Consider the following 230686-nt stretch of genomic DNA (forward strand, 5'->3'; position numbering starts at 1 on the left):
ATCCAATTTCTTCAAATGGCATATGTGTTCCACCATTCATCTCTGCCGTTACTCCTGCATCTGAGCCAATCACAGTGGCATCCAATTGTGCGTACCCAAGAGAAATAAATAATTGATCAAATACTCTTCGTGAAGCAAAAGGGCCAAATGTATGAAGATAAGGTCTAAACCCCTGAATAGATAAACCTGCTGCAAGCCCGACCATTTCTGCTTCCATGATCCCAACATTCACATAACGGTCTCCAAAGTCCTTTTCAAGATTATTAGTAGCCATCGAACTTGACAAGTCTGCTTCTAAAACTACTATATCAGAATAACTTTGGTTAGCTTCTAGAAGGAAATCTCTATACACATGTCGTAATTCTTTCGTACTTCTCATCATTCTGTTTCCTCCAATTCCTGACTTAATCTTTCTACAACTGAAGTTAACATTTGTCTCTCCTCTACAGTAGGGCGAAGATGATGATTGGATTTCATTTCTTCCAGCTCTCGAACTCCTTGACCTTTAATAGTGTCTAATACAATACACTTAGGGGATGAATTATTTGACTGTTTTAATTGGATAATCCCTTCATAAATTTCTCTAATATCTGAACCATTGACCCTAATGGATTCAAACCCAAATGCTGAGAATTTTTCTACAAAATCACCTGGATTACAAATATCCTTTGTAAAACCATCTAATTGTTTTTTGTTATCGTCTACAAATACAATTAAATTAGATAACTGTTGATGAGAAGCAAACTGTATAGCCTCCCAACATTGTCCCTCATTTAACTCACCATCTCCAACAATAGCATAGGTGTAAAAGGGACTTTTTCTTATTCTCTGACCATATGCAAGTCCGGTTGCAACACTAATTCCCTGTCCTAAAGAGCCAGTTGTCATATCTATGCCCGGCGTTAGATTTCTATCAGGATGAGACGGTAATTTGGTTCCATTTGTATTTAAAGAATATAAGAATTCTTTGTCAAAGAAACCATTCAAATAGAGTGTGCTGTACAAAGCTGGTCCAGCATGTCCCTTGGATAAAACAAAATAATCTCTATCTCGTGACGCAAATATTTCTGGAGTCATCGGCATTATTTCACCATAAAGCACTGCTAAAACTTCTACTATAGACAGACTCCCTCCATAATGGCCGAATCCAAGATGATTCAATGTTCTAAGAGTATTTAATCGGATTTTTGTTGCAAATTTTCTTAACTCATCTTCTCTATTTTCACTTAAAATCATCCCTTATTCCTCCTTTGCAGATGGCTTTTTAATAAAGGATACTCCAAACATAACTGCTAGAATAAGAACAAGACCAATAACAATGCCTGCTTGTGAGCCAAATTGATTCAACATTCCTAAAATAATTCCTGATAGACCAAAATCTGCATCTGAGAAAGTTGACCCTTGGAAACCAAGTCCTCCCAAAACTGGCATTAAAAAGACTGGAAGAAAACTAATTAAAATACCTTGTAAAAATGCTCCAATAGTGGCTCCACGAACACCACCAGATGCATTCCCAATGACACCTGCAGTCGCTCCACAGAAGAAATGAGGCACAACGCCTGGTAAGATGACAACCGTTCCTGAAGCAATCATAATTGCCATACTTACTAAACCACCGACAAAACTAGAGATAAATCCAATTAGGACTGCATTAGGTGCATAAGTATAAACAATCGGACAATCCAAAGCAGGTTTTGAATTAGGTACAAGACGCTCTGAAATACCTTTAAAGGCTGGAACAATTTCACCCAAAATAAGGCGAACACCTGCTAAAATAACAAATACACCTGCTGCAAATTGACCTGCTAATTGTAAAGCATAAACTAGACCACTTGTACCATTACTGATTTCTTTTTCTATATATTCTGACCCTGCAAAGATAGCTACAATAATGTAAATAACTGCCATAGATAAAGTAATACTAACAGTACTATCACGTAAAAAAGCTAAACTCTTTGGGAATTTAATGTCCTCTGTTGATTTTGATTTGTCACCGATAAGGCTACCAGTGAAACCACTTAACCAATATCCCAAAGAACTGAAATGACCTAAAGCCACCTTGTCATTTCCAGTTAATTGAACCATATATTTTTGCACAAATGCTGGGGAAATACTCATAATAATACCGAGTGCTAATCCTCCTAGTAAGATAAGAGGCAAGCTAGTAAAGCCAGCAACTGATAAAATGACCGCAATCATACACGCCATATATAGAGTGTGGTGCCCTGTTAAAAAGATATATTTGAATCGAGTAAAACGAGCAATTAAGATATTGAATACCATACCTGCAAACATAATCATTGCAGTAGCTGAGCCATATGTTGTTAAAGCTACAGCTACAATTGCTTCATTATTCGGCACAACGCCAGATAAATGAAAAGCATGCTCAAACATGGTACCAAATGGATTCAAAGAATTTTGTACAATTCCTGCACCACCAGATACAACTAAGAAACCAACAAAGGTCTTAATTCCACCTTTAATAATATCAGGTAATTTCTTCTTCTGAAGAACTAATCCTAAGATTGCAATTAAAGCTACTAAAATAGCTGGTGTACTAACAATATCCAATATGAACTTCATCATGACGCTAGCCTCCTATATAAGTCCTTTTTCTTCACAAAGTTTCGTAATTAATTCTCGTAGTTCATCCATATCAATAATACTATTTAAGATACGAACATCTCCAAGATGACTAGCTGAATCAGCTAGATCACGACCAACAATCCAAATATCAGCAGCATTTGGATCTGCTCCACCTAAATCATAGTGTTCAACTTCTACATCTGAAACATTCAAATCACTCAATACAGATTCAATATTCATCTGTACCATAAAACTTGAACCTAATCCTGAACCACAAGCTGTACCAATTTTTAACATTATCTAATCCTCCTGTTTAATTATCATTTCAATGTCATCATAGTTTTTTGATGATATTAAAGTTTGAACATGATTTTTATCTCTTAAAATTGTTGTTAAATGTGACAAAGCCTTTAAATGACTCTCATTATCAATGGCTGCAATACAAATCAACAATCTTACCTCCTGTTCTGGATTATCCAATAAATAAATCGGTTCTTCCAAAACTAACATTGACATTCCTATTTCATTCACACCTTCATCTGGCCGAGCGTGAGGAATTGCTACTCCCTTCCCTAAATTAATAAAAGGCCCAAACTCTTCTACTTTTTGAATCATTGCCTCAGGGTAGTTCTCAGTTATCTTATGTTGATCCAAAAGCGGTTTAGCTGCTAAACGAATTGCCTCCTTCCATCCTAATTTTTCCGAACTAACCTGATAAGTTTCTTTTGTAATTAATTCTTCTAACAATGGTAACACTTCCTTTCTGTTCATTTCTTGATAGAGATACCTCTTTAATGCTAATTTTAACTCTAATTCTTGTGTGATTACACTATATCGTCTTACTATGCTAATTATCTGATTAAGCTCAATATCTCGATAACCTGTATCTGGGAAATCTTTTGATACCAATTCAACTAACTGTGTTGTTTGTTCTTCCGTCATCATAACAGAAACTAGATAATTTGGCTTCTCTGTATCCACCTTTATAGTAGAAAAAACCATATCATAGTCACTACTAGTTTTCGCATATAAATCATCAATCTTTGAGGTTCCTATAAACTCAATTTGAGGGAATAATGCTAATAGATTCTCTTTTATCATCAATGAAGAACTAATTCCATTAGGACAGATAATTGCTGCTTTATAACATTTTTGAGGCAAATTGTCTGCTTTCTTTAAATATCCTCCAAAATGGATAACAAAATATGCTGTTTCACTATCAGGTATGGGCTTGTCAATAGCGTCCATCAAGGGAGTCAAAGAATCTTTTACTAGTTCAAATAAATCAGGATAATGTTCTTTAACATGCAACACATATTCATTTGAGCTAGGTAAGCCGAACTTTAATCTATAGTAAGCCGGTATAAGGTGGCGGCGAAGATTTTCTCTCAATACTTCTCTTTGTTTAAAATGTAACAAAGAAATATCTTCCATTCTACTTATAATAGCCTCTGTTAATTGATTAAAGTAAACCGGAGCAACATCTACTTCACCTTCAAAGCAACTTGATAATAAAACTGTGACATAGCGATAATCATCCTCTGAAAATACCGTATCTATAATTCCCAAATCAACTACTGTATCTAATAAAATAGTCGTTATATCTTGAATAATAGGAGATACTAATGTCTCTGAAAGACATACTCTTTCAACATCCCTTTGATACCTACATATAATGAATACTAAACCGAAAAGGCAAACTTTTAATTGATTAACAATAGGTACTATCTGTAGCTTTTCATAATAATCTTTAACTACCTGATCAATCAAATCATAAGTTAATGAATACCCCCAACTGGATAAAACATAATCCAACCCCCAAATCCCTATGGAGGATTCCAGCAACTCACTAACCATTTGAAAAGATAAACGGTGCTTATTCCACTCTGAACCGTGTAAAGTATAACCTTTTGCTCTACTGTACCCTAGCTCCAAATCATTATCCAACATAATCTTTCTTAATGATTGAATATCAGATAAGGTTGTATTCTTACTTACTTTCAAAAAGTCTTGGTAATGATTATTCGATATAAAATCTAATCGGCAAAAAGTGTAAAGATAGATTAATGCTAAGCGAGTCGACTTTGGTAAAACCAATTCATCCGACTTAATAATATCTGTCAAAGACTGCTTCGTACGATTTGATAAACTATAGCGACCTTGTTTTTTATCCAGCACTATCCCTTTATTAGCTAGATAAGGCACTAAATAATCTATTCCTTCTTTGACTTCCTTTATAGGTAAGCTCACCTTAACAGATAATTCATATAATGATAGCTCACAATGATCCATCAAAGTCATCAAAATAACTAGTGCTCTATAATCAAACATTTCTCTTCCTTTCTAACTACAATTATAGTGTAAAAGTTATAAGAATAAAAGAGTATTTCAGCACAATATAATCTCACTTCCTATAAGTAATTATTGGGCTGAAACTTTTTAGTGATTATTTGTCAACTTTCTATTAATTTTTAAAAACAAAATGATATCATTTAGATATCAAATAACAGAGGTCATTCTTATGACTGAAAAACTAATCAATTCATAACCAAATGGTGTATTAGCATTGATTCTCATTGAGTTGACAATCGTACTTGGTATCTTTATATTTATAATGGGTGTTGGTTCGGAAAACATTTTTGGAATTATTATCGGACCTTTACTAATCGTAATTGCAGCGCTAACTCATGCTGGTTTAAAAGTTGTCAAACCTCAGGAGGCTATGGTTCTGACACTCTTTGGTAACTATACAGGTACCATCAAAGAACCTGGCTTTTACTTTGTCAATCCCTTCAGCGTAGCAGTCAACCCTGCAAACCACACTCGACTTGGACAAAGTGGTGATGTTAGCACAAAATCTCCTTTTTTAGGAGCTAAATCATCAAATGACAATGACTGCTTAGGAAATCCTTGAAGCACGTATCACTTACCTAGCTTATGCTCCAGAAATTACTTCCATTATTGATGCCCGTAAGATGATTGTAGATGGTGCTGTAGGAATGGTTGAAATGGCACCAGAACGGATCAATGAAGGGGAATTGGTAGAGCTTGACGAAGAACGAAAAGCTGCTATGGTTTCCAATCTCCTAGTCGTCCTCTGTGACAATCATGATGCACAACCAATTGTCAACACAGGAAGTCTTTACTAAAGATGGTTGAAGCTAAAAAAAGCAGATCCCCCTTCGACTCTCAACAAAGTTATACGTTGCACTCGCCTCATGGGCAGAAGATGACTTTCGTTCAGTCAATGGGCAAATCGAATATCTCCTTACAGAATGTGTCAAACAACGGAAGAAAGACGGAAAATACGTATCAGAAACCATTGACGAACCATTTGAGATTGATATTTAACACCTTCTCCTGTCTGCTAGGTCTGACAGGAGAATTTTTTCATCTTTTTTTGTCAAGTAACTTTACTTTACAAAAAAAATGTGTTATTCTAATATGGTTGATGAAAATCAGTAGATTGAATCGAATATAAATACCTAAAGGAGAAATCAAAATGGCAGTACCTGCACGTCGCACTTCAAAAGCGAAGAAAAACAAACGTCGTACACACTACAAAGTAACAGCTCCATCTGTAAACTTTGACGAAACTACTGGAGATTACTCACGTTCTCACCGTGTATCACTTAAAGGATACTACAAAGGACGTAAAATCGCTAAAGCTGCATCAGCTGAATAATAGAAGGGAGATACCATGCGCGTAAATATTACACTTGAACACAAAGAATCTGGTGAACGCTTGTACCTTACTTCTAAAAACAAACGTAACACTCCAGACCGTCTTCAATTGAAGAAATACTCACCAAAACTTCGCAAACACGTTGTGTTTACAGAGGTTAAATAAGGTTTCATTACATTTCAGTACATACTGAAAAACATTGATTTCATGCGATTTTTAAAATATTGAATTTCATTACAAATCATTTGGAATCAGTTCTATGGCAACCTTTTTGGCAACCTTTTTTGAAATAAAAAAGAAAGTCAACAATCGAAGAATGTAAAGTCCTAAGAATTTTCTAGGACTTTTTTCATTCCTAAAAATTGTTGGAATAGCGCAGTCTTTTCAATAAATTTTAGGAATCCAAAAAAAATCTTCCTACAATAAGTAAGAAGATTTTTTATTTTTACTTTCTTAAGTTCTTTTTGGTATACCCTAATCCTAAACCTGCTAGTAACCCCAAGCCTAATAATCCTAGCATAGATCCCTTAGTTCCTGTATTTGGAAGTTGTTTCTTAGGTTCTGCTTTTACATTTGTAGCTTTTGCAGGAGCTTGATATGTTTTATCGTCTTTAGTTCCCACTGTGGCAACACTAACAGGTCTGTTTTGCGCCTTAGCATCTACGATGTCAACTACTTTACCGTCAGCGTTAGTGACTTCTTTTGGTTGACCACCTGCTTTACGGATTGCATCTGCTTTACGAGAAAGCTCTTCCAAGCGACGTTTTTCTGCTTGTTCAGTTTCATAACGGTCTTTGAGGTCTTTCAAGTTAGCATGGACACGAGCCTTAGCTTCAGCGATACCCTCTAGACGAGCCAACTCGTCCTTAGCAGTCTCCAACTCAGCACGAAGTACACCAAGCTTAGATTTAGCATCAGTAAGCCCTGCTTCCAAAGTCTTGAGGACTTCATTACGTTTAGTAAGGGCAAGTTCTAGTACTGTATAAGTATCAGTAGCCTCTTTAGATGCTTCACGTTTACGGAATAGGTCTTGACCAGCTGACTTACGAGCCAAGACTGCTACATCATGAGCCTTAGTAAGGACTTCCAATTCACCCTTGGCAGTTGTAAGAGCCTTGTCTGCGTTTGATTGTTCAGCCTTAGCAGTCTCAAGAGCTGACTTAGCTTCAGCAAGAGCCTTAGCTTTGTCAGTAGCATTTGATTTAGCTAGAGCAAGTGACTCCTTAGCAGTTTGCAAAGCTTTAGTGTCTTGTGCTAGTTTAGATTCGGCATCAGCAAGAGCCTTTTCAAGAGCTGGAACATCAATCTTGTTACCGACTACGTTAGATAAGTTAGTACGAGCATTAGCAAGAGCTGTTTCTGCGTTGGTGTAATCAGTTTGGGCAGTTGCTACAGTTGATTTAGCTTCTTGAGAGGCTTTAACTGCGTTGTTGTAGGCTTTTTCAGAATTTGCTACCTTATTGCGCAAATTAGCTACGATTTCAGCCTTATCTGAAACAATTTCAGTCTTATCAAACTTAGAGTCAGAATCAATTACATTGTCACTAGTACCATCAAAATGGATCTTAGTGATTCCGTCAGCCTTACCTACTGAAACCCCAATGTATTGCAAGTGAGATAAAAATTTGTTAGTTGAAACATCAGATACCCCTTTAGCATGCCCCCACTTAGCGTGACCATCCCAGTAAAGCATACCGTAGATACCCCCAAGAACCTGCTGTTTTAAATCATAGACAGTATTTACTGGTATAGTAACTGAGACATTATGGATTAACTCAGACACAGCAGTCTTATTGTCTTCGCCAACAGAACGCATAACATCACGGTTATGCCCTTGAGTACCGTTAGATGCCTTGGCGATTTCGTCAGCCATCTTAATTGAGTCTGCTGTTACCTTAGCAGGCGCAGTACCAAACTGTTTGCGTACCTGATTGAACAAGTCTGCTGCATAAAGTGAAAGTTCTTTACGAGTTTCAAAATCTAGATTGTAAATATCTACAACACGTTTCTTATCACGTTCAGAGCCATTGAAAGGAATAGTGAAAGATACTAAATCACCATTGTAGTACTCTACCTCACCTAACTTCTCTAACTCCTTATACCCCAATTTAGTCAGTTTCTTACCTAGTTCAGCAGGTCTGCCTTTTTCAAAGTACTCTTTTAATAGAGAAATATACTCTGGACTTACAGTGATAGTGTTCTTAACGTCTTCACCAGTACCTGCTAGCTCTTCTTTAGCACGGTCTAGGTCAGCTTTAGCTGTAGCAATAGCTTGGTCTTTGTTGACTTGGTCAGCTTTAGCATTAGCAAGGGCTGTAGTAGCTTGAGAAAGTTTAGTTTCAGCGCTAGATACCCCAGTTTGGGCGTCTTTGATAGCTTGGTCTTTGTTAGATTGAGCTTTTTTACCATTATCAAGGTTAGTCTGAGCAGTCGCTACTGCCTGAGTGTCAGCACTGACTTGGTTAGTAAGCGTAACTACCTCTTTTTCAAGTGGCGCAACATCAGTAGTAGATGAAAGAGAATCTACTTTCTTCTGAGCATCAGCTACCTTGTTAGCCGTAGCTGTGGCAGTTTTCTCAGCATTAGATACTACCTTAGTTCGGTCTTCAACCTTTTCAGCAGTTGCAGATACAGACTTATCAGCATCAGCTACAGTCTTTTCAGCCGTAGCAAGCTCATTAGCTTTCTTTTCAGCGTCAGCCTTAGCCTCAGCTACCTTTTCAGGTGTAACAGACTTAGCTTCTTCTACTTTCTTAGTAGTTTCAGCGATAGTCTTTTCAGCATTAGCAATGTTTGCTTCAGTAGATGCAACAACTTCTTTTTGCTTAGCTACATCCTGACTAGCCTTGTCCGATTCAGCCTTAGCCTTATCTACGTCCGATTGACTAGGAACTTTAGGGACAACCTCGTCCTGAGCAACTACCCTAGTTGCAGGTTCGTTAACGGCTACTTCCGTTTCGCTAGCTGATACCCCAGTAGATACCCCAAAAGCTGTAAGTGCTAAAGTAGAAACGACAGCACCTGTGCGCAATTTCTTGATGGTTCCGTGACCTTGAGTGTTTGATTCCATCGTATAAACTCCTTTATGTCTTAAAAGACTGTTTTATGAATAATATTATACCATATTTTACAGTCTTTTAAATATTATTTTTGTTATAATTTCAGTCTTTTGACAGCGATTTATTCAATGGGATAAACTTGTATGATAGTTATGAGGTACTATCATGACTGAAAAAATAAATTTAAGAGAATTTGTTGCAAAACAAATCAGACTTCTAAGACTGAAAAGCGGGATGACACAAGAATATCTAGCAGAAAAGGCTGATCTGGGATTCAACTATATCTATAGATTAGAGAATAAACAGTTAAACGTTAAGCTTGAGACTATTGAAAAAATCATACAAGCGCTTGAAGTTGATATGAATACTTTTTTTAATATTGAAAATCAAAATCAAAGCGGAGAATTTTCACAACTCATTGAAGATATTAGAAACCTACCAACAGAAAAAAGAGAACCTACTATAAAAGCTCTCCGAGATATATTAAAACAAATAAATTAAGCCAAGTATTTTTGAACTTGGCTTTTTATTTTGTTAAATTCCCTTGACATTCAAAAAAGAACTCATATAAACTACTACGAATAAAACGACTATCTAATAGCGGAGCGAACAATAATTCTAGTTCCTTTTGTAGTTTTTCAGTTTCAAATTTTAATTCATTAAGAGTCATTTTTGTTGAAAATTCTAAAAAATTATTTCTACCCTTATCTTTAGTGATTTCCCTCGGTTGTAAAGGTCCCGAATCTGTAACTGCTATACGTAGTTTAGCAAGGAAAAGCATAATTTGCCAAATATTGGTTTGTTCTTCACTACTATTTTTAGAATCAATTAAACTAACAGTTAATTCTTCTAATATATTTAAAAAATTAGCCTTATTCAGATATTGTTCAAGAGTTGAATAATCAATATCAAAATCGATTTCATCCTGTGAATACATAAGAAATTTTAGCAAAAAAGACTTCATATCGTCTAGTTGCTCACTAGAGAGCTCAAATATACTATATCTAGTATTTTTACCTTTTATTGCTTTGTATTCATTAGCAAAAGCTAGACAACTACGAATTAAACCTTGATCTTGCTGAGTCAAATATAGTTCACTTAATTCCGATTGTTTGTCTTCAAAAAAATCATCTACTGTCCCCTCTAACATATCAGTTATAGTTTCTGACTCAACTTTAATTTTTTGAAAAAGTAAAGAAATTACAAATTTTGTAGTTCCCTTAACTGAAAAAACTTTCCAATCCGGTTTTTTACCCTCTCCACAGTAATCTTCTACAAAACCTCTTTTATTAGAGCTTGAAAAGTTCCTAGGTATAAATGCTTCTCTTATATCTCTTAACAACTTATAACTTTTCCAATAGTAAATATATTGTTTTAAAATCTCAATATCATGTACTATAATTCTTAGTTCATTTTGTAATGCTTTGTTTTCTTCATACAATTCTATTAAAACTTCAAAACATGAAATATTATTTTGCATATCAATTCCCCTCCCCAATACACTACTATAAATTAATTATACCAAAAAAAGCTATTGGGATGAGGGGGAAATACAAAATATTGTGATTTTTTTAACATGTATAATAGCAACATAATCAAAAAAAGATCGTTGTTTGTAATAAAATTAATTCTAGAATGTTATTATCAATGCTTCTGAAATAAGTTCCATACAGCGATCTAAAACTTGCAATAAAGAGGTTAAAAGAATGGATTTACAAAGATTTAAAGAAATAGGTTGTAACCCTAAAGTTATTCCCGCGAAAATAAAAAATGAAGATTTTGATTATCTTGCAAAAATAACTTGTATCTGGTTCACTTTTCAATACTATAGTAAATTTTATACCAGGAAGCCTCCAAAAAACTATGCATTCTATGATGTATTAATGCAGTATGATAATTCTGAGGAATTTAGAAAATATCGTACTGATCTTGGAATACCTGAAAATGAATATGGTTATCCAACTATCAGTAGCCGAACCCTACAAAGAATTTTTTCTCTACATACAATTAATAAAGAATTTGTTCTTCAAATTTTTACAAATAACCATTTTCAAAGAAGATATATAGAAGCTTATAATTATTTCTTTTGGGATAATAGTTGTGAATTAGTAAAACCTTATAATAAATTTCTCAAAAATCTTATGAAATTGGCGAGTTTTCAATCTAAAAAAAATATAAAATGATTATAAAGGTGGTGATTCCAATGTAAAATAACCTAATACTCTGTAGTGATTATTATTGCTGAACAAGTCCCACACAGTAGTAATATGTAAAGATTGTGGCGAAAGGAATAAAAAAATGCTTTTATGTGAAGAAGTTCTTATAACTGTAAATTTGCTAGGTTTGAGTCAAGAAATAGACTTTGAAACAAAACAGGCAACTGGAAACGTAAAACTGGATGTTGGTTTTCGAAATGATTCTGGAAAATATATTACTAGAATCATAAAAGTTAACAACTCGACAGTTTCAGAATACACTCCGTATCTAGATGAAAAAATCAATTTAAGATTACAACGTGTAACATTTTCAGCTTATCTATCTAATAATAGAGCAGCGTTATCTATTAAAGCTGAGAAAGCAACGATAGAGGAATAAGTATGATTCTAAAAAGAGCTAGAGCACCAACTGCTTAATTTTCTTCGTGCTGACAAAAAAAATTACAAGGAGAGTTTAAAAATGAAGACAATTTTTGAAAAAGCAATCAGACAAAATCCTTCGATTACTTTTGATCGATGTGTCAAAGAGTGTGAAAAGTTGCTAGGAATACTGGGGAGCGATCAACTAGTTAACTTAAGTCTAGAAGATCGTTTGAATCTAGTGAGTAAGTTTGAATATATATCTTATGAGAGCAGAGGATATCTAGACTTACAAGCACTTGTTCCTAGTTATGCTGTAAAAAAAGACTCTCTGCTATTAAAACACAGAGAAAACCCTTTTATCACAACAGCTCAACAACAGCATGCTCAAAAACTATATGATATGGTTTCATATACAACAAATAGCTACCCGTATGGGATGATAATTTACTACGATTTTGAATCGTGGACAGATGATAAGTTACGTTTGAATATTACGTTAGAGTATAACGAAGCATTTAACAGGAGATAAACTTTAATGATTTACATTTTACAGTCAGTACTCTACTTAATATCCATATTTTCAATACTATACTCAGGGTTTGTATTTGTTAATATGATTATTCTTATCTATACATTGCCTAGTAAAGAGCTACTTCCGAAAGCTATCAAAAACACAAACTTGCAAATTCAACATTTGTTAAAGTTATTTATTGACTCTCAGGAAGAACAAAACTATTATTCAGATTTTCATGCTGAGCTTATACATCAAGCTTCAAAGCTCAGCATATATCTGAACACAATTCATTTTCCAAATGGGATACAACGAGAGAGACAAGATTTCTATCTCTGGTTATCAAAAATGCCAGTTCAACAAGACTTTGATGATTGGAAAATGGAGCTACGTCAAACGGTACGTAGTTACAATGATAACCTTGATGTTATGTTTAACATGGTAGAGGAAGAACCTTATTTAAAACTCAAGATTAATCTAATCTCTAAAGAAGATTTAAATCGTCTTAAGCACAGTCAGGCTAAACCCCTCTACGATGACGAAGGAGAAATTTGATGACACTTAAATTGGATATACTGAGAAAAGAAAGTAGCAACGAACCTATTGAATGGAACTGCACTCGCTTTCCACATCTCCTCATTTCCGCACCAACAAATAGCGGGAAATCTTACTTCATTAAATATATACTAAGTATATTAAAAATTCATTCAGATGATGCTTCTATTATGATACTTGATTACAAACAAGGAATAGACTATTGGCAGTGGAGACAATTAGATAATGTGTATCTTGGTGATTCCGTTTACGATGGTTTTCGGCAAGCTTATAGCATTTTTGAAAATCGTAGACTTAATCCTAACCAAAAATATCCTCCTTTCTTTTTGATATTTGAAGAATATCAAAGTACAGTTGAAAGCATTCCCAAAAAAGCTGACAAAGAGGAGTTTTTACAGAAAATGGGGAATTTGTTACGATTATCAAGACAGATCAATTATCACATTATATGTGTCTGTCAAAGAGGGGATTCCTCCTTGTTTCCTCCTGGTGGAAGGGAAAATTTTTCCTCTAAAATTTCAATTGGAAGATTAAGTCCCCAAGCTAAACAGATGCTGTTCCCTGATGACGAGGTTAATCGCAATAAATCCCAAGGCGAAGTTAATATTCAGTTTGATGGTTCATTCGTTATTGAAGCTAGAACCTATACTATTAAAGATATAGATAAAGCAACATATTTAATAACTGGCTTACTAGATCGAGGAATACCAAAAAGCGAGGAGACTGTTGCCCGTAGCCCCTCAGGCGAAGGATAAGCTTACAGCCTCGCCAGCTTTAGCTGGCTAAGTTCGGGCTAGTATTACCCCGAACTTCATGACAACATGACAAACTAACTAAAACATTACTATAACTAGTATAATTGGATATAAAATTGTCACAATAAGAAAGTGACAAAGGAGAAGATTCATGACAAATTATAAAGTTTCATCAGATTTTCGCGCTCGTAGTTTCTGTTGTGTTCTGAACAACGTTGATAAGTTGTTCGATAAGAAATCAGATTTTTTTGATAGCGATACATACAATGAAAAAACTAAAAAAAGAATTCAAGAGTTTCGCAAGTCCCTTCCAGATACCGATGAACCTCTCAACCCCGAGGAAATTGTCTATTTCTTAATGGAACGGTGGATTGCACGAAATGAAAACGTTGTCTGCGCCGTTAACTATGAAATCGGTGACAATGGAACTCATCATTGTCACATGGTACTTGAAGATAAACAAGCTTTCCGATTCTCGGCTCTTCAAAAACTCTATCCCACTATACATATAGAAGTTACCCGTGGAACCAGAGAGCAAGTCATTGCTTACCTTGAAAAAAGCGGAGAGCATGAAGAAAAGGCACATACTATTGTAGTACCTATGAAGATTCACGGTGAGCTTAGAGCTGGAAATCAAGGTCACCGAAGTGAATTTGATTACATTCAGAAACAAATAGAGAACGGAGCTACTCCTGAAGAAATTATGGGGAGTAACTTTGAGTTCCGTAAATACTCTAAAATGATTCGTGAACACTTCTTTCAGTATCGACTTTCTCATACTCCAGACGAAAAAGAAATGGCAGTATACTGGCATGTGGGAGAGTCTGGAGATGGAAAATCGCACACGCAAGTTGATTTAAAGAAAAAGCATGGTCGGGATAATGTATATATCTGGACTGACTTTGATAATGGTGGGCTTGACTTATATTGCGCTGAATCTATACTTTTTATGGATGAATTCAAGGGCATGCCATACAAAGAATTTCTTAAGGTGACAGATGTTTACCCTATTCAGCTACACGCCCGTTACACAAATACAATCGCTCTTTGGAATGAAATCCACATCACATCAATTTTCACTCCAAAACAAGCTTATGACTTAATGGTAGCAGAGGGTCAACGAGAAGTTGATAGCTATAAACAGTTACAACGGAGACTTACTGAGGTTATCTTTCATTTTAAAACCAAAGAAAATGATGGTAGCTTCAAGTATAAAACCATTACATTTACACCTGAAGAGTTCGATAGATACAGCAAGGAACAAATTGAAAAATTTGCATACCTATTCGATAAGTTTAATCCAAGTGTATTAAACTATGACTTCGAAAAGGATGCATTTCACAGTTCTATGAACCCAAGCAATAATCGAAGAAAAAATGCTACTACTTCCAAACCATCCAAATCAGAAAGTAATAGCAAATAAGTATTCCGAGATAAGCCAAGGCTAATCTCTACTACCATTATGCCATATTTCGATTATTGTTGCAAAGAAAGAGAGAATAGTATGTCACAAGATTACCATGAAATGAAGCAAATAGAACTCCTGCTTCACACTATCATTGAAATGCTAAAGAATTTGAACAGCGAAAAAAGAAGTTCATGCATCTACACACAAAAAGAGATTTTAGATTTGCTCAGTATTTCCCCTAACACATTAAAGTCATGGGAAAATAGAGGTCTAAAACGTTTAGAACCACCTATTGAGGGTACTAGAACCGTTTACTATCATATTGATACTGTTTTAGAGTTTTTAAGCCACAACTAAAAGTGAAATGTGCTAGAATAGAAGTATCAAAAAAGAAAGTGAGATACTATCTATTTTAGCTTTTTTCAATTCTTCGATTGATTGAGGAGAGCAACTATGAATATAGAAAAAATCACCCATAAAGGCAAAACCGTCCTCAAGAAAGTAAAGGATAATGGCGAGATTAGTTATTCAGTAAAGAGCGTCTATCTAGGCTTAGATATAAAGACTGGAAAACCTGTAAAAACAACTGTAACAGCTAAAACCCTACGATCCTTAGATCGTAAAATTATTCAAGCTAAAATTGATTGGGAAGAAAATGGTTCAACAAGGAAAGAAATTTTTAGCATTGCTACCTTGTCAGATCTAGCTGAAATGTGGTTCTCCAACTACGAAACTTGGGTCAGCTCAGATAACACTCTAAACCGAGTGAGGAACTATCTAGACACCTATATCCTCCCCAAATTCGGACACTATCAACCAGATAAAATCACTTCTTCCGATATACAAAAATGGATTAACGAGCTTGCCCAAAAATCTAAAGAATCTGTCGATGCCGGTAATAAACGAGCTAAAAAAGGAAGCGCAAAAGATTTTGGAGCAATCGCCCATAAATTAAGGGAAATTTTTAATTTTGGCATAACACATTTTGAACTCAAATATAATCCTGTTCAATCTATCAAGATTCCACCAAAACCAAAAAGCAATCAAAAACGCATTATGGTTCTTCATGATGAAGATTTAACTATCTGGCTAAATTTCGTCGATACTTTACCTAATACTAGGGCTAATCGGCGATTTAAAGTTATCTGCGACAGTCTACTTGCTTCAGGAATGAGAATCAATGAGCTATTAGCTTTGACTATATATGACCTTGATTTTGAAAGTTCTGAAATATTAGTCACTAAAACTCTTGTATGGAAAAATGCAAACCCTAAGTTAGGATTAAAAGGAAAGGTTGTTTGTAAAAATACTCCTAAAACTGATTCGGGCAATAGAAAAATAGCTGTTCCGTACCAAATTATTGAGCAACTTCAAAACTTCCATGATGAAATGAATCTTTATTTCAAGAAGAACGGTCTTTCAAAAAGCAAGTTGATTTTCCCAACAATTTACGGAAACTATATGTGCGATAGGAATGAACGTGCTACACTCAAAAGACGATTACAGGAAGTTGATCTACCTGACTATGGTTTTCACTTATTCCGTCATACACACGCTTCTATGATGTTAAATGCTGGTATGAATTGGAAAGAGTTACAGGTTCGCATGGGACATAAGTCTATCAAAACTACTATGGACATATATGCCGAGCTTGCCCCTAAAAATCAAACACAAGCGGTAGATATTTATCTAAATAAAATTGCGGAGCTAACCTCATAAAATTCATGGCAACCTTTTTGGCAACCTCTGACAGTTTTATCCAAATCAATAGCTTATAAACATTGATTTAATAGGGTTTATCACAACTAAAATAGATTTTAAGTATTCCTTACAGAAGTTAAGTAAGCATTCAATACGAATCAATACAGAAGAAAAACGCTGTCCCAAGCGTTTTTTTCTTTTGGTTAATTTCAGTACATTGCAATAAAAATCATTCGAATGACTACATTTTTTGTGAAATAAATTAGAGGCTCCAATATATAGAAGAATACAAAATCCCCTGCAAATCTACATTACAGGGGACTTGTGTGCTATTCTTGAACTTCTTTCTGAGCGGCCTTTCCTTGGTCTAGAAGAGCTTGGACGATTTTCTCATCGCGTAGTTTGACAGAATCGTTGATCATTTCTGCGGACTTGACGATGGTTGTTTCTAGTTGGGCACGTTTCTGACGTCCCAACTCAATAGCAGCGACGATACCTTGGTTTTGAGCGACCAGACTTTCAGCCAGTTTGGTAACCGATTCGACAGCAACTGTCGGGCTTTGGGCAATTCTCTCCATCTGAGGAATCACTTCCTTGCTGGTTTCAGCTAGCATCTGAAGGGCAGCATTGTTGGCATTGACAATAGCATCTGCCACGACACCCGATTTCATTGATTGTTGCAAAATACCAAGTTGGGCAATCGAAAGCTTCATTGTTGGAATAGTATTGCGACGAAGCATGCCCAATTTTTGGCGCATATCAGATGACACCTTCACAAGATTACGCATCTGAGGTGTTGTTGCCCAGGCAACATAGAGACGGCTGACATACTCAGTATGTTGTTGTTCGAGGGTATTAACCACTTCTGCCATGCGGGCCAATTCTTGTGATTTGGTTTGGTATTCTACCGTACTTGTATCGAGTTGGTCAACTTGGGCTTTCAGTTCGGCAGCGCGATTACCAGCTTCTGTCTGGCTGGCTTCGATAAAGGAAATCACTCCCACTAGATTTTCAATAGACTTGGTATTGTCCTCAATCAACATCTCAGCAGAGACGATATTTCGAGCTAAGACATCTTCTTGCTTGACCACTGCGGCAGCCATACCATCGAGCTTTTGCTCCACTGTTTTTGAGTCAAAGTAAAATTCTTGTAGGGTATTCTTGCTCTTGTTAAACAAGCGTTGCAAAAAGTTTGGCTTTTCTTCTAACTCAGCAATTTCAGCGTTCTTGTATTTGACGACAAAGCCTTGCAACTCACGGTTGGTATTCTTGAGAAGATCATCTACTTGGGGAATTTGTAGTTTCTTTTGTTCTGACAAGATACGATTTACTGTATTGTTCACACCTTCTACAGCAGATTGTCCAAAATCCAAAAGGGCATTTTGATTGGTGACAAACTGGTCTACTAACTGAGGCACGCGCGCCTTGATTCCTTCTTGCTGCTCAGGGCTCAACTTTTCAAGGAAGGTCAAGGTCTTGTCTGAGCCAGTATTGGTCTCGATGATTTGGGTTGTTATATCCACCTTAGCTACCGTATTATTGGCAATCTGGTCAATATCAAAATTAAATTCTGTCATGGTTACTCCTTTATTTCTAACCTATTCTTTGCGATCTTTTTCTAGGATACGCAGACTGATATCAAAATCACGCATATCTGTTTCATTGAGTTCTCTCAACACCTGGTCCAGTTCAAGGTCAAATTGTTCGATAGCTGCTTTAGCTTGCTCTAAGCGTTCTTCTGCCCGATTATAGTTTTTAGGATTGGCCTTAATCTTTAGATAGCCTTCTAAAATCGTTTGGAACTTCTCCATCTTCAAACTATGAATGGCAGTCAATTCTTCCTTATCACCCTCAGCCGAGGTAGCAATCTTGTCTAAAATAGCCTGATGATCAATAGCAATATTAGCCAAGGTCTGGGACAATTCTGGAGCTAATTCCTCTGGCTCCGCATTTTCAAGATCCACCTGACTTTCCCTATCCAAACGTTCTAGCTGAACATCAATAGTTGCCCTTACTGTACGAACCTTTTTATCAATACGATTATAGACATCATCATCGATATAGGACTTGAGACGATCCGCCTCCTGATGGATTTCCCGCAGTTCGATTAATACTTGATTGGCCAGACTCTTATAGGACTCTGAACCTTTTTCTACCAAGATTCTCTCTAACTGCTGAATATCTTTGTCCGCCTGACGAATTCGAGCTTTTAAAAGCTCAATCCGATCGTCGAGCGAAGCATCCTGTAAAAGAGGATAGCGCCAACGTTTATAGAGACGATAACCACCATAGCCTAGCAGGACACAAGCCGCAAGTGGGAGAGCATATTGAACCAAAAGGCCCAATAAGAACAAGAAGCCCCAAAAATAGAGACAGCCTTTCCAAAAACCATTACCTGATTTCATAAACATTCCTTATTTTCAATTTATAAGTCTATTTTAGCACAAAAGACAAAAATGAGGGCGGAAATCCCCTAGAAAAGAGTTGATTTCTTTGCTGTAGAATGGAACTTGGTAGCGCGTGTGCTAATTTCAGTGAAGCGGACTCAAACCACAAACACACTCTGATGAATATCAAAACAAAAGCTTGAAATATCGGAGGGGTTGTGTTAGAATGAAAGCATAAAGGGAAAATAATGCTTCTAGCATATATAACTAAAAAACCCCACCGTGCCACCGATGGGGTTTTTTGCTACCCTCTAAAAGGGTGCTACGTCTCTTTATCCATAGCTTGAAAAGCTCAGATAGTACGTTAACAAGTAACGGAGCTAGAAAAAGGGAAAGTAACTCTAGCATACATAACACCTCCCTTCATTAAACTGAGGAGGCTAAAATATTATATCATCAATATCGCGTCATTCTTGGAATAGATAGACCTAGATACACCAATAACCTTACTAGCAAATCTCTAAACAAACCCAGAGATCAACATTTTAAGACAAAGCAAAAAGCCCACTGTTGTAGGCTTTCTGTAAGATATATCTTAAAATTAAAGCATTTTGTTGTAGAATTCAACGACAAGTGCTTCGTTGATTTCTGGGTTGATTTCGTCGCGTTCTGGCAAGCGAGTCAATGAACCTTCCAATTTTTCAGCGTCGAATGATACGAATGCTGGACGTCCAAGAGTAGCTTCTACCGCTTCAAGGATAGCTGGGACTTTCAATGATTTTTCACGAACTGAGATCACTTGACCTGGAGTTACGCGGTATGATGGGATATCAACGCGTTTTCCGTCAACAAGGATGTGACCGTGGTTTACGAATTGACGAGCTTGACGACGAGTAGTCGCAAGACCAAGACGGTAAACAACGTTATCCAAACGACGTTCCAAAAGAAGCATGAAGTTGAAACCTAGGATTCCGCCTTTGATTTTTGTAGCTTGTACGAACAAGTTACGGAATTGTTTTTCACCTACACCGTAAGTGAAACGAAGTTTTTGTTTTTCAGCCAATTGCAAACCGTATTCTGACAATTTAGAACGGTTGTTTGGTCCGTGTTGTCCTGGTACGTAGTTACGACGTGCCAATTCTTTACCTGTACCTGTAAGTGAAAGGCCAAGGCGACGAGCTTGTTTCCAAGATGGTCCTGTATAACGTGACATGTGAATGTCCTCCTGATATAAATAATATTTCGGTGGAAATAGTCACTTAGAAAGCCCTGATTCGTGCAGATGCCCTTCGCCTAAACAGCCAAGGTTACTTATCATAAGACACCTGTTGACGAGCTTCATGCTTTCCTGCTGATATTTCACACAAAATCCATTTTACCATGAATGGCTAGATTTGTAAAGGGTTTTTAAGCTTTATTTTCATTACCAGAGAGGTTAAGAAGGAGGGTAAAGGTGCTTCCGAGGCCGTATTGGCTGGTAACTGTGATTTCTCCACCCAATTGATGGGCCAATTCACGCGCAATCGCAAGACCAAGACCATGACCACCTGTTTTCATGTTACGCGAAGTTTCTACACGATAAAGGCGTTTGAAAATATTCTCCAAATCCTCTGGGGCAATCCCCTGTCCCTCATCGGTCACACTGATTGAAAGCTGGTTATTTTCCAGCTTAGCCACCACTTCCAGCTTGGTTCCTGGAGCAGAGTATTTAAAAGCGTTATTGACCAGATTCACCAAGATACGAGAAAGTTTGGCATAATCTCCTTCAATCCGGGCAGACTCTGGGATTACCTGCAAATGGACATCTCGCTCCTCCTGCTCAATCAAGAACTGAAATTCACTCATGCACTCAATCAAGAGCTGATCCAGAAAAATACTGTCCTTGCTGGTCGTTTCCATCTGATTTCTAGCTGTATTTAGAGTCAAAAAATTCAACTCTTCAACCAGTTTATTGAGTCTTTCCGTCTGACGCCCAATCGTTGCTAGATAATGGTCCTGTTCTCCTTCCTTGATAACCCCATCCAAAATCCCTTCTACCGTCGCTTGGATCGAAGTGATGGGGGTCTTGATATCATGCGAAAGTTGAGCAATCATCAAGCCCTTTTCTCGTTCGCTTTCTTCCAAGGAATCAAAGGTGGCCTGCAAATCATGGGACATTTCATTGAAAGCTTGCCCTAATTGCTGAAATTCTACAGGTCCTTGAACCTCCAGATTTGCAGGGAAATCCTTGTCCGCTACCCGCTTGGCATGTTCCTTGAGTTTGCCCAATGAAGTAAAGACTGGCGATAGGAGAAAGAGACTAATCCCAGCACCGATAAAACTAGCCACGAGAGTCATACCCACTAGGAAATAAATTTCTCTTTCTTCAATTAGCATTCGCTGGATGGCCCAAAAAACCACGATAATCGTTAGGAGTGTTGAAATGATATACCCCACTAAAATATAACTTTTTAATTTCATTGACTACCTCGTGCTTTCTCAATTTTGTAGCCCAAGCCCCAGACGGTTTTGATGGTCGGTGTTTCTGCACTAGCATGTTTAGCCAACTCCTGTCGAAGAGCATGAATATGAACATTCAAGGTATTGGTGTCATCCACATAGTCTTCTTGCCAGACCTTTTCATAGAGGTCTGTCTTAGAAAAAACTCGCTCTGGATTGCTGGCTAAAAGCCATAGAAGTTCGAAGGATTTGACTGTCAAATCAAGCGCCACATCTCCGACTTGGACCTCATGGCTGCCGTGATTCATCCGTAAATCCCCGAGACTAACAACTTCTGTCTCACCTCCACGATGAAGCCGACGCAAGATATTGTGGACACGCAAAACCAGCTCACGAGGGCTAAAAGGCTTGGCAATAAAGTCATCTGCCCCTAAGCTCAGACCGTAAATCTTGTCCTGCTCGCTAGTCTTAGCCGTGATAAAGAGAAAAGGCTGATCTGGAGATTGATACTGAACTTCACTAATCAAATCATAACCATCCATCCGAGGCATCATGATATCTGTAATAATCAAATCAATCGGTTTTCGCTTGAAGATTTCCAAGGCCTCTACTCCATCATGAGCTACCAAAACCTGATAACCTGCCTGAACCAGATAGCGTTGATGAATATCTGTGATTTCTACCTCGTCGTCAACGAGTAAAATTGTCTTTCCCATCTGTCTCTCCTTTGAAAAAAACAGTGCTATACCACAATAGTATAACACTATTTTAATCACTTTACGAACATTCTAAACGATATCTGGATTTTTCAAATCCTAGATAGAAAGTCTGTAGTTAGACTAGTCATTTTCATCTTTTTTAGCTTTCAAACCGAGGCCACCTAATAGTCCTGCCAAGGCGAGTCCAAAGAATCCAATAGTAGCCATTGATGTTTGAGCTTCACCAGTATATGGAAGCATGTCTTTTTGCTCTTTCATTTGATCAGCCATCATTGGACTTGACACCTTGTTATTAGATGTCATCTTGCCTTCATCAGACGCTTTGCTTGAGACTGCTGGAGTTTGGTCTTGTTTCATGCTTGGTGTTGCCATTGGCTGGCTAGCATTCATGGTTTTGTCCTGCTCTTTGTTAGGCATCATCTTATCCTGGCTAGCAGCTGGCATTTGAGATTTCATCTCATCTTGATTGTCACTTGGCATTTGAGCGTTCATCTTAGACGCATCTTGATGACTATTCATCATTGGAGCCGGCATAGCTGAAACATTAGAAGATGGGACGAAGCCTGATTGCATCGGAGTAAGAGACTGATGTCCATTCAAGTTTACTGTCAAATCCTTAGTCGCTACAAGGTTGCTCAAGTCTGCCTTGCCGTCTTTAGCACCGTACACTTTGATGGTAGCTTTATAGCTTTGAGTGCCATTTTGTTTTAACAAGTCTAGAAGCTCTTTATCTGACTTACCTTGAGTACCTGCCAAATCTACTTCATAGAAGTAAAGGCCTTTGCCCAATTTCTCTACTGGTGGAAGGGCTGGATTTTTAGCTGAACCGTTGTCTGACCATGGAGCCTTGTCGGATGCTTTCAAGATAAGGCGGGTTAACATACCATCACCAGCGAAAAGTTCGTATGGAATAACTTGATTGACACCAGCTGTGAATGGACCAGGGAAGTTGGCTTTGTCCAAGTATGTAGCTGGAACATCTACTGTGTCTTTAGTATTGTCAGCCACACCTTTTTGGACTTCAGCTGGGGTGGTCAAGCCATTCAAATTGACATTCAATTCTTTAGTCGCTACAAGATTGTTCAAATCTGCCTTGCCGTCTTTAGCACCGTACACTTTGATGGTAGCTTTATAGCTTTGAGTGCCGTTTTGTTTCAAGAGGTCTAGAAGCTCTTTATCTGACTTACCTTGAGTACCTGCCAAATCTACTTCATAGAAGTAAAGGCCTTTGCCCAATTTCTCTACTGGTGGAAGGGCTGGATTTTTAGCTGAACCGTTGTCTGACCATGGAGCCTTGTCGGATGCTTTCAAGATAAGACGAGTCAACATACCATCACCAGCGAAAAGTTCGTATGGAATAACTTGATTGACACCAGCTGTGAATGGACCAGGGAAGTTGGCTTTGTCCAAGTATGTAGCTGGAACATCTACTGTGTCTTTAGTATTGTCAGCCACACCTTTTTGGACTTCAGCTGGGGTGGTCAAGCCATTCAAATTGACATTCAATTCTTTAGTCGCTACAAGATTGTTCAAATCTGCCTTGCCGTCTTTAGCACCGTACACTTTGATAGTAGCTTTATAGCTTTGAGTACCGTTTTGTTTCAAGAGGTCTAGAAGCTCTTTATCAGATTTTCCTTGAGTACCTGCCAAATCTACTTCATAGAAGTAAAGGCCTTTGCCCAATTTCTCTACTGGTGGAAGGGCTGGATTTTTAGCTGAACCGTTGTCTGACCATGGAGCCTTGTCGGATGCTTTCAAGATAAGACGAGTCAACATACCATCACCAGCGAAAAGTTCGTATGGAATAACTTGATTGACACCAGCTGTGAATGGACCAGGGAAGTTGGCTTTGTCCAAGTATGTAGCTGGAACATCTACTGTGTCTTTGGTATTGTCGGCTACGCCTTTTTGCACTTCAGCTGGAGTGGTGGCTGGTTGAGCTTCATTTGCTTCACGGTCTTGTCCAGAAACTGTAGGCGCAGGATTTGTTGCAGGTTTAACCGCATCCTCTGTTTCTTTCTTAGATTCTGATTTTGCTTGCACTTCTTCTTTTGGCGCTACCACTTGGTCTTTATCGGCTACATTCACTTTTTCTGGAGAACTTGTAGCATCCAAGCTTGCTTTAGGTGTTGAATCTACCTGTTCTGAAGGAAGAGCTGTATCGACTGCTTCTTTGAGAACTCCTACTGGTAAATCACTCTTTTCACTCACCGAAGTAGCATCTGGCCCAACTTGAGCAGGGGTTGGATTGATCGCATCGGCACGTACAGAACTTGGTTGACCAACTAGGACAAAAAAGCCACTGGCTACAACAACTGAGGCAACACCGACACTGAGACGACGAATAGACCAACGAGTATATCTTTGATTTGGATTGAATTTCATAGGATTCTCCTTAGAGTTTTTCTTTATTTGATGACTCTAGTATAATCTCCTAAAATTAAAAAGGATTAAGAAAAAGTTAAAATTTTTCTTAAATCCCTCTTATAAAATACTTATATTAATTAAATCCATAAACAGACTTGGTGATTTGATAGACGACATTAGAAAGTTTGCGAGCTGGTAAGACTGAATGTTTGGTCAAACGGCTGAGCATGGTCTTGCGGATAGCCTGAAAAACCTCTGGATTTTCCTGCTGAATATAGGTCCACAGCTCCCGTTTTTTGGCAAGATGCTCTGCTGTGCCTGATCGGTTGAGCAGGGCGCTGGAAATCACCGTAGTGATTTCAATATGATTCAGCAAATATTCTCGCATTTTTGGATGACTCACTTGGGACAAATCAAGCTGGTCTACCAAGAGTCGATTGACCTTGAGTTGCTGGTCAATGCGCCTAATCATCACTTGCTCATTGACAGACTGGTCCTCACGCCCAATCAAATAACGATAGAAATCGACAGGCAGATAGTACATGGTCTTGACCTGCTGAAGGGGGGTAAAGACAAAGAGATTATCGACATAAAAGGTATGCTCAGGCAGTTGGAACTGACTCGCTCGCAACAAATCTGTCCGATAAATCAGCGAGTGCATCATGATATACTGGCCTTTTGAGAAATTTCCGACCTGATCCCAGCCAAAAATCTGCTGGACAGGCAAGACTGACTCGTAACTCATACTCTTCTTACGAGACTGGCCTTCCTTTTCATAGACAAAATTGGTCACAAAGGCATCCACCTCTTGACCTTCACTCTCTAGTTCCTGCAAGGTTTCAAGAATCTTTAGGTAGGCACGAGGATCCACCCAGTCATCACTGTCAACTACTTTAAAATAACGTCCAGAAGCCTCCGCCAAGCCACGATTGACCGCACCGCCATGGCCTTTATTTTCCTGATAAATAGCTCTAACGATGCTAGGATACTTACTGGCTAAACGCTCAGCTATTTCCTGAGTCTGGTCCTGGGACCCGTCATTGATAATCAAAATCTCAACTTGCTCACCACCAATCACTAGCGACTCCACACAGTAATGAAGATAGGCTGCGGCATTATAGCTAGGGATGGCGATAGACAATAACTTCATGATCTACTCCTTTAGGGGACTGATTTTTTCTTATACTCAATGAAAATCAAAGAGCAAACTAGGAAACTAGCCGCAGGTTGCTCAAAGCACTGCTTTGAGGTTGTGGATAAGACTGACGAAGTCAGTTACCTATACCTATGATATCTACGGCAAGACGACACTAGTATGGTTTAAAGAGATTTTCGAAGAGTATTACTCTCTCTTGTCACTTCTCTCTATTTTACCATAAAGTCCCGTTTTTGAAGGACTTTTACTAGAATACAAGGGGTTCTGGTCTCAATTAGCTAATTTCTCAAAGTAACTTCCACTTGCCCAACCAAAGTGGAAATTAGTCTAAAACGGATTTTTATGGTGGAATTAAGTGTGAGACGTTTGAGTTAGAAATGAGGTCTACTATGACAAAACATAAACACCTTACCCTTTCAGACCGTAATGATATCCAATTAGGCTTAGAGCGCGGTGAAACCTTCAAAGCTATCGGACAATCCATTCTAAAAGACCCAACTACTGTTTCCAAAGAAGTCAAACGAAACAGACAAGTCCGAGAGTCTACATGCGATAACCTTCCTTGCCCTTTACTCGATAAGGCTCCCTTTGTCTGTAATGGATGCCCTAAAAGAAGACAAAATTGTGGATTTAAAAAAATCTTCTACCTTGCTAAACAAGCTCAAAAACAGTACGAACAAACTCTTGTCGAAGCTCGTGAAGGAACTCCCCTTAATTCCAAGGCCTTCTGGGACATGGACAAAGTCATTTCTGATGGTGTTAAAAAGGGACAACACATCTATCATATCCTCAAAACTCATAACCTTGATGTCAGTTCCTCAACCGTCTATCGACACATCCGAAAAGGATACCTATCTATCGCTCATATTGACCTAGCCAGAGCCGTTAAATTCAAAGAAAGACGGAAAAGGAAACTACCTTCCATCCCTAAAGAAGCTAAAAAAGGCCGTTCCTATGAGGATTTCCAAAACTATTTAGTCCTTAATCAACTAGACTCTTGGCTGGAAATGGACACAGTTCTGGGGAGGATGGGAGGTAAAGTCCTACTTACCTTCAACCTGTCTTTCTGTAACTTTATCTTCGCTAGGCTTCTGGATAATAAAACTGCCCTTGAGGTTACCAAACACCTCTATACCATCAAGAACACTCTTCATGAAGCTGATAAAGATTTCTTCCAACTCTTTCCTGTCATTCTTACCGATAATGGTGGAGAGTTTGCCAGGGTTGATGATATCGAAATGGATGTGCGAGGAGAGAGTAAACTCTTCTTTTGTGACCCTAATCGCTCTGACCAGAAAGGGAGAATTGAGAAAAACCACACACTGATTCGAGACATTCTACCTAAGGGAACTGCTTTTGACAACTTAACTCAAGAGGACATCAATCTCGTCTGCTCTCATGTCAACAGTGTCAAACGTGCTGCTTTGAATGGAAAGTCAGCCTATGAGCTCTTTGCCTTTACCTATGGAGAAGAGATTCCTAAGCTTCTAGGTATTTCTAAAATACCTGCAGAAGACGTCTGTCAGTCTTCGAAATTACTCCAACATAAGTTCTAAAAACTAACCTTTAACCGCATTCAAACGTCTCACACTAACTTCCACCATAGCGGAACTTAATCTGAAACGCTTTCAGATGAGGGGATTTTGTGCGCTCTTTTTTTCGATTCCTTTTGGTTACAAAAGCGATGAAATCAAGCATTAGTAAAACCAGTGGAACTTACCCTGACACGGATTTCCACTGGTTTTTAGGATTTTTATCAGACTAACTTCCACTTCTACTAGCGGTGGAACTTAGTTTGCGAATTTACCCTGGTCTCAATTAGGATACAAGTTCCTCTCTATTTGCCATCTTGGACATCAAAAAAGAGGGAAATCCCCTCCTTACGAATTTAATTCTGCCAAGTCATCTAGATACTGGTTGTTAATGACTGCTAAAATATAGGCATCTGCCTTCAAGAGGTCATTAGGTCCAAACTGGACATCTAGCGGTGAATTTTCTTGTTCACGAAATCCTAGGACATTGAGATTGTATTTGCCACGTAGATTTAGCTGGCTCAGACTTTGACCTTCCCAAACACTCGGAATCTTCATCTCCACGATAGACACATTTTTATCCAGCTGAAAGACATCAACATTGTTATGAAAGAGAATGGTCTGCGCTAGAGACTGCCCCATTTCATACTCAGGCGAAATCACCGAGTCAGCACCGATTTTTTCCAGCACCTTCTTGGCTGTCTGGCTTTTGACCTTGGCAATAACCCTTGGTACCCCCAAACTCTTACAGTGCATGACTGCAAGCACACTCGACTCTAGATTTTCCCCTGTCGCGACTACAACTGTATCACAGGTATCAATACCAGCGGTTCTGAGGAGTTCCTCATCTGTAATATCGCCCACAACTCCACGCGCCAAAACAGGCTCAAATTGATTGATACGCTCGGCGTGGTCATCGATGGCAATGATATTCATATCTTGCTTGGCTAGGGCCGTCAGGACACTACTCCCGAAAATCCCCAAACCTAAAATTCCAATCGTACGATCTGACATAGTTCTTCCTTTCTTATCCAATACTAATATCTGCTTTCATATACTGAATCAAATCTTTCTTATCAGGCTGGTAATCCGCTAGACTAACCAACAAGGTCAAAGGACCGATACGGCCAATGAACATGAGCACCATGACAATACTGAGGGCTAACTTGCCCAATTCTGGTGTCAGATTTGCCGTTACCCCAACTGTCGCAAGGGCTGAAATGGTCTCAAACATAAGGTAGATAAATCGCGGTGTTCCTTCTGCTGTAATTCCCAGCAACACCAAGCCCAACAGGAAGGTCATCAAAAAGATAATGAAGACACTAAAGGATTTTTGGACTGTGCGAGCCTCAATGGTTCTCTGCGCCACATTGGCATGAGGTAAGCCCAGCAATTCACTACGCGCAAAGACCAACAAGACAAAGAAAGTCGTAATCTTGAGCCCCCCAGCCGTCCCTCCAGGAGCTCCACCGAGAAACATCTGTAGGATATAGATAAACAAGGTCACAGGCCGAGCTTGGGTATAGTCAATAGAAGCAAAACCAGCCGTTCTCATGCTGACGGTTTGGAAAAAGCTGACCAGCACTTTCTCTGGAACACTGAGATTGCCAATGGTCCCTGGATTGTGCCACTCCGTAAAGAGTGTGGATACTGTCCCAAACAGTAAAATCCCTGCAGTCAAGAAGAGGACCAACTTGGTGTGGAAACGCAGACGGCGTTTTTTCTTCTTGTCAAACTGGGTTGCCAAGTCAAACCAGACCATAAAGCCAAGACCACCTGTGATAATCAAGCCAGCAATGACTAGATTGATCAAGGGATCCGTCTGAAAAGCCACTAAACTGCTGCTGCCAAAATTATCAAAACCAGCATTACAAAAGGCTGAAATGGCTAAAAAGATGGAGGTAAAAATGCCTCTTCCCCAGCCGAACTCAGGAATAAAACGGAAACTTAGCAGGAAGGCACCCAAGCCCTCCACCAGAAAAGTCGTCAAAAAGATGGAGCGCATAAAGGCCTTCAGTGACCGAGTCTCCCCGTAACTAAAGCTCTCCTGAATAGTTTCACGACTGCGAAGACTGAGCTTTTGCTTCCCCTGAATATAAAAGACTCCGATAAAGGTCATGAGTCCCAGACCACCAATCTGGATCAAGAGCATACAAATCAACTGCCCCCAGACATTATAGGTAGTAGCCACTGGTTGCGTAGAAAGGCCAGTCACACAGACCATGGACACCGTCGTAAAAAGATGGTCAAAATAAGTGGCCTGCGAATCACTCGCCTGAACAAAGGGCAAACTCAAAAGGAGAGATCCTATAAAAATAACTCCAGCGAAACTCAGAAAAATTCGACGAGCAGGCGAAAGTCCGCCCAAGGCTCTTTCAATTTTTTTCACAAATAATTTGAATAACATACATCCATTGTACCATAAAAAGAAGAATAGTAGCTAAAACTGAGAGGCTATCTCAAGACAGAGTTCCAAAGCCTTCTCGAAAGCTTCTGAACCCCAGTCACGACTGTCGTACTGGTCCAAGTCTGCTAAGGAATCAGCTGTGAACAGCAACTCTCCCCAGAGAACTCCACGCAGTTGGGCTACTGCCGCAAGCGCAGAACACTCCATAAACTGGGCTGCTGGAGCGGAACCAACAGGAGCCTGAGCCAGACAGATCTCCTCGCCCTTGTAGTTGAAGACATAGACTGGATAGGTCTTGGTGGCAGAAACGAACTCACCAACACAGTCCGCCTCGACTTCCCTCGCATAGCGATCAATCTCTTCACCTAAAAAAGCATAGACACACTTCTTGGGCAAGTGCAAATCCAACCCCTCGTGATTGGGCATGATGACCGCCTGAGGATTGTCATCAAACTCTAAAATAGGAATCGCATGTTTCTGAATCATAACTCATCTCCTCTAATTTTGTACTATTGTATCAAAAGCTGACAAAGTGTCAAGGAGGGGAATAGAAAAAAACATCCCAGTTACGAAATGCTTTAAAATTAATCAATGAAACAAACTTGCTAAGATATAGAGTAGGTAAATGTGAGTTGGGTAAAAGATGATGGAATCCATAAAAAAGAAACAACCTCCGCTGTTCCTTCTTACTTCTATTTCACAGGTATCTCCTTAATCACGCGCGCGGGATTACCAGCTAGGACAACGTTGTCGCCAAAAGACTTGGTAATAACGGCCCCTGCTCCTGCCACTACGTTATTGCCTAGTGTCACTCCAGAAAGGACAATGACTCCACCACCTGCCCAGAAATTGTCACCGATGGTGATGGGCTTGCCGTATTCGACACCTGAATTACGTTCATGCGGATCCAGCGGATGGAGTGGGGTTAAAAACTGACAGTTGGGGCCAATCATGGCATTGTCTCCGATGCGAATCGGGCAAACATCCAGCATGGTCAAGTTCCAATTAGAATAAAAATTTTCCCCTAGATGGATATTGACTCCATAATCGACCACCAGGCGTGGATTGACATAGAGATTTTGCCCAGTCGAACCAAACCAAGTCTTAATAATCTCCGCCCCCTTCAAGGGATCTTCTTCCTTGTTAAAGGCAGCCTGTTTTTGGCGAGAAGCCTGAGCCAAGGCCCGCAACTCAGGATCAAACGGATGATAGGGTTCTCCTGCAATCATTTTCTGGTATTCACTGGTCATTGTATTCTTCTCCTTATTCCCTACTATCATATCAAAATGTTTACATATCTGACTAGGATAAGGGGTACTTTCTACAATTTATGCTCTGATTTTTAACACATCTTGCCTATCTTGCTAAACGAATACGGGTCACAATTCCGTCTGGATCTGTAACTTCCAGCTGGCTAGATGTCAGCCACTTGATTGGTGCATCAACTTCCTGTGCTCGCTCGGCAATCGTTAACAATTCTTCCTTACTCGCGACTTCAATGACATAGTAGGCTAAGCCTAGCAAACCTTGCTTACGCGGAGCTAGGCCTTTTCCTCCCCATTCGTTGACTGCTAAATGATGATGATAGTCCCCAGCCGCAATCCAACTAGCGCTAGGCAAACTGAATTTATCCTCTAGTCCTAACACCTTTTGATAAAACTGGCTGGACTTTCGACTATCCTTGACGGAAAGATGGATATGCCCCATTCTCGTACCTTCTGCTAGGATAAAGGGCTCTACTCTTTCCCCCAACTCATAGATATCCTGCTCCGCAAGGGCCTCTGTCACCCCAATAATGCGTCCATCTTCTCGAATATCCCATGTGGAAACTGGCTTATCTCGATAGAGCTCGATGCCATTCCCCTCCAAATCTTCCAAGTAAAGGGCCTCACTGTAACCGTGATCTGCACCGCCAACAAGAGGAATCTGTAAATCTGTCAGGTGTTTCAATACATCAGCCAATGCCTTGCGTGTCGGCAAGAGAATAGCCAGATGGTAAAGGCCATAATATTCCCTTACTTCTCCACTCTCTTGTGCTTGAATCAGCTGAACCAAGGCTTTTCCACCAAGTCCTAGAATAGCCTCTGTCTCAGTCTGTGATAAGATTTCCAAACCAAGCACTTGCTGATAAAAGGCTGTTTGACTTGCCAAATCCTTTACATTTAAAACTGCCTCTGCCAAATAAATGTGACTCTTGTATTCATAGGTCATAAATAGACCTCTTTTCTAGTTGTAATTATTTTTATTACAACTATTATATAATTTCTATCAAGAAAGTCAAGCCAGACAACTTATAGAAACTCCCCTAGCAAAAACAATCCCAGAAAAATCTTCTAGGATTGTTTTGTGTTTATTTAACCGGCTCTATAATATTTGTAATGGGTAAATCCCCTATAGATATCATAAATCGGGATATACATAAGGAAATCATCGCTAAACTGGAGTACAATGCTCCATTTTGTCCTGATTTCGGAATCCAAATGAAGAAACATGACTTTCAAAAAAGCTATCAAATTTATTGCTATAAATATATATGGTGCTCCCATAGCAATAGTTAAAACAACTTTTCTTAATGCTAAAATTATCCTCTATCATCTCTATGAAAATCTATCGTTACTATCAAATTGGAAATTTCATGCTCAATTTTTTCTTTTTCTAACACTCAATCCCAAACCCAAGAGAAGTCCGATTGACCCAAGCACAAATAAGTTTTTATCATCAGTATTCGACGTCCTTGGTAACTCCTTAGCAGAATTCGCTAATTTTCTATCAGAACTAAGAATCACATTCTCATTCGAAGGAATTAGAAGTGTTTTCTTGTCTTCTTCTCCTTCTACAGCTTTGATTCCTCTTAAGATAACTTGATTAATCGGTTCTTTGGTAATATCGTTAGATAGCACACGACGTGTTTCTACACCATTGTCACTACTAATTTCTGTAATGATGGTACGCTGACCTTTCTCTCCTACAATCAAGACCTTAGTTTGACCTTTTGGTAAGCTAGCACTATTCCTATATTCAGTAGTAAAGTCAGTCTCCTCTATACGGGTTTCCACACTTGGTTTTTCAACCATTGGCAATAGAGGACCATCTTCTGGAATAGTGCGACCGATAACCTTCACACCCTGATAGATGATTGTTGGAGTTGCTTCTTGCACAATTTCACTGGTTTGAGAAAGGATAATTCCAGTACGTATACCGTGGTCTGTTTCATAGATAGTGGTAATCTTACGCTGACCTGCACGACCTTGAACAGTCTGACTTTGACCTTTCAGGAGTGAAGGGTCTTCTCGGTACACAAGTACTGGTGCGATTTCTTCTATGCTAACAACATTTTCTTGACTCTTAATAGGCTTAGTACCAACTAGGGTAATTTCAGGTTGAGAGGCCACTACATTTTCCTCACGGACAGAGAGAACCTTGTCTGTTTTCACGCCATCTAATGTTTGGTATAGCTTCACAACAGTCTTAGAACCTGCACGACCTGACTGTTTCAGCTGAGTTTGATCTGTATAGAGATCAGAGCTAACCTCAGTCAAGCGTTCGTAAGGAATTGATACCGTTTCACGAACTTCTTCTTTCCCTTCTACAGCTTTGATCCCTATTAAGACAACTTGATTAATCGGTTCTTTGGTAATATTGTTAGATAGCACACGACGTGTTTCTACACCATTGTCACTACTAATTTCTGTAATGATGGTACGCTGACCTTTCTCTCCTGCAATCAAGACCTTGGTTTGACCTTTTGGTAAGCTAGCACTATCCCTATATTCAGTAGTAAAGTCAGTCTCCTCTATACGGGTTTCCACACTTGGTTTTTCAACCATTGGCAATAGAGGACCATCTTCTGGAATAGTGCGACCGATAACCTTCACACCCTGATAGATGATTGTTGGAGTTGCTTCTTGCACAATTTCACTGGTTTGAGAAAGGATCATTCCAGTACGTATACCGTGGTCTGTTTCATAGATAGTGGTAATCTTACGCTGACCTGCACGACCTTGAACAGTCTGACTTTGACCTTTCAGGAGTGAAGGGTCTTCTCTGTACACAAGTACTGGTGTGATTTCTTCTGTGCTAACAACGTTTTCTTGACTCTTAATAGGCTTAGTACCAACTAGGGTAATTTCAGGTTGAGAGGCCACTATATTTTCCTCACGGACAGAGAGGACCTTGTCTGTTTTCACACCATCCAGTGTTTGGTATAGCTTCACAACAGTCTTAGAACCTGCACGACCTGACTGTTTCAGCTGAGTTTGATCTGTATAGAGATCAGAGCTAACCTCAGTCAAGCGTTCGTAAGGAATTGATACCGTTTCACGAACTTCCTCTTTCCCTTCTACAGCTGGAATACGAGTGTAATCAATTGTCATATCACGTGTAACATCTTCTGGAAGGGAAAGAATATAACTTCTTCCATCCTGTGATAAAACTAGGTTTTTACCTTGATATTTGGCTTGATAACCTGTCACAACTGGAGCCGTTGACAAATCTGTTCCAACACGTCCTGCATTGCTACGGTCGTTAGGATAAGCTATTCTTATTGTCTCTGACGGTAATTTCAGTACCCATTGTCCAAGTTTACGATAATAAATAGCATCCACTCTTGCTGGGATATTTGGAGTGCTTGATAATTCTGGTTTCTTCAATTCATTTGCTAGGTAACCAATCACAACTGGAGCTGAAACTGCTGGAAATTTATTTTGTTCAGCAATCCAACCCGTATAAAGAACAGCTTTGGTTACAAGATTAACAGTTGCTGTTCTTCTATAATTAAGAACAGCTTCGTGAGCAGGCGCAATTTCCTCACCTTGTGTATTCAAGAAACGAGTCGTACGACTAACCGACTTCTGTAAGTCTTTTTCTGTCAAACCAGCTGGCCAAGTAAGCTTCAACTGACTATCTACCAATGAATCTTTTTCTTTAGACTGACTAGCATCAATCTTCTCCACCCTTGGTGTAAGCACAATAGTAAACTGAGTAACCACACGACTGTTGTCACCATAAACAGGAGTTGTTGTCTGATGAAATTCATCTGTAACAATCCGATAACCTTTGTTCAAGAAAGATAAAATTTCCCTGTCTACAGACTCACTATCAATCACTTCACCTGTTTTTCCAGTTAAAGAAACAGTTGATAAGACCGCTTTATTAGATTGATTCACAAAACGAATCTGAACACTTTGATTATCTTTATCATAACGAATGATGCTATCTTGGGTGGCATCATCAGGACGTGGTGCTAGATATCCTTCTGCTGGACGATCCGTATTTTTCAGGGTCAAATAATTCCCATCTTTACCAATCGCACGGTAACCCGCTACATAAGGAATAGTAACCGTACTATGATTACCGATAACACTCGCATCTAAATAGCTATTGGGATAAGAGATCCTATTCATTTCAGAATTTGGAGTTTGAACAATCCAAGAACCTAATTTCTTATAACGGACACTAGTTGTCACCGAAATTGGTACCAAAGTATGAACATTTTTTTCGATATTTTGGTTAGTAATCAAAGATCTATCAGCCAAATATCCAGCCTGTATAGGAACAACAAGACTGTCAAACTCTGACTTAGCCAAGACCCAAGAACCATAAGTAACCGTACCTTTAACCAGATCAACAATAGCATTACGACTATAAGCGACTGTCTGTACTGTATCTGGGAAAACTTTTCCGTCATCAGCAACATAATGTATAGTTCGGGTTACAGTTCTATTCAAATCATCGTAGCTCAAACCAGCTGGCCACCTTAAGTCATTGTTGATATCAGGATAAAGGAGAGAACCGGCTACTTTTGGATCCGTTGGTTCAACAGTGCGAGTACGGATTGGCAGACGAACATTGGTAGTATCCAGTGGAATATCTGTCACGCTATCCAAAGTCCCTGTTTGAATACCTGTTACAGTCGCCCCCTCATCCTCTGGTTTCCATTGGAAATGAAGGGTACGATTATCATACTGAGTAACAAAAGGCAGTTTTCTACCATTAGATAATGTTAAAACCAGACCTTTTCGAGCAAGTACCTCACCATCATAACGTATAGAAACTAAGTTATCATCTGTCGTCACTTGAGCAGAAACTGCCCGAACCTTTGGATTTAAGAAATCCCAGTTAAATTTTCTAAAGGAAAGAGTATAGTCATTTTCACCATCTTCACTATGCTCATAGAGAAGACCAAACTCACCATTACCTAGATTTTGAACAGAATTATAAGCAAACTTACCAGCTTGGACCAAATTATGTCTGATCCATTTCAAACTACCATCTGATTGAACTTCTGCAAGTCGAGCATAGCCATTTTCACGACCACCTCCATTAGCATTTACTAATACAATGTACTCCCGACCATTTTGCACAGTGTGAACTGCTGAAAGTTGTACATAAACATCTGGAATATCACTAATTGTTTCAACAGCACTCCAAGTAGCACCACCATCTTTACTAGTAGAAAATTGAACATGACCACTTCGATTACGCATAAACATCTTGAGTGTGCCATCATTTAACTCGACAACAGTAGCCTCAGTCAATTCTGCTGCTGTGTTTCTCATAGTATTAGAATTCAAAGTTTCCCCTCTGAAGATACGACCATCATTAGGAGAAGCTCCCATATGCCAAGTCAAACCATGATCATCAGAATAAATTACACGAGAAGACTGAGAACCATTGAGATGAGATACATAATTAGTTGAATACATAGGTACTACTAAACGTCCTGCATATCGACCATTCTTCAATGCGATACCTGAACCTGGACCCGTACCCAAAAATTTCATCCAATCTTTCTTTATCTGGGGTGTAATGTCCCTTGGCGCTGACCAAGTTTTTCCGTCATCATTACTCTCTGAAATCCATATAAAGTTATCCTTGGCTACACGAAAAGGAGAGTCAGTTGTTGGGTTAAAATATATATTTCCCACTAACTTACTGCCATTATACAAATCACCTGTATCACTATACTTATTATCAGACTTAGTCGATTTAGTGATTACATGATAAGATGTCTTTTGATTATTGCTATCATAAATATAATCATCTTCCCGAATAGTATATTTTTCATTTCCCTTATATACTATCTGGTATGTTCGACCATTGACAACTGTATAAGACTCTTCACGAGTAACACTCATACCCAAAATCCCTTGTCCTTCTGGAAAGACATCATAGATAGAATAAATTTTCTTTGTCTGAGGATCTTGAACTAGAACCATATCAATAGAAATAGGAGAACCAATATTAGCATTTCTAGCTATTGGATTATCACGAATATTTAAAATATTAATTCGTTCACCCCAAGTTTTGCCACCATCCTCACTTCGACGAACAACCATTCCGATATCACCCCAGTCAGAATAATGCAAACGACGTTCATCCGCTCCTGCAATAATCGTACTATCAGCCGTTTTCAGCAATGATGGTATACGATAAGAATAAATACCATCACTATTTTTCTGACCATTCAATCCAGCTTGAAAAACAACCTTATTATCTGTTAATTCAGCTGAACTAAGAGACTTGTTTCCCTGAGGATCTCGAAGAAAAACAGCACTTCGTTGTCCTACCTCTGTGTCACTGAAGGCATAATCATAAATCGTTAGATTACGAATATCTAGATTAGTCCCCCAAACTTTACCATTTCCACGTTGCATAGCTCCTAACTGCATATTGGTCAAGTTTTGCATAGCTGTCAAAAAAAGACCCGATTTAGTAGAAGCTTTGGATAACCTACCATTAACATAAAGTTTTGCCTCACCAGCATCTACATTAACATTAGGTCGAGAAATAGTAAAGGTCAACGAGTTCCACTCATTAGGACGAATACTTTCCTTTCCATCTTCAAAACGATCGTACTGATAGCTCCCCTCTTTTCCTGTTCTAGCCTCTACAACAGGCTTGTTTCCACTTACTCCTAAAAGGAAATACTCATTTCGACTTGAAGTACTAGAGGTAGAAAATACACTATATAAATTCGGTACCGTTTCTGTTGCTTTAAACTCAACATGAACAGTAGCATTGGTCAAATTCTTGACCTTTTTCAAATCTGAACTAAGGTCAGTACTCTTATCTGCATTATTATTTGTCTCCACGTCATCTACCGATACCACTTCTGAATTCTTGAATATCTCACGAGCATAGTAATCGTCTTCTTTTTTCATCTCCTCAGCACTAGCTGTTACCTTGACTACTGGAGCATCTTCTACTGTATTTGTATGATTAGATATTTTGTTGGAAGTATCATCACTAGAACTGGACACCGTACTGCTTCCTATAACATCAGTTCCTTCTATAACAGTAGGTTCTTTCTCAAGTTCAGCTGCACTAACAGGACTAGACACTGAAGCTCCAAAAACCAACGCTGTACCTAATAAAACAGAGCAAAGCCCAACTTTATACTTACGAAAAGAGAATAGTTGTCGCTGATTTGATGATTTTATTATTTTTTCTTTCATATTAAACCAATTTCTAACAATCAAAGGATACTATTTTTGAAGACTGAAATTTTGTCTATCAAAATCCTATAAATTTAATTATACCCCAATTATCAAGTCAAGTGCAAGAAAGTTGTTCTTCTGATTAAGTGAACATCTTGCAATCTATTTGACTTGGCTAAACAGCTTCGCTTTCTAATTTCTAGGCTCAGGCTAAAACAGTTCACTGGACTGTTTTACTCCAACATCTTAGCCATGCTATGAGTCGTGTACGTGTCCAAATCATGAATCAATTTGAGCGAAAATCCCATGAATACAAGGCCATCAAACGCTATTGGAAACTCATTCAACAAGATAGTCGTAAACTGAGTGATAAACGATTTTATCGCCCTACTTTTCGTATGCACTTAACGAATAAAGAGATTCTAGACAAGCTTTTGACCTATTCAGAAGAGTTGAAACACCACTACAACCTCTATCAACTCTTGCTTTTTCACTTTCAGAACAAGGAACCTGACAAATTCTTCGGACTTATTGAGGACAATATAAAGAAGGTTCATCCTCTTTTTCAGACTGTCTTTAAAACCTTTCTAAAGGATAAAGAGAAGATTGTCAACGCCCTTCAACTACCCTATTCCAACGCCAAATTGGAAGCGACCAATAATCTCGTTAAACTTATCAAACGAAATGCCTTTGGATTTCGGAACTTTGAAAACTTCAAAAAAAAGGATTTTCATCGCTCTGAATATCAAAAAAGAAAAAGTCTGGGACAAAAGTCCCTTAGCTTGCAAAAAAAGCAACGGATTTGCCGTTGATTTTTTTGCATGGTTGCGATAGTCTTGGTAAAATAGAATTGCCCAATAAACCATTTAGAAAGGCTATCCCATGCATATTCACTATAACACAAATCAAACAACTTTACCACTAGAAATTAGTTCCTTCTTGCCACAAGACCATCTCGTTTTTACTATTGAAAAGGTGGTGAATAGCTTAGAGGATCATCACTTTCATGACTTCTATCATGAATTTGGTCGCCCATCTTATCATCCTAAGATGCTTTTAGCTACTCTGCTATTTGCCTATTCACAAGGGATTTTCTCTGGACGAAAAATTTAAAAAATGCTGGTTGAAAATCTGGCTATGCAGTACCTAACAGGACAGTTGGTTGTCAGCTACGGCACCATCAATCGGTTTCGTGTCGCTGAAGGGATGGAAGAACTCATTCGTAATCTTTTCATTGACATCAATCTTCGTTTAAAAATGGAAGAGTTAGTGACCTTAGATTGTCTGTTTATTGACGGGACTAAGATTGAAGCCAATGCCAACAAGTATAGTTTCGTGTGGAAGAAAGCGACAGACAAGTTTTCCGCCAAACTTCAAGAACAGATACAGGTCTATTTTCAAGAAGAAATCACACCCCTTATCCATCAGGCTATTAAGCTGGATGAAGAAGAGCCTATCTCCTCAGATCAGTTGCTTGTATTCGCTCAAGTCCTTGAAGAAGAATTGGAAAAACTGAACCAGGACATTGAGGAGACACCCGTTAAAGGGAAAGATGAACGTAAAGCCCAGCGTCGTAAACTCAAGAAAGTCTTGCGTAAAGTCAAGGATGATTTTTCAGTAGGTGCTGAAAAATATGAGGGCTATCAGGAGACATTTGAAGGGCGTAACAGTTTTTCCAAAACAGATCCAGATGCTACTTTTATGCGAATGAAGGAAGACCATATGAAAAATAGCCAACTCAAGGCCGCTTATAATCTTCAAATCGCTACTGAAAACCAATTTGTTCTTCACTATGATGTCTTCTCAAATCCGACAGATACCAAGACTCTTCTACCCTTACTTGAAACTTATCCGCATGACGTAAAGACAGTTGTCGCAGATGCTGGATATGGAAGTGAAGAAAACCTCCTTCGTCTAAATTAAAAGGAGGTGAACCATCTGATTAAATATGCCATGTTTGATAAGGAACAGAAGAGAGGGTATAAACAGTCAGCTAGAAACTTAGTGAATTGGCATTATAATGACAAGGAGGATAGCTATACACATCCTGAAGAGTGGTACTATCGTTTTCACCATATCAAACATCAGAAAACACAGACGGACTTTCAACAGGAAATCGAGGTTTACTACGCTGATGAACCTGAATCAGCCCCTCAAAAGGAACTGTATATGAACGAACGCTATCAGCACTTAAAAACGAAAGAATGCCAGGCGCTTTTATCTCCCCAAGGTAGACAGATTTTCGCTCAACGCAAGATTGATGTGGAACCTGTCTTTGGGCAGATAAAGGCTTGTTTGGGTTACAAGAGATGTAATCTGAGAGGGAAGCGTCAAGTGAGAATTGACATGGGATTGGTACTTATGGCCAATAACCTCCTAAAATACAATAAGAGAACGACTCAAAATTAAAAAGCTAGAGTTCCGCAATTGGAAATCTCTAGCTTTTTTGTGGCTGAGAACTATTTTGTCTCAGACTCAGATCTTAACTTTTCTCAACCCACTACAGTTGACAAAGAGCCATAAAAATGAAGAGAAGCAGTATTTCTCCTCTCCATATTTAAAATTATAGTAACAAATATAGGTTATCTAAAGTTGTGAAAGCAACTCCTTTAGTTTCTAGTTTACCCATTCACCATTTCCATTTACTTTATAACCGTCTGGTGTTGTTGTGCTGACTGCCAAAGCTCCAGAGCCATATGCATAATACCAGTATTGGCCAACTTTAAACCAACCTGTCTTCATGATACCTGACGCATCAAGGTAGTACCAGATTCCATTTTCTTTGAGCCAGCCTGTCTTCATAGCACCTGAGCCATCAAAGTAGAACCATCTATTTCCGTCTGTACCCCAGCCTGTAAACATAGCACCTGAGCTACTCAAGTAATACCAGCTACCATCTACTTTTACAAATCCTGTCTGCATGACACCTAGGTCATCCAAGTAGTACCATTTACCACCCGTTTTCACCCAGCCTGTCTTCAGATCACCAGACTCATAGAAATACCATTTTCCATCTGTTTTCACCCAACCAGATTGGTCTGAACTAGAAGTTCTAAATTCTTTCAGCGCTTTTTCAACTACGACTGCTTTATTTTTAACTGTTGACAAGTTAGATGAAGTCACTTCTGCATATTGAATAGCAGGACCGTAACTGCCTACCAACTCTTCTGAAGTAGCAGCATCACCAAAAGCCTGAGCAATCGTTACGGCATTATATGGGTTATTTGGGTTCTTAAAGGCAGCAATCCCCATATGTGTAAATTTAGGGCTAATCAAAGTTTCATAATGACCAGAGCCACCTTTTGCTGAACCACCTGATTTTTTCTTCACGTAGTCTGCTTTTTCAGCACTCCATTGTTCAAGAGCTTTTAGAAAACCATCATGGTTCCAACCCAAGTTTTCTCCTAGTACACTGTTTCCTGATGGGAAGGCACTCCAGATTTCTTTACCAGAAAGACGAGTATGGTCCATGGTTACAGAAGCTTCTGCAGCTCTGGCAAAAGCTGCCTTTTCTAGGTCAGTCGACCATTTGATAGGGACATACTTATCTACCAAACCTTCGTCAGCTGCCTCTTTACGGATAGCATTGATGGCATCTAAGATAGCTTGTTGGTCTGGAGTCAAAAATTCTCCCTTTAATCCAACCAAAACATTGCCACTAGCAGGGTTAAGCACTTCTGAACTCAAGACATTTTCATTTCTACCATCTGCAGATTGTGTTGCCACAAGTCTGTCATTGGCAAAAACATCATTTGTCAAAACTGCTCCAGCTAAAGTCAAAGCCAAGGCGCTAGCAAATACAATTTTCTTCATTTTTTTCTCCTTTTATCCTTTAGATAGGACAGGTATTTTCAATATTAAATTATATCATATTTTCCTATTCTTTGCCCATTTCTACTAATGTTATAAGATAAATACTATTCCCCAAAAAGTAGAAATTCCTATCCTTTTATTTCACAACAAGCTCATAACGTGTCTTACTGGTGAAGGTTTGACCGGCTTTAAGAATGACTTGGTCTTTGAGGTCGCTATGAATGGCATCTGGTAAAGCCTGCGCTTCAAGTGCAATCCCATTGTGCTGTACCATTGGCTGACCTCCTATGATGACACTCTCATCCACAAAGTTTGCTGTGTAGACTACAAAACAAGGAGCTTCTGTCTTGAAAAGCAGGAAGCGACCTGAATTTTGGTCATAAAGGAAACCAGCATTGTCATGACCTGCAGGAAGGGCAAATGGATGATCCAAACCAGATACCAGCTGGATTTGCTCATCTTCCTCTGCAAAGATATCCTTCAACAAGGCACCATTGTAGATGTGCTTGACCACATCACGAGTAGCATCTGGAGTTTTGGCAGGAACACCGTCGGGAGCGATTGGGTAAATGCCCTCTGTGTTTAGTTGGAAGACATGACGGTCAATCGTCTGCGTGAAATCACCAGACAAGTTGAAATAGCTGTGGTTTGTTGGATTGACCAGCGTATCCTGATCGGTCGTTACCTTGTAGCTGATTTCATAGGCACCAGTTTCTTCTAAGTGGTAACTGATCCAAATCTTGAGATTTCCAGGAAATCCTCCTGTCCCATCTGTACGCTCTGTGTAGAGGGTCAAGCCATGGTCGCTCACCTCAATTAGTTCAAACAAGCTCGAATCCCAACCAGTTGAACCACTGTGGTTACAGTTGCTAGCATTGTTGACTTCAAGTTCATAGGTCTTGCCATTTAATTCAAATGTCGCACCTGCAATACGTCCCGCCACAGGACCTACGCTAGCTCCATGCTTGGGACTATTGCCCATATAGCTGTCAAAATCATCAAAGCCCAAAATAACGTTGGCAAAATTTCCAGCCTTGTCAGGTGTGACATAGCGCAAGATGGTCGCACCATAAGTCGTAACCTCAAGCTGGTAGCCACCGTCCGTCTCAAATCGATAGGCCAAGACATCCTTTCCCTCAACATTTCCAAATACACGCTCTGTGTATGCTTTCATTCTGTTCTCCTTTTACTATTTCTCTCAAGCAAACAAACCATAGAAAGCCTACTGACAATCTATGGTTTACTTGTATGATTTACAAACTCCTTTATCAAGAATCTATAAACAAAGTATTACTTTTGATATTCGTGGATGATCACACCTTGTACCACACGGTTTACTGTACCTGTAGGAGACGGTGTGTCAGGTTTATTTTCTACCTTAAGTGAAGTCAATAGGGCAAAGAGTTGGGCATAAACAATGTAAGGGAAGACACGGTAAATATCATTCAAGACACCACCACAACCAAGAGCCACTTCTTTGACATTTTCAAGGTCAAAGGCTTGATCACTCAAAAGCACAACACGACGAGCAATCTGGTCACCAGCAACTTCACGAACCAAGTCCAAGTCATACTTGCAAGTGTAGTCTGTCGTTGTACCAAATACCAAAACAACTGTATCTTCGTTGATAAGAGATTTTGGACCGTGACGGAAGCCGACTGGGCTTTCATACATAGTCGCAACTTGACCAGCAGTCAGTTCCAAAATCTTAAGCTGAGCTTCATGAGCAAGTCCAAAGAAAGGACCAGCTCCTAGATAGATGACACGGTTAAAGTCTAGGTCAACAAGTTCTTTGACATCTTCTGCATTGTCTAGAATTTTACGGGCAAGACTAGATACAACTTCAAAACGTTCAGCTTTAACAGCAAATTCTGTAGGATCAAAGACTAAGAGAGCTGTCAACATCATAGACGTAAAGCTAGAGGTCATGGCAAATCCAGCATCATTGGAAGCAGCTGGTTGCAAAAGCAAGAGATTGCGCTCATCTCCATGAGCTTGAAGAGCCAACTTACCGTCCGCTGCACAAGTAATCGTCACTTGATAAAGCTCATCCACCAAGGCTTTAGCCAAATCAACAGTCGCCACACTTTCAGGCGAATTTCCACTACGAGCAAAAGACACAAGGACAGTTGCCACATCTTTTTTCAAATAAGTTTCTGGATTGGCAACGATATCTGTGGTCGCAATAGCATTGAAATTCCATTTGCGTTCGTCATAGACTTCCTTAAAGTAAGGTACCAAGGTATCTCCCACATAAGCAGAAGTTCCAGCACCTGTCAAGATAACCTTGATATAGTCATGTTTATCAGCAATCTCTTGCAGGAAGGCTGCAATTTCTTCACGTTTTGCTTGATAAGATTCAAAAGCTTCTTTCCATACATCAGGCTGTTGGTAGATTTCACGTGTAGTGATTTCTGCACCCAATTCGATCAAGTCTTCTTTTGTATAATGTAGCATTGAGTTCCTCTTTTTCTATTAAATATGGGAATGGGAGTAAGCCCCATTCCCATGTATATTCTATATAAAATGCTCTAACGATTTTCACGTTATCACATCGTATACTCAATGAAAATCAAAGAGCAAACTAGGAAACTAGCCGCAGGCTGCTCAAAACACTGTTTTGAGGTTGCAGATAGAACTGACGAAGTCAGTAACATATACCTACGGCAAGGCGACACTAGTATGGTTTAAAGAGATTTTCGAAGAGTATTATTCATCTTCGTCATCATCGAAGCCAGCTAACAGGTCATTAACTTTCACAATGCTTTCTGCAGCACGGTTCTTATAGTCCGCATCTGCACCTGTAAGGCTCGCATTGATAAATTCAATCACCATTGGAAGATTCATCCCTGCGTAAAGTTCGATGTCACGACCTTCCATAATCAAACGGCTTACCACGTTACATGGTGTTCCACCGAGAAGATCCGCAAAGACTAGGAAATCATCCAATCCTTCAATAGCAGCTTCAAATTTTGCAGTAAATTCTTCTGGGCCATCTTCTGGAAGAAGAGCCACTGCATGAATGTTATCTTGTGGGCCCATAATCATTTCTGTGCTGCCTTTAAGCTCCTCACAGAAGCGACCATGGCTGACCAAAATTAATGATTTTACCATAAAACTTATTTAGGTCCCATTCCAAATGCAAAGTGACCAAGGGCAGAAAGACCTACTGCAAGAGCGATAATGATACCGATAGCTTTAGTAGAGGTCATACCTTTCTTACCAAGCAACCAGAAGATAAAGGCAGTAAAGATTGCTGGAAGCAAACGTGGGAAGATTTGGTTCAAGATGTCTTGGAAGTCAATCATTTTTTCACCGATTGGCAATTTATAAGAAACTTCAAAGTTAATCATTGTTGCTACAAGAGCACCCATCATGAAGACACCAAGTACAGATGCAGCGTCAATCAAAGCTGTCAAAGTACTTTGCATGTTATTGATGAGGTTAACCCCTTCTTTATATGCAAATTCCAACTGTTTCCAACGGAAGATGTCATAAGCAACCGCAACTGCAATCCAAAGGAAGATTCCCCAAGGTTGTCCAGCGATAGCCATAGTTGCTGCGATAGATCCCATGATAGCAGGTACAAGCGAACCAAAGATTGTATCTCCAAGAGGAGCAAAGGGTCCCATCAAACCTGTCTTGATACCGTTAACGGCATCTTTTGAACCTACACCATCTTTTTCTTCCATGGCAAGGTCAAAACCAGCGATAATGGTATGGAAGAATGGAGAAGTATTGAAGAATTGAGTATGAACTTTCATCATTTCCTTCAATTCAGGAGTTCCATCCCCATACATTTTACGCAATTGAGGCAAAATCATGTAAAGGTAACCAGAAGCTTGCATACGTTCGTAGTTCCAACCCAATTGGAAAGTAAACAAGCTACGTTTGTTGATTTGATTAAAATCTTCTTTTGTAAGTTTGTAATTAGAATTCGTCATCTTCGATTTCCCCACTTTCTGATGGTGTAGAAGGTTCTGCTACAGCTACTTTTTGGCTATTTTTGAAGTGAAGTACTGCAAGGAAGATACCTACGATAGAGATACCAATCATAGACAAACCTTTGAAGTTGTTCACGAAACCAATTTTTTCAGCAACATCTTTCGGTAGAGTACCTACGATACCAGCAACAGCGCCACCAAGACCTGTTACATATGAGTAAAGAACAGTCAACATAGCTGTCAAACCAAATCCCATTGCAAGGTAGTGAAGGTTACGTTTAACTGGAAGGTAACGAAGCAAGATTGCAAATCCAAGACCTGGAAGCATACGTCCTGCGAGAGTCAAACCATCTGCAACCCATTGGTATTTTGTAACGAAGTCTACTACGTGTTGTACAAATTCACCACCAAAAGCAAGCGCAAAGAAGACTGGAAGGGCACGAGATAGAGCCCAAGGAATCGCACCAAGCAAGTAGTTACGTTCAATACCTTTATAGTCAAAGCGTTCGATTGCAGCATCCACACGGTGAGCGAAGAAAGTAGTTGTCATACGTCCAAGAACGTCGAAGTATGTCAAGAGAGCTGCTACTGGCACAGCGATTGTTGTAATCGCAAGTGCTGTATCAATTCCTTGTGAAACAGAGAAGGCTGTCGCAAGAACCGCACCAGAAGTTGCGTCGATACGAGAAGCACCACCGAAGGTACCAACCCCAAGAACGAATAGCTGCAAGTTACCACCGATAAGCAGACCCGTAGTCACATCTCCCATAATTAAACCAGTAATGAAACCAGCAAATACAGGGGAACCTGCAGATGAAACGATCGTCAACTCATCACAGATTTGATAAGCTGAGTACAAAGTGAGAAGTAAAATTTGCCACCATTGTATCATAACAATGACCTCCTAAAAATTTTTTCCTATTTTAATAAGCTCAAAAAGTCTGAAATTGGATCATTTGGAACCATTTGAGCAGTAAGTTTAACACCTTTTTCTGCCAATTTGTGGAAGTCTTCCACATCCTTGTCCACTACGTTGATAGAACGTGTAATGGCACGAGTTTCTGGTGTTTGAGACATATTCCCAACATTGAGAGTTTCAAGTGGTACACCTGCTTCGACCAAACCAAGGAAGCGGTCTGGTTTACGAGCCACGATAAAGAGACGTTGGCTATCATATTTACCAGCAAGAATATTGGCTGCCGCTTTTTCAATTGGCAAAATACTCAATTTTACACCTGGTGGTGTCGCAAGTTTCAAACCACTCTTTTCAACGTCGTTGTTGACAACTTCGTCATCTACAACCATAATACGTGAAACATTTAGTTTTCCAGCCCAAAGATTGGCTACTTGTCCGTGGATCAAACGTCCATCGATACGGCATCCTACAATTGTCATAAGTTTTCCCCCTTTATATGTTTTAGTGTAGGTTTTCGAGTTAAATGAATCTCTTCTTTATATTCACCCTCTGTCTCAAAGATAATAATGCGGTTTGCACCTTCCTTGAGGTAGCTATGAGGGATATAAAGCGAGAGGGTCGGGCCGACGTTCCAAAAACGTCCTAGATTCTGCCCATTGACAAAGGCAACTCCCTTACCAAACTCAGATAAGTCTAGGTAAGTATCTTTTGGCTCTTGGACTGTAAAGTCATAAGCGTAAAAGGCTGGTTGCCCTTCTGTCCATCCTTTTGAAAAATCAATTTTCTCAGGATTATCTAGTGGGAGTGGATAGTGTTTCCAGTTTAGTAAGAAGTGCAAATCCTTACAAACCCCTGTCCGAATTCCCTTACGTTGCGTATCCGCTAAGAACTTGTGTCCATAGTTGACACGCCCCATATTTTCTACCAAGATATCTAACCTAGATAGCGCTTTCTTTTTACCTTGATAAAAAATATCTTCCCCAATCTCTGTCTGATATTGGGTTTCAACCCACTGACCATCGACATAAAGCTGAGCCCTATCTCGACCGTCAATGATACGAAGTCTTTCTTCTTCTGCATCCCAGTTTGTTTCTGTTCGATAAAGTAGATAGCCATAGCTTTGTCCCAACTCCTCCATCTTTTTAGGATAGAGGCTTTCTACTGGACTTGACAAGCTATCCAAGGTTTCAAACAAGGAAACTTTTTCAACTAGTGGAATAGCATCCAACTCCATACTCTCTTTGTAGAGTGGCTCCAACTGCGGATACTCTGGAAAATGTGTTGCCATCATCTTCTTGACTGCCAGATATTTGGTAGTTGGATTTCCTTCCTCATCTAGAAGGGCATCGTAATCATAAGATGTAACTTGTGGCAGGTCCAAGGTTCCTCGAGCTGAGCAACCATTCATGAAGCCAAAGTTTGTACCACCGTGGAACATGTAAAGATTGATGGAGCCTTGTTCCAAAACCTCTCGAACTGCATCTGCCAACTCTTTTGGATCCCGTGTGATAATCGGTTCTTTCCAACGATTGAACCAGCCATCCCAGAACTCCATACACATGAGTGGCCATTTCTTGCCGTGCTCATCAAAGAATTCCTGCATCTGTGAAAAGTTATAAGGCGCCTTAGAACCAAAGTTCCCTGTTACAAAGAGGTCATCTTCGATTAAAGTTCCAGCTTTCAAAGTAGCTCGCCATGGACCATCTGATGTAAAGAGAGGACAGGTTACGCCACGCTCTTCCATCAACTGTCGAATGGCTCTCAGATAAGCCTTATCTTCTCCATAAGAACCATACTCATTTTCAACCTGCATCATGAGGATGTTGCCACCATTGTCCAACAAATGTGGAACCAATCGTGACAAGAGCTGGTCATAGTAGCGACCGACAGCTTCAATATAGGCTGAATCTGAGGAACGAAGCCTCATATTCTTTGTTAAGAGCCAGGCTGGTAAACCACCGAATTCCCACTCTGCACAGATGAAGGGTGACGGACGAACGATCGCATAGAGACCCAAATCTTGTGCTGTCTGAAGAAATCGCTCCAAATCCAGAGCTCCTTCAAAGTGAAACTCACCCTCACGAGGCTCGTGTAAATTCCAGGCTACATAAGTCTCTACTGTATTAAAACCAAGAGCCTTCAAATTATAGAGCGAATGATACCAATCTTCTGGAGGAACCCTAAAATAATGAATGGCGCCAGATAAAATCTTAAATGATTTTCCATCGAGATAAAAATCATCCCGTATCTCAAATCGTGTCATATTCTTACCTTCTGACAACTAAAGTTTACGCTTTCATTTGTTGATATAGTAAATATATCTCAATATCCTGCATTTGTCAATAGGTTTTCACAATTTTTTTCATTTTTCACTAACTTTTACACAAAAAACTTATAAAAATCTTGTAATATATAGTCATAACACCATTTTAGTACCATGTATAAAAATGTATGTTTTTCTATTTATTCCTAGGTAAATTAACCTTATAGCCTATTATTCTAATTTTTTTATTCAAAAGGCTACTATTCTTTCCAGTTTTATGGTAAAATTTTTAGTGGAGAAGGAAAATCGAGGTGAAAATATGGCAATTCCAAAGTATCAATATATTAAAGATGAGTTAAAGAACAAAATCATTTCTGGTCAATTTGCCAGTGGAGATAAATTCTACACTGAAGCTGAATTGATTTCAATGTATGATGTTAGTTCTATCACAGTTGTTCGCGCTTTAAACGACCTTGCCAAGGATGGCTATATTGTCCGCCAACAAGGAAAGGGTACATTCGTTTCACGCGCACGCAAACATAAACTCGTAGAGTTTTCGGATGTAGAAGTTTTTGAAACGAAAGATGATAAAGTGACCGTCCTTTCTATTGAGCGTGGAAACAAACTAAGCTACTTAGAAAAACTTGGACTACGTGGTGATCAGTTCTACTACAAGATTGAACGCGTACGCGAAACAGGTGGTGTTGTGTACATCTACCATACATCTTACATTCCAGAACAATATATCAACGCAAATTATCCAAATCTTGAATATTATAGCTCAATCTATAACCGTTTCAAATTGGATTACGACATTCACATGAATGATGAACATTTTGAAGAAATCAATGAAATAGCATTTCCAACTCCAGAACATGCGGCTTCGGTCCTCGGAGTCGATGAACAATTCCCAACCGTTTTACAAACCAAGACTACTAAGCTTGAGTCTACTGGTCAAGTTCTCGCATACAGCGAAACATATAAACGAGCGGATTACTACAAGATTAAATTCATTTCATGTGACCGTGATCACTAAGAAGAAAGCCTGAGCCTTGCTTGGGCTTTTTCTATGTTTATTATATGACATTAAAAATGTATTTTCTATATGTCAATTAAGATAGACTAAATTTGTTTAAATTTTACTAAAATATAGGTAATTTTTATCAAAAGTACTTGAAGAAAAAATAAAAATCGAAGTTCTTCTACTCCTATAAATAGAGTAATAGAAATTCGATTTTTATTCTAATTATCCTAAACCAAGACGTTCAAAGATATCATTCACTCGTTTAGTGTAATAAAGAGGGTTGAAAATTTCGTCGATTTCTTCTTGAGTGAGGCGAGAAGTTACCTCTGGATCTGCTTCGAGAAGCGGTTTAAAGTCGACTTGATTGTCCCAAGAGTAGGCTGTTTTTGGTTGTACCAAGTCGTAAGCTTGCTCACGGGTCATACCTTTTTCAATCAAGGTCAACATGGCACGTTGGCTGAAAATCAAACCAAATGTCGAGTTCATGTTGCGAATCATATTTTCTGGGAAGACTGTCAAGTTCTTGACGATATTTCCAAAACGGTTAAGCATGTAATCAATCAAAATGGTTGTATCTGGTGTGATGATACGCTCAGCTGATGAGTGAGAGATGTCACGCTCGTGCCATAGAGCCACGTTCTCATAGGCTGTAATCATGTGACCACGGATAACACGCGCAAGCCCAGTCATATTTTCAGAACCGATTGGGTTGCGTTTGTGAGGCATTGCAGATGAACCTTTTTGCCCTTTGGCAAAGAATTCTTCCACTTCGCGTTGTTCTGATTTTTGCAAACCACGAATCTCAGTCGCCATACGCTCGATTGAAGTTGCGATGCTAGCAAGAACCGCAAAGTACTCAGCGTGAAGGTCACGAGGGAGGACCTGTGTAGAAATTTCTTGAGCACGGATACCCAACTTGTCGCAGACATATTGCTCTACGAATGGTGGGATGTTGGCAAAGTTACCAACCGCACCAGAAATCTTGCCAGCTTCCACTCCAGCAGCCGCATGCTCGAAACGCTCGATATTGCGCTTCATTTCGCTGTACCAAGTCGCCAATTTCAGACCAAAAGTTGTAGGTTCAGCGTGCACACCGTGGGTACGCCCCATCATGATGGTGAACTTGTGCTCCTTAGCCTTATCAGCGATGATGTTGGTGAAATTTTCAAGGTCACGACGGATGATGTCGTTGGCCTGCTTGTAGAGGTAACCGTAGGCCGTATCTACCACATCTGTAGAAGTCAAACCATAGTGAACCCACTTACGCTCTTCGCCAAGCGTTTCAGAAACCGCACGCGTGAAAGCCACCACGTCATGACGAGTCTCCTGCTCAATCTCCAAAATACGGTCGATGTCAAAGCCCGCTTTCTCACGAATCAAAGCCACATCTTCCTTAGGGATTTCCCCTAACTCAGCCCACGCCTCATCAGCCAAGATTTCCACCTCAAGCCAAGCACGGTATTTATTTTCTACACTCCAAATATTCGCCATCTCAGGGCGAGAGTAACGGTCGATCATATTGTTAATTTTTCCTTTCTTCGTAAGCTGTTGGGAATAAGCTATCTAGGTAAACCAAGATTTCTACTCAAACTCCTCTTTTCCAATAAACACAGATGGATAGTGTAGTAATTCATTGAGATCGGTATCCAATGGTAAATCATAAATTGCTAAATAGTTTTCAGGATATAGAGCAACTAGCTCTTCATATTTAGCCTTTACCTTTTCGTGATCACTACTAGCATACAAGACTTCAACGACTGCTCCAGTCTTATCTTTTTCAACAAAAGCATTAACGATGATTTGAATCATAGACTTGTCCTAAAAATCTATCCCTTTCCCAAACTCCTCCACCTCATCCGGCGCATCACTAAACAAAGTCACATGCCCCATCTTGCGGTTGTGCTTCGCTTCTATTTTACCATACATGTGGAGGTGGGCGCTTGGATTTTCTGCGACATATTTTTCAGCGGCCTCGACATGCTGGCCGAGAACATTGAGCATGACGGCAGGTGCATGTAATTTAATTTCTGGCAATGATGCTCCCAGAACACCTAAAATGTGGGTATCAAACTGGGAGAAGTCGCAGGCTTCGATAGAGTAGTGCCCAGAGTTGTGTGGTCGTGGGGCAATCTCGTTGACAATGATGTCGTCAGCCGTCGCAAACATTTCCACGCAAAGAGTTCCAGACAAATTAAGCTGTTCAGCAATTCGCACTGCCATGGTTTTTGCTTTGGCTGCTAGACTTTCTGAAATGCGGGCTGGCACAATGGTTTTTGAAAGAATGTTGTTTCGGTGGATATTTTCCTGAACCGGGAAAACTGTCACGTCCTTGCCATTTCCTGACACAATGACAGAAATTTCAAGGTCGAAATTGACGAATTCTTCTAAAATGCAATCTGCTGAATCCGCTAGTGCATAAGCTTCTTCTAAATCTGCTTCTGAGCTAATGACCTTTTGTCCATGGCCATCGTAGCCACCTGTCGCAGTCTTGAGGACATAGTTTTTGGACAAGTCAATCTCCGCCAAATCTTGGCTAGAATTCACAACCTTGTAGGGTGCCACAGTGACTTGAGCCTTGTTTGAGAGAAAGTCCTTTTCAAAAATCCGATTTTGCGAAATGCGGAGCAGATCTGTTCCTTGAGGGAGTTGTCCATCCTTGATAACGGCATCCAAACCGTCAGCATCGACATTTTCAAACTCATAGGTGAGGACATCGCAACGCTCAGCCAACTGACGCAGAGCATCCACGTCATTATAAGGAGCCACGATGATCTCCGCCACGCGAGAGGCCGGGCAATCCGCCGCAGGATCCAGCGCGATAACCTTGTGCCCCATGTAGATAGCAGAAATGGCCATCATCTGACCCAGCTGGCCGCCACCGATAATTCCGATTGTTTTAGATGAGCTCATTCGTCGACTCCTCTGCGATTTTTCCTTGTTCTTCTGCGAAATCTGCCAAAGCTGTCGCGATAGCCTGATCCTCTACTGAAAGAAGACGGAGGGCGAAGAGAGCCGCATTGGTTGCACCAGCTTCACCGATAGCCATGGTCGCAACAGGTACGCCACCCGGCATCTGCACGATAGAGTAAAGTGAATCCACACCGCTAAGAGCACGAGACTTAACAGGCACGCCAATGACAGGAAGGGTTGTTTTGGCAGCAACCATACCTGGCAAATGAGCTGCACCTCCAGCACCTGCAATGATGACCTTAATACCACGGCTACGTGCTTCTTCTGCATGCTTGAACATGAGGTCTGGTGTACGGTGGGCAGAGACAACTTTCTTTTCGTAGGCTACACTGAAGCGATCTAGGACTTCTGCGGTTTTTTGCATGGTTGCCCAGTCGGATTTTGAGCCCATGATGATGGAAATAATTGGTTTAGTCATAATTTTTCCTTTTTTCTTCTTTTTTGATAATGGTCTTAGGTGGTGGGGACGGAAGCAAACCTTCGGTTTCATTCCTAAACTTTGAGCCTAAGGTCTCAAAGTTTCCCCGACCAGAACAGATACTGTTCTGGTCTTTTCACCACGGCAACCATTATCGGGTTTGGCGACTCAATCGCTTTTGAAATTTTATTTGTTCGCCTTGCTTCCGATATCTGTTCGATAAAAGAGGCCTTCTGTTTGTTGCTGAGCGAGTTCTTGGTAGATGGTTTCTTGGACTTCTTTAACGGTATCTGCTGTTGTGACGAGCATATAGACACGTCCACCGTTTGATAGCAGTGCTCTGCTATTTTCCTCAAACTTAGCCCCTGCATAGTAGGTAATGATGTCGCCTTCAGTTTTGGCTGGAAGCTTGACGCCCTTCTCATAAGCCAGTGGGTAACCGTTTGATGCGACAACCACACCCAGAGTCACACCCTTGTCCGTCCAAGTGATGGCTGGTTCTTTACCTTCCAAAATATCAGTAATATTTTGCGCAAAGTCAGATGTCAAACGAGGCAAGATAATCTGGGTTTCAGGATCTCCGAAACGAGCGTTAAACTCGATAACCTTAGGTCCATCAGCTGTCAAGATAAGCCCTGCGTAAAGAACTCCCAGATATGGACGCCCTTCTTGGATCATGCCCTCTAGGACTGGCTTGACAATAGTCTCCACTGCTGTGTCAACCACGCTCTGTGGCAAGTGAGGAACTGGCGCATATGCACCCATCCCACCCGTGTTAGGCCCTTTGTCGCCATCATAGGCACGTTTGTGGTCTTGCGCTGTCGGCATGATATAGAACTTGTCGCCATTGACAAAGACAAAGAGTGAAAATTCCTCTCCTTCAAGGAATTCCTCAATAACTACACGTGCACCGGAGTCACCAAATTTATTGTCCAAAAGCATCTCATGAGCGGCTTCGACCGCTTGCTCAACCGTCTCAGCAACGACGACACCTTTTCCAAGCGCTAAGCCATCCGCCTTGACTACGATAGGCGCACCCTGCTTTTCGATATAGGCCTTGGCTTCCTCAAAGTCGGAAAATGTGCCATAGGATGCTGTCGGAACGCCGTATTTGACCATGATTTCCTTGGCAAAATCCTTGGACCACTCCAGCTCGGCTGCCAATCTTGTCGGACCAAAGGCTTTGAGACCAGCCGCATGGAAATCATCCACGATACCAGCCGCAAGGGCGTCATCTGGCCCTATAAAGGTCCAAGCAATATCGTTGGCTTTTGCAAACTCAATCAATTTAGAATGTTCGGAAATAGAGATATTTGCCAATTCCAAACCATCCAGAGTCATCCCATCATTCCCAGGAGCTACAAATACTTTTTCAACGTCTTTTGACTCAAGCAACTTCTTAGCAATCGCATGTTCACGACCACCCGAACCGACAACAAGTAGTTTCATCTCACAACCTCTTTTGCGAATTATTTACTAATATTATATCACAAACGTTCGTTTTAATCTTGTTTCACTCCGCATTTTTACGCAAAAAAGGAAAGAAACTGTTTTCTTTCCTTTACGTTCTTAATGTCTAAAATGTCTCACGCCTGTGAAGACCATAGTCAAGCCGTATTTGTCAGCAGCTTCGATAGATTCTTGGTCACGGACCGATCCACCTGGCTGGATGATAGCCTTGATACCTGCTTTGGCGATTTCTTCCACATTATCCGCAAATGGGAAGAAGGCATCCGAAGCAAGCACAGCGCCGTCCAGACGGTCTTTAGCTTGGTCAATGGCAATACGGACTGAAGCCACACGGTTGGTTTGACCTGGGCCAACACCAAGTGTCATGTGGTCGTTGGTTACAATGATTCCGTTTGATTTGACGTATTTAATAGCCTTCCAAGCAAACTCAAGAGCTGTCGCTTCTGTCTCAGTTGGTTGGCGTTTGGTCACCACTTGCCAATCGGCTGGGCTTTCTTTGACCACGTCTTGGTTTTGCACCAGAAGTCCACCGACAACACCTGTATATTCTGCTTCCACTTCGCTAGCCTCTTGAGCATCAAATGGCAAGGCAAGGATACGCAAGTTTTTCTTTTTGTTGGTCAAAATAGCTAGCGCTTCATCCGTATAGCTTGGTGCAATGATGATTTCAAGGAATACACCATGCATCTTCTCGGCTGTCGCAGCATCTACCTCACGGTTGAGAACGACAATCCCACCAAAGATAGACACTGGGTCAGACTCATAAGCGTAGTCCCAAGCAGTCTCAATGTTATCAGCCTGACCGATTCCACATGGGTTCATGTGTTTGAGAGCCACAACGGTTGGACGGTCTTTAAAATCACGGATGATACGAATGGCCGCATCAGCGTCACGGATATTATTGAATGACAATTCTTTCCCGTTGAGCTGTTTCGCTGAAGCAATGGAGTAATCCGTCGGCAAGGCTTTTTGGTAGAAATCGGCATCCTGTTGAGGATTTTCCCCATAGCGCATAGCTTGTTTGAGGTCATAAGTCAAGGTCAGTTTTTCAGGTTTGCGTTCTCCGACTTGAGCTGTGAAATACTCTGCAATCAAGGCATCATAAGCCGCTGTGTGACGGAAAACTTTTGCTGCTAAACGTTGACGCGTTTCGTAAGTCGTTTCACCATCGGCTGACAACTCGTCCAAAACCACTGTATAGTCAGCAGGGTCTACCACAACCGTCACGCTAGCATGGTTCTTCGCTGCTGAACGAAGCATAGAAGGCCCACCAATGTCAATATTCTCCACAGCATCAGCGTAAGTCACGTCTGGCTTGAGAATCGTTTCCTTGAATGGGTAAAGGTTAACCACCACAAGGTCGATGAGCTCAATCTGATTGTCCTTAGCCGCTTCTAGATGACTATCAAGGTCACGACGAGCAAGAAGACCCCCGTGGATATTTGGATGAAGGGTCTTAACACGACCGTCCATCATCTCTGGGAACCCAGTCACATCATCGATTGCAATGGTGTCCACCCCAGCATTATCAAGGGCAATCTTGGTCCCACCTGTTGAGATAATCTCCCAACCAAGTTTTTTGAGTTCTTGGGCAAATTCAACAATGCCCGCTTTGTCTGAGACGCTGATTAAGGCGCGTTTAGTCATGTTTGTTCCTTTCATCAATTATATTTTCGTTCCAGCTGGATCTACATACCAAAAATGCTCACTATTTCTTTTACATTCTAAAGCTGGCACTCTCTTAGTAATTTCTCTTTTTTTAAAATTTCCATTCTCGTCATAATGATCAACCCATTCATATGGCTTATTATAGTATTTCAATTTTCCACCACACTTTGGACAAGAGTCTATATGTAACCTTTCGATATTCAATCTCTTATTTACACCACTAATAGCATAATTAAATCTTAAAGGATAACGGGTTTGATTTTTAGTAATTCTTCGCAAAGAAAAAATGAAAACTGAAAAAATAAATAAACCTAAAAAAATAAATAAATAAATTTGCTTCCCTTGAACATCAGGAATATCCCCATTAAAAGAATTTTTAGCCCATTTTACAATCGGTTCAAAAAAGTTGTAAAGTGGTAATAAACTTCCTATTGAAGTGAAGAAACCAATCCAACTCAATACTGCCATTGTAATTGGACTTCTCCAAATAGGTTCAATATCGTATTCAGCAACTGATTGCTTGTCTTGAGGATTAATAATATTAATTGTTTGATTGCCACCTGCTAAATTTCCTGAGCCAATATTATGCCCCCCATTAAAACTGCTACTATTATTTGTCATATTTTTCTCTATTTCCTCCATTCAATAAATCCAAGTTTTTACTGCCTTCTCCTAACTCCCAAGCTATCCAGAACCTCTGGATACAACTTGTACTCTGCCTCATGAATCCGAGTTTCAAAACTGGCAATCGTATCATCAGCTAACCGTGGCACACGGACTTGTTTGATGACCTTTCCTGTATCCACACCTGAATCCACCCAGTGAATGGTAACACCACTCTCAGCAACGCCAGCATTCCAAGCATCTTCAATCCCATGAGCTCCTGGAAATTCTGGCAGGTAGGCTGGATGAATGTTGATAATTCGGCCCTCATAAGCTGCTAATAAAGTTGGCCCAACGATTTTCATGTAGCCTGCTAGACAAACCAAGTCAATCTGGTGCTCTTCCAAGAGTTCGACAAGGGCTGCTTCGTAGTCTGCCTTGTTGTCAAACTCCTTGAGTTCAAAAGCATAGGACAGAACGCCGAGCTTGTCTGCACGTTCGAGCACATAGGCGTCACGATGGTCTGAAAAGACAAACTCTACTGGAAATTGTTCCGCTATCACCTGAAAATTTGAGCCATTACCAGAGGCAAAAACCGCTATTTTTTTCATTTGATGATGACACTTTCGTTTTCTTTCTTGACGATACGACCAATTTCATAGACTGGTTCATCCAACAATTCCCTGACACGACTTACATTTTCAGGGCTAACTGCCAGCATAAGCCCCACACCCATATTGAAGATTTCAAACATTTCCTCATGTTTGATCTGACCGTATTTTTCAAGGACTTTGAAAATTGGAAGCACGGGAACCTTGTCTTCTTCAATCTCAGCAGCCAAGTCAGCTGCAAACATACGAGGGATATTTTCGATAAAGCCACCACCAGTGATGTGGGCAATACCGTTGATCAACTCTTCCTTGATGAGTGGCAAGACAGCCTTGACATAGATACGAGTCGGCTCAAGAAGAACTTCCTTGAGTTGCTTGCCTTCCAATTCTGGTAGGACTTCCTCACCTGTATAATCCGCAAAGACACAACGGACGAGAGAGTAACCATTGGAATGAATCCCACTTGAAGCAAGTCCAAGAAGAACATCTCCCTCTACCACTTTTGAGCCGTCAATGATTTGAGATTTTTCAGCCACACCGACCGCAAAACCAGCCAAGTCATAGTCATCTGCACCATACATACCAGGCATTTCAGCTGTTTCCCCACCGATGAGGGCTGCGCCTGCCTGCACACAACCTTCTGCTACACCAGCAACGACTTGTTCTAACTTGGCCGGTTCATTCTTCCCTGTAGCCACATAGTCGAGGAAATAGAGAGGCTCAGCGCCTGCAGCGATGATATCATTGACACACATGGCTACACAGTCCTGACCTATGGTATCGTGCTTGTCGTACTTGATAGCCAGCATGAGCTTGGTTCCGACACCATCAGTCCCTGAAATCAAGACAGGTTCTTTAACCCCAGTCTTTGAAAGGTCAAACATACCACCAAAACCACCAAGAGCTCCCATGACACCTGCACGCTCCGTACGAGCCACGTGCTTTTTGATTCGTTCAACAACTTCATAACCCGCTTCAACATCTACACCCGACTGGGCATAAGCATTTTTTGTCATTTATTTATTCCTTTTCTTTGAGAAGATTGCGACGTATTTTTAGATAAACAATTATTTTATCTAAAAATACTAGTCAGGGCTCTAGCTTTGATCCTATAGGACAAAGCGTCTACTGACAAATACTTTAGCTTTTAGTCAGTAGTGAGACGTGAAGCATAAGCATTTTTATTTGTCATTTTTATATTCCTTTTCTTTAATGGAGGACCTATTGTCTATTTATAAAAACTGGTCTTTTCTTCCAAACTTCTACGATAGTCTTCTTCATAGTCGTAGAGAGGCGTTGGGTAATCACCATCAAAATAAGCGACACAGAGACCACCATTTGGTGCATCTGTTTCAATCCCAATCGACTCAATCAAACCATCAATTGAAAGATAGGTCAGACTGTCCGCACCAATGATTTGGCGAGTTTCTTCAACAGTATGATTGGCCGCAATTAGCTCCTGACGGGTCTGGATATCAATTCCATAGAAGCATGGATAAGCTAGCGCTGGACTGCCAATAGCAACGTGAACCTCAGTCGCACCCGCTTCTTTCAAGAGTTGAACAATCCGACGAGAGGTTGTTCCACGTACAATAGAGTCATCAATCATAACCACACGCTTGCCTTTTACAACGCCTGAAACAGCAGAGAGTTTCATCCGTACCCCTTGCTCCCGCAATTCTTGAGTCGGTTGGATAAAGGTACGTTGAGTATATTGATTCTTAATAAGTCCCATTTCGTTTGGCAGACCAGATTCTTCTGCAAATCCCATAGCCGCACTGAGGGAAGAATTGGGCACACCGACCACGATATCCGCCTCATGCTTGAATTCACGCGCCAATTGGGCACCCATACGTTTACGAGCCGTATGGACATTGACACCATGAATGTTAGAATCAGGGCGGGCAAAATAGATATACTCCATAGAACAGATTGCTAACTGGGTATCATCTGTATAGCTATCATACTGGATTCCCTTGTCATCAATGATCACAATCTCACCTGGCTTCAAATCACGAATCCATTCAGCACCAATAACCTCAAAAGCACAGGTTTCAGATGAAACAACCACTGCTCCGTTGGCCATTTTCCCGATAGAAAGCGGACGGAAACCATTGGGGTCAAGAGCAGCAATTAACTTATCTTCAAACAGCAAGATATAGGCAAAGCCACCTTTAACTAGACTGAGCGCCTCCTTGATTTTGCCCATCAGGCTAGGATTATGACTGCGACGAATGAGGTGGGCCAAGATTTCCGAGTCCGAAGTCGCGCTGAAAATCGCTCCTCTTTGTTCTAGTTCTTTCTTGAGAGAGGCTGCATTGGTCAGATTTCCATTATGAGCCAAACCAAACTGCATATCGTGAAAACGAAAAAGGAAAGGCTGGATATTATCTACAGAAGCTTCGCCAGCAGTCGCGTAACGCACATGCCCAATCGCACCAGTCCCCGTCAATTTATCTAAGTTAGCAGGGTTTCTGAAGACTTCTGATAGAAGACCCATATCGCGATGCCGCTTTAATTTCCCTTGGTCATTGGAAAGGATTCCTGCCCCCTCTTGACCACGGTGCTGAAGACTATGGAGACCAAAATAGGTCAATTTAGCAGCATCTGGATGTCCCCAGATACCGAAAACACCGCATTCTTCATTAAGAGATTTTACTTCGTATGTCATTTTATATACCTAATTTTTATTTGTGTAGCACCAAGAGCTAAATCTACATGACTTTTACATTACTGATACTATCTATTAAAACATCTGCAAGTCTTATTTTCCAGTAAAGTATTTAACCGCCGACGCAAACAGGTGCTGGTCTTTATTTCCTGGGATATTTTGGAAAAGACCGTCTTCATAACGTTCTGAGTGTCCCATTTTACCAATGATTTGGCCGTTCTTGCTGGTAATTCCTTCGATGGCATGGATAGAACCATTCGGATTGTACTTAGAATCCATACTTGGTTTGCCTTCAAAATCAACGTATTGGCTAAAGATTTGACCATTGGCACGAAGCTCTGCAAATTCTTCAGCCGTCACAACAAACTTCCCTTCACCATGCGATACTGGGATAGCATGAATATTACCCACTTGCACCCCAGTCAACCACGGCGAGTTGGTATTGGCAATCCGAGTTTCCACCATCTTGGCCACGTGTTGGTTGGCATCATTGTAGAAGAGGGTTGGGCTCGTACTGCTGGCATCTTCAAAGTTTCCGTATGGAAGAAGACCTGATTTGACCAAGGCCTGGAATCCATTACAGATACCGATAATTAAACCACCACGGGCGATAAAGCTATCAATAGCTACACGCACTTTTTCATTAAGCAGGATGTTGACGATAAACTTAGCTGAACCATCTGGTTCGTCCGCAGCTGAGAATCCACCTGCAAAGAAAAGGATATTAGCCTTGCTGATGTTGTCAACCATAGTTTCAACTGACTTGACAATAGCCTCTTCATTCAAGGTCACAAATGGCACCAAGTTGACCTCTGCGCCTTCTTTTTCAAATGCCTTAGCTGAATCATATTCCGAGTTGGTGCCCGGGAAGACTGGGATGTAAACCACCGGTTTTTCAATAGTTTCCTTGGCTTGGACGACTGCGTCAGAAGCGATAGCTGGAACTTCGTCCAGTTCTTTAGCTTGAGCAAATTCAGTTGGGTAAACTTCTTCCAATTTGCCTTGGAAGGCACTGTCAAGTTTGTGTCCATCTAGCTTCACACCGTTGACAAGAAGTGTAAAGTCTGCACTTGTTTGACCGATTTTCTCTACTCCAGCAATTTCTTCAGGAGATGTGAAGACAAATCCGCCTAATTGAGCTGTCAAAGCCGTTTCAAGTTCAGGCAAGGTCACCTCTGCACCGATATGATTCCCAAAAGTAGCAAGAGCCAAACTTTCAAGCACACCACCGTATTTGACAGCCGAGGCAGATGTTACTTTGTGAGCCTTTTGAATAGCTTCAAACTGAGCAAAGTTAGACTTAATCAAGTCAAAATCAATCTCTGCTGAGAGTGCTTGACCTGGGATGTAGTAGATGTTTTCCCCGGCAGTTTTGAACTCAGGAGAAAGCACCTTACGGCTATCTGCTGTCGTTACCCCAAAGGCTACCAAGGTTGGCGGTACTGTCAATTCTTCAAAGGTACCAGACATGGAGTCCTTACCACCGATAGATGGCAAACCAAGCTGAATTTGTGCCTCGATAGAACCTAGGAGAGCTGCTACTGGCTGACCAAAACGCTCTGCTTGTTTATCCATACGCTCGAAATACTCTTGGTAAGAGAAACGAGCCTTAGACCAGTTGGCACCAGCAGCAACCAAACGAGCAGTCGCTTCAATAACCGCATAGGCAGCACCGTGGTATGGAGACCATTCTGCTACATATGGGTTGAAACCTTGAGCCATGACTGACGCAGTATGAGTCACACCGTGTTGAACTGGCAATTTTTGCACAGATGCCTCAGTTGGTGTGAGTTGGTAACGACCACCAAGTGGGTGATTAACCGTTGAACGACCAACAGAGCAATCAAAGATAGTCTGCAAGCCTTTTTGACTCGCATGGTTGAGATCAGACAGAACCGCAAGGGTATCAACTTCAAGTGTGTTAGCAGATGTTTGACGCTCTTCTGGGAGTTTGACATCCTTGTCCACAACCTTAGCATCTACGACCACGCGCACACCATTGGTATCAAGGAAACGACGTTCCAAGTCGACAATGGTTTCACCATTCCAGTGCATGACTAGATTTGGTTTTTCCGTCACTGTCGCAACTACAACAGCATCAATATTTTCTTTGTTACATTCCGCAACGAAGGCATCTACATCCTCAGGACGAACCACAACTGCCATCCGTTCTTGAGATTCAGAGATGGCAATTTCGGTACCATTCAAGCCTTGGTATTTAAGAGGCACTTTGTCTAGGTCAATTTCAAGACCGTCTGCCAATTCACCGATAGCTACACAGACACCACCAGCACCAAAGTCATTGGATTTCTTAATAAGACGAGTGACATCGCCATTACGGAAAAGACGTTGAATCTTGCGCTCTTCGATGGCATTCCCTTTTTGAACCTCAGCACCAGCAGTTTCCACGGACTCAACTGTTTGAACCTTAGAAGAACCTGTCGCACCACCGACACCATCACGTCCAGTCTTACCTCCAAGGAGAATAATCACATCTCCCGCTTCCGGTTTTTCACGGACAACATTGCTCTTAGGAGCCGCTCCGACAACAGCACCTAGCTCCATGCGTTTAGCTACAAAGCCTGGGTGGAAGTATTCACGAACGTAGGTTGTTGCAAGTCCAATCTGGTTACCGTATGAAGAATAACCATGGGCCGCTGTTTTAGAAATGACTTGTTGTGGTAATTTCCCAGCACGCGTTTCCGAAATCGGTGCGGTAATATCACCCGCACCTGAGATACGCATAGCTTGGTAAACATATGAGCGACCTGACAATGGGTCACGAATAGCACCACCGATACAAGTAGCCGCCCCACCAAATGGCTCAATTTCCGTTGGGTGGTTGTGAGTTTCATTCTTGAACATTAGGAGCCATGGCTCTTTCACACCATCAACATCCACTTCGATTTCTACTGAGCAAGCATTGATTTCGTCTGACACTTCCATATCATCCAAACGTCCATTAGCACGCTCATAACGACCGAAAATAGTCGCCATATCCATCAAGGTTTGCGGTTTTTCAGAACGCCCCAACTCATCGCGCATAGCAATATATTTATCATAGGTTGACTGCAATTGTTTTTGGAATTTAGAAGCTGAGAAATCAATCTGTTTCAACTCTGTCTCAAAAGTCGTATGACGGCAGTGGTCAGACCAGTAAGTGTCCAAAACCTTGAGCTCTGTCTCAGTTGGCACGCGCCCGATTGACTTGAAGTAGTCTTGGATAAAAAGCAAATCATCCACTTCCATAGCCATCCCTTGCTCGGCCTTGTAGCGAGCAAAGTCTTCCGCTGTATAGTTTTCAAAGAAAGTCAATTTTGGAATGGTCTTGTCTGACTCTGAAAATTCCTGCTTGGCAATCCCTGTCGTGATATCCTTGAAACGAGAATCAACTGGGTTGAGCAAGTAGTTCTTGACTGCTTCTAATTCAGTCGCATCAATATCCTTATTAACTAAGTACAATTGTGCTGTATTAACTGTCACATCACTCGAACTTCCCAACAAAAGCAAGGCTTCTTGTGAAGAAGCTGCACGCTGGTCAAACTGCCCTGGTAGGCTTTCAATCGCAAAGAAAGCATAGTTGGCAAGATCCGCCTGTACAACAGCTTCATCCAAGACATGGTCTGTCACCTGCTCAGAGAAGATGTGTTTCTCTGCAGGTGCAAACAAGTCCTCAGCCAAGTTAAAGACATCATACACTTGCACAATACGAATACTTTTCAAGCTTGAAAGTCCCAAGTTATGCTGGAGTTCTCTAACCAAACTCTCTGATTTGACCTGAAAATCAGCCTTTTTTTCAACAAAAATACGTTTATCCATCAATTCTTATTCCTTTATTTCAGCTCTTGCAATGTTCCTAAACAGCCTTGAGACTGTTATTTCAACCCCTGCAACTTTTCCCAGACAATTTCGTAAACATCTGTTAATTCACCTAGACCCCTACGGAAAACATCCTTGTCCATGTGGTTGCCATCTGCATCCCACAAACGGCAGTTATCTGGTGAAAATTCGTCTGCCAAGATGATTTTGCCATCCTTGTCAAAACCGAACTCTAGCTTAAAATCAATCAACTTAAGCCCAATCTCAGCAAACCAGGCTTTCAAAATTTCATTGATACGACGAGTTTCTTCCTTCAAGTAGGCAATCTGCTGGTCATCCGCAATCTTTAGAAATTTCACATGCTCGTCATTGATAAATGGATCATCCAAATCATCATTTTTGTAGTAAAATTCAACAATCGGAGTCTCAAATGCGATTCCTTCGTCTACACCAAAACGTTTTGAAAAGGAACCAGCAGTATAGTTGCGGAGCACGACTTCCAAAGGAATAATCTTAACCTTTTTATTGAGTTGTTCTGTGTCCGAAAGTTTCTCCACAAAGTGAGTCTCCACACCAGCCACATTTAATTTCTCAAAAATAAAAGATGAAATCTGATTATTCAACACTCCCTTACCTGCAATCTGCTCCTTCTTAACACCATTGAAAGCAGTCGCCTGGTCCTTGTAAGTTGAAATAATAAGATTTTCATCCTCAGTTGTATAGATATCTTTAGCTTTTCCCGAATAGATCAATTGTTTTGACATTTTAAAGTTCGCCTTTCGTATTACTTGAGCACATTCTACCATAAAAAACCTAAAATTACAAGAATTTAACCGAATAAACAACACAGCAACCTCAAAAATCATAAAGAAAAAAACCGCAAGAATAATCTTTCTCACAGTTTTAAAATCATTTAACTCTAAAAATACGAACATTACTCTTTGTTCAAAAATTGATCCAAATAATAACGCAGGTAACTTTTCCTGCCCGTAATCATCTGCAAGCGACCTTCCACCCCGTACCGAAGTTTTTCAGCCTGCTCCGAAGTTAGATTAGTCTCCGCCTCAATTTTAAAGAAATTCCCTTTTTCAGTCTTAGTAGCTGTCGCATCAATACTTGTAATAGTAGAATCTAGGAAAAGTTGATTCTTAGCATCATGAGTCGTAGTGTAGCGAATAGAATCACCGACCTTGATCCTTGCTACATCTTTTGAACTGAGATAGGCTGTAATTTTGGCTTTCCCTTCTTTTTCCAAGGACGGATAGAGTTGGGCTAGTAGGCCACCTTCTGCAACCATGGTAGAATCACTGGTCTCAGGATTAAGATGAAGCACCCCATCCTCACTCGCCGTAATTTTCCCCTTGTCTAAAAGATTTCCCTGTACCTTCTTACCTGACTCCACCTCCAAGATTTTCTGGTCTAGAAGGGTCAATTCCTGACCAACCTTTGCTAAGTGTTGTGATTTAAGAGATTCCAATTGACTGCGTAAGCCTGACGCATAGGCTTGCTGGGTACCTGAACCTGCATACTGAACACGGTAAGTAGCAAGACTAGATTCTAACTGAGAAAGCTGCGCTTCAACCTGCGCAACTGCCTGAGCTTTAGCTTGCGGATTTTCCTCACCCTGAGACTTGTAGGACTGGTAGAGAGAATAGGCTAGATTCTGACTGGCCAAGGAAGCACCTGTTTCAATAGCTGACTTAGCTGTCTGGTAATCGCGAATTTTAGCCTCTGTTTGGCTGATGAGGTTACCGATTTCAGCTTGGGTTTGGCTAGCTGCTGCATTCTGGGACGCGATGGTCTCATTTTGTTGCGATGTACTAGCCCTAAGACTAGACGCTTGGCTGAGGTAGTCACGAAAGGTGGCTTGGTAGCCAAATTTATCCTCCTCTGGAAAGTGGTTCTCCCCTTCTTGCAGGCTCTTTTGCAAATACTCCAATTGCTTTTTTTGATCCTTAAGCATGTCCAACTGACTAGCATAGGTCTCCGCTTGAACACCCTCTGCCCCTTCCTGATATTGAAGCAGAAGTTCCCCCTTCTTAACCAGCTTATTTTCTTCCAAATGATTGACAAGAATGCGATTGTTGCTAGTTGACTGGATATTTGCAATGATACGACTAGGCTCAACAGTAGCCCGAGTTGACAAACTCATCTCCTTCTCTGCCAAAGTTGCAAAGCCAAGCAAAAACACGAGCAGAAGGGACATGGGCACAATCACCCGACTGGAAAAATTATGATAACGACGATTATAAAACTCCGCACTTTCTAAAAATTCTGGTTTCATCCTCTCCTCTTTCTAGCTATTCACCAAATGGGCATAAAATCCACCCTGTGCAAGCAAATCAGCATGCTTTCCTTCTTCAATAATCTTGCCCTGATCCAAGACAACAATCTTCTCTGTACGCTCAGCAATGGTCAAACGGTGAGCAATGAAAATCAAGGTTTTATCTAAAGACATCAGATTATCGACAATTCGCTTCTCTGTCAAAATATCCAAACTGCTGGTCGCCTCATCCAAAATCAAGACAGGCGCATCTGTCAAGAGAGCACGCGCCAGAGCGATTCTCTGACGTTGGCCACCTGAAATCCCTGCGCCATCTGAAGTCAATTCTGTCTGGTAATTCAGGGGCATGCGCTCAATATCCTCCCGAATCTCTGCCAACTCCACCGCCCGTAAGATATCCTCCTGAGTCGTCCCCTCCTTGGCTCCCAAAAGAAGATTGTCCAAAATCGTTCCGTTAAAGACATAGGGCTGTTGAGGCAGATAGTTAATGTACTGGCGCAAGGCCTTTTTATCAATCTGATTAAGATTGACACCACCCAGACTAATCTCTCCCTGACTTGGGTCGTAAAAATTAACCATCATCTTGGCCAAGGTCGTCTTACCTGACCCTGAAATCCCCACAAAAGCTACCTTAGAACCTTGGGGAATGGTCAAATTGATGTCTGACAAGACATCTCGACCATAGCCATACTTGTAGTGAACATTCTTGAAGGACATCTCTCCCTTCATCAAGCTCAAATCCTCAACCGTTTTCTTCTCCTCAAACTCCGAAGCTACCAAATAGACCTCGTTAAGACGGTTATTAGCAACCTGCGCTGTCTGAAGCTTGGTTTGCAGATTGATGATATTTTCCAAAGGATTTGTAAAATAAACAAGCAAAGTATTATAGGTGATCAACTGCCCCAAACTCATCTTACCATCCATGACCAGAACAGCCCCCATCCAGAGAATACCGACATTAAGTAAGAGATGGGCAACCTTTTTCAGAGCCTTTTGCTGACTCTCTGCCCGACTATAGGTAAAGGATTTTTTCAGATAATCCACAAATTCCTTGTCAATCTTTTGATATCGTGAACTTTCACTGGTCAAAGACTTGATTGTCTCAATACCATTAATGTCCTCGATGATAGAAGAAGACAGAACTGCATTGGCTTCCATGGTATCCCGATTCATCTTTTCAAACGGCTTCATAAAGGCAAAGATAATCACTGTATATATAGGAAGTGCCAATAAAGTCATGAAAAAGAGATTGGTATTTTGTGAAAATAAAACAAGAGAAATAATGACAACCGTTGACACATCTAGGAAAATTGAAAGAATGGTCGAAGCCAGCGCGTCAATGATACTGTTAGCATCCGTAAATCGAGACACGATTTCCCCTGTTCTGCGTGTCGCAAAGAAAGACATAGGCAGGTGAAAAACATGCTTGATATAGGATAAAATCACATCAATCGACAAGCGTTGCCCCAAAACAAGTAAGAGATACTCCTGAGCATAAGACAAGATCTGCTGGAGAATATAAACGATAACCAGCCCAATAGAAATAATCCCCAGTGTCGAACGCATCTGATCTGGCACATAGGTATCAATGATAGACTGTAGATAATAAGAACCCACAATATTAATCAAAGTGACCAAGAGTGTTGCCAAAACGATATTGGCAATCAAGCCACGTTGCTTCACTAATATAGGGATAAAAGAGAGAAGGCCATTCTTTTGATCCTTATGAGGCTTATAGTCTGGACTAGGCGCCATAAACAAAGTCACTCCCGTCCATTCTTCCGCAAAACGCTCACGTGGCAGTTTGGTCAATTTCACCCCAGGATCTGGATCGGCAATATGAATGCTGTCCTTATCCTGCCCAGTCACCACATAGTAGTGAAGCAATCTCCCTTCCTTAAGCACATGGGCAACAAAAGGAAAAGTCAAATCTGGCAAGTCAAAGAGCGTCATATCCGCCTTGATCGCTCGCGTCTCAAAGCCAATCTCCTCTGCCACCTTGACCAAGCCCAAAGCCGTCGTCCCATCCATGGTCGTCTTGGCCAATTCTCGCAAGTGAGCCAAAGAATAGTAACTACCATAGTAGCCAAAGACCATAGCTAATGAAGCTACACCGCAGTCCATCTGATCCACCTGCGGACGATAGTGACATTTCCCAAATTTCATATTCATCTCCTTTTTCCTAAACTCATCTGATAATAACTATCTTACCCCAATCACTAAACAAAAACTGGACTTCCTCCCCAAATGCGCCTATCTACCCCCAAAATGCACTTTTGGGATTTAAAAATAGGTAGAACAAACGTCATACCTAAAATATATATTTATTTCTTTTTCTTCCTAATTCTTTTGTCAATCATATATAAAACGATAATCGAAAACAGCGGTGGTACAATATAACTCTTTTCACTCATTGTCAGCTGAAATCCCAGAGTTGCTAGTATCTTAAAGATGAAAATATTCATCAAAAATAGAAAAATAAATACTAAAAAATATTTTAAAACCTTCTTCATTTCTTTTCTTCAACTCTCCTAATTTCTATAACTATTCTATCAAAAAAACACGAATAATAATAATACAAATAAACTCCAAACGATGTAAATAGACACTTCAACTGCACTTTTGGGATAAAAAATAGGCAGAACAAACGTCCTACCTACTAAAAATATGGTATAAAAGGAAATTGATTTTTTACTGACACCCTAGGCAAGCTTGGGACAAATAAATCATTGATAGTAATCTTTACGACATCCTATTTAAAGTTACTTCAATTTTTAATGTCCCTGCTATTTCTAAGCCACCTCTGGTATGATCTATTCCTAGTCAGAATAGATAACACCGTTCTAAATTACGATTCATAGTTACTCCTTTTTTGATTCGTTACTATAAGACACCTATTCCCTATAGAGCGTCTACTACTTCAAATTTATCCATTCTTTTTTCTTTACTTCTGTATAAAAGAATGAAGACCATCATAAATAATGCAACCGTGGGTATATTAAAATTATCAAACCAAGTAGGTAAAGATACTTTATTTATGTCAGCTACTAATCTGATGATGATATAAGACATTGAACTAAGTAATACCATGATTTCAGGCAAAACTTTCGATACTGATTTAACAAATTTCATATTAAACTCCAATGTGATGCATTCTTAGATTCTAGCCTAGCTATTTTCAGCGCAGACTAACAAGTCATTCTTAACTGTTTACTCTACTCGCTTTTTATTGACCTTATATCCTAGATAAAAGAGCCCAAATAAAACGGGGTAAATTTCTGGATAAAATAGGGTATTGATTGAATTTCTCAAAATCAAATACGTTGCGATATAGATTATGAGCGATACGGTAAAATAACCCTCAGCAAAGCCTAATAAAAATGTTTTCATAATAAACTCCTAATTACCTGACAAGAATGGCGGAAAAACGCTACCATTCATATACACAAAATCCTTTTGATTCATGTTCTTCATTTATAGTTTTGATTATTTTTTGACAAATCTTTGCGAAAAATACCAAAATATCCTGCGAAAAGCAAACCAACTAAAGTCCATTGCCAATTAAAGGATACTAACGAACCTGTACGAATCACATGAAGCGCGACATTAAGAGTTATTCCCAACAAAGGACATATCGTGGCTAATTTAGGTAACAATGTATTGAGATTAAGGTTGCGACTGTTCATTATCTAACGCCCACGACGAGCCAAATCTGAACCAAATGTGTAACCAGCCCCAAATGCGCCAAATGCAATAGCACTTAGGCCAAATATAATCGAAATAGGTTCAATTCCTCCTTCAATTACTTGCAAATCTTTCTCATCAACTACTTGAAATTTATCCATTCTTTTCTCCTTTACTTCTATATAATAAAATGAATACCATTAAAAACAATGAAATTGTTGGTATATTAAAATTATCAAACCATGTAGGTAAGGGTAGCTTATTCACATCAGCTACCAACCTGATAATTGTATAAGATATTGAACTAAGTAATACCATAAGCTCAGGCCAAATCTTCAGCATTAATTTAACAAATCTCATATATAAATCCAAAATTATGGTCGATTAGCATAATATCCTGCAGCTATGCCTGCACCTGCTGAAGCTGTAGCAAGCGCAGCTACACCTCCAATTAATTTCCAACTAATAACTACACCACCAATAATAATTGGTGCAATTCCCCCATCTACATTCACCAACTCTTCTTCTGTAAGAGCTGCAAAGTTCTGTTCCATTTTGTCAAAATTTGTCATCTTTTTTCTCCTCAATTTGTATATGTTTAATGTTTATACTCTAAGCCACTTAAATAGCCAGATTGGATAAATAGCTGAAATAATCATTTCTAATCTCCTTTCCTCTTCTTCTCACTTATCTATTCGAAAAAAATTTCGAAAATGTACAACTAAATTAAATTAAATTTATTTGAAAAATAATTTAGTAAACCACGGATAAAAAATTGGTAGATACATGAACTAGGCTCCTTTCTGTTTCCTCTTACTTATCTATTCGAAAAAGAAGTCAAAAAAATAAGAATATCAGAAAATTTTCCGACATTCTTATTGATAAATTCATTCAAATCTAACAGATATTAGACATTGAGATGTTTTTTAAGGGTTCTTCTGGCTGTTCGTGATACGGGGAAGTGCAAGCCTTCTAACAAGGTCACTTCTGTGGCAGTCATCTCCTCAATAGCCTGTAAACTGACCAACGTATTGCGATTGGCATAGACAAAGTAATCTTTTTCAGCCTTAGCAGCGATATCCTTGAGACTGCCGTAAATGGTCTTGATAGAATGATTGGCATAATAGACCTTGATACGATGGGATTCCACTGAAGTTTCAAAGGCTAAAATCTCATGGTAAGGCAGAGTAAAACCCCGTCTTCCCTCAAAACTATAGGTGAAGAGACACATATTTTCCCTCTTATCCACTGCTAATACATAGTCCAAACAGCGCTCCAGCTGATAACGGTAATCCTCCTCAGACTGATCCTTGGAAATAAAATCCAAGGCAGACAAGTGGTAGCTAAAAGCTAGAGGCAAGGCCTCCGAGTGCGTAGACACAAAGACAATGCTTGTAAAAGGATCCTGCTCCCGAACCTGTTGAGCAACCTGAAAGCCCCGTTCACGCTCTCCATCAATCTCTAAATCCAATAAATAGAGCTGGTAATTGTCAAAATACTGAGAATACTTTTCAACATCTCCATAGTTTTTGGCAATATCAATCTCCAATCTTAAATTACGAGAGCGACCGATATCTAGTAAAGTCTGCTCTATCCGTCCCTGCTGGACTCTATCGTCTTCCAAAACTAAAATTCTCATTCCTCTCCCCCTCGTTTCTCATTCTTAAATGGCAATTCTAAATCTTGTCTAAAGGTCGTCTCTCCTAGTTGGGTATCTAAGTTTAAATCATAATGAAAAACCATATCCTCCAAGGTCGCTAAGCCCAGTCCACTGTGGCTTCCCTTGGTCGAATAACCCTTTTGACTGAGAATGCTGGGATTCAGTTCTTCTTTCTTACGAGTGTTTTCAATGATAAAACGAACACTCCTATCACCTGCCAACAAAGCAACCCGAATCTGCGGATTTTCAGCCTCACTGGCTGCCTCTAAGGCATTTGTAGTGAGGATAGAGAGGATACGGATAGCCTCCAACATCGGCAATGTCAGCTCTTCAACAACCCCCACCGTCTCCAAACTAAAATGAATTCCCTGCTTATCTGCCACAATCATGGCTTTGGCCAAGGTATTACGAATGGCTATGTCATGAATATTGTGAAGATTAAAGGCTGTGTAATCTGCCTTTCTCAGCTTTTCATTTGTCTTTAGAAAAACATCTTGATAAATGGTAGACACCTCAGCCATGTCTTGATTGGCTATGGCAGGCTCCATGCTGGCGACAATTCCTGCAAAATCATGACGGAAACCTCGAACTTCATCATAGAGATGACCTAGCTTATCCACTATTCCTTGCAAGGAACGATTTTCATCTTCCTGTCTCTGAATGGTTTGCTCATCACGATAAACCTGCTCCAAATGCTTGATGTAAAAGAGCCAAGAGAAAAAGAGAATGAAAATCAGGAGAGAAATGGTCGTGTCAAAACGAACATAGAAAGGATTACATCCTCCAGACATGATGGATGAAAACAGTCTGAAACCAAACAATAAGGATAAGATCCACATACTTTTCGTCACTAACGATTGAAATTTATCTAAAAATAATATATTGAGATCAATTCCCCATCGTCTTAAAATGACAACAGACAAAAACAACGAAATCAAACTAAATACAGAATTAAATCCACTATGCAAGAAATCAGATAGTTCAGAGTAGTCAAATATCAATCGTATTATAAATGTCAAAATCAAATATCGAATACTTTGATAAAACATAAATAGATAAAGGGCAAGAAAGAGAGCTTCCTTCTTCTTTTTCTTTAACACAATCCAAAATATTATATAAAAGAATAATAAATTGCCAACATGCAAGAAACTCGGAAAAACGAAGGTAGCAAATAGCTGAAAAACTACCCAAAGAAATATAGAGCGTTTGTCATAAAATGCTTTAGAGAGTTGACTACCTAGATAAATCGGAGGAGCTAAAATATTGATTAAAATCAATATAAACACTAAAAATTCAAGTAATATAATCATAAATCTGTTTAGTTAACACATTTTAATCAAAATACTATCTTGGCTCTGGGAGTAGATGTAGCCAATGGTAAATATCTTCAAAAATCCCTCCACCATTCACTTCCTCCAATACCTCTGGGGTTAACTCTTCAAATTGCTCCAATTCTACAAATATATTTTTCATTTCCATGACAGACTCCTTTTCATTATTTTATAGATAACTCTATCCCCTGCTCCATCTACAAAAGGCTTTAGTTTCCTTTTAAAATACAAGAAATCTAAAGCCTCCTGAAAATGGTATATTGGTTAGAGTGTTAACAATTAGTTGTGAAGATATTATTTTTATTTAACCACGACCACTTTATAATATTCGTTTGAGTGTGGAGATTCAATTTTAATTTTTTCACCATATAAACCATCAATTTCTTTATCAAGGAAATTTGAAACTCCTGATGGCAAGCGTTTCATCTTAAGAATTTCACCAGATTGATCCGCATAGGCTAGGATATGATGGTGTGTAGTGGTTGCTCCATCATCAATTAATACAAAGTAACCTGTTTTGAGCTTACCTTGCTCATTTTCTAAATAGTATAGTTTATTGTTATTGATTGTAAAGTTAGTAGCTCCAAGACGAAGTCGTGCACCTGGATTTTCTAAATAGACATCATTGCCAACTTTTTTAATCTCTGAATAGGTTGTCATTGCTGGGATATTAACCACACGATGTCCATTTTCATCAAAGTAGTAACGATTTGGTAAGTTTTGGAAGTTCTGTACAACTGCCTTAGAATCAATTTCTTGTCCTTCATCTTTATTATCTACCAGAGCTAAGGTTGTATTTGAAACCTCATCCCCATATTTGTCGGAAAACTTCTTGAACTCTGGTCTGATATACCAAGCATTTTTTTCAATAATAACATCGTCACCTTTAGCATTTAGCAAATATTCTTGCCCATCTCCAAGTTTGACAATATCATGAATATTGTATCCAGAATCTTTTCTATTTGCTAGATAGCCATCCTTACCAATGACATAACTTTCCCCATCACTGGCTGGAACAGCTCTATCTGCGACCATTGCACCTGATTTTTCAAAGTAAGACCATTGACCATTTGCAGTTGCCCATCCTGTTGCCATAGCGCCACTGCCTTTTAGGTAGTACCAAGTAGACCCTTCTTTGTACCAACCTGTGCGCATAGCACCACTATCTGCTAGTGAGTACCATGTGTTACCTTCCTTGTACCAGCCAGTACGCATAGCGCCACTATCTGCTAGGGAATACCATGTATTTCCGTCTTTGAGCCAGCCTGTCTGCATTTTACCAGTGCCGTCGAAGTGATACCATGAGCCAGCATTTTGTACCCATTTATCCTTAGCTAGACTGCCATCTTGTGAAAGATTCCAGTCAGCACCATTTTTAACCCAAGTATCTGCAGCTTGTGCTTGGTTGATAGACAAAAGTAGAGCAGCACCTGCAAGCAAACCAAGTGTGAGTAGTTTAGATTTTTTCATAGCCATTTCCTCCTTTATTGAATAGCTATAGGAGGGTTTCCCCTCTTTATTTAGCTATATTCTAATACTTTTCATAATCAAAGTCAATAATATTGTGAAAGATTAGACAATATTACCAATATCTACGAATTGTATTTTGAGTAATACCGTATTGATCCATATAAGAAACATATTGACCTGGATATGGAGCATGAACTACCTTTCCACCACCAACATAAATACCTACATGGTCATTTGTCTCTTCACTATTATACAAAATCAAATCTCCAGCTTGTTGAGAACCATTACTTACATAACTTCCTCCTGTTGCTTGACCATAGGTCACTCTAGGAATACTAATATCGAACTTAGCATGAATAGCCATCGTAAATCCTGAGCAATCTACGCCACTATTCAAATCTGCCCCACCCCAAACATATGGGATTTTCCCTACAAATGTCTCGGCATATTCACCAAGTGCCTGTCCACGATTTTCTACCCATACACCACTGGCTCTAAAGAAGTATGGTGTACCATTCACACGTTGATAACCAGTGACCATAGCACCACTAGCAGATAAGTAGTAATAATTACCATCAGGTTGAATCCAAGTATTTTCTTTCATCCATCCTTGGTCATCAAAATAGTACCACTTGCCATCTAATTGTTCCCAATTTTTAGCATAACCACCTGAACCGTATTTAAACCACCATTTACCATTGGTTTGCATCCATGTTCCTTTCGGATCACGATATTGATTGAAAGCTTTCTTCTCTTGATTTCCCTCTGCTTGGGTTTCTTTATCTTCAAAACCAATCAATTTTACTTGATCAGCTTCTTCAGCTTTTATCTTGCCTTGATTAACTAATTGAGCAATCGCTTCTTTCTCACTTGCTGATGGGGAATCAGCATAGGCTACCGTAGTATTTGCTAGGAGAACGCCTCCTGCAAGAACTAACAAACTAGAATAAAGATATTTTTTCATCGTGAAAATCCTTTCTTTTTTCTCCTTTTTGGAGATTGATTTTTCTGACTACATTATATCCTTTATTTGTCCCCATATCTCTCCTGTCCCTAGAAAGACTAAATCTGTTCCTAAACGGTCACTTGAACCAAAGAAAAATTCCAAAGCAAATGCCTTGGAACTTCTTATCTTTATTTTCCTTGAATGATTTTAACCACATCTCCTACACTTTGGAGTTGGTCAATTTCCTCATCACTGATTTCGATATTAAATTCATCTTCCAGAGTCAAGATAAACTCCATCAAGTCCACTGAGTCGGCATCCAAATCGTCTTTCAGACTCAAGGATTCTGTCACGACAAGGTCCTCTCCCTGTCGCTCTTGGATAATGGTCACAATACGGTCAAAAATTTCTTTTTCTGTCATCTCTTTTATTCTCCTGAAAATTCACGCGCAGTCTGGGCAACTACGTCTGTTTCTAGCATGGTACGAATCTGGCGGATTGTACTATAAACAGCCTTGGCATCGCTTGAGCCATGAGTCTTGACAACCGGTGCCTTGACACCAAACAAGACTGCCCCACCAACGTCTGAGTAGTTGAGCTGTTTTTTCAAACCTCTGAGACTGTCCTTGAGAAGGAGGGCACCTAGTTTCGCTCGAAGACCACCACCTGTAATAGCTGTCTTGAGCAAGCCCATGATTCCCATGGCTGTCCCTTCGATGGATTTGAGCACAGCGTTTCCCGTGAAACCATCTGCCACAACAACATCCGCAACGCCATTCATCAAATCACGCGCTTCCACGTTTCCGATAAAGTTTAAACTTTCATCAGCCGCCAGTAATTCATAAGTTTCCTTACGAAGCGGGTCGCCCTTACTACTCTCTGTTCCGTTATTGAGCAAGCCAACACGTGGTTGCGCAATGCCACGAACATTTTTAGCATAGAAAGAACCTAGAACCGCATATTGATGGAGGTGCTGGGCTGTATTTTCTGCATTAGCACCGAGGTCCAGCATGTCAAAACCTTTTCCATCTACAGTTGGCAAGGTAGACATGAGTCCAGGACGGTCGATATTCTTGATACGACCCACGATGAAGAATCCTGTAGCCAACAAAGCACCTGTATTCCCAGCTGAGAGAACAGCGTCTGCTTCGCCTTCTTTGACAGCCTTGGCCGCCAAGACCATACTGGCATTTTTTTTCTTCCGAATAGCTCTCGTAGGTTCATCGTCCGAATCAATCTTCTCATCCGTATGGATAATGCTGACGCGCTCTGTCGCTGTCAGATATTGCTTGATTTTAGCTTCATCTCCATAGAGTTGAACCTCAATATCTGAGAAGTCAGCCAGGGCTTGATTGACACCCTCAACGATGGCCTGAGGTGCGTAATCGCCCCCCATGGCATCTACTGCGATTTTTTTCATTTGTTTTCCTCTTTTAGTAATTGTCCCCAGTCTGCTAGGGAATCAATAAATTTCTTTGATTTTAGGTGAATCCCAACGTACTCTTCGTAGAGTTGATCCATAAACTGGCGTAAGTCTTGCTTGATTTCGGGCTTGAGCGAAATGGTCTCCAAGGTTTCAAAATCAATGGCTTGAAACTGATTGAGCAGATAGGGGATATTGGGATTTAGATGGCAACGTCTCTCATCTTCATGATAATGGTCTGGACAGAGGCAGGCTCCATATTTGAAAGAAAAGTCAAAAGCCTGACCGACCCGATGGCAAAAGACACACTCATTAAAATTGAGACTGATTCCAAATCGAGTCAAGATTTGAATTTCAAAAATATTGGTCAAAACTTGATAATCCAAGCCAGCTTCCATCAACTCCAAAGTCTTTTGCAAAAAAGCAAACAAGGGAGCATCATGCTGATTGTCCTGCAAACTAGCATCTGCAAGAGCTGCCACATAGGTCGCATAGGCCATGACAAAGAGATCACTATTAATCTTGGGAAAAGTCATCACCTCATGATAGTCCTCGATGTAGCTAAGCCCGTCATCATTGATTCGCAAGAGAAATCGTGCCAGCACCAAGGGCTGAATAACCGGAGCTAGCTTAGACTGACCAGCGTGTTTGACAAAAAACATCCGCTTACCAGCCTGCTCCGTAAAAATCTTGACTAGCTTGTCATCCTCCCGAAAATTGCGATTGTAGAGCACCAAGCCTTGACTCGTGATAGACTGAATCATGCTTCTCTCATGTACTCCTCAAGTCGTTTCATGGCTTCTTTGATAGTCTCCATGCTAGCTGCATAAGATAGGCGAACATAGCCTTCTCCGTAACGCCCAAAAGCGGCACCAGGGATAAAGGCAACGGCCTTTTTCTGAGCAAAATCTTTCAGAAAAGCAAAGGAATCTTGATTGTAACCCGCTGGAATCTTAGCAAAGATATAGAAGGCACCGTCTGGTTTAATAATCTCAAAACCAAGAGCAGTCATTTTTTCGATGATATAGTCCCGACGCTGGATGTATTCCTTCTTCATAGATTCCGCATCGTTTTTACCAGCCGTCAAGGCTTCCACCGCAGCATGTTGGGCCATGGTATTTGCGGCAGTAACCAAATATTGGTGACTCTTGATTAATTGGGCTGTGAAGGGTGCAGGAGCAAAAATCAAGCCCAAACGCCAACCTGTCATGGCATGCGATTTAGACAAACCATTGATGATAATAGCCTGATCTCTTAGCATCGTTCCTAGAGACACATGAGCTTCATCTGTATAGGTCAATTCTGAGTAAACCTCATCACAGATCACGAAAATTTCATACTTACGCAAAACAGCTGCCAAGGCTTCCAACTGCTCCCGACTATAGGTAATTCCTGTCGGATTGGCTGGATAGTTGAGAATAACCGCCTTGAGCTTGTCACCCTGCTCCAAAATGGCCTTTTCCAACATCTCAGGAGTCAAGACAAAACCATTTTCAGTTGTGTCAATCTCGACAACCTCTGCCCCAACTAGATTGACAATCGGCTCATAGCCTGGATAAGCAGGAGCTGGCAAGAGCACCTTGTCTCCCTCTTCCAAAATAGCTGTCAAAGTAGCAGATAAGGCCTCTGTCGCCCCAATTGTAACCAAGATTTCATTTTCAGGAGCATAGTCCAGTTGGTACTTTTCCTTAACAAAGTCACTGGCTGCCTGACGTAGAGTCAGCAGACCACTCATCCCTGTATAGTAGGATTGGTTCTGATCAATCGCTCGCTTAGCCGCCTCCTTGACATGATCTGGCGTTGTAAAATCAGGTTCCCCCAAGGTCAAACGCAAGACCCCAGGAATCTCCGAAATAGCCTGGTCAAACTGACGAATCAACGAAACTTGAATCTTATCTAACTGTTTATTAAAGCGCTTAGTTAAGTCCATAGATACCTCCTACTTTCAAAACGTATCTCTATTATACTACAAAAGCCCCCCGACCGCAAAAATACATGATAGAGTAACTTTCCACTTTCTATTTTACTTTTCCTGTTTAAAGGTCTATAATGGTAACAGATTCTATTTGGAGGTTTTTATGTCATTTCTATCAAAAAATGGAGCAGGTATCTTGGCCTGCTTTCTCATTTCTATCGTATCTTGGTACTTAGGAGGATTCTTCCCTGTTATTGGCGCGCCCGTTTTTGCCATTTTCATAGGCATGCTCCTACATCCCTTTCTCTCGCCCTATAAACAACTGGATGCGGGATTGACCTTTAGTTCCAAGAAATTGCTCCAGTATGCCGTTATCTTGCTTGGTTTTGGTCTCAATATCTCGCAAGTCTTCGCAGTCGGACAATCTTCACTCCCTGTCATCCTTTCCACCATTTCAATTGCCTTGATTGTTGCCTACCTCTTCCAGCGCTTCTTTGCACTGGACACAAAACTGGCTACCTTGATTGGAGTGGGTTCTTCTATCTGTGGGGGCTCTGCCATTGTAGCGACAGCGCCCGTTATCCATGCCAAGGAAAAGGAAGTAGCCCAAGCCATCTCCGTTATCTTTTTCTTCAATGTCTTGGCTGCGCTCATATTTCCAACGCTAGGTACCTGGCTTCATCTATCCAATGAAGGCTTCGCCCTCTTTGCAGGAACTGCGGTCAATGATACTTCCTCTGTAACCGCCACAGCCAGCGCCTGGGACAGCCTTTACCAAAGTAATACCCTCGAATCCGCAACCATTGTCAAACTTACGCGGACACTGGCTATCATCCCCATCACTCTCTTTCTCTCCTACTGGCAAAGTCGCGAGCAAAAAAATAAGCAAGGATTACAACTGAAAAAAGTCTTCCCACTTTTTATCCTTTACTTTATCCTTGCATCTCTCCTAACTACCCTCCTGACCTCTCTCGGTGTGTCCAGTAGTTTCTTTACCCCACTCAAACAACTCTCCAAATTCCTCATTATCATGGCCATGAGTTCCATCGGTCTCAAAACCAATCTGGTAGCTATGGTCAAATCCAGCGGAAAATCTATTATTCTCGGAGCCATCTGCTGGATTGCCATCATCCTCACCAGTCTTGGTATGCAGACCCTTATCGGCATTTTCTAATACTCTTCGAAAATCTCTTCAAATCACGTCAACGTTGCCTTGCTGTAGGTATGGTTACTGACTTCGTCAGTTCTATCTGCAACCTCAAAACAGTATTTTGAGCTGACTTCGTCAGTTCTATCTGTAACCTCAAAACAGTGTTTTGAGCAACCTGCGGCTAGTTTCCTCTTTGCTCTTTGACTTTCATTGAGTATAACACAAAAGGTAGCTGATGGGCTACCTTTTTCTTATGCTTCCTTAATCAAGCGTGTATGTTCTTTCTTGATGCAACGATTCATCACGATGTCATCGCATCCACCAGCACGCAAGATCTCTTCCGCTTCTAGATTTTCAAGTCCTAGCTGCGCCCAAAAAATCTTAGCATCAGCCTTGAGAAAATCACGCGCCACATCTGGCAAAAACTCACTGCGACGGTAAACATTGACAATATCTACAGGAAAAGGAATCTCTGCTAGGCTAGCATAAGCCTTTTCACCCAAGATTTCTCCACCTGCAACCTTAGGATTGACTGGGATGATTTTATAACCCCGATCCTGCATTTCCTTGGTCACTCGATTGCTAGTTGTTTCTTCACGGTCTGACAATCCCACCACAGCAAGGGTTTTACTCGTTGCGAGATACTGACGAATCACACCATCACTTGGATTGATAAATTCTTGACTCATAGAAATCCTCCTTTTTCATCAGTATAGCATATTTTGAAAAGGCTTGCATAATTCTACTACAAAAAAGGAGGACTAGCCCCCTTTTTATTTAGCCTCGTACCAGGTTGCCCCTTCATTTTCATCTGCGATGAGGGGAACACTGAGTTGAATGGCTTCTTCCATGGTTTGTTTGACCAATTTTTTCATCTCTGCCAATTCAGATTTAGGAACTTCAAGAACGATTTCATCGTGCACTTGTAACAGCATCTTAGTCTGATAACCACCTACAACCAAGGCTTTATCCAGCTGAATCATGGCAATCTTGAGAATATCTGCCGCCGAACCCTGTATAGGAGAGTTAATAGCTGTCCGCTCCGCAAAACCACGAATATTGAAGTTGCGCGAATTGATATCTGGCAACTCACGACGACGCTTGAAGAGGGTCTCCACATAGCCCTTATCACGCGCCTCACGCACCACTTCATCCATGTAGTTTTTAATACCCGGGAAGCGTTCAAAGTAGGTGTCGATGTAGGCTTTGGCTTCCTTACGGCTAATTCCCAAATTATTAGACAAACCAAAGTCTGAAATCCCATAAACCACTCCAAAGTTGACAGCCTTGGCATTGCGACGGTCGTTTGCAGTCACATCCTCAGGACGCTCAATGCCAAAGACCCGCATGGCTGTCGAAGTATGGATATCTGCCCCTTCTTGGAAAGCCTTAATCAAGTGTTCATCCTTGGAAATATGCGCCAAAACGCGCAATTCAATCTGTGAATAGTCGGAGCTGAGAAGGACACTATCCTCCCACTCAGGCACAAAGGCCTTACGAATGAGACGCCCCTGTTCCAAACGCACAGGGATATTTTGCAAGTTTGGATCCACACTAGACAGACGCCCAGTCTGGGTCAAATCCTGCACATAACGAGTATGAATCTTGCCATCAGCCAAAATCCAGTCCTGCAAGCCAATCACATAAGTGGATTGAATCTTAGCAATCTGACGATAGTCTAGGATTTTCTTAACAATCGGAGCAATAGGAGCCAGGCGCTCCAACACATCCACCGCTGTCGAGTATCCAGTCTTAGTTTTCTTAGTGTATTCTAGAGGAAGTCCCAATTTTTCAAAGAGAAGCACTCCCAACTGCTTAGGCGAATTGATATTAAACTCCTCACCAGCCAGTTCATAAATCTCCTGAGTGAGTTTTTCAATGACAAGCTCATTTTCAGCCTGCATCTCAAGCAAGGTCTCTTTCTTGACCGTAATCCCAGCAATTTCCATCTTGGCAAGGACAAAAGCCAGAGGTTGCTCCATATCATAAAGAAGCTCTAATTGCCCATTTTCACTGAGTTTTTCAAGCAAAATAGGCTCTGTTTCGACCAAAACTGCAAGCTTACGAGCTAAATGCTCCAAGAATTTCTCACGTTCAGGAATGGCCTTCTTGACTCCCTTACCATAGAAAGTCTCATCATCAACCAAATAAGTCTGACCATAAAGACTAGCAATGGTCGCAATTTCATTGTCCTCCACAGTCGAAAGGAGGTATTTAGCCAAACGGCTATCAAAAGCAGGCGCCTGCAAATCCACACCAAAACGATTCAAGAGAACTTTAGCCTTCTTAAAGTCATAAACTCTCAGAGGTGTTTTTTCTAAAAAGGCCTTGAAAATCGGCTCTTGCAAAAGTTCAAGCTTGTCTGTAGCATAAAGCTTATCCCCACAAGACCAGGAAAATCCAACCAAATCATCCGTATGGTAATTCTCACCAAAAAGCTCAAAATGGAAGATAGACTCTTCACTCAGCATATCTTGACTAATTTGGTCAACGATAGTAAAGTTCAAACTCTCAGCCACATCAGCTGACGACACATTTAAAGCCTGCTTGAGCTGTTTGAAGCCCATCTCATCGTAGAATTTCCCAAGATTTTCCACATCTGGACCACTATAGACCAAATCCTCCAAACCAATCGCAATCGGTGCCTTGGTATCAATAGTCGCCAGTGTTTTAGACAAAAAAGCCTGCTCCTTATCATTAATGAGATTTTCCTTCATCTTAGAAGCCTTCATCCCATCGATATTTTCATAAATTCCCTCGAGTGAGCCATGCTCCAGCAAGAGCTTGATACCCGTCTTTTCACCGATTTTGGTTACTCCAGGGATATTATCCGACTTATCACCCATGAGCGCCTTGAGATCGATAAACTGAGTCGGTGTAATGCCCATCTTTTCCATGAGATAGTCTGGCGTAAAGGCCTCAAACTCAGCCACACCTTTTTTGGAAATCTCAACCACCGTATGCTCATCCGTCAGCTGAATCAAATCCTTGTCCCCACTGACAATGGTAATATCAAAACCATCTTGCTCAGCTAATTTATCTAGTGTTCCAATGATGTCATCCGCCTCATACTGAGCCAACTCATAGTGACGAATCCCCATATGATCCAGCAACTCACGAATAAAGGGAAATTGCTCACGAAACTCATCAGGAGTCTTAGCCCGACCACCCTTATAGTCCGCATACATCTCTGTACGGAAGGTCGTCTTTCCCGCATCAAAAGCCACCAAAATATGACTAGGCTCAACCCTCTCTAACAAATGGCTCAACATCAACTGAAAGCCATAAATCGCATTGGTATGCAAACCAGCCGCGTTCTTAAAACGGTCTAACTGCTGATAGAGCGCAAAAAACGCCCGAAAAGCAACAGAAGACCCATCAATCAATAATAATTTTTTCTTATCCATACACCCATTATAAAGGAAAGCACCAAAAAATACCATCGAGAAGAGCCAAACCGAGTATTTTTCATCCTTTTTCCGAATAAATAGATAGAGCCAGAGAATCTAGCAAAATTAGATTTAAAACTATGGTATAATAAAAGGAGGAAATGGATGATTCTCAGACATCCGGGCATCAGCCCAACCAATGACTTAGTTGCTAAGAAAATCTTTAGCAATCCAGAAATCACTTGTCAATTTATTCGTGATATGCTGGATTTACCAGCCAAAAATGTGACTATTTTAGAGGGAAGTAACATTCACGTCTTGCCTTCTCTGCCCTATTCAGTACAAGATTTCTATACAAGTATAGACGTCTTAGCGGAGTTGGACAATGGCACCCAAGTTATCATTGAGATTCAGGTGCATCATCAGAATTTTTTCATCAATCGCCTGTGGGCTTACTTGTGCAGTCAGGTCAATCAAAATCTAGAAAAAATTCGCCAGCAAGAGGGCAATACTCACCAGAGCTACAAACATATTGCACCGGTATACGCAATCGCTATTGTAGATAGTAACTACTTCCATGATGATCAAGCTTTTCATAGCTTTAGCATGCGAGAGGACGCGACAGGTGAGGTCTTAACCATCACAAATAACGGTCAAGAAAACCATCTAGTCAAGATGGCGTTCTTGGAATTAAAAAAATACAGAGAAACCAGCAAAGATAGCGTTCGCAAACCGTGGTTGGAGTTTTTCGGGAATAAACCCTTTACTCAACAACCCGAGCGAGCCATCAGCCAGGCAGATCAACTGCTGGACTATAAGAGCTGGTCTGAGGAGGACAGGAAAATGTTTAGTCAACTACGTATGAGAGAAGAACAAGCCTTGTTAGCACAGAACTATGCCTTGGAACAAGCTGAAGAAAAAGGACTGAAAAAAGGATTAGTAAATCTCGTTCGCCAGCATCTTTTAACCGCTGAGGTTGCCAGCCAGCAATTAGGCATGACGGTCGCTGAGTTTGAAGAACTATTGAAAGACCATTGTAAATAAGATTAAAAAAATACAGAGAAACCAGCAAAGACGAGGTTCGTAAGCCATGGTTGGAGTTTTTCGGGAACAAACCCTTTACCCAGCAACCTGAGCGAACCATCAGTCAAGCAGACCAACTGCTAGACTACAAGAGCTTCTTTGGGTTTACGACACGAGAAATTTGATGATTTTTCTTTACTAGAGGAGTCTCAGCGACCATCATTTTCAAGCACTGATAGCACTTGAAACGACGCTTTTTAAGTAGAATTCTAGTAGACATACCAGTCGTTTCAAGGTAAGGAATCTTAGACGGTTTTTGAAAGTCATATTTCTTCATTTGACTTCCGCAATCAGGACAAAGTGGAGCCTCATAATCCAGTTTAGCAATGATTCCTTTGTGAGTATCCCTATTAAGAACATCCATAATTTGGATATTAGGGTCTTTGATATCGAGTAATTTTGTGATAAAATGTAATTGTTCCATATGAATCTTTCTAATGAGTTGTTTTGTCGCTTTTCATTATGGATATTATGGAACTTTTTTTCTACAACAAAATAGGCTCCATAATATCCATGGGGATTTACCCACTACAAATATTATAGAGACTAAGTTTATAGAACAACATAAAAGTGAACAAGACTAAAACATCGTTTTGTTCACTTTTTTCTTCTTTTCAACAGAACTCTCACTATAGCCCATATCACAAAAAGAGAAGGTCATAAATCCTTCTCTTTTATATCTTCAACTAATTAGTTTTTGCGTTTCACAAATGGAAGGGCACCTAGGAGCAATCCAAGGAATCCTAATGATGCAACTGCAACATTATCTTTACCACCAGTATTAGGAAGTTCTTTCTTATCTTCTGCTTTCGCAGCTGGAGCTTGATATGTATTATCTTTGCTAGTACCTGCTACAGTTGGTGCAACCGCAGGAGTTGATGGTGTCTCAGCTGTTGGTGTAGCCGGAGCTGGTGTTGGAGCTTCAGCTGCTGGAGTAGCTGGTGTTGGAGCTTGTGATTCATTTGGAACAGGATTTCCAGGAGTTGGTGTTAGTCTTGGATCTGAATTTGGAGTAGAATAGTGATTAGTTACTTTTTTGTAATAGTTAGTAATAATACCATCTTTTTCTTCAGATTTCACAAAAGTATAACCTGCAATTGATTTACCTTTGAAATGACCTTCTTCAGCATTCAAAATATCAGTGTTAGTAGCAATATCAACATAGCGTGTGACTTTTAAGTCTTCTGTATCATTACTTCCAGATAGAACCTCAGCTTTATTATTAATTAAAGTATTTAAGGCATCTTCTAAATCAGCTAGACGATCTTTTAATCCATCTTTATAATAATCTTCAACACCTTCATTTTCTTCGCTGTCTTTGATTTGCTCTTTTACTTTAGAGATTTCGTCTAAGATTTTTTTGATTTCAGGGTTATTAACACCAAACTCTGGAACTTCATTAACAGCAGCTTCAACAGCGTTAACTCCGCCTTTGAATGCTGGAAGTTCTGGTTGTACAAGTGCATCTCCGTTTGAAGCTTCTGGTTTAGTTGGTTTTGGAGTTTCTCCTTCAGGTTTTGCAGGAGTTGGAGGTGTTGTATCATTCACTCCACCATTGAATTCTGGAAGTTCTGGTTGTACAAGTGCATCTCCGTTTGAAGTTTCAGGTTTAGATGGTTTTGGAGCTTCTCCCTCTGGTTTATTAGGTTCAGTAGGAGGTGTTGTATCATTTACTCCTCCGTTGAATTCAGGATTATTAGGTTGAGTAGGAGCATTATCATCATTTACACCACTATTGAACTCTGGAGTTGCTGGTGTTGTAGGCGCTTCTTCATCGTTTACTCCACCTGTGAATTCAGGTTTTTCTTCAGCTGTAGGAGCGTCAGCAGGATTTACCCCACCATTGAATTCTGGAGCATTAGGAACCGTTGGAACCTCATCCGCTTCCTTAGCAGGCTCAGTAGTTGCTTCATCATCATTTACTCCACCTGCGAAGTCTTTTGGTGCTTCACCTTTAGGAACTTCTTTTAAGTTTTCGATATAACCTAAAGTTGCGTTGTAATCATCAGTTAGTTCATCGATTGCATCTTTGTAAGCTTTCACTACTTCGTTAACTTCGTCGAATTTAGCTTGAGCTTCATCTGCAGCAGTTTTAGCAGAAGCAACAGCAGCTTCTAATCTAGTTACAGCATCTTGTAATCCATCTTGGATAGATTGTTCAGCATTGTTTTTCTTAGCTGTTGCAAGTGCAGTTTTAGCTTTTTCTAAAGTTTCTTTTTGTTTATCTAATGCCGCATTTTTTTCTTCTACTGCTTTTGCTTTTTCAGTAGCATCAGCTTTATCTTTGTCAGCTACTTTAGTTAATTTTTCAATCTTTTCAGCTAAATCATCAGCGATGTCTTGAAGTTTTTTTACGATTGGTTTAGAAGCTTCTTTGTTATAAGCTGCATCTAATTTTTCTTTATCAGCAGCTGGAAGCTCAGAAAGAGCTTTACCTTCTTGTTTTGTAGCACCGATTTCGTCTGCTTGAGGGTCTTGATCTTTAGTTGCTTCAGCAGTTGTATTTTGATCTTCTAATTCTTTAGCAGCTTGTGTAGCAGTGATGACACCATCTTCGATAGCTTTTAATAAAGCATCTTTACCGATTGCAGCTTTAGCTTCGTCTTTATTTGTAATTTTAGCATCAGCATCAATTTCTTTTTCAAGTTGATCTAAAGCAGCTTTAAGAGCTTCTAAGTTATCTTTTTCTTCTTTTTTAAGTTCTTCAACTTTAGCTTTTGCTTTTTCAGCTTCTTCTTTAGCTTTAGCTAATTCAGCTTCTGCGTCAGATTTAGCTTTGTCTGCTGTAGTTTTTGCAGCTTCAGCAGCTGTTACATCTTCAGCTTCTTTTGTAGCTTTAGCTGTAGCTTCGTCTACTTTTGTTTTAGCTTCGTCTGCTTTTTTCTGCAATTCAGCAACTTTAGCATCAGCTTCTTTTTTAGCTTCAGCAGCTTTTTCAGCTTCTGTTTTTTCAGCTGGTTTAGCTGGTTCTTCTTCAGCTGGTTTAGCTGGTTCGTTAGCTTCTTTTTCTTTAGCAGCTTTTACTTCATCAAGAGCTTTGTTATACTCATCAGTCAGTTTGTTTAATTCTTCAGCAACAGCTTGAGTATTTGATGCAGCTTCATCAAATGCATTTTGTGCAGCATCGCGCTCTTTTGTAATCGCAGTTACAGCTTTTTCTAGTGGTGATGTGATATCTTCACCAAATCCATTATCTTTAGCAGATTTAAGAGCTTCTTTAGCTTCTTTTAATGTATCTTCTTGTTTTTTAAGAGTTTCAGCTTTTTTATCTTCTTCAGCTTTTAATGCGTCAGCATCTTTTTTAAGAGCATCTACGCTTTCACCTAAATCATCAGCTTTATCTTGAGCTTTTTCTGATGCAGGACGAGCAGCATCAGCTTTTTCAGCTTCATCGATTTTAGCTTTTAAATCTTCTGGAAGAGCTGATGTTTTTCCTTCTGTTACTGGAGAAACTCCAGCATCAGCAGCTTGGTCTTTATTTCTTAATTTTTTCTCTGTTTCTTTATTAGCTTCAGCTTTTTTATCATCATCTGCTAATTCTTTAAGAATATCACCAGCTTTCAAATCACCAGATTCTACAGCTGCTAATAGTTCTGCTTTACCTAATGCTTTTTTAGCTTCTTCTTTATTCGTAATCTTAGAATCAGCATCGATATCTTTTTCTAATTGATCTAAAGCTTTTGATAAAGCATCTTTAGAATCTGCTTCTTCTTTTTTAGCGTCTTCTTCTTTTTTAGCTTCTTCTTTAGCTTTGGCGTCGGCTTCAGCAGCTTTTTCTTTAGCAGCAGCTAATTCATCATCAGCAGTTTTCTTAACTTCTTCAGCTTTAGTTTTTGCAACGTCAGCATCAGCAGCTTCTTTTTTCTCTGCTTCTAGTTTAGTAGTTGCTTCGTTAGCTGCAGTAGTAGTTGTGTCTACTTTTGCTTGAGCTTCAGTAACTTTAGCTTCTTTAGCTTTAGCGTCAGCTTCAGCTTGTTTAATTTCTGGACTTGTAACTTCTGATTTAGGAGTTGCAGTAGCTCCAGTTTCTCCTGCTGGTTGAGCTGGAGTAGTAGCTGTATTAGGATCATCAGCTTTTACAACTGACGGTTGAGATGCAACAAATGCCGCTCCCAAAACAGCCACACTGGCCAAGCTAGTCAAAATCATTTTCTTTTTATTCATATTTGAAACCCCTTTTTTGGAACTTTATTTGGATTCATTATAACTCTTTCTAAAAATATAATCAAGTAATAGGTTATTTTATTGGCTCTATAATATTTGTAGTGGGTAAATCCCCTATGGATCTTATGGAGCCTTTTTTGTGTAGAAAAAAAGTCCCATAAGATCTATAATGAAAAGCGACAAAACAACTCATTAGAAAGATTCATATGGAACAATTACATTTTATCACAAAACTACTCGATATCAAAGACCCTAATATCCAATTTATAGATATCATCAATAGGGATACACACAAAGAAATCATCGCCAAACTGGACTACAATGCTCCATCTTGCCCTGAGTGCGGAAGTCAAATGAAGAAATATGATTTTCAAAAACCGTCTAAGATCCCTTACCTCGAAACGACTGGTATGCCTACTAGAATTCTACTTAAAAAGCGTCGTTTCAAGTGCTATCACTGTTCAAAAATGATGGTCGCTGAAACTTCTATCGTCAAGAAGAATCACCAAATTCCTCGTATTATCAACCAAAAAATTGCGCAAAAGTTGATTGAAAAGACTTCTATGACCGATATTGCTCATCAGTTAGCCATTTCAACATCAACTGTTATTCGCAAGCTTAATGACTTCCGTTTTAAGCCTGATTTTTCGTACCTCCCTGAGATTATGTCTTGGGACGAGTATGCTTTCACTAAGGGAAAGATGAGTTTTATTGCTCAAAATTTTGATAATCTTAATATCATCACTGTTCTTGAAGGAAGAACACAAGCTATCATTCGGAATCACTTTCTTCGCTACGATAGAGCCGTGCGCTGTCAGGTGAAAATCATTACTATGGATATGTTTAGTCCTTACTATGACTTGGCTAAACAGCTTTTTCCAAACGCTAAAATCGTGTTGGATCGTTTCCATATTGTCCAACACATGAGCCGTGCTATGAGTCGTATGCGTGTCCAAATCATGAATCAGTTTCATCGAAAATCTCATGAATACAAGGCTACCAAGCGCTACTGGAAACTCATCCAACAAGATAGCCGTAAACTGAGTGATAAGCGATTTTATCGCCCTACTTTTCGCATGCACTTAACCAATAAAGAGATTTTAGACAAGCTTTTGAGCTATTCAGAAGACTTGAAACACCACTACAATGTCTATCAGCTCTTACTCTTTCACTTTCAGAACAAGGAGGCAGATAAATTTTTCGGACTCATTGAGGACAATCTTAAGCTGGTTCATCCTCTTTTTCAGACTGTCTTTAAGACCTTTCTAAAGGACAAAGAGAAAATCGTCAATGCTCTTCAGTTACCCTATTCCAACGCAAAATTGGAAGCGACGAATAATCTCATCAAACTTATCAAACGCAATGCCTTTGGTTTTCGGAACTTTGAAAACTTCAAAAAACGGATTTTTATCGCTCTGAATATCAAAAAAGAAAGGACGAAATTTGTCCTTTCTCGGTTTTAGCTTTTATTCAACCCACTACAGTTGACAAAGAGCCATTTTATTTATATAAATATATACTTATGATAATTTTGGAATATATATATCATAACAGAAAAAGAAAGCCCATTTTATAAGCTTTCTTTTTATTTTCTTTTCATCATTTACATTTTATAAGGTGAATTTTACACTTTTAAACCCACTCACCGTTAGCATTTACTGTGTAACCATCGATAGTTGTGTTCACCGCCAAAGCTCCTGATGGGTATGAATAGTACCACTTACCATCTACTTTGAACCAGCCTGTCTTCATAGCGCCTGAACCATCAAGATAATACCATGTACCACCTTGTTTCAACCAGCCAGTTTTCATAGCACCTGAATCATTAAGATAATACCACTTACCATCTACAAGTTTCCAACCTGTCTGCATAGCACCTGAGCCATCTAGATAATACCATGTACCATTTTCTTTTATCCATCTAGTACTCATTTTACCTAAACTGTCAAGATGGTACCAACTACCATTTATAAGTTTCCAGCCAGTTTGCATGGCACCTAAATCATTGAGATAGTACCAATTGCCATCAACTTGTTTCCAACCTGTTCTCATCACACCAGTTTCATCCAAGTAATACCATGAACCATCTTTAAGCCAGCCTGTCTTCATTCCATCTTCTTTAGAGAAATAATACCAGTCACCGTCAATTTTCTTCCATCCAACAGAACGGTTTCCTTCATTATCAATAAAGAATTTTTTACCATCAATTACAACAATATTAGGTGTCATAACACCATCTTTTAGATAATATGTTTTGTCATCTATTTTGATAAATCCAGTTTTCTTCTCACCATTTTCAACGAAATAGTAAGTCTTATCAGCAACCTTTACCAATCCTAACTGTTTAAATCCATCTTTTTCATTTAGGTAGTATTGCTTATCACCTAAGGTTAATAGACCTTTTTTCATTGCTCCATCAGTTTCAAAGTAGTAGGTCTTACCATCAATTTGTTGCCATCCAGTAACTTTTTTACCGTCCTTGATAAAGTAGACTTTACCACCTTCTGCTTTAAATTGACCGCTACTTGCACTATTGTTAGTAGTAGCACCATTATTTTGGTTGGCATTAGTTCCGTTAGTTTGGTTACTACTTGCCCCGTTATTAGCACTACCATTGTTTTGATTGGCATTACTACTATTAGTTTGGTTATTATCTCTACGATATGGGTTTGTTTGGGAGACATTGCTAGTATTACCTGAGGTACTGGTAGGAGCATACATATGGTAAAGAATTCCATCTTCTACTCTACTAGTAGTATACATATAGTTATCAATAACTGGATGACTTGTATCAGCTGTTGCTGTTCCTGTAACCGCTGCCTTGATATCAACTGGTCTACCGTTTTGGAATGTCACGAAATGAATTTCCTTAAATGATGAAGTCGATTGAGCACCTGTAGACGATGTACCAGTTTCCGTACTTGCAGCGCTTACTGGCTGAACTGCAGCCATAGTTAGCACTGAAGTTGCTAGCAAGATACCTGTAAGTGTTTTCTTCATAAGAAAAACCTCCTTTGTTAACCTATTAAATTTATTTCATTATATCCCTTTTCTATAATTAGTGCAATAAAAAACATAAAAAGTGTAGAAAAATTTAAAAGTAAAAAAATAGAAATATTAAGAGTATTTAATTTATTATTTTATTTCCAAAACCCAGTATACTACAGTTGACAAAAAGGCAACAAAAAAGCAGGAGATTCATCTCCTGCGATATTAAACAATTGCTTATTTAACCCATTCACCGTTTCCGTTTACAGTGTAACCATCTACAGTAGTGTTAACTGCAAGGGCACCTGAACCGTTTACGTAGTACCATTTACCACCAACTTCAAACCATTGGCTAGCTTTCATAGCACCTGAGTTTTCAAGGTAGTACCAAGTTCCGTTGTCTTTAACCCAACCAGTTGCCATCCAACCAGCTTGGTCGAAGTAGTACCAAGTACCGTTAATTTTTTCCCAACCGTTAGTTGTGTAAGAACCATCAGCATGTTTGTACCACCAGCGAGAACCTGATTGAATCCATTCTGCTTTTTTAGCAGGTGTTTCAGTAGATTGCCCTTGGAATGTTACATCTGTATGACGAACTTCATTGATAATGATATTTGCATTTGTATACAAATCACCAGAAACTTTGAATTCACCTTTAAATTCTACATCCTTACCATCTGAAGCGTAAGATTTCACTAGACGATATTTTACTACTGTTCCTTCAGCAAAACTTACTGGGAGTTCAGCGTCTACTTTATTTCCAGCTGCATCAACTGGAACTTTAACTGTTTTTGTTACAATAGCTGATCCTGCTTCATCTGTAGTAACTGTTACATATACAACACCTTTATCAGTCGTAACTGCAAAATCAATAGCTACACCTGGGATTGGGTTCCCTTTAGCATCTACAACGTTTACACGAACATAGTGTTCACCTTTGTCTTTTACTTCAGCAACTGGAGTAACTGAAGCTTTTTTAATATCAAAATTACCAAAACGGCTGTATCCAGGCAAGTTATTTACTAATTTACCATTTTGAAATACATCTCTATCTGTAGCAGTATTTTGTCCATCGTGCGAACCTGCGTCTGTCACTAGTTTACCTGTTTTTGGATCTACCATACCAGCTTTAAGAGTTACAGTGTTAGCTGAAACAGCTTGTACAGCACCAAATGCTGCAAGAGCGACTGCGCTTGTCAATAAAACTTTTTTCATCGTTTTATCTCCTTTGTTTTTCATTAAAATATTTTTTCGTAAGACTATCTTACTACCATACAGTATATAAATATTTGTAGGATTTGTCAAGAGTTTTCTTATGTTTTTTTAACTTTTTTCCCATTTCTTCGAAAAAAGGAAAAGAAAGCTAACTTGCGAAAAAAATCCCCCTGAAATACTCTAGTCTCCAAGTTGACATTTCGCAAATACTCATCCCTCAGATGATATCTTTTATATCTAAACTATATAGATGGTTAGACAGAACTTACTTCTCTGGTATTATCTTACAAACCCTTGTAAAAGTCAAGTAAAAACGGCAAGTATTTGGATAACACTTGCCATTTCATAAACTTCCTACTATGTAGATGAAAGATCGAACTCACAGTAAAGCCTCAAACTCAGAGACCGTCATACCCAGCTGCTGGCTGGCAACCTCAGATGTCAAAAAACCTTGGTGGACCATATCCAGGAAGGCAAAGAGTTTCCCACGTTCTAAACCTTGTTCAAGACCTTGTTCAAGACCTTCCGCCCTAGCTGTTTCCAAAGCATAGTCCTGTGCTAACAAGGCTTGTTCTTCTCGCATACGTAGTTGACTAAACATTTTCCTGTCCTCCTCGGACCAGCTCTTATAGTCTAGCAGTTGGTCTGCTTGGCTGATGGCTCGCTCGGGTTGTTGGGTAAAGGGCTTGTTGCCGAAAAACTCCAACCACGGCTTGCGAACCTCGTCTTTGCTGGTTTCTCTGTATTTTTTTAATTCTTATTTGTGATGCTCTTTCAATAGTGACTCAAATTCAGCAACGGTCATGCCCAATTGTTCACTCGCAACCTCCGAAGTTAGAAGACCTTGACGGACCATGTCTAGAAAGGCAAAAAGTTTCCCACGTTCCAGTCCCTCAGCTCGACCACGTTCTAAGCCCTTTTCTTCAGCTTGTTCCAAGGCATAGTCCTGCGCTAACAAGGCTTGTTCTTCGCGCATACGTAGTTGACTAAACATTTTCCTGTCCTCCTCGGACCAGCTCTTGTAGTCCAGCAGTTGATCTGCCTGGCTGATAGCTCGCTCGGGTTGTTGGGTAAAGGGTTTGTTCCCGAAAAACTCCAACCACGGCTTGCGAACCTCGTCTTTGCTGGTTTCTCTGTATTTTTTTAATTCTTATTTGTGATGCTCTTTCAATAGTGACTCAAATTCAGCAACGGTCATGCCTAATTGCTGGCTAGCTACCTCAGAGGTCAGAAGACCTTGGCGGACTAGATTTGCTAACATAACAAAACCACCTTCCGCCCTAGCTGTTTCCAAGGCATAGTCCTGTGCTAACAAGGCTTGTTCTTCTCGCATACGTAGTTGACTAAACATTTTCCTGTCCTCCTCGGACCAGCTCTTGTAGTCTAGCAGTTGGTCTGCCTGGCTGATGGCTCGCTCGGGTTCCTGAGTAAAGGGTTTATTCCCAAAAAACTCCAACCACGGTTTGCGAACGCTATCCTTGCTGGTTTCTCTATATTTTTTTAGTTCCAAGAATGCCATCTTGACTAGATGGTTTTCTTGACCGTTATTTGTGATGGTTAAGACCTCACCTGTCGTGTCCTCTCGCATGCTAAAACTATGAAAAGCTAGGTCATCTGAGAAGTAATTACTATCTACAATTGCGATAGCGTATACTGGTGCGATGTGTTTGTAACTCTGGTGTGTATTACCTTCTCGTTGGCGAATTTTTTCGAGATTTTGATTGACCTGACTGCACAAATAAGCCCACAGGCGATTAATGAAAAAATTCTGATGATGAACTTGAATCTCAATAATTACTTGAGTACCATTATCCAACTCTGCCAAAACGTCTATACTAGTGTAAAAATCCTGAGCCGAGTACGGTAGGGAATGCAAGACATGAATGTTACTCCCCTCCAAAATGGTTACATTTTTGGCTGGTAAATCCAACATATCACGGATAAATTGACAAGTGATTTCTGGATTGCTAAAGATTTTCTTAGCAACCAAGTCATTGGTCGGGCTAATGCCCGGATGACGTACAGTCATATTTCTTCTCCTTTCATTATAGCACATTTTTAAATCTAGGTTTACTAGATTCACTGCTACTACTTATTTATTCGCAAAAGAGACGAAAAAAACCTGAGAATCATCTCAGGCTTGGTCATTAAATCTTTTTCTCAATACTGAAAAGTGGAGAAAGTGGGCGTTTTTCATGGATACGTACGATAGCATCACCCAGTAGATGAGCAATCGAAATCTGTTCAATCTTATCAATCAAACGCTCTTCTGGCAGATAGATGGTATCCAAAACAACCAATTTCTTAATAGCTGATTTTTGGATATTGTCCATAGCAGGACCAGAAAGAACTGGGTGCGTACAGCTTGCATAGACTTCAACAGCACCAGCTTCCGCAAGGGCATCTGCCGCGTGACAAATCGTTCCAGCCGTATCAATCATATCATCAATCAAGATACAAGTCTTGCCTTCGACCTTACCGATGATGTTCATGACTTCACTGGTATTCATCTTATCAACACTGCGACGTTTGTCGATGATAGCAATAGATGTTTTCAAAAATTCTGCCAACTTACGAGCACGAGTTACCCCTCCATGGTCTGGGCTGACAACCACATAGTCAGAACCAACCATACCACGACGCTCAAAATAATCCGCAATCAGAGGAGCACCCATCAAGTGATCCACAGGAATATCAAAGAATCCTTGAATCTGCGCAGCATGCAAGTCGATTGTCAATAAACGATCCACTCCAGCTACTTCAAGCATATTTGCGACCAGTTTTGAAGTGATTGGCTCACGCGCTCTCGCCTTTCTATCCTGACGTGCATACCCATAGTAAGGCATGACAACATTGACAGATTCTGCACTGGCACGCTTCAAAGCATCTACCATAATCAAAATTTCAAGCAGATTGTCATTTACAGGCGAACTAGTTGATTGTAGGATAAAGACGTGTTTCCCACGGATTGATTCTTCAATGTTAACCTGAATCTCTCCATCTGAAAATTGGCGAACACTTGATTTCCCCAACTCTATCCCAATCTCCTGCGCCACACGTTTTGCCAATTCTTGATTAGAAGAAAGGGCAAACAGCTTTAAATCAGAAAAAGACATGATTTCCTCCGGTATATATGTATCGCTTGTGCTTTTCACAAGATTTTCCATCTACCATTGTAGCGCTTTTTGCACTATTTTTCAATCAAAAATAAAAGAAGGGCACCATATTTGTACCCTTGCATCATTCTTTTGAAAAATATTCTAGTTCATTATCTCATCGTTCTTCTCAACAAAGCGATAAGCCTGATAAAAACCATAGAGAGTAATAGCCGTAACCACTGGAATCGCTAACGGCAACTCTGTCTCCAATTCTACAAAAGGAGAGTTAAACAAGAAGTGAGTTCCCAAGGCTAAACCTAGGAAAATAAGCCCCTCTTTCTTGCCAACCTTCTGCCCTTTATAAGCTCTGTAAAGTAAGTAAACACCTACTACAGCCAGACCTGAAAAAGTCCAGTGAGAGGCAATTCCTGAGATGATACGCTCTAAAATCCTCGAAATAGTAAAGTCAAATCCCTCTGGCAAATCCGTACGAATATAACCAATATCCTCAATCATTTGGAATCCCAAACCAGAAGCAATGCCTAGTAAAAACAAAGATTTTAATTTTCGTACAGGAACCAAAGCTACCACAAAGGCAAGAGGCAACAACTTCAAAGGTTCCTCTACCAATGGTGCTACGATAGCACTTTCAAAGGCATTTAAAAAGCCACTATCTGGGAAAAGTACACTCAAAAAATCATGGATATAAGTATTCGCAAAGCTAGATAACCAACCCGAAATAAACATCCCACCTAATAAAGAAAGTATCAAAGCATTTTGGGGAACTTCCCATTTTTTACTAAGACGACTTAGGACAAAAGTAGCAGGAATCATGTAAAAGAGAGCTAAAAAGAGGGCTGACCCCATCAACTTATAGTCTGCTTCTGACATAGAACCATTGGTAAAATAACTCGTTTCATACTGTAAACCAATGCACAACAATAAAATAAAAATAAATAGGATATTCTTTTTCTTCATACACTTCTTTCTAAAAATCGTTTTATAATTCGACGACGGTCATACTTCCTGTATCCACATCATAGACAGCACCAGAGATAATGACATCGTCTGGTATTAGGGGAGAATCGATAAGGAGTTGCATATCCTCGCGTACACTTTCCTCTATATCTTGGAAGGGCAAAAAATCCTGATCTGACACATCGACACCTAGTTCCTCTTTTAAATACTCCTGAAAAGGCCCATTTTCAAAGGTCTGAGCACCACAGTCTGTATGGTGCAATACCACAATCTCTCTTGTCCCCATTTGTTGCTGGGAAATAACCAGCGAACGAATCATGTCCTCAGTCACTCGGCCACCTGCATTCCGCAAGATATGAGCATCCCCAAGTGCCAAACCTAGAGCTTGCGCAACGTGCAAACGAGAGTCCATACAGGTCACAATGGCAACTCTTGTTTTGGGTTTAAGTGGCAGATTTAACTGCCCATGTAGGGCAACATAAGCCTGATTGGCTTGCATAAACTGTTCAAAATACGACACGATTCCCTCCTTGAAAATTTGATAGTCAAATATTTCTCCTATCTTATCATTTTTAAGAGGATTTGTCACGGATTATGCAAAGACCTTTTTCAAAACTTCCTGAATCGTTGTCACCCCAATGACCTGAATTTCCTTGGGCGGAGTGATTCCTGTCAAGGAATTCTTAGGTACATAAATCTTAGTAAATCCCAGTTTAGCAGCTTCGTTAATGCGTTGTTCGATACGATTCACGCGCCGAATCTCTCCTGTCAAGCCCAGTTCTCCCACAAAACATTCCTGAGGGTTGGTTGGCTTGTCTTTATAGCTCGAAGCAATAGCAACCGCAACGGCCAAGTCAATGGCAGGTTCATCCAATTTAACACCACCAGCAGATTTGAGATAGGCATCCTGATTTTGCAAGAGAAGACCTGCCCGTTTTTCCAAAACAGCCATAATCAAGCTAGCACGATTAAAATCAAGTCCTGTCGTCGTACGCTTAGCATTTCCAAACATGGTCGGTGTCACCAAAGCCTGAACCTCCGCCAAAATCGGACGCGTCCCTTCCATGGTCACAACGATTGACGAACCAGTCGCTCCATCCAAACGCTCCTCTAGGAAAACTTGACTTGGATTAAGTACCTCAACCAATCCGCCCGACTGCATCTCAAAAATCCCAATCTCATTAGTGGAGCCAAAACGGTTTTTGACCGCTCTCAGAATACGGAAGGTATGGTGACGCTCCCCTTCAAAGTAAAGCACCGTATCCACCATATGCTCCAACATTCTCGGCCCAGCCAAGGTTCCTTCCTTGGTCACATGCCCTACGATAAAGATGGCAATGTTATTAGTTTTGGCCAGCTGCATAAGTTCAGCTGTCACCTCACGCACTTGAGAAACAGATCCCTGCACCCCTGAAATCTCAGGAGACATAATGGTCTGAATGGAGTCAATAATGAGGAAGTCTGGTTGGATGCGCTCCACCTCAGCTCGAACACTCTGCATATTGGTCTCTGCATAGAGATAAAACTCGCTATCAATATCACCCAAACGCTCTGCACGTAGTTTAATCTGCTGGGCAGACTCCTCCCCACTGACGTAGAAAACCGTTCCCACTTGGGACAACTGGGTTGAGACTTGTAGGAGAAGCGTTGATTTCCCGATTCCAGGATCCCCACCGATTAGGACGAGACTTCCCGGTACCACTCCGCCTCCAAGTACACGGTTAAATTCCTCCATCTCCGTCTTGGTTCGATTGACGTTGATTGACGTCACCTCAGCCAGTTTCATAGGCTTGGTTTTCTCACCTGTCAAGGACACACGCGCATTCTTTACCTCGGAAACCTCAACCTCTTCTACAAAAGAAGACCAAGACCCACAGTTAGGACATCGTCCCAGATATTTAGGGGAATTATACCCACAATTTTGACATACAAATGTCGCTTTTTTCTTTGCGATGATAAACCTCTTTCTATATCTCTAACTCACACTCAATCACTTGGCAAAAATCAATCTTCTCATTTGGCACAAACTGACGCATGAGCATTCGATGAGCAACAACTACCACAGTCTGATGTTCTCGATACTTAGACATACATTCTAGAAACCGAGACTTCATTTCCGTAGCCGTCTCATATTGAATAGGACTATTAGGAAGTAACTCTCCCTTATTTTCTAGAAACATAGTACGAGCTTTTTCAAAATTATCTGTGCCACTTTCATAGACCTGCCATTCATGCAATAATGACTCCACTCTTAAAGGAAGTCCCGTAGCACAGGCCACATAAGAAGCCGTTTCTAAAGCTCTTGTGACTGCAGAAGATACGATTATTTCAGCTGAAGGGAGTAAAGGATTGGTGCTCAATTTCTGGGCTTGCTGCCGTCCCTTATCAGACAAGGGTGCCAAATCTATCCCAAATCCCGTATAAGAACGCTCCTCTAACTCACAATAATCTGGCTCCCCGTGACGTACAAAGATAATCTTCATTCTAGTGCCCAGTCGATCCAAATCCACCGGTCCGCACGCCGTCAGCTGCATCTCCATCTGCGATTAAGAAAGGTGCAAAGATAGCCTGAACCACACGTTCCCCTACTTCAAGAACAACCTCTTGGTCTGTGATATTCTTCATCTGCGCAAAAATATGCCCTTCATTTCCAGGATTTCCATAATAATCCCCATCAATGACCCCAACAGAGTTAATTAAAACCAAACCCTTCTTACGAGGGTTTGAAGAACGATCATATAGGTATAGAACCTCAGTCGGTTGCATATAAGCCTTAACCCCTGTCGGAACCAATACAATCTCTCTTGGAGCGATAACTGTGCGCACAGCAACCTTTAAGTCGTAACCAGCCGCATGCGCCGTCTCACGCTTGGGCAATAAATTTTCATCTGTAAAACTAGAAACCAATTCAAAACCACGAATTTTCATCATCTTCTCTTTTCTATTATCATTTATTCTAGATTATTCTATCTTATTTATTCGTAAAAAGCACGAAAAAAAGAGCACACAATTCAAATCGCTTAGGGCTGCTGGATTCCTCCCCTGACCCGCTTCACGCAGAACTGTTGCTCCACTATTTATTATATCACATTCCTATTCATTTTAAAAGCAAAATTATTTTTTCCGTCTATTTCTAAAAAAGTCCTGCATAATAGCTGCGCATTCATCTTCCAAAATTCCCGTTTCAACCTCCACACGATGATTGAGACGCTCATCTGTCAAGATATCGTACAAACTTCCAGCAGCGCCAAATTTCTGGTTTTTAGCCCCATAGACCACGTTTGGAATACGGGCAAGCCCAATCGCCCCACTACACATGACACAAGGCTCAATGGTCACAAAAAGTGTGCAATCCAGCAAACGCCAGCTCTCCTCAGTCAAGTTCGCATTCTCTATTGCCATGATTTCTGCATGCATGACCGCCCGCTGCAATTCCTCACGCGCATTGTGCCCACGACCAATGATTTCGCCATCCTTGACAATCACACAACCAATTGGAATTTCATCGTGTTCAAGAGCAATCTCAGCCTCTCTCAAAGCTTCTCTCATAAAGACTTCTTTTTCTTCAACTGTATAATTCATCAATTTCCCTTTTCCTACTTATCAGTTTTATTATTATATCATGAATCCCAAGACAAAAAAAGCCACCGAATGCGGTGACTTTATAGGGAGATTATTATGAAAAAGAAAAGTTTAGGATATTTGTTACAACAAGTTAGGAGGTCTTCTTGTAACTGTCTATAGTATACCCGACCTATCTTAAACAAATCTTAAAAATCTCTTAGGACCAAACACTTTCTAAAATATTTGTTTGTTCACGACCAGGACCTACTGAGAAAGTAGAAATACGAACGCCAACCAATTCACTCACACGACGAACATAGTTACGCGCATTCTCAGGAAGATCTTCCAAATTACGAACTCCAGTAATATCTTCTGACCAACCTGGCAACTCTTCATAGATAGGCTTGCAACGTTTCAATTGCTCAAGACTAGCTGGATAGTAGTCAATACGTTGACCATCAAGATCATAGGCCACACAGATTTTCACAATATCTAAACCACTCAAAACATCGATAGAGTTCAATGAAAGGTTAGTAATACCAGAAACGCGACGGCTATGGCGCATCACAACTGAATCAAACCATCCCACACGACGTGGACGACCAGTTGTTGTACCATATTCATGACCGACTTCACGGATACGTTCTCCCACTTCATCAAACAACTCAGTTGGGAAAGGACCGTCTCCTACACGACTCGTATAGGCTTTACATACACCTACAACCTTGTCAATCTTACTTGGACCAACACCAGAACCAATGGTCACACCACCAGCCACAGGGTTTGATGACGTAACAAATGGATAGGTACCTTGGTCGATATCTAGCATAACACCTTGTGCACCTTCAAAAAGCACACGTTTACCGTTATCAAGCGCATCATTCAAGATAACAGATGTGTCTGTCACATATTTCTTGATTTGTTGACCATATTCATAATACTCTTCAAAAATATCATCGAAAGCAATCGCTTTACTGTCATACAATTTTTCAAAAAGACGATTCTTTTCAGCAAGGTTACGTTCTAAACGCTCACGGAAAATATCTTTATCCAAAAGATCTGCAATACGAATCCCAACACGAGCAGCCTTGTCCATATAAGCTGGACCAATTCCCTTGATTGTAGTACCAATCTTATTGTCGCCCTTAGCTTCTTCTTGCAAGCGATCCAACTCGATATGATAAGGCAAAATAACATGCGCGCGATCAGAAATACGCAAGTTATCAGTTGTAACACCTTCCTCATGAAGATAGCTCAACTCTTTTACAAGAGATTTAGGATTTACAACCATACCATTCCCAATAACAGAGATTTTTTCAGGGAAGAAAATTCCAGATGGAATCAAGTGCAACTTAAATTTCTTACCATCAATCACAATCGTGTGACCTGCATTATCACCACCTTGGTAACGTGCAATCACTTCTGCATTCGCTGAAAGGAAGTCTGTAATCTTCCCTTTACCTTCATCACCCCACTGGGTACCTACAACAACAACTGAAGTCATAATCTTGTCTGAGCCCTCAGGCTCTTCCTTTCTCACATACATGGCAGGACTCTCACCTGCAATTATATCTTACAATTTATTATAAGAAAAAATCGCCTTTTTATCAAGAAGAAACAATAGAAAGATTTGCTATTTCCAACTATTAAAAAATGTTTTAGAAAAATTACCAGCTATTTATTGTTATATTGCCATAAAAAAGTAAGTTTGTTCGGAAATTAACTCAGACTATCTCAACAAGAAATAAAACCTTGTTTCATTATCATCTTTTCAAGATACAAACGATAAGCAACACGATAATGGTAAACGATAAAATCCCTACGACACCCAATACCATATCTAACTAAATAATAAATCAAAAATTTAAAATGAAAATGTTCCCAGTCCCAATTATTACCAAAGAAAGTAGCATACTCTTCTTCGATACTGTCATAGAAATCAGTCATCTGATCATAAATATTTTGTAGCATAAGCATACACTCCTTTACTTTTTATGACCTTATTCTAACAAAAAATTATAAACAGTTATTATAAAATCCTGAATTGCTCAAATACCAACCTCAAAAAGATAACAAATAGGAAAAGTTGACAGAATAGGAAAAAATTTACTACCTAAATTTCAAAAACTAAGATAATGGAAGCGGAAGGATTCGAATCCCTCGAAGGAGCGTATTTACAGTCCGCCACGTTTAGCCTCTTCGCTATCCTCGATTAAAGTACTAAAAAGATCTCCTTAAAACTGTGGTACATTACTCGAAAACGGAGGGCTCTGAAACTTTACTCAGCAAAAATATCTCACACCAAATAACACTAAATAGATTATTAAGGCTCTATAATATTTGTAGTGGGTAAATCCCCTATAGATATTATAGAGCCGATTTTTGTGTAGAAAAAAAGTCCCATAAGATCTATAATGAAAAGCGACAAAACAACTCATTAGAAAGAATCATATGGAACAATTACATTTTATCACAAAACTACTCGATATTAAAGACCCCAATATCCAAATTATAGATATCATCAATAGGGATACTCACAAAGAAATCATCGCTAGACTGGATTATGATGCCCAATATTGTCCTGATTGTGGAAGTCAAAAAGAAATATGACTTTCAAAAACCGTCTAAGATCCCTTACCTTGAAACGACTGGTATGGCTACTAGAATTCTACTTAGAAAACGTCTTTTTAAGTGCTATCAGTGTTCAAAAATGATGATGTCTGAAACTTCTATCGTCAAAAAATATCTCGCTTCGTTAGGTGCGAGATAGATTATTAATTATATAACAAAAAAAGAGGACTAAGCCTCTCTTAATCAACTACTCCGCCAGTAGGACTCGAACCTACGACATCATGATTAACAGTCATGCGCTACTACCAACTGAGCTATGGCGGAATAAAGCTAAGCGACTTCCATATCTCACAGGGGGCAACCCCCAACTACTTCCGGCGTTCTAGGGCTTAACTTCTGTGTTCGGCATGGGTACAGGTGTATCTCCTAGGCTATCGTCACTTAACTCTGAGTAATACCTACTCAAAATTGAATATCTATTCAAACCAAGAAAACCTCTCGCTTTCATATTCTCAGTTACTTTGGATAAGTCCTCGAGCTATTAGTATTAGTCCGCTACATGTGTCGCCACACTTCCACTTCTAACCTATCTACCTGATCATCTCTCAGGGCTCTTACTGATATAAAATCATGGGAAATCTCATCTTGAGGTGGGTTTCACACTTAGATGCTTTCAGCGTTTATCCCTTCCCTACATAGCTACCCAGCGATGCCTTTGGCAAGACAACTGGTACACCAGCGGTAAGTCCACTCTGGTCCTCTCGTACTAGGAGCAGATCCTCTCAAATTTCCTACGCCCGCGACGGATAGGGACCGAACTGTCTCACGACGTTCTGAACCCAGCTCGCGTGCCGCTTTAATGGGCGAACAGCCCAACCCTTGGGACCGACTACAGCCCCAGGATGCGACGAGCCGACATCGAGGTGCCAAACCTCCCCGTCGATGTGAACTCTTGGGGGAGATAAGCCTGTTATCCCCAGGGTAGCTTTTATCCGTTGAGCGATGGCCCTTCCATACGGAACCACCGGATCACTAAGCCCGACTTTCGTCCCTGCTCGAGTTGTAGCTCTCGCAGTCAAGCTCCCTTATACCTTTACACTCTGCGAATGATTTCCAACCATTCTGAGGGAACCTTTGGGCGCCTCCGTTACCTTTTAGGAGGCGACCGCCCCAGTCAAACTGCCCGTCAGACACTGTCTCCGATAGGGATCACCTATCCGGGTTAGAGTGGCCATAACACAAGGGTAGTATCCCAACAACGTCTCCTTCGAAACTGGCGTCCCGATCTCATAGACTCCTACCTATCCTGTACATGTGGTACAGACACTCAATATCAAACTGCAGTAAAGCTCCATGGGGTCTTTCCGTCCTGTCGCGGGTAACCTGCATCTTCACAGGTACTAAAATTTCACCGAGTCTCTCGTTGAGACAGTGCCCAAATCATTACGCCTTTCGTGCGGGTCGGAACTTACCCGACAAGGAATTTCGCTACCTTAGGACCGTTATAGTTACGGCCGCCGTTTACTGGGGCTTCAATTCATACCTTCGCTTACGCTAAGCACTCCTCTTAACCTTCCAGCACCGGGCAGGCGTCACCCCCTATACATCATCTTACGATTTAGCAGAGAGCTGTGTTTTTGATAAACAGTTGCTTGGGCCTATTCACTGCGGCTGACTTAAAGTCAGCACCCCTTCTCCCGAAGTTACGGGGTCATTTTGCCGAGTTCCTTAACGAGAGTTCTCTCGCTCACCTGAGGCTACTCGCCTCGACTACCTGTGTCGGTTTGCGGTACGGGTAGAGTATGTTTAAACGCTAGAAGCTTTTCTTGGCAGTGTGACGTCACTAACTTCGCTACTAAACTTCGCTCCCCATCACAGCTCAATGTTATAGATATAAGCATTTGACTCATATCACACCTCACTGCTTAGACAGACTCTTCCAATCGTCTGCTTTAGTTAGCCTACTGCGTCCCTCCATCACTACATACTCTAGTACAGGAATATCAACCTGTTGTCCATCGGATACACCTTTCGGTCTCTCCTTAGGTCCCGACTAACCCAGGGCGGACGAGCCTTCCCCTGGAAACCTTAGTCTTACGGTGGACAGGATTCTCACCTGTCTTTCGCTACTCATACCGGCATTCTCACTTCTATGCGTTCCAGCACTCCTCACGGTACACCTTCTTCACACATAGAACGCTCTCCTACCATACCTATAAAGGTATCCACAGCTTCGGTAAATTGTTTTAGCCCCGGTACATTTTCGGCGCAGGGTCACTCGACTAGTGAGCTATTACGCACTCTTTGAATGAATAGCTGCTTCTAAGCTAACATCCTAGTTGTCTGTGCAACCCCACATCCTTTTCCACTTAACAATTATTTTGGGACCTTAGCTGGTGGTCTGGGCTGTTTCCCTTTCGACTACGGATCTTAGCACTCGCAGTCTGACTGCCGACCATAATTCATTGGCATTCGGAGTTTATCTGAGATTGGTAATCCGGGATGGACCCCTCACCCAAACAGTGCTCTACCTCCAAGAATCTTAATGTCGACGCTAGCCCTAAAGCTATTTCGGAGAGAACCAGCTATCTCCAAGTTCGTTTGGAATTTCTCCGCTACCCACAAGTCATCCAAGCACTTTTCAACGTGCCCTGGTTCGGTCCTCCAGTGCGTCTTACCGCACCTTCAACCTGCTCATGGGTAGGTCACATGGTTTCGGGTCTACGTCATGATACTAATTCGCCCTATTCAGACTCGGTTTCCCTACGGCTCCGTCTCTTCAACTTAACCTCGCATCATAACGTAACTCGCCGGTTCATTCTACAAAAGGCACGCTCTCACCCATTAACGGGCTCGAACTTGTTGTAGGCACACGGTTTCAGGTTCTATTTCACTCCCCTCCCGGGGTGCTTTTCACCTTTCCCTCACGGTACTGGTTCACTATCGGTCACTAGGGAGTATTTAGGGTTGGGAGATGGTCCTCCCAGATTCCGACGGGATTTCGCGTGTCCCGCCGTACTCAGGATACTGCTAGGTACAAAGACTATTTTAAATACGAGGCTATTACTCTCTTTGGCTGATCTTCCCAAATCATTCTTCTATAATCTTTGAGTCCACATTGCAGTCCTACAACCCCGAAGAGTAAACTCTTCGGTTTGCCCTCCTGCCGTTTCGCTCGCCGCTACTAAGGCAATCGCTTTTGCTTTCTCTTCCTGCAGCTACTTAGATGTTTCAGTTCACTGCGTCTTCCTCCTCACATCCTTAACAGATGCGGGTAACAGGTAGTACCTGTTGGGTTCCCCCATTCGGAAATCCCTGGATCATCGCTTACTTACAGCTACCCAAGGCATATCGTCGTTTGTCACGTCCTTCTTCGGCTCCTAGTGCCAAGGCATCCACCGTGCGCCCTTATTAACTTAACCTTATTTTTTGACCTTTCAGTCATAAACTCTTATTAATACTACAGCGTTTTCGGTTTATTTTCTTGTTACTATTTGATATAGATATTCAATTTTCAATGTGCATTACTTGGTGATCTCTCACCAATGGAGCCTAGCGGGATCGAACCGCTGACCTCCTGCGTGCAAAGCAGGCGCTCTCCCAGCTGAGCTAAGGCCCCACAAGACCTCTCAAGACTAAACAAGACCAATGCGCAGTTCCTTATCCTTAGAAAGGAGGTGATCCAGCCGCACCTTCCGATACGGCTACCTTGTTACGACTTCACCCCAATCATCTATCCCACCTTAGGCGGCTGGCTCCTAAAAGGTTACCTCACCGACTTCGGGTGTTACAAACTCTCGTGGTGTGACGGGCGGTGTGTACAAGGCCCGGGAACGTATTCACCGCGGCGTGCTGATCCGCGATTACTAGCGATTCCGACTTCATGTAGGCGAGTTGCAGCCTACAATCCGAACTGAGACTGGCTTTAAGAGATTAGCTTGCCGTCACCGGCTTGCGACTCGTTGTACCAGCCATTGTAGCACGTGTGTAGCCCAGGTCATAAGGGGCATGATGATTTGACGTCATCCCCACCTTCCTCCGGTTTATTACCAGCAGTCTCGCTAGAGTGCCCAACTGAATGATGGCAACTAACAATAGGGGTTGCGCTCGTTGCGGGACTTAACCCAACATCTCACGACACGAGCTGACGACAACCATGCACCACCTGTCACCTCTGTCCCGAAGGAAAGCTCTATCTCTAGAGCGGTCAGAGGGATGTCAAGACCTGGTAAGGTTCTTCGCGTTGCTTCGAATTAAACCACATGCTCCACCGCTTGTGCGGGCCCCCGTCAATTCCTTTGAGTTTCAACCTTGCGGTCGTACTCCCCAGGCGGAGTGCTTAATGCGTTAGCTGCGGCACTAAACCCCGGAAAGGGTCTAACACCTAGCACTCATCGTTTACGGCGTGGACTACCAGGGTATCTAATCCTGTTTGCTCCCCACGCTTTCGAGCCTCAGCGTCAGTTACAAGCCAGAGAGCCGCTTTCGCCACCGGTGTTCCTCCATATATCTACGCATTTCACCGCTACACATGGAATTCCACTCTCCCCTCTTGCACTCAAGTTAAACAGTTTCCAAAGCGTACTATGGTTAAGCCACAGCCTTTAACTTCAGACTTATCTAACCGCCTGCGCTCGCTTTACGCCCAATAAATCCGGACAACGCTTGGGACCTACGTATTACCGCGGCTGCTGGCACGTAGTTAGCCGTCCCTTTCTGGTAAGATACCGTCACAGTGTGAACTTTCCACTCTCACACTCGTTCTTCTCTTACAACAGAGCTTTACGATCCGAAAACCTTCTTCACTCACGCGGCGTTGCTCGGTCAGACTTCCGTCCATTGCCGAAGATTCCCTACTGCTGCCTCCCGTAGGAGTCTGGGCCGTGTCTCAGTCCCAGTGTGGCCGATCACCCTCTCAGGTCGGCTATGTATCGTCGCCTTGGTGAGCCGTTACCCCACCAACTAGCTAATACAACGCAGGTCCATCTGGTAGTGATGCAATTGCACCTTTTAAGCAAATGTCATGCAACATCTACTCTTATGCGGTATTAGCTATCGTTTCCAATAGTTATCCCCCGCTACCAGGCAGGTTACCTACGCGTTACTCACCCGTTCGCAACTCATCCGGAGAAGCAAGCTCCTCCTTCAGCGTTCTACTTGCATGTATTAGGCACGCCGCCAGCGTTCGTCCTGAGCCAGGATCAAACTCTCATTAAAAGTTTGAGTTCTCACTCATTTCTGTCACTGACAGATTTATTGTTTTTTTCATTGTTCAGTACTACAACCTTAGTTGTAGTGCCCTGCACATTGGTTCGTCTTGTTCAGTTTTCAAAGGTCTTTGTCACTCACTTCTCTCAAGTGACAACTATATTAGTATATCACAGTCGCTTTCGCTTGTCAACACTTTTTTGAAACTTTTTTTAATTTTTTTCAATCAGTATTTCTTCTGCAATATACCATAGTCCGTACGGGATTCGAACCCGTGTTACCGCCGTGAAAAGGCGGTGTCTTAACCCCTTGACCAACGGACCGGAGTTGTTATTTTCAACTCTTACTATTATACCGACTTTTCAAACTTTGTCAACACCTTTTTCTAATTTTTTTCATTTTTTTTGCATAGCTTCTTACCGGGTACGGATATCAAACTCTTTAAACACAATACGTAAGTCTCTTAATACTCTTTGACGACCTCGGAATCGTTCATTTCTTAAAACACGTTCTAGTTCTTCTTGTTGCTCTTTACTTTGTTTGTTTCTATAATCTCTTAGTGTCTCATGAAAGAGATAATACTCATCTAGCCACAGACCTCCCTCACTGATACGATGACTAATCTCACCTACTTCTTCATAAGGTTCTTTATCATATCTACGCTTCTGGCTTTCTTGTTTACGGATATAGTCTAGAATTCTATTTCGGAATTTAGTTTTGAAGTATTTACGTAAACGTGGGTTATCTTCTACTAGCTCTTCTTCTCTACTAATCAATTCATGTAAGCAGAGCATACCCTCTTGGTCCCAATCCGATAGTTCCCATAAATGCAAGTAATATTCATTTCTACACTTATATACACTCCCCTGGACTTCTTCATATAATTCTTTAATCATAATGTTCCCCCTTTCTAGATACACTTTAACAAATAAAGAAGATAATTTGATTCATTTCATCCATTCTGCTCCCTACACCGTCTCAACTGCACAAAAAAGAGAGAGCCTACCTCTCTCAATATCATTAAGTTAAGGAGGTATTTCCCATGATAAAACAGATAAAAGCTCACTTGAATAAGAGTATTCAGAGTATCCTTGGTCAAAAAGTTGAGTTCGTCAAACAAGATGAACAGGCCTTTACTCGTAAAAGAAGTTTATCACTAGAAACTATGATTCGTACCATTCTGGGAATGGGAGGGAAATCAATATCAAAAGAATTACTAGTTGCCAAACTGACGGTTTCAAATTCATCCTTTGTTCAAAGACGCTATCAAATAAAACCTTAGGCTTTCTATGCCCTATTAAAAGAATTTACAGCACCTATTCCACTTAATACTGATTTTCCAATATGCGATGCTGATGGGAGTGATGTCTGTATTCCTCGAAATCCCATGGATACAGAAACTTCTATCCAAACCCAAACGGATGTTAAATCCTATAATTTCATACACATAAATGCCCTATACGACTTGACGACTGGAGTCTATAGAGATGTTTCTATTCAAGACAAACATAGGCAACATGAGCGCTTAGCTCTGATTCAGATGATGGAGGCTTCTCCCTTTCGAGAAAGCTCTTGTTATCATGGCTAGAGGCTATGAAAGTTACAATCTCATGGCTCATTTTCAAGAAAAAGGTTGGCTTTACCTTATCCGAATTCGAGATAGGAAACAATCTATGTATTCCTCCTTCAACTTGCCAAATACAGAGTGTTTTGATCAAACATTTTCTATAACATTATCACGAAAGCAAACCAATCAGTTTAAAAAACGTTATCGTGATTTTCCCAATGACTATCATTTTATTCCACACAATTCTACTTTTGATTTTCTTCCAGAAACAAGTCGAAAACATGACCCTGTTGAACTATACCAACTTCCTTTTCGTATGGTGCGTTTAGAAGTAGAAGAAGGAAAATACGAAACTTTAGTGACCAATACAGACTATTCAGTCCAAGAATTAAAAAATCGGCTCTATAATATTTGTAGTGAGTAAATCCCCTATGGATATTATGGAGCCTATTTTGTTGTAGAAAAAAAGTCCCATAAGATCTATAATGAAAAGCGACAAAACCATCATTAGAAAGAATCCTATGGAACAATTATATTTTATCACAAAACTTCTTGATATCAAAGACCCAAATATCCAAATTATAGATATCGTTAATAGGTATACTCACAAAGAAATCTTCGCTAAACTGGACTATGACGCCCCGTCTTGCCCTGAGTGCAGAAGTCAAATGAAAAATATGATTTTCAAAAAACTTCTAAAATTCCTTACCTTGAAACGACTGGTATGCCCACTAGAATTCTCCTTAAAAAGCGCCGTTTTAGGTGCTATCATTGCTCTAAAATGATGGTCGCTGAGACTTCTATCGTCAAGAAGAATCACCAAATCCCTCGTATCATCAACCAAAAGATTGCCCAGAAGCTGATTGAAAAGACTTCTATGACCGATATTGCTCATCAGCTGGCCATTTCAACTTCAACCGTTATTCGTAAGCTCAATGACTTCCGTTTTAAGCATGATTTTTCTCGTCTGCCTAAGATTATGTCCTGGAACGAATATTCCTTTACAAAGGGAAAAATGAGCTTTCTTGCGCAAGATTTTGATAACCTCAATATCATCACTGTTCTTGAAGGTAGAACACAGGCTGTCATCCGAAATCACTTTCTTCGATACGATAGAGCCGTCCGATGTTGCGTCAAAATCATTACTATGGATATGTTTAGCCCTTACTATGACTTGGCTAGACAACTTCGCTTTCTAATTTCTAGGCTCAGGCTGAAACAGTCTCCCAGACTGTTTCACTCCCAAATGCTAAAATCGTTCTTGATCGCTTTCACATTGTTCAACACCTAAGTCGTGCTATGAGTCGTGTACGTGTCCAAATCATGAATCAGTTTGAGCGAAAATCCCATGAGTACAAGGCTAGCAAGCGCTACTGGAAGCTCATCCAGCAGGATAGTCGTAAATTAAGTGATAAACGATTTTATCGCCCTACTTTTCGTATGCACTTAACCAATAAAGAGATTCTTGATAAACTATTAAGCTATTCAGAAGACTTGAAACACCACTATAATCTCTATCAGCTCTTGCTTTTTCACTTTCAGAATAAAGAGCCTGACAAATTTTTCGGACTCATTGAGGACAATCTAAAGCAGGTTCATCCTCTTTTTCAGACTGTCTTTAAAACCTTCCTCAAAGATAAAGAGAAAATCGTCAACGCTCTTCAATTCCCCTATTCAAACGCCAAACTGGAAGCAACCAATAATCTTATCAAACTTATCAAGCGTAATGCCTTTGTTTTTCGGAACTTTGAAAACTTCAAAAAACGGATTTTTATCTCTCTGAACTTCAAAAAAGAAAGGACAAATTTCGTCCTTTCTCGAGCTTAGCTTTTCTTCAACCCACTACAGTTGACAAAGAGCCAAAAAATCTCTACGCCAGTAGATGGGGCATAGAGACTAGTTTTCGTGACCTGAAATACAGTATTGGCTTGGTCAATTTTCACGCCAAAAAGAAGGAAGGGATTCTCCAAGAAATCTTTGCTCGCTTTACAAATTTTAACTTTTGTCGTTGGGTAACCTCGCAAGTTGCCATCGACAGTAGTCACAAAAAACAAAGATATTAAGTGTGTTTCTCAGATGCGGCTTATGCCTGCCATTTGTTTTTTACCTATTCACTTTCTTCCCTCCAGTTGAAAAACTACCTCAAAAAACAGTTATCTATTATTCGACCGAATCAAAAATATCTAATAAAGATAAAGACCCAATCGGTAGTTGATTTCATCTATAGAGTAACATAAATCTCAAAAAATGGGGTGAAAAAACCTTTATTTGTCATTCAAAAAAACAGAAGATGCGATAGAGAATCACTTTGATGATCTCAATCACACCTCCTATTCAAACAGTTAGATCACTAACTTAATGACATTGTTGTCTCTATAAGTGTTATTTTTCATCATTCATTTTTGACTTTACTTCATCATAAGATAATGCATGAGATTCCTCCTCGACTGTTTCAGGCATCTTTCCTGTTTCGTAAAGAGATTTAATTTGTGTACTATCCAATGTTTCGTATTTCAATAATGCTTCTGCAATCAACTTGTGAGTTTCACGATTTGACTGAATAATTTCAGCAGCTTTATTTCGTGCTTCATTCAATAATGATCGAACCTCTTCGTCAATTTCATAAGCTGTTTGTTCTGAAATTGATTTTTGAGGGCTTTGTGCACCAAACATGGCATGATTTCCTTCATATTGAACTGGGCCAAGTTTTTCACTCATACCGTACTCTGTAACCATTGCACGCGCCATTTGTGTCGCTTGTTCAAAGTCGTTTGAAGCTCCTGTAGTTTGGACATTAAAGATGATTTCTTCAGCTACACGTCCCCCCATTAAGCCAGCCAATTGCTCTTTCATATCTTCTTTAGAAAGAAGCATTTGGTCTTCCTTAGGAAGTGCAATCATGTATCCACCTGCACGGCCTCGTGGTACAATTGTAACCTTATGAACAACACGGGCATTCGACAAGACTAAACCAACAATGGTATGTCCAGCCTCATGGTAGGCAACCAATTCACGTTCTTTTTGTGAAACAGTCTTATCTTTCTTAGAAGGTCCAGCAATAACTCTATCTTCTGCTTCATCAATATCTGAGGCATCAATTATCGATTTATTGCGACGAGCAGCAACTAAAGCCGCTTCATTCAAGACATTCTCTAAATCAGCACCAACAAAACCTGGAGTTTGTTGAGCCACTAATTTCAAATCAACATCTTCTGCTAAAGGCTTGTTCTTAGCATGAACTTTCAAGATTGCTTCGCGACCTTTAACATCAGGACGGCCAACCAATACTTTTCTATCAAAACGTCCTGGACGCAAAAGGGCAGGGTCAAGTACATCTGAACGGTTTGTCGCAGCGATGACAATAATCCCTTCATTTCCCTCAAAACCGTCCATCTCAATCAAGAGTTGGTTCAAGGTTTGTTCACGTTCGTCATTACCTCCGCCAAGACCGACTCCACGTTGACGTCCAACAGCATCAATTTCATCGATAAAGATAATAGCTGGAGCTGCTTTTTTGGCATCTTCAAAAAGAGAACGAACACGACTAGCTCCAACTCCGACAAACATTTCTACAAAGTCAGAACCTGAAATACTAAAGAATGGAACACCTGCTTCTCCGGCGACTGCCTTAGCAAGCAAAGTTTTACCTGTTCCCGGAGGTCCCTCCAGAAGGACACCTGCTGGAATACGGGCTCCAAGTTTTGTAAATCGTTTTGGATCTTTTAAGAATTCAACAACTTCAACTAGTTCTTGTTTTTCTTCCTCAGCTCCAGCAACATCTGAAAATCTTACTTTAATATCTTCTTTATTTGCAGCTTTAGCCTTACTACGTCCAAAACTCATCGGGTTACGGCCATTATTTCCTCCCATATTTCCCATCATAGAGAATAGGAAGAAGAAAAGAATACCGAATGGCACAATGGATACAAGAATATTAATCCACATACCACTCGAACTTTCATGCTTAATAGTTACTTCCGCTTTATGGTCAGAAGCAAGTTTTTGCAATTCTGATACTGTAGTATCTGAAGGAAGAATAATACTTGAAAATTTCTCTACTGTTATGGCAGAAGGAGAAAAGAACTGAATGCCTGTTTCTTCTTTACTTGTTTTAGGATTTTTATAGACACCCGAAACTTCGATAACACTACCATTTGGTTGGTAAGTCAATTCTTTTACATTGTCATCGGTAATTTCTTTTACCAATTCTGTATAATTAATTTGCTCACTTTTCCCTGCAACACTACCTGTACTAAAATACTGGTAACCTGTAACTAGGAGAAAAATAAGTAATAACCATAGAAAAGGATTTTTAATTAAACCATTATTTTGTTTTTTCATTAAAAATTATTCTTTCTAATTTGAATACACTTCTTCTTTCAATACTCCAACATAAGGAAGGTTACGATAATTTTCTTTGTAGTCTAAACCATAACCTACTACAAACTCATTTGGAATAGTAAAGCAGGTATAGTCAGCTTCAATTTCTACAACACGTCCCTCTGGTTTATCCAACAAGGTGGCAATTTTAACAGAAGCAGCTTCTCTTTCAATAAACATATCTCGTAAATTCTTCAAAGTTTGACCTGTATCGATGATATCCTCTACAAATAGAACATGTCTTCCTTTGATATCTTGAGTAACATCTTGTTTAATATTGATCACACCGCTACTTGCTGTTCCACCATGATAGCTAGAAACCATCATGAAGTCCATTTCAATATGTGTGTCGATATGTTTAATCAATTCAGCCATAAAAGGAATAGATCCTTTTAAAATCCCAACTAAGATTGGATTTTTTCCTGCATAGTCTTTAGTGAGTTGAGCACCTAATTTTTTAGCAGCTTCTGTAATTTCATCGTGTGAAACGAGGATTTTTTTAATATCGTTTTCTAACATTTTTTTACCTATCTATTTTTTCTATATAAAGTACAGTGTTCATTATATCATTTTTCGTGTTTTTACTCAAATTACTGGTCGCAATTCCCAAAATTGAAACAATTTCACCAAATTGCTCAATAATCAGAGCAGATTTTCTCTTTTCCATAGGGATTTTTAAATCAATAAATAGACGTCTGAGTTTTTTTCTATGCCCATTTTGAATCAAAACATCTCCTTGTTTTCGATAACGAATGTATATGGATGTTTCGCGTGAAACAGGTATTTGTTGAATTGATTCACCTTCTAAAGGAAGTCCAAAGGAAAATAAATAACCTTGGTAAGATACCTGATTTTGATAGTGTAGCACAAGTTCATGTTCCTTTTCATCAGCCTGAGGACTGATTTTACAAATCTGAAACCGTTGGTACTCTTTTATCAATTCATAGCCATTTTTAAGCGGATGACGATACTGGTTTTTAGTTTTTAAAATCCGTCGAACATCTTCAAACTGAGCTTTTGTAAGATTCAAATCTGGAAAACTATTCAGATAAGTTTGAAGTAAGACTCTTTGTGTAGACTCAGAATAAGACAATAGCTGCTCTAAATTTTCCACATCAATATTGTTAGATAATTCAGCTATAGCTAAGTCATAATCTAAAATTTCATTTCCGATACTTAAGATTGCATCTCTAAACCTAGGATTTTCTTTTTCTAATTCTGGTAAATAAGAATTTCGAATACGATTACGAAAATAATGATTTTCCTTATTTGATGTATCTTCAAAGTGAAAAATTGGTAGAAAATCTTTTTTCTGAAAATGCAAGAAGGGCCTAAGAATTTCTATATCTCCGACCACTTGCTTCTCCTTAATTCCTGATAGATAGCGCAAACGAGTCCCTCGAATCAAACGCATCAAAATCGTTTCCACCTGGTCATCCGCATGGTGGGCAGTGATTAAGGCTGTCGCACCTGTCTTTTTCATGACCTCTTGAAAAAAATCATAGCGAAAATTTCGTGCACGCGCTTCTGAAAATTCTCCTGAAAAATTGCTGACATAAATAGGAAGTCCAGCTTCAGCAGCCAACTTCCTTAACTCCTTTTCTTCCCAATCTGATTCTACTCTCTGCTTATGATTCACATGAGCTAGGATTAATTCAATTTCTAACTCTTTTTGATAGATAGACAATACCTTAAATAGAAACATAGAATCTAATCCACCAGAAAGAGCTAGCACCACTTTAGCATGTTTTTTGAAATATCCCTTCTTGAGAAAATGATTTAAAAAATCCTGTTCCCTCATTTTAGAACCTCATAAACATCTTTAGCTATCTGAGAAATCGTATCATAATCAGAATTTTTAGTGAAAATAGAAAGAACAAATGGAGAATCTGCATAGACAACACCCGTATCATGCTCAAATTCGTCCGCATCCCCAATTTTATGAGCTACCTTCACAGAAACACCTTTGGCAATTCGCTGATTATCAAAATCTGTTTTAGTCAAAGACTCCAATACAAATCCATTTTGATTATAAATAGCTTCCATAACATTCCCAGCCATTTTAGCAGAAATTAATTTTTCTTTCGTATCCCAATCATCTCCCATAATAGCAGACATCTTGGATTTAAATGTTGCATCAGATTGGTTTGAAAGGTAATATCCCAATATGTTATGAGCTACATTATCAGATTCCTTAGATACTTTCGTTATTAAGTCCTTGAGAGAATACTCTTTATTATCTTCTTTTTTAGGGAGGCTACCACTTCCCTCTGGTTTATAAGAACCCGGAAAATCATTAACTGCTGATACGTATTTTACAGTCGTATCTAACTGATAAAGACCCTCATTTATTTTTTCTTGCGTATAATAAAGATAAGGGAGTTTTAAAACACTGGCCGCATACATCTTTTCATCTTGATTGATACCAGCTTCTTTTCCAGTAGTCAGTTGCTTAACATAAATAGAGAAAGAATCTTTCTGATATTTTTCCGATAACATTTCTTGGACTTTACTCATCCGATTATCTTCTTCAGAAGTTGATTCTTTAGCTACCCATCCAGCCTGATCAATATGTAGAAATTCTCTTCCTTCTACAAACATGGTCTTATCGATTGACACCTGAGAATAAGCTGATAAGGATGATTTCACTTCTTTTAAATCATAAGGACTATTATACAGTTTAAAATCAGATTCTAACCATACTTTTTTTATTGTAGGAGTTACCTCTGACTGATCGTATAAAAATCGTTTGTCCGCAGCAATAAATTGATGGTTGGATAACTTAAATACTGGAATTCCCTGTTTATTTAAGCGCCACTCGGTTATTTGGAAACTTGTTTGGGGAGTCAATTTTCCAGATTCCACTACTAAATCTTCATTCGCATAAACAGGAACCTCTCCATAAACCATGGGAGAACTTAATTTTTCTCTAAAATAAATACCAAAGTCAGATTGTGAAAGGTAATAAATTTCTTTCGAAGTATAGACGACTTCTTTTTCTGTGCTAACGACTTTTGAAATAGTCAAAAAACTCGGTAGCAACAAAATAATTAAGAACTTACGCATTCTTCCTTTCCTTTTCTTCTTGTAAACGCAATAATTGATTTTTATCAGCCAACTCTTCTAGTTTTTCATCCGATAGACTCAAAAATTGCTCTATTACATCTAATAAATTTTCCATTTTATCACCTTGGGAGCAAGTCAGGAATCGTATAAACAGCTTCCCGATTCTTAGAATAATAATATTTTGCACGCATGTATTTAGCAGCGTAATCTTCATCTTTCAACTTTGTAGCAAAAGCTGTCTCTTTCTCCTTTTCCTCACTTAAGGTTTGATACTGAGTTTGCAAGTCTGATAACTGTTGACGTCTTTGGAGTAATTGGTGATAACTTTGAGCAAGATTATAAGTTGGTAAAATGAACAATAAAATCATCAAAATAAGAACCCAACCCATGAAACGATTACATTTTTGTCGTTCTTTCATCAGATAGCGACGACGTTGGTGTTCATTTTGAATAAAAGAATTATTCAATTGTACGATATTTTTAGACATTTTCTTCTACCCGTGTTTCACTGATAATTTCATACATGCCTGCTGCATCTTCTTTTTTTGTACTATCTTTCATCTCCAGTACTTTTACAAGTAGCAACTTATTTCCAAATCGAATTTCAACTTGGTCATTAACTTTCAAATCCGTTGAACTTTTTGCCAAGATTCCATTTACCTTGATTCTACCTTTATCTGCTACTTCTTTTGCGACTGTACGACGCTTGATAATTCTTGATACTTTTAAATATTTGTCTAATCTCATTTTTATTACCTCAAATTATTATTGTACCATTTTTATCCCTTTTATAGAAGAAAAATGTTAAAGGGAAATTGCTTCCTTTGATTCTTTTATCTCTAATAAACTTTCTCCAAAAATGAGCAGACCTTCTAAAATTTCATAGTCCTTCTTGTTTCGGATGTCAAATACAACTTCCATTAATCCCTTATTCTCAGTTATGGCTGCTTTTAAATTCGTTGCAGATAAAGATTTAAAATAATCTTGAGCCAAAAACAATCGCTGAGTGACTTTTTCAAATTGTACTGTAATCTTATTATCTTTTCTTTCCACACGTTGAACAAAGACCTTGTCAAGATAAGACTTAACCAAACCAATCTCTAAAAGATAGGCTACCACGTCTGGGTACTCTCCAAAGCGGTCCATCAACTCTTCTTGTAACTCTTCATAGTTGGCACGGTTGTCAATTTGACGAATTTTCTTGTAAATTTCAATCTTATGTCGTTGATCAGAAATATAGGTATCAGGAAGATAGGCATCAATTTGTAAAATCAACTCAGCATTCCCTTTGGTTCTTGTGTTCCCATTACCATGTCGTTTAGCAATAGCTTCCTCCAATAATTGCGAATACAATTCAAAACCAACAGAATCAATGAAACCAGACTGGGATTTCCCTAAAAGATTTCCTGCTCCGCGAATCGAAAGATCTCGCATTGCAATCTTAAATCCGGAGCCCAATTCTGTAAATCCTTTGATTGCTTCTAATCTCTTTTCAGATACTTCACTGATTGATTTTTCCGGACGATACATGAGATAAGCATAAGCAATACGATTACTACGACCAACTCTTCCTCTTAACTGATACAAGGTTGACAAGCCCATATGGTCCGCATTTTCAATAAATAAAGTATTGGCATTTGGAATGTCCACCCCTGTCTCAATAATGGTAGTTGTCACCAAGATATCATACTGACCTTCAATGAAATCTAGTAGAGTATTTTCTAACTGAATCTCACTCATTTGCCCATGAACATACCCAATTGAAGCCTCTGGAATCAACTCCTGTAATTCTGAAACCTTCTGATCAATTGTGTCAACTTTATTGTAAAGATAGTAAACTTGACCTCCACGGTCCATTTCACGTAAGACAGCATCACGAATCACACTATCATTCTTTTCCAAAACATAGGTCTGAACAGGATAACGATTAGTCGGCGGAGTTTCAATAACAGACAAATCTCTGATTCCCAGCATAGACATGTGAAGGGTACGAGGAATTGGCGTTGCTGTCAAGGTCAGAACATCTACTTGTTTTTTCAGTTCTTTCAAGGTTTCCTTATGCTTGACACCAAATCGCTGCTCCTCATCAATAATCATTAAGCCCAAATCAGCAAACACAACATCTTTTGACAAAACACGATGTGTTCCAATCAGAATATCAACTTGACCCTTTTTCAATTTTTCAAGTGTTTCAGTCTGCTCTTTTTTACTTCTAAAGCGACTCAACACATCAATATTAACTGCAAAATTTTGGAATCGTTCCTTAAAATTCGTATAGTGCTGTTGCGCTAAAACCGTCGTCGGAACTAGAACGACAACCTGTTTGTGATCATTGACTGCCTTAAAGGCTGCACGCATAGCAACTTCAGTCTTTCCAAAACCAACATCCCCAACTAAAAGTCGATCCATTGGTTGAGAAGCCTGCATATCTCTCTTGATTTCCTCAACACTACGAAGTTGATCATCCGTTTCAACATAAGGGAAGGCATCATCAAAAGCATGTTGATCCTCATCATCAGCTGAGAAAGCAAAACCCTTCAACTGGCTGCGCTCAGAATAAAGTTTGATTAAATCGTCAGCTATATCCTCTACCTGGTTCTTAACTTTTTGCTTGGCTTTTTTGAAATGACCGTCATTTAATTTATTGAGTTTAGGAGCTTTACCGTCACTTGAAACGTATTTGGAAAGTAGATGAATCTGTTCCACTGGGATAGAGATTTGATCCCCGTTTTGGTATTGAACACTGACATAATCACGGTGAATCCCTTTGATTTCAATTGTTTCAATCCCTAGATATTGACCAATTCCATGGATATGGTGAACAACGTAATCTCCTTTTTCAAGTTCATTGTAATCTTTTAATCTCTCTGCGTTTGAAACATGTTGTCTTCGAAAACGACGTTTCAATTTCTTTTGAAAAATCTCATGTTCAGTTATCAATAAAACCTTTTCATCTACAAAATGAAAACCATGTCTGAGATTACCCTCAATTAAGTTTACAGATTCTTTACAAACACTTGACTTATCTCTAGAATCCAATTTAATCTGGTATTCCTCTAAAACATCCTCCAATGTTTTACTTCCCATTGAATTGCTAGACTGCAGGATAATAGTATAATCCATTTTTTTGTATCGCTCAATTTCTTCTTTTAGAAAAGAAAATTGATTGAAAAACTCCTGCATAGGATATTGATTAAATTGATAAATTTGGTCAAACTTGAGATTGCCTAACCCCTTTTGCAGATTAGAGAAAAAGGTAACCGGACTCTGCTTTTTATAGATTTGCTCTGTATCTGCAAAATACTGCATCTCAGAAAATGCTTTACTGTTCTGTAATTCTTCTGTAAAGTATTGTGCTAACTCCCTTTCAAAGACTTCATACTGATTCATCAATTTCTGATAATCATCAAAGAATACTGGGGTATCTTTTTCAATATAGTCAAAGACAGTCCATGTCTTTTCATAGCACAAAGATAAAAACTTCCGTGAATCTGAATGTATTTGTTTTTGGTGAAAACTTGAAAGAATTTCTTCTAGATAGGATTTCAAAATCGGTGATAACGTTTTTGAAATTTGTTTTTCTAAAGCTGACTGTCCTCGTTGATAATCCTTTTCTCTCAAAAGCATATCACTAGCTGGAAAGATAGTGAGTTCTGTCTGATTTTCTTTCGATAATTGTGTTTCGACTTCAAATAACCTAATACCATCAATTTCATCACCAAAAAACTCAATTCGGCAAGGTTCTAACTGGGATATTTCAAAAATATCTAAAATATCTCCTCGTATACTAAACTCTCCCTGAGTTTGTACTTGTGTAACTTTTCGATAGCCTATCTCTTTTAACTGATGGATAAGTGAGTGTTGGTCATATTCTTCACCAACTGTTATTTTTACAATACTATCTTTGAATATATTAGGAGACGGTAAAATCAATCGACTTGCTGCGATATTACAAACTAAAATCCCTTTCTTAGATGAATCAGTCAAAAAACGCAAGGCTTCAACCCGTGAAATGATTTTTTCTTGTGAAGACATCAAAAACTCGACCATAGGGGAGTCATCTACCAAAAATGGATAGACAAGTTCCTCACCCAAGATAGATAGAAGATCACTAACAAGTCCTTCTGCTTCTCCATAAGTTGACGTCAATAACACAATCTTATCTTCCTGTCTCAAACTACTAGCAATTGCTAAAGCTTTTGTAGAAGTTGACAAGCCTAACATTAATTGTCTTTTCTTATCTGTCAGATTTTGACGCCATTTTTTTATTTGATCATTTTCTGAGAATAAATCTAATAAGGTCACCATTTATCCGTTATACCTCTGCATTGTTTTCTCAAAGTTTTTCTCTTGTAAATAGTAGTTTACAGAATCGTCAACCTTGTCAATAGACTGTAAAATACCAATATAATCATACTTGTCAAACTTACTCAAAACATGGTTAACAACTGACATTCCATTTTTAGGTCTTCCGATTCCAATCTTAACACGATTAAAGGTCTGAGTCCCTATATGTTGAATAATAGACTTGATACCATTATGACCACCTGCGGATCCCTTTGCTCTTAAACGAATCTTTCCAACTTCCATGTCAAGATCATCGTAAATGATGAGTAAATCTTCAATATCCAAACCATAGTAAGTCAATAAAGCATGAACTGCTTTTCCACTTTCATTCATAAAGGTCGTTGGTTTGACCAGATAAATTTTTTCGCCATTAAGAAAAAAAGATGCTAGGTCAGCTTGAAATATCTTATCGTGTGTAAAAGTGACATTTTGTTTTTTAGCTAATTGGTCAATCAACATAAAACCAACATTGTGTTTTGTTTCAAAATATTTATCCCCTGGATTGCCCAAGCCTACAAGTAATTTGGTCATTTATTTTTCCTTTCAAAAGCCAAAAGGGTTGGAATTTTTTTCCAACCTAATTGACACTATTTATTAAATTTTTAGACATTAAAGCGGAATTCCATAATATCGCCATCTTGAACGATATATTCTTTTCCTTCTTCACGCAATCGTCCAGCTTCTTTTACGGCCTTTTCAGATCCGTATTTCACTAGATCCTCATATGACATGGTTACTGCACGAATAAATCCTTTTTCAAAGTCTGAGTGGATAATACCAGCTGCTTGAGGAGCCTTCATACCACGTTTGAAGGTCCAAGCGCGAACTTCTTTTTCACCAGCTGTGAAGTAAGTTCCCAGTCCAAGCAAGTGGTAAGCTGCACGAGTCAACTTGTCAACTCCTGATTCTGTCAACCCAAGTGCTTCAAGAAACTCTTGCTTGTCCTCTTCGTCTAACTCAGAAATTTCTTCCTCAGCACGCGCAGAAATAACGACTACTTCAGCATTTTCTGTCGCTGCAAATTCACGAATTTGTTTAACATAGTCGATAGATTCAGGATCTGAAACAACATCCTCGTCCACATTGGCAACATAGAGCACTGGTTTAGTCGTCAAAAGGAAGAGACCTTTGACAACCTTTTGTTCTTCATCTGTAAATTCGATTGTACGAGCTGATTTCCCATCTTCAAGGACTGGTTTAATCTTTTGAAGAACATTGAATTCTTCTACAGATTCTTTATCTTTTTGCGTACGTGCCATCTTTTCTACACGCGCATAACGCTTATTAACTGACTCTAAGTCAGCAAGAATCAATTCTAGGTTAATGGTGTCAATATCCGCAAGTGGATCCACAAAGGTATCTTCACGTCCTTGCTCGCGCATGACATTTTCATCATCAAAAGCACGAACTACGTGAACAATCGCATCTACTTCACGGATATTGGCCAAAAATTTATTTCCTAGCCCTTCTCCTTTTGAAGCTCCTTTTACAATTCCTGCGATATCTGTAAATTCAAATGTTGTTGGAACTGTCTTTTTAGGAGTAATCATTTCCGTCAATTTTTGGAGGCGTTCATCAGGAACTTCTACCATTCCAACGTTTGGATCAATCGTCGCAAATGGGTAGTTTGCTGCCTCTGCTCCTGCTTTTGTAATTGCATTAAATAGTGTTGATTTACCAACGTTTGGCAAACCAACGATACCTGCTGTTAAAGCCATATTTTCTCATTCTCCGTTTTCATTTCAATCCATAATATTATAACACAAAAAGGGAAAACTTGCTAACCCTCTAACTAAGTGTTCTCATACTCTTCAAAAATCAAATTCAAACCACGTCAACGTCGCCTTGCCGTACTCAAGTACAGCCTGCGACTAGTTTCCTAGTTTGCTCTTTGATTTTCATTGAGTATCAGTCAATAATTTTATTCATTTTTCGATCAAAATCATAGCGTCCCATCATGACAACATGATCACAATTACTGCATTTAATTTTGATATCTGCCCCAACACGTGTAATTTCCCAACGATTTGCTTTTTTACCAGTTGACTTGATTGTACAAGCGTGTGGTTTTTTCATCTCAACAAAATTTCCAACTTGATACATACTACTCTCCTTTTCTTTTTTGATTATATCATAAAAGAGGCGAGCTAGGCTCAACCTCTTTCACTTAATTTGTACGAACTGGGGTGATAAGTTGCATGAAGTCCTCTTCAGTATCAGCTGGCACAAGAGTAAATGGACGAACAGCTGAGATAAAGCTAATGGTCACCTTTTCGCTATTTAAAGCCTTGAGGGAATCAATCAAGTAAGTTGGGTTGAAACTAATGGTCAAATCTTCACCAGTAACCTGATCAGTATCGATTTCTTCGTTTACTTTACCAACTTCTGGAGAGTGAACATGGGAGCTAACAACCCCATCTTTAATTTCAAGTTTCACAGTACCATTTTGAGTCGCACTTGATAAAAGACGAGCACGTTCCATTGACTGGCGTAAGTTTACCACATCAAAAGTAATAGTAGTGTTAAAGTCTGTTGGAATCAAACGATCTGTATCAGGATAGTTTCCTTCTAGAAGACGAGTGTAGAAGCTAATATTTTCGCTTCTAAAGAGGATTTGATTATTGGCAAAGAAAATCTCTACAGTTTCGATATCATCTGTAAATACCGCTGAAAATTCGCGTAGAGAACGGCTAGGAATGACAACATCAAAGTCATCACTATTTTTCTCAAGCGTTAATTTTTTCTGGCTTAGGCGATGAGAGTCTGTTGCAACTGTTTTTAGCTCCTTGTGTTGACTCAATACAAAATGAACACCTGTCAAAATTGGACGACTCTCTTGTGTACTTGCAGCAAATGCTGTTTCATTGATAATTTTCTTGAGTAATTTTGTTTCAAGAACCAAAGGAGTACTTGCTGAAATTTCTTGGATTCGTGGATATTGTTCGCTATCTTTTCCTTTTAGGGTAATTTCTGATTTGCCACTTGTTAAAACAATTTGATTTTGTTCAATTTCTTTAAAATCAAGAGTTACATCAGGTAGACTAGATACCACATTGATAAAGAAAGAGGCTTCAAGAAGGATCGAACCTAAAGAAGTGATTAATAAACCAGCATCTTCATTTTTTTGAGAAATAAAATTTTCAATTGAAATTTGACCATTTGAACCAATTAAAGTAACACCTTCATTGGTCACGTCGATTTTTACAGTTGATAAAATAGGAATGGCATTTTTAGAACTTATAGCTCTCTTAGTAGTATTTAATGCTTGTAGAAATAAATTTTTATTAATTGAAAAATGAATCATGGATTCTCCTTTATTTATTTTTAGTATTAGAAGGATAATAGTAATAATAGAGTCTGTGAAATCTGTGGAAAACAGACTTTAAACAAGTCATATCAAGTTTTTTGGCTTGTTTAAAAAATGTGGATAAAAAAGATAAAAAAGTAAAAGTTATCCACAAGTTATTTGATTTTCTTTTTGATGGATTCAATTTCTAAACGTAAATTATCGTCTTCATCAATCAAAGATTTAATTTTGGCATGGGCATGAATGACTGTTGTGTGATCTTTACCACCAAATTCCTTCCCAATTTTTGGAAGACTATTATCTGTTAGTTCTCTAGATAAATACATGGCTACTTGACGGGCTAATACAATATTTTGAAGGCGTCTACTTCCCTTCATTTCTTTGACACTGACACCATAAAAGTTACCAACTTCATTTTGGATTTTATCAATTGGGATGACGAGCATTTGGTTAACATCTTGTTTACGTGCCCTAATAGCCTCTGCAGCGATATCGATAGTGATATCCTTAATCTTTTTTACTCGGGCAATTAAAGTGATGTCGTTGATGGCTCCTTCAAGTTCTCGGACGTTTGAATCAAATTGACCAGCTAGGTATTCTAGGGTATCACTTTGGAAATGGTAGTCTAAATGCTCTGTTTTGCTTTGTAAAATAGCAATACGTGTCTCAAAGTCAGGTGGTGTGATGTTTTGCGTCAAGCCCCAGCTAAAGCGCGTGACAAGCCTTTCTTCAAGGCCTTCTAGGTGTTTAGGACTACGATCACTAGTCAGAACAATTTGTTTTTGATTGCTATGGAGAACATTGAAAGTATTGAAAAATTCTTCCTGAGTTGCAACTTTTTTTCCACTCAGTGATTGGATATCATCAATTAACAAGAGATCAAGGCTACGGTAAGTTTTTTTGAACTTTTCCATTTCACCAAGTCTCAGGTGTTCAAGAAAGTCGTTGATAAAGCTTTCAGCAGGAATGTACTTAACACGCGCATCAGGAATATTTTTCAAAATCTCATTCCCAATTGCATTGAGTAAGTGAGTCTTCCCAAGTCCAGGTCCTCCATAGATAAAAAGAGGATTATAGGTCAATGCCAAATCTTCAGAGACAGCCAAAGCGGCTGATACTGCCCAAACATTTCCATCCCCTTGAATAAAATTATCAAAGGTATACTTTTCTTTTAATCCAGTATCCGAATAAGGAATAGATGTCAACTTTGGACTGTAGTCATAAAGAGTTGAATTTGGAGCTTCTTCAACTTGTGAGACAGCCGTATCTTGAGGTTTGGTGAAAATATAGTGGGGAGTTATCTCAGCATCATAAATTTCAAATCCAGCAACTACAATAATATCTTTTAGTTGTTTTTCCCAAACCATTTCCATTTCAGATCGTGGTAAAAATATAGTGGCAACATTTTCCTCTACCTTGATGAGTTCAGCTTGAATAGCATAGAAATCATACATGGATCGAGTCAGTCTTTCTTGAGCAAATTCTAATATACGATTCCAAAATTGTTTTTCTTTCAATCCTCTCTCCTCCTTTACTATTTAAAAGTTTAATGCTAGACTTATTTTACCATAGATAGCAAGAATTTTCCACAAGCTGTGAAAAATAATCCACAATGTTATTAAGTTTTATCCACAGGTTGGGGATAAAGTCAGAAACTATTGATTTATTAAGTTTTTTATTGAAAAAAATAGTGGATAACCTTGTGAGATAAAAAAATAAAAGAACAGCCTTATTTCAGGCTGTTGATAATTCTATTGTATTCTTCTTGATTTGAAAAAGAAATAATGATTTTTCCACTATCTTTTTTAGACATTTTGATTTCTACATCTAATCCGAGTAGTTTTTTTAACTGTTCTTCTTCATTTTGTATGAAATGATTCGTTTTTTGAAGTTTCTTTTGTTTTTTCTCTGTCAGAAGAGCTTCTAACTTCCTTACAGAAATGTCTTCCTCGATGATTCGTTGAAAGAAATAGTCTTGTTGTTCCTTATTCAACCCAACTAGAGAACGCGCGTGGGCTTGTGATAGTTTGCCATTTTCTACTTTTGAGAGGATCTGTTCTGGCAAGGACAGCAAGCGAATAGAGTTGCTGATATAAGGACGAGACTTGCCCATTTTATCTGCAATTTCAGCATGGGTAAATCCTTTCTCTACAAGAGATTCATAGGCGCGTGCTTCTTCTATTGGATTTAAATTTTCTCTTTGCAAATTTTCAATGATGGACTGGACCATCATCTCTTGATCTGAAAGCTGTTTAACAACAGCTGGGATAGACCTTAGACCAGCTAAAAGTGAAGCCCGATAGCGTCTCTCTCCTGCAAGGATTTCATAACCAATAACAGGAGATTGACGAACAATAATCGGTTGAATGACTCCATTTTCTTTTATAGATTGAGCTAGTTCATCTAGTTTTTCTCTATCAAATTCTTTTCGAGGTTGATAGGGATTTTTTTGTATATCTGTGATAGAAATCATTTCAAATTTTTCCATGATTCTACACTAACACATCTTTTCTCTTATGTAAAGCTTCTTTACATAGATGTCAATTAAGATTCTAAATCACCTGAACTCTTGTCAAGTTTAATAGATGTAGTTTCTTCTTTACCGTTACGATAGTAAGTTATCTTAATGGTGTCTCCGATAGAATGATTGTAAAGAGCACTTTGTAAGTCTGTTGATGAAGCAATCTCTTTGTCATCTACTTTTGTAATAACATCGTATTTTTCAAGGTGACCATTTGCAGGCATATTGCTTTGTACAGAACGAACAACTACACCAGATGTTACATTGCTTGGAATATTCAGTCTTCTAATATCACTTGTATTAATATTTGAGAGATTGACCATTTGGATTCCCAAAGCTGGACGAGTCACTTTTCCGTTCTTTTCTAACTGTTCAATAATATTGATAGCATCATTTGCAGGAATTGCGAAACCAAGGCCTTCTACAGATGTTCCACCATTTGTGGCAATTTTACTTGAGGTAATTCCGATAACCTGTCCTTGAATATTGATTAGTGGGCCACCAGAGTTACCTGGGTTAATAGCAGTATCAGTTTGGATGGCTTTTGTAGAAATGGCTTGTCCATCTTCAGATTTTAAAGACACATTTCGATTGAGACTCGATACGATACCTTGAGTGACAGTATTAGCATATTCAGAACCTAATGGGCTACCAATAGCAATAGCAGTTTCTCCTACGGTTAACTTGCTAGAATCACCAAATTCAGCTACTGTTGTCACCTTTTCTGAAGAGATTTTGACAACAGCAATATCAGAGAAAGTGTCAGCTCCGACGATTTCTCCAGGTACTTTAGTTCCATCTGACAAACGAATATCTACTTTGCTGGCACCATTTATAACGTGATTGTTGGTGACAATATAAGCTTCTTTGTCATTCTTTTTATAAATAACCCCAGATCCTTCACTAGAGATTTGCTGAGAATCTGTGTCAGTATCATCATTACCAAATACGCTATTTTGTCTGTTAGCTGAATAAGTAATAACAGAAACAACAGCATCTTTTACTTTGTTAACAGCCTGTGTTGTTGAATTTTCGTTCTTATAAGCAGTCTGTGTGATAGTGCTATTGTTGTTAGAGTTGTTTTCCCCACTTTTTTGAGTGAGTTGAGTTATTGAAAAACTACCCAAGGCTCCACTAATAAAGCTAATGACGATAACGACTAATAATTGAAACCATTTTTTGTAAAATGTTTTTAGATGTTTCATATTTGCCTCCATATGTTTTAAATTAATGAAAGTATAAACTGACTAGCTTAATTATAACTTAAAAATAAAAGTTTTTCACAGATTGTGGATAACTTTCAAAAATCTGTGGTTTTCTCGGCTAAGATTAACCTTTTATTTTGTGAATAAGATGTGAAAAAATAGAGAATATGTTAGAATAGACTCATGAAAATTAAAGTTGTAACAGTTGGGAAACTGAAAGAAAAGTATTTAAAAGATGGTATCGCAGAGTATTCAAAACGAATTTCTCGATTTGCTAAGCTTGAAATGATTGAGCTAGCAGATGAAAAAACACCAGATAGGGCCAGTGAGTTAGAAAATCAAAAGATTTTAGAAATAGAAGGTCAGAGAATTTTATCAAAAGTTGGTGACCGTGATTTTGTTATTGCGTTAGCTATTGAAGGGAAAACTTTCTCTTCAGAAGAATTTAGTAAGCAGTTAGAAGAAGCTTCTATAAAAGGATTTTCTACTCTTACCTTTATTATTGGAGGGAGTCTGGGGTTATCACAGGGTGTAAAAAAGAGAGCCAATCTTTCTGTTAGTTTTGGCCGCTTAACCTTGCCCCATCAGTTAATGAGACTAGTACTTGTTGAACAAATCTATCGGGCTTTTACGATTCAGCAGGGATCACCCTATCATAAATAGAAAATTGACTTTCAATTGGATTTTTGGTAGAATAGATGTATTAGGTCTCATAGCTCAGCTGGATAGAGCATTCGCCTTCTAAGCGAACGGTCGCAGGTTCGAATCCTGCTGGGATCAATATAGTAGCAAAGCTGGGAATTTTCCCGGCTTTTTTCTTAAAAAAGTACACTTGGGGATAAAAAAATGACAGTTGAGAGAATTTTATCTAAAACGAAATTCTATTTTGTATAATAGTTTTTGTAAGTTAGCTTACAAGAAAAAACATTTTAGGAGATTTTATTATGAAAAACACAGTTAAATTGGAACAGTTTGTAGCCTTGAAGGAAAAAGACTTGCAGGAGATTCGAGGTGGGGATAGTAGGATATCAAAATATCTCCGTGATTTTATTTTCCCAAGAAAAAAGTAATGAAATAAGGGGAAAGAGTAATGAATTTATTTGGATTTGGGATAGTTATTGTTTATTTTTTTATCGTTAGCAAAAGTTATGAACGGATTTGTAAAATAACTAAAAAAGAGCATATAGTTTTTTTATGCTACACAGGTATATCAGTTTTTATACTTGAAGAAGTTGCTAGTATGGTATATAGAGGTGGTTTTAGTTTAGTTAAATTTTTATTTCCATTAGTTATATATTTTTATTTAAGAAAATTTAAGATATATGAAACATACAAGGGAATTTTTATTAGTATACTATTATCTTTGTTATATAATGGTACCCATACTTTTATATCTGTAACGTTATCTTCAATTATAGGAGATTATTTAGTATCCCAGCATGAAGAAATTTTCTATTTTATAGTTCTATTACTAACTTATTTTTCAATCAAAAAAATTATTACTTATTTCCATTTGGAACTAGCCTATTTTGACAAGGACTACCTTTATCCCTTCTTGAAAAAAGTATTTTTTGCTTTACTACTGCTCCATACTGCATCTTTCGTTTCAGATATGGTAAGTACGGTTAAACATTTGAATAGTTTTGGAAGTATTTTGTCATCTATTGTTTTTATCTCTCTACTTTTGACCTTCTTTGCAATGAATTCGCATAAAGAACAAATGGAAAAAGAGATTGCTTTAAAGCAGAAGAAATTTGAACAGAAACATTTACAGAATTACACAGATGAAATTGTCGGTCTGTATAATGAAATCCGTGGTTTTCGACATGACTATGCTGGAATGCTTGTCAGCATGCAGATGGCAATTGACAGTGGTGATTTACAGGAAATTGACAGAGTTTACAATGAAGTTTTGGTCAAAGCCAATCATAAACTGCGTTCAGATAAGTATACTTACTTTGATTTGAACAACATAGAAGATTCAGCTTTACGAAGTTTGGTTGCTCAGTCCATTGTCTATGCTCGAAATAATGGTGTAGAGTTTACACTGGAAGTAAAAGATACGATTACCAAGCTCCCAATTGAACTATTGGATTTGGTTCGTATCATGAGCGTTTTATTGAACAATGCTGTTGAAGGTTCAGCTGATAGCTATAAAAAGCAGATGGAAGTAGCAGTTATTAAGATGGAAACTGAAACAGTTATTGTGATTCAGAATTCATGTAAAATGACGATGACTCCTTCAGGAGATCTATTTGCATTAGGATTCTCTACTAAGGGAAGAAATCGAGGAGTCGGATTAAATAATGTGAAAGAACTACTAGATAAGTACAACAATATTATTTTAGAAACAGAGATGGAAGGCAGTACATTTAGACAGATCATTAGATTTAAGAGGGAATTTGAATGAAAGTTTTAATTTTAGAAGATGTTATTGAACATCAAGTGAGACTAGAGAGAATATTGGATGAAATTTCTAAAGAATCGAATATTCCAATATCATACAAGACAACGGGAAAAGTCCGTGAATTTGAAGAATACATTGAAAATGATGAAGTAAATCAGCTTTATTTCCTAGATATCGATATTCATGGGATTGAGAAAAAGGGATTTGAAGTGGCTCAACTCATTCGTCATTACAATCCTTACGCTATTATCGTCTTTATCACTAGTAGATCAGAGTTTGCGACTTTGACCTATAAATACCAGGTATCAGCCCTAGATTTTGTTGATAAGGATATCAATGATGAGATGTTTAAGAAGAGAATTGAGCAAAATATCTTCTACACGAAGAGTATGTTACTTGAAAATGAAGATGTGGTAGATTATTTTGATTACAATTACAAGGGAAATGATTTAAAAATTCCTTACCATGATATTTTGTATATTGAAACGACAGGAGTCTCTCATAAATTGCGCATTATTGGTAAATATAGGCAATATCAGAGAAATTGACCGAAAGAATCTAGAAGTTGTTTTCTATGAAGACCATCGCTGTCCTATTTCAAGGTTAAAAATTAGAAAGTTAAAAGATATTTTAGAGAAAAAATCTCAAAAGTGATTGACAATTAGTAAGAAATTGATATAATGGTTATATCTGCTACAGATAGAAGGTCCGTTGGTCAAGGGGTTAAGACACCGCCTTTTCACGGCGGTAACACGGGTTCGAATCCCGTACGGACTATTTTATCCGCCATAGCTCAGTTGGTAGTAGCGCATGACTGTTAATCATGATGTCGTAGGTTCGAGTCCTACTGGCGGAGTATAGATAAAAGGGAACACAACTGTGTTCCTCTTTTTATATCAATTTGCATTACCAAGCATCTTCATAAGGAAGTCTGTTATTTCTTGAGGACTTTCTTTTTTTCCATGTGCAATCCAAGTTTGACAGACACCAAAAAGTGCGTGAGTTAGATAGATGCTACTATATTCTAATTCAGTGGAATTGAGATTCAGTTGCATAAATCGCTTTTGTAAATCTGTACTGAGCATGATATGAAGTTTATTTCGTAAGAAATTTTGGATTTCTTTGGTCCCATTTTCAGAAAGAAGGGCAGCCAGAAGCGGTTCTGACTCTAGATATTCAAATACTTCTAGAATAGCATCTCTTTTGTGATGAGCATGTTTTTGAAAAATATATTCAAATGTATGGAATAATTTGCTTTGATAGTGCTCAATCATATCATACTTATCCTTATAGTGAGTATAGAAGCTGGAACGACTAATTCCGGCTTTTTCTGCTAGCTTGATAGTAGAAATTTGATCAAATGGTTGTTCCATTAGTAATTGTACCATAGCATTTTCAATAGTTCGCTTTGTTTTTAAGCGTTTGTTACTTTCTTGCATATTTCCTCCTTGTAAACAAATTAGACTATATGTCTAAAAATGGATTTTTTATCTTGTAATTTAGATTTTTTAATGTATAATCTATTATATCAAAATTTTAGACAATATGTTTAAAAAAGGAGAAACTATGTTTAAAGAATGGAAAGCAATTTTTAAAAAACCAACCTTTATTATTGTCATGATAGGGATTTCTCTTATTCCAGCTCTGTACAATATCATATTTTTGTCATCAATGTGGGATCCATATGGGCAATTGTCTGACTTACCTGTGGCAGTTGTCAATAATGATAAAGAGGCTTCCTATAATTATAATACTATGACAATAGGAAAAGACATGGTGTCCAATTTAAAAGAAAATAAAACCTTGGATTTTCATTTTGTAGATGAAGAAGAAGGTAAGAAGGGTCTAGAAAATGGCGATTACTATATGGTAGTAACTTTACCAAGTGATTTATCTGAAAAAGCAGCTTCTATTTTAACGGATAATCCAGAGCAAATGCAAGTAGATTATCAGACTTCAAGTGGTCATAGCTTTATTGCCAGCAAGATGAGTGATTCTGCTATGACACAATTAAAGCAGAGTGTTTCTACCAATGTAACCGAGACCTATACTAAAGCTTTATTTAACAAAATGGTCGATTTAAAGGATGGTATGAGTCAAGCAGCTTCTGGTAGTAAAAAATTAACTGATGGAGCGAATCAGTTAGTGGCAGGAAGTCAAACATTAACTACCAACCTACACTCTTTAGCAGCTTCAAGTTTAACATTTTCAAATGGAACGGAGCAGTTTACTAAAGGATTATCTGCTTATGTTTCTGGTGTCGAACAACTTCATCTTGGCTTAGGAAATTTTAATAGTGGTTTAGTTACATATACTGGTGCAGTGAGTCAATTAGATAACGGATTAGGTCAATTATCTTCTAAAAGTCCTGAATTAGTAAGGGGAATCAATCAGTTATATACTGGTGTAGAATCCTATACTGGCGGTGTTTCTCAGCTTAATGCTGGTCTTAATCAATTTTCATCTGGTGTTAGTGTTTATACAAACGGAGTGGGAAGTCTTGCAACAGGTGCTAATCAGTTATCTAATCAATCAGCTACACTTCGAATGGGTATGGAGCAATTAAGTGAAGGGATTCAACAACTTTCTAGCAAGTTAGATGCTTCGTCTGAGCAAAAAGATCAAATTAATCAATTATCTTCTGGTCTGAATCAGTTAAATCAAGCCATTCAAAATATTGATGTTGGAGATACAAAACAATTAGATTCTGTTTTATCAAGTATAGTATCTCTTTCTAATCAAATGTTAGCAAGTGCTCAGTCTGATAAAGCGACTACATTAGCCAATATTCAATCGACAGCAGCTTATCAATCTTTGACAAGTGAGCAACAAGCTGAAATAAGTGCTTCTGTATCTCAAAATTCGACTGATAGTATTCAATCGGCTCAGTCAATTGTAGCTTTAGTTAAAGGTTTACAGGGAAGTTTAGAAAACTTACAAAATCAATCTTCTAATCTTTCGATTTTAAAAAATCAAGCTAATCAAGTATTACCGATTGCTTCTACTTCTTTGACAGGATTGTCAAGTGGATTAACAGAGATACAAGGAGCTGTTACTAGCAAATTAGTTCCTGACAGTCAGTCGATTGCATTAGGTGTAAAGGTATATACTACAGGTGTTGATAAAGTTTCTCAAGGCGCAAGTCAACTAAGTGAAAAGAATTCCACCTTGACAGGTAGTTTGGATCAACTAGTTTCAGGCTCAACTACCTTGACACAAAAATCATCTAACTTGACAGCAGGAGTTGGTCAATTAGTTGAAAAAACTCCAGAATTAGTGTCTGGTATTGAAAAATTATCAACTGGCTCCAGTCAATTGAATCAAAAGAGTCAAGAATTGATAGCAGGAGTTGATAAATTGCAGTCAGGATCTAGCCAACTAGCTGACAAATCCAGTCAGTTAATTTCAGGTGCTTCTCAATTAGAAAGTGGAGCTAATAAATTGGCAGATGGATCTGGGAAACTTGCAGAAGGTGGAACAAAGTTAACTTCTGGATTGGAAGGTTTACAGACAGGAGTTGCTTCTTTGGGACAAGGACTAGGTAATGCTAGTGATCAACTTAAATCAGCATCAACGGAATCTAAAAATGCAGAGATTTTGTCAAATCCACTCAATCTTTCCAAAACAGACAATGACCAAGTTCCTGTAAATGGAATTGCAATGGCTCCTTATATGATATCAGTTGCTCTCTTTGTTGCAGCAATATCAACGAATATGATCTTTGCGAAGTTGCCTTCAGGACGTCATCCAGAGAGTCGTTGGGCTTGGTTAAAATCTCGAGCTGAAATAAATGGTATTATAGCTGTTTTGTCAGGAATTTTGGTATATGGAGGAGTTCATCTTATTGGTCTAACGGCTAATCATGAGATGAGAACATTTATTCTCATTATCATAACAAGTTTAGTATTCATGTCCATGGTGACCGCTTTAACAACATGGAATAGCCGTATAGGAGCTTTCTTCTCTCTTATCTTGCTTTTATTACAGTTAGCATCAAGTGCAGGTACTTACCCACTTGCTTTGACAAATGATTTCTTTAGAGCCATTAATCCTTGGTTACCAATGAGTTATTCAGTTTCTGGATTACGACAAACAATCTCTATGACAGGAAATATTCATCATCAAGTCATTTTCCTTGTTGTGATATTAGCCCTATTTACTGGTTTAGGTATGCTAGCCTATCAACCTAAGAAAATGGAAGAAGATTAAAAAAATCGACCAACTGGTCGATTTTTTTATGTCTTAGATGACTTTTGTCTGTGATTATAGATTCCAAATAGTAAGAGAGAAGTAAAGGAACAGATTGCTCCAGTAATAAAACCATTGGGAATGAAGGAAAGTGTAATAGTTCCTTTCCCCTTGGGAACGTCAACTTTCATAAATCCAGTTTGAGCTTGTTTAATTTCTATTTTCTTACCATCTTGGTAGGCAGACCAACCTTTGTCATAAGGAATGGTGAAGAAAATAGATGTATCTTGTTGGACATCATATGTAGCAAAAACCTTGTTTTTAGAAGTTGATACTGTTACAGGTTGTTCTTTGATTTTTTGAATAGCCTCAGTTAAAGTTTGGGTATCTAAACGATAGAAGGTAGGAGATTCAAATGATACTTGTGAATTTCCAGGGAAACTAACATTGATATTGAAAGTTTTTTTCTCTTTTGTATAGCCTAGATTAAAGAAGGAGAAGACATTATCAGTTGTAAAAGTTTTCTTTTCTCCATTTACAAGGATGTCAACCTTTTTCTGTTTGTCATTAGAAAAGTGAAGGTTTGTGAAAGAAAGATAAACTTGACTGTTTTCGGGAACCTCAATTTGATACTGGATTGCTGCATCCTCATTTGAAGAACTTGTGACACTAGTCAAATCATTAGTATTTTCAGTTTTTTCATAGGGGATTGGAGAAAAATAATCAAAATCGACGTTAGCAAGTTGATTTAAAAACGAGGCCTGATTATCCAAAGTGTGTTCATTGAACTTTACATCATTGTAAACAGATTGACTAGCAAATGCAATCGGAAGGGAGTATTGATTTTCATATAGGGTAAGATTATCTTTTTGATATACATCTTGGAAACCATACTTATCAATAGGGTTTTCTGAGATATTGTACTGGATGCCAAATAAACTATCAGCCAAAATACTATTATTTGCATAGCGTAGATTGAGATTAGTCCCAGAGGATTTAAACCCAAGTTTATCCAAAGTAGAGCTTGCTGAACGATTTCGAACAGATGAAAATTGAGAGATTCCATTGTAGTTGAATTTCATACTGTCATTTCCTGTTTGAGTTTCTAGTTTCTCACTACGAGTAAATTGATTTCCAATATATGTTGAGAAAGATTCCATAGCTGGGATATCTCGATTATATGAACTTCGAGAAGCAAAACCCCATTCTTTAGCAATTCCGTCTATTTGAGATGAAGCATTTAAACTCATTTCAACCATTATAAATAAAGAGATTAGAATGGCAAATAGATTTACAGAGATAAACTTTTTGATAACTGCAAGGAGTAAAAGCGAATAGACAACCAAAAATTCAAGAGTAAGCAGAATATTCAAATCTGTTAAAAAAGAATAATGTGATTTTAGATAGATGGTAGCTAAAAATCCTGTTACTATAAGAAAAAGCGAAACTAAAAAATTCCAGACTTTAAGTTCTTTCAGACGCTTTAAGACTTCTGCTGCTGTGTAAATTAACAAGGTAGAGAAAATCCAAGCATAGCGATGTAAAAACATGTTTGGAGTATGCATGCCTTGCCAAAATAAATCAAGAGCTTCTATATAAAAGCTAGCAATTAGAAATGCAAAGAAGATTGCATAGATAAGTTTCACGTGAAACTTAATAGATTTCAGCGTAAAAAATAAAATGGTCAAAATAAAGGGAAGTAGTCCAACAAAAATCATTGGGATGGCCCCATACTTGGTTGTGTCAAAGGAACCAATGAATTGCTTAGCAAAGAGATCAAGATACCAGCTACTTTCAGTTTGAAACTTTGTAACTTCAGTTAATTTTTCCCCATGTGTCTGTAAATCAAACAGAGTGGGAAGAGTCAGAATCAAACTAGTCATACCAGCTAAAAAGGAGATAACTATGAAATCAAGAACAGATGATTTTCGAGTCTTAAAGTCCCAAGAAATTTGACAGATATACCAGAAAATAAGAAACAATGCTGTCATATAGCCAAAATAATAGTTTTGGATAAATAAGATTGACAGGCTTGTAAAGTACAATAGGAATTTCTTTTCAGTTATCAGTAGCTGTAAACCAGTTATAATCAAAGGAATCAAGATAAAAACATCTAGCCAGGTTTTTATCTCTAATTGACTGACAGTGAAACTCATCAGAGCATAGGAAGTAGATAAAGCTAGTTTTAAAGGCTTAGGAATCGATTGAAATAATTTATTTAAACTAAAGTAAGTTGACAAACCAATCAATCCAAATTTTAAGAGAGTTGTCAGATAGACAGCATCTGGCATATTCGACAGATTAAAAAAGTAAACTAGAGGTGAAAGGAAACTTCCCAAGTAATAACTAGATAGGGCATAGAAATTTAATCCGAGGCCACTTGTAAAGGTGTAAAACAGCCTACCATTTCCATGTAGGATATTTCGTAAAGCTACATCAAAAATAACGTATTGATGAAAACCATCTCCTAATAGAGGAGAGTTGTCGCTATTCCAGTAGATACCTTGAGATAGGTATACTCCTATCATAATGATTATGGGAATGATAAAAGAAACAAAATAGGTCCAATATGTTTTAAAAAATAATTTCATGTTACCTCATAAAATGTTAGAAAACTCAGCTGGTTAGCCCAACTGAGTTTTGAAGTTTTTAGTCTTTCCAAAGTTCTTTAACTTTTGCTTGTACTTCTGCATTTTCTAGAAATTCATCATAAGTTTCATCGATACGGTCAATAACGCCATTTTTAGACAAGACAATAATATGGTTGGCTAGAGTTTGAATAAACTCGTGGTCATGACTGGCAAAGATGATTGATTCTTTGAAGTTTTTCAATCCATCGTTCAAGCTTGAGATAGATTCCAAGTCCAAGTGATTGGTTGGATCATCAAGTACAAGGACATTTGATTTTAAGAGCATGAGTTTTGAAAGCATGACACGAACTTTTTCTCCCCCTGACAAGACATTTACAGGTTTGTTAACTTCATCTCCAGAGAAGAGCATACGGCCGAGGAAGCCACGTAGGAAAGTATTGTCATCTTCTTCTTTACTTGCGAATTGACGCAACCAGTCAAGGATTGACTCTCCTCCTGCAAAATCTGCCGAGTTATCTTTTGGCAAGTAAGAACGGCTAGTAGTTACTCCCCACTTGACAGTTCCTTCATAGTCAATGTCTCCCATGATTGCACGAATTAATGCAGTCGTTTGGATATCATTTTGTCCAATAAGTGCTGTCTTATCACCTGGACGCAAGATAAAGCTGATATTATCTAAAATAGTCTCACCATCAATCTTTACAGTTAGATTTTCTACTGTCAAGAGATCATTACCAATCTCACGTTCCGCTTTAAAGTTGATAAATGGATATTTACGACTAGATGGTACAATTTCTTCAAGTTCAATCTTATCAAGCATTTTCTTACGTGATGTTGCTTGCCTTGATTTAGAAGCGTTAGCAGAGAAACGAGCAACGAATTCTTGCAATTGTTTAATTTTTTCTTCTGCTTTAGCATTACGGTCTGCTAGCAATTTAGCAGCGAGTTCAGAAGATTCCTTCCAGAAGTCATAGTTTCCGACATAGAGTTTGATTTTTCCAAAGTCAAGGTCGGCCATGTGAGTACATACTTTGTTTAAGAAGTGACGGTCGTGGGATACTACGATAACTGTGTTATCAAAGTCAATCAAGAAATCTTCTAACCAAGTAATAGATTGGATATCCAAACCGTTGGTAGGCTCGTCCAAGAGAAGAACATCAGGTTTACCAAAAAGTGCTTTGGCGAGGAGAACTTTTACTTTCTCACCGTTGGCCAATTCGCTCATGTTTTGATAGTGCAATTCTTCTGGAATGTTTAGGTTTTGAAGTAGTTGAGAGGCTTCACTTTCTGCTTCCCAGCCTCCAAGCTCGGCAAACTCTCCTTCAAGTTCGGCAGCACGCACTCCATCCTCATCTGAGAAATCTTCCTTCATGTAGATAGCATCTTTCTCCTTCATGATGCTATAAAGTTTTTCATTTCCCATTATAACGACATCGATGGCACGTTCATCTTCATAGTCAAAGTGATTTTGACGAAGAACAGAGAGACGTTCATCTGGACCAAGAGAGATGTGACCAGTAGTAGGTTCGATATCTCCGGCTAAAATTTTTAAAAAGGTTGATTTTCCGGCACCATTAGCACCGATCAATCCGTAAGTATTTCCTTCTGTAAATTTGATATTGACATCATCAAAAAGTTTGCGATCACTAAAACGTAGTGAAACATCAGATACTGTAAGCAATGTTTTTCTCCTATATATGTAATATATTTATTCTACTAGAAAATACGGAAATATTCAAATTTTTATCTGTCAATTTTGTGTAAATTAAATTTACAGCATACTTTACACAAATCCGTAAATAGCAAGGCTGATTTATTTTGATAAATTACGGTTATTTCATTAAAAAAATGCTATAATTGAAGGGACTATATCGAAGGAGAACAAAATGACTAAACCCATTATTTTAACAGGAGACCGTCCAACAGGAAAATTGCATATTGGACATTATGTTGGAAGTCTCAAAAATCGAGTATTATTACAGGAAGAGGATAAGTATGATATGTTTGTGTTCTTGGCTGACCAACAAGCTTTGACAGATCATGCTAAAGACCCTCAAACCATTGTAGAGTCTATCGGAAATGTGGCTTTGGATTACCTTGCAGTTGGATTGGATCCAAGTAAGTCAACTATTTTTATTCAAAGCCAGATTCCAGAGTTGGCTGAGTTGTCTATGTATTATATGAATTTAGTGTCATTAGCACGTTTGGAGCGCAATCCAACTGTCAAGACAGAAATTGCTCAGAAGGGATTTGGAGAAAGCATTCCAACAGGATTTTTGGTTTATCCAATTGCACAAGCAGCTGACATCACAGCCTTTAAGGCCAACTATGTTCCTGTTGGGACAGATCAGAAACCAATGATTGAGCAGACTCGTGAAATTGTTCGTTCTTTTAACAATGCATATAACTGTGATGTCTTGGTAGAACCGGAAGGTATTTATCCAGAAAATGAGAGAGCAGGGCGTTTGCCTGGTTTAGATGGAAATGCTAAAATGTCTAAATCACTCAATAATGGTATTTATTTAGCTGATGATGCGGATACTTTGCGTAAAAAAGTAATGAGTATGTATACAGATCCAAATCATATCCGCGTTGAGGATCCAGGTAAAATTAAAGGAAATATGGTTTTCCATTATCTAGATGTTTTTGGTCGTCCAGAAGATGCTCAAGAAATTGCTGACATGAAAGAACATTATCAACGAGGTGGTCTTGGTGATGTGAAGACCAAGCGTTATCTACTTGAAATATTAGAGCGTGAACTTGGTCCTATTCGTGAGCGCCGTATCGAATTTGCTAAGGATATGGGAGAAGTTTATAATATGCTTCAAAAAGGTAGTGAAAGAGCGCGTGAAGTTGCAGGTCAAACCCTATCTGAGGTTAAAGGAGCAATGGGACTCCATTACTTTAACTAAGTTTATTTTACAAGAAACTATCATTTCTATCTAGAAGAAAAGATAGTTTTTTATTTACCCCTGTAACATTTGACAAATTTTTATAGAATGGTATGATAGATACAATATAAAAAGAGTCAAGCTCAAAAAGAAAGAAAAGAGGAAACTTCGAATGTCTAATTGGGACACTAAATTTTTGAAAAAAGGTTTTACCTTTGATGATGTATTGCTTATTCCAGCTGAAAGTCATGTGTTGCCTAACGATGCTGATTTAACAACTAAATTGGCAGATAATTTGACTTTAAATATCCCAATTATTACCGCTGCCATGGACACAGTTACAGAGAGTCAAATGGCCATTGCTATTGCTCGTGCAGGTGGTCTCGGAGTTATCCATAAAAACATGTCAATTGCTCAACAAGCAGACGAGGTTCGTAAGGTAAAACGTTCTGAAAATGGAGTTATTATTGATCCGTTCTTCTTGACGCCTGAACATACAATTGCTGAAGCAGATGAGCTTATGGGGTGTTACCGCATCAGTGGTGTTCCAGTTGTTGAAACACTTGAAAATCGTAAATTGGTTGGTATTTTGACAAACCGAGATCTTCGTTTTATTTCAGATTATAACCAACCAATCTCAAATCATATGACTAGTGAAAATCTTGTTACTGCTCCTGTGGGTACAGATCTTGCAACAGCTGAGAGTATTCTTCAAGAGCACCGTATTGAGAAACTTCCTTTGGTAGATGAAGAAGGTCGTCTTTCTGGTTTGATTACTATCAAAGATATTGAAAAAGTTATTGAGTTTCCAAATGCTGCTAAAGATGAGTTTGGTCGTCTATTAGTTGCAGGTGCAGTAGGTGTTACTTCAGATACATTTGAACGTGCAGAGGCTCTTTTTGAAGCAGGAGCGGATGCGATTGTTATTGATACTGCACATGGTCATTCTGCAGGTGTCTTGCGTAAAATTGCTGAGATTCGTGCTCACTTCCCAGATCGTACTTTGATTGCTGGAAATATTGCAACTGCTGAGGGAGCGCGCGCACTTTACGAAGCAGGTGTAGATGTTGTCAAGGTTGGGATTGGACCAGGTTCAATCTGTACTACTCGTGTGATTGCTGGTGTTGGTGTTCCGCAAGTAACAGCTATCTACGATGCTGCAGCTGTTGCGCGTGAATATGGTAAAACGATCATTGCTGACGGTGGAATCAAGTATTCTGGAGATATTGTAAAAGCTCTTGCGGCTGGTGGAAATGCTGTTATGCTTGGATCTATGTTTGCTGGAACTGATGAAGCTCCAGGAGAAACCGAAATCTTCCAAGGACGTAAATTCAAGACTTACCGTGGTATGGGTTCAATCGCTGCTATGAAGAAAGGCTCAAGCGATCGTTATTTCCAAGGTTCTGTCAATGAAGCAAATAAACTTGTTCCAGAAGGAATTGAAGGTCGTGTTGCTTATAAAGGAGCGGCAGCTGATATTGTCTTCCAAATGATTGGTGGTATGCACTCTGGTATGGGTTACTGTGGTGCAGCTAACCTTAAGGAACTACACGATAACGCTCAATTTATTGAAATGTCTGGTGCTGGTTTGAAAGAGAGCCATCCTCATGATGTACAAATTACGAATGAGGCACCAAATTATTCTATGTAAAAAACAATGAAAAGAACTCCCGTGAAAACAGGAGTTCTTTTACGATGTTGTCAATTTTGATTTACAGTAACTTTACCATCCTGAATAGTAAAGATACTTAGATTTTTTGGCAGATTTTGAAGATGATCTAAGCTTGTTGTTGTGATAAAGGTTTGGATTGAATGAGAAATTGTTTCTAATAATTTTAGTTGTCTAGTGTTGTCAAGTTCGCTCATAACATCGTCAAGCAGTAATATCGGAGATTCTGTAGTAATGCTTTCCATTAATTCGATTTCTGCTAATTTTATCGAGAGGACGAGACTACGATGTTGACCTTGACTGCCAAAACTAGCATCCATTCTATTTATATAAAAAGAAATGTCATCCCGATGAGGACCAATACCAGTGTTCTTTTTAAATAAATCTCTGGACCTACTTTTTTCTAAAGCAATTTTGAAAGATTCTGATAAGTCTTCTTTGTCAGTTGTCTTGACAGAAGATTGATAGGAGATTGACAACTCTTCAATCTGATTAGAAAGCTCAAAATGTTTCTTACGGCCAAAATATTCTAGTTTTTTTATGAAATCTAAGCGGTGATTCATTACACGACATCCATAATCGACTAGCTGATCATCTAGTACGGAAAGGAAGGTTTCATCTATTGTTTGAGTTGATTTTAGATAGGTATTTCTTTGTTTTAGGATATGATTATAATTGGTTAAATCTGATAAATAGATTGGCTTGATTTGTCCAAGTTCCATATCAATGAATTTTCGTCGAACCGAAGGTGATCCTTTAATTAGTTGTAGATCTTCAGGAGCAAATAAGACAACATTCATGTGTCCTACATAATCTGAAAGGCGTGCCTGTTTTAAGTGATTAACTTTTGTCACACGCCCTTTTTGTGTTAGTTCGATTTCGAGAGGAATAGATCCAGTTTTTTTCTGAACAAGACCTGAAAGATGAAGCTGTTCTTCATCAAAATGAATGAGATTTTTATCTGTTCGAGTTCGATGACTGCGTGTTAAGGCTAAAAAATAGATAGCCTCTAACATATTTGTTTTTCCTTGTGCATTGCGTCCTAAAAAGACATTTAATTTAGGATTAAAGTCTATTTTCGTCTCTTTGTAGTTACGAAAAGTTTTGAGAGATAGGTGTTGTAGCCACATGATTATCTACCAGGGAATCGTGGAGCTTGTTTGCTTTTTGGTGATGAAGTAGGTTTAGAGTTGTCTTTCTTTACTCTCTTATTCATCTCCTTAACAAGCTTAGCGATTCGTTCTTTTTCAACTTTATCAGCTTGGTATTCCTCTTGCTCATCAGACGTAGGTTGTGTCAACAAGATGTCAATATTCATGTCAGGGATGTCAACTTTATCACCAATACGAAGTTTTTTACCACGACGACTCTCTAATTCCCCATTAAAGTAAACAGAATGTTCAGAGAGAAATGATTTGATAGCTCCTCCGCTATGTGTAATTCCAAGTTCTTTGAGTAGTGCTTGGAGGGTAATAAATTCTTCAAATAATTTGTATTCCATAATTCACCTCAATCTTTGGTATTATACCATATTTTCCTAAAAATAGTGAGAGAAACAGGGAGAAATGTAAGCGGTTTTTATTTCAAAAGTGTTACAGGGAACAAGAAAATTTCAGGTTTTCGTGATATAATAGAAGTCTGTATATGAGGAGGTAAATCATGGAGTTAGTGCATGGAATTTCAACACATTTTATCCAATCAAAGAAGTTTAAAACGAACAAAATTACCGTGCGTTTTACCTCTCCATTATCTCTTGATACGATTACAGGTCGCATGTTGAGTGCGAGTATGCTAGAGACTGCTAATCAGATGTATCCCACTTCTCAAGATTTGAGAATACATTTAGCCAGTCTATACGGTACAGATATGTCAACCAATTGTTTCAGAAGAGGACAAAGTCATATTGTAGAATTGACATTTACCTATGTTCGTGATGAGTTTTTAAGTAGGAAAAATGTTCTAACTTCTCAGGTTTTGGAACTTTTAAAAGAAACTCTTTTTTCACCCGTAGTAGTTGATAATGGGTTTGATTCGACCTTATTTGAAATTGAGAAAAAACAATTGTTAGCAAGTTTAGCAGCTGATATGGATGATTCATTTTATTTCGCACATAAAGAATTAGATAAATTGTTTTTTTATGATGAACGTCTCAAATTGGAATACAGTGATTTACGAAATCGTATTTTAGTTGAAACTCCACAAAGTTCTTACTCTTGTTTCAAAGAATCTTTAGCCAATGATCGAATAGATTTCTTTTTCTTAGGTGATTTTAATGAGATTGAAATTCAAAATGTATTAGAATCATTTGGTTTTAAAGGTCGAGAAGGAGATGTGAAGGTTCAGTATTGTCAACCTTATTCCAATATTCTGCAAGAGGGTATGATTCGGAAAAATGTGGGACAATCCATTTTGGAATTAGGATATCATTGCCCTTCTGAATATGGTGATGAGCAACATTTACCCATGATTGTAATGAATGGTTTACTTGGTGGATTTGCTCACTCTAAACTATTTACAAATGTCCGTGAAAATGCTGGATTGGCTTATACTATTTCAAGTCAGCTCGATTTGTTTAGTGGATTCTTGAGGATGTATGCTGGCATTGATCGAGAAAATCGGAATCAGGCTCGTAAAATGATGAATAATCAACTGCTTGATTTAAAAAAAGGTTATTTTACAGAACTTGAGCTAGAGCAAACCAAGGAAATGATTCGTCGGTCTTTATTACTTTCTCAAGATAATCAAAGTTCATTGATTGAACGTGCTTATCAAAATGCCTTACTTGGAAAATCTTCAGCAGACTTTAAAAGTTGGGTTGCAAAACTCGAGAAAGTTGACAAAGATGCTATTTGTAGAGCAGCTAATAATGTGAAACTACAAGCGATTTACTTTATGGAAGGAATAGAATGACAAAGGTTGTTTTTGAAGAAAAATACTATCCAGCTGTAAAAGAAATGGTTTATCGAACTCGTTTGTCAAATGGCTTGACAGTTGCTCTTTTGCCTAAAAAGGAATTTAAAGAGGTTTACGGGAGTGTAACTGTACAGTTTGGTTCGGTAGATACGATTGTCACAGAAGTTGACGGATATGTAAAACAATATCCTGCGGGAATTGCTCATTTTCTTGAACATAAATTGTTTGAGAGAGAAAATGCTAGCGATTTGATGTCGGCTTTTACGAGTCTAGGTGCAGATAGTAATGCCTTTACAAGCTTTACAAAAACAAGCTATCTTTTTTCAGCAACGGATCATTTTTTAGAAAATTTGGACTTACTTGATGAATTGGTAACATCAGCACACTTTACTGAAGATTCCATTTTAAGAGAGCAGGATATTATCCAGCAAGAACGAGAAATGTATCAAGATGATCCAGATTCGTGTTTATTCTTTTCAACTTTAGCGAATTTGTATCCTGGTACACCTTTAGCAACTGATATAGTTGGAAGTGAGGAGTCAATTTCCCAAATCAATCTAACTAATTTGCAAGAAAATTTTACAAGATTTTACAAACCTGTAAACATGTCTCTGTTTTTAGTTGGTAATTTTGATGTGGATCAGGTACAGGATCATTTTGAAAGAAAAGAACTGGAAGATTTAGATGTTCAGGAACTAGCAAGAGAAAAGTTTGTTTTACAACCTGTAAAGCAAACAGACAGCATGAGGATGGAAGTATCTTCTCCCAAACTAGCGATTGGTGTTAGGGGTAAACAAGAAGTTGCTGAAGCGGATTGCTATCGATATCATATTTTATTAAAATTATTGTTTGCAATGATGTTTGGTTGGACTTCGGATCGTTTTCAGAAATTATATGAATCAGGTAAAATTGACGCATCCTTATCTCTGGAAGTTGAAGTAACAAGTCGCTTTCATTTTGTCATGTTGACAATGGATACAAAAGAGCCAGTTGCTTTATCTCATCAGTTTAGGAAGGCTATTCGTAATTTTACAAAGGATTTAGATATTACAGAGGATCATTTAGATATTATCAAAAGAGAGATGTTTGGAGAATTTTTCAGTAGCATGAACTCTCTTGAATTTATTGCAACGCAATATGATGCTTTTGAAAATGGTGAGACAATTTTTGATTTGCCAAAAATTTTACAGGAAATTACTTTAGAGGATGTCCTTGATGCTGGACATCATTTAATAGATGATGGTGATATAGTTGATTTTACAATATTCCCATCGTAGTAACCTATCATAATCGATACTAGAAAGAAGGAATGACAAGTATGAGGAAAAAAACAATTGGTGAGGTTTTACGTTTAGCTAGAACCAACCAAGGGTTGACTTTAGAAGAATTACACAAAAAAACAGAAATTCAGTTGGATATGTTGGAAGCGATGGAAGCTGATGATTTTGATCAACTTCCTAGTCCATTTTATACTCGTTCTTTTTTGAGAAAGTATGCGTGGGCAGTTGAGCTAGATGAGCGAATTGTCTTGGATGCTTATGATTCTGGGAGCATGATTACTTATGAAGAAGTAGATGTTGATGAAGACGAGTTGACAGGTAGGAGACGTTCAAGTAAGAAAAATAAGGCATCATTTTTACCTTTATTTTATTTTATACTCTTTGCATTATCGATTGTCATTTTTGTGACCTATTATGTTTGGAATTATCTCCAGACTCAACCTGAGCGTTCATCTGCGTCTAGTTATAGTGTAGTCCAAGCAACAAGCTCAACTAGTTCTGTAACTTCATCTTCAAGTAGTAGTTCATCAAGTAGCTCTTCGAATATGGAACCAGCTATAAGTGTATCAGGTGAAGGAAATCGAGTAGAAGTTGCTTATAAAACGAGCAAGGAAACTGCAAAATTACAATTATCAGTCTCAGATGCTAGAAGTTGGGTTAGTGTTTCAGAAAGTGAGCTTGAGGGTGGGGTGACCTTATCACCTGATAATAAAAGTGCGGAAACAACAGTTTCAACTAAAAATTCTGTCACCATTACTTTAGGTGTTGTCAAAGGTGTCGATTTAACAGTAGATAATCAGACTGTTGATTTATCGAAATTAACAGCTCAGACTGGACAAATCACTGTAACCTTTACTAAAAATTAAGGAAAAACGAATGAAAAAAGAACAAATTCCAAATCTCTTAACAATAGGTCGAATTCTCTTTATACCTATTTTTATCTTTATTTTAACGGTAGGAAATTCGATAGAGAGTCATATAGTAGCAGCTATTATCTTTGCTATTGCCAGTATTACCGATTATTTAGATGGATATTTAGCTCGTAAATGGAATGTGGTCAGTAATTTTGGTAAATTTGCAGATCCCATGGCGGATAAGTTACTAGTTATGTCGGCTTTTATTATGTTGATTGAGTTAGGAATGGCTCCGGCTTGGATTGTTGCAGTGATTATCTGTCGTGAGTTGGCTGTGACAGGTTTAAGGCTTTTATTGGTTGAAACTGGTGGGACGGTTTTAGCAGCAGCAATGCCTGGAAAAATTAAAACTTTTAGTCAGATGTTTGCCATTATTTTCTTGCTATTACATTGGACTTTGCTTGGTCAAGTTCTACTTTATGTAGCCTTGTTTTTCACTATCTACTCTGGCTATGATTATTTCAAGGGTAGTGCCTATGTATTTAAAGGGACATTTGGTTCGAAATGAAATCAGTAATTGATGTAAAAAATCTTTCTTTTCGCTATAAGGAAAGTCAGGAATATTACGATGTGAAGGATATTACGTTTCACGTGAAACGTGGAGAATGGCTTTCGATTGTAGGGCATAATGGTAGTGGTAAATCAACGACGGTTCGCTTAATTGATGGCTTACTGGAAGCAGAATCCGGAGAGATTGTAATTGATGGCCAACGGCTGACTGAGGAAAATGTTTGGAATATACGTCGTCAAATCGGTATGGTTTTTCAAAATCCAGACAATCAATTTGTTGGAGCGACTGTTGAAGATGATGTTGCCTTTGGTTTGGAAAATCAGGGACTTTCTCGTCAAGAAATGAAAAAGAGAGTGGAAGAAGCTCTGGATTTGGTTGGCATGTTGGACTTTAAAAAGAGAGAGCCAGCGCGTCTATCAGGTGGCCAAAAGCAACGTGTGGCTATTGCAGGTGTTGTAGCCCTAAGACCAGCTATTTTAATCTTAGATGAAGCAACGAGTATGTTGGATCCTGAGGGACGTAGAGAACTGATTGAGACAGTAAAAGGAATTCGGAAAGACTATGATATGACGGTCATTTCCATTACACATGATTTGGAAGAAGTTGCCATGAGTGATCGTGTGTTGATCATGAAAAAAGGGTCAATTGAATCAACTAGTAGTCCAAGGGAGCTTTTCTCTCGAAATGATTTGGATCAAATTGGATTAGACGATCCTTTTGCTAATCAATTAAAACATTCTTTGAGCCAGAATGGCTATGATTTGCCTGAAAATTATTTGACAGAAAGTGAGCTAGAAGATAAGCTATGGGAATTGCTCTAGAAAATGTGAGTTTTATGTATCAAGAAGGGACTCCCTTAGCCTCAACAGCTTTGTCGGATGTTTCTTTGACGATTGAAGATGGTTCTTATACGGCTTTAATTGGACACACAGGTAGTGGTAAATCAACTATTTTACAACTACTAAATGGTTTATTGGTGCCAAGTCAAGGGAGTGTGCGAGTTTTTGATACCTTAATCACCTCGACTTCTAAAAATAAAGATATTCGTCAAATTAGAAAACAGGTTGGCTTGGTATTTCAGTTTGCTGAAAATCAGATTTTTGAAGAAACGGTTTTGAAAGACGTTGCTTTTGGACCGCAAAATTTTGGAGTTTCTGAAGAAGACGCGGAGCAGATTGCGCGTGAGAAACTGGCTCTGGTTGGAATTGATGAATCACTTTTTAATCGTAGCCCGTTTGAGCTGTCAGGTGGACAAATGAGACGTGTTGCCATTGCAGGTATACTTGCCATGGAACCAGCTGTATTAGTCTTAGATGAACCCACAGCAGGCCTGGATCCTTTGGGAAGAAAAGAGTTGATGAACTTGTTCAAAAAACTCCACCAGTCAGGGATGACCATCGTCTTGGTAACACATTTGATGGATGATGTTGCCGAATATGCGAATCAAGTCTATGTGATGGAAAAGGGACGTTTAGTTAAAAGGGGGAAACCGAGTGATGTCTTTCAAGATGTTATCTTCATGGAAGAAGTACAGTTGGGAGTACCTAAAATTACGGCCTTTTGTAAACGATTGGCTGATAGAGGCGTGTCATTTAAACGATTACCGATTAAGATAGAGGAGTTCAAGGAGTCGCTAAATGGATAGTATGATTTTGGGGCGTTATATCCCAGGGGATTCGATTGTTCACCGATTGGATCCACGTAGCAAATTGCTTGCTATGATGTTACTGATTTTAATCGTTTTTTGGGCTAATAATCCCTTGACGAATCTAATTCTTTTTATAGCGACAGGGATATTTATTGCCTTGTCAGGAGTATCTCTTTCATTTTTTATTCAGGGCTTGAAGTCTATGTTTTTCTTGATTGCCTTCACAACTATTTTTCAACTATTTTTCATTTCTAATGGGAATGTTTTATTTGAGTTTTCGTTTGTGAGAGTCACGGATTATGCTTTGCAACAAGCTGGGATTATTTTTTGTCGCTTCGTATTGATTATTTTCTTTTCAACTTTATTAACCTTAACTACCATGCCCTTAAGTTTGGCATCAGCTGTCGAAGCTTTATTAGCACCTTTAAAGCGTGTGAAAGTTCCAGTTCATGAAATTGGCTTAATGCTATCTATGAGTTTGCGATTTGTTCCGACATTAATGGATGATACGACGCGGATTATGAATGCACAGAAAGCGCGTGGAGTGGATTTTGGTGAAGGAAGCATTTTTCAAAAGGTGAAGGCTATGATTCCCATTTTGATTCCTCTTTTTGCGACAAGTTTAAAACGTGCGGATTCCTTGGCTATCGCAATGGAAGCGCGTGGTTATAAGGGTGGAAAAGGCAGAAGTCAATATCGACAATTGAAATGGACTCGAAAGGATACGCTGACCATTCTTGTTATTATCATACTTGGTTGTTGCTTATTTTTCTTAAAATCTTAGTAGCTTTCAGGAATTGATAAAAAGTTACTGTAACAGTTTTTGATATAAAGGTAGGGATATGAACCGTTTTAAAAAATCAAAATATGTCATTATTGTTTTTGTCACTGTTCTGCTTGTGTCAGCTCTCTTAGCGACGACTTATTCAAGTACAATTGTGACAAGATTAGGAGATGGAATCTCAGTGGTTGATAGGGTTGTGCAAAAACCTTTTCAGTGGTTTGATTCTGTCAAATCAGATTTGGCTCATTTGACACGCACTTATAATGAAAATGAAAGTTTGAAGAAACAGATTTACCAATTAGAAGTTAAATCAAATGAGGCGGAAAGTTTAAAGATGGAAAATGAACAACTGCGCCAATTGCTTGATATGAAGTCCAAATTGCAAGCTACAAAGACTTTGGCAGCAGATGTTATTATGCGATCTCCGGTATCTTGGAAGCAGGAGTTGACCTTAGATGCAGGCAAATCAAAAGGGGCTTCTGAGAATATGTTAGCAATTGCAAATGGTGGCTTGATTGGGAGTGTCTCAAAAGTAGAGGAGAACTCTACCATGGTCAACCTTCTGACAAATACGGAAAATGCTGATAAGATTTCTGTTAAAATTCAACATGGTTCTACTACAATTTATGGAATTATTGTTGGCTATGACAAGGAAAATGAAGTTCTAAAAATTAGTCAATTAAATAGTAGTAGCGATATTAGTGCAGGAGATAAGGTGACCACTGGTGGATTAGGAAACTTTAACGTTGCTGATATTCCTGTTGGTGAAGTGGTTACCACAACGCATAGTACGGACTACTTGACACGAGAAGTAACTGTTAAATTAAGTGCAGATACTCATAATGTGGATGTGATAGAATTAGTGGGGAATTCATAATGAGACAGTTGAAGCGGGTTGGAGTGTTTTTATTGCTTCCTTTCTTTGTTCTAATTGACGCCCATATTAGCCAGCTTCTGGGCTCATTTTTCCCCCATGTACATTTGGCTAGTCATTTTCTGTTTTTATTTCTCTTATTTGAGACGATAGAAGTATCAGAGTATCTCTATTTAGCTTATTGTTTTGTAGTGGGTTTGGTTTATGACATTTACTTTTTCCACTTGATAGGGATTGCGACTTTGTTGTTCGTCTTGTTGGGAGTATTTCTCCATAAATTTAATAGTGTTATTTTATTGAATCGTTGGACGAGAATGTTGGCAATTATTGTCATGACTTTTCTATTTGAGATGGGAGCTTATATACTTGCATTAGTGGTAGGTTTAACTGTGGATAGTATGTCTTTATTTATAGTCTATAGTTTAGTACCATCAATGATTTTGAACCTTATATGGATGATTATCTTTCAGTTTATTTTTGAAAAATTTTACCTATAAGAAAGAAATAAAAATGTAACAAAGGCGTAATATTCATTAGGCCTTTTTTTGGTATACTAGTAATGTCTTTAAAAGAAGGAGTATCTACGAAATATGAAGAAAAAAATCTTAGCGTCACTTTTATTAAGTACAGTAATGGTTTCTCAAGTAGCTGTTTTAACAACTGCGCATGCAGAAACTACTGATGACAAAATTGCTGCTCAAGATAATAAAATTAGTAACTTAACAGCACAACAACAAGAAGCACAAAAACAAGTTGATCAAGTTCAGGAGCAAGTATCTGCTATTCAAACAGAGCAATCAAACTTGCAATCTGAAAATGATAGACTACAAGCAGAATCTAAAAAGCTTGAGGGTGAAATTACAGAACTTTCTAAGAATATTGTATCTCGCAATGATTCATTACAAAAACAAGCTCGTAGTGCTCAAACAAATGGAGCTGCAACAAATTACATCAATACAATTGTAAACTCAAAATCAATTACAGAAGCTATTTCACGTGTTGCTGCAATGAGTGAAATCGTATCTGCAAACAACAAAATGTTGGAACAACAAAAAGCAGATAAAAAAGCTATTTCTGAAAAACAAGTAGCAAACAATGATGCAATTAATACAGTTATTGCAAATCAGCAAAAACTAGCTGATGATGCTCAATCATTAACTACAAAACAAGCTGAGTTAAAAGCTGCAGAATTGAATCTTGCTGCTGAAAAGGCTACTGCAGAGGATGAAAAAGCAAGTTTACTTGAGAAAAAAGCTGCAGCAGAAGCAGAAGCTAAAGCAGCTGCAGAAGCAGAAGCTGCTTATAAAGCTAAACAAGCAAGTCAACAACAAACAGTTGTTTCTTCTGGGAATACAACTTTCACAGCAGAAGTTCAAGCAGTATCTACTACCTCTTCATCTGAATCATCTTCAAGTAGTGTTTCAACAGAATCAACAAGCTACACTCCTGCACCGGTAAAACATCGTCCAACATACAGTACAAACGCTTCAAGTTATCCAATTGGTGAGTGTACATGGGGAGCTAAAACATTAGCGCCTTGGGCTGGAGATTACTGGGGTAATGGAGCACAGTGGGCTACAAGTGCAGCTGCTGCAGGATTCCGCACAGGATCTACACCTCAAGTTGGTGCCATTGCATGTTGGAATGATGGTGGATATGGACACGTAGCAGTAGTTACAGCTGTTTCATCATCAACAAGTATCCAAGTATCTGAATCAAACTACGGTGGAAACCGTACAATTGGAAATAAACGTGGTTGGTTCAATCCTACTACGACTTCAGAAGGTTTTGTAACATATATCTATCCAAACTAATGAATAAAACAAAGAGGCTCGATTTGAGTCTCTTTTATGATTTATATAGTTACCTTACTTTAAAAATCTGCTAAAATCACTTGAAAGTATTGAAAAAGTATGGTAAAATGAAACTTGTCGTGTGAACGATAATACTCATTCTTGATGAATTGTGAAACAGTTGCCTTTGGGTCGTTTTGCGAGTTGAAGTCAAGAAGAGGAAAAAAACAAAAAGGAGAAATACTCATGGCAGTAATTTCAATGAAACAACTTCTTGAGGCTGGTGTACACTTTGGTCACCAAACTCGTCGCTGGAACCCTAAGATGGCTAAGTACATCTTCACTGAGCGTAACGGAATCCACGTTATCGACTTGCAACAAACTGTAAAATACGCTGACCAAGCTTACGATTTCATGCGTGATGCAGCAGCTAACGATGCAGTTGTATTGTTTGTTGGTACTAAGAAGCAAGCGGCTGATGCAGTTGCTGAAGAAGCAGTACGTTCAGGTCAATACTTCATCAATCACCGTTGGTTGGGTGGAACTCTTACAAACTGGGGAACAATCCAAAAACGTATCGCTCGTTTGAAAGAAATCAAACGTATGGAAGAAGATGGAACTTTCGAAGTTCTTCCTAAGAAAGAAGTTGCACTTCTTAACAAACAACGTGCACGTCTTGAAAAATTCTTGGGTGGTATCGAAGATATGCCTCGTATCCCAGATGTGATGTACGTAGTTGACCCACATAAAGAGCAAATCGCTGTTAAAGAAGCTAAGAAATTGGGAATCCCAGTTGTAGCGATGGTTGACACAAATACTGATCCAGATGATATTGATGTAATCATCCCAGCTAACGATGACGCTATCCGTGCTGTTAAATTGATCACAGCTAAATTGGCTGACGCTATCATCGAAGGACGTCAAGGTGAGGATGCAGTAGCAGTTGAAGCAGAATTTGCAGCTTCAGAAACTCAAGCAGATTCAATTGAAGAAATCGTTGAAGTTGTAGAAGGCGACAACGCTTAATTCATAATAAATAGTAATTACCTAGGAGGGCGGGGCTTAGCCCGGCTCTCCTATTTTTAAAAAATATAGGAGAATCAAAATGGCAGAAATTACAGCTAAACTTGTTAAAGAGTTGCGTGAAAAATCTGGTGCTGGTGTTATGGACGCTAAAAAAGCATTGGTTGAAGTGGAAGGCGATATCGAAAAAGCGATTGAATTGCTTCGCGAAAAAGGTATGGCAAAAGCAGCTAAGAAAGCTGACCGTGTTGCTGCAGAAGGTTTGACTGGTGTTTATGTTAACGGTAATGTTGCAGCAGTTATTGAAGTAAACGCTGAAACTGACTTCGTTGCGAAAAACGCTCAATTCGTTGAATTGGTAAATACTACAGCTAAAATTATTGCTGAAGGAAAACCTGCTAATAATGAAGAAGCACTTGCTTTGACAATGCCTTCAGGTGAAACTCTTGAAGCTGCATACGTATCTGCAACAGCAACTATCGGAGAAAAAATCTCATTCCGTCGCTTTGCGTTGATTGAAAAAACAGATGCACAACACTTTGGAGCATACCAACATAACGGTGGACGTATCGGTGTTATTTCAGTTGTTGAAGGTGGAGACGAAGCACTTGCTAAACAATTGTCAATGCACATCGCAGCGATGAAACCAACAGTTCTTTCTTACAAAGAATTGGATGAGCAATTCGTTAAAGATGAGTTGGCACAATTGAACCACGTAATCGACCAAGACAATGAAAGCCGCGCAATGGTTAACAAACCAGCTCTTCCACACTTGAAGTATGGATCAAAATCTCAATTGACTGATGAAGTAATCGCTCAAGCTGAAGCTGATATCAAAGCTGAGTTAGCTGCAGAAGGAAAACCAGAAAAAATCTGGGACAAAATCATCCCAGGTAAAATGGACCGCTTCATGCTTGACAACACTAAAGTTGACCAAGCTTACACACTTCTTGCACAAGTATACATCATGGATGACAGCAAGACAGTTGAAGCATACCTTGAATCAGTTAACGCTTCAGTAGTTGAGTTCGCTCGCTTTGAAGTTGGTGAAGGTATCGAGAAAGCTGCAAACGACTTTGAAGCTGAAGTTGCAGCTACAATGGCAGCAGCCTTGAATAACTAATAATAAAAAGGAAGCTAAATTGCTTCCTTTTTTGTTGTATAGATCTTAGATTTTCTCCTGAAATTGTTTTTTGCCAAGACTCACTCAATTAGAAATATAGTGGATTGAAACTAGAATGGTACACTACGGCTGCTAAAACATTTTTAGAAATTAATTTAACTTTCTTAATCGATTTGTTCACATCTTATTTGAATCTACTATAGTTAAAACAAAAAGCCCTATTATAAGGGCTAAATGTATTTAGAAGACTACACTTCAAATTCATAGAGTGATGTAGACAAATAACGTTCGCCGTTATCTGGTGCTAGAGCAAGGACTTTCTTACCTGTACCCAATTTCTTAGCAACTTCGATGGCTCCGTAGATAGCTGCAGCTGAAGAAATACCAACAAGGAATCCTTCTTTTCCGCCAATCTCACGGCCAAGTGCGAGAGCATCGTCTGATGTTACACGAACGATACCATCATAGGCGTTTGTATCTAGTGTATCAGGAATAAATCCAGCTGAGATACCTTGAATTTTGTGAGGGCCAGGTTTTTCTCCAGACAGAATAGCAGATTCATCTGCTTCTACTGCAAAAACTTGAATTCTTGAGTTTGCTGTTTTGAGTGCATGAGAAACACCAGAAATTGTTCCACCGGTACCGACTCCAGCAACAAAGGCATCTAATCCATCTTTACCGAAAGCAGCTAGTATCTCAGCTCCTGTTGTTCTTTCGTGTACTTCTGGATTAGCTGGATTGTCAAATTGAAGAGGAAGGAAACCATCGCGTTCAGCAGCGATTTCTTGGGCCTTAGCAATAGCACCTTTCATTCCTTCGCTACCAGGAGTTAGGACGAGTTCAGCACCATAAGCTTGGATAATTTTACGTCGTTCTACACTCATCGTTTCAGGCATAACGATGACAACTTTATACCCTTTAGCAGCACCTACCCATGAAAGCCCAATACCAGTATTTCCACTTGTTGCTTCAACAATAGTAGAACCTGGTTTCAGAATACCGTCTTGTTCAGCTTTTTCAATCATGCTAAGGGCAATACGATCTTTTACAGATGAACCAGGGTTAAATGCTTCAAGCTTTACGTAAACGTCCGCAGCACCTTCTGGAACAATGTTGTTGAGTTTAACAATCGGTGTTTGTCCGATTAGTTCAGTAATGTTGTTATAAATAGCCATAATACACCTCTTTGTATAAGATATTTCTAGTATAACGCTATCTATACCATTTGTAAAATATAGAAATCCTATCGAAGCGATAGGATTTTTTTATATCATAGGTCTAAGCCATTAATTTTCAAGCGATTGTGATAAGCTAATTCTAGTAAATAGGTGTAAAGTGGAACGATATCTGTTTTCTTAGGAAATTCAAATTTATGAGTACTAAAATGCTCATTATGTGCTTTTAGAAAAACATTTTCTAGATAAGTAATCGTTATTTCACTATCATCTATACCTGCTCCTGCAGTTTCCATTTCAACATTAACAATATTCATCAAAAAAATTGATTTAATGGACATCTTACGACCAGTAGCGCCTTGTTTATCTGTAAAGATAATACGGATATTTGTAAATATAATTGAGTCACGAATCAGTTTATATCCACTTTGAATTTCTTCATTTTCCAGTAGATATTGTCCATATTCTTTGATAAGAGTTTCTTTGTTTTGCTCGCTAAAGTTACCAGCGAGTCCTTGAATGAATTTTCCAAATGCCATATTTTTCTCCTTTGTTTACACTAAGTTTACAGGAACTTCAACTTCACGTAAACCTTGATCAGTTAAAGTAACTTTTCCATTAAAAAACTCCACCAGTGCAGCTTTAATATTATCTTTTTCTTCTTTATCAACATAAATCATCGTATCGACTTGATCTGTAAAGTTTGTCTCAAGTTCCATAAGATCATGTTCCTTAAGAAAGTTACTGTACTCTTGGTACTGAGCGTAAGACATTTGAATAGCAATGCCAGCCTGTTCTTTTATTTCAATGATGCCAATTTCCTTGACAGCTAAGGCAACACTGCCTGCGTAAGCACGAATCAATCCTCCAGCGCCTAGCTTAATGCCACCAAAGTAGCGTGTCACTATCACACAGATATTAGTAAGATTGTGATTTTCTAGCACCCCAAGCATGGGAACGCCAGCAGTACCACTAGGCTCACCATCATCACTTGTCCGTTTAATTTCACTACGTTCCCCAATAATGAAGGCCGAGCAGTTGTGCGTAGCTTTGTAGTGTTCTTTTTTGATGGCAGTAATGAAGTCTCGAGCCTCTTCTTCGCTATAAACACGCTTGGCATGACAGATAAAGCGTGATTTTTTGATTTCTTCTTGGACTTGACCGTCCTCTTTAATTGTTCTAAATTCCATGATTTAATTGTACTAAAAAATTATCTAAAGCGCTAGGTTTTTACGAATAAAGAAGTATGAAAGTAAATCCAAATTATCTCGGTCGTTTGTTTACGGAGAATGAATTAACAGAAGAAGAATGTCAGTTGGCGGAGAGACTTCCAGCAATGAGAAAGGAGAAGGGGAAATTGTTCTGCCAACGTTGTAATAGTACTATTCTAGAAGAATGGTATTTGCCCATCGGTGCTTACTATTGTCGGGAGTGCTTAATTATGAAGCGAGTTAGAAGTGATCAAGCTTTATACTATTTTCCGCAGGAGGATTTTCCGAAGCAAGATGTTCTTAAATGGAGTGGTCAATTAACTCCTTTTCAAGAGAAGGTGTCAGAGGGACTGATTCGAGCAGTAGATAAGCAGGAGCCAACCTTGGTACATGCGGTAACAGGAGCTGGAAAGACAGAAATGATTTACCAAGTTGTGGCCAAAGTGATTGATGAAGGTGGTGCAGTTTGTTTGGCCAGTCCCAGAATCGATGTGTGTTTGGAGCTGTATAAGCGACTGCAAGATGATTTTGCTTGCGAGATAGCTTTACTACACGGAGAATCAGAACCATATTTTCGAACACCACTAGTTGTTGCAACGGCTCATCAGCTGTTAAAATTTTATCATGCTTTTGATTTGTTGATAGTAGATGAAGTAGATGCTTTTCCTTATGTTGACAATCCTACGCTTTACCATGCTGTCAAGAATAGTGTAAAGGAGAATGGGCTGAGGATCTTTTTAACAGCGACTTCGACGGATGAGTTAGATAGGAAGGTCCGTTTAGGAGAATTAAAACGATTAAGCTTGCCAAGACGATTTCATGGAAATCCGTTAATTATTCCTAAACCTGTCTGGTTATCGGATTTTAATCGCTATTTAGAGAAGAAGTGTTTGTCACCAAAGTTAAAGTCTTATATTGAGAAACAGAGAAAGACAGGTTATCCGTTACTTATTTTTGCCTCAGAGATTAAGAAAGGGGAACAGTTAAAAGAAATCATACAGGAGCAATTTCCAAATGAGAAAATTGGTTTTGTATCGTCTGTCACAGAAGATCGATTAGAGAAAGTACAAGCTTTTCGAGATGGAGAATTGACAATACTTATCAGTACGACAATATTGGAGCGTGGAGTTACCTTCCCTTGTGTAGATGTTTTCGTAGTAGAGGCCAATCATCGTCTGTTTACCAAGTCTAGTTTAATACAGATTGGAGGACGTGTCGGTCGGAGTATGGACAGACCGACAGGAGATTTGCTTTTTTTCCATGATGGGTTAAATACTTCAATCAAGAAGGCAATTAAGGAAATTCAGCAGATGAATAAGGAGGCGGGGCTATGAAGTGCTTATTATGTGGGCAGACTATGAAGGCTGTTTTAACTTTTAGTAGTCTCTTACTTCTGAGGAATGATGTCTCCTGTCTTTGTTTAGATTGTGATTCTACTTTTGAGAGGATTGGAGAAAAGAACTGTTCAAACTGTATGAAAACAGGTTTGTCAATGAAGTGTCAAGATTGTCAATTTTGGTGTAAAGAAGGAGTTGAGGTCAGTCATAGAGCGATTTTTACTTACAATCAAGCTATGAAGGATTTTTTCAGTCGGTATAAGTTTGATGGAGACTTCCTTTTAAGAAAAGTTTTTGCTTCAGTTTTAAGTGAGGAGTTAAAAAAGTACAAAGAGTATCAATTTGTTGTAATTCCCCTAAGTCCTGAAAGATTGCTCGAGAGGGGATTTAACCAGGTTGAAGGTTTAGTTGAAGCAGCAGGGTTCTCTTTTCAAGACTTACTAGAGAAGAGAGAAGAGCGGGCTAGTTCTTCTAAAAATCGTTCAGAACGCTTGGGGACAGAACTTCCTTTCTTTATTAAAAGGGGAGTCACTATTCCTAAAAAAATCCTACTTATAGATGACATTTATACTACTGGAACAACTATAAATCGTGTGAAGAAGCTGTTGGAAGAAGCGGGTGCTGAGGATGTAAAAACATTTTCCCTTGTAAGATGAGGAAAAAATTTGCAAAACTAAAATGAAAGCGTTATAATGAAATCAGAAAAACAAAAATGTTTAGAAAGAAGGTACTCATATGATTAAATATAGTATCCGTGGTGAAAACCTAGAAGTAACAGAAGCAATTCGTGATTATGTAGTTTCTAAACTCGAAAAGATCGAAAAGTATTTTCAAGCTGAACAAGAGTTGGATGCTCGAGTTAACTTGAAGGTGTATCGTGAAAAAACTGCTAAAGTGGAAGTAACGATTCCGCTTGGCTCAATTACTCTTCGTGCAGAAGATGTGTCTCAAGATATGTATGGTTCAATTGACCTTGTAACTGATAAAATTGAACGTCAGATTCGTAAAAATAAAACAAAAATCGAGCGTAAAAATAAAAATAAGGTAGCAACTAGTCAATTATTTACAGATGCTTTGGTGGAAGATACAAATGTTGTTCAATCTAGAGTTGTTCGTTCAAAACAAATTGATTTAAAACCAATGGATTTGGAAGAAGCTATTCTACAGATGGATTTGTTGGGACATGATTTCTTTATCTATGTGGATGTTGAAGATCAAACAACTAATGTGATTTATCGTCGTGAGGATGGAGAAATTGGTCTGTTAGAAGTTAAAGAATCTTAATTTCAATATGTGTAAAGGAAGGTTTACTGATTTGTAAACCTCCTTTTTATTATAATTGATAGAATTACTGATTACACTTTTAAAAAGTCGCTTTTTGGTGGTTATTATGGTATAATGGGTGCCAAGAGGTTTGGAATGAAAAAATTTTATGTAAGTCCTATTTTTCCCTTAATATTAGGAATAGTGGCGTTCGGAGTGCTATCTGTGCAACTTGTTTTTGTAACGAATACACTGGTAACGCTATTTCTTTTGCTACTTATTTTGGGTTCATATATTTTACTATTCATTCATCAAAGAGAGTACTACTCAAGGAGTGAAGTAGAACAAATTCAGTATGTAAACCACCAAGCTGAAGATAGTTTGACAACCTTGTTAGAACAGATGCCTGTCGGAGTTATTAAATTAGACTTGTCGTCAGGTGAGGTTGAATGGTTTAATCCTTATGCTGAATTGATCTTAACTAATGAAGTTGGCGAGATTGATGTGGCATTAATTCAAACAATTATCAAGGCATCGGTAGGAAATCCAGGTTCTTATGCTACCTTGGGTGAGACCCGCTATTCGGTTCATATGGACAAGGTGTCTGGAGTTCTTTACTTCTTTGATGTGTCTGGAGAGTACGAAGCGACTGTTGAGTTAGTTACGAGTAGACCTGTTATTGGGATTGTCTCCGTTGACAACTATGATGACTTAGAAGATGAAACATCGGAGTCTGATATCAGTCATATTAATAGTTTTGTAGCCAATTTTGTTTCAGAATTTGCTGTGAAGCATGCCATGTTCTCTCGTCGAGTGAGTATGGATCGTTTTTATTTATTTACGGACTACACGGTACTTGAGGGATTGATGAATGATAAATTTTCTGTTATTGATGCATTCAGAGAAGAGGCGAAACAGAGACAACTGCCTTTGACCTTAAGTATGGGATTTTCTTATGGTGATGGAAATCATGATGAAATAGGGAAAGTTGCTTTGCTCAACTTGAACTTGGCTGAAGTGCGTGGTGGCGACCAGGTGGTTGTCAAGGAGAATGACGAAACTAAAAATCCAGTTTATTTTGGTGGTGGGTCTGCTGCCTCAATCAAACGTACACGGACTCGTACGCGTGCTATGATGACGGCTATTTCAGATAAGATTCGTAGTGTGGATCAGGTTTTTGTAGTTGGTCACAAAAATCTGGATATGGATGCTTTGGGCTCTGCTGTAGGTATGCAGTTATTTGCCAGCAATGTGACTGAAAATAGCTATGCTATTTATGACGCAGAACAAATGTCACCAGATATTGAACGGGCTGTTTCATTCTTAGAAAAAGAAGGAGTTACGAAGTTGTTGTCTGTTAAGGATGCAATGGGGATGGTGACCAATCGTTCTTTGCTGATTCTTGTAGACCATTCAAAGACAGCTTTAACTTTATCAAAAGATTTGTATGATTTATTTACCCAAACCATCGTCATTGACCACCATAGAAGGGATCAGGATTTCCCAGATAATGCAGTCATTACTTATATTGAAAGTGGTGCAAGTAGTGCTAGTGAGTTGGTAACGGAATTGCTACAGTTCCAAAATTCTAAGAAAAATCGTTTGAGTCGTATGCAAGCAAGCGTCTTGATGGCTGGTATGATGTTGGATACTAAAAATTTCACCTCACGAGTGACTAGTCGGACATTTGATGTTGCTAGCTATCTCAGAACGAGAGGAAGTGATAGTATTGCTATCCAAGAAATCGCTGCGACAGATTTTGAAGAATATCGTGAGGTCAATGAACTGATTTTACAAGGGCGTAAATTAGGTTCAGATGTATTGATAGCAGAGGCTCAGGACTCGAAATGCTATGATACAGTTGTTATTAGTAAGGCAGCAGATGCCATGTTAGCTATGTCAGGTATTGAAGCGAGTTTTGTTCTTGCGAAGAATACACAAGGATTTATCTCTATCTCAGCTCGTAGTCGTAGTAAACTGAATGTACAACGGATTATGGAAGAGCTGGGGGGTGGAGGCCACTTTAATTTGGCTGCAGCTCAAATTAAAGATTTAACCTTGTCAGAAGCAGGTGAAAAACTGACAGAAATTGTATTAAATGAAATAAAGGAAAAGGAGAAAGAAGAATGAAAGTAATCTTTTTAGCAGATGTTAAAGGAAAAGGTAAAAAAGGCGAAATTAAGGAAGTACCAACAGGGTATGCGCAAAACTTTCTTATCAAAAAGAATCTAGCCAAAGAAGCGACTGCTCAAGCTGTAGGTGAACTTCGTGGTAAACAAAAATCTGAAGAAAAAGCTCACGCTGAGATGATTGCAGAAGCAAAAGCAATTAAAGCCCAACTTGAAGCAGAAGAAACTGTTGTAGAATTTGTTGAAAAAGTTGGTCCAGATGGCCGTACCTTTGGTTCAATTACCAATAAGAAGATTGCTGAAGAATTGCAAAAGCAATTTGGAATTAAGATTGATAAACGTCATATCCAAGTACAGGCTCCTATTCGAGCAGTTGGTTTAATTGATGTACCAGTGAAAATCTATCAAGATATCATAAGTGTAATCAATCTTCGTGTGAAAGAAGGATAAATTTACACCTTCTTGACAAGATTGTAAAAGGAAGGGAAGTCTGATGGCAGAAGTAGAAGAGTTACGAGTACAACCTCAAGATATCTTGGCTGAGCAATCCGTTTTGGGGGCTATCTTTATTGACGAGAGTAAGCTTGTTTTTGTACGAGAATATATTGAGTCTCGGGACTTTTTTAAGTATGCCCATCGTTTGATTTTCCAAGCTATGGTCGATTTATCCGATCGTGGGGATGCCATAGATGCAACAACGGTTCGTACTATCCTTGATAATCAAGGTGATTTGCAGAATATTGGCGGCCTGTCTTACTTAGTTGAGATTGTCAATTCTGTGCCAACTTCTGCTAATGCGGAGTATTATGCTAAAATCGTTGCAGAAAAGGCTATGCTACGACGATTAATCTCCAAGTTGACAGAGTCTGTCAATCAAGCTTACGAGGCTTCGCAACCAGCTGATGAAATCATTGCTCAGGCAGAAAAAGGGCTGATTGATGTCAGTGAAAATGCTAATCGAAGTGGGTTTAAGAGTATTCGAGATGTGTTGAATGTCAACTTTGGAAATCTGGAAGCCCGCTCGCAACAAACGACCGATATTACTGGTATTGCGACAGGTTATCGTGATTTGGATCATATGACGACTGGACTTCATGAGGAGGAGTTGATTATCATAGCAGCCCGTCCAGCGGTTGGTAAGACAGCCTTTGCCTTGAATATTGCTCAGAATATTGGAACTAAGTTGGACAAAACAGTTGCTATCTTTTCGCTCGAAATGGGTGCGGAAAGTCTAGTGGATCGTATGCTTGCGGCAGAAGGTTTGGTGGAATCCCATTCTATCCGTACAGGGCAATTGACAGATGAGGAGTGGCAAAAGTATACCATTGCTCAAGGGAATCTAGCTAATGCAAGTATTTATATTGATGATACGCCAGGAATTCGGATTACAGAGATTCGTTCTCGTTCCCGTAAATTAGCTCAAGAAACTGGAAATCTAGGCTTGATTTTGATAGACTATTTGCAGCTTATCACGGGAACTGGTCGAGAAAATCGTCAACAAGAGGTTTCAGAAATTTCACGTCAGTTGAAAATTTTAGCTAAGGAACTGAAAGTTCCAGTAATCGCTCTAAGTCAGCTATCTCGTGGTGTAGAACAACGTCAGGATAAGAGACCAGTCTTGTCTGATATTCGTGAATCTGGATCTATTGAGCAGGACGCTGATATCGTAGCCTTTCTTTATCGCGACGACTACTATGAGCGTGGTGGTGAAGAAGAGGAAGGCATACCGAATAATAAGGTAGAAGTTATTATCGAGAAAAACCGTAGTGGAGCTCGTGGGACAGTGGAATTGATTTTCCAAAAAGAATACAATAAATTTTCAAGTATCTCAAAGAGGGAGGCATAAGATGTCAGATGTATTTACAGATGTAGCCAAGATGAAAAAAATCAAAGAAGAAATCAAGGCACATGAGGGACAAGTCGTAGAAATGACTTTGGAGAATGGTCGTAAGCGCCAAAAAAATAGATTGGGTAAGTTAATTGAAGTTTATCCATCCCTATTTATCGTTGAATTTGGAAACGTTGAAGGAGATAAACAAGCTAATGTTTACGTTGAATCCTTTACTTACTCAGATATCCTTACAGAAAAGAATTTGATTCATTATCTTGACTAAAGTGAGAAATTTTCTCACTTTTTCTTTTTTCTCCGAATAGTTTAAGTGAAGGTAATCTTCGATTTATATTATTTTTCAAGGAGGAAGAATGAAAAATTCACCATTTACAGTAACAGAGACAAGATTTTCTTTTAGAAAATCAGTTAAAAAGGTTGTTCCTTTTTTAGTAGTAGGATTGATGTTAGCAGCGGGTAATAGTGTATCTGCCTATTCGGGAGGAAGTGGCTCGATTGCACGTGGGGATGATTATCCTGTTTATTATAAAAATGGGAGCCAGGAGATTGATAAATGGCGGATGTATTCTCGTCAGTGTACTTCTTTTGCAGCCTTTCGTTTGAGTAATGTCAATGGTTTTGAGATTCCAGGAGCTTATGGAAATGCGAATGAATGGGGCTATCGTGCTCGTCGTGAAGGATATCGTGTTGATAATAGACCAGCGATTGGCTCGATTGCTTGGTCTACTGCAGGAACTTATGGTCATGTTGCTTGGGTGTCAAATGTAATTGGAGATGAGATTGAGATTGAAGAATACAACTATGGAATAAGGGAATCTTACAATAAGCGCGTCGTGAAGGCCAATACCATGACTGGCTTTATTCATTTTAAAGATTTAGCTGGTGGCAGTGTTGGGAATAGTCAATCCTCAGTTTCAACAGGAGGAACACATTTTTTCAAGTCTAAGGCTGCTATCAAAAATCAGCCTCTAGCTAGCGCAACTGCGATTGATTACTATTATCCTGGTGAGAATGTTCATTATGATCAAATTCTCGAAAAAGATGGATACAAGTGGTTGAGTTATACGGCTTATAATGGAAGCCGTCGCTATATCCAGCTAGAGGGAGTGCCTTCTTCACAGAATTCTCAGAATCAATCAGGAAATAGCTCTAGCTATGGATCCAATAGTAGTTCAACTGTTGGTTGGAAGAAAATAAATGGTAGTTGGTATCATTTCAAATCAAATGGCTCTAAATCAACAGGCTGGTTGAAGGATGGGGCTAGTTGGTATTATTTGAAATCATCTGGTGAAATGCAGACAGGATGGTTAAAGGAAAATGGTCTGTGGTATTATTTAGATAGTTCAGGGGCAATGAAAACAGGTTGGTATCAAGTCTCTGGTAAGTGGTATTATTCTTACTCTTCGGGCGCCTTAGCCGTCAATACGACGGTGGATGGCTACAGAGTAAATAGTGATGGAGAACGAGTATAGAAAATGGGAGTAGGAAAATTTTCCTACCCTTTTCTGTAAGCAGTTTCCTTGACATTTTTTTTATTTTGCGCTATCATATGTCCATATAATATATGGGAGTCTGTGTACAGTCTGAGAGGAAGCGTTAAGCTTCGACCGCACCTGATCTGGGTAATGCCAGCGTAGGGAACGATACTTAGTCTATTCTTGACCTTTTTCCATATATGGTAAAGGTTTTTCTTTTTATCAAAGGAAAACGAGAAGAGGAGGTTTTTATGAAAGCAAGCATTGCCTTGCAAGTTTTACCCCTATCGCAGGGGATTGATCGGATAGCTGTTATCGATCAGGTCATTGCTTATCTGCAAGCTCAAGAAGTGACCATGGTGGTGACACCATTTGAAACGGTCTTGGAAGGGGAGTTTGATGAGCTTCTGCGCATTCTCAAAGAAGCGCTAGAAGTGGCAGGACAAAAGGCAGATAATGTCTTTGCCAATGTCAAAATAAATGTAGGAGAGATTTTAAGTATTGATGAGAAACTTGAAAAGTATACTGAGACGACACATTAGTCTATTGGGCTTTATGGGGGTCTTGTCAATCTGGCAGTTAGCAGGTTTTCTTAAACTTCTCCCCAAGTTTATCCTGCCGACACCTCTTGAAATTCTCCAGTCCTTTGTTCGTGATAGAGAATTTCTCTGGCACCATAGCTGGGCAACCTTGAGAGTGGCTTTATTGGGGCTGATTTTGGGAGTCTTGATTGCCTGTCTCATGGCTGTGCTTATGGACAGTTTGACTTGGCTCAATGACCTGATTTACCCTATGATGGTGGTTGTTCAGACTATCCCGACTATTGCTATAGCCCCTATTCTGGTCTTGTGGCTCGGTTATGGGATTTTGCCCAAGATTGTCTTGATTATCTTGACGACAACTTTTCCTATCATCGTCAGTATTTTGGACGGTTTTAGGCATTGTGATAAGGATATGCTGACCTTGTTTAGTCTGATGCAGGCCAAACCTTGGCAAATCCTGTGGCATTTTAAAATCCCAGTCAGCCTGCCTTACTTTTATGCAGGTCTGAGGGTCAGTGTCTCCTACGCCTTCATCACAACAGTGGTATCTGAGTGGTTGGGAGGCTTTGAAGGACTAGGTGTCTACATGATTCAGTCCAAGAAACTGTTTCAGTATGATACCATGTTTGCTATTATTATTCTGGTATCGATTATCAGCCTTCTGGGTATGAAGTTGGTCGATATCAGCGAGAAATATGTTATTAAATGGAAACGTTCATAAGAAAAAGGATGTTTCTGAAAAAGAAAAGAGGAAATTGAAATGAAGAAAACATGGAAAGTGTTTTTAACGCTTGTGACAGCTCTTGTAGCTGTTGTGCTTGTGGCCTGTGGTCAAGGAACTGCTTCTAAGGACAACAAAGAGACAGAACTCAAGAAGATTGACTTTATCCTAGACTGGACACCAAATACCAACCACACAGGGCTTTATGTTGCCAAGGAAAAAGGTTATTTCAAAGAAGCTGGAGTAGATGTAGACTTGAAACTTCCGCCAGAAGAAAGTTCTTCTGACTTGGTTATCAATGGCAAGGCACCATTTGCAGTGTATTTCCAAGATTACATGGCGAAGAAATTGGAAAAAGGGGCAGGAATTACTGCTGTTGCAGCTATCGTAGAACACAATACATCAGGAATCATCTCTCGTAAATCTGACAATGTAGCTAGTCCAAAAGACTTAGTTGGTAAGAAATACGGAACTTGGAATGACCCAACGGAACTTGCTATGTTGAAAACCTTGGTAGAATCACAAGGTGGAGACTTTGAGAAGGTAGAAAAAGTACCAAATAATGACTCAAACTCTATCACACCAATCGCTAATGGTGTCTTTGACACTGCTTGGATCTACTATGGATGGGATGGAATTCTTGCAAAATCTCAAGGTGTAGATGCTAACTTCATGTATTTGAAAGACTACGTTAAGGAATTTGACTACTACTCACCAGTTATCATCGCCAACAACGACTACCTCAAAGACAACAAAGAAGAAGCTCGCAAAGTTATCCAAGCCATCAAAAAAGGCTACCAATATGCTATGGAGCATCCAGAGGAAGCAGCTGATATCCTCATCAAAAATGCACCTGAACTAAAGGAAAAACGTGACTTTGTCATCGAATCTCAAAAATACTTGTCAAAAGAATACGCAAGCGACAAGGAAAAATGGGGGCAATTTGATGCAGCTCGTTGGAATGCCTTCTACAAATGGGATAAAGAAAATGGTATCCTTAAAGAAGACTTGACAGACAAAGGCTTTACCAACGAATTTGTGAAATAATGACAGAAATTAGACTAGAACACGTCAGTTATGCTTATGGTCAGGAGAAAATTTTAGAGGATATCAACCTGCAGGTAACTTCAGGTGAAGTGGTTTCCATCCTAGGCCCAAGTGGTGTTGGAAAGACCACCCTCTTTAATCTAATCGCTGGGATTTTAGAAGTCCAGTCAGGGCGAATTGTTCTTGATGGGGAGGAGAATCCCAAGGGGCGCGTGAGTTATATGTTGCAAAAGGACTTGCTCTTGGAGCACAAGACGGTGCTTGGTAATATCATTCTGCCCCTCTTGATTCAAAAAGTGGATAAGGCAGAAGCTATTGCTCGCGCAGATGAAATTCTTGCTACCTTCCAGTTGACAGCTGTAAGGGACAAGTATCCTCATGAACTTAGTGGCGGGATGCGCCAGCGTGTGGCCTTACTCCGGACCTACCTTTTCGGGCACAAGCTCTTTCTCTTGGATGAGGCCTTTAGCGCCTTGGATGAGATGACCAAGATGGAACTCCACGCTTGGTATCTGGAGATTCACAAGCAGTTGCAACTGACAACATTGATTATCACGCATAGTATCGAGGAGGCTCTCAGTCTCAGCGACCGCATCTATATCTTGAAAAATCGCCCTGGGCAGATTGTTTCAGAAATTAAACCAGATTGGTCTGAAGATGAGGACAAAGAGGTTCAAAAGATTGCCTACAAACGTCAAATCTTGGCAGAATTAGGCTTAAATAAGTAGAAAAATAGGGAGTTGGTGAAGATTATCCTTTACCAGCGCCCTTTTTCTTTTAAAAATGAGAAAATTTCGGTATAATAGTCAAAGATAGTCAAGGTTTAAAGAGAGAGGTGGGTTTGTAATGAGATTTAAAAATACATCGGATCATATTGAGGCCTACATCAAGGCGATTTTAGATCAATCTGGAATTGTAGAATTGCAACGGAGTCAGTTGGCAGATACTTTTCAGGTTGTTCCTAGTCAGATTAACTATGTGATCAAGACACGCTTTACGGAAAGTAGAGGCTACTTGGTTGAAAGTAAGCGTGGTGGCGGAGGCTACATTCGTATAGGACGGATTGAGTTTTCTAGTCATCATGAAATGCTCAGGGAGCTACTTTACTCAATTGGCGAGCGGGTCAGTCAAGAAATTTATGAGGATATTCTACAGCTTTTAGTTGAGCAAGAACTGATGACCAAGCAGGAGATGAATTTGCTGATGGTAGTAGCTTTGGATCGCGTTCTAGGAGAAGAAGCTCCAGTTGTTCGTGCTAATATGCTACGACAGGTCATACAAGAGGTAGATAGAAAAGGGAAGTAAGATGAACTATTCAAAAGCATTGAATGAATGTATCGAAAGTGCCTACATGGTGGCTGGCCATTTTGGAGCTCGTTACCTAGAGTCTTGGCACTTGTTGATTGCCATGTCCAATCACAGTTATAGTGTGGCAGGGGCGACTTTAAATGATTATCCATATGAGATGGACCGTTTAGAAGAGGTCGCTTTGGAACTGACTGAAACGGACTATAGCCAGGATGAAACCTTTACGGAATTGCCGTTTTCTCATCGTTTGCAGGTTCTTTTTGACGAAGCAGAGTATGTAGCGTCAGTGGTCCATGCTAAGGTGCTAGGGACAGAGCACCTCCTTTATGCGATTTTGCATGATGGCAATGCCTTGGCGACTCGTATCTTGGAGAGGGCTGGTTTTTCATATGAAGACAAGAAAGATCAGGTCAAGATTGCTGCCCTACGTCGAAATCTAGAAGAACGTGCAGGCTGGACTCGTGAAGACCTCAAGGCTCTACGCCAACGCCATCGTACAGTAGCTGATAAGCAAAATTCTATGGCCAACATGATGGGCATGCCCCAGACTCCGAGTGGTGGTCTCGAGGATTATACGCATGATTTGACAGAGCAAGCGCGTTCTGGCAAGTTAGAACCAGTCATCGGTCGGGACAAGGAAATCTCGCGTATGATTCAAATCTTGAGCCGTAAAACCAAGAATAATCCTGTCTTGGTTGGAGATGCTGGTGTCGGGAAAACAGCCTTGGCGCTTGGGCTAGCTCAGCGTATTGCTAGTGGTGATGTGCCTACGGAAATGGCTAAGATGCGCGTGTTAGAGCTTGATTTGATGAATGTCGTTGCGGGGACACGTTTCCGTGGAGATTTTGAAGAACGTATGAACAATATCATCAAGGATATTGAAGCAGATGGTCAAGTCATCCTCTTTATCGATGAACTCCACACTATCATGGGTTCTGGGAGCGGGATTGATTCAACTCTGGATGCGGCCAATATCTTGAAGCCAGCCTTGGCGCGTGGAACTTTGAGAACAGTTGGTGCCACCACTCAGGAAGAATACCAAAAACACATCGAAAAAGATGCGGCCCTTTCTCGTCGTTTCGCCAAAGTGACGATTGAAGAGCCAAGCGTGGCAGACAGCATGACCATTTTACAAGGCTTGAAGGCGACTTATGAGAAACATCACCGTGTGCAAATCACAGATGAAGCGGTTGAAACAGCCGTTAAGATGGCTCATCGTTACTTAACTAGTCGTCACTTGCCAGACTCTGCTATCGACCTCTTGGATGAGGCAGCAGCAACAGTGCAAAATAGGGCAAAGTATGTAAAAGCAGACGATTCAGGTTTGAGTCCAGCTGACAAGGCCTTGATGGATGGCAAGTGGAAACAGGCAGCCCAGCTAATCACAAAAGAAGAGCAAGTGCCTGTCTATAAAGACTTGGTGACAGAGGCTGATATTTTGACCACCTTGAGTCGATTGTCAGGTATTCCAGTTCAAAAATTGACTCAGACTGACGCTAAGAAATACCTTAACTTGGAAGCTGAATTGCATAAACGTGTCATCGGTCAAGATCAAGCAGTTTCAAGCATTAGCCGTGCGATTCGCCGCAATCAGTCAGGGATTCGCAGTCACAAGCGTCCGATTGGTTCCTTTATGTTCTTAGGACCGACGGGTGTCGGGAAGACCGAATTGGCCAAGGCTCTGGCAGAAGTTCTCTTTGATGATGAATCAGCTTTGATCCGCTTTGATATGAGTGAGTATATGGAGAAATTCGCAGCCAGCCGTCTCAACGGAGCTCCTCCGGGCTATGTGGGTTATGAAGAAGGTGGGGAGTTGACCGAGAAGGTTCGCAACAAACCATATTCCGTTCTCCTCTTTGACGAGGTAGAGAAGGCCCACCCAGACATCTTTAATGTTCTCTTGCAGGTCTTGGATGATGGTGTCTTGACTGATAGCAAGGGACGCAAGGTAGACTTTTCAAATACTATTATCATCATGACATCAAACCTTGGTGCGACAGCCCTTCGGGATGACAAGACTGTTGGTTTTGGGGCCAAGGATATTCGTTTTGACCAGGAAAATATGGAAAAACGCATGTTTGAAGAGCTGAAAAAGGCTTATAGACCGGAATTTATCAACCGTATTGATGAAAAGGTGGTCTTCCATAGCCTGTCTAGCGACCATATGCAGGAAGTGGTGAAGATTATGGTCAAGCCTTTAGTGGCAAGTTTGGCTGAAAAAGGTATTGATTTGAAATTACAAGCTTCCGCACTGAAATTATTGGCCAATCAAGGATATGACCCAGAGATGGGAGCTCGTCCACTTCGCAGAACCCTGCAAACAGAAGTGGAAGACAAGTTGGCAGAACTTCTTCTTAAGGGAGAACTGGTGGCAGGCAGAACCCTCAAGATTGGTGTCAAAGCAGGCCAGTTAAAATTTGATATTGCATAAAAAACGAGGTCGGGACAAAGTTCCCGACCTCTTTGTTTGCCTTTATTAGTTTGCTTTGCTGTTGCGACTGTTTTTAGGGATGGCTATCCTTCTTAGAATTACTCAACATGTGAGTAAAAAAGTCTTTGTATCGATACTTGAGATATTTTTCGTGTAGGAATAACAAAGCGATATAAACAATCAAAAAGATTGTAGTCAGATAAAACACATCAAATGCAGTTCGCGCATAGTAAGTGGCTGATTGATAAGAGACAATAGCTGTCACAATCAACCAAGGAAGATACTTGTAATATTTGCTTAACATAATCCTACACCTCCTATATTCTATTTCAATGTTATTATATTCCTTTGCACTTAAAGTTGCAAGCGATTACACAAAAAACAAATTCAAATTTTTAATAGGAAAATCTCCTGTTTTTCTGTTTTATTACGAATAGAAGAGTAGGAGGAGTAAATGTATCTAAAGTATTTAAGATTTTTAAAATAGTTTAGATAAATTGTTGACATATTTAAAACATAATGTTACAATCATATTACAAAAAGATTTCTTTATATTTCTAAAATATTACAAAGGAGTAGAAAAATGAAAAAGAAAACCTATATCAAATTGATGGCAGCGACTGTATTGGCTTCTACTTTGCTATTAGGAGCTTGTGGAAATAAAAAGGAAACAACTCAAGCGAGCAGTTCTGCTAAGACCAGCCAATCATCAAGCTCTAAAGCAGCTTCTGCTAACAAAGAAAGCAAGACTCAGAAATCCTCAAGTTCAGCTTCATCTGAAAAGACCAAGGCGTCTACTGACCAGTCTTCAGCAAGTGCAACGCCATCACAAGTGACACCTGCACCAGAGCAAAGACAAGGTCAAGAAGTGGCTAATCAACAGGCAGCTAGTCATCAAACGCCTGCTCAGGCTCCTTCAACCCAACAGGCTTCTCAAGCCCAGTCTAACCAATCAAGCTATGATCCTACAACTGACCGCAAACTTCAAGATAAGCAAGCAGAGCAAAATAAACGCTACAAGGGTGTTTTAACCATGGTAGATGGTGATTTCTCAGCTGCAGCGGGCAATTGGAAGGGAGCTAATGGCGAAACCATCACAGTTTCATCAGGTGGTCAATTTACAGTAGAATCTGCTGATGGAAAGAAAGAAAATTACTCTATCAAAGGCTATTCTTATACTCTTGATGATGGTAAGTATAATGCCAGAATCGGTGGAGGAAAAGTCATCCAAATTACAACAGGAGCGGATGGCAAGGTTTCTAGCGTTACTTTGAATCAATAATAACTCTCAGTATTCGAATTTTTACAATTAAAGAAAATCCGTCAGCTCAATAAGAGTTGACGGATTATTTTATACTTGCATTTGGGTTAAAAATTCTTCTGTAGTAAGAATTTGAGCAAACTCATCTTGTAGAGAAAGGAGATTAATCTCATGGATAGTCTCAGGAGAGATGGCCTGACCGTTTTTGTTAGATAGGGTAAAACTGGCAGTGGCATCTGCTAGTAAAGTGACTTCAAAACCAAGATTTGCTGCCATTCGTGTCGTAGTAGATACACAATGAGGCAGGGTCAAACCAACAACGACTAAATGACAAATCTGATTTGTTCGTAAATATGTTTCAAGATTTGTTCCAATGAAGGCGCTATTAACCGTTTTTTGAAAGACAGGTTCTGCAGTAACTGGCTCAAATCCACTTTTAAATACCTGATTTTGTTTGTTATGAAATTGCGACTGGGGGTTGTCAGATATGTGTTGAACATGTAAGACTGGAAGAGCGTGTTTACGAAAGTATGCCAGTATCCTCAATGCTTGTTGTTCAGCTTGAGGGTTATTTCGTTCTCCCCAGATAGGGTTATCAAATGCTTTTTGCATATCGATAATCAGTAGAGCAGTATGAACCATTTTAAGCCTTATCCAATTGCAAGAGGGATTCAATCTCTGCTAGGGTGCTAGCTTGTGAAATGGCTCCACGGAGTTTGGCAGCGCCAGATGTTCCACGGAGATAGTGAGGAGCGAGGCCGCGGAATTCACGAACTGCGACGTTTTCTCCTTTGAGGTCAATCAATCGTTTCAAGTGTTCGTAGGCGATCTTCATCTTGTCTTCAAAGGTCAAATCAGGTAGGATTTCTCCTGTTTCAAAGTAATGGTTGATTTGGTTGAAGAGGTAAGGATTTCCCATGGCAGCTCGGCCAATCATGACTGCGTCAGCACCAACTTCTTCGATGCGTTGCTTGGCTTCTTGGACCGTACGGATGTCACCGTTGGCGAGAAATGGAATCTTGGTCAAAGCTTGAGCGACCTTGTGAAGGGTCTCAAGGTCTGCGTGGCCAGTATACATTTGTTCACGGGTACGGCCATGCATGGCGAGGGCAGAAACACCTGCAGCTTCAGCAGCGAGGGCATTTTCTACTGCCAGAGATGGGTCCGCCCAGCCGGTACGCATTTTGACAGTAAGTGGGATATCAAGGACAGACTGGACCTTGTTGATGATGGAGTAAATCTTGTCTGGATCCTTGAGCCACATAGCACCAGCTTCGTTCTTCACGATTTTGTTGACAGGGCAGCCCATGTTGATATCGACGATATCGGTCTTGGTGTTTTCTTGGATAAATTCTGCTGCGCGTGCTAGGCTGTCTTCATCGCTACCAAAAAGTTGGATAGAGACAGGGTTTTCGCCCTCATCGATATGAAGCATGTGCAGGGTTTTTTCGTTGTTGTATTGGATTCCCTTGTCAGAGACCATTTCCATTACAACGAGTCCAGCTCCGAGCTCTTTTGCGATGGTACGAAAGGCTGAGTTGGTCACGCCAGCCATAGGCGCTAAAACGGTACGATTGGGAATCTCAACATTGCCAATCATAAAAGGTGTATTAAGATTTGTCACGAATGAGTTCCTCCAGGTCGTTTTCATCAAAGTTGTAAGTTGTCTGGCAGAATTGACAAGTGATTTCTGCCCCGTGGTCTTCCTCTTTCATTTCCTGTAAGTCTGAGCTTGGAAGGCTGGCAAGAGCGTTCATAAAGCGTTCATGACTACAGTCACATTGGAAACGGATTTCTTCTTCAGAAAGACGCTTGTAGGCCTCGTCACCGTAGATAGCTTTAAGGAGGGCTTCAATATGGTCTTCACTCTCTAGAAGAGTCGAGATAGCTGGCATTTCTTGGATGCGTTTTTCAAAGCGAGCAATCTCTTCTTCCTTGGCTCCCGGCAAGACTTGAACTAGGAAACCACCAGCAACCTTGACCTTGTCTTCCTCGTCCAAAAGGACATTGAGGCCGACTGCTGAAGGTGTTTGTTGACTTTCGGTCAGGTAAAAGGCCAGGTCTTCACCGATTTCCCCAGAAATGAGGGGAGTCATAGAGTTGTAAGGATTTCCAGTACCGTAGTCTGTGATAACGAGAAATTGACCATTTCCAACAAAAGGTCCGACTAGAACTTCACCAGTTGCAGTCTTTTTGATGTCAACACCAGGATTTTGAACATAGCCTTTGACGTTCCCCTTGGTATCAGCGACCGTGATAATGGCACCTAGAGAGCTAGAGCCCAGCACCTTAACTGTTAGTTTAGTATTTCCTTTTTCATTGGCTGCGAGAATCTGGCTAGCGATAAGAGTTCGACCAAGCGCTACAGTTGAGCTAGCTTGGGTTTGGTGTTTTTCTTGAGCAGTGCGGACGGTTTCTGTGCTATCAAGGACAAAAGCACGAAAGGCTCCGCTTTCTGATATAGTTTTAATAATTTTATCCATAGCTACTATTTTAGCATAAAAATGCCCAAAGGGGGAGCCGTGTGTTTGTTGATTTTTAGGATAATGGACTAGGAAATCAGCATGAAAATAAAAAGAGAAACAGATTATTTCAGCATTTGTAAGATTTATGCTATGCTTAAGGTAGAAAATGAAAGGGGTAACAAATGTATTTAGGAGATTTGATGGAAAAGGCCGAATCTGGCCAATTTTCAATCCTTTCCTTTCTATTACAAGAGTCTCAGACGACCGTCAAGGCTGTAATGGAGGAAACAGGATTTTCAAAAGCAACCCTAACCAAATATGTCACCCTGCTTAATGAAAAGGCTTTGGACAGTGGCTTAGAGCTGACTATTCACTTAGAAGATGAAAATCTGCGTCTGTCAATCGGTGCAGCTACCAAGGGGAGAGATATTCGGAGCTTGTTTTTGGAGAATGCTGTTAAATACCAGATTTTGGTTTATCTTCTCTACCACCAACAGTTTTTAGCTCATCAGCTGGCTCAAGAATTGATGATTAGTGAGGCTACGCTTGGTCGCCACTTAGCTAGCTTAAATCAGATTTTGTCAGAATTTGATTTATCTATTCAAAATGGACGTTGGCGAGGTCCAGAGCATCAGATTCGCTATTTCTATTTCTGTCTTTTTCGCAAGGTCTGGTCGAGTCAGGAATGGGAAGGCCATATGCAGAAACCAGAGAGAAAACAGGAGATTGCTACACTAGAAGAAATTTGCGGTGCAAGCTTGTCTTCGGGTCAGAAATTGGATTTGGTTCTCTGGTCTCACATCAGTCAACAACGTCTCCGGGTCAATGCCTGTCAGTTTCAAGTGATAGAAGAGAAAATGCGAGGGTATTTTGACAATATTTTCTACCTTCGTTTGCATCGAAAGGCTCCGTCCTTTTTCGCTGGACAACACCTTCCTCTAGGAACTGAGGATGGGGAGATGATGATTTTCTTCTCTTTCCTCTTATCTCATCGCATTCTTCCTCTTCATACTATGGAGTATATCCTTGGTTTTGGAGGGCAGTTGGCAGATTTGCTGACGCAATTGATTCAAGAAATGAAGAAGGAGGAGCTGCTGGGGGACTACACAGAGGACCATGTCACCTATGAACTCAGCCAGCTCTGTGGTCAAGTTTATCTATATAAGGGTTATATCTTACAGGACCGCTACAAGTACCAGTTGGAGAATCGTCATCCTTATTTGCTGATGGAACATGATTTTAAGGGAACGGCAGAGGAGATTTTTCGTGCCTTGCCTGCCTTTCATCAGGGGACGGATTTGGATAAGAAGATTCTCTGGGAATGGCTTCAGTTAATCGAATATATGGCTGAAAATGGTGGTCAGCATATGCGGATTGGTCTGGATTTGACATCTGGTTTTCTTGTCTTTTCAAGGATGGCCGCTATTTTAAAACGGTATTTGGAATACAATCGTTTTATTACCATTGAAGCCTATGACCGAACTCGACATTATGATTTGCTGGTTACCAATAACCCGATTCATAAGAAGGAACAGACTCCAGTTTATTATTTAAAAAACGACTTGGATTTGGAAGATTTGGCAGCGATTCGTCAGTTATTATTCACTTAAAAGGCTTGGTTGTTCCAGGTCTTTTTTGTGAAATTCACACAATCTACTCACATTTTTTAAAAAATTAAAAAAAGTTGATGAACAAGAAAGCGCTTTATTTTGTATACTAGTTAGTGTAAAGAGGAAACATCCTCAAGATCTTTATCAGGAGGACAGCACATGTCACAAGAAAAATACATCATGGCCATTGATCAGGGAACTACAAGTTCTCGTGCCATCATTTTCAACAAAAAAGGAGAAAAAGTTAGCTCGAGTCAAAAAGAGTTTACCCAGATTTTCCCTCAGGCAGGTTGGGTAGAGCACAATGCCAATGAAATTTGGAACTCTGTTCAGTCAGTTATTGCGGGTGCTTTCATCGAAAGTGGTGTCAAGCCAAATCAAATCGAAGCAATCGGGATTACCAACCAACGTGAAACAACTGTCGTCTGGGATAAGAAAACAGGGCTCCCTATCTACAATGCTATTGTTTGGCAGTCACGCCAGACAGCACCTTTGGCTGAGCAACTAAAAAGTCAAGGTTATGTGGAAAAATTCCATGAAAAGACTGGTTTGATTATCGATGCTTACTTCTCAGCGACTAAGGTTCGTTGGATTTTGGACCATGTAGAAGGCGCTCAAGAGCGAGCGGAAAAAGGGGAATTGCTCTTTGGTACCATCGATACTTGGTTGGTTTGGAAATTGACTGACGGTGCGGCTCACGTGACGGACTACTCAAACGCAGCTCGTACCATGCTTTATAACATTAAAGAACTTAAATGGGATGATGAGATTTTGGAAATCCTCAACATTCCAAAGGCTATGCTTCCGGAAGTTCGTTCTAACTCTGAAATCTACGGTAAGACAGCCCCATTCCATTTCTATGGTGGAGAAGTCCCAATCTCAGGTATGGCTGGGGACCAACAAGCAGCCCTCTTTGGACAGTTGGCCTTTGAACCAGGTATGGTCAAGAATACTTATGGAACAGGTTCTTTCATCATCATGAATACTGGTGAAGAGATGCAGTTGTCTGAGAACAACCTATTAACAACCATTGGTTACGGAATCAACGGCAAGGTTTACTATGCCTTGGAAGGTTCTATCTTCATCGCAGGAAGTGCCATTCAATGGCTTCGTGACGGTCTTCGCATGGTTGAAAATTCACCAGAATCTGAAAAATACGCTCGTGATTCTCACAACAATGATGAAGTTTATGTCGTTCCAGCCTTTACAGGTCTAGGTGCTCCATACTGGAACCAAAACGCTCGCGGTTCTGTCTTTGGTTTGACTCGTGGAACAACTAAAGAAGACTTTATCAAGGCAACTTTGCAATCTATCGCTTATCAAGTGCGTGATATTATCGATACGATGCAGGTAGATGCTCAAACAGCTATCCAAGTCTTGAAAGTAGATGGTGGTGCAGCTATGAACAACTTCCTCATGCAGTTCCAAGCTGACATTTTGGGAATCGATATCGCACGCGCCAAAAACTTGGAAACAACAGCTTTGGGGGCAGCCTTCTTAGCAGGTTTGTCAGTGGGCTATTGGAAAGACTTGGATGAGTTGAAACTCTTGAACGAGACAGGAGAGCTCTTCGAGCCATCTATGAACGAATCTCGAAAGGAACAACTCTACAAGGGCTGGAAGAAAGCTGTGAAAGCAACCCAAGTCTTTGCGGAAGTAGACGACTAATACTGGAAGAATAAAGCGACTTAGTTAGAAAGTGTGTAAATATGGAATTTTCAAAGAAAACACGTGAATTATCAATTCAAAAAATGCAGGAACGTACCTTGGACCTCTTGATTATCGGTGGAGGAATTACAGGGGCTGGTGTAGCCTTGCAGGCAGCAGCTAGTGGTCTAGATACTGGTTTGATTGAAATGCAGGACTTCGCAGAAGGAACATCCAGTCGTTCAACAAAATTGGTTCACGGAGGACTACGTTACCTTAAGCAATTTGATGTAGAAGTAGTATCAGATACAGTTTCTGAACGTGCAGTGGTTCAACAAATCGCACCACACATTCCAAAACCGGACCCAATGCTCTTGCCAGTTTACGATGAAGATGGAGCAACCTTTAGCCTCTTCCGTCTTAAAGTAGCTATGGATTTGTACGACCTTTTGGCAGGAGTTAACAACACACCAGCTGCTAACAAGGTCTTGAGTAAGGAAGAAGTCTTGGAACGCCAGCCAAACTTGAAGAAAGAAGGTTTGGTAGGAGGTGGGGTTTACCTTGACTTCCGTAACAACGATGCACGTCTCGTGATTGAAAACATCAAACGTGCCAACCAAGACGGTGCCCTCATTGCCAACCACGTTAAAGCAGAAGGTTTCTTATTTGACGAAAGTGGCAAGATTACAGGTGTTGTAGCTCGTGATCTCTTGACAGACCAAGTCTTTGAAATCAAGGCCCGTCTGGTGATTAACACAACAGGTCCTTGGAGTGATAAGGTACGCAATTTGTCTAATAAGGGAACCCAATTCTCACAAATGCGTCCAACTAAGGGAGTTCACCTAGTCGTGGATTCAAGCAAGATCAAGGTTTCACAGCCAGTTTACTTTGACACAGGTTTGGGTGATGGCCGTATGGTCTTTGTTCTCCCACGTGAAAACAAGACTTACTTCGGTACAACTGACACAGACTACACAGGTGATTTGGAACATCCAAAAGTGACGCAGGAAGATGTAGATTACCTGCTTGGCATTGTCAACAACCGCTTCCCAGAAGCCAATATCACCATTGATGATATCGAAAGTAGCTGGGCAGGTCTTCGTCCATTGATCGCAGGCAATAGCGCTTCTGACTACAATGGAGGAAATAACGGAACCATCAGTGATGAAAGCTTTAACAACTTGATTGCGACTGTTGAATCTTATCTCTCTAAAGAAAAAACGCGTGAAGATGTTGAGTCTGCTGTCAGCAAGCTTGAAAGCAGTACCTCTGAGAAACATTTGGACCCATCTGCAGTTTCTCGTGGTTCGAGCTTGGATCGTGATGATAATGGTCTCTTGACCCTTGCTGGTGGTAAAATCACAGACTACCGTAAGATGGCTGAAGGAGCTATGGAGCGCGTGGTTGACATCCTCAAAGCAGAATTTGACCGTAGCTTTAAACTCATCAATTCTAAGACTTACCCTGTTTCAGGTGGGGAATTGAACCCAGCAAATGTGGACTCAGAAATCGAAGCCTTTGCGCAACTTGGAGTGTCACGTGGCTTGGATAGTAAGGAAGCCCACTATCTCGCAAATCTTTACGGTTCAAATGCACCGAAAGTCTTTGCTCTTGCTCACAGCTTAGAACAAGCGCCAGGACTCAGTTTGGCAGACACTTTGTCACTTCACTATGCAATGCGCAATGAGTTGGCTCTTAGCCCAGTTGACTTCCTTCTTCGTCGTACCAACCATATGCTCTTTATGCGTGATAGCTTGGATAGCATCGTTGAGCCAGTTTTGGATGAAATGGGACGATTCTATGACTGGACAGAAGAAGAAAAAGCAACTTACCGTGCTGATGTCGAAGCAGCTCTCGCTAACAACGATTTAGCAGAATTAAAAAATTAAGAAAAAATAAAAGAGGTGGCGGGCAGGACTCCTAGTCTACCCTCTCCTCCTTTTTAATGGAGACAGAAAGATGATGAATGAATTATTTGGAGAATTTTTGGGGACTTTAATCCTGATTCTTCTAGGAAATGGTGTTGTTGCAGGTGTGGTTCTTCCTAAAACCAAGAGCAACAGCTCAGGTTGGATAGTGATTACCATGGGTTGGGGGATTGCAGTTGCAGTTGCAGTATTTGTATCTGGCAAGCTCAGTCCAGCTCATTTAAACCCAGCTGTGACCATCGGTGTGGCCTTAAAAGGTGGTTTGCCTTGGGCTTCCGTTTTCCCTTATATCTTAGCCCAGTTTGCAGGGGCTATGCTGGGTCAGATTTTGGTTTGGTTGCAATTCAAGCCGCACTATGAGGCAGAAGAAAATGCAGGAAATATTTTGGCTACTTTCAGCACAGGACCAGCTATCAAAGATACTGTATCAAACTTGATTAGTGAAATCCTTGGAACCTTTGTTTTGGTGTTGACAATCTTTGCTTTGGGGCTTTACGATTTTCAGGCAGGTATCGGAACCTTTGCAGTGGGTACCTTGATTGTCGGTATCGGTCTTTCACTAGGTGGGACAACTGGTTATGCTTTGAACCCAGCTCGTGACCTTGGTCCTCGCATCATGCACAGCATCTTACCAATTCCAAACAAGGGAGACGGAGACTGGTCTTACGCTTGGATTCCAGTTGTTGGCCCTGTTATCGGTGCAGCCTTGGCTGTTCTTGTATTCTCACTTTTCTAACCTAGAAAACAATTATGTTGATAGAGCTTGAGATGAAAATCTCAGGCTTTTTTAAAATATACATAGAAAAACCGCATAATCCTTAAAATAAACTGAAATCTAGTGAAAATGTACGGCAAACAATTGAAAAATTACCCTATAAAGTGGTACAATGGTAGAAAAATACTATAGTAAGAGTTCATCTTATTTAGCAAAAATTACAGAAATGAATGGTTTTTCTTGATGAAACAGAGAAAAGAATTGTACCTCTTTCTTGGTCGGACAGCCTTGTATTTTCTTATCTTTCTAGGGCTGCTTTACTTCTTTAGCTATCTTGGCCAGGGTCAAGGAAGCTTTATCTATAATGAATTTTAACTTGAAGGAGAATTCCTATTGTGTCAAATAAACCAATAGTAGATATGATTGAAACCATTGAGCATTTTGCTCAGACACAGCCTAGCTATCCTGTTTACAATGTTTTGGGACAGGAACATACTTATGGAGATTTAAAGGCTGATTCGGATAGTTTGGCTGCAGCCATTGATCAACTGGATTTGCCAGAGAAGTCTCCTGTGGTCGTTTTTGGTGGCCAAGAATATGAAATGTTGGCAACCTTTGTAGCGCTGACTAAGTCAGGTCACGCCTACATTCCCATTGACAGTCATTCAGCCTTGGAGCGAGTTTCAGCTATTTTAGAAGTAGCGGAGCCAAGTTTGATTATTGCCATCTCAGACTTTCCATTGGAGCAGGTTTCTACACCGATGATGACTCTAGCTCAGGTTCAAGAAGCCTTTGCTCAGGGGAATAACTATGAGATCACGCATCCAGTCAAGGGAGATGATAATTACTACATTATCTTTACTTCTGGTACGACTGGTAAGCCAAAGGGAGTGCAGATTTCACATGATAATCTCCTCAGCTTTACCAACTGGATGATTACGGACAAGGAATTTGCGACGCCAAGTCGTCCGCAAATGCTGGCTCAGCCACCTTATTCTTTTGACCTGTCTGTCATGTATTGGGCACCGACCTTGGCACTGGGTGGTACACTTTTTGCCCTTCCTTCAGCTATTACTCAGGACTTTAAGCAACTCTTTGCGACCATCTTTTCATTGCCAATCGCTATCTGGACATCAACGCCTTCTTTTGCGGATATGGCCATGTTGTCAGAAGACTTTAATAGTGAGAAAATGCCTGGAATCACGCATTTCTACTTTGATGGTGAAGAATTGACGGTCAAAACGGCTCAAAAACTGCGCGAACGTTTCCCAAATGCTCGAATTATCAATGCCTACGGCCCAACAGAAGCGACAGTGGCTCTGTCAGCAGTTGCCGTGACAGACGAGATGCTAGAGACTCTCAAACGCCTCCCAATTGGCTATACCAAGGCTGATTCTCCAACCTTTATCATTGACGAGGAAGGCAATAAATTGCCAAATGGCGAACAGGGAGAAATCATTGTTTCTGGACCAGCCGTTTCAAAAGGTTATATGAACAATCCTGAAAAAACAGCAGAAGCCTTCTTTGAGTTTGAAGGTCTACCAGCCTACCATACAGGCGATGTGGGAACTATGACAGATGAGGGCTTGCTTCTCTACGGCGGACGCATGGACTTCCAGATCAAGTTCAACGGTTACCGCATTGAGTTAGAAGATGTTTCTCAAAATCTTAATAAGTCTCGCTTTATCGAGTCTGCTGTTGCTGTTCCACGTTATAACAAGGACCACAAGGTACAAAATCTGCTGGCCTATGTCATCTTAAAAGATGGTGTGCGTGAGCAGTTTGAGCGAGATATTGATATTACCAAGGCTATCAAGGAAGATTTAACAGATATCATGATGTCCTACATGATGCCGTCTAAATTCCTTTACCGAGACAGTTTGCCACTGACTCCAAATGGAAAAATTGATATCAAAGGATTGATTAACGAGGTGAATCAGAGATGATGGAGTTCTTTCAACAGCTTCCTCATTTAGAGCCATACGGCAATCCTCAGTATTTTGTCTATGTGATTGCTGCAACCTTGCCTATCTTTATCGGTCTCTTTTTCAAGAAACGCTTTGCCTGGTATGAAGTGCTGGTTAGTCTTTTCTTTATCGTCACCATGTTGGTAGGTGGGAAGACCAATCAATTGGCTGCCTTGGGTATTTACCTTTGCTGGGAGATATTGCTCCTGCTTTTCTACAAGCACTATCGAAAAAGTAAGGATGACAAGTGGGTTTTCTACCTAGTTAGTTTTCTGTCCCTTCTCCCGATTATCTTTGTCAAGGTGCAGCCGGCTATCAATGGAACGCAGTCTTTGCTTGGATTTTTGGGAATTTCTTACCTGACTTTTCGTTCGGTTGGGATTATCATCGAGCTGAGAGATGGGGTGATTAAAGATTTTACCCTCTGGGAATTTCTCCGTTTCCTTCTCTTCATGCCGACTTTTTCAAGTGGCCCAATCGATCGCTTTAAGCGGTTTAATGAAAATTATCAGACCATTCCTGAGCGAGATGAGTTGATGGATATGCTGGATGAATCTGTTCGCTATATCATGTGGGGCTTTTTGTATAAGTTTATCCTAGCTCATGTTTTAGGAGAGACCTTGTTGCCTCCTCTGAAGAATCTAGCCCTGCAGTCAGGTGGTTTCTTTAATCTCTATGCTTTAGTGGTCATGTATACCTTTGGTCTTGAGCTCTTCTTTGACTTTGCAGGTTACTCTATGTTCGCCTTAGCCATCTCAAACTTGATGGGAATCCGTAGCCCCATCAACTTTAACAAGCCCTTTTTATCAAGGGATTTGAAGGAATTTTGGAATCGTTGGCATATGAGTCTTTCTTTCTGGTTCCGTGACTTTGTCTTTATGCGAATGGTGATGGTGTTGACCAGAAAGAAGGTCTTTAAGAATCGTAATGTAACCTCAAGTGTGGCCTACATTGTAAATATGCTGATTATGGGATTTTGGCATGGAGTGACCTGGTACTATATCGCCTATGGACTCTTTCATGGGATTGGGCTGGTCGTCAATGACGCTTGGGTTCGTAAGAAAAAAACACTCAATAAGGAACGGAAAAAAGCAGGGAAGTCTGCTTTACCTGAGAATCGCTGGATTCAGTTGCTTGGCATGGTTGTCACCTTCCATGTCGTCATGCTGTCATTCTTAATCTTTTCTGGATTCTTGAATGATCTATGGTTTAAAAAATAAAAGGAAATAAAATATGGATATCAAATCAGAAGTTATCGAAATTATTGATGAGTTGTTTATGGAAGATGTTTCTGACATGATGGATGAAGATCTTTTTGATGCAGGTGTCTTGGATAGTATGGGAACGGTTGAGTTGATTGTGGAGATTGAAAACCGCTTTGACATTCGTGTTCCTGTTACAGAGTTTGGTCGCGACGACTGGAATACAGCTAATAAAATCATAGCTGGTATTGTGGAGCTACAAAATGCTTAAACGCTTATGGATGATCTTCGGACCGGTCTTGATAGCTGGTTTGTTGGTTTTTCTGCTTATCTTTTTCTATCCTGCTGAGATGCGCCATGATCTGGGAGCTGAAAAGCGTTCGGCGGTGGCTACTACTATCGATAGTTTTAAGGAGCGAAGTCAAAAGGTCAGAGCACTATCTGATCCAAATATGCGTTTTGTTCCCTTCTTTGGCTCCAGTGAATGGCTTCGTTTTGACGGTGCCCATCCTGCGGTATTGGCTGAGAAATACAACCGCTCTTATCGCCCCTATCTTTTAGGACAGAGGGGAGCTGCCTCGCTCAATCAGTATTTTGGTATGCAACAGATGCTGCCACAACTGGAGAATAAACAAGTTGTATATGTTATCTCGCCCCAGTGGTTTAGTAAAAATGGCTATGAGCCAGCAGCCTTTCAGCAGTATTTTAATGGAGACCAGTTGACCAGTTTTCTGGAACATCAATCTGGGGATCAGGCTAGTCAATATGCAGCGACTCGCTTACTACAGCAGTTCCCAAACGTAGCTATGAAGGACCTGGTTCAGAAGTTGGCAAGTAAAGAAGAATTGTCGTCTGCAGACAATGAAATGATTGAATTATTAGCTCGGTTTAATGAACGTCAAGCTTCCTTTTTTGGTCAGTTTTCAGTTAGAGGCTATGTCAATTATGATAAGCATGTAGTTAAGTATTTAAAGACCTTGCCAGACCAGTTTTCTTATCAAGCTATAGAAGATGTTGTTAAAGCAGATGCAGAAAAGAATACTTCTAATAATGATCTGGGAATGGAGAATTATTTCTATAATACGCAGATTAAGAAGGATTTGAAGAAATTAAAGGATTCTCAGAAAAGCTTTACCTATCTCAAGTCGCCAGAATATAATGACTTGCAGTTAGTGTTGACACAGTTTTCTAAATCTAAGGTAAACCCGATTTTTATCATTCCACCTGTTAATAAAAAATGGATGGACTACGCTGGTCTACGAGAGGATATGTACCAACAAACGGTGCAGAAGATTCGCTACCAGTTAGAAAGTCAAGGTTTTACCAATATAGCAGATTTTTCTAAGGACGGCGGGGAGCCTTTCTTTATGAAGGACACCATTCACCTTGGTTGGTTGGGTTGGTTGGCTTTTGACAAGGCAGTTGATCCTTTCCTATCCAATCCCACAACAGCTCCCACTTACCATCTGAATGAGCGCTTTTTCAGCAAAGATTGGGCGACTTATGATGGAGATGTCAAAGAATTTCAATAGATAATAATGTCGAAGAGTCCAAGAATGAAGCCTATTTTCACGTTTTTTCTTGACTCTTTTTTTGCTTGTGATATAATTAACTGGTAAATAAAATTCCAAAGAATAGTATTTTTCTCTTAAAAAGAGAAGTCCAAAAGGAAAGGAGTCAGATATGAGACAGCTAGCGAAGGATATCGATGGCTTTTTGAATGAGGTGATTTTACAGGCGGAAAACCAACATGAAATCCTAATAGGTCATTGTACTAGCGAGGTACCTCTGACCAATACCCAGGAGCATATCCTCATGCTCTTATCGGAGGAATCTTTAACAAATTCAGAGTTGGCTCGTCGTCTCAATGTCAGTCAGGCAGCAGTTACCAAGGCCATTAAGTCTTTGGTTAAGGAAGGGATGTTGGAAACATCTAAAGATCCTAAGGATGCGCGTGTGATTTTTTATCAGTTGACTGATTTGGCTCGTCCAATCGCTGAGGAGCACCATCATCACCATGAGCATACACTTTTAACCTATGAAGAAGTGGCGACTCAGTTTACTCCAAATGAACAAAAAGTGATTCAGCGGTTTTTGACTGCTTTAGTAGGAGAAATCAAATAATGAGATATATTACGGTAGAGGATTTATCCTTCTATTATGATAAGGAACCCGTTCTTGAACATATCAATTATAGTGTTGATAGTGGGGAATTTGTTACCTTGACAGGTGAAAATGGGGCAGCTAAGACGACACTCATCAAGGCCAGTCTTGGAATCCTCCAACCACGCATTGGTAAGGTAACCATTTCAAAGACAAATACGCAGGGTAAGAAATTGAGAATAGCCTACCTTCCTCAACAGATTGCCAGTTTTAATGCAGGTTTTCCAAGTACGGTTTATGAATTTGTCAAGTCGGGTCGTTATCCGCGAAAGGGATGGTTCCGTCGCTTGAATGCTCATGATGAGGAGCATATCAAGGCTAGTTTGGACTCAGTTGGTATGTGGGAACACCGAGACAAACGCTTGGGGTCTCTATCTGGAGGACAAAAGCAGCGAGCGGTGATTGCGCGCATGTTTGCTTCGGATCCAGATGTGTTTATCCTAGATGAGCCGACAACGGGAATGGATGCAGGAAGTAAAAATGAATTTTACGAACTCATGCACCACAGCGCCCATCATCATGGCAAGGCTGTTTTGATGATTACCCATGACCCTGAAGAAGTTAAGGATTATGCGGATCGCAATATTCATCTAGTCCGTAACCAAGACTCGCCATGGCGTTGTTTCAACGTTCATGAGAATGATCAGGAGGTGGGCCATGCTTAGTTTATTATCTTATGACTTTATGCAACGTGCCTTTCTGGCGGTTATTGCTATGAGTCTTTTCTCGCCGGTTCTTGGAACTTTTCTTATCTTGCGCCGTCAGAGTTTGATGAGTGATACCCTCAGCCACGTCTCGCTTTCGGGTGTAGCTTTTGGTCTGGTTTTGGGGATTTCTCCGACTATTTCTACGATTGCCATTGTTTTGATTGCGGCGGTCTTTCTGGAGTATCTCCGTACGGTTTACAAGAGCTTTATGGAAATCGGGACAGCTATCCTCATGTCAACAGGTCTGGCTGTTTCTCTGATTGTCATGAGCAAGGGTAAAAGTTCTAGCTCTATGAGTTTGGACCAGTATCTTTTTGGCTCGATTGTGACTATTAGCGAAGAGCAGGTCATTTCCCTTTTTGTCATTGCGGCGGTTGTTTTGATTTTGACCTTCCTCTTCCTTCGTCCAATGTATATCTTGACCTTTGATGAGGATACGGCCTTTGTGGATGGCTTGCCAGTTCGTACCATGTCCATTCTTTTTAACATGGTGACAGGGGTAGCTATTGCCCTCATGATTCCTGCTGCAGGAGCTCTTTTGGTATCGACTATCATGGTCTTACCAGCTAGTATTGCCCTTCGTCTGGGGAAAAACTTTAAATCCGTTATGCTGCTTGCCAGTGCTATTGGATTTTCGGGAATGGTAGCAGGACTTTACATTTCCTACTATGCAGAAACACCTGCAAGTGCAAGTATTACCATTATTTTTGTAACTGTCTTTTTACTTATTAGTTTAGTAAGACGTTTTATCAAATAGGAGACCAACATGAAAAAAATTAGCTTATTGCTAGCCAGTCTATGTGCCTTGTTTTTAGTGGCTTGTTCCAATCAAAAACAGGCAGATGGCAAATTAAATATCGTGACAACTTTTTACCCTGTCTATGAATTTACCAAGCAAGTCGCAGGAGATACTGCTAATGTAGAACTCCTCATCGGTGCTGGTACAGAACCCCATGAATATGAACCGTCTGCCAAGGCAGTTGCCAAAATCCAAGATGCAGATACCTTCGTTTATGAAAATGAAAACATGGAAACATGGGTCCCTAAATTGCTAGATACCTTGGATAAGAAAAAGGTCAAAACCATCAAGGCGACAGGCGATATGTTGCTCTTACCAGGTAGCGAGGAAGAAGAGGGAGACCATGACCATGGAGAAGAAGGACATCACCATGAGTACGATCCCCATGTTTGGTTATCACCGGTTCGTGCCATTAAACTTGTAGAGTACATCCGTGATAGCTTGTCAGCAGATTATCCGGATAAAAAGGAGACCTTTGAGAAGAATGCTGCTGCCTATATCGAAAAATTGCAAGCCTTGGATAAGGCTTATGCAGAAGGCTTATCTCAAGCTAAACAAAAGAGCTTTGTGACTCAACACGCAGCCTTTAACTATCTTGCCTTGGACTATGGACTCAAACAAGTCGCAATTTCAGGCCTTTCTCCAGATGCCGAGCCATCAGCTGCTCGTTTGGCAGAATTGACAGAGTACGTTAAGAAAAATAAAATTGCCTATATCTACTTTGAAGAAAATGCTTCACAAGCCCTTGCTAATACACTTTCAAAAGAAGCAGGTGTCAAAACTGATGTCCTTAATCCTTTAGAAAGTCTGACAGAAGAGGATACCAAGGCTGGCGAAAACTACATTTCTGTGATGGAGAAAAACCTCAAGGCTCTGAAACAAACAACGGACCAAGAAGGTCCAGCAATCGAGCCTGAAAAGTCAGAGGATACCAAGACAGTCCAAAATGGTTACTTTGAAGATGCAGATGTCAAGGACCGCACCTTGAGTGACTATGCAGGTAACTGGCAATCAGTTTATCCTTTCCTTGAAGATGGTACGTTTGATCAAGTCTTTGACTACAAGGCTAAGTTGACTGGTAAGATGACAAAGGCTGAGTACAAGACCTACTATACAAAAGGCTATCAGACAGATGTGACTAAGATTAATATCACTGATAACACTATGGAATTTGTTCAAGGTGGACAAAGCAAAAAATACACTTACAAGTATGTCGGTAAGAAAATCTTGACTTACAAGAAAGGCAATCGTGGTGTTCGCTTCCTCTTTGAAGCCACAGATGCTGACACTGGACAATTCAAGTATGTTCAGTTTAGCGACCACAATATCGCTCCAGTGAAGGCAGAACATTTCCATATCTTCTTTGGAGGTACAAGCCAAGAAGCTCTCTTTGAAGAAATGGATAACTGGCCAACCTACTACCCAGATAACCTATCTGGCCAAGAAATCGCCCAAGAAATGTTGGCGCATTGATGAGAAACTGACTAGTTCTTATGAGCTAGGCGTTTTTTTGGATACTAGATGGCTAATTTCATTATGGGTAAATTCGCAAACTAAGTTCCACCGCTAGTAGAAGTGGAAGTTAGTCTGATAAAAATCCTAAAAACCAGTGGAAATCCGTGTCAGGGTAAGTTCCACTGGTTTTACTAATGCTTGATTTCATCGCTTTTGTAACCAAAAGGAATCGAAAAAAAGAGCGCACAAAATCCCCTCATCTGAAAGCGTTTCAGATTAAGTTCCGCTATGGTGGAAGTTAGTGTGAGACGTTTGAATGCGGTTAAAGGTTAGTTTTTAGAACTTATGTTGGAGTAATTTCGAAGACTGACAGACGTCTTCTGCAGGTATTTTAGAAATACCTAGAAGCTTAGGAATCTCTTCTCCATAGGTAAAGGCAAAGAGCTCATAGGCTGACTTTCCATTCAAAGCAGCACGTTTGACACTGTTGACATGAGAGCAGACGAGATTGATGTCCTCTTGAGTTAAGTTGTCAAAAGCAGTTCCCTTAGGTAGAATGTCTCGAATCAGTGTGTGGTTTTTCTCAATTCTCCCTTTCTGGTCAGAGCGATTAGGGTCACAAAAGAAGAGTTTACTCTCTCCTCGCACATCCATTTCGATATCATCAACCCTGGCAAACTCTCCACCATTATCGGTAAGAATGACAGGAAAGAGTTGGAAGAAATCTTTATCAGCTTCATGAAGAGTGTTCTTGATGGTATAGAGGTGTTTGGTAACCTCAAGGGCAGTTTTATTATCCAGAAGCCTAGCGAAGATAAAGTTACAGAAAGACAGGTTGAAGGTAAGTAGGACTTTACCTCCCATCCTCCCCAGAACTGTGTCCATTTCCAGCCAAGAGTCTAGTTGATTAAGGACTAAATAGTTTTGGAAATCCTCATAGGAACGGCCTTTTTTAGCTTCTTTAGGGATGGAAGGTAGTTTCCTTTTCCGTCTTTCTTTGAATTTAACGGCTCTGGCTAGGTCAATATGAGCGATAGATAGGTATCCTTTTCGGATGTGTCGATAGACGGTTGAGGAACTGACATCAAGGTTATGAGTTTTGAGGATATGATAGATGTGTTGTCCCTTTTTAACACCATCAGAAATGACTTTGTCCATGTCCCAGAAGGCCTTGGAATTAAGGGGAGTTCCTTCACGAGCTTCGACAAGAGTTTGTTCGTACTGTTTTTGAGCTTGTTTAGCAAGGTAGAAGATTTTTTTAAATCCACAATTTTGTCTTCTTTTAGGGCATCCATTACAGACAAAGGGAGCCTTATCGAGTAAAGGGCAAGGAAGGTTATCGCATGTAGACTCTCGGACTTGTCTGTTTCGTTTGACTTCTTTGGAAACAGTAGTTGGGTCTTTTAGAATGGATTGTCCGATAGCTTTGAAGGTTTCACCGCGCTCTAAGCCTAATTGGATATCATTACGGTCTGAAAGGGTAAGGTGTTTATGTTTTGTCATAGTAGACCTCATTTCTAACTCAAACGTCTCACACTTAATTCCACCATAAAAATCCGTTTTAGACTAATTTCCACTTTGGTTGGGCAAGTGGAAGTTACTTTGAGAAATTAGCTAATTTCATTATGGACCTTTCAGAACTTTAAAAATGAATAAAACTCTTGAAATATCTGGGCTTATATGCTAGAATGTTGTTAGTGTATAAGGTTCATTAGAACACCAAAGCCCCTAACTATTGCAGTAGTTAAGGGCTTTTTTTACGTATCTTAGCGATTTAACGGGTGTTTATAGGCTAGTCATTCGGTCTACTTCTTACCATCTAGCCATTTGCAGACGAAATACAAGATAATTCCAGCTATAACATCTGCTATAATAGTAAGAGCAAGCTCTGGTATAAGGCTCATTAGTTTCACCTCCTCTCACGAACCCATAGGAACGTAATAGGTAACCGATGACCAAAATAGTATATCACATTAAATTTAGATCATCAACATTGATTAATTCTTGAAATATAGGGGATAGGCAAAAAGTCTTTAAAATCAAAAAAAGTATAGTATCAGATGTATAAAAGCTTGATGTTATATCAATTATAAAAGTGGATAGGAAAGTTTTCTGATTATCAGAATTCCTTCCTATCCACTTTTTGAAGATTGTAAGCTAATTTTATTTTATGTAGAATTAGTTTATTTGTTTTATTTATCAAAACCTTGCAAGGCTTTTTGGCGTTCTTCTACTTGACCTTTAGCATCTAGTTTGTTACCACCGTATACAGCTGATTCCCATGATCCGTACATTGGATTTGGGAAGATGATGAATTTTTCACCGAATTCTTTTTGCAATTCTTCAAGTTGTTTATCACGGTCAGATTCAGAAGTCTTAGAAAAATCTGCAAAGTCTACGAGGTTATCACCAAACAATAAGATAAGATTTGTTTTTTCTTGAACTTTTTGGCGACGACCTTCTTTGGATTTTACACCGCTTTCTAAGAACATGAGATGATCACGTCCTTGAACAGGAATTCCTTCACTTTCTAGATTTTTAATAGTAGCATCTACTTGATTAGCTGAGCGGTCAGAAATATAGTAGATTTGGACACCGTTTTGATCAGCAAACTGAAGAAAATCCTTGGCACCTGGGACAGCTTTTGCTGAAGCTTTTTGAACCCAAACATCCCAATTTTCGGGTGTGAATGCTGTACCATCTTTGACATTTTGTACTTGATAAGGGCTATTATCTAGGACAGTTTCATCCAAGTCTAAAACGATAGAGTAAGGTTTGTCTGATTCTGTTTTGAGCAATTCCTTTAGGTGATTTGTTGCAACGTTATAACCCTGTATGTATAAAGCTTTAGTTTCAGCTGATTTTTGATACCAAAGGGTTGACATAGTGTTTTCTCTTGACCGTAGTTGGTCATATGTCAATGTAATCTGATTATCAGATGAGCTATTATTGCTTGTCTGTGTTTCTGTAGACTTTGTTGCACAACTAGCCAATAAGACGACAGAAGCAAGTGCAGAAAGGATTGTAACAGTAGTTTTTGCTGTTTTCATGAAATATCTCCTATTTATTCATTTCAATAAATAGTATAGCACGAGAGAAAAGTTAAGGCAAGTCATTCTCTGACTATGGATGAAGATTCTATAGAAGATAATGTAATGAAAAAAAGCGATTACTAACTTGAAATGTGGTTTCACCTCTAATTATTGACATTTCAGGAAAAATCGCAGTAAAAACTGCACAGCCTTCTTTAAATGTGCTATAATACAGGAAAAAATAATAATGGAGGTCACGATAATGGCAACATTTTTGATGATTTTTGTGGTGGTTTGTGTGCTCCTATTGGTGATAGTCACACTGAGTACAGTTTATGTGGTTCGTCAGCAGTCGGTGGCGATTATTGAACGCTTTGGGAAATACCAAAAGGTTGCCAATAGCGGTATTCATATTCGCTTGCCTTTTGGGATTGACTCGATTGCAGCTCGGATTCAGTTGCGCTTGCTGCAAAGCGATATTGTGGTTGAGACTAAGACCAAGGACAATGTGTTCGTTATGATGAATGTAGCGACCCAGTACCGTGTCAACGAACAGAGCGTGACAGATGCCTACTATAAACTCATGCGTCCAGAATCTCAGATTAAATCTTATATCGAAGATGCTCTTCGCTCTTCTGTTCCCAAATTAACCTTGGATGAATTGTTTGAGAAAAAAGATGAGATTGCCCTTGAAGTCCAACACCAAGTGGCGGAAGAAATGACAACTTACGGTTATATTATCGTGAAAACCTTGATTACTAAGGTGGAACCAGATGCAGAAGTTAAGCAATCCATGAATGAAATCAATGCGGCGCAACGTAAGCGGGTTGCAGCGCAAGAATTGGCAGAAGCTGACAAGATTAAAATCGTCACTGCAGCTGAAGCCGAAGCAGAAAAAGACCGCCTTCATGGTGTGGGGATTGCCCAACAACGTAAAGCGATTGTGGATGGATTGGCAGAGTCTATCACCGAACTCAAGGAAGCCAATGTTGGCATGACAGAAGAACAAATCATGTCCATCCTCTTGACCAACCAGTATTTGGATACCTTGAATACCTTTGCTTCTAAAGGAAATCAAACCATCTTTTTACCAAATACGCCAAATGGTGTGGATGATATCCGTACACAAATCTTGTCAGCCCTCCGTGCTGAGAAGAAATAATAGACTAATACTCTTCGAAAATCTCTTCAAACCACGTCAGCGTCGCCTTGCCGTACTCAAGTACAGCCTACGGCTAGTTTCCTAGTTTGCTCTTTGATTTTCATTGAGTACAAAGAGCTTGGCAACAGGCTCTTTTTGCATTGTATTTGTTAAGAAAAGTAAAGAACATTGATATACATTTAACTAAAATTATTGTATGTTGTCTCCCTTAACTTGGAGTGATAAGGGAATAACTAGAAAGATTTGTGAATACAAACTATTTCTGATATACTAAATATACAGTAATAATGAATGATAGGATATGGGATGAAAGAATTTCAATTTGAGAGAAAGCAGCGTTTTTCTTTGAGGAAATATACAATAGGAGCTTGTTCGGTCTTGCTAGGAACGAGTTTATTTTTTGCTGGTATGGGAGCTCAACCCGTACAGGCTACAGAAACGACTTCAACACTAATTTCAAGTCATTATTTGGATGAGCAGGATTTATCTGAAAAGCTAAAATCTGAGTTGCAATGGTTTGAAGAAAATAAGATTGAGGTAAAAGAGGGAAAAGAATACTACTTTATCTATCGAAAATTGGCTACAAGATTACCAGAAACAGGTCTGTTTTCTAATGATGGGATGTTTATCTTGGGAGCAGGATTATTATTGCTTTCCTTCACTTTAATCAAGAGAAAAAAGGGAGCATCTTACTTCCTTGTGAGCGTCTTTGCTGTTGGTGGTTGGGGAGCATCCATCTCTGCTTTAGAAAATCTGGTAGAATTGCAACCAGCCCTTGTTAAGAGAGTAGAAGGTCAGTTTTTATCAAGTCCTGAAACAGTCCAAGGATATGAATTTACGGGATATTATTTGGTAAGAGATAGTGCTAGCAAGGAACTTTCTGTTGATAAGGTAGAGTCGCCAGCATTATCTCAAAAGGAGGAAAGTTCAGAACCTCAATCTAAGAAGATTGTACCACAGACTACATCTCATTTTAGCTCGACTAAAGATCTTGTGCAATCTCCTCAACCATCTTACTCAGTTGAGCCTGTTTTAAATCCAACTCCTGAAAAAAGTATGAGTATTGAGTCTAAAAAAGTACCAGATGAAGGAATGAAAACTGTTACTGAAGACAAGCCAGAACTGGAAGTTAGGATAGGGGAGATAGAGTTTGAAACTCAATTGCAGTCTGACCCAACTCTGGCTAAGGGAGAAAAAAGAATTTCTATAGAAGGTGCCAAGGGACAAGAACGAATCTTAACAGAAGTAAGGATTATCGATGGTATTGTTACGCGAAATGAAGTAGGGAGAGAAGTGCTTCGTGAACCAGTTACTCAGGTGATTCTGGTCGGGACAAAAGAGAAGGAACCTCAAGAAAATGGCATAAGCCTAGCCCCGGAAGTCCAACCCCCTCTTCCCTCTTATGAAGGTGGTGTTTCCGGTGAATCCTTGGTAGAACCAGCGCTTCCCTCTTATGAAGGCGGTGTTTCCGGTGAATCCTTGGTAGAACCAATGCTTCCCTCTTATGAAGGCGGTGTTTCCGGCGAGTCCTTGGTGGAACCGTCCCTTCCCTCTTATGAAGGCGGTGTTTCCGGTGCATCCTTGGTGGAACCGTCCCTTCCGTCTTATGAAGGTGGTGTTTCCAGTGAGTCCTTAGTAGAACCAGCGCTTCCCTCTTATGAAGGCGGTGTTTCCGGTGAGCCCTTAGTAGAACCATCTCTTCCGTCTTATGAGGGCGGTGTTTCCGGTGAGCCTGAGATACAGGAGAATCTCCCGGAGTATAAAGAAGACACTCAACTTCCTCAGACCAAAGTAGAGACAAAAGCTGTTCCTTATGAAACAATTTATGAAAAGAATGAGGCACTAGACCACGGAGTTACAAGAGTAAAAATTCCGGGTGTTGAGGGACAAGAACAAGTTACTACTACCTATACTAAAGATCAAGCAAGTGGAAATATTTCTGAGAATAAAACTGTCAAAATAGTAGCTAACAAAGTTGATCAAGTTGTAGAAGTTGGAACTAAACCGAGTGTTGAAACTACTGTCCTATCTCATAAAACGATTTACCAAGTGAATCCTGCTTTGGGGTTCAGACGACAGGAAGTAGCGGTTGCAGGGCATGATGGTTCGGTGGAAACTAGGACGACTTATCAACTAGACAAGGCAACAGGTCAGGTGACGGTATCTGACACTACTAGACAAGTAAATCCAGCAGTCGATAAAGTGATTCAAGTTGGTAATGTGGAAAAAGTAATACAACCGATTGCTGTTACTGAGGAGCGAAGAGAGGATTCTTCACTTGCTAAAAATATAGAAAAGGTAGCATCTGAGGGTGAAGTTGGTGAGAATACACTTACCAGAACCTACGCTATCAATGAACAAACTGGTGAATTGGTTAATCCTCAAGAAGTGAGTCAAATAACAAAACCAATGAAACCGAGAGTTATTTTAGTTGGTAGTCAGGAAGATAAACCACACTTACTTCCGGCTAATAGTGAGAGAGAAGATGCTGTGGATGTGTCTGCTCTGACCACAAGCGCGAGCTCAGTAGACTTCTTACATGACAGTAAACTAAAAGCACAGTTAGAGCCTACTTATGATCCTCGAGATATTATAACAAGGAGAATTGCGCTCAGAAAAACACACCCAAATATCACTGACCAAGAGGTCAAAGATATGTTGCGCACAGAGTATCTTCAAAAACTGTCAATTCAAGAAAGCTTTGATCAGACGAAGACGCAAGCTGAGTCAAGTTTCAAAAAGATTGCCTCGCATACATTGGGAATTATAGGAGATACCCCTGAAAATCGCAGCAAGGTCAAACAAGAGATTGAGCAATACAAAGAGCAGATTTTGTTGGGACTGTCTTATATCAATCGTTTTTATAATATTCAATTTGGGGACACGAATATTCGTGATATTCTGGCCTTTAATCCAAGCTCATTTGGCAATAAGACAATGACCGCCTTGGATAGTTTGAAAAAATTAGGATCCATGTCTTATGAAGAGATGAAATTGACCAATAGTCCTCAAACATTTACAAAGTATTTATCTACCATTACAGGTAAGGCTAGCTTGAAGGAATTTTTAGACAGCAATCGCCAACTCTTTACGTCAGATGATGCGGATACTTGGCTTAAAAAATCTAGCCAAGCTATGATTGTTGAAAAACCATCTAAGGAAAATCCTTCAGCGCATATCGGTCTGTATAGCAAGTTGACAGCTGGGGAAAAGGATCCTCGTAAACAAGAGGCTAATATGGCTGCTATTTTGGGACTTTTGAATGTGAAAGAACCAAATGTTTACGTGATTAGTAATATGGCGACGATTACTTATGGTAATATTGGTTCCTATATAGATACTTCTCTTGCCCAGTCTAATCCAACTAAGTATCAGACTGAGCTTGCTAGAGTCAAGTCTTTAATTGAAAAGGCGGCTGTACAACAAGCCAACTATGTTGATACTCTTTATCGTATAACAAAACCAGAAAATCGTGATAAGTTGCTGACAAATCGCTTGATTATTGATACGATGAAGAAATATACAAGTAATTCGAATGCACAGATTGATAGCACTTGGTCACCAGCTACTGGTAGTGGAGCTGATAAGGGGGTCGACCAGTTTATGACTCCTATGAATTACTATTCTCCAGTAAGTAAGGTGGGAGCTGAGGCCAATGGATTAGGTGTCCGTTACTTTATAGATAGGGTTTTGGATGATAGAGGTTCAGCGACTTATTCTCATGAAATGACGCACTTACTAGATAGAACGGTCTTGTTTAATAATTACGGTCGTCGAGATGGTACAGGAGCAGAGTTTTATGCGCGTGGTATTTTTGAAAACTCCTATAATCCAGAAAAGGATACTTATTTCAATCTCAACTTTGTATATGATGAGAGTGATAAGAATGGATTTTACAATAGAACACCTGATCGATTTAAAACAGCAGAAGATTTGAAATCTTATATGAAGGGAAGTTTCGATGTCCTTTATACTCTAGATTACCTAGAAGCAGAGGCAAGTAGAAACTTATCTGCAGAAGACAAGATGAGTTATTTCAAAAAAATAACGCCAATCACTTCAACAGGTTCTAGAACTTGGGTAGATTACCGTAATCCAGCAGTTAAACCGACTCATAAGAGTGAGGAGATTCAAACTCTTACCTTAGAAGATGCCAAAAAATTGACAGATGTTGATAGTTTGATTGACAATCATATCATGGTCAACCGTTATATCATTGCTGGTTTTTCAGATAAAGGTAAGATTGCAGCAAACGGTTACTATACTGTTGATATGTTTGATACCATTTATGGTGTTAGTCAAAATGACTCTGGTATGAGTGGGGACATCACCTTTAGAAAACAAGCCTTTGAATTGATGGCTACTTTGGGCTACTATGAAGGATTTGTTCCTTATGTGTCAAATCAGTTTAAAGAAGAAGCAGAGGCTGAAAACAAGCCTTTGTCTGATACTTACATTTTCAATAAAGTTTTGAATGGTAAGAGTTATGCTGAGTTTAAAAAAGCACAAATCAAGGAAAGGGTAGCTAAGATTGATCAATTGAAACCTTTGACAATTCAATATGAAGGTCGGCAAATAAGTCTGACAAGTCAGAAGTTAAGTGAATTGATGCAGAAAGCTGTCCAAGAGGAGTTGAAACAGATTAAGGCAGGCAAAACAACTGCGCGCACCTATACCTTTATCGAAACACCCGTTCAAAAACTGAAAAAAGCGATTTATAAAGCTTATCTCAAAGATTCAGATGACTTTAGACAATCGATTTACAATAGTTAAGACAAAAAAGGAACATCTCTCTGGAATGAACATTCAGAGGGGTGTTTTTTGCTTCTTGTCAGATTTGCTACTCAATGAAAATCAAAAAGCAAACTAGGAAGCGAGCCGCAGGTTGCTCAAAGTACAGCTTTGAGGTTGCAGATAAAACTGACGAAGTCAGCTCAAAACACCGTTTTGAGGTAGTAGATAAGACTGACGAAGTCAGTTACATATACGCACGTTAAGGCGACGCTGACGTGGTTTGAAGAGATTTTCGAAGAGTATGACCTTGTTTCTTGAAAATGACAGTTTATATGAACATAGAGTTATTTTCAGACTTTTCCACAAATTATAGAATCTTTTCTGAGGATTTAGGGAGTGATGGAGGAAGTCTTGAAAGCGCTTTTGTTTTGTGCTATAGTCAAGGAAATCGAGTCGTTTAAAGAGGAATGCTTTTATGGGAAGAGAAGAAGTTTTACGAAATTACTGGTTTTTTAGCCAAGAGGTGGGGAAGGAAGAGGCCTTGGCGTCGGATTTTCAGAGGGGAAATTGGCAGGCTATTCAAGTACCGCACGACTGGAGTATTTACAATGATTTTGACCAGTATTCGCCAGCACAAAATGAGGGTGGTCAGTTAAACGGGGGTCAAGCCTGGTATCGAACACAGTTTTACTTGGAAGAAGATGCCAGTCTTGTATCGGTGCGTTTGTTGTTTGACGGGGTTTACATGAATGCCCAAGTCTATATCAACGGGCAAGTGTTGGGCTATTATCCCAGTGGCTATACGCCTTTTTCTTATGATATCACGCCTTATCTAAGAAATGATGGGACAGCCAACCAGCTTGCGGTTTTTGTGGAAAATCAGCAACCTAGCAGTCGTTGGTATTCTGGTAGCGGTATTTACCGAGAAGTAAAATTATTGATTACAGATTCGGTGCATCTGGATTTATATGGGATTAAGATAGAAAGTCCCAAGCTAAAGAAACAAAGAGATGGATGGGTGGAAACTCAGCTTACAAGTAAGGTTTCAAATGATGGCTCTCAGTCTGTGTCGGTGTATTTGGAACAGAGTATCTGGTATGATGGGCAGCAACTGTCAGACTGGCAGGCGACAGATTCTGTAGTGATTGAAGCTGGGGACAAACATCATTTCCAACAAGCAATATCAATTTTTCAACCCTTGCTTTGGGATATTGATCATCCTCACCTTTACCAATTGAAGACTCACCTTTACAAAAATGGCATTTTGGTTGATGAAGAAGAGGAGACCTTTGGTTACCGCTATATGGATTGGCAAGCGGATAAGGGCTTCTTTCTAAATGGTCGCTGGTTGAAGATTCATGGAGTTTGTCTGCACCATGACTATGGAGCGCTGGGAGCTGTGGAAAATAGGTCGGCTGCCGAGAGACGCCTGCGCCAAATGAAGGAAATGGGAGTCAACGCTATCCGAATAACACACAATCCAGCCAGTAGCATCTTGCTAGATGTGGCTGCCAAAATGGGCCTACTCATTCAAGAAGAAGCCTTTGATACTTGGTATGGAGGCAAGAAAGAGTATGACTATGGTCGCTTTTTTGAGGAAGAAGCGACTCATCCAGAAGCGAAAGCAGGCGATTTCTGGTCAGATTATGATTTGCGTACTATGATTGAGCGTGGCAAGAACAATCCATCGATTTTTATGTGGTCCTTGGGAAATGAAGTCAGCGAAGCAAATGGTGATGCTCATTCATTGAAGACTATCAAACGTTTGCTAGGAAGAGTCAAAGAAGTGGATGATAGCCGTTTTGTGACCATGGGAATGGATCAATTCCGCTTTGGAGATGGTTCTGGAGGTCATGAAAAGATTGCTGATTTGCTGGATGTGGTGGGTTTGAATTACTCAGAAGACAATATTGATGGGATTCGCAAAAGACATCCCAAGTGGCGACTTTATGGGTCTGAAACCTCATCGGCTACCCGAACGCGTGACAGCTATTTTCGCCCAGATAAGGAATGGGTTGGGGATAATCGCCGCGTGCGGAATTTTGAACAGTCAGACTACGGCAATGATCGAGTTCCTTGGGGAAAGACAGCGACGGCCTCTTGGATAGCAGATAGAAATAGGTTAGACTATGCGGGTCAATTTATTTGGACAGGAGTGGACTATATCGGTGAGCCGACCCCTTGGCACAATCAAAACGACACGCCTGTAAAAAGTTCCTATTTTGGGATCGTGGATACGGCGGGGATTCCTAAAAATGACTATTATTTCTATCAAAGTCAGTGGTTGGATGCAGATCAGCATCCCATGGTTCATATCTTACCTCACTGGAATTGGGAAATCCACAAGAGTTATCAACAAGTTGTGGATAAGTATGGGGATATCCCTGTTAGAGTGTATTCAAATGCCCGTTCTGTAGAGCTATTTCTAAATGGAAAATCCAAAGGCAGGAAGACTTTTCAGGAAAAATGGACTTCAGATGGTAGAAAATACCAAGAGGGACAAGGTTCTGGCCAACTCTATCTCGAATGGCGTTTGCCTTATCAACCAGGAGAATTGCATGCTGTAGCCTATGACTGTCAAGGTCAGCTTGTGTCAGAAGATAGGGTGGTGACTGCAGGTAAGCCAACCAAAATCGGGTTACATGCCGAGAAATCACAACTGGAGCAAGATGGGCAAGACCTCCTTTATCTCTATTTTGATGTATTGGACAAGGATGGAAATTGGGTTCCGACTACTTCCAATCAGCTTCATTTTAAAATTGAGGGCCCTGCTCGCATTGTGGGTGTGGATAATGGCAGGCAGGCCAGTCGTGAACGTTACCAAGCCCAGAAAAATGGTCGGTTTAAGCGGAAAGCCTTTCATGGCAAGGGTGTCCTTTTAGTTCAGAGCTTGGAGCAGACTGGTTATGTGAGAGTAAAAGCCAGTGCTAGAGGGCTAGAGCCAGCAAGTTTTGATCTTTTAGTGGGAGAGGCTTTGGCTTCCCAACCAGTGAAAAATAAGTGCTTGTTTGAGATTCGAATGGACAAGCAGCCAGGTTTACAAGAAGGAGATTCCCCAGCCATTGGACTTTATCCACAAACTGTGGATAACCCTGTGAACAAGGTGGGGAATAGTGAAGTGATTTGGGAGACGAGTGGTAGTGCCCACGCCATTATCAAGCAGGGAGTGCTTCATTGCTTGTCTGCAGGTGACTTGGCTATCCGCGCCATTTATCAAGGGAAGACCTATCAAATGCACCTGCAGGTCGCAGAAAATACCTCGCTAGGGCAGGCAGTTTTTGTACGACCACTTCGCTTGTATACAGCTAAGGGAACTTATCCACAGCTGCCATCTTCAGTTTTGGTAGACTATGAGTCAGGCGGTGCAAAACGAGTCAAGGTTGTTTGGGAGGCAATCTCCGAAGAAGATATGGCAAGCTTTCATGAGTTTACGGTATCTGGCCAGCTAGAGGGTTTGGATTTAAAGGCTTCTGCTCAGGTTTGTGTCCAAGGGATTTGCGCTATTGAGCCTGAAAGGGTTTGGACGCTTGTCAAGGAAGCCCCACATTTACCAGACCGAGTCAAGCTAGTCTTATCAGATGGCAGACGAGATACGGCCAAGGTTACTTGGGATGAACTCAATCCTCAAGTCTATGCTCAGGTAGGAGAAAGTGTGCTCACAGGGCAGGTAGCGGGCTGTGAATTGCCAGCAACAGTCACCATTCATGTGACAGATGCCAGTGTAGATGGGGAAGTTATTTCCAATCAGTGGACAGGATCCAATTTGCCTCTGGTCTTTGCCTCCCACTCAGAGCCTAATCACCCAGCATCTTACCTCAATGACAAGGTCATTACTCGGAAAAAATCGACAGCCAATACTTGGATTGCCAAGTCAGAGCAAGCCAGCGTGGGTATTCTGTTTGGAGATGCAGGGATTTTAAAACCGCGATTTGTGGATAACCTGACCTTGTATTATGTTGAAAATCAAGAATATGTGGCCGTTGAGCCGACCTTTATCGATTATTATGTAGGGAATGAGCCTAGCTTGCCTCGGACTCCAAATCATTTGGATAAGGATTCACTGCTCAAGCAAGAGGAGAATTGGCAACCTGTATCAGGCATCCGAAAAGTGTCAAGCGACAAGGATGAAGAGCTTCGTTTTGAATTTGATAAGGTGGAAACTTACGCCCTTCGTCTTCGATTTGAAGGCTTGCTCAGTCCCCTAGCGCTAACAGAATTGCAAGTACATGCCAAAAAAGTAAAGAAAAGTGTAGATAGGAAGTAGTATGGTAAGAGAAATAAAACCGCATGGCCCCTTGCCTAGTCAGGCCCAGCTAGCTTATTTAGAGGATGAACTAGCAGCCTTTATCCATTTTGGGCCCAATACCTTTTATGACCAGGAATGGGGGACAGGTCAGGAGAATCCTGAACGATTTAACCCGACAAGGTTAGACGCGCGTGAGTGGGTTCGTGTACTCAAAGAAACGGGCTTTAAAAAGTTGATTTTGGTGGTCAAACACCACGATGGTTTTGTCCTCTATCCGACAGTTCACACAGATTATTCGGTCAAGGCCAGTCCTTGGAGGAGTGGAGAGGGGGATTTGCTCCTTGAAGTATCACAAGCTGCCACAGAGTTTGATATGGATATGGGGGTCTACCTGTCACCGTGGGATGCCCACAGTCCTCTCTATCATGTGGACCGAGAAGCGGACTATAATGCCTATTATCTGGCTCAGCTGAAGGAGATCTTATCAAATCCTGCCTATGGAAATGGAGGGAAATTTGCTGAGGTCTGGATGGATGGTGCCAGAGGAGAGGGCGCTCAAAAGGTCAATTATGAATTTGAAAAATGGTTTGAAACCATTCGTGACCTGCAGGGCGATTGCTTAATTTTTTCAACAGAAGGCACCAGTATACGCTGGATTGGCAATGAACGAGGGTATGCAGGTGATCCCCTGTGGCAAAAGGTGAATCCTGACAAACTAGGAACAGAAGCAGCGCTGGATTATCTTCAGCATGGAGATTCTTCAGGCACTATTTTTTCAATCGGTGAGGCAGATGTTTCCATCCGGCCAGGTTGGTTTTACCATGAGGACCAGGATCCTAAGTCTCTTGAGGAGTTGGTAGAGATTTATTTTCACTCGGTGGGTCGGGGAACTCCACTCTTGCTTAATATTCCGCCGAATCAAGATGGGCTATTTGATGCAAAGGATATTGAACGACTTTATGAATTTGCTGCCTATCGCAATGAGCTCTATAAAGAAGATTTGGCTCTGGGAGCTGAGGTATTTGGTCCAGCTCTTTCCGCAGACTTCGCTTGTCACCATCTGACAGATGGTCTTGAGACCAGCTCTTGGGCAAGTGATGTAGGCTTGCCCATCCAGTTAGAACTCGACTTAGGTTCTCCTAAAACTTTTGATGTAATTGAGTTAAGAGAAGATTTGAAGCTAGGGCAACGAATCGCTGCTTTTCATGTGCAAGTAGAGATGGATGGCGTCTGGCAAGAATTTGGTACAGGCTTTACAGTTGGTCATAAGCGTCTCCTGCGAGGTCCGCTAGTAGAGGCACAGAAGGTGCGCGTGATGATTACCGAGGCGCAATCTAAGCCTGTATTGACCAAGATTTCACTCTATAAAACTCCGAGGTTATCACAAAAAGTAGTTGTTCAGGGGCTAGCATTTGTAGAAAAAAGTCTAGCTGTGACAAAGGGAGAGACTCTTCATTTTAGGATTGAACGTAGCGAAAGTAGTACTCCTTTAGAGACTAAGATTTCGATCCAACCGGGGACAGGTGTCCATGGTGTCGCCTATCAGGACGAAATTCAAGTCCTTCAATTCCAAGCTGGGGAAAGCAAAAAAGACCTGACCATACCAACCCTGTATTTTGCTGCCGACAAGACCTTGGATTTCTATCTGAATCTGACTGTTGATGGACAGCTGGTTGATCAAGCTCAAGTACAAGTTTCATAAAATAAAAGAACCTTTGCACGATACAAAGGTTCTTTTGTCTACTAGCTAGTGACTTGGTAACCAGCTGAGGGTGAAGGTTAGTTGTTCAGCTTTTAGGAGATCTTGGTGTTGAATAGTTGATACTAGAGTTGTGTCCAGTCGGCATTCTTTTACAAAGTTAAAATGGCTGTGGTTTTGCTCAGCATGAATATCTAGCCATTTATCTTCTTTGGCAAGGTAGACTCGGAGGTGGTCAAAGAGAGGGATTCCGAGGTCATAGCTTGGTTTTCCTGGACAGGTCGGATAAAAACCGAGAGTTGACCAGATGTACCAGGCTGAGAGACTGCCATTGTCTTCATCGCCAGGATAGGCTTCCCAACTTGGGTGAAAAGCTTTCTGACGGAGCGTCTTGATGAGAAGAGCAGTGTAGTCAGGGTAATCGCAGTAACGGAAGAGATAAGGAATGTGGAAGCTTGGCTGGTTGGAAATGGCGAGTTGTCCAAAAGGAGCAGTAGCCATCTCGCTCATTTCGTGAATCTCGTAGCCATAGCCTGTTGTCTCAAAGAGGGGAGTCTCCTGACAGGCTTTTAAAAGATAGTTGCTAAAGGCTTCTTTTCCACCCATAAGCTGGATCAAGCCTGGGATATCGTGGAGGACGCCTAAAGTTGCTTGGATGGCTGAACATTCGGCATAATCACGTCCCCAACTATAAGGAGAGAAATCAGGACGGAAGTTGCCTTGACCATCACGCGCTCGCATGTAACCTGTCTCAGCGTCAAATAGATGGCGGTAATTTTGTGATGCGGCCTTGTAGGTTTCAGCGATTTCTATTTTCCCTAGTTTTTCAGCACAGCTAGAGATACAAAAGTCACTATAGGCATAGTCTAGGGTGTGGCTGACGCTTTCGTGGTGGTCGGTAGAGAGGTAGCCTAGTTCTTGGTATTGGGCTAATCCGTGACGACCATTGATGCCGAGAGGGTCGGACTTGGTGGCTGTTTCAAGCATGGCTTGGAGGAGTTCTTCTTCTAGGTCGGGGGCCATGTCCTTGCAGGCGCTATCTGCGATAATGCCATCTAGCAGGGTACCTGGCATCATGCCACGTTCATCTGGAGCCAGCCATTTTGGAAGGAAACCAGTATCGCGGTAGTTATTGAGAAATCCTTCTAAGAAGCGGTGGTAGTGTTCTGGTATGATAAGAGCAAAGAGGGGGAAGGTGGTGCGGAAGGTATCCCAGAAACCATTGTTGCTGAAGAGGACACCAGGCTTGACAGTTCCAGTAGCCAGATCCATATGGATGGCTTGCCCTGATTCATCAACCTCATAAAAAGTCTGTGGGAAGAGGAAGAGTCTGTAAAGGCAGTGATCAAAGAAGGTTCGGTCAGCCTCTCCTGTTTCCATGATATCAAAACGATGGAGGAGATTTTCCCAGTCCGCTTGTGCATTTGCTTTACAGTTATCAAAATCTTTTTGAGGTAGATTAAGCAGAGCCTGAGAGTGAGAGATGAAAGAAGTCGCTAGCTGAATTTCAGCATGGCTACTTGCTAAGTCAATTAGCCAGTCTTCGCCTTCTTGGCTGATAGCAAGGATATCCGTATTCATTTTCAGGGATGTGAACAGTATCAGTGGATTTTTGTTGGTTTCAGTTTTACCTTCTTGTCGTAGGGTAAGAGTCCGCTCATCTACTTGCTCCACTGTCAGTTCATCTGCTGCGTGAAGATAGAGGGAGAGGGCTTTGCCTTGCTTTTGTTCCAAACGAATAGAAGCACCGTAGCAAGTCGGTGTAAGCTGGCTTTCAATCTGATAGCGCAGGGAGAAAATTTTCAGATAATGAGGTTGGAAAGAGGCCTTATCCATATCATAGGAAGACTGGCGATGGAAGAGGCTGTCTCCACCCAGTTGGCCTGTGACAGGTGTCAGAAGGAGCCAAGAGTAGTCGCCAATCCAAGGGCTGGGCTGGTGGGTTAATCGAATCCCCTGAAAGATAGGCAGATGCGGATCGAAAAACCAAGAGCCCTCCTGGTCACTGGTCTGGGGTACAAAGTAATTCATCCCAAAAGGCACGCCTGTGTATGGCAGGGTATTTCCCCGAGAGAAGGCATGCTTGCTGGCAGTTCCAAAGCGGGTATCGATGGTTTCAAGTAGTAGTTTCATAGTCTTTCCTTTAGCTGTTTTTCTACATTATATCAGAAAAAGAGGGCCTTTAGAAAAGGAGCTTCAAAGATAACTATTTTGTAGAAAAATGACTATCATTTGTGTATGTATTTTCTGTCTCAAAAGCTATATACTGAAAATGAAACTTGTTTGAAAGAGGACACTGCACGATGATTTATTCAAAAGAAATTGTTCGAGAATGGCTAGATGAAGTGGCAGAGCGGGCTAAGGACCATCCAGAGTGGGTGGATGTTTTCGAGCGTTGCTATACAGACACCTTGGACAATACGGTTGCAATCCTAGAAGATGGTTCAACCTTTGTACTCACTGGTGATATTCCTGCTATGTGGCTTCGGGATTCAACAGCTCAACTCAGACCCTACCTTCATGTGGCTAAAAGAGATGCCCTCCTGCGTCAGACCATTGCAGGTTTGGTCAAGCGTCAGATGACCTTGGTACTCAAGGATCCTTATGCCAATTCCTTTAATATTGAGGAAAACTGGAAGGGGCACCACGAGACCGACCATACAGACCTTAATGGCTGGATTTGGGAACGCAAGTACGAGGTGGACTCGCTTTGCTATCCTTTGCAGTTGGCTTATCTCCTCTGGAAAGAGACTGGCGAGACTAGCCAGTTTGATGAGACTTTTGTCGCAGCGACTAAGGAAATTCTCCATCTGTGGACAGTGGAACAAGACCACAAGAACTCTCCTTATCGTTTTGTCCGAGATACGGACCGTAAGGAAGACACCTTGGTAAATGATGGATTTGGCCCTGACTTTGCAGTGACAGGTATGACTTGGTCAGCCTTTCGTCCGAGTGATGACTGTTGTCAGTATAGTTACTTGATTCCGTCAAATATGTTTGCAGTTGTTGTTTTGGGGTATGTTCAAGAAATCTTTGCAGAACTAGACCTAGCTGATAGCGAGAGTGTTATTGCTGATGCTAAGCGTCTCAAAGCGGAAATCCAAGAAGGTATCGAAAACTACGCCTACACAAGCAACAGCAAGGGCGAAAAGATTTATGCCTTTGAAGTAGACGGTTTGGGAAATGCTAGTATTATGGATGATCCAAACGTACCAAGTCTGCTGGCTGCACCTTATCTGGGTTACTGTTCGGTCGATGATGAAGTGTATCAAGCAACTCGTCGTACCATTCTGAGCCCTGAAAATTCCTACTTCTATCAAGGAGAATACGCTAGCGGTCTCGGAAGTTCTCATACCTTCTATCGCTATATCTGGCCAATCGCCCTTTCTATCCAAGGTTTGACAACAAGAGATAAGGCAGAGAAGAAATTCTTGTTGGATCAGCTGGTTGCTTGCGATGGTGGTACAGGTGTCATGCACGAAAGCTTCCACGTGGACGACCCAACTCTCTACTCTCGTGAATGGTTCTCTTGGGCTAACATGATGTTCTGTGAATTGGTCTTGGATTACTTGGATATCCGCTAAGGAACATGCTTTAGCGCAACTGATTCTTGGAAAGAATCACAAATTTACATTTAAAATGTTAACAATAAAAATTTAAATTTAGAATGAGGTTTTACTTCATGGAAAATGTTGTCGTACATATTATCTCACATAGTCACTGGGATCGTGAGTGGTACTTGCCTTTTGAAAGCCACCGTATGCAGTTGGTGGAATTATTTGACAATCTCTTCGATCTCTTTGAAAATGACCCTGAGTTCAAGAGCTTCCACTTAGATGGTCAAACCATTGTCCTTGATGACTACTTGGAGATTCGCCCTGAAAATCGCGACAAAGTCCAACGATACATCGACGAAGGCAAACTTAAAATTGGTCCTTTTTACATCTTGCAGGATGATTACTTGATTTCAAGTGAAGCCAATGTCCGCAATACATTGATTGGTCAAGCAGAATGTGAAAAGTGGGGCAAATCAACCCAGATTGGTTACTTCCCAGATACCTTTGGAAATATGGGGCAAGCGCCTCAAATCCTTCAAAAATCAGGCATTCACGTGGCCGCTTTTGGTCGTGGTGTGAAGCCGATTGGATTTGATAACCAAGTCCTCGAAGATGAGCAGTTTACTTCTCAGTTTTCAGAAATGTACTGGCAGGGTGCGGACGGAAGTCGTGTCCTCGGGATTCTCTTTGCCAACTGGTACAGTAATGGGAATGAAATTCCAGTTGATAAAGACGAGGCCTTGACCTTCTGGAAACAAAAACTGGCAGACGTGCGTGACTATGCTTCGACCAACCAGTGGTTGATGATGAACGGCTGTGACCATCAGCCTGTCCAGAAAAATTTGAGTGAAGCCATTCGTGTGGCAAATGAACTCTTCCCAGATGTAACCTTTGTTCATAGTTCTTTTGATGAATATGTCCAGGCCGTGGAAAGTGCCCTACCAGAGCAATTATCAACGGTTACAGGTGAGTTGACCAGTCAGGAAACAGACGGCTGGTACACACTTGCCAACACTTCTTCATCTCGTATTTATCTCAAACAAGCCTTCCAAGAAAATAGCAACCTCCTAGAGCAAGTTGTAGAACCCTTGACGATTATTACTGGGGGACATAACCACAAGGACCAGTTGACCTATGCTTGGAAAACTCTTTTGCAGAATGCGCCACATGATAGTATCTGTGGCTGTAGCGTGGACGAAGTTCACCGTGAGATGGAAACTCGTTTTGCCAAGGTTAACCAAGTCGGAACCTTTGTTAAGAGCAATCTTCTTAACGAATGGAAGGGTAAAATCGCTACGTCTAAGGCTCAAAGTGATTATCTCTTTACTGTCATTAACACAGGTTTGCATGATAAGGTCGATACTGTCAGCACAGTGATTGATGTGGCGACTTGTGATTTCAAGGAATTGCACCCAACAGAAGGCTACAAGAAGATGGCTGCTCTTACCTTGCCAAGTTACCGTGTGGAGGACTTGGATGGTCGTCCTGTAGAGGCTAAAATCGAAGATCTCGGAGCTAATTTTGAGTACGATTTACCAAAAGATAAGTTCCGCCAAGCTCGTATCGCTCGACAAGTGCGCGTGACCATTCCAGTTCACCTAGCGCCACTTTCTTGGACAACATTCCAATTACTGGAAGGAGAACAAGAACACCGCGACGGTATTTACCAAAACGGAGTGATTGATACGCCATTTGTAAGGGTGAGTGTGGATGACAATATCACAGTCTATGACAAGACAACTCACGAAGCCTATGAAGATTTTATCCGCTTCGAAGACCGTGGTGACATCGGAAACGAGTATATCTATTTCCAACCAAAAGGAACAGATCCAATCTATGCAGAGCTTAAGGGCTACGAGGTCTTGGAAAACACAGCTCGCTATGCTAAGATTTTGCTCAAACATGAATTGACCGTGCCTGTCAGTGCCGATGAAAAGCTAGAAGAAGAGCAAAAAGGTATCATCGAGTTTATGAAGCGTGAGGCGGGACGTTCAGAAGAATTGACAAGCATTCCTCTTGAAACTGAGATGACTATCTTCGTTGATAATCCACAAATCCGTTGCAAGACTCGCTTTACCAACACTGCCAAGGATCACCGTATCCGTCTCTTGGTCAAGACTCATAACACGCGTCCAAGCAATGATTCTGAAAGCATCTATGAGGTGGTGACACGACCAAACAAACCAGCAGCTTCATGGGAAAATCCTGAAAATCCTCAACACCAACAAGCCTTTGTCAGTCTGTATGACGATGAAAAAGGTGTGACTGTATCCAACAAGGGATTGAATGAATACGAAATCCTTGGAGACGACACCATTGCAGTGACTATTTTGCGTGCATCAGGTGAGTTAGGTGACTGGGGTTATTTCCCAACACCAGAAGCACAATGCTTGCGTGAGTTTGAAGTCGAGTTTGCGCTTGAATGCCACCAAGCCCAAGAACGCTTCTCAGCCTATCGTCGTGCTAAAGCCTTGCAGACACCGTTTACCAGCCTTCAGCTTGCTAAACAAGAAGGAAGCGTGGCTGCGACTGGTAGCCTCTTGAGCCATTCTGTTCTCAGCATACCGCAAATCTGTCCAACAGCCTTTAAGGTAGCTGAAAATGAAGAAGGCTATGTTCTTCGTTACTACAATATGTGTAGTGAAAATGTACGTGTACCGGAAAGTCAACATCTCTTCCTGGACCTACTGGAACGACCATACCCGGTTCATAGAGACCTCATTTCACCACAAGAGATTCGTACAGAATTCATCAAAAAAGAAGAAATTTAATTTCAAAGAGTAAACATAAAAAGAAAGGAGGGGCGAAAAGGTAAGAACTAACTGCTGATTCGCCCCTTTTTATGGTAAAAACAATGACCATTGCAACGATTGATATCGGAGGGACTGGGATTAAGTTTGCTAGTCTGACTCCTGATGGGAAAATACTAGATAAGACAAGTATCCCAACACCAGAAAACTTGGAGGATTTACTAGCGTGGCTAGACCAACGCTTGTCAGAGCAGGATTATAGCGGGATTGCTATGAGCGTTCCAGGTGCGGTCAATCAAGAAACAGGTGTGATTGATGGCTTCAGTGCGGTGCCCTACATTCATGGCTTTTCTTGGTATGAAGCACTTGCCCATCATCAGCTACCTGTCCATCTGGAAAATGATGCCAACTGCGTTGGACTCAGTGAATTACTGGCTCATCCAGCACTTGAAAATGCAGCCTGTGTCGTGATTGGGACAGGGATTGGCGGAGCCATGATTATCAATGGTAGACTTCATCGAGGTCGCCACGGACTGGGTGGGGAATTTGGCTATATGACAACCCTTGCCCCTGCTGAAAAACTCAACAACTGGTCACAACTAGCATCAACTGGAAATATGGTGCGATACGTGATTGAAAAATCTGGTCAGACTGACTGGGACGGTCGCAAGATTTACCAAGAGGCCGAAGCAGGAAATGTTCTTTGCCAAGAAGCTATTGAGCGCATGAACCGCAATCTGGCGCAAGGCTTGCTCAATATTCAGTATCTCATCGACCCAGATGTCATTAGCCTAGGTGGCTCCATCAGCCAAAACCCTGACTTTATCCAAGGGGTCAAAAAAGCTGTCGATGAATTTGTCGAAACCTACGAAGAATACACGGTCGCACCAGTCATCCAAGCCTGCACCTATCATGCAGATGCTAATCTCTACGGTGCCCTTGTCAACTGGCTACAGGAGGAAAACCAATGGTAAGATTTACAGGAATTAGCAGTAAACAACATCAAGCTATAGAGTTGCTTCAAAAGCACATTTCTCTACCAGATGTAGAGGTAGCTGTCGCTCAGTCTGACCAAGCCTCTATCTCTATCAAGGGTGAGGGTGGTCACTATCAATTGACCTACCGCAAACCTCACCAACTTTATCGTGCCTTGTCCCTGTTGGCAACATCCCTAGCAGAAGGTGACAAGGTAGAGATTGAGGAACAAGCAGCTTACGAAGATCTAGCCTACATGGCAGACTGTTCGAGAAATGCGGTGCTGAATGTGGCTGCTGCCAAGCAGATGATTGAGGTCTTGGCTCTCATGGGCTACTCAACCTTTGAGCTTTACATGGAAGACACCTACCAGATTGAAGGGCAGCCTTACTTTGGCTATTTCCGTGGAGCCTACTCAGCTGAGGAATTGCAGGAAATTGAAGCCTATGCCCAGCAGTTTGACATGACCTTTGTGCCCTGCATCCAGACTTTGGCCCACTTGTCAGCCTTTGTCAAATGGGGTGTCAAAGAAGTCCAGGAGCTCCGTGATGTAGAGGATATCCTTCTTATCGGCGAAGAAAAGGTTTATGACCTGATTGATGGTATGTTTGCTACTCTGTCTAAACTACAAACTCGCAAGGTCAATATCGGGATGGACGAAGCCCACTTGGTTGGTTTGGGACGCTACTTGATTCTGAACGGTGTTGTGGATCGTAGTCTCCTCATGTGCCAACACTTGGAGCGCGTGCTGGATATTGCTGACAAATATGGTTTCCACTGCCAGATGTGGAGCGATATGTTCTTTAAACTTATGTCAGCAGATGGCCAGTACGACCGTGATGTGGAAATTCCAGAAGAAACTCGTGTCTACCTAGACCGTCTCAAAGATCGTGTGACCTTGGTTTACTGGGACTATTATCAGGATAGCGAGGAAAAATACAACCGCAATTTCCGCAATCATCATAAGATTAGCCATGATCTTGCCTTTGCAGGGGGAGCTTGGAAGTGGATTGGTTTCACACCCAACAACCATTTCAGCCGCCTCATTGCTCTTGAAGCCAATAAAGCCTGTCGTGCCAATGATATCAAAGAAGTTATCGTAACTGGTTGGGGAGACAATGGTGGCGAGACCGCTCAGTTTTCTATCCTACCAAGTTTGCAAATCTGGGCAGAACTCAGCTACCGCAATGACCTAGACCGTTTGTCTGCACACTTCAAGACTAATACAGGTCTATCAGTTGAGGATTTCATGCAGATTGACCTAGCCAACCTTTTACCAGACCTACCAGGCAATCTCAGTGGCATCAATCCCAACCGCTATGTCTTTTATCAGGATGTTCTCTGTCCGATACTTGACCAGCACATGACACCTGAACAGGACAAACCGCACTTCGCTCAGGCTGCTGAGACGCTTGCTAACATTAAAGAAAAAGCTGGCAACTATGCCTACCTCTTTGAAACTCAGGCCCAGTTGAACCAGATTTTAAGTAGCAAAGTGGATGTGGGACAACGCATTCGTCAAGCCTATCAAGCGGATGATAAGGAAAGTCTGCAAGAAATCGCAAGACAAGAATTACCAAAACTTAGAAGCCAAATCGAACACTTCTATGCCCTCTTTAGCCACCAATGGCTGAAAGAAAACAAGGTCTTTGGCTTGGACACAGTTGATATCCGCATGGGTGGACTCTTGCAACGCATCAAACGAGCAGAAAGTCGTATCGAGGCTTATCTGGCAGGTCAACTTGACCGCATCGACGAGTTAGAAGTGGAAATCCTACCATTTACTGACTTTTACGCAGATAAGGACTTCGCAGCCACAACAGCCAACCAGTGGCATACCATTGCGACAGCTTCGACGATTTATACAACTTAAAAACAAGAACACCTTGCCTTGGGCAGAATGTTTCCCGTGAAACACCCCTTTCTTAAAAAAGTACTCCACATAAAATAATTTGTGGAGTTTTTTCTATAATTAGTAGTTTAACCAAACCTTCAAATAGGAGTATACTAATAATGTAATCGTTATCAAAAGTCTAAAAAGGAATTTTTAGATGGATATCAAAATAAAAAAGGGAGGAAATTATGAATAAGTTTTCAAAAACCTTGAGAGACAACTGGATCTTTCTCTTGATGGTTTTGCCAGGGGCACTCTGGTTGATTCTATTCTTCTACATTCCAGTATTTGGGAACGTGGTTGCCTTTAAAGACTACCACATGACCAGTAATGGATTTATAGATAGTATCGTGAATAGTAAATGGGTCGGACTCGATAATTTCAGATTCTTATTTAGTTCAAAAGACGCCTTTATCATCACTCGAAATACTGTCCTCTACAATCTCGGCTTTATCTTTATCGGTTTGATTGTATCTGTAGGGATTGCTATCATCCTCAGTGAACTCCGTTCTAAGAGAATGGTTAAGATCTTCCAAACTTCCATGTTGTTCCCTTACTTTTTGTCTTGGGTTATCATCAGTTTCTTTACAGATGCCTTCCTAAACATTGATAAAGGTGTGTTCAACCATTTCCTAGAGTCTATCGGGATGAAGGAAATCAATTTCTACGCTGACTTGGGTATCTGGCCATATCTCCTACTTTTCCTAGGTATTTGGAAAGGTTTTGGATATAGCAGTGTCATGTACTATGCGACAATCATGGGAATTGATCCAACCTACTACGAAGCAGCAACAGTGGACGGGGCTAGCAAATGGCAACGAATTCGCAATGTAACTATTCCACAGTTGACACCATTGGTAACTGTATTGACCATCCTTGCAGTCGGAAATATCTTCCGTGCAGATTTCGGTCTCTTCTACCAAATCCCCCACAATGCTGGTCAGCTTTATAACGTAACCAACGTTTTGGATGTATATGTTTATAACGGTTTGACTCAGACAGCGGATATCGGGATGGCTTCAGCAGCAGGTCTCTACCAATCAGTTGTCGGCTTGATTCTGGTTATCCTATCAAACTTACTGGCAAGACGAGTTGATCCAAACTCAGCCTTGTTCTAGAAAGGAGGAGAATATGGCAGAAAAGAAAATTAAAAAAGAAAAAATTGATAATGTCGGCATTCACTCCTTCAGTAAGAAAGCAGATATCTTCTTTAGTACCATTTCTGGTTTGGTTGCCCTCTCTTGTATCCTACCCTTTGTATTCGTTATCGTTATTTCGGTGACAGATGAAAAGAGTATCCTCCAAAATGGATATAGCTTCTTCCCATCCCAATTTGGATTAGACGGTTTTGAGTTTTTGGCACAGTTTAAGGATAAAATTTTCCAAGCCCTCTTCATCTCAGTCTTTGTAACAGTGGTGGGGACTATCACAAACGTTTTTATCACAACAACTTATGCCTACGCTATTTCACGGACAACCTTTAAGTATCGCAGATTCTTTACGATTTTTGCCCTTCTTAGTATGTTGTTCAACGCTGGTTTGGTACCGGGCTATATCGTGGTAACTCGTTTACTTCAACTTGGTGATACAGTTTGGGCCTTGATTGTTCCAATGCTTCTCTCACCATTTAACATCATCTTGATGCGTTCCTTCTTCAAGAAGACCATTCCAGAAGCTATTCTAGAATCCGCTCGTATCGATGGTGCTAGTGAGGCCCGGATCTTCTTCCAAATCTGTTTGCCATTGTCATTACCAGGTATCGCAACCATCACGCTTTTGACAGCTCTTGGTTTCTGGAATGACTGGTTCAACGCCCTTCTTTACATCAAGAGTGACAACTTGTATCCATTGCAATATTTGCTCATGCAAATCCAGCAAAATATGGACTACATCGCCAAAGCAGTCGGCCTATCTGGTCAACTGGGAGTTGCTCTTCCAAAAGAAACAGGTCGTATGGCCATGGTTGTGGTCGCAACCCTTCCAATCGCGATTTTGTATCCATTCTTCCAACGCTACTTTGTAAAAGGTTTGACTATCGGTGGTGTGAAAGAATAGTACTTGTCGAGAAAAATCATTTCTCATTTCCAAACTTCCCTTGCGTGAAGTTAAGATCATTATATTGTTTATAAGTTTAAAAATAAAAAAAGGAGTTTTTGTCATGAAAAACTGGAAAAAATATGCTTTTGCATCTGCTAGCGTAGTCGCTTTGGCTGCTGGTCTCGCTGCTTGTGGAAACCTTTCAGGTAACAGTAAAAAAGCTGCTGACTCAGCTTCAGGTGAAAAAACTGTTATCAAAATGTACCAAATCGGTGACAAACCAGATAACTTAGATGAATTGCTAGAAAATGCTAACAAAATCATCGGTGAAAAAGTTGGTGCTAAATTGGATATCCAATATCTTGGATGGGGTGACTATGATAAGAAAATGTCAGTTATCACATCATCTGGTGAAAACTACGATATCGCCTTTGCATCTAACTATGTTGTAAATGCTCAAAAAGGTGCCTATGCTGACTTGACTGACTTGTATAAGAAAGAAGGGGCAGAGCTTTATAAAGCACTTGACCCAGCTTACATCAAAGGTAACAGCATTAACGGTAAAATTTACGCAGTTCCAGTTGCAGCCAACGTTGCATCATCTCAAAACTTCGCCTTCAACGGAACTCTTCTTGCTAAATACGGTATCGATATTTCAGGTGTCACTTCATATGAAACACTTGAACCAGTCTTGAAACAAATCAAAGAAAAAGCTCCAGATGTAGTGCCATTTGCGGTTACTAAGAACTTCATCCCATCTGATAACTTTGACTACCCAGTTCCAAATGGACTTCCATTCGTTATCGACCTTGAAGGAGACACTACTAAGATCGTAAACCGTTACGAAGTACCTCGCTTTAAAGAACACTTGAAGACTCTTCACAAATTCTATGAAGCTGGATACATTCCAAAAGACGTAGCAACAAGCGATACTTCATTTGACCTTCAACAAGATACTTGGTTCGTTCGTGAAGAAACAGTAGGACCAGCTGACTATGGTAACAGCTTGCTTTCACGTGTTGCGAACAAAGATATCCAAATCAAACCAATCACTAACTTCATCAAGAAAAACCAAACAACACAAGTTGCTAACTTTGTCATCTCAAACAACTCTAAGAACAAAGAAAAATCAATGGAAGTGTTGAATCTCTTGAACATTAACGCAGAACTCTTGAACGGTCTTGTTTACGGTCCAGAAGGCAAGAACTGGGAGAAAATTGAAGGAAAAGAAAACCGTGTTAAAGTACTTGATGGCTACAAAGGAAACACTCACATGGGTGGATGGAACACTGGTAACAACTGGATCCTTTACATCAACGAAAACGTTACAGATCAACAAATTGCAGATTCTAAGAAACAATTGGCAGAAGCTAAAGAATCTCCAGCGCTTGGATTCATCTTTAACACTGACAATGTGAAATCTGAAATCTCAGCAATCTCTAACACAATGCAACAATTCGATACAGCTATCAACACTGGTACTGTAGACCCAGACAAAGCTATTCCAGAATTGATGGAAAAATTGAAATCTGAAGGTGCCTACGAAAAAGTATTGAACGAAATGCAAAAACAATATGATGAATTCTTGAAAAACAAAAAATCATAAAATCAATTGATTTCGTGTATTCATTCCTAATTCCTAAAAATGTGATCACTGTTTTCCTCAGGTTTGTCTGGGGAAGGCAGTGATTTTTTGAAATGAGAGCATAGGATATCCATGTTTTCTTATCACTATTTAACTACTCAGGAAATCTCAAGCACCATTTAGGATTTGGAGTAAGGATTTAGGAAAATATAGCTTATATTAGAGGTGTCTCGAGTTTACAAAGGAGAGTTCATATGAAGAAATATCAACTTCTATTCAAAATAAGCGCAGTCTTGTCTTACTTATTTTTCGTATTTGGTCTTTCTCAACTGACGCTTATTGTCCAAAATTATTGGCAATTTTCTTCCCAGATTGGCAATTTCTTCTGGATTCGAAATCTCTTGAGTTTGCTATTTAGTGGAGTCATGATTTGGATTCTGTTTAAGACAGGGCACGGCTATCTTTTTCGCATTCCGAGAAAAAAATGGCTTTGGTATTCGATTTTGACAGTACTAGTGGTAGTGCTCCAGATCTCTTTTAACGTTCAGACAGCTAAACATGTTCAGTCAACTGCTGAAGGTTGGGCTGTATTGATAGGTTATAGTGGGACCAACTTTGCTGAGCTAGGTATCTATATAACTTTGTTCTTTCTGACTCCACTTATGGAAGAGCTAATCTATAGAGGATTACTGCAACACGCCTTTTTTAAGCATTCGAGATTTGGCCTTGATTTGCTTCTTCCGTCAATTTTATTTGCTCTTCCTTATTTTTCAAGCCTGCCTAGTTTGTTAGATATCTTCGTCTTTACAACATCTGGCATCATCTTTGCTAGTTTGACCCGCTATACCAAGAGCATTTATCCCTCCTATGCGGTGCATGTGATTAATAATATTTTCGCGGCCTTACCATTTCTGCTGACTTTTTTACATAGGGTGTTTGGGTGAAATATTGGTACGAGAGTTAGGAATGATAGCTTTTCAATTTAAGGAGGAAAATAAGAATGACATCATTAAAATGGTTTGCAGGAGGAAGCGAGAGACGTTGTGAAGCCATGACTATCATAGATCAGCTACTAGAAGACATAAAGGATACGCCTCAGCTGACTCCCTTGAAAAACCTGTTAGTGAGTTATAAAAGACGATTAGAGGACGATGGGACCTCTACTCCATTTATTTTGAGTCAAATGAATGTTGACCTTGCGCGCGTATTGATTGATAACAAGCTAAGTTTGTCAGAAAGTCAATCCGAGCAGATCAAAAAATTGAGAGAATTATCTGCTATTCGCTATGGTTACTGATGAAGCGCAGGGATAAGCACCTTTCTACAATTTCCAGTCAAATAAATTGCATTCGCTTTCTCAAGCAGGTATACTAGTATAGTTAGATGAAAAATTCTGAAAATTTAAGAATAGAAAAGAGAACAAATCTTATGGCAAAAGATATTCGTGTCTTACTTTACTACCTTTACACTCCAATTGAAAATGCAGAGCAATTTGCTGCAGCTCACTTGGCTTTCTGTAAATCAATCGGCCTTAAAGGTCGTATCCTAATCGCTGACGAAGGAATTAACGGAACAGTTTCAGGTGACTACGAAACAACTCAAAAATACATGGACTACGTTCACAGCCTCCCAGGCATGGAAGACCTCTGGTTCAAGATTGACGAAGAAAATGAACAAGCCTTCAAGAAGATGTTTGTTCGCTACAAGAAAGAAATTGTCCACCTTGGTTTGGAAGACAACGACTTTGACAACGACATTAACCCACTTGAAACAACAGGTGCTTACTTGTCTCCAAAAGAGTTCAAAGAAGCCCTTCTTGACGAAGATACCGTTGTCCTTGACACGCGTAACGATTATGAGTACGATCTAGGACACTTCCGTGGAGCTATTCGCCCAGACATCCGCAACTTCCGTGAGTTGCCACAATGGGTCCGTGACAACAAGGAAAAATTCATGGACAAGCGTGTTGTGGTTTACTGTACAGGTGGCGTTCGCTGTGAGAAATTCTCAGGCTGGATGGTTCGTGAAGGCTACAAAGATGTTGGCCAATTGCACGGAGGAATCGCAACTTACGGTAAAGACCCAGAAGTTCAAGGTGAACTTTGGGATGGGAAAATGTACGTCTTTGACGAGCGTATTGCCGTAGATGTTAACCATGTCAACCCAACTATCGTAGGAAAAGACTGGTTTGATGGAACACCATGTGAACGTTATGTCAACTGTGGAAATCCATTCTGTAACCGTCGTATCTTGACATCAGAAGAAAATGAAGACAAGTACCTTCGTGGATGCTCACACGAGTGCCGTGTTCACCCACGTAACCGCTATGTTTCAGAAAATGAATTGACACAAGCTGAAGTTGTCGAGCGCCTAGCCGCTATCGGTGAAAGCTTGGATCAAGTAGCTACTGTATAAGATTAAACAGTCCTTAGGGGCTGTTTTTCTATGCTTTTTACTCAAAAATCTAAAGTTTGTTTCTGTATCTTTCAGAAAAATAGGGTATACTATATGTAAACGATTTCAAAGGAGTTCAGTTATGACGAAAACATTTTTTATTCCAAATAAACAGAGCATTTTAGGAGAACAGGAAATTTTGACTGCCAAGTCTATCTTGACCTTGGTAGATGGCTTGGAGTCACATAGCTATGATGCAGTCTATCTCCGTCAGCCTCTTAATCGTCTCGAATATATCGAGTGTGCGATAGTGGGGCAATCACAATTTCTTTTTAAGGTCAGTTATGCTGATGGTCAAAAGGCTTACCGTGTCGATCTTCCTGACCTACTAACGCAGACAGACTGGCAGATTATCAAGTCATTTTTAGATGCTCTGCTTGCTTATGCAGGAACTGAGATTGAAGGACTAGATGGTTTTGATTTTGAAGCGTATTTCCAGGCAAGTATTCAAGCCTATCTAGCAGACACTGTAGCTCATTTTACGATTTGCCAAGGAATTTTTAATCCTGTTTTCTTTAGTCATGAGGACTTGAAAAGCTTTTTAGAGGCAGATGGTTTGGCACAGTTTGAAGCGCGTGTACGTGCAGTTCAAGAGACAGATGCTTACTTTGCAAGAGTTTCCTTCTATCAGGATGGAGAAGGTCAAGTGCATGGTGTTTACCATCTGGCTCAAGGAGTCAAGACAGTATTACCGAGAGAACCATTTGTTCCTGCAGCCTATATTGAGCAATTGGTGGATAAGGAAGTGCAGTGGGAGATTGACTTGGTTCAAATCACAGGAGACGGCTCTAAACCTGAAGACTATGAAGCTATTGGTCGCTTGGACTATGCAAAATTCCTAGAGTCACTACCATCAGCATTTTACCACCAACTAGATGCCAATCAATTAGAAGTGCAACCCATCTTAGACAAAGATTTTAAAGCATTAGCACAAGAAGAGTAAATCAGAAGCAGGTCAATCGACTTGCTTTTTGATATATAAAAAATCCTGCCATGAAAGACAGGATTGAAGTTTAAAGAAAGGCCAAGATACGGAGATAATCTCCAATCAGTGCGACTTCGGCTACAAAGAAGAGGAGGATAATGACTCCGTTCACAAGGACAGACAAGAATAACTGATAGAAGGAGTCGGTTTCACTTGATTGACTAGGTCTCGTAATGATATGGAGGCTAGCAAGCAGAATGATTCCAATGCTAATCACACACAAGAGGGCTGTAAATCGTAGGCTGTCAAAGAAGGCAAAGAAACTAGCAATAGCAGTGAGGAAGATTGGAATTGCCAAGAGTTGACTATACTGTTGGAGAACCTTTTCTAGTGTCCAGTCTTTTTCCTGGTGGATAAATCGTCTCACGACGAAACTACCCAAGAGGAATGAAAAGAAGAAGAGTGTTGTTGCTACTAGGATAGAGATAATCGAAAAGAGATTTAATGATGCAAATTGTTCAGGGAAGTGATTATGCATAGTTGCTATATGTCCATAGTAAGCATGTTTGATGTGGTAGATACTAAAGAAAAAGGAAGACGCAGAAAATAGAATGAGCAAGAGAAAGGCTGTGTAACTGTGTGTGCTACTTGTTTCAAGATTGCTCGTAGGAGATTTGATTGCTTCCACTAGCCAAGACCAAAAATCAAGTACTTGCTCTTTCCATTTATCCGTAGATTTTGGTGCTTGGTCGGGGATATAGGGACTTTCTAAGGATTGACTGATAAGAAGGGGCTCTTTCGTGGTTGGTTTTTGCTGAGGAAGTGCTTCTTGACTCTCTTCAGCTATAGTGACTTTTTCTGTTTCTTTAGAAAGGTCTGGCTCTTTTTCAGTAGAATTGGATGCTTTCTTTTCTTCTGTTTCTGTTTTCGCTTTACTGTCTTCAGGCGTTTCAATTTTCTCTTCTTGCTGGCTTTCCAGTTCGATTTCAGCTTGAGAGACTTCCTCCTCTACTTGAGTATTTTTTTCAATTGGCGTATCGACATCGGCTATCGTTTCTTCAGCCTGGTCTACAACATCTTTGGGTTGTTCATCAGGCTTGTTCTTGCTTGTTGTTTTTACAAAATCATTACTTTCAAACCATTCTTGTTTCATGAGGAACCTCCTTTTTAGTTAGATAAATATGCTTCCATAGTAGCAAATGTAAGCGCTTTTGTCAACGTCTGTTTGGTATGGATATTAGCTCAATATCATTATCAGCTCTAGCAATGAGTTGATCCTTGGCTTCGGTTTTTTCAGTTTTGTAAGGGTTGCTTAATTCCGTACCTCTTGATTTAGGCTCTTCTCTTGTGAATTGGAAGATAGAACCATAGTTACTTGAGATGTCCCAGTTAATTCGTTGGCTTTCTTTCTGGTCTAGGATGATTCTGAGATACTTTTTGGCAGTCAGTTCAACCTTACCATGGACTTGGATATTTTCAGCGTGGAAGTGCTTCTCTGTTGACTCTAGTTGACTATCTGTAAGGTCTGTATCAAAGATATTAACGATATTAGGGGTTGTGAGTTTACTGTTTTTGATACGACTTCCTTCAATTCGGAGGATATAGCTGTTTGTATTGAGGGTCGCATTTTCAAGGCTAGCATTTATGATGGTGGTTTGTCTGCGATTGGCTGAGATGTTGATTCCTTTTAGGCTTCTTCCTTTTGGCAATTGGAGAATAACTTCATCAAAACGACTAGAGTAGCTGCTTGCGATATGGAGAATCCCGCCGATTCCAGAAGAGAGAAATGGAGTTTCAGACAGTTTCTTATCAGTGAGGCTCAGCGTTTTATCGTTCTGATTCGTGATAAGATCATGGTGAGCAGAAAGAGATGGATGGTAAGAAATGTGGATTTGATCATCCAAAGAGTCTGTGATGGTGAGCGCGTGTTGGTGGAGAGTGATCTCTAGGTTTTCGACTTCCTTACCAAAGGTCAGCTCTTCCATCCGACTATCATAGACAGGTTCCTTGGACATGGCAAGTAGGCTCTTGATCCCGTCAGATTGGATGCCTACAAAGAGCAGGATAAAGCCGATAACAGTAGTCACCACACCAAAAATGAGAAATCCTCTTGTCCATTTACGCATGCTGGTCACCTCTCTTTCCTTTTTTAAGAACAAATTGCACCAGGCGAACAATGAGTAGGCCGAAGAAACGGGCTACATAGGAAATACCTAGTAAGACTAGTGAAGAAGCACCGATAGCCAGTAAACCAGAACCAAAAATCAAGATAAAGGCTGATTTAGCTTGGGCTAAGACAGTGAAACTTTCAACTAAAAATAGGAATCCGCCGATGATACCAAGTATGGAAACCGCAAAGAAAGCCAAGATGACAGTCAAGGCTGCCACAAGGATTGCGAACAGGGACACGAGGATGGCGATTCCCAGAGGAATACCGATGGGGGCTGCAAGGAGAGCTAACAAGGCGATATGCAAAATTTGTCGGTTATTCTTTTGAGCGGGTGCTTCATTGATTTTTTTATCGAGAAGATTGGAGAGAACTTCGTGGGCCGCTTCTTTGGGAGTTCCCAAGCTAGCGATGAGTTCTTCTTCTCCCTCGACTCCAGCATCGTCAAAGAGTTCCCTGAAATAGTCCATGGCTTCAATTTGGTCAGCCTGAGGCAGTTTTTTGAGATAGAGTTCTAGCTGAGTCAGGTATTCAGTTCTTGTCATGGCGGATACTCCCTTCTATGATGCCATTAATGGTGTCTGTATAGAGTGCCCATTCATCTTTCAGGGTCACGAGCTGTTCTATACCACCATTTGTCAAGGAGTAGTATTTGCGCATGCGACCTTGGAACTCTCTAGAATAGGTTGTCAGAAAGCTATTGCCTTCCAATTTTTTGAGAATGGGATAGAGCGTAGATTCTTTGATGTTAGCGATAAGCTTAATGGTCTGGCTAATCTCATAACCATAAGAATCATCCTGCTCCAGTACGGCCAAGATGAGAAATTCAATCAAGGCAGAGGATGTTGGAAAGTACATGGGGAACCTCCTTTTCTAATGTGTAAGATTTTTATATATAATTTTTCTACACATACATTGTACATCTAAAAGAAAGCCCTGTCAAGAAATATGTGTAAAAATTTTATATATAAAAAACTTCTAGGAAAAACTAGAAGTTTAGAGGATTTTATCAGCTCTGTCCACTGTAAAGAGGGCCACAGTCATGATGATATCGACGAGTAAGAGAGCAGCTACAGCTGGCACCCAAGAGTGGAAAAGGTCAAAACTGTAACCAAAGAGGGTTGGCCCGAAGGCTGCTAAGATATAGCCTCCTGTTTGAGATAGGCCGGACAATTGAGCTGTCTTTTCAGGGGCGCTTGTCTTGAGTGAAAAGTTGACCATGAGATAAGGGAAGAGGGCGCTGGTTGCGGTTCCGATGAGGAGATGGATGGCAAGCCAGTAAAAGAAATTACTAACAGGGAAAAAGAGCATGGAAATACCGATCACACCAGCTAGTGAAACCAGAGTGAGCATGAGCTGACGGTTGCGAGTAGACAAGCTGGTTGTCAGGCTTGGGATGGTCATTGAAAAAGGAATGCTAATCAGAGAGAAGATAGAGGTCAGCAAGCCTGCTTCGTGACTGGATAGGCCTGCATGGATAGCCATGGTAGGTAGCCAGGTCATAGCGGTGTAAAAGAGCAAGGATTGAAAACCTGCAAAGACAATCACTGCCCAGACCTGTTTATTATGCATGACCTTTGTTTTGCTTTTTTGTTTGGTTTGCGGAGCCAGTCTGTGATTATAGCGGTGATTAGGCAGCCAGACCAAAAAAGTTGCTAGACAGAGCAGGGTGAGGAGGATGATAAGGCCTTTCCAAGAACTGGCTTGTGTAATAGGCACAGCCAGATAGGAAGCCAGAGCCGTTGCAATCCCCATAGAAGTCACATATAAGGTTGTCAGAAAACCAATCTTCTTTGGTTGATTAGCTTGGATTAGACTAGGAAGCAGCACATTGATGACTGCGATACTTGCCCCAACCATCAAGGTTCCTAGATAGAGCAGAGGCAGATTGATTAGTCGAATCAGAGAACCGATAGTCAAGAAGAAGAGGCTATAGGTGAAGAGATGCTCCAAGCCAATTTTCTGAGCTAGTCGGGTAGAAAAGAGCGAGAAGAGGGTAAACATGAGGAGAGGAAGGCTGGTCAAGACACCAAGTGAACTAACTTCGACTCCCAGTCCTTGCGAAATATCTCCCAAAATAATGGGTAAAACAGTAAAAGGAGTCCGCAAGGAAACACCAATCAGGATAATACCTGGAACAAAAAAGAGTGATTGCTTTTTCATATAATACCTCTTCTATCTGATTTTAATAACAGCTTATTTTAAGGCTTTTTCCCTATAATGTCAAGTAAGGTTTTGGGCTTTCAAGATAAAAATGGGAAAGTCTTGAAAATTATGATAAAATAGTGGAAGGAAATCTATACATTGGAGAAAAACTGTGTCTGAAAAGCAAAAAATCAGCGTATTGATGTCGGTCTATATTAAGGAAAATCCGACATTTTTAAAGGATGCTATTGAGAGTGTTCAAAATCAGACCCTGAAACCGAGCGAATTGGTTCTGGTTGAGGATGGGCCTTTGACTCCTGAGCTCTATCAGGTATTAGACCAGCTTGAAACTGAGTCTGATATTCCAGTGAAACGCTATCCTCTTGAGCAGAATCAAGGTTTGGGTCTGGCTCTTCGACAGGGTGTTTTGCAGTGTCAGTATGATATCATCGCTCGTATGGATACGGATGATATAGCTGTTCCAGACCGTTTTGAGAAACAGGTTCAGCTAATGGAGAAGGACAAGCTCGACCTATTAGGTGGACATATTGCAGAGTTTATTGACAATCCTGATGAGATCGTTTCTTACCGTCGTGTTCCAACCCAGCATGCAGATATTGTAGCTTACCAAAGGATGAGAAGTGCCTTTAACCACATGACTGTCATGTTCAAGAAGGACATGGTTCTCAAGGCAGGCAACTATGAGGATGGCCTTTATATGGAGGATGACCTCCTCTGGCTCAATATGATTGCTGCAGGAGCCAAGACTGGAAATCTCGATCAAATCTTGTGTAAGGTTCGTGTTGGAGCAGGGATGTTTGAGCGTCGTGGGGGACTGCGTTACCTTAAACTCTATCGCCAGGCTCGTCAGCGCATGCTGAAGAGAGGGCAAATTTCTTACATGGAGTATGCCAAGAGTGTTGCCATTCAGATGATTGTTGCCCTTTGTCCCGGATTTGTCCGACAGTTTATTTTTATGAAACTGTTACGAAAAAGCAAGTAAAAGATTGTAGCAAATCATAAACTAGAGAAAAAGTGTTATAATAATAATATAAATATTTGGCTCTTTTAAGGAGGAGTAAATTTCTATGAATAAAAAACTCACAGATTATGTGATTGATCTGGTGGAAATTTTAAATAAACAACAAAAACAGGTTTTCTGGGGAATATTTGATATTTTGAGTATGGTGGTTTCCATCATTGTATCTTATATTTTATTCTACGGATTGATTAATCCAGCACCTGTTGACTACATTATCTATACGAGTTTGGCCTTCCTGTTCTATCAATTAATGATTGGATTTTGGGGATTGAACGCTAGTATCAGTCGTTACAGCAAGATTACGGATTTCATGAAAATCTTTTTTGGTGTGACTGCTAGCAGTATCTTGTCATATAGTATCTGCTATGCCTTCTTGCCCCTCTTCTCCATCCGTTTTATCGTACTCTTTATCTTGTTGAGTACTTTCTTGATTTTATTGCCACGGATTACTTGGCAGTTAATCTACTCTAAACGCAAAAAGGGAAGTGGTGATGGAGAACACCGTCGGACCTTCTTGATTGGTGCCGGTGATGGTGGAGCTCTCTTTATGGATAGTTACCAACATCCAACTAGTGAATTAGAACTTGTTGGTATTTTGGATAAGGATGCGAAGAAAAAGGGACAAAAACTTGGTGGGATTCCTGTTTTGGGTTCATATGATGAATTGCCTGAATTAGCCAAACGCCATCAAATTGAGCGTGTTATCGTTGCGATTCCGTCGCTTGACCCGTCAGAATATGAACGTATCTTGCAGATGTGTAATAAGCTGGGTGTCAAATGTTACAAGATGCCTAAGGTTGAAACCGTTGTTCAGGGACTTCACCAAGCAGGTACTGGCTTCCAAAAAATTGATATTACGGACCTTTTGGGACGTCAGGAAATTCGTCTTGATGAATCGCGTCTGGGCGCAGAACTGACAGGTAAGACAATCTTGGTTACAGGTGCTGGTGGTTCAATCGGTTCTGAAATCTGTCGACAAGTTAGCCGTTTCAATCCTGAACGCATCGTCTTGCTCGGTCATGGGGAAAACTCAATCTACCTTGTTTATCATGAACTGATTCGTAAGTTCCAAGGGATTGATTATGTACCAGTTATTGCCGATATTCAAGACTATGACCGTCTCTTGCAAGTCTTTGAGCAGTACAAGCCAGCTATTGTTTATCATGCGGCTGCCCATAAGCACGTTCCTATGATGGAGCGCAATCCAAAAGAAGCCTTTAAAAACAATATCCGTGGAACTTACAACGTTGCTAAGGCTGTTGATGAAGCCAAAGTACCTAAGATGGTTATGATTTCGACAGATAAGGCGGTTAATCCACCAAATGTTATGGGAGCAACCAAGCGCGTGGCTGAGTTGATTGTCACTGGCTTTAACCAACGTAGCCAATCGACCTACTGTGCAGTTCGTTTTGGAAATGTTCTTGGTAGCCGTGGTAGTGTCATTCCAGTCTTTGAACGTCAGATTGCTGAAGGCGGTCCTGTAACGGTGACAGATTTCCGCATGACCCGTTACTTTATGACTATTCCAGAAGCTAGCCGTTTGGTTATTCACGCTGGTGCTTATGCCAAGGATGGGGAAGTCTTTATCCTTGATATGGGTAAACCAGTCAAGATTTATGACTTGGCCAAGAAAATGGTCCTTCTAAGTGGCCACACCGAAAGCGAAATTCCAATCGTTGAAGTTGGAATCCGCCCAGGCGAAAAACTTTACGAAGAACTCTTGGTATCAACCGAACTTGTTGATAACCAAGTTATGGATAAGATTTTCGTTGGTAAGGTTAATGTCATGCCTCTAGAAGCCATCAATCAAAAGATTGAAGAGTTCCGCACTCTTAGTGGAGATGAGTTGAAGCAAGCCATTATCGCCTTTGCCAATCAAACAACCCACGTTGAATAAAAAAGAAAAACGCATATTATCAGGTCTTGAAAAACCTTGGTAATATGCGTTTTGTTATGTGTAAACTTGCTTCATTTTATTCTGATACTCAATAAAAATCAAAGAGCAAACTAGGAGGCTAGCCGAAGGTTACTCAAAGCACAGCGTTGAGGTTACAGAGAAAACTAACGTGGTTCGAAGAGTATGAAATTGAGTATTTGCCCAGTCTCCGTTATATTATTGAAAATACTCCAAAACTTCTATGGGTTTGTGAGCGATAAAATCAGGATGATAGTTTAGCAAGTCTGCTTGCTCTCCAAATCCCCAAGTGACGGCCAATTTCTGAATGCCTGTTTCTTGAGCTCCCATCATATCAAACTTGGTATCTCCGATGATGATGGCTTGTTCCGGTGCTAGTTGATGTGCCTGCAAGGCTTGGCGAATGACATCTGCCTTATGGGGTGCTTTAGGGCTGGAACCATAAATGCTATCAAAGAAATGATAGATTTCCAAGTTTTTAGTCATGTCTTGAGCGGTTGGAGTATTCTTTGTAGTGGTGATATAAAGAGGGTAATTGCTCGATAACTTCTCAAGCAAGTCTACAATCTGAGGAAAGAGTTGAGCTTCATGGATGCCTTTCTCCTTATAGTAAGAACGGTATATCTGGACAGCCTCAGAAATTTGGTCTTTGGGAAGGCAGGTCGCAAAACTACTTTCGAGGGGCGGTCCCATAAAACCACGAATAGTTTTGGCATCAGGGCTAGGTACCCCCAACTCCTTAAAGGTATGGGTAAAGGCATTGTGAATCCCGATAGAACTGTCAACGAGGGTTCCATCCAGATCGAAAAAGATAGCTGTGATAGAGGTCATGGTTTCTCCTATTTGATAAGCTTATTCTCCGAAAATTTCTTTTTGGAGACGACGACCAGTTGGTGTGGCAGCGAGTCCACCTTCAGCTGTTTCACGAAAGGCAGTTGGCATGCTTGCTCCTACTTGGTACATGGCATCGATAACTTCATCCACAGGAATTTTAGATTCGATACCTGCCAAGGCCATGTCTGCTGCGATGAAGGCAAAGCTAGCTCCCATAGCATTGCGCTTGACGCAGGGAACTTCGACCAAGCCCGCAACAGGGTCACAGATGAGGCCTAGCATATTTTTAATGACAAAGGCAATAGCTTGACTGGCTTGGTAGGGTGTCCCACCTGCAGCCAGAGTCAAGGCTGCAGCACTCATAGCAGAGGCCGAACCAACCTCGGCCTGACAGCCACCTTCAGCACCTGAGATAGAGGCATTGTTTGCGATGACTAGTCCAAAGGCACCGGCAGCAAAGAGGAAATCCAGCTGTTGCTCGTGGCTGAGGTCTAATTTTTCAATAGCAGCAGTGAGAACGGAAGGCAGACAGCCAGCACTTCCTGCGGTCGGAGTGGCACAAACCAAGCCCATTTTAGCATTGTGTTCATTGACTGCAATGGCATTTCGGGCAGCAGAGAGAATCGTGTAATCTGACAGAGTTTTTCCGTTTTTAATGTAGTGATCCAATTTGGCAGCATCTCCACCTGTCAGGCCACTACGAGATTTATTTTCATTGAGGCCAAGTTGGACAGAGGCTTTCATGACTTCTAGATTGCGTTCCATGAGAAGGAAGACTTCTTCACGTTCGCGACCGGTCAATTCAAACTCTGTTGTAATCATGAGTTCTGCGACATTTCCTTGAAAGTCCAGATCTGCTTGCTCGACCAATTCTTTGATAGAATAAAACATGCTTCCTCCTATTTAAAGAAATTGACATTGTGGAGATGAGGGATTTTTCGAATTTCTTCGATGGCCTCATCACAGTTGCGACTGTCAACTTCGATAATCATAATGGCTTTTTCACCAGCTTTTTCACGAGTGACATTCATCTGGGCGATATTGATATCATAGCGAGAAAGTGCCTCCGTTACGAGGGCAATCATACCTGGAATATCTTGATGAACAATGATGATAGTCGGTGTATTCATATTGAGAGAGACGGCAAAGCCATTGAGTTCGGTGACCTGAATATTTCCTCCACCGATAGAAATACCAGTCACACTGATAGTTTTATGGGCATTTTTAACGGTAATTTTAGTGGTGTTTGGATGAGGAGCATTGCTGTCTTTCTGAATGGTCCAGACAATCTTGATGCCACGCTTGTGGGCAATTTCCAGGCTGTTTGGGATTTCAGGATCATCTGTATCCATGCCCAAAATACCTGCAACAAGGGCTAGGTCTGTTCCGTGACCACGATAGGTCTTGGCAAATGAGTTAAATAGTTGGAATTCGACTTCTGTCGGAGTATCATCAAAAATGGAAGAGACAATCTTCCCAATACGAACAGCACCAGCTGTATGGCTACTAGATGGGCCAATCATAACTGG

The 230686-nt window shown here is 40.0% G+C and carries 192 protein-coding genes, 6 tRNA genes, 3 rRNA genes, 1 other RNA gene, 12 pseudogenes and 1 riboswitch (2 of these 215 cut by a window edge); of the genes and pseudogenes, 92 read left to right on the forward strand and 122 right to left on the reverse strand.

What is annotated here, in order from left to right; translation table 11 throughout:
* The 5 genes in view from FQT24_RS07370 to FQT24_RS07390 are tightly spaced (at most 12 nt apart) and all read right to left on the reverse strand, a layout consistent with a single transcriptional unit that may run on beyond the window.
* A protein-coding gene (locus FQT24_RS07370) for a transketolase family protein (RefSeq protein ID WP_023947581.1) crosses the window boundary here: on the reverse strand, nt 1-382 show its 5' end (the start). It extends 551 nt beyond the left edge of the window; only the first 382 of its 933 coding nucleotides appear in the window; its start codon is at nt 380-382; its stop codon lies beyond the left edge, outside the window.
* Entirely contained in the window at nt 379-1236 is an 858-nt protein-coding gene (locus tag FQT24_RS07375) for a transketolase (protein ID WP_024056493.1), read from the reverse strand. The genes FQT24_RS07370 and FQT24_RS07375 overlap by 4 nt, the downstream gene beginning before the upstream one ends.
* Before the next feature lie 3 nt (nt 1237-1239).
* On the reverse strand, nt 1240-2586 hold the full coding sequence (locus FQT24_RS07380; protein ID WP_000975289.1) for a PTS ascorbate transporter subunit IIC: 1347 nt from the start codon (nt 2584-2586) through the stop codon (nt 1240-1242).
* A gap of 12 nt (nt 2587-2598) precedes the next feature.
* On the reverse strand, nt 2599-2883 hold the full coding sequence (locus FQT24_RS07385; protein ID WP_000912476.1) for a PTS sugar transporter subunit IIB: 285 nt from the start codon (nt 2881-2883) through the stop codon (nt 2599-2601).
* 3 nt (nt 2884-2886) lie between these two features.
* Nucleotides 2887-4917, reverse strand: a complete 2031-nt coding sequence (locus tag FQT24_RS07390; protein WP_143952589.1) for a BglG family transcription antiterminator — start codon at nt 4915-4917, stop codon at nt 2887-2889.
* A 235-nt stretch (nt 4918-5152) separates the two neighbouring features.
* Here FQT24_RS07390 and FQT24_RS11085 point away from each other — a divergent pair.
* The 4 genes and pseudogenes from FQT24_RS11085 (at nt 5153) to rpmG (ending at nt 6436) form a co-directional block, all read left to right on the forward strand.
* Nucleotides 5153-5735: pseudogene (locus FQT24_RS11085) on the forward strand (hypothetical protein).
* Between the two features lie 25 nt (nt 5736-5760).
* Nucleotides 5761-5937 carry a type II toxin-antitoxin system antitoxin gene (locus FQT24_RS07405; protein ID WP_143953032.1) on the forward strand — a complete coding sequence of 59 codons (177 nt, stop codon included), beginning with the start codon at nt 5761-5763 and terminating at the stop codon, nt 5935-5937.
* Nucleotides 5938-6088: 151 nt separating this feature from the next.
* On the forward strand, nt 6089-6271 hold the full coding sequence (gene rpmF, locus FQT24_RS07410) for a 50S ribosomal protein L32 (protein ID WP_000290417.1): 183 nt from the start codon (nt 6089-6091) through the stop codon (nt 6269-6271).
* Between the two features lie 15 nt (nt 6272-6286).
* A complete protein-coding gene (gene rpmG / locus FQT24_RS07415; RefSeq protein WP_001265622.1) occupies nt 6287-6436 on the forward strand; it encodes a 50S ribosomal protein L33 in 150 nt (49 codons plus the stop codon).
* 280 nt (nt 6437-6716) lie between these two features.
* On the opposite strand, the gene FQT24_RS07420 is transcribed toward rpmG, so the two are convergent.
* On the reverse strand, nt 6717-9341 hold the full coding sequence (locus FQT24_RS07420) for an SEC10/PgrA surface exclusion domain-containing protein (RefSeq protein ID WP_143952590.1): 2625 nt from the start codon (nt 9339-9341) through the stop codon (nt 6717-6719).
* Nucleotides 9342-9495: 154 nt separating this feature from the next.
* Here FQT24_RS07420 and FQT24_RS07425 point away from each other — a divergent pair, with 154 nt between their 5' ends.
* The gene (locus tag FQT24_RS07425; protein ID WP_047206714.1) at nt 9496-9831 is read left to right on the forward strand and encodes a helix-turn-helix domain-containing protein; all 336 of its coding nucleotides are present in this window, start codon (nt 9496-9498) and stop codon (nt 9829-9831) included.
* Nucleotides 9832-9856: 25 nt separating this feature from the next.
* Here FQT24_RS07425 and FQT24_RS07430 read toward each other — a convergent pair whose 3' ends face one another.
* A complete protein-coding gene (locus FQT24_RS07430) occupies nt 9857-10810 on the reverse strand; it encodes a hypothetical protein (RefSeq protein WP_143952591.1) in 954 nt (317 codons plus the stop codon).
* A 226-nt stretch (nt 10811-11036) separates the two neighbouring features.
* Between FQT24_RS07430 and FQT24_RS07435 the strand changes: the two genes are divergently transcribed.
* From FQT24_RS07435 to FQT24_RS07470, 8 genes are all read left to right on the forward strand, one after another.
* Nucleotides 11037-11513 carry a hypothetical protein gene (locus tag FQT24_RS07435; RefSeq protein WP_143952592.1) on the forward strand — a complete coding sequence of 159 codons (477 nt, stop codon included), beginning with the start codon at nt 11037-11039 and terminating at the stop codon, nt 11511-11513.
* A gap of 115 nt (nt 11514-11628) precedes the next feature.
* Nucleotides 11629-11925: a hypothetical protein gene (locus FQT24_RS07440; RefSeq protein WP_075228108.1), complete on the forward strand. Its 297-nt coding sequence runs from the start codon at nt 11629-11631 to the stop codon at nt 11923-11925.
* A gap of 81 nt (nt 11926-12006) precedes the next feature.
* Nucleotides 12007-12438, forward strand: a complete 432-nt coding sequence (locus FQT24_RS07445) for a hypothetical protein (RefSeq protein WP_143952593.1) — start codon at nt 12007-12009, stop codon at nt 12436-12438.
* Between the two features lie 6 nt (nt 12439-12444).
* Nucleotides 12445-12975, forward strand: coding sequence for a hypothetical protein (locus tag FQT24_RS07450; RefSeq protein ID WP_143952594.1), 531 nt, complete (start codon nt 12445-12447; stop codon nt 12973-12975).
* A complete protein-coding gene (locus tag FQT24_RS07455) occupies nt 12975-13730 on the forward strand; it encodes a helicase HerA domain-containing protein (protein WP_143952595.1) in 756 nt (251 codons plus the stop codon). The genes FQT24_RS07450 and FQT24_RS07455 overlap by 1 nt, the downstream gene beginning before the upstream one ends.
* Before the next feature lie 151 nt (nt 13731-13881).
* Nucleotides 13882-15153 (forward strand): replication protein RepA, encoded by a 1272-nt coding sequence (locus FQT24_RS07460; RefSeq protein WP_143952596.1) that lies wholly within the window; start codon nt 13882-13884, stop codon nt 15151-15153.
* A gap of 81 nt (nt 15154-15234) precedes the next feature.
* Nucleotides 15235-15495 (forward strand): MerR family transcriptional regulator, encoded by a 261-nt coding sequence (locus tag FQT24_RS07465; RefSeq protein ID WP_075228103.1) that lies wholly within the window; start codon nt 15235-15237, stop codon nt 15493-15495.
* 96 nt (nt 15496-15591) lie between these two features.
* Nucleotides 15592-16857, forward strand: a complete 1266-nt coding sequence (locus tag FQT24_RS07470; RefSeq protein ID WP_143952597.1) for a tyrosine-type recombinase/integrase — start codon at nt 15592-15594, stop codon at nt 16855-16857.
* A 311-nt stretch (nt 16858-17168) separates the two neighbouring features.
* Here the strand turns inward: FQT24_RS07470 and FQT24_RS07475 are convergent, their stop codons facing one another.
* The 7 genes from FQT24_RS07475 to FQT24_RS07505 form a co-directional block, all read right to left on the reverse strand.
* Nucleotides 17169-18416, reverse strand: coding sequence for a toxic anion resistance protein (locus FQT24_RS07475; protein WP_143952598.1), 1248 nt, complete (start codon nt 18414-18416; stop codon nt 17169-17171).
* A 21-nt stretch (nt 18417-18437) separates the two neighbouring features.
* A complete protein-coding gene (locus FQT24_RS07480; protein ID WP_143952599.1) occupies nt 18438-19244 on the reverse strand; it encodes a coiled-coil domain-containing protein in 807 nt (268 codons plus the stop codon).
* A 583-nt stretch (nt 19245-19827) separates the two neighbouring features.
* Nucleotides 19828-20439 (reverse strand): 30S ribosomal protein S4, encoded by a 612-nt coding sequence (gene rpsD, locus FQT24_RS07485; protein WP_000092756.1) that lies wholly within the window; start codon nt 20437-20439, stop codon nt 19828-19830.
* A gap of 194 nt (nt 20440-20633) precedes the next feature.
* Nucleotides 20634-21686 carry a sensor histidine kinase gene (locus FQT24_RS07490; RefSeq protein ID WP_143952600.1) on the reverse strand — a complete coding sequence of 351 codons (1053 nt, stop codon included), beginning with the start codon at nt 21684-21686 and terminating at the stop codon, nt 20634-20636.
* Nucleotides 21683-22381 carry a response regulator transcription factor gene (locus tag FQT24_RS07495; RefSeq protein ID WP_000520650.1) on the reverse strand — a complete coding sequence of 233 codons (699 nt, stop codon included), beginning with the start codon at nt 22379-22381 and terminating at the stop codon, nt 21683-21685. The genes FQT24_RS07490 and FQT24_RS07495 overlap by 4 nt, the downstream gene beginning before the upstream one ends.
* A 123-nt stretch (nt 22382-22504) precedes the next feature.
* Nucleotides 22505-24769: an SSURE domain-containing protein gene (locus FQT24_RS07500; protein WP_143952601.1), complete on the reverse strand. Its 2265-nt coding sequence runs from the start codon at nt 24767-24769 to the stop codon at nt 22505-22507.
* 115 nt (nt 24770-24884) lie between these two features.
* Nucleotides 24885-25901: a glycosyltransferase family 2 protein gene (locus tag FQT24_RS07505; RefSeq protein WP_143952602.1), complete on the reverse strand. Its 1017-nt coding sequence runs from the start codon at nt 25899-25901 to the stop codon at nt 24885-24887.
* Nucleotides 25902-26296: 395 nt separating this feature from the next.
* Here FQT24_RS07505 and FQT24_RS07510 point away from each other — a divergent pair, with 395 nt between their 5' ends.
* The gene (locus FQT24_RS07510) at nt 26297-27463 is read left to right on the forward strand and encodes an IS30 family transposase (protein WP_143951979.1); all 1167 of its coding nucleotides are present in this window, start codon (nt 26297-26299) and stop codon (nt 27461-27463) included.
* Nucleotides 27464-27787: 324 nt separating this feature from the next.
* Here FQT24_RS07510 and FQT24_RS07515 read toward each other — a convergent pair whose 3' ends face one another.
* The 6 genes from FQT24_RS07515 to FQT24_RS07545 form a co-directional block, all read right to left on the reverse strand.
* The gene (locus tag FQT24_RS07515; protein ID WP_143952603.1) at nt 27788-28453 is read right to left on the reverse strand and encodes a potassium channel family protein; all 666 of its coding nucleotides are present in this window, start codon (nt 28451-28453) and stop codon (nt 27788-27790) included.
* 13 nt (nt 28454-28466) lie between these two features.
* Nucleotides 28467-29846, reverse strand: a complete 1380-nt coding sequence (locus FQT24_RS07520) for a TrkH family potassium uptake protein (protein WP_143952604.1) — start codon at nt 29844-29846, stop codon at nt 28467-28469.
* A 33-nt stretch (nt 29847-29879) separates the two neighbouring features.
* Entirely contained in the window at nt 29880-30332 is a 453-nt protein-coding gene (locus FQT24_RS07525; RefSeq protein WP_143952605.1) for a nucleoside phosphorylase-I family protein, read from the reverse strand.
* A 206-nt stretch (nt 30333-30538) separates the two neighbouring features.
* Entirely contained in the window at nt 30539-31096 is a 558-nt protein-coding gene (locus FQT24_RS07530; RefSeq protein ID WP_143952606.1) for a sugar O-acetyltransferase, read from the reverse strand.
* Between the two features lie 106 nt (nt 31097-31202).
* Complete coding sequence (locus FQT24_RS07535; RefSeq protein WP_143952607.1) at nt 31203-32057, reverse strand: VOC family protein; 855 nt, start codon at nt 32055-32057, stop codon at nt 31203-31205.
* Nucleotides 32058-32485: 428 nt separating this feature from the next.
* Complete coding sequence (locus FQT24_RS07545; RefSeq protein ID WP_143952609.1) at nt 32486-38302, reverse strand: G5 domain-containing protein; 5817 nt, start codon at nt 38300-38302, stop codon at nt 32486-32488.
* Nucleotides 38303-38517: 215 nt separating this feature from the next.
* Between FQT24_RS07545 and FQT24_RS07550 the strand changes: the two are divergent.
* Nucleotides 38518-39043 (forward strand): annotated as a pseudogene (locus FQT24_RS07550) (transposase); the annotation flags it as partial.
* Between the two features lie 123 nt (nt 39044-39166).
* Nucleotides 39167-40693: pseudogene (locus FQT24_RS07555) on the forward strand (IS1182 family transposase).
* Nucleotides 40694-40900: 207 nt separating this feature from the next.
* On the opposite strand, the gene FQT24_RS07560 reads toward FQT24_RS07555, so the two are convergent.
* The 8 genes from FQT24_RS07560 to FQT24_RS07595 form a co-directional block, all read right to left on the reverse strand.
* On the reverse strand, nt 40901-42097 hold the full coding sequence (locus tag FQT24_RS07560) for a CAP domain-containing protein (RefSeq protein WP_143952610.1): 1197 nt from the start codon (nt 42095-42097) through the stop codon (nt 40901-40903).
* A gap of 136 nt (nt 42098-42233) precedes the next feature.
* Entirely contained in the window at nt 42234-43271 is a 1038-nt protein-coding gene (locus FQT24_RS07565; RefSeq protein WP_143952611.1) for an aldose epimerase family protein, read from the reverse strand.
* Nucleotides 43272-43387: 116 nt separating this feature from the next.
* Nucleotides 43388-44554 (reverse strand): SIS domain-containing protein, encoded by a 1167-nt coding sequence (locus FQT24_RS07570; RefSeq protein WP_143952612.1) that lies wholly within the window; start codon nt 44552-44554, stop codon nt 43388-43390.
* Nucleotides 44555-44806: 252 nt separating this feature from the next.
* Nucleotides 44807-45211, reverse strand: a complete 405-nt coding sequence (locus FQT24_RS07575; RefSeq protein ID WP_000240985.1) for a PTS sugar transporter subunit IIA — start codon at nt 45209-45211, stop codon at nt 44807-44809.
* Between the two features lie 5 nt (nt 45212-45216).
* Nucleotides 45217-46041, reverse strand: coding sequence for a PTS system mannose/fructose/sorbose family transporter subunit IID (locus FQT24_RS07580; protein WP_143952613.1), 825 nt, complete (start codon nt 46039-46041; stop codon nt 45217-45219).
* Complete coding sequence (locus FQT24_RS07585; RefSeq protein WP_023944066.1) at nt 46028-46933, reverse strand: PTS mannose/fructose/sorbose/N-acetylgalactosamine transporter subunit IIC; 906 nt, start codon at nt 46931-46933, stop codon at nt 46028-46030. Before FQT24_RS07585 ends, FQT24_RS07580 begins: the two co-directional genes overlap by 14 nt.
* A 26-nt stretch (nt 46934-46959) precedes the next feature.
* Nucleotides 46960-47436 carry a PTS sugar transporter subunit IIB gene (locus FQT24_RS07590; RefSeq protein WP_000156970.1) on the reverse strand — a complete coding sequence of 159 codons (477 nt, stop codon included), beginning with the start codon at nt 47434-47436 and terminating at the stop codon, nt 46960-46962.
* Nucleotides 47433-49220, reverse strand: coding sequence for a glycoside hydrolase family 35 protein (locus tag FQT24_RS07595; protein WP_143952614.1), 1788 nt, complete (start codon nt 49218-49220; stop codon nt 47433-47435). The genes FQT24_RS07590 and FQT24_RS07595 overlap by 4 nt, the downstream gene beginning before the upstream one ends.
* Before the next feature lie 319 nt (nt 49221-49539).
* Between FQT24_RS07595 and FQT24_RS07600 the strand changes: the two genes are divergently transcribed.
* Nucleotides 49540-50256: a GntR family transcriptional regulator gene (locus FQT24_RS07600; protein WP_143952615.1), complete on the forward strand. Its 717-nt coding sequence runs from the start codon at nt 49540-49542 to the stop codon at nt 50254-50256.
* A gap of 210 nt (nt 50257-50466) precedes the next feature.
* Here FQT24_RS07600 and purB read toward each other — a convergent pair whose 3' ends face one another.
* The 29 genes from purB to FQT24_RS07755 form a co-directional block, all read right to left on the reverse strand.
* The gene (purB, locus tag FQT24_RS07605) at nt 50467-51762 is read right to left on the reverse strand and encodes an adenylosuccinate lyase (protein ID WP_143952616.1); all 1296 of its coding nucleotides are present in this window, start codon (nt 51760-51762) and stop codon (nt 50467-50469) included.
* A 63-nt stretch (nt 51763-51825) separates the two neighbouring features.
* Complete coding sequence (locus FQT24_RS07610) at nt 51826-52053, reverse strand: hypothetical protein (RefSeq protein WP_000614695.1); 228 nt, start codon at nt 52051-52053, stop codon at nt 51826-51828.
* Between the two features lie 9 nt (nt 52054-52062).
* Nucleotides 52063-53154 carry a 5-(carboxyamino)imidazole ribonucleotide synthase gene (gene purK / locus FQT24_RS07615; RefSeq protein ID WP_143952617.1) on the reverse strand — a complete coding sequence of 364 codons (1092 nt, stop codon included), beginning with the start codon at nt 53152-53154 and terminating at the stop codon, nt 52063-52065.
* Entirely contained in the window at nt 53141-53632 is a 492-nt protein-coding gene (purE, locus tag FQT24_RS07620) for a 5-(carboxyamino)imidazole ribonucleotide mutase (RefSeq protein WP_143952618.1), read from the reverse strand. Before purE ends, purK begins: the two co-directional genes overlap by 14 nt.
* Nucleotides 53633-53818: 186 nt before the next feature.
* Nucleotides 53819-55081, reverse strand: coding sequence for a phosphoribosylamine--glycine ligase (gene purD, locus FQT24_RS07625; RefSeq protein WP_143952619.1), 1263 nt, complete (start codon nt 55079-55081; stop codon nt 53819-53821).
* Nucleotides 55082-55201: 120 nt separating this feature from the next.
* The gene (gene purH, locus FQT24_RS07630; protein ID WP_143952620.1) at nt 55202-56749 is read right to left on the reverse strand and encodes a bifunctional phosphoribosylaminoimidazolecarboxamide formyltransferase/IMP cyclohydrolase; all 1548 of its coding nucleotides are present in this window, start codon (nt 56747-56749) and stop codon (nt 55202-55204) included.
* Nucleotides 56750-56767: 18 nt separating this feature from the next.
* Nucleotides 56768-57391 (reverse strand): hypothetical protein, encoded by a 624-nt coding sequence (locus FQT24_RS07635; protein WP_143952621.1) that lies wholly within the window; start codon nt 57389-57391, stop codon nt 56768-56770.
* A 38-nt stretch (nt 57392-57429) separates the two neighbouring features.
* On the reverse strand, nt 57430-57984 hold the full coding sequence (purN, locus tag FQT24_RS07640) for a phosphoribosylglycinamide formyltransferase (RefSeq protein ID WP_143952622.1): 555 nt from the start codon (nt 57982-57984) through the stop codon (nt 57430-57432).
* Entirely contained in the window at nt 57981-59000 is a 1020-nt protein-coding gene (purM, locus tag FQT24_RS07645; protein ID WP_143952623.1) for a phosphoribosylformylglycinamidine cyclo-ligase, read from the reverse strand. Before purM ends, purN begins: the two co-directional genes overlap by 4 nt.
* A 212-nt stretch (nt 59001-59212) precedes the next feature.
* Complete coding sequence (gene purF, locus FQT24_RS07650; RefSeq protein WP_000220615.1) at nt 59213-60655, reverse strand: amidophosphoribosyltransferase; 1443 nt, start codon at nt 60653-60655, stop codon at nt 59213-59215.
* 93 nt (nt 60656-60748) lie between these two features.
* Nucleotides 60749-64474: a phosphoribosylformylglycinamidine synthase gene (locus FQT24_RS07655; protein WP_143952624.1), complete on the reverse strand. Its 3726-nt coding sequence runs from the start codon at nt 64472-64474 to the stop codon at nt 60749-60751.
* Between the two features lie 56 nt (nt 64475-64530).
* Entirely contained in the window at nt 64531-65238 is a 708-nt protein-coding gene (gene purC / locus FQT24_RS07660; protein WP_185952557.1) for a phosphoribosylaminoimidazolesuccinocarboxamide synthase, read from the reverse strand.
* Nucleotides 65239-65408: 170 nt separating this feature from the next.
* The gene (gene comB, locus FQT24_RS07665) at nt 65409-66758 is read right to left on the reverse strand and encodes a competence pheromone export protein ComB (protein ID WP_143952626.1); all 1350 of its coding nucleotides are present in this window, start codon (nt 66756-66758) and stop codon (nt 65409-65411) included.
* Between the two features lie 12 nt (nt 66759-66770).
* Nucleotides 66771-68924, reverse strand: coding sequence for a peptide cleavage/export ABC transporter ComA (gene comA / locus FQT24_RS07670; RefSeq protein WP_143952627.1), 2154 nt, complete (start codon nt 68922-68924; stop codon nt 66771-66773).
* 158 nt (nt 68925-69082) lie between these two features.
* Nucleotides 69083-69271, reverse strand: a complete 189-nt coding sequence (locus tag FQT24_RS11090) for a hypothetical protein (RefSeq protein ID WP_125451621.1) — start codon at nt 69269-69271, stop codon at nt 69083-69085.
* Nucleotides 69272-69659: 388 nt separating this feature from the next.
* Nucleotides 69660-69890 (reverse strand): bacteriocin immunity protein, encoded by a 231-nt coding sequence (locus tag FQT24_RS07680; protein WP_143952628.1) that lies wholly within the window; start codon nt 69888-69890, stop codon nt 69660-69662.
* A 78-nt stretch (nt 69891-69968) separates the two neighbouring features.
* Complete coding sequence (locus tag FQT24_RS07685; protein ID WP_143952629.1) at nt 69969-70148, reverse strand: hypothetical protein; 180 nt, start codon at nt 70146-70148, stop codon at nt 69969-69971.
* A gap of 80 nt (nt 70149-70228) precedes the next feature.
* On the reverse strand, nt 70229-70444 hold the full coding sequence (locus FQT24_RS11095; RefSeq protein ID WP_078934268.1) for a bacteriocin immunity protein: 216 nt from the start codon (nt 70442-70444) through the stop codon (nt 70229-70231).
* A gap of 3 nt (nt 70445-70447) precedes the next feature.
* On the reverse strand, nt 70448-70603 hold the full coding sequence (locus tag FQT24_RS07695; RefSeq protein WP_000357248.1) for a smi_0061 family bacteriocin-like peptide: 156 nt from the start codon (nt 70601-70603) through the stop codon (nt 70448-70450).
* A 213-nt stretch (nt 70604-70816) separates the two neighbouring features.
* Entirely contained in the window at nt 70817-71014 is a 198-nt protein-coding gene (locus FQT24_RS07705; RefSeq protein ID WP_023947424.1) for a class IIb bacteriocin, lactobin A/cerein 7B family, read from the reverse strand.
* Nucleotides 71015-71349: 335 nt separating this feature from the next.
* The gene (locus FQT24_RS07710) at nt 71350-72081 is read right to left on the reverse strand and encodes a response regulator transcription factor (RefSeq protein ID WP_023947426.1); all 732 of its coding nucleotides are present in this window, start codon (nt 72079-72081) and stop codon (nt 71350-71352) included.
* Complete coding sequence (locus tag FQT24_RS11105; protein ID WP_078238243.1) at nt 72078-72893, reverse strand: GHKL domain-containing protein; 816 nt, start codon at nt 72891-72893, stop codon at nt 72078-72080. The genes FQT24_RS07710 and FQT24_RS11105 overlap by 4 nt, the downstream gene beginning before the upstream one ends.
* A 553-nt stretch (nt 72894-73446) precedes the next feature.
* Complete coding sequence (locus FQT24_RS07720; protein WP_004257719.1) at nt 73447-73581, reverse strand: ComC/BlpC family leader-containing pheromone/bacteriocin; 135 nt, start codon at nt 73579-73581, stop codon at nt 73447-73449.
* 152 nt (nt 73582-73733) lie between these two features.
* Nucleotides 73734-74903 (reverse strand): PspC-like choline-binding domain-containing protein, encoded by a 1170-nt coding sequence (locus FQT24_RS07725; RefSeq protein WP_004257714.1) that lies wholly within the window; start codon nt 74901-74903, stop codon nt 73734-73736.
* A 112-nt stretch (nt 74904-75015) separates the two neighbouring features.
* Nucleotides 75016-75867 (reverse strand): C40 family peptidase, encoded by an 852-nt coding sequence (locus tag FQT24_RS07730; protein WP_023947430.1) that lies wholly within the window; start codon nt 75865-75867, stop codon nt 75016-75018.
* A gap of 170 nt (nt 75868-76037) precedes the next feature.
* Nucleotides 76038-76271 carry an acyl carrier protein gene (locus FQT24_RS07740; protein ID WP_143952631.1) on the reverse strand — a complete coding sequence of 78 codons (234 nt, stop codon included), beginning with the start codon at nt 76269-76271 and terminating at the stop codon, nt 76038-76040.
* Nucleotides 76272-76276: 5 nt separating this feature from the next.
* Entirely contained in the window at nt 76277-77269 is a 993-nt protein-coding gene (gene plsX, locus FQT24_RS07745) for a phosphate acyltransferase PlsX (RefSeq protein WP_143952632.1), read from the reverse strand.
* Nucleotides 77266-78036: a DNA repair protein RecO gene (recO, locus tag FQT24_RS07750; RefSeq protein WP_143952633.1), complete on the reverse strand. Its 771-nt coding sequence runs from the start codon at nt 78034-78036 to the stop codon at nt 77266-77268. The genes plsX and recO overlap by 4 nt, the downstream gene beginning before the upstream one ends.
* Nucleotides 78033-79202: a pyridoxal phosphate-dependent aminotransferase gene (locus FQT24_RS07755; protein WP_143952634.1), complete on the reverse strand. Its 1170-nt coding sequence runs from the start codon at nt 79200-79202 to the stop codon at nt 78033-78035. Before FQT24_RS07755 ends, recO begins: the two co-directional genes overlap by 4 nt.
* Before the next feature lie 148 nt (nt 79203-79350).
* Between FQT24_RS07755 and FQT24_RS07760 the strand changes: the two genes are divergently transcribed.
* A complete protein-coding gene (locus tag FQT24_RS07760) occupies nt 79351-80361 on the forward strand; it encodes a YeiH family protein (protein ID WP_143952635.1) in 1011 nt (336 codons plus the stop codon).
* A gap of 227 nt (nt 80362-80588) precedes the next feature.
* Here the strand turns inward: FQT24_RS07760 and FQT24_RS07765 are convergent, their stop codons facing one another.
* Both FQT24_RS07765 and polA read right to left on the reverse strand, forming a co-directional pair.
* Entirely contained in the window at nt 80589-81026 is a 438-nt protein-coding gene (locus FQT24_RS07765) for a CoA-binding protein (protein WP_143952636.1), read from the reverse strand.
* A gap of 84 nt (nt 81027-81110) precedes the next feature.
* Nucleotides 81111-83744 carry a DNA polymerase I gene (gene polA, locus FQT24_RS07770; protein ID WP_143952637.1) on the reverse strand — a complete coding sequence of 878 codons (2634 nt, stop codon included), beginning with the start codon at nt 83742-83744 and terminating at the stop codon, nt 81111-81113.
* Nucleotides 83745-83891: 147 nt separating this feature from the next.
* Here polA and FQT24_RS07775 point away from each other — a divergent pair, with 147 nt between their 5' ends.
* Entirely contained in the window at nt 83892-84770 is an 879-nt protein-coding gene (locus FQT24_RS07775; protein WP_143952638.1) for an Rpn family recombination-promoting nuclease/putative transposase, read from the forward strand.
* A gap of 136 nt (nt 84771-84906) precedes the next feature.
* Here the strand turns inward: FQT24_RS07775 and FQT24_RS07785 are convergent.
* Nucleotides 84907-85233 (reverse strand): annotated as a pseudogene (locus tag FQT24_RS07785) (transposase family protein); the annotation flags it as partial.
* A 266-nt stretch (nt 85234-85499) separates the two neighbouring features.
* Nucleotides 85500-88973 carry an SIALI-17 repeat-containing surface protein gene (locus FQT24_RS07790; protein ID WP_143952639.1) on the reverse strand — a complete coding sequence of 1158 codons (3474 nt, stop codon included), beginning with the start codon at nt 88971-88973 and terminating at the stop codon, nt 85500-85502.
* 206 nt (nt 88974-89179) lie between these two features.
* On the opposite strand from FQT24_RS07790, the gene FQT24_RS07795 reads away from it, so the two are divergent.
* Entirely contained in the window at nt 89180-90436 is a 1257-nt protein-coding gene (locus FQT24_RS07795; protein WP_049551447.1) for an ISL3 family transposase, read from the forward strand.
* Nucleotides 90437-90605: 169 nt separating this feature from the next.
* Here FQT24_RS07795 and FQT24_RS11270 read toward each other — a convergent pair whose 3' ends face one another.
* From FQT24_RS11270 to comW, 16 genes and pseudogenes are all read right to left on the reverse strand, one after another.
* On the reverse strand, nt 90606-91028 hold the full coding sequence (locus FQT24_RS11270; protein ID WP_446677619.1) for a hypothetical protein: 423 nt from the start codon (nt 91026-91028) through the stop codon (nt 90606-90608).
* Nucleotides 91023-91973, reverse strand: a pseudogene (locus FQT24_RS07800) (N-acetylmuramoyl-L-alanine amidase family protein); the annotation flags it as partial. The pseudogene FQT24_RS07800 and the gene FQT24_RS11270, both read right to left, overlap by 6 nt.
* Nucleotides 91974-92198: 225 nt before the next feature.
* Nucleotides 92199-92453, reverse strand: a pseudogene (locus FQT24_RS11235) (N-acetylmuramoyl-L-alanine amidase family protein); the annotation flags it as partial.
* A gap of 1102 nt (nt 92454-93555) precedes the next feature.
* Nucleotides 93556-93933: pseudogene (locus FQT24_RS07810) on the reverse strand (Rpn family recombination-promoting nuclease/putative transposase); the annotation flags it as partial.
* Nucleotides 93934-94326, reverse strand: a pseudogene (locus tag FQT24_RS07815) (Rpn family recombination-promoting nuclease/putative transposase); the annotation flags it as partial. It lies immediately after the preceding pseudogene.
* Entirely contained in the window at nt 94327-95205 is an 879-nt protein-coding gene (locus FQT24_RS07820) for an Rpn family recombination-promoting nuclease/putative transposase (protein WP_143952644.1), read from the reverse strand.
* A gap of 118 nt (nt 95206-95323) precedes the next feature.
* Nucleotides 95324-96292 carry a ribose-phosphate diphosphokinase gene (locus tag FQT24_RS07825; protein WP_033682853.1) on the reverse strand — a complete coding sequence of 323 codons (969 nt, stop codon included), beginning with the start codon at nt 96290-96292 and terminating at the stop codon, nt 95324-95326.
* A gap of 144 nt (nt 96293-96436) precedes the next feature.
* Nucleotides 96437-97252, reverse strand: a complete 816-nt coding sequence (locus tag FQT24_RS07830) for a PrsW family intramembrane metalloprotease (RefSeq protein WP_049521814.1) — start codon at nt 97250-97252, stop codon at nt 96437-96439.
* A gap of 22 nt (nt 97253-97274) precedes the next feature.
* A complete protein-coding gene (locus FQT24_RS07835; protein WP_049521813.1) occupies nt 97275-97772 on the reverse strand; it encodes a beta-class carbonic anhydrase in 498 nt (165 codons plus the stop codon).
* Nucleotides 97773-97844: 72 nt separating this feature from the next.
* On the reverse strand, nt 97845-99206 hold the full coding sequence (gene radA, locus FQT24_RS07840) for a DNA repair protein RadA (RefSeq protein WP_143952645.1): 1362 nt from the start codon (nt 99204-99206) through the stop codon (nt 97845-97847).
* A 13-nt stretch (nt 99207-99219) separates the two neighbouring features.
* Nucleotides 99220-99786 (reverse strand): histidine phosphatase family protein, encoded by a 567-nt coding sequence (locus FQT24_RS07845; RefSeq protein WP_185952559.1) that lies wholly within the window; start codon nt 99784-99786, stop codon nt 99220-99222.
* Nucleotides 99737-100180 (reverse strand): dUTP diphosphatase, encoded by a 444-nt coding sequence (locus FQT24_RS07850; protein WP_143953033.1) that lies wholly within the window; start codon nt 100178-100180, stop codon nt 99737-99739. The genes FQT24_RS07845 and FQT24_RS07850 overlap by 50 nt, the downstream gene beginning before the upstream one ends.
* Nucleotides 100181-100236: 56 nt before the next feature.
* Nucleotides 100237-100334, reverse strand: an RNA gene (gene ffs, locus FQT24_RS07855) — signal recognition particle sRNA small type.
* 32 nt (nt 100335-100366) lie between these two features.
* A complete protein-coding gene (gene tadA / locus FQT24_RS07860; protein ID WP_049521811.1) occupies nt 100367-100834 on the reverse strand; it encodes a tRNA adenosine(34) deaminase TadA in 468 nt (155 codons plus the stop codon).
* Between the two features lie 199 nt (nt 100835-101033).
* Complete coding sequence (locus FQT24_RS07865; protein WP_033686089.1) at nt 101034-102320, reverse strand: adenylosuccinate synthase; 1287 nt, start codon at nt 102318-102320, stop codon at nt 101034-101036.
* A 230-nt stretch (nt 102321-102550) separates the two neighbouring features.
* On the reverse strand, nt 102551-102787 hold the full coding sequence (comW, locus tag FQT24_RS07870; protein ID WP_084926795.1) for a sigma(X)-activator ComW: 237 nt from the start codon (nt 102785-102787) through the stop codon (nt 102551-102553).
* Between the two features lie 480 nt (nt 102788-103267).
* Here comW and FQT24_RS07875 point away from each other — a divergent pair.
* Nucleotides 103268-103559 (forward strand): annotated as a pseudogene (locus FQT24_RS07875) (transposase family protein); the annotation flags it as partial.
* A 78-nt stretch (nt 103560-103637) separates the two neighbouring features.
* Here the strand turns inward: FQT24_RS07875 and FQT24_RS07880 are convergent.
* The 7 genes from FQT24_RS07880 to FQT24_RS07915 all read right to left on the reverse strand — a co-directional run bounded on the left by FQT24_RS07880 (nt 103638) and on the right by FQT24_RS07915 (nt 109491).
* A tRNA-Asn gene (locus FQT24_RS07880) sits at nt 103638-103711 on the reverse strand.
* Nucleotides 103712-103716: 5 nt separating this feature from the next.
* Nucleotides 103717-103832 (reverse strand): 5S ribosomal RNA (gene rrf / locus FQT24_RS07885).
* Between the two features lie 76 nt (nt 103833-103908).
* Nucleotides 103909-106809, reverse strand: a 23S ribosomal RNA gene (locus FQT24_RS07890).
* Nucleotides 106810-106933: 124 nt separating this feature from the next.
* Nucleotides 106934-107006: transfer RNA gene (locus FQT24_RS07895), tRNA-Ala, on the reverse strand.
* Nucleotides 107007-107057: 51 nt separating this feature from the next.
* A 16S ribosomal RNA gene (locus tag FQT24_RS07900) occupies nt 107058-108604 on the reverse strand.
* Together the 16S, 23S and 5S rRNA genes with 3 tRNA genes alongside form the textbook arrangement of a ribosomal RNA operon.
* Nucleotides 108605-108846: 242 nt before the next feature.
* Nucleotides 108847-108918: transfer RNA gene (locus FQT24_RS07910), tRNA-Glu, on the reverse strand.
* A 93-nt stretch (nt 108919-109011) separates the two neighbouring features.
* On the reverse strand, nt 109012-109491 hold the full coding sequence (locus tag FQT24_RS07915; protein ID WP_143952648.1) for a sigma-70 family RNA polymerase sigma factor: 480 nt from the start codon (nt 109489-109491) through the stop codon (nt 109012-109014).
* Between the two features lie 146 nt (nt 109492-109637).
* On the opposite strand from FQT24_RS07915, the gene FQT24_RS07920 reads away from it, so the two are divergent.
* The 4 genes and pseudogenes from FQT24_RS07920 to FQT24_RS07935 form a co-directional block, all read left to right on the forward strand.
* The gene (locus FQT24_RS07920; protein WP_143952649.1) at nt 109638-109877 is read left to right on the forward strand and encodes a hypothetical protein; all 240 of its coding nucleotides are present in this window, start codon (nt 109638-109640) and stop codon (nt 109875-109877) included.
* A gap of 298 nt (nt 109878-110175) precedes the next feature.
* Nucleotides 110176-110586 carry a hypothetical protein gene (locus FQT24_RS07925; RefSeq protein WP_143952650.1) on the forward strand — a complete coding sequence of 137 codons (411 nt, stop codon included), beginning with the start codon at nt 110176-110178 and terminating at the stop codon, nt 110584-110586.
* 97 nt (nt 110587-110683) lie between these two features.
* Nucleotides 110684-111989: pseudogene (locus FQT24_RS07930) on the forward strand (transposase).
* Nucleotides 111990-112003: 14 nt separating this feature from the next.
* Nucleotides 112004-112399: pseudogene (locus FQT24_RS07935) on the forward strand (transposase); the annotation flags it as partial.
* 145 nt (nt 112400-112544) lie between these two features.
* Here FQT24_RS07935 and ftsH read toward each other — a convergent pair.
* The 15 genes from ftsH to FQT24_RS08005 all read right to left on the reverse strand — a co-directional run bounded on the left by ftsH (nt 112545) and on the right by FQT24_RS08005 (nt 128988).
* A complete protein-coding gene (gene ftsH / locus FQT24_RS07940; protein WP_143952651.1) occupies nt 112545-114503 on the reverse strand; it encodes an ATP-dependent zinc metalloprotease FtsH in 1959 nt (652 codons plus the stop codon).
* Between the two features lie 15 nt (nt 114504-114518).
* Nucleotides 114519-115061, reverse strand: coding sequence for a hypoxanthine phosphoribosyltransferase (gene hpt, locus FQT24_RS07945; protein ID WP_102211429.1), 543 nt, complete (start codon nt 115059-115061; stop codon nt 114519-114521).
* A gap of 4 nt (nt 115062-115065) precedes the next feature.
* A complete protein-coding gene (gene tilS, locus FQT24_RS07950; RefSeq protein WP_143952652.1) occupies nt 115066-116343 on the reverse strand; it encodes a tRNA lysidine(34) synthetase TilS in 1278 nt (425 codons plus the stop codon).
* Complete coding sequence (locus FQT24_RS07955; RefSeq protein ID WP_143952653.1) at nt 116340-117608, reverse strand: serine hydrolase; 1269 nt, start codon at nt 117606-117608, stop codon at nt 116340-116342. Before FQT24_RS07955 ends, tilS begins: the two co-directional genes overlap by 4 nt.
* A complete protein-coding gene (locus FQT24_RS11120; protein WP_000429334.1) occupies nt 117601-117723 on the reverse strand; it encodes an SP_0009 family protein in 123 nt (40 codons plus the stop codon). Before FQT24_RS11120 ends, FQT24_RS07955 begins: the two co-directional genes overlap by 8 nt.
* Nucleotides 117724-117727: 4 nt before the next feature.
* Complete coding sequence (locus FQT24_RS07960; protein ID WP_143952654.1) at nt 117728-118096, reverse strand: septum formation initiator family protein; 369 nt, start codon at nt 118094-118096, stop codon at nt 117728-117730.
* Nucleotides 118089-118355 (reverse strand): RNA-binding S4 domain-containing protein, encoded by a 267-nt coding sequence (locus FQT24_RS07965; protein ID WP_001234978.1) that lies wholly within the window; start codon nt 118353-118355, stop codon nt 118089-118091. Before FQT24_RS07965 ends, FQT24_RS07960 begins: the two co-directional genes overlap by 8 nt.
* A gap of 57 nt (nt 118356-118412) precedes the next feature.
* On the reverse strand, nt 118413-121916 hold the full coding sequence (mfd, locus tag FQT24_RS07970) for a transcription-repair coupling factor (RefSeq protein WP_143952655.1): 3504 nt from the start codon (nt 121914-121916) through the stop codon (nt 118413-118415).
* On the reverse strand, nt 121917-122486 hold the full coding sequence (gene pth, locus FQT24_RS07975) for an aminoacyl-tRNA hydrolase (RefSeq protein ID WP_143952656.1): 570 nt from the start codon (nt 122484-122486) through the stop codon (nt 121917-121919).
* Between the two features lie 71 nt (nt 122487-122557).
* Nucleotides 122558-123673 carry a redox-regulated ATPase YchF gene (gene ychF, locus FQT24_RS07980; protein WP_143952657.1) on the reverse strand — a complete coding sequence of 372 codons (1116 nt, stop codon included), beginning with the start codon at nt 123671-123673 and terminating at the stop codon, nt 122558-122560.
* A gap of 190 nt (nt 123674-123863) precedes the next feature.
* A complete protein-coding gene (locus tag FQT24_RS07985) occupies nt 123864-124058 on the reverse strand; it encodes a DUF951 domain-containing protein (protein WP_000285186.1) in 195 nt (64 codons plus the stop codon).
* 64 nt (nt 124059-124122) lie between these two features.
* Nucleotides 124123-125259, reverse strand: a complete 1137-nt coding sequence (gene dnaN, locus FQT24_RS07990) for a DNA polymerase III subunit beta (protein WP_143952658.1) — start codon at nt 125257-125259, stop codon at nt 124123-124125.
* A gap of 158 nt (nt 125260-125417) precedes the next feature.
* Nucleotides 125418-126779, reverse strand: coding sequence for a chromosomal replication initiator protein DnaA (gene dnaA / locus FQT24_RS07995; protein WP_143952659.1), 1362 nt, complete (start codon nt 126777-126779; stop codon nt 125418-125420).
* Between the two features lie 212 nt (nt 126780-126991).
* On the reverse strand, nt 126992-127750 hold the full coding sequence (locus FQT24_RS08000) for a ParB/RepB/Spo0J family partition protein (RefSeq protein ID WP_143952660.1): 759 nt from the start codon (nt 127748-127750) through the stop codon (nt 126992-126994).
* Between the two features lie 56 nt (nt 127751-127806).
* Entirely contained in the window at nt 127807-128988 is a 1182-nt protein-coding gene (locus FQT24_RS08005; protein ID WP_143952661.1) for a serine protease HtrA, read from the reverse strand.
* A 183-nt stretch (nt 128989-129171) separates the two neighbouring features.
* On the opposite strand from FQT24_RS08005, the gene rlmH reads away from it, so the two are divergent.
* The 7 genes and pseudogenes from rlmH to FQT24_RS08040 all read left to right on the forward strand — a co-directional run bounded on the left by rlmH (nt 129172) and on the right by FQT24_RS08040 (nt 132251).
* Nucleotides 129172-129651 (forward strand): 23S rRNA (pseudouridine(1915)-N(3))-methyltransferase RlmH, encoded by a 480-nt coding sequence (rlmH, locus tag FQT24_RS08010; RefSeq protein ID WP_143952662.1) that lies wholly within the window; start codon nt 129172-129174, stop codon nt 129649-129651.
* Between the two features lie 43 nt (nt 129652-129694).
* A tRNA-Arg gene (locus FQT24_RS08015) sits at nt 129695-129768 on the forward strand.
* A gap of 164 nt (nt 129769-129932) precedes the next feature.
* Nucleotides 129933-130058 carry a competence-stimulating peptide ComC gene (gene comC / locus FQT24_RS08020; protein ID WP_143952663.1) on the forward strand — a complete coding sequence of 42 codons (126 nt, stop codon included), beginning with the start codon at nt 129933-129935 and terminating at the stop codon, nt 130056-130058.
* A gap of 20 nt (nt 130059-130078) precedes the next feature.
* Nucleotides 130079-131398 carry a competence system sensor histidine kinase ComD gene (gene comD / locus FQT24_RS08025; protein ID WP_143952664.1) on the forward strand — a complete coding sequence of 440 codons (1320 nt, stop codon included), beginning with the start codon at nt 130079-130081 and terminating at the stop codon, nt 131396-131398.
* Nucleotides 131395-132049: pseudogene (locus tag FQT24_RS08030) on the forward strand (response regulator). Before comD ends, FQT24_RS08030 begins: the two are co-directional and overlap by 4 nt.
* Before the next feature lie 51 nt (nt 132050-132100).
* Nucleotides 132101-132172: transfer RNA gene (locus FQT24_RS08035), tRNA-Glu, on the forward strand.
* Nucleotides 132173-132177: 5 nt separating this feature from the next.
* Nucleotides 132178-132251 (forward strand) — tRNA-Asn (locus FQT24_RS08040).
* A 40-nt stretch (nt 132252-132291) separates the two neighbouring features.
* Here the strand turns inward: FQT24_RS08040 and FQT24_RS08045 are convergent.
* Nucleotides 132292-132834: a TetR/AcrR family transcriptional regulator gene (locus FQT24_RS08045; RefSeq protein WP_143952665.1), complete on the reverse strand. Its 543-nt coding sequence runs from the start codon at nt 132832-132834 to the stop codon at nt 132292-132294.
* Between the two features lie 127 nt (nt 132835-132961).
* On the opposite strand from FQT24_RS08045, the gene FQT24_RS08050 reads away from it, so the two are divergent.
* Complete coding sequence (locus FQT24_RS08050) at nt 132962-135604, forward strand: YhgE/Pip domain-containing protein (protein ID WP_143952666.1); 2643 nt, start codon at nt 132962-132964, stop codon at nt 135602-135604.
* Between the two features lie 26 nt (nt 135605-135630).
* On the opposite strand, the gene FQT24_RS08055 is transcribed toward FQT24_RS08050, so the two are convergent.
* A complete protein-coding gene (locus tag FQT24_RS08055) occupies nt 135631-138174 on the reverse strand; it encodes a YfhO family protein (RefSeq protein ID WP_143952667.1) in 2544 nt (847 codons plus the stop codon).
* A gap of 58 nt (nt 138175-138232) precedes the next feature.
* Entirely contained in the window at nt 138233-139855 is a 1623-nt protein-coding gene (locus FQT24_RS08060) for an ATP-binding cassette domain-containing protein (RefSeq protein WP_000958774.1), read from the reverse strand.
* 205 nt (nt 139856-140060) lie between these two features.
* Here FQT24_RS08060 and trpS point away from each other — a divergent pair, with 205 nt between their 5' ends.
* Complete coding sequence (trpS, locus tag FQT24_RS08065; protein WP_143952668.1) at nt 140061-141086, forward strand: tryptophan--tRNA ligase; 1026 nt, start codon at nt 140061-140063, stop codon at nt 141084-141086.
* Nucleotides 141087-141237: 151 nt separating this feature from the next.
* Nucleotides 141238-142716, forward strand: a complete 1479-nt coding sequence (gene guaB, locus FQT24_RS08070; protein ID WP_143952669.1) for an IMP dehydrogenase — start codon at nt 141238-141240, stop codon at nt 142714-142716.
* Between the two features lie 50 nt (nt 142717-142766).
* On the opposite strand, the gene recF is transcribed toward guaB, so the two are convergent.
* Together recF and yaaA are read right to left on the reverse strand one after the other, a co-directional pair.
* A complete protein-coding gene (gene recF / locus FQT24_RS08075) occupies nt 142767-143864 on the reverse strand; it encodes a DNA replication/repair protein RecF (protein ID WP_143952670.1) in 1098 nt (365 codons plus the stop codon).
* 2 nt (nt 143865-143866) lie between these two features.
* Nucleotides 143867-144235 (reverse strand): S4 domain-containing protein YaaA, encoded by a 369-nt coding sequence (gene yaaA / locus FQT24_RS08080; RefSeq protein WP_143952671.1) that lies wholly within the window; start codon nt 144233-144235, stop codon nt 143867-143869.
* Between the two features lie 158 nt (nt 144236-144393).
* Here yaaA and yfmF point away from each other — a divergent pair, with 158 nt between their 5' ends.
* The 12 genes from yfmF (at nt 144394) to tsf (ending at nt 155597) form a co-directional block, all read left to right on the forward strand.
* A complete protein-coding gene (gene yfmF / locus FQT24_RS08085) occupies nt 144394-145644 on the forward strand; it encodes an EF-P 5-aminopentanol modification-associated protein YfmF (protein WP_143952672.1) in 1251 nt (416 codons plus the stop codon).
* Complete coding sequence (gene yfmH / locus FQT24_RS08090) at nt 145641-146924, forward strand: EF-P 5-aminopentanol modification-associated protein YfmH (RefSeq protein WP_143952673.1); 1284 nt, start codon at nt 145641-145643, stop codon at nt 146922-146924. The genes yfmF and yfmH overlap by 4 nt, the downstream gene beginning before the upstream one ends.
* 41 nt (nt 146925-146965) lie before the next feature.
* A complete protein-coding gene (gene rodZ / locus FQT24_RS08095; protein ID WP_143952674.1) occupies nt 146966-147793 on the forward strand; it encodes a cytoskeleton protein RodZ in 828 nt (275 codons plus the stop codon).
* Nucleotides 147794-147803: 10 nt separating this feature from the next.
* Complete coding sequence (pgsA, locus tag FQT24_RS08100; RefSeq protein WP_000712138.1) at nt 147804-148349, forward strand: CDP-diacylglycerol--glycerol-3-phosphate 3-phosphatidyltransferase; 546 nt, start codon at nt 147804-147806, stop codon at nt 148347-148349.
* Nucleotides 148346-149173: an energy-coupling factor ABC transporter ATP-binding protein gene (locus FQT24_RS08105; protein ID WP_000843636.1), complete on the forward strand. Its 828-nt coding sequence runs from the start codon at nt 148346-148348 to the stop codon at nt 149171-149173. Before pgsA ends, FQT24_RS08105 begins: the two co-directional genes overlap by 4 nt.
* Entirely contained in the window at nt 149158-149997 is an 840-nt protein-coding gene (locus FQT24_RS08110; protein WP_143952675.1) for an energy-coupling factor transporter ATPase, read from the forward strand. Before FQT24_RS08105 ends, FQT24_RS08110 begins: the two co-directional genes overlap by 16 nt.
* Nucleotides 149990-150784, forward strand: coding sequence for an energy-coupling factor transporter transmembrane component T family protein (locus FQT24_RS08115; protein WP_143952676.1), 795 nt, complete (start codon nt 149990-149992; stop codon nt 150782-150784). The genes FQT24_RS08110 and FQT24_RS08115 overlap by 8 nt, the downstream gene beginning before the upstream one ends.
* Before the next feature lie 58 nt (nt 150785-150842).
* The gene (gene mreC, locus FQT24_RS08120; protein WP_143952677.1) at nt 150843-151661 is read left to right on the forward strand and encodes a rod shape-determining protein MreC; all 819 of its coding nucleotides are present in this window, start codon (nt 150843-150845) and stop codon (nt 151659-151661) included.
* Nucleotides 151661-152155 carry a rod shape-determining protein MreD gene (gene mreD / locus FQT24_RS08125; protein ID WP_001249446.1) on the forward strand — a complete coding sequence of 165 codons (495 nt, stop codon included), beginning with the start codon at nt 151661-151663 and terminating at the stop codon, nt 152153-152155. Before mreC ends, mreD begins: the two co-directional genes overlap by 1 nt.
* A 93-nt stretch (nt 152156-152248) precedes the next feature.
* Entirely contained in the window at nt 152249-153472 is a 1224-nt protein-coding gene (gene pcsB, locus FQT24_RS08130) for a peptidoglycan hydrolase PcsB (protein ID WP_143952678.1), read from the forward strand.
* A gap of 225 nt (nt 153473-153697) precedes the next feature.
* A complete protein-coding gene (rpsB, locus tag FQT24_RS08135) occupies nt 153698-154477 on the forward strand; it encodes a 30S ribosomal protein S2 (protein WP_000268466.1) in 780 nt (259 codons plus the stop codon).
* A 79-nt stretch (nt 154478-154556) separates the two neighbouring features.
* Complete coding sequence (gene tsf, locus FQT24_RS08140) at nt 154557-155597, forward strand: translation elongation factor Ts (RefSeq protein ID WP_143952679.1); 1041 nt, start codon at nt 154557-154559, stop codon at nt 155595-155597.
* Between the two features lie 248 nt (nt 155598-155845).
* On the opposite strand, the gene cysK is transcribed toward tsf, so the two are convergent.
* The 3 genes from cysK to FQT24_RS08155 all read right to left on the reverse strand — a co-directional run bounded on the left by cysK (nt 155846) and on the right by FQT24_RS08155 (nt 157962).
* Complete coding sequence (gene cysK / locus FQT24_RS08145) at nt 155846-156772, reverse strand: cysteine synthase A (RefSeq protein WP_143952680.1); 927 nt, start codon at nt 156770-156772, stop codon at nt 155846-155848.
* 95 nt (nt 156773-156867) lie between these two features.
* A complete protein-coding gene (locus tag FQT24_RS08150; protein ID WP_143952681.1) occupies nt 156868-157311 on the reverse strand; it encodes a PH domain-containing protein in 444 nt (147 codons plus the stop codon).
* A 15-nt stretch (nt 157312-157326) separates the two neighbouring features.
* Nucleotides 157327-157962, reverse strand: coding sequence for a YigZ family protein (locus FQT24_RS08155; protein WP_143952682.1), 636 nt, complete (start codon nt 157960-157962; stop codon nt 157327-157329).
* Nucleotides 157963-158018: 56 nt separating this feature from the next.
* Between FQT24_RS08155 and FQT24_RS08160 the strand changes: the two genes are divergently transcribed.
* The 14 genes from FQT24_RS08160 to FQT24_RS08225 all read left to right on the forward strand — a co-directional run bounded on the left by FQT24_RS08160 (nt 158019) and on the right by FQT24_RS08225 (nt 172085).
* Nucleotides 158019-159317 carry an ATP-dependent helicase ComFA gene (locus FQT24_RS08160; RefSeq protein ID WP_143952683.1) on the forward strand — a complete coding sequence of 433 codons (1299 nt, stop codon included), beginning with the start codon at nt 158019-158021 and terminating at the stop codon, nt 159315-159317.
* Nucleotides 159314-159976, forward strand: a complete 663-nt coding sequence (locus FQT24_RS08165; protein ID WP_143952684.1) for a ComF family protein — start codon at nt 159314-159316, stop codon at nt 159974-159976. The genes FQT24_RS08160 and FQT24_RS08165 overlap by 4 nt, the downstream gene beginning before the upstream one ends.
* 79 nt (nt 159977-160055) lie before the next feature.
* On the forward strand, nt 160056-160604 hold the full coding sequence (gene hpf, locus FQT24_RS08170) for a ribosome hibernation-promoting factor, HPF/YfiA family (RefSeq protein ID WP_004255322.1): 549 nt from the start codon (nt 160056-160058) through the stop codon (nt 160602-160604).
* A gap of 135 nt (nt 160605-160739) precedes the next feature.
* Nucleotides 160740-162713, forward strand: a complete 1974-nt coding sequence (locus FQT24_RS08175) for a DHH family phosphoesterase (RefSeq protein WP_143952685.1) — start codon at nt 160740-160742, stop codon at nt 162711-162713.
* On the forward strand, nt 162710-163162 hold the full coding sequence (rplI, locus tag FQT24_RS08180) for a 50S ribosomal protein L9 (RefSeq protein WP_143952686.1): 453 nt from the start codon (nt 162710-162712) through the stop codon (nt 163160-163162). The genes FQT24_RS08175 and rplI overlap by 4 nt, the downstream gene beginning before the upstream one ends.
* 43 nt (nt 163163-163205) lie before the next feature.
* Nucleotides 163206-164558, forward strand: coding sequence for a replicative DNA helicase (dnaB, locus tag FQT24_RS08185; RefSeq protein WP_143952687.1), 1353 nt, complete (start codon nt 163206-163208; stop codon nt 164556-164558).
* A 1-nt stretch (nt 164559) separates the two neighbouring features.
* Entirely contained in the window at nt 164560-164826 is a 267-nt protein-coding gene (locus tag FQT24_RS08190) for a Veg family protein (RefSeq protein WP_143952688.1), read from the forward strand.
* 88 nt (nt 164827-164914) lie between these two features.
* A complete protein-coding gene (cbpD, locus tag FQT24_RS08195; RefSeq protein ID WP_143952689.1) occupies nt 164915-166033 on the forward strand; it encodes a choline binding-anchored murein hydrolase CbpD in 1119 nt (372 codons plus the stop codon).
* An 82-nt stretch (nt 166034-166115) separates the two neighbouring features.
* Nucleotides 166116-166218, forward strand: a riboswitch (TPP riboswitch).
* Nucleotides 166219-166287: 69 nt separating this feature from the next.
* Nucleotides 166288-166578, forward strand: coding sequence for a thiamine-binding protein (locus FQT24_RS08200; RefSeq protein WP_143952690.1), 291 nt, complete (start codon nt 166288-166290; stop codon nt 166576-166578).
* Nucleotides 166541-167299: an ABC transporter permease gene (locus FQT24_RS08205; protein WP_185952560.1), complete on the forward strand. Its 759-nt coding sequence runs from the start codon at nt 166541-166543 to the stop codon at nt 167297-167299. The genes FQT24_RS08200 and FQT24_RS08205 overlap by 38 nt, the downstream gene beginning before the upstream one ends.
* Nucleotides 167300-167338: 39 nt before the next feature.
* On the forward strand, nt 167339-168346 hold the full coding sequence (locus tag FQT24_RS08210; RefSeq protein ID WP_143952692.1) for an ABC transporter substrate-binding protein: 1008 nt from the start codon (nt 167339-167341) through the stop codon (nt 168344-168346).
* Nucleotides 168346-169074, forward strand: a complete 729-nt coding sequence (locus FQT24_RS08215) for an ABC transporter ATP-binding protein (protein WP_143952693.1) — start codon at nt 168346-168348, stop codon at nt 169072-169074. Before FQT24_RS08210 ends, FQT24_RS08215 begins: the two co-directional genes overlap by 1 nt.
* 118 nt (nt 169075-169192) lie before the next feature.
* Nucleotides 169193-169651: a CtsR family transcriptional regulator gene (locus FQT24_RS08220; RefSeq protein WP_143952694.1), complete on the forward strand. Its 459-nt coding sequence runs from the start codon at nt 169193-169195 to the stop codon at nt 169649-169651.
* Between the two features lies 1 nt (nt 169652).
* On the forward strand, nt 169653-172085 hold the full coding sequence (locus FQT24_RS08225) for an ATP-dependent Clp protease ATP-binding subunit (RefSeq protein ID WP_143952695.1): 2433 nt from the start codon (nt 169653-169655) through the stop codon (nt 172083-172085).
* A gap of 73 nt (nt 172086-172158) precedes the next feature.
* On the opposite strand, the gene FQT24_RS08230 is transcribed toward FQT24_RS08225, so the two are convergent.
* The gene (locus FQT24_RS08230) at nt 172159-172389 is read right to left on the reverse strand and encodes a hypothetical protein (RefSeq protein WP_033682492.1); all 231 of its coding nucleotides are present in this window, start codon (nt 172387-172389) and stop codon (nt 172159-172161) included.
* A gap of 279 nt (nt 172390-172668) precedes the next feature.
* Here FQT24_RS08230 and FQT24_RS08235 point away from each other — a divergent pair, with 279 nt between their 5' ends.
* Nucleotides 172669-173367 carry a hypothetical protein gene (locus tag FQT24_RS08235; RefSeq protein WP_143952696.1) on the forward strand — a complete coding sequence of 233 codons (699 nt, stop codon included), beginning with the start codon at nt 172669-172671 and terminating at the stop codon, nt 173365-173367.
* 69 nt (nt 173368-173436) lie between these two features.
* On the opposite strand, the gene FQT24_RS08240 is transcribed toward FQT24_RS08235, so the two are convergent.
* Genes FQT24_RS08240 through hslO form a run of 3 tightly spaced genes read right to left on the reverse strand, consistent with a single transcriptional unit; the run spans nt 173437 to nt 175829 of the window.
* Complete coding sequence (locus FQT24_RS08240; protein ID WP_143952697.1) at nt 173437-173988, reverse strand: cysteine hydrolase family protein; 552 nt, start codon at nt 173986-173988, stop codon at nt 173437-173439.
* A gap of 1 nt (nt 173989) precedes the next feature.
* Nucleotides 173990-174970, reverse strand: coding sequence for a tRNA dihydrouridine synthase DusB (dusB, locus tag FQT24_RS08245; protein ID WP_185952561.1), 981 nt, complete (start codon nt 174968-174970; stop codon nt 173990-173992).
* Entirely contained in the window at nt 174957-175829 is an 873-nt protein-coding gene (hslO, locus tag FQT24_RS08250) for an Hsp33 family molecular chaperone HslO (protein WP_000357854.1), read from the reverse strand. Before hslO ends, dusB begins: the two co-directional genes overlap by 14 nt.
* A 164-nt stretch (nt 175830-175993) precedes the next feature.
* On the opposite strand from hslO, the gene FQT24_RS08255 reads away from it, so the two are divergent.
* From FQT24_RS08255 to adcA, 13 genes are all read left to right on the forward strand, one after another.
* Nucleotides 175994-177421 carry a helix-turn-helix domain-containing protein gene (locus FQT24_RS08255; RefSeq protein ID WP_143952699.1) on the forward strand — a complete coding sequence of 476 codons (1428 nt, stop codon included), beginning with the start codon at nt 175994-175996 and terminating at the stop codon, nt 177419-177421.
* A gap of 159 nt (nt 177422-177580) precedes the next feature.
* Nucleotides 177581-179089, forward strand: coding sequence for a glycerol kinase GlpK (gene glpK, locus FQT24_RS08260; protein WP_000076786.1), 1509 nt, complete (start codon nt 177581-177583; stop codon nt 179087-179089).
* 41 nt (nt 179090-179130) lie between these two features.
* Nucleotides 179131-180957, forward strand: a complete 1827-nt coding sequence (gene glpO, locus FQT24_RS08265) for a type 1 glycerol-3-phosphate oxidase (protein ID WP_143952700.1) — start codon at nt 179131-179133, stop codon at nt 180955-180957.
* A 70-nt stretch (nt 180958-181027) separates the two neighbouring features.
* Nucleotides 181028-181732: an MIP/aquaporin family protein gene (locus tag FQT24_RS08270; RefSeq protein WP_000980822.1), complete on the forward strand. Its 705-nt coding sequence runs from the start codon at nt 181028-181030 to the stop codon at nt 181730-181732.
* A 222-nt stretch (nt 181733-181954) separates the two neighbouring features.
* Complete coding sequence (locus tag FQT24_RS08275; RefSeq protein WP_000813667.1) at nt 181955-182086, forward strand: teichoic acid D-Ala incorporation-associated protein DltX; 132 nt, start codon at nt 181955-181957, stop codon at nt 182084-182086.
* Nucleotides 182087-182106: 20 nt separating this feature from the next.
* Nucleotides 182107-183657 carry a D-alanine--poly(phosphoribitol) ligase subunit DltA gene (dltA, locus tag FQT24_RS08280; protein ID WP_143952701.1) on the forward strand — a complete coding sequence of 517 codons (1551 nt, stop codon included), beginning with the start codon at nt 182107-182109 and terminating at the stop codon, nt 183655-183657.
* Nucleotides 183654-184898, forward strand: a complete 1245-nt coding sequence (gene dltB / locus FQT24_RS08285) for a D-alanyl-lipoteichoic acid biosynthesis protein DltB (RefSeq protein ID WP_143952702.1) — start codon at nt 183654-183656, stop codon at nt 184896-184898. The genes dltA and dltB overlap by 4 nt, the downstream gene beginning before the upstream one ends.
* A gap of 13 nt (nt 184899-184911) precedes the next feature.
* Nucleotides 184912-185151: a D-alanine--poly(phosphoribitol) ligase subunit DltC gene (dltC, locus tag FQT24_RS08290; protein WP_000351967.1), complete on the forward strand. Its 240-nt coding sequence runs from the start codon at nt 184912-184914 to the stop codon at nt 185149-185151.
* Nucleotides 185144-186412, forward strand: coding sequence for a D-alanyl-lipoteichoic acid biosynthesis protein DltD (dltD, locus tag FQT24_RS08295; RefSeq protein ID WP_143952703.1), 1269 nt, complete (start codon nt 185144-185146; stop codon nt 186410-186412). The genes dltC and dltD overlap by 8 nt, the downstream gene beginning before the upstream one ends.
* A 151-nt stretch (nt 186413-186563) precedes the next feature.
* Nucleotides 186564-187004 (forward strand): zinc-dependent transcriptional regulator AdcR, encoded by a 441-nt coding sequence (gene adcR, locus FQT24_RS08300; protein ID WP_143952704.1) that lies wholly within the window; start codon nt 186564-186566, stop codon nt 187002-187004.
* A complete protein-coding gene (locus FQT24_RS08305) occupies nt 187004-187708 on the forward strand; it encodes a metal ABC transporter ATP-binding protein (RefSeq protein WP_001269496.1) in 705 nt (234 codons plus the stop codon). The genes adcR and FQT24_RS08305 overlap by 1 nt, the downstream gene beginning before the upstream one ends.
* Entirely contained in the window at nt 187701-188507 is an 807-nt protein-coding gene (locus FQT24_RS08310) for a metal ABC transporter permease (RefSeq protein WP_143952705.1), read from the forward strand. The genes FQT24_RS08305 and FQT24_RS08310 overlap by 8 nt, the downstream gene beginning before the upstream one ends.
* A gap of 9 nt (nt 188508-188516) precedes the next feature.
* Nucleotides 188517-190022 (forward strand): zinc ABC transporter substrate-binding lipoprotein AdcA, encoded by a 1506-nt coding sequence (gene adcA / locus FQT24_RS08315; RefSeq protein ID WP_143952706.1) that lies wholly within the window; start codon nt 188517-188519, stop codon nt 190020-190022.
* Nucleotides 190023-190340: 318 nt separating this feature from the next.
* Here adcA and FQT24_RS08320 read toward each other — a convergent pair whose 3' ends face one another.
* A complete protein-coding gene (locus FQT24_RS08320; RefSeq protein WP_143951979.1) occupies nt 190341-191507 on the reverse strand; it encodes an IS30 family transposase in 1167 nt (388 codons plus the stop codon).
* Nucleotides 191508-192196: 689 nt separating this feature from the next.
* Nucleotides 192197-193054: a 5'-nucleotidase, lipoprotein e(P4) family gene (locus tag FQT24_RS08325; protein ID WP_143952707.1), complete on the reverse strand. Its 858-nt coding sequence runs from the start codon at nt 193052-193054 to the stop codon at nt 192197-192199.
* 259 nt (nt 193055-193313) lie between these two features.
* Between FQT24_RS08325 and FQT24_RS08330 the strand changes: the two genes are divergently transcribed.
* The 4 genes from FQT24_RS08330 to FQT24_RS08350 all read left to right on the forward strand — a co-directional run bounded on the left by FQT24_RS08330 (nt 193314) and on the right by FQT24_RS08350 (nt 204880).
* A complete protein-coding gene (locus FQT24_RS08330) occupies nt 193314-194198 on the forward strand; it encodes an SPFH domain-containing protein (protein ID WP_004235732.1) in 885 nt (294 codons plus the stop codon).
* Between the two features lie 306 nt (nt 194199-194504).
* Complete coding sequence (locus FQT24_RS08335) at nt 194505-198971, forward strand: ZmpA/ZmpB/ZmpC family metallo-endopeptidase (protein ID WP_143952708.1); 4467 nt, start codon at nt 194505-194507, stop codon at nt 198969-198971.
* Between the two features lie 436 nt (nt 198972-199407).
* Nucleotides 199408-203196 carry a glycoside hydrolase family 2 TIM barrel-domain containing protein gene (locus tag FQT24_RS08345; RefSeq protein WP_143952709.1) on the forward strand — a complete coding sequence of 1263 codons (3789 nt, stop codon included), beginning with the start codon at nt 199408-199410 and terminating at the stop codon, nt 203194-203196.
* 1 nt (nt 203197) lies between these two features.
* Nucleotides 203198-204880, forward strand: coding sequence for an alpha-L-fucosidase (locus FQT24_RS08350; RefSeq protein WP_084947738.1), 1683 nt, complete (start codon nt 203198-203200; stop codon nt 204878-204880).
* A gap of 45 nt (nt 204881-204925) precedes the next feature.
* On the opposite strand, the gene FQT24_RS08355 is transcribed toward FQT24_RS08350, so the two are convergent.
* Nucleotides 204926-207010 (reverse strand): GH92 family glycosyl hydrolase, encoded by a 2085-nt coding sequence (locus FQT24_RS08355; protein WP_143952710.1) that lies wholly within the window; start codon nt 207008-207010, stop codon nt 204926-204928.
* A gap of 170 nt (nt 207011-207180) precedes the next feature.
* Here FQT24_RS08355 and FQT24_RS08360 point away from each other — a divergent pair, with 170 nt between their 5' ends.
* The 11 genes from FQT24_RS08360 (at nt 207181) to FQT24_RS08410 (ending at nt 221072) form a co-directional block, all read left to right on the forward strand.
* Nucleotides 207181-208461, forward strand: coding sequence for a glycoside hydrolase family 125 protein (locus tag FQT24_RS08360; protein ID WP_143952711.1), 1281 nt, complete (start codon nt 207181-207183; stop codon nt 208459-208461).
* 98 nt (nt 208462-208559) lie between these two features.
* Nucleotides 208560-211205, forward strand: coding sequence for an alpha-mannosidase (locus FQT24_RS08365; protein WP_143952712.1), 2646 nt, complete (start codon nt 208560-208562; stop codon nt 211203-211205).
* 83 nt (nt 211206-211288) lie between these two features.
* A complete protein-coding gene (locus FQT24_RS08370) occupies nt 211289-212158 on the forward strand; it encodes an ROK family protein (RefSeq protein ID WP_185952586.1) in 870 nt (289 codons plus the stop codon).
* Complete coding sequence (locus FQT24_RS08375) at nt 212152-214032, forward strand: beta-N-acetylhexosaminidase (RefSeq protein ID WP_143952714.1); 1881 nt, start codon at nt 212152-212154, stop codon at nt 214030-214032. The genes FQT24_RS08370 and FQT24_RS08375 overlap by 7 nt, the downstream gene beginning before the upstream one ends.
* Nucleotides 214033-214241: 209 nt before the next feature.
* The gene (locus FQT24_RS08380) at nt 214242-215171 is read left to right on the forward strand and encodes an ABC transporter permease (protein WP_001032152.1); all 930 of its coding nucleotides are present in this window, start codon (nt 214242-214244) and stop codon (nt 215169-215171) included.
* A gap of 13 nt (nt 215172-215184) precedes the next feature.
* Nucleotides 215185-216108 (forward strand): carbohydrate ABC transporter permease, encoded by a 924-nt coding sequence (locus tag FQT24_RS08385; RefSeq protein ID WP_143952715.1) that lies wholly within the window; start codon nt 215185-215187, stop codon nt 216106-216108.
* 103 nt (nt 216109-216211) lie between these two features.
* Nucleotides 216212-217696, forward strand: a complete 1485-nt coding sequence (locus FQT24_RS08390) for an ABC transporter substrate-binding protein (RefSeq protein WP_143952716.1) — start codon at nt 216212-216214, stop codon at nt 217694-217696.
* Between the two features lie 233 nt (nt 217697-217929).
* The gene (locus FQT24_RS08395) at nt 217930-218619 is read left to right on the forward strand and encodes a CPBP family intramembrane glutamic endopeptidase (protein ID WP_143952717.1); all 690 of its coding nucleotides are present in this window, start codon (nt 217930-217932) and stop codon (nt 218617-218619) included.
* Between the two features lie 56 nt (nt 218620-218675).
* Nucleotides 218676-218972: a bacteriocin immunity protein gene (locus tag FQT24_RS08400; RefSeq protein WP_185952562.1), complete on the forward strand. Its 297-nt coding sequence runs from the start codon at nt 218676-218678 to the stop codon at nt 218970-218972.
* 131 nt (nt 218973-219103) lie between these two features.
* Complete coding sequence (trhO, locus tag FQT24_RS08405; protein WP_143952719.1) at nt 219104-220090, forward strand: oxygen-dependent tRNA uridine(34) hydroxylase TrhO; 987 nt, start codon at nt 219104-219106, stop codon at nt 220088-220090.
* 121 nt (nt 220091-220211) lie between these two features.
* Complete coding sequence (locus FQT24_RS08410) at nt 220212-221072, forward strand: DUF4299 family protein (RefSeq protein ID WP_143952720.1); 861 nt, start codon at nt 220212-220214, stop codon at nt 221070-221072.
* 70 nt (nt 221073-221142) lie between these two features.
* Here the strand turns inward: FQT24_RS08410 and FQT24_RS08415 are convergent, their stop codons facing one another.
* The 5 genes from FQT24_RS08415 to FQT24_RS08435 form a co-directional block, all read right to left on the reverse strand.
* Nucleotides 221143-222207, reverse strand: a complete 1065-nt coding sequence (locus FQT24_RS08415; protein WP_143952721.1) for a DUF6574 domain-containing protein — start codon at nt 222205-222207, stop codon at nt 221143-221145.
* 61 nt (nt 222208-222268) lie between these two features.
* Nucleotides 222269-223180, reverse strand: a complete 912-nt coding sequence (locus FQT24_RS08420; protein ID WP_143952722.1) for a DUF4097 domain-containing protein — start codon at nt 223178-223180, stop codon at nt 222269-222271.
* Nucleotides 223173-223766, reverse strand: a complete 594-nt coding sequence (locus FQT24_RS08425; protein ID WP_000198700.1) for a DUF1700 domain-containing protein — start codon at nt 223764-223766, stop codon at nt 223173-223175. Before FQT24_RS08425 ends, FQT24_RS08420 begins: the two co-directional genes overlap by 8 nt.
* On the reverse strand, nt 223753-224079 hold the full coding sequence (locus tag FQT24_RS08430; RefSeq protein ID WP_000273858.1) for a PadR family transcriptional regulator: 327 nt from the start codon (nt 224077-224079) through the stop codon (nt 223753-223755). The genes FQT24_RS08425 and FQT24_RS08430 overlap by 14 nt, the downstream gene beginning before the upstream one ends.
* 138 nt (nt 224080-224217) lie before the next feature.
* Nucleotides 224218-225384, reverse strand: coding sequence for a CynX/NimT family MFS transporter (locus FQT24_RS08435; RefSeq protein ID WP_143952723.1), 1167 nt, complete (start codon nt 225382-225384; stop codon nt 224218-224220).
* Nucleotides 225385-225538: 154 nt separating this feature from the next.
* Here FQT24_RS08435 and FQT24_RS08440 point away from each other — a divergent pair, with 154 nt between their 5' ends.
* Nucleotides 225539-226369 carry a glycosyltransferase gene (locus FQT24_RS08440; RefSeq protein WP_143952724.1) on the forward strand — a complete coding sequence of 277 codons (831 nt, stop codon included), beginning with the start codon at nt 225539-225541 and terminating at the stop codon, nt 226367-226369.
* Nucleotides 226370-226454: 85 nt separating this feature from the next.
* On the forward strand, nt 226455-228305 hold the full coding sequence (locus tag FQT24_RS08445; RefSeq protein ID WP_143952725.1) for a polysaccharide biosynthesis protein: 1851 nt from the start codon (nt 226455-226457) through the stop codon (nt 228303-228305).
* A 216-nt stretch (nt 228306-228521) separates the two neighbouring features.
* Here FQT24_RS08445 and FQT24_RS08450 read toward each other — a convergent pair whose 3' ends face one another.
* The 3 genes in view from FQT24_RS08450 to sdaAB are tightly spaced (at most 21 nt apart) and all read right to left on the reverse strand, a layout consistent with a single transcriptional unit that may run on beyond the window.
* On the reverse strand, nt 228522-229154 hold the full coding sequence (locus tag FQT24_RS08450; RefSeq protein ID WP_000200878.1) for an HAD-IA family hydrolase: 633 nt from the start codon (nt 229152-229154) through the stop codon (nt 228522-228524).
* A gap of 21 nt (nt 229155-229175) precedes the next feature.
* Nucleotides 229176-230048, reverse strand: coding sequence for an L-serine ammonia-lyase, iron-sulfur-dependent, subunit alpha (gene sdaAA, locus FQT24_RS08455; protein ID WP_000500041.1), 873 nt, complete (start codon nt 230046-230048; stop codon nt 229176-229178).
* A gap of 8 nt (nt 230049-230056) precedes the next feature.
* On the reverse strand, nt 230057-230686 hold the 3' portion of the coding sequence (gene sdaAB, locus FQT24_RS08460; protein WP_000838909.1) for an L-serine ammonia-lyase, iron-sulfur-dependent subunit beta. 42 nt of this gene lie beyond the right edge of the window; only the last 630 of its 672 coding nucleotides appear in the window; the start codon falls outside the window, past its right edge; its stop codon occupies nt 230057-230059.

The organism is Streptococcus mitis (genome assembly GCF_901542415.1).
In the GTDB taxonomy this organism is placed as follows: domain Bacteria; phylum Bacillota; class Bacilli; order Lactobacillales; family Streptococcaceae; genus Streptococcus; species Streptococcus mitis_BL.

Excerpts from the sequence above, each read along its gene's own strand:
- FQT24_RS07375 (WP_024056493.1), bottom strand. The coding sequence starts at position 1,236 with ATGATTTTAAGTGAAAATAGAGAAGATGAGTTAAGAAAATTTGCAACA.
- FQT24_RS07380 (WP_000975289.1), bottom strand. The coding sequence starts at position 2,586 with ATGATGAAGTTCATATTGGATATTGTTAGTACACCAGCTATTTTAGTA.
- FQT24_RS07385 (WP_000912476.1), bottom strand. The coding sequence starts at position 2,883 with ATGTTAAAAATTGGTACAGCTTGTGGTTCAGGATTAGGTTCAAGTTTT.
- FQT24_RS07390 (WP_143952589.1), bottom strand. The coding sequence starts at position 4,917 with ATGTTTGATTATAGAGCACTAGTTATTTTGATGACTTTGATGGATCAT.
- rpmF (WP_000290417.1), top strand. The coding sequence starts at position 6,089 with ATGGCAGTACCTGCACGTCGCACTTCAAAAGCGAAGAAAAACAAACGT.
- rpmG (WP_001265622.1), top strand. The coding sequence starts at position 6,287 with ATGCGCGTAAATATTACACTTGAACACAAAGAATCTGGTGAACGCTTG.
- FQT24_RS07420 (WP_143952590.1), bottom strand. The coding sequence starts at position 9,341 with ATGGAATCAAACACTCAAGGTCACGGAACCATCAAGAAATTGCGCACA.
- FQT24_RS07425 (WP_047206714.1), top strand. The coding sequence starts at position 9,496 with ATGACTGAAAAAATAAATTTAAGAGAATTTGTTGCAAAACAAATCAGA.
- FQT24_RS07430 (WP_143952591.1), bottom strand. The coding sequence starts at position 10,810 with ATGCAAAATAATATTTCATGTTTTGAAGTTTTAATAGAATTGTATGAA.
- FQT24_RS07435 (WP_143952592.1), top strand. The coding sequence starts at position 11,037 with ATGGATTTACAAAGATTTAAAGAAATAGGTTGTAACCCTAAAGTTATT.
- FQT24_RS07440 (WP_075228108.1), top strand. The coding sequence starts at position 11,629 with ATGCTTTTATGTGAAGAAGTTCTTATAACTGTAAATTTGCTAGGTTTG.
- FQT24_RS07445 (WP_143952593.1), top strand. The coding sequence starts at position 12,007 with ATGAAGACAATTTTTGAAAAAGCAATCAGACAAAATCCTTCGATTACT.
- FQT24_RS07450 (WP_143952594.1), top strand. The coding sequence starts at position 12,445 with ATGATTTACATTTTACAGTCAGTACTCTACTTAATATCCATATTTTCA.
- FQT24_RS07455 (WP_143952595.1), top strand. The coding sequence starts at position 12,975 with ATGACACTTAAATTGGATATACTGAGAAAAGAAAGTAGCAACGAACCT.
- FQT24_RS07460 (WP_143952596.1), top strand. The coding sequence starts at position 13,882 with ATGACAAATTATAAAGTTTCATCAGATTTTCGCGCTCGTAGTTTCTGT.
- FQT24_RS07465 (WP_075228103.1), top strand. The coding sequence starts at position 15,235 with ATGTCACAAGATTACCATGAAATGAAGCAAATAGAACTCCTGCTTCAC.
- FQT24_RS07470 (WP_143952597.1), top strand. The coding sequence starts at position 15,592 with ATGAATATAGAAAAAATCACCCATAAAGGCAAAACCGTCCTCAAGAAA.
- FQT24_RS07475 (WP_143952598.1), bottom strand. The coding sequence starts at position 18,416 with ATGACAGAATTTAATTTTGATATTGACCAGATTGCCAATAATACGGTA.
- FQT24_RS07480 (WP_143952599.1), bottom strand. The coding sequence starts at position 19,244 with ATGAAATCAGGTAATGGTTTTTGGAAAGGCTGTCTCTATTTTTGGGGC.
- rpsD (WP_000092756.1), bottom strand. The coding sequence starts at position 20,439 with ATGTCACGTTATACAGGACCATCTTGGAAACAAGCTCGTCGCCTTGGC.
- FQT24_RS07490 (WP_143952600.1), bottom strand. The coding sequence starts at position 21,686 with ATGAAATTAAAAAGTTATATTTTAGTGGGGTATATCATTTCAACACTC.
- FQT24_RS07495 (WP_000520650.1), bottom strand. The coding sequence starts at position 22,381 with ATGGGAAAGACAATTTTACTCGTTGACGACGAGGTAGAAATCACAGAT.
- FQT24_RS07500 (WP_143952601.1), bottom strand. The coding sequence starts at position 24,769 with ATGAAATTCAATCCAAATCAAAGATATACTCGTTGGTCTATTCGTCGT.
- FQT24_RS07505 (WP_143952602.1), bottom strand. The coding sequence starts at position 25,901 with ATGAAGTTATTGTCTATCGCCATCCCTAGCTATAATGCCGCAGCCTAT.
- FQT24_RS07510 (WP_143951979.1), top strand. The coding sequence starts at position 26,297 with ATGACAAAACATAAACACCTTACCCTTTCAGACCGTAATGATATCCAA.
- FQT24_RS07515 (WP_143952603.1), bottom strand. The coding sequence starts at position 28,453 with ATGTCAGATCGTACGATTGGAATTTTAGGTTTGGGGATTTTCGGGAGT.
- FQT24_RS07520 (WP_143952604.1), bottom strand. The coding sequence starts at position 29,846 with ATGTTATTCAAATTATTTGTGAAAAAAATTGAAAGAGCCTTGGGCGGA.
- FQT24_RS07525 (WP_143952605.1), bottom strand. The coding sequence starts at position 30,332 with ATGATTCAGAAACATGCGATTCCTATTTTAGAGTTTGATGACAATCCT.
- FQT24_RS07530 (WP_143952606.1), bottom strand. The coding sequence starts at position 31,096 with ATGACCAGTGAATACCAGAAAATGATTGCAGGAGAACCCTATCATCCG.
- FQT24_RS07535 (WP_143952607.1), bottom strand. The coding sequence starts at position 32,057 with ATGACCTATGAATACAAGAGTCACATTTATTTGGCAGAGGCAGTTTTA.
- FQT24_RS07545 (WP_143952609.1), bottom strand. The coding sequence starts at position 38,302 with ATGAAAGAAAAAATAATAAAATCATCAAATCAGCGACAACTATTCTCT.
- FQT24_RS07560 (WP_143952610.1), bottom strand. The coding sequence starts at position 42,097 with ATGAAGAAAATTGTATTTGCTAGCGCCTTGGCTTTGACTTTAGCTGGA.
- FQT24_RS07565 (WP_143952611.1), bottom strand. The coding sequence starts at position 43,271 with ATGAAAGCATACACAGAGCGTGTATTTGGAAATGTTGAGGGAAAGGAT.
- FQT24_RS07570 (WP_143952612.1), bottom strand. The coding sequence starts at position 44,554 with ATGCTACATTATACAAAAGAAGACTTGATCGAATTGGGTGCAGAAATC.
- FQT24_RS07575 (WP_000240985.1), bottom strand. The coding sequence starts at position 45,211 with ATGGTAAAATCATTAATTTTGGTCAGCCATGGTCGCTTCTGTGAGGAG.
- FQT24_RS07580 (WP_143952613.1), bottom strand. The coding sequence starts at position 46,041 with ATGACGAATTCTAATTACAAACTTACAAAAGAAGATTTTAATCAAATC.
- FQT24_RS07585 (WP_023944066.1), bottom strand. The coding sequence starts at position 46,933 with ATGATACAATGGTGGCAAATTTTACTTCTCACTTTGTACTCAGCTTAT.
- FQT24_RS07590 (WP_000156970.1), bottom strand. The coding sequence starts at position 47,436 with ATGACAATTGTAGGATGCCGTATCGATGGACGTTTGATCCACGGACAA.
- FQT24_RS07595 (WP_143952614.1), bottom strand. The coding sequence starts at position 49,220 with ATGACACGATTTGAGATACGGGATGATTTTTATCTCGATGGAAAATCA.
- FQT24_RS07600 (WP_143952615.1), top strand. The coding sequence starts at position 49,540 with ATGGCAATTCCAAAGTATCAATATATTAAAGATGAGTTAAAGAACAAA.
- purB (WP_143952616.1), bottom strand. The coding sequence starts at position 51,762 with ATGATCGACCGTTACTCTCGCCCTGAGATGGCGAATATTTGGAGTGTA.
- FQT24_RS07610 (WP_000614695.1), bottom strand. The coding sequence starts at position 52,053 with ATGATTCAAATCATCGTTAATGCTTTTGTTGAAAAAGATAAGACTGGA.
- purK (WP_143952617.1), bottom strand. The coding sequence starts at position 53,154 with ATGAGCTCATCTAAAACAATCGGAATTATCGGTGGCGGCCAGCTGGGT.
- purE (WP_143952618.1), bottom strand. The coding sequence starts at position 53,632 with ATGACTAAACCAATTATTTCCATCATCATGGGCTCAAAATCCGACTGG.
- purD (WP_143952619.1), bottom strand. The coding sequence starts at position 55,081 with ATGAAACTACTTGTTGTCGGTTCGGGTGGTCGTGAACATGCGATTGCT.
- purH (WP_143952620.1), bottom strand. The coding sequence starts at position 56,749 with ATGACTAAACGCGCCTTAATCAGCGTCTCAGACAAAGCGGGCATTGTT.
- FQT24_RS07635 (WP_143952621.1), bottom strand. The coding sequence starts at position 57,391 with ATGACAAATAATAGTAGCAGTTTTAATGGGGGGCATAATATTGGCTCA.
- purN (WP_143952622.1), bottom strand. The coding sequence starts at position 57,984 with ATGAAAAAAATAGCGGTTTTTGCCTCTGGTAATGGCTCAAATTTTCAG.
- purM (WP_143952623.1), bottom strand. The coding sequence starts at position 59,000 with ATGACAAAAAATGCTTATGCCCAGTCGGGTGTAGATGTTGAAGCGGGT.
- purF (WP_000220615.1), bottom strand. The coding sequence starts at position 60,655 with ATGACATACGAAGTAAAATCTCTTAATGAAGAATGCGGTGTTTTCGGT.
- FQT24_RS07655 (WP_143952624.1), bottom strand. The coding sequence starts at position 64,474 with ATGGATAAACGTATTTTTGTTGAAAAAAAGGCTGATTTTCAGGTCAAA.
- purC (WP_185952557.1), bottom strand. The coding sequence starts at position 65,238 with ATGTCAAAACAATTGATCTATTCGGGAAAAGCTAAAGATATCTATACA.
- comB (WP_143952626.1), bottom strand. The coding sequence starts at position 66,758 with ATGAAACCAGAATTTTTAGAAAGTGCGGAGTTTTATAATCGTCGTTAT.
- comA (WP_143952627.1), bottom strand. The coding sequence starts at position 68,924 with ATGAAATTTGGGAAATGTCACTATCGTCCGCAGGTGGATCAGATGGAC.
- FQT24_RS11090 (WP_125451621.1), bottom strand. The coding sequence starts at position 69,271 with ATGAAGAAGGTTTTAAAATATTTTTTAGTATTTATTTTTCTATTTTTG.
- FQT24_RS07680 (WP_143952628.1), bottom strand. The coding sequence starts at position 69,890 with ATGAAATTTGTTAAATCAGTATCGAAAGTTTTGCCTGAAATCATGGTA.
- FQT24_RS07685 (WP_143952629.1), bottom strand. The coding sequence starts at position 70,148 with ATGAAAACATTTTTATTAGGCTTTGCTGAGGGTTATTTTACCGTATCG.
- FQT24_RS11095 (WP_078934268.1), bottom strand. The coding sequence starts at position 70,444 with ATGAACAGTCGCAACCTTAATCTCAATACATTGTTACCTAAATTAGCC.
- FQT24_RS07695 (WP_000357248.1), bottom strand. The coding sequence starts at position 70,603 with ATGGATAAATTTCAAGTAGTTGATGAGAAAGATTTGCAAGTAATTGAA.
- FQT24_RS07705 (WP_023947424.1), bottom strand. The coding sequence starts at position 71,014 with ATGACAAATTTTGACAAAATGGAACAGAACTTTGCAGCTCTTACAGAA.
- FQT24_RS07710 (WP_023947426.1), bottom strand. The coding sequence starts at position 72,081 with ATGAGAATTTTAGTTTTGGAAGACGATAGAGTCCAGCAGGGACGGATA.
- FQT24_RS11105 (WP_078238243.1), bottom strand. The coding sequence starts at position 72,893 with ATGTCTGGAGGATGTAATCCTTTCTATGTTCGTTTTGACACGACCATT.
- FQT24_RS07720 (WP_004257719.1), bottom strand. The coding sequence starts at position 73,581 with ATGGAAATGAAAAATATATTTGTAGAATTGGAGCAATTTGAAGAGTTA.
- FQT24_RS07725 (WP_004257714.1), bottom strand. The coding sequence starts at position 74,903 with ATGAAAAAATCTAAACTACTCACACTTGGTTTGCTTGCAGGTGCTGCT.
- FQT24_RS07730 (WP_023947430.1), bottom strand. The coding sequence starts at position 75,867 with ATGAAAAAATATCTTTATTCTAGTTTGTTAGTTCTTGCAGGAGGCGTT.
- FQT24_RS07740 (WP_143952631.1), bottom strand. The coding sequence starts at position 76,271 with ATGACAGAAAAAGAAATTTTTGACCGTATTGTGACCATTATCCAAGAG.
- plsX (WP_143952632.1), bottom strand. The coding sequence starts at position 77,269 with ATGAAAAAAATCGCAGTAGATGCCATGGGGGGCGATTACGCACCTCAG.
- recO (WP_143952633.1), bottom strand. The coding sequence starts at position 78,036 with ATGATTCAGTCTATCACGAGTCAAGGCTTGGTGCTCTACAATCGCAAT.
- FQT24_RS07755 (WP_143952634.1), bottom strand. The coding sequence starts at position 79,202 with ATGGACTTAACTAAGCGCTTTAATAAACAGTTAGATAAGATTCAAGTT.
- FQT24_RS07760 (WP_143952635.1), top strand. The coding sequence starts at position 79,351 with ATGTCATTTCTATCAAAAAATGGAGCAGGTATCTTGGCCTGCTTTCTC.
- FQT24_RS07765 (WP_143952636.1), bottom strand. The coding sequence starts at position 81,026 with ATGAGTCAAGAATTTATCAATCCAAGTGATGGTGTGATTCGTCAGTAT.
- polA (WP_143952637.1), bottom strand. The coding sequence starts at position 83,744 with ATGGATAAGAAAAAATTATTATTGATTGATGGGTCTTCTGTTGCTTTT.
- FQT24_RS07775 (WP_143952638.1), top strand. The coding sequence starts at position 83,892 with ATGATTCTCAGACATCCGGGCATCAGCCCAACCAATGACTTAGTTGCT.
- FQT24_RS07790 (WP_143952639.1), bottom strand. The coding sequence starts at position 88,973 with ATGAATAAAAAGAAAATGATTTTGACTAGCTTGGCCAGTGTGGCTGTT.
- FQT24_RS07795 (WP_049551447.1), top strand. The coding sequence starts at position 89,180 with ATGGAACAATTACATTTTATCACAAAACTACTCGATATCAAAGACCCT.
- FQT24_RS07820 (WP_143952644.1), bottom strand. The coding sequence starts at position 95,205 with ATGACTGTACGTCATCCGGGCATTAGCCCGACCAATGACTTGGTTGCT.
- FQT24_RS07825 (WP_033682853.1), bottom strand. The coding sequence starts at position 96,292 with ATGTCTTTTTCTGATTTAAAGCTGTTTGCCCTTTCTTCTAATCAAGAA.
- FQT24_RS07830 (WP_049521814.1), bottom strand. The coding sequence starts at position 97,252 with ATGAAGAAAAAGAATATCCTATTTATTTTTATTTTATTGTTGTGCATT.
- FQT24_RS07845 (WP_185952559.1), bottom strand. The coding sequence starts at position 99,786 with ATGCAGCTGACGGCGTGCGGACCGGTGGATTTGGATCGACTGGGCACT.
- FQT24_RS07850 (WP_143953033.1), bottom strand. The coding sequence starts at position 100,180 with ATGAAAATTCGTGGTTTTGAATTGGTTTCTAGTTTTACAGATGAAAAT.
- tadA (WP_049521811.1), bottom strand. The coding sequence starts at position 100,834 with ATGAATTATACAGTTGAAGAAAAAGAAGTCTTTATGAGAGAAGCTTTG.
- FQT24_RS07865 (WP_033686089.1), bottom strand. The coding sequence starts at position 102,320 with ATGACTTCAGTTGTTGTTGTAGGTACCCAGTGGGGTGATGAAGGTAAA.
- comW (WP_084926795.1), bottom strand. The coding sequence starts at position 102,787 with ATGCTACAAAATATTTATGATCAGATGACTGATTTCTATGACAGTATC.
- FQT24_RS07915 (WP_143952648.1), bottom strand. The coding sequence starts at position 109,491 with ATGATTAAAGAATTATATGAAGAAGTCCAGGGGAGTGTATATAAGTGT.
- FQT24_RS07920 (WP_143952649.1), top strand. The coding sequence starts at position 109,638 with ATGATAAAACAGATAAAAGCTCACTTGAATAAGAGTATTCAGAGTATC.
- FQT24_RS07925 (WP_143952650.1), top strand. The coding sequence starts at position 110,176 with ATGGCTAGAGGCTATGAAAGTTACAATCTCATGGCTCATTTTCAAGAA.
- ftsH (WP_143952651.1), bottom strand. The coding sequence starts at position 114,503 with ATGAAAAAACAAAATAATGGTTTAATTAAAAATCCTTTTCTATGGTTA.
- hpt (WP_102211429.1), bottom strand. The coding sequence starts at position 115,061 with ATGTTAGAAAACGATATTAAAAAAATCCTCGTTTCACACGATGAAATT.
- tilS (WP_143952652.1), bottom strand. The coding sequence starts at position 116,343 with ATGAGGGAACAGGATTTTTTAAATCATTTTCTCAAGAAGGGATATTTC.
- FQT24_RS07955 (WP_143952653.1), bottom strand. The coding sequence starts at position 117,608 with ATGCGTAAGTTCTTAATTATTTTGTTGCTACCGAGTTTTTTGACTATT.
- FQT24_RS11120 (WP_000429334.1), bottom strand. The coding sequence starts at position 117,723 with ATGGAAAATTTATTAGATGTAATAGAGCAATTTTTGAGTCTATCGGAT.
- FQT24_RS07960 (WP_143952654.1), bottom strand. The coding sequence starts at position 118,096 with ATGTCTAAAAATATCGTACAATTGAATAATTCTTTTATTCAAAATGAA.
- FQT24_RS07965 (WP_001234978.1), bottom strand. The coding sequence starts at position 118,355 with ATGAGATTAGACAAATATTTAAAAGTATCAAGAATTATCAAGCGTCGT.
- mfd (WP_143952655.1), bottom strand. The coding sequence starts at position 121,916 with ATGGTGACCTTATTAGATTTATTCTCAGAAAATGATCAAATAAAAAAA.
- pth (WP_143952656.1), bottom strand. The coding sequence starts at position 122,486 with ATGACCAAATTACTTGTAGGCTTGGGCAATCCAGGGGATAAATATTTT.
- ychF (WP_143952657.1), bottom strand. The coding sequence starts at position 123,673 with ATGGCTTTAACAGCAGGTATCGTTGGTTTGCCAAACGTTGGTAAATCA.
- FQT24_RS07985 (WP_000285186.1), bottom strand. The coding sequence starts at position 124,058 with ATGTATCAAGTTGGAAATTTTGTTGAGATGAAAAAACCACACGCTTGT.
- dnaN (WP_143952658.1), bottom strand. The coding sequence starts at position 125,259 with ATGATTCATTTTTCAATTAATAAAAATTTATTTCTACAAGCATTAAAT.
- FQT24_RS08000 (WP_143952660.1), bottom strand. The coding sequence starts at position 127,750 with ATGGAAAAATTTGAAATGATTTCTATCACAGATATACAAAAAAATCCC.
- FQT24_RS08005 (WP_143952661.1), bottom strand. The coding sequence starts at position 128,988 with ATGAAACATCTAAAAACATTTTACAAAAAATGGTTTCAATTATTAGTC.
- rlmH (WP_143952662.1), top strand. The coding sequence starts at position 129,172 with ATGAAAATTAAAGTTGTAACAGTTGGGAAACTGAAAGAAAAGTATTTA.
- comC (WP_143952663.1), top strand. The coding sequence starts at position 129,933 with ATGAAAAACACAGTTAAATTGGAACAGTTTGTAGCCTTGAAGGAAAAA.
- comD (WP_143952664.1), top strand. The coding sequence starts at position 130,079 with ATGAATTTATTTGGATTTGGGATAGTTATTGTTTATTTTTTTATCGTT.
- FQT24_RS08045 (WP_143952665.1), bottom strand. The coding sequence starts at position 132,834 with ATGCAAGAAAGTAACAAACGCTTAAAAACAAAGCGAACTATTGAAAAT.
- FQT24_RS08050 (WP_143952666.1), top strand. The coding sequence starts at position 132,962 with ATGTTTAAAGAATGGAAAGCAATTTTTAAAAAACCAACCTTTATTATT.
- FQT24_RS08055 (WP_143952667.1), bottom strand. The coding sequence starts at position 138,174 with ATGAAATTATTTTTTAAAACATATTGGACCTATTTTGTTTCTTTTATC.
- trpS (WP_143952668.1), top strand. The coding sequence starts at position 140,061 with ATGACTAAACCCATTATTTTAACAGGAGACCGTCCAACAGGAAAATTG.
- guaB (WP_143952669.1), top strand. The coding sequence starts at position 141,238 with ATGTCTAATTGGGACACTAAATTTTTGAAAAAAGGTTTTACCTTTGAT.
- recF (WP_143952670.1), bottom strand. The coding sequence starts at position 143,864 with ATGTGGCTACAACACCTATCTCTCAAAACTTTTCGTAACTACAAAGAG.
- yaaA (WP_143952671.1), bottom strand. The coding sequence starts at position 144,235 with ATGGAATACAAATTATTTGAAGAATTTATTACCCTCCAAGCACTACTC.
- yfmF (WP_143952672.1), top strand. The coding sequence starts at position 144,394 with ATGGAGTTAGTGCATGGAATTTCAACACATTTTATCCAATCAAAGAAG.
- yfmH (WP_143952673.1), top strand. The coding sequence starts at position 145,641 with ATGACAAAGGTTGTTTTTGAAGAAAAATACTATCCAGCTGTAAAAGAA.
- rodZ (WP_143952674.1), top strand. The coding sequence starts at position 146,966 with ATGAGGAAAAAAACAATTGGTGAGGTTTTACGTTTAGCTAGAACCAAC.
- pgsA (WP_000712138.1), top strand. The coding sequence starts at position 147,804 with ATGAAAAAAGAACAAATTCCAAATCTCTTAACAATAGGTCGAATTCTC.
- FQT24_RS08105 (WP_000843636.1), top strand. The coding sequence starts at position 148,346 with ATGAAATCAGTAATTGATGTAAAAAATCTTTCTTTTCGCTATAAGGAA.
- FQT24_RS08110 (WP_143952675.1), top strand. The coding sequence starts at position 149,158 with ATGGGAATTGCTCTAGAAAATGTGAGTTTTATGTATCAAGAAGGGACT.
- FQT24_RS08115 (WP_143952676.1), top strand. The coding sequence starts at position 149,990 with ATGGATAGTATGATTTTGGGGCGTTATATCCCAGGGGATTCGATTGTT.
- mreC (WP_143952677.1), top strand. The coding sequence starts at position 150,843 with ATGAACCGTTTTAAAAAATCAAAATATGTCATTATTGTTTTTGTCACT.
- mreD (WP_001249446.1), top strand. The coding sequence starts at position 151,661 with ATGAGACAGTTGAAGCGGGTTGGAGTGTTTTTATTGCTTCCTTTCTTT.
- pcsB (WP_143952678.1), top strand. The coding sequence starts at position 152,249 with ATGAAGAAAAAAATCTTAGCGTCACTTTTATTAAGTACAGTAATGGTT.
- rpsB (WP_000268466.1), top strand. The coding sequence starts at position 153,698 with ATGGCAGTAATTTCAATGAAACAACTTCTTGAGGCTGGTGTACACTTT.
- tsf (WP_143952679.1), top strand. The coding sequence starts at position 154,557 with ATGGCAGAAATTACAGCTAAACTTGTTAAAGAGTTGCGTGAAAAATCT.
- cysK (WP_143952680.1), bottom strand. The coding sequence starts at position 156,772 with ATGGCTATTTATAACAACATTACTGAACTAATCGGACAAACACCGATT.
- FQT24_RS08150 (WP_143952681.1), bottom strand. The coding sequence starts at position 157,311 with ATGGCATTTGGAAAATTCATTCAAGGACTCGCTGGTAACTTTAGCGAG.
- FQT24_RS08155 (WP_143952682.1), bottom strand. The coding sequence starts at position 157,962 with ATGGAATTTAGAACAATTAAAGAGGACGGTCAAGTCCAAGAAGAAATC.
- FQT24_RS08160 (WP_143952683.1), top strand. The coding sequence starts at position 158,019 with ATGAAAGTAAATCCAAATTATCTCGGTCGTTTGTTTACGGAGAATGAA.
- FQT24_RS08165 (WP_143952684.1), top strand. The coding sequence starts at position 159,314 with ATGAAGTGCTTATTATGTGGGCAGACTATGAAGGCTGTTTTAACTTTT.
- hpf (WP_004255322.1), top strand. The coding sequence starts at position 160,056 with ATGATTAAATATAGTATCCGTGGTGAAAACCTAGAAGTAACAGAAGCA.
- FQT24_RS08175 (WP_143952685.1), top strand. The coding sequence starts at position 160,740 with ATGAAAAAATTTTATGTAAGTCCTATTTTTCCCTTAATATTAGGAATA.
- rplI (WP_143952686.1), top strand. The coding sequence starts at position 162,710 with ATGAAAGTAATCTTTTTAGCAGATGTTAAAGGAAAAGGTAAAAAAGGC.
- dnaB (WP_143952687.1), top strand. The coding sequence starts at position 163,206 with ATGGCAGAAGTAGAAGAGTTACGAGTACAACCTCAAGATATCTTGGCT.
- FQT24_RS08190 (WP_143952688.1), top strand. The coding sequence starts at position 164,560 with ATGTCAGATGTATTTACAGATGTAGCCAAGATGAAAAAAATCAAAGAA.
- cbpD (WP_143952689.1), top strand. The coding sequence starts at position 164,915 with ATGAAAAATTCACCATTTACAGTAACAGAGACAAGATTTTCTTTTAGA.
- FQT24_RS08200 (WP_143952690.1), top strand. The coding sequence starts at position 166,288 with ATGAAAGCAAGCATTGCCTTGCAAGTTTTACCCCTATCGCAGGGGATT.
- FQT24_RS08205 (WP_185952560.1), top strand. The coding sequence starts at position 166,541 with ATGAGAAACTTGAAAAGTATACTGAGACGACACATTAGTCTATTGGGC.
- FQT24_RS08210 (WP_143952692.1), top strand. The coding sequence starts at position 167,339 with ATGAAGAAAACATGGAAAGTGTTTTTAACGCTTGTGACAGCTCTTGTA.
- FQT24_RS08215 (WP_143952693.1), top strand. The coding sequence starts at position 168,346 with ATGACAGAAATTAGACTAGAACACGTCAGTTATGCTTATGGTCAGGAG.
- FQT24_RS08220 (WP_143952694.1), top strand. The coding sequence starts at position 169,193 with ATGAGATTTAAAAATACATCGGATCATATTGAGGCCTACATCAAGGCG.
- FQT24_RS08225 (WP_143952695.1), top strand. The coding sequence starts at position 169,653 with ATGAACTATTCAAAAGCATTGAATGAATGTATCGAAAGTGCCTACATG.
- FQT24_RS08230 (WP_033682492.1), bottom strand. The coding sequence starts at position 172,389 with ATGTTAAGCAAATATTACAAGTATCTTCCTTGGTTGATTGTGACAGCT.
- FQT24_RS08235 (WP_143952696.1), top strand. The coding sequence starts at position 172,669 with ATGAAAAAGAAAACCTATATCAAATTGATGGCAGCGACTGTATTGGCT.
- FQT24_RS08240 (WP_143952697.1), bottom strand. The coding sequence starts at position 173,988 with ATGGTTCATACTGCTCTACTGATTATCGATATGCAAAAAGCATTTGAT.
- hslO (WP_000357854.1), bottom strand. The coding sequence starts at position 175,829 with ATGGATAAAATTATTAAAACTATATCAGAAAGCGGAGCCTTTCGTGCT.
- FQT24_RS08255 (WP_143952699.1), top strand. The coding sequence starts at position 175,994 with ATGTATTTAGGAGATTTGATGGAAAAGGCCGAATCTGGCCAATTTTCA.
- glpK (WP_000076786.1), top strand. The coding sequence starts at position 177,581 with ATGTCACAAGAAAAATACATCATGGCCATTGATCAGGGAACTACAAGT.
- glpO (WP_143952700.1), top strand. The coding sequence starts at position 179,131 with ATGGAATTTTCAAAGAAAACACGTGAATTATCAATTCAAAAAATGCAG.
- FQT24_RS08270 (WP_000980822.1), top strand. The coding sequence starts at position 181,028 with ATGATGAATGAATTATTTGGAGAATTTTTGGGGACTTTAATCCTGATT.
- FQT24_RS08275 (WP_000813667.1), top strand. The coding sequence starts at position 181,955 with ATGAAACAGAGAAAAGAATTGTACCTCTTTCTTGGTCGGACAGCCTTG.
- dltB (WP_143952702.1), top strand. The coding sequence starts at position 183,654 with ATGATGGAGTTCTTTCAACAGCTTCCTCATTTAGAGCCATACGGCAAT.
- dltC (WP_000351967.1), top strand. The coding sequence starts at position 184,912 with ATGGATATCAAATCAGAAGTTATCGAAATTATTGATGAGTTGTTTATG.
- dltD (WP_143952703.1), top strand. The coding sequence starts at position 185,144 with ATGCTTAAACGCTTATGGATGATCTTCGGACCGGTCTTGATAGCTGGT.
- adcR (WP_143952704.1), top strand. The coding sequence starts at position 186,564 with ATGAGACAGCTAGCGAAGGATATCGATGGCTTTTTGAATGAGGTGATT.
- FQT24_RS08305 (WP_001269496.1), top strand. The coding sequence starts at position 187,004 with ATGAGATATATTACGGTAGAGGATTTATCCTTCTATTATGATAAGGAA.
- FQT24_RS08310 (WP_143952705.1), top strand. The coding sequence starts at position 187,701 with ATGCTTAGTTTATTATCTTATGACTTTATGCAACGTGCCTTTCTGGCG.
- adcA (WP_143952706.1), top strand. The coding sequence starts at position 188,517 with ATGAAAAAAATTAGCTTATTGCTAGCCAGTCTATGTGCCTTGTTTTTA.
- FQT24_RS08320 (WP_143951979.1), bottom strand. The coding sequence starts at position 191,507 with ATGACAAAACATAAACACCTTACCCTTTCAGACCGTAATGATATCCAA.
- FQT24_RS08325 (WP_143952707.1), bottom strand. The coding sequence starts at position 193,054 with ATGAAAACAGCAAAAACTACTGTTACAATCCTTTCTGCACTTGCTTCT.
- FQT24_RS08330 (WP_004235732.1), top strand. The coding sequence starts at position 193,314 with ATGATTTTTGTGGTGGTTTGTGTGCTCCTATTGGTGATAGTCACACTG.
- FQT24_RS08335 (WP_143952708.1), top strand. The coding sequence starts at position 194,505 with ATGAAAGAATTTCAATTTGAGAGAAAGCAGCGTTTTTCTTTGAGGAAA.
- FQT24_RS08345 (WP_143952709.1), top strand. The coding sequence starts at position 199,408 with ATGGGAAGAGAAGAAGTTTTACGAAATTACTGGTTTTTTAGCCAAGAG.
- FQT24_RS08350 (WP_084947738.1), top strand. The coding sequence starts at position 203,198 with ATGGTAAGAGAAATAAAACCGCATGGCCCCTTGCCTAGTCAGGCCCAG.
- FQT24_RS08355 (WP_143952710.1), bottom strand. The coding sequence starts at position 207,010 with ATGAAACTACTACTTGAAACCATCGATACCCGCTTTGGAACTGCCAGC.
- FQT24_RS08360 (WP_143952711.1), top strand. The coding sequence starts at position 207,181 with ATGATTTATTCAAAAGAAATTGTTCGAGAATGGCTAGATGAAGTGGCA.
- FQT24_RS08365 (WP_143952712.1), top strand. The coding sequence starts at position 208,560 with ATGGAAAATGTTGTCGTACATATTATCTCACATAGTCACTGGGATCGT.
- FQT24_RS08370 (WP_185952586.1), top strand. The coding sequence starts at position 211,289 with ATGACCATTGCAACGATTGATATCGGAGGGACTGGGATTAAGTTTGCT.
- FQT24_RS08375 (WP_143952714.1), top strand. The coding sequence starts at position 212,152 with ATGGTAAGATTTACAGGAATTAGCAGTAAACAACATCAAGCTATAGAG.
- FQT24_RS08380 (WP_001032152.1), top strand. The coding sequence starts at position 214,242 with ATGAATAAGTTTTCAAAAACCTTGAGAGACAACTGGATCTTTCTCTTG.
- FQT24_RS08385 (WP_143952715.1), top strand. The coding sequence starts at position 215,185 with ATGGCAGAAAAGAAAATTAAAAAAGAAAAAATTGATAATGTCGGCATT.
- FQT24_RS08390 (WP_143952716.1), top strand. The coding sequence starts at position 216,212 with ATGAAAAACTGGAAAAAATATGCTTTTGCATCTGCTAGCGTAGTCGCT.
- FQT24_RS08395 (WP_143952717.1), top strand. The coding sequence starts at position 217,930 with ATGAAGAAATATCAACTTCTATTCAAAATAAGCGCAGTCTTGTCTTAC.
- FQT24_RS08400 (WP_185952562.1), top strand. The coding sequence starts at position 218,676 with ATGACATCATTAAAATGGTTTGCAGGAGGAAGCGAGAGACGTTGTGAA.
- trhO (WP_143952719.1), top strand. The coding sequence starts at position 219,104 with ATGGCAAAAGATATTCGTGTCTTACTTTACTACCTTTACACTCCAATT.
- FQT24_RS08410 (WP_143952720.1), top strand. The coding sequence starts at position 220,212 with ATGACGAAAACATTTTTTATTCCAAATAAACAGAGCATTTTAGGAGAA.
- FQT24_RS08415 (WP_143952721.1), bottom strand. The coding sequence starts at position 222,207 with ATGAAACAAGAATGGTTTGAAAGTAATGATTTTGTAAAAACAACAAGC.
- FQT24_RS08420 (WP_143952722.1), bottom strand. The coding sequence starts at position 223,180 with ATGCGTAAATGGACAAGAGGATTTCTCATTTTTGGTGTGGTGACTACT.
- FQT24_RS08425 (WP_000198700.1), bottom strand. The coding sequence starts at position 223,766 with ATGACAAGAACTGAATACCTGACTCAGCTAGAACTCTATCTCAAAAAA.
- FQT24_RS08430 (WP_000273858.1), bottom strand. The coding sequence starts at position 224,079 with ATGTACTTTCCAACATCCTCTGCCTTGATTGAATTTCTCATCTTGGCC.
- FQT24_RS08435 (WP_143952723.1), bottom strand. The coding sequence starts at position 225,384 with ATGAAAAAGCAATCACTCTTTTTTGTTCCAGGTATTATCCTGATTGGT.
- FQT24_RS08445 (WP_143952725.1), top strand. The coding sequence starts at position 226,455 with ATGAATAAAAAACTCACAGATTATGTGATTGATCTGGTGGAAATTTTA.
- FQT24_RS08450 (WP_000200878.1), bottom strand. The coding sequence starts at position 229,154 with ATGACCTCTATCACAGCTATCTTTTTCGATCTGGATGGAACCCTCGTT.
- sdaAA (WP_000500041.1), bottom strand. The coding sequence starts at position 230,048 with ATGTTTTATTCTATCAAAGAATTGGTCGAGCAAGCAGATCTGGACTTT.